This is a genomic window from Acidiluteibacter ferrifornacis, assembly GCF_009909615.1.
Classification (GTDB): domain Bacteria; phylum Bacteroidota; class Bacteroidia; order Flavobacteriales_E; family Vicingaceae; genus Acidiluteibacter; species Acidiluteibacter ferrifornacis.
The window spans coordinates 433,248-643,073 of sequence record NZ_WWNE01000003.1 but is presented as its reverse complement, the minus strand read 5'-3'; the positions used below and the strand labels follow the sequence as shown (position 1 = coordinate 643,073).

188 protein-coding genes, 3 tRNA genes and 1 pseudogene are annotated in these 209,826 nt (G+C 34.4%); 83 read left to right on the top strand and 109 right to left on the bottom strand.

The genetic code is table 11. The features are described from left to right. The 19 genes and pseudogenes from GQN54_RS03035 to porW all read right to left on the bottom strand — a co-directional run. A pseudogene (locus GQN54_RS03035) lies at positions 1–1,355 on the bottom strand (hypothetical protein); the annotation flags it as partial. A gap of 134 nt (positions 1,356–1,489) precedes the next feature. Further along, complete coding sequence (locus tag GQN54_RS03030) at positions 1,490–2,644, bottom strand: murein hydrolase activator EnvC family protein (RefSeq protein ID WP_207554796.1); 1,155 nt, start codon at positions 2,642–2,644, stop codon at positions 1,490–1,492. A gap of 43 nt (positions 2,645–2,687) precedes the next feature. Next, positions 2,688–3,497, bottom strand: a complete 810-nt coding sequence (locus GQN54_RS03025; protein ID WP_160631816.1) for a DUF4292 domain-containing protein — start codon at positions 3,495–3,497, stop codon at positions 2,688–2,690. Beyond that, complete coding sequence (locus tag GQN54_RS03020; RefSeq protein ID WP_160631814.1) at positions 3,490–5,238, bottom strand: tetratricopeptide repeat protein; 1,749 nt, start codon at positions 5,236–5,238, stop codon at positions 3,490–3,492. The genes GQN54_RS03025 and GQN54_RS03020 overlap by 8 nt, the downstream gene beginning before the upstream one ends. Further along, positions 5,228–6,226 (bottom strand): sugar phosphate nucleotidyltransferase, encoded by a 999-nt coding sequence (locus GQN54_RS03015; RefSeq protein WP_160631812.1) that lies wholly within the window; start codon positions 6,224–6,226, stop codon positions 5,228–5,230. Before GQN54_RS03015 ends, GQN54_RS03020 begins: the two co-directional genes overlap by 11 nt. 30 nt (positions 6,227–6,256) lie before the next feature. Continuing rightward, positions 6,257–6,691, bottom strand: a complete 435-nt coding sequence (dut, locus tag GQN54_RS03010) for a dUTP diphosphatase (protein ID WP_160631810.1) — start codon at positions 6,689–6,691, stop codon at positions 6,257–6,259. Between the two features lie 53 nt (positions 6,692–6,744). After that, a complete protein-coding gene (locus GQN54_RS03005; RefSeq protein ID WP_160631808.1) occupies positions 6,745–8,229 on the bottom strand; it encodes an oligosaccharide flippase family protein in 1,485 nt (494 codons plus the stop codon). Positions 8,230–8,264: 35 nt separating this feature from the next. Further along, positions 8,265–9,044 (bottom strand): enoyl-CoA hydratase/isomerase family protein, encoded by a 780-nt coding sequence (locus tag GQN54_RS03000; protein ID WP_160631806.1) that lies wholly within the window; start codon positions 9,042–9,044, stop codon positions 8,265–8,267. A gap of 30 nt (positions 9,045–9,074) precedes the next feature. Continuing rightward, the gene (locus GQN54_RS02995; protein WP_160631804.1) at positions 9,075–12,671 is read right to left on the bottom strand and encodes an ATP-binding protein; all 3,597 of its coding nucleotides are present in this window, start codon (positions 12,669–12,671) and stop codon (positions 9,075–9,077) included. A 336-nt stretch (positions 12,672–13,007) separates the two neighbouring features. Continuing rightward, on the bottom strand, positions 13,008–13,895 hold the full coding sequence (gene atpG / locus GQN54_RS02990; protein ID WP_160631802.1) for an ATP synthase F1 subunit gamma: 888 nt from the start codon (positions 13,893–13,895) through the stop codon (positions 13,008–13,010). A 62-nt stretch (positions 13,896–13,957) separates the two neighbouring features. Beyond that, positions 13,958–15,538, bottom strand: a complete 1,581-nt coding sequence (atpA, locus tag GQN54_RS02985; RefSeq protein ID WP_160631800.1) for a F0F1 ATP synthase subunit alpha — start codon at positions 15,536–15,538, stop codon at positions 13,958–13,960. Positions 15,539–15,564: 26 nt separating this feature from the next. Further along, positions 15,565–16,107: an ATP synthase F1 subunit delta gene (gene atpH, locus GQN54_RS02980; protein ID WP_160631799.1), complete on the bottom strand. Its 543-nt coding sequence runs from the start codon at positions 16,105–16,107 to the stop codon at positions 15,565–15,567. A gap of 12 nt (positions 16,108–16,119) precedes the next feature. Then, the gene (atpF, locus tag GQN54_RS02975) at positions 16,120–16,608 is read right to left on the bottom strand and encodes a F0F1 ATP synthase subunit B (RefSeq protein WP_160631797.1); all 489 of its coding nucleotides are present in this window, start codon (positions 16,606–16,608) and stop codon (positions 16,120–16,122) included. An 84-nt stretch (positions 16,609–16,692) separates the two neighbouring features. Continuing rightward, the gene (gene atpE, locus GQN54_RS02970) at positions 16,693–16,938 is read right to left on the bottom strand and encodes an ATP synthase F0 subunit C (RefSeq protein ID WP_160631795.1); all 246 of its coding nucleotides are present in this window, start codon (positions 16,936–16,938) and stop codon (positions 16,693–16,695) included. A 37-nt stretch (positions 16,939–16,975) separates the two neighbouring features. Beyond that, a complete protein-coding gene (gene atpB / locus GQN54_RS02965; protein WP_207554795.1) occupies positions 16,976–18,094 on the bottom strand; it encodes a F0F1 ATP synthase subunit A in 1,119 nt (372 codons plus the stop codon). Positions 18,095–18,178: 84 nt separating this feature from the next. Further along, the gene (locus tag GQN54_RS02960; protein WP_160631793.1) at positions 18,179–18,565 is read right to left on the bottom strand and encodes a hypothetical protein; all 387 of its coding nucleotides are present in this window, start codon (positions 18,563–18,565) and stop codon (positions 18,179–18,181) included. Next, on the bottom strand, positions 18,562–18,777 hold the full coding sequence (locus tag GQN54_RS02955) for an AtpZ/AtpI family protein (protein WP_160631791.1): 216 nt from the start codon (positions 18,775–18,777) through the stop codon (positions 18,562–18,564). The genes GQN54_RS02960 and GQN54_RS02955 overlap by 4 nt, the downstream gene beginning before the upstream one ends. Continuing rightward, positions 18,746–19,165: a bactofilin family protein gene (locus tag GQN54_RS02950; RefSeq protein ID WP_207554793.1), complete on the bottom strand. Its 420-nt coding sequence runs from the start codon at positions 19,163–19,165 to the stop codon at positions 18,746–18,748. The genes GQN54_RS02955 and GQN54_RS02950 overlap by 32 nt, the downstream gene beginning before the upstream one ends. 53 nt (positions 19,166–19,218) lie before the next feature. Beyond that, a complete protein-coding gene (gene porW / locus GQN54_RS02945; RefSeq protein WP_449369397.1) occupies positions 19,219–21,756 on the bottom strand; it encodes a type IX secretion system periplasmic lipoprotein PorW/SprE in 2,538 nt (845 codons plus the stop codon). Positions 21,757–21,972: 216 nt separating this feature from the next. On the opposite strand from porW, the gene GQN54_RS02940 reads away from it, so the two are divergent. The 3 genes from GQN54_RS02940 to GQN54_RS02930 are packed head-to-tail and all read left to right on the top strand — an operon-like array spanning position 21,973 to position 25,659. Then, positions 21,973–22,848, top strand: a complete 876-nt coding sequence (locus tag GQN54_RS02940) for a M23 family metallopeptidase (protein ID WP_160631787.1) — start codon at positions 21,973–21,975, stop codon at positions 22,846–22,848. Position 22,849: 1 nt separating this feature from the next. Next, positions 22,850–24,352 (top strand): GH3 auxin-responsive promoter family protein, encoded by a 1,503-nt coding sequence (locus GQN54_RS02935; protein WP_160631786.1) that lies wholly within the window; start codon positions 22,850–22,852, stop codon positions 24,350–24,352. Between the two features lie 59 nt (positions 24,353–24,411). Continuing rightward, positions 24,412–25,659, top strand: coding sequence for a vWA domain-containing protein (locus GQN54_RS02930; RefSeq protein WP_160631784.1), 1,248 nt, complete (start codon positions 24,412–24,414; stop codon positions 25,657–25,659). A 7-nt stretch (positions 25,660–25,666) separates the two neighbouring features. Here the strand turns inward: GQN54_RS02930 and GQN54_RS02925 are convergent, their stop codons facing one another. The 3 genes from GQN54_RS02925 to GQN54_RS02915 all read right to left on the bottom strand — a co-directional run bounded on the left by GQN54_RS02925 (position 25,667) and on the right by GQN54_RS02915 (position 33,209). Next, on the bottom strand, positions 25,667–26,224 hold the full coding sequence (locus GQN54_RS02925; RefSeq protein WP_160631782.1) for a hypothetical protein: 558 nt from the start codon (positions 26,222–26,224) through the stop codon (positions 25,667–25,669). Positions 26,225–26,608: 384 nt separating this feature from the next. Next, positions 26,609–31,441, bottom strand: coding sequence for a lamin tail domain-containing protein (locus GQN54_RS02920; protein WP_160631780.1), 4,833 nt, complete (start codon positions 31,439–31,441; stop codon positions 26,609–26,611). A gap of 100 nt (positions 31,442–31,541) precedes the next feature. Beyond that, entirely contained in the window at positions 31,542–33,209 is a 1,668-nt protein-coding gene (locus tag GQN54_RS02915; RefSeq protein ID WP_160631778.1) for a dipeptidyl-peptidase 3 family protein, read from the bottom strand. Between the two features lie 330 nt (positions 33,210–33,539). Between GQN54_RS02915 and GQN54_RS02910 the strand changes: the two genes are divergently transcribed. From GQN54_RS02910 to GQN54_RS02895, 4 genes are all read left to right on the top strand, one after another. Then, on the top strand, positions 33,540–34,715 hold the full coding sequence (locus tag GQN54_RS02910) for a 1-deoxy-D-xylulose-5-phosphate reductoisomerase (protein ID WP_160631776.1): 1,176 nt from the start codon (positions 33,540–33,542) through the stop codon (positions 34,713–34,715). Positions 34,716–34,809: 94 nt separating this feature from the next. Further along, positions 34,810–36,129 carry an RIP metalloprotease RseP gene (gene rseP, locus GQN54_RS02905; RefSeq protein WP_160631774.1) on the top strand — a complete coding sequence of 440 codons (1,320 nt, stop codon included), beginning with the start codon at positions 34,810–34,812 and terminating at the stop codon, positions 36,127–36,129. Positions 36,130–36,226: 97 nt separating this feature from the next. After that, a complete protein-coding gene (locus tag GQN54_RS02900; RefSeq protein WP_160631773.1) occupies positions 36,227–37,039 on the top strand; it encodes a hypothetical protein in 813 nt (270 codons plus the stop codon). A gap of 10 nt (positions 37,040–37,049) precedes the next feature. Beyond that, complete coding sequence (locus tag GQN54_RS02895; RefSeq protein WP_160631771.1) at positions 37,050–38,357, top strand: cation:proton antiporter domain-containing protein; 1,308 nt, start codon at positions 37,050–37,052, stop codon at positions 38,355–38,357. Positions 38,358–38,676: 319 nt separating this feature from the next. On the opposite strand, the gene GQN54_RS02890 is transcribed toward GQN54_RS02895, so the two are convergent. Next, positions 38,677–40,197, bottom strand: coding sequence for a T9SS type A sorting domain-containing protein (locus GQN54_RS02890; RefSeq protein WP_160631769.1), 1,521 nt, complete (start codon positions 40,195–40,197; stop codon positions 38,677–38,679). Between the two features lie 179 nt (positions 40,198–40,376). Here GQN54_RS02890 and GQN54_RS02885 point away from each other — a divergent pair, with 179 nt between their 5' ends. Continuing rightward, entirely contained in the window at positions 40,377–41,672 is a 1,296-nt protein-coding gene (locus GQN54_RS02885) for an alkaline phosphatase D family protein (protein WP_160631767.1), read from the top strand. Here the strand turns inward: GQN54_RS02885 and GQN54_RS02880 are convergent. Continuing rightward, entirely contained in the window at positions 41,669–42,115 is a 447-nt protein-coding gene (locus tag GQN54_RS02880) for a DUF2141 domain-containing protein (protein ID WP_160631764.1), read from the bottom strand. The two genes, GQN54_RS02885 and GQN54_RS02880, sit on opposite strands and share 4 nt — an antisense overlap. A 6-nt stretch (positions 42,116–42,121) precedes the next feature. Next, positions 42,122–43,378, bottom strand: coding sequence for a metallophosphoesterase (locus tag GQN54_RS02875; protein ID WP_160631762.1), 1,257 nt, complete (start codon positions 43,376–43,378; stop codon positions 42,122–42,124). Positions 43,379–43,565: 187 nt separating this feature from the next. Here GQN54_RS02875 and GQN54_RS02870 point away from each other — a divergent pair, with 187 nt between their 5' ends. The 5 genes from GQN54_RS02870 to GQN54_RS02850 all read left to right on the top strand — a co-directional run bounded on the left by GQN54_RS02870 (position 43,566) and on the right by GQN54_RS02850 (position 47,228). Next, complete coding sequence (locus GQN54_RS02870; protein WP_160631760.1) at positions 43,566–44,486, top strand: DUF3078 domain-containing protein; 921 nt, start codon at positions 43,566–43,568, stop codon at positions 44,484–44,486. A 153-nt stretch (positions 44,487–44,639) separates the two neighbouring features. Next, positions 44,640–46,187 (top strand): L-piperidine-6-carboxylate dehydrogenase, encoded by a 1,548-nt coding sequence (gene amaB / locus GQN54_RS02865; RefSeq protein WP_160631758.1) that lies wholly within the window; start codon positions 44,640–44,642, stop codon positions 46,185–46,187. Between the two features lie 172 nt (positions 46,188–46,359). Continuing rightward, the gene (locus tag GQN54_RS02860) at positions 46,360–46,614 is read left to right on the top strand and encodes a hypothetical protein (protein ID WP_160631756.1); all 255 of its coding nucleotides are present in this window, start codon (positions 46,360–46,362) and stop codon (positions 46,612–46,614) included. A 29-nt stretch (positions 46,615–46,643) separates the two neighbouring features. Further along, positions 46,644–46,925: a TRL domain-containing protein gene (locus GQN54_RS02855; protein ID WP_160631754.1), complete on the top strand. Its 282-nt coding sequence runs from the start codon at positions 46,644–46,646 to the stop codon at positions 46,923–46,925. A gap of 12 nt (positions 46,926–46,937) precedes the next feature. Next, positions 46,938–47,228, top strand: coding sequence for a TRL domain-containing protein (locus GQN54_RS02850; RefSeq protein ID WP_160631752.1), 291 nt, complete (start codon positions 46,938–46,940; stop codon positions 47,226–47,228). A 56-nt stretch (positions 47,229–47,284) separates the two neighbouring features. On the opposite strand, the gene GQN54_RS02845 is transcribed toward GQN54_RS02850, so the two are convergent. From GQN54_RS02845 to gltX, 4 genes are all read right to left on the bottom strand, one after another. Further along, positions 47,285–47,851, bottom strand: a complete 567-nt coding sequence (locus GQN54_RS02845; RefSeq protein WP_160631750.1) for an anthranilate synthase component II — start codon at positions 47,849–47,851, stop codon at positions 47,285–47,287. Between the two features lie 55 nt (positions 47,852–47,906). Next, positions 47,907–47,977: transfer RNA gene (locus tag GQN54_RS02840), tRNA-Cys, on the bottom strand. Between the two features lie 57 nt (positions 47,978–48,034). Further along, positions 48,035–48,388, bottom strand: a complete 354-nt coding sequence (folB, locus tag GQN54_RS02835; RefSeq protein WP_160631748.1) for a dihydroneopterin aldolase — start codon at positions 48,386–48,388, stop codon at positions 48,035–48,037. Positions 48,389–48,392: 4 nt separating this feature from the next. Next, entirely contained in the window at positions 48,393–49,928 is a 1,536-nt protein-coding gene (gltX, locus tag GQN54_RS02830; protein ID WP_160631746.1) for a glutamate--tRNA ligase, read from the bottom strand. Between the two features lie 143 nt (positions 49,929–50,071). Here gltX and GQN54_RS02825 point away from each other — a divergent pair, with 143 nt between their 5' ends. The 5 genes from GQN54_RS02825 to GQN54_RS02805 are packed head-to-tail and all read left to right on the top strand — an operon-like array spanning position 50,072 to position 57,141. Further along, entirely contained in the window at positions 50,072–53,482 is a 3,411-nt protein-coding gene (locus tag GQN54_RS02825; RefSeq protein WP_207554792.1) for a DUF4175 family protein, read from the top strand. Continuing rightward, positions 53,466–53,900 (top strand): ATP-binding protein, encoded by a 435-nt coding sequence (locus GQN54_RS02820; protein ID WP_235932945.1) that lies wholly within the window; start codon positions 53,466–53,468, stop codon positions 53,898–53,900. Before GQN54_RS02825 ends, GQN54_RS02820 begins: the two co-directional genes overlap by 17 nt. Further along, positions 53,893–54,327 carry an rRNA maturation RNase YbeY gene (ybeY, locus tag GQN54_RS02815; protein ID WP_160631742.1) on the top strand — a complete coding sequence of 145 codons (435 nt, stop codon included), beginning with the start codon at positions 53,893–53,895 and terminating at the stop codon, positions 54,325–54,327. The genes GQN54_RS02820 and ybeY overlap by 8 nt, the downstream gene beginning before the upstream one ends. Positions 54,328–54,362: 35 nt before the next feature. Next, positions 54,363–56,228, top strand: coding sequence for a tRNA uridine-5-carboxymethylaminomethyl(34) synthesis enzyme MnmG (gene mnmG / locus GQN54_RS02810; protein WP_160631740.1), 1,866 nt, complete (start codon positions 54,363–54,365; stop codon positions 56,226–56,228). A gap of 28 nt (positions 56,229–56,256) precedes the next feature. Continuing rightward, a complete protein-coding gene (locus GQN54_RS02805) occupies positions 56,257–57,141 on the top strand; it encodes a class I SAM-dependent methyltransferase (protein WP_160631738.1) in 885 nt (294 codons plus the stop codon). Positions 57,142–57,411: 270 nt separating this feature from the next. Here the strand turns inward: GQN54_RS02805 and GQN54_RS02800 are convergent. Then, positions 57,412–57,485 (bottom strand) — tRNA-Arg (locus GQN54_RS02800). A gap of 82 nt (positions 57,486–57,567) precedes the next feature. Between GQN54_RS02800 and porZ the strand changes: the two genes are divergently transcribed. Both porZ and recO read left to right on the top strand, forming a co-directional pair. After that, a complete protein-coding gene (gene porZ / locus GQN54_RS02795) occupies positions 57,568–59,892 on the top strand; it encodes a type IX secretion system anionic LPS delivery protein PorZ (RefSeq protein ID WP_160631737.1) in 2,325 nt (774 codons plus the stop codon). Next, a complete protein-coding gene (recO, locus tag GQN54_RS02790; protein ID WP_160631735.1) occupies positions 59,893–60,606 on the top strand; it encodes a DNA repair protein RecO in 714 nt (237 codons plus the stop codon). On the opposite strand, the gene GQN54_RS02785 is transcribed toward recO, so the two are convergent. From GQN54_RS02785 to tatA, 6 genes are all read right to left on the bottom strand, one after another. Next, positions 60,603–61,478, bottom strand: a complete 876-nt coding sequence (locus GQN54_RS02785; RefSeq protein WP_160631733.1) for a glycerophosphodiester phosphodiesterase — start codon at positions 61,476–61,478, stop codon at positions 60,603–60,605. The two genes, recO and GQN54_RS02785, sit on opposite strands and share 4 nt — an antisense overlap. Beyond that, positions 61,468–62,037, bottom strand: a complete 570-nt coding sequence (locus GQN54_RS02780; protein ID WP_160631731.1) for a hypothetical protein — start codon at positions 62,035–62,037, stop codon at positions 61,468–61,470. Before GQN54_RS02780 ends, GQN54_RS02785 begins: the two co-directional genes overlap by 11 nt. Beyond that, positions 62,012–63,016: a DUF4837 family protein gene (locus tag GQN54_RS02775; RefSeq protein ID WP_160631729.1), complete on the bottom strand. Its 1,005-nt coding sequence runs from the start codon at positions 63,014–63,016 to the stop codon at positions 62,012–62,014. The genes GQN54_RS02780 and GQN54_RS02775 overlap by 26 nt, the downstream gene beginning before the upstream one ends. Positions 63,017–63,021: 5 nt before the next feature. Further along, entirely contained in the window at positions 63,022–64,518 is a 1,497-nt protein-coding gene (locus tag GQN54_RS02770) for a lytic transglycosylase domain-containing protein (RefSeq protein WP_160631727.1), read from the bottom strand. Between the two features lie 102 nt (positions 64,519–64,620). Beyond that, positions 64,621–66,054: an Asp-tRNA(Asn)/Glu-tRNA(Gln) amidotransferase subunit GatA gene (gene gatA / locus GQN54_RS02765; RefSeq protein WP_160631725.1), complete on the bottom strand. Its 1,434-nt coding sequence runs from the start codon at positions 66,052–66,054 to the stop codon at positions 64,621–64,623. A 24-nt stretch (positions 66,055–66,078) separates the two neighbouring features. After that, on the bottom strand, positions 66,079–66,264 hold the full coding sequence (gene tatA, locus GQN54_RS02760) for a twin-arginine translocase TatA/TatE family subunit (protein ID WP_160631723.1): 186 nt from the start codon (positions 66,262–66,264) through the stop codon (positions 66,079–66,081). Between the two features lie 74 nt (positions 66,265–66,338). On the opposite strand from tatA, the gene GQN54_RS02755 reads away from it, so the two are divergent. Then, positions 66,339–67,415: an NAD(P)/FAD-dependent oxidoreductase gene (locus tag GQN54_RS02755; RefSeq protein ID WP_160631721.1), complete on the top strand. Its 1,077-nt coding sequence runs from the start codon at positions 66,339–66,341 to the stop codon at positions 67,413–67,415. Here GQN54_RS02755 and GQN54_RS02750 read toward each other — a convergent pair. The 3 genes from GQN54_RS02750 to GQN54_RS02740 form a co-directional block, all read right to left on the bottom strand. Continuing rightward, positions 67,393–68,151 carry a response regulator gene (locus GQN54_RS02750; RefSeq protein WP_160631719.1) on the bottom strand — a complete coding sequence of 253 codons (759 nt, stop codon included), beginning with the start codon at positions 68,149–68,151 and terminating at the stop codon, positions 67,393–67,395. The two genes, GQN54_RS02755 and GQN54_RS02750, sit on opposite strands and share 23 nt — an antisense overlap. Positions 68,152–68,162: 11 nt before the next feature. Continuing rightward, a complete protein-coding gene (locus tag GQN54_RS02745) occupies positions 68,163–72,308 on the bottom strand; it encodes a PAS domain S-box protein (RefSeq protein WP_160631717.1) in 4,146 nt (1,381 codons plus the stop codon). A 507-nt stretch (positions 72,309–72,815) separates the two neighbouring features. Next, entirely contained in the window at positions 72,816–74,354 is a 1,539-nt protein-coding gene (locus tag GQN54_RS02740; protein ID WP_160631715.1) for a toxin-antitoxin system YwqK family antitoxin, read from the bottom strand. A gap of 407 nt (positions 74,355–74,761) precedes the next feature. Here GQN54_RS02740 and rpiB point away from each other — a divergent pair, with 407 nt between their 5' ends. The 5 genes from rpiB to GQN54_RS02715 all read left to right on the top strand — a co-directional run bounded on the left by rpiB (position 74,762) and on the right by GQN54_RS02715 (position 80,970). After that, a complete protein-coding gene (gene rpiB / locus GQN54_RS02735; RefSeq protein WP_160631713.1) occupies positions 74,762–75,202 on the top strand; it encodes a ribose 5-phosphate isomerase B in 441 nt (146 codons plus the stop codon). Positions 75,203–75,207: 5 nt separating this feature from the next. Beyond that, a complete protein-coding gene (locus GQN54_RS15385; RefSeq protein WP_160631711.1) occupies positions 75,208–76,719 on the top strand; it encodes a M28 family peptidase in 1,512 nt (503 codons plus the stop codon). A gap of 207 nt (positions 76,720–76,926) precedes the next feature. Further along, complete coding sequence (locus GQN54_RS02725; protein ID WP_160631709.1) at positions 76,927–78,477, top strand: SDR family oxidoreductase; 1,551 nt, start codon at positions 76,927–76,929, stop codon at positions 78,475–78,477. A 49-nt stretch (positions 78,478–78,526) separates the two neighbouring features. Further along, on the top strand, positions 78,527–80,008 hold the full coding sequence (locus GQN54_RS02720) for an MBOAT family O-acyltransferase (protein ID WP_160631707.1): 1,482 nt from the start codon (positions 78,527–78,529) through the stop codon (positions 80,006–80,008). An 8-nt stretch (positions 80,009–80,016) separates the two neighbouring features. After that, positions 80,017–80,970, top strand: coding sequence for a hypothetical protein (locus tag GQN54_RS02715; protein WP_160631705.1), 954 nt, complete (start codon positions 80,017–80,019; stop codon positions 80,968–80,970). Here the strand turns inward: GQN54_RS02715 and GQN54_RS02710 are convergent. From GQN54_RS02710 to GQN54_RS02670, 9 genes are read right to left on the bottom strand one after another with little or no spacing between them, the layout of a single operon-like run. Next, positions 80,967–82,214 (bottom strand): peroxiredoxin family protein, encoded by a 1,248-nt coding sequence (locus GQN54_RS02710; RefSeq protein ID WP_160631703.1) that lies wholly within the window; start codon positions 82,212–82,214, stop codon positions 80,967–80,969. The genes GQN54_RS02715 and GQN54_RS02710 overlap by 4 nt on opposite strands. Next, positions 82,204–83,031 carry a 5'-nucleotidase, lipoprotein e(P4) family gene (locus GQN54_RS02705; protein WP_160631701.1) on the bottom strand — a complete coding sequence of 276 codons (828 nt, stop codon included), beginning with the start codon at positions 83,029–83,031 and terminating at the stop codon, positions 82,204–82,206. Before GQN54_RS02705 ends, GQN54_RS02710 begins: the two co-directional genes overlap by 11 nt. Beyond that, positions 83,028–83,678: a SanA/YdcF family protein gene (locus GQN54_RS02700; protein ID WP_160631699.1), complete on the bottom strand. Its 651-nt coding sequence runs from the start codon at positions 83,676–83,678 to the stop codon at positions 83,028–83,030. The genes GQN54_RS02705 and GQN54_RS02700 overlap by 4 nt, the downstream gene beginning before the upstream one ends. Then, positions 83,678–84,343, bottom strand: a complete 666-nt coding sequence (locus tag GQN54_RS02695) for a hypothetical protein (protein WP_160631697.1) — start codon at positions 84,341–84,343, stop codon at positions 83,678–83,680. Before GQN54_RS02695 ends, GQN54_RS02700 begins: the two co-directional genes overlap by 1 nt. Beyond that, positions 84,330–84,944 (bottom strand): DUF502 domain-containing protein, encoded by a 615-nt coding sequence (locus tag GQN54_RS02690; RefSeq protein WP_160631695.1) that lies wholly within the window; start codon positions 84,942–84,944, stop codon positions 84,330–84,332. Before GQN54_RS02690 ends, GQN54_RS02695 begins: the two co-directional genes overlap by 14 nt. A gap of 11 nt (positions 84,945–84,955) precedes the next feature. Next, positions 84,956–85,411 (bottom strand): heme-binding domain-containing protein, encoded by a 456-nt coding sequence (locus GQN54_RS02685; protein WP_160631694.1) that lies wholly within the window; start codon positions 85,409–85,411, stop codon positions 84,956–84,958. A gap of 19 nt (positions 85,412–85,430) precedes the next feature. Further along, a complete protein-coding gene (locus GQN54_RS02680; protein ID WP_160631692.1) occupies positions 85,431–85,670 on the bottom strand; it encodes a rhodanese-like domain-containing protein in 240 nt (79 codons plus the stop codon). Between the two features lie 5 nt (positions 85,671–85,675). Continuing rightward, positions 85,676–86,839: a serine hydrolase domain-containing protein gene (locus tag GQN54_RS02675; protein ID WP_160631690.1), complete on the bottom strand. Its 1,164-nt coding sequence runs from the start codon at positions 86,837–86,839 to the stop codon at positions 85,676–85,678. Between the two features lie 20 nt (positions 86,840–86,859). Next, positions 86,860–87,891 (bottom strand): bifunctional phosphoglucose/phosphomannose isomerase, encoded by a 1,032-nt coding sequence (locus GQN54_RS02670; protein WP_160631688.1) that lies wholly within the window; start codon positions 87,889–87,891, stop codon positions 86,860–86,862. Positions 87,892–87,971: 80 nt separating this feature from the next. Between GQN54_RS02670 and lysS the strand changes: the two genes are divergently transcribed. Both lysS and GQN54_RS02660 read left to right on the top strand, forming a co-directional pair. Next, complete coding sequence (lysS, locus tag GQN54_RS02665; protein WP_160631686.1) at positions 87,972–89,702, top strand: lysine--tRNA ligase; 1,731 nt, start codon at positions 87,972–87,974, stop codon at positions 89,700–89,702. 135 nt (positions 89,703–89,837) lie between these two features. Then, on the top strand, positions 89,838–90,845 hold the full coding sequence (locus tag GQN54_RS02660; RefSeq protein WP_160631684.1) for an NAD(P)H-dependent glycerol-3-phosphate dehydrogenase: 1,008 nt from the start codon (positions 89,838–89,840) through the stop codon (positions 90,843–90,845). 47 nt (positions 90,846–90,892) lie between these two features. On the opposite strand, the gene uvrC is transcribed toward GQN54_RS02660, so the two are convergent. Next, positions 90,893–92,695 (bottom strand): excinuclease ABC subunit UvrC, encoded by a 1,803-nt coding sequence (gene uvrC, locus GQN54_RS02655; RefSeq protein WP_160631682.1) that lies wholly within the window; start codon positions 92,693–92,695, stop codon positions 90,893–90,895. A 126-nt stretch (positions 92,696–92,821) separates the two neighbouring features. Here uvrC and GQN54_RS02650 point away from each other — a divergent pair, with 126 nt between their 5' ends. The 10 genes from GQN54_RS02650 (at position 92,822) to GQN54_RS02605 (ending at position 104,754) form a co-directional block, all read left to right on the top strand. Then, positions 92,822–93,709, top strand: a complete 888-nt coding sequence (locus GQN54_RS02650; protein WP_160631680.1) for a MerR family transcriptional regulator — start codon at positions 92,822–92,824, stop codon at positions 93,707–93,709. 165 nt (positions 93,710–93,874) lie between these two features. Beyond that, complete coding sequence (locus GQN54_RS02645; RefSeq protein ID WP_160631678.1) at positions 93,875–94,378, top strand: sigma-70 family RNA polymerase sigma factor; 504 nt, start codon at positions 93,875–93,877, stop codon at positions 94,376–94,378. Between the two features lie 10 nt (positions 94,379–94,388). After that, positions 94,389–95,861, top strand: coding sequence for a phytoene desaturase family protein (locus tag GQN54_RS02640; RefSeq protein ID WP_160631676.1), 1,473 nt, complete (start codon positions 94,389–94,391; stop codon positions 95,859–95,861). 4 nt (positions 95,862–95,865) lie between these two features. Then, on the top strand, positions 95,866–96,702 hold the full coding sequence (locus tag GQN54_RS02635) for a phytoene/squalene synthase family protein (RefSeq protein WP_160631674.1): 837 nt from the start codon (positions 95,866–95,868) through the stop codon (positions 96,700–96,702). Position 96,703: 1 nt separating this feature from the next. Beyond that, positions 96,704–97,228 carry an isopentenyl-diphosphate Delta-isomerase gene (gene idi / locus GQN54_RS02630; protein ID WP_160631672.1) on the top strand — a complete coding sequence of 175 codons (525 nt, stop codon included), beginning with the start codon at positions 96,704–96,706 and terminating at the stop codon, positions 97,226–97,228. A 67-nt stretch (positions 97,229–97,295) separates the two neighbouring features. Beyond that, positions 97,296–97,988, top strand: coding sequence for an SDR family NAD(P)-dependent oxidoreductase (locus tag GQN54_RS02625; protein WP_160631670.1), 693 nt, complete (start codon positions 97,296–97,298; stop codon positions 97,986–97,988). Then, the gene (locus GQN54_RS02620; protein ID WP_160631668.1) at positions 97,988–98,608 is read left to right on the top strand and encodes a flavin reductase family protein; all 621 of its coding nucleotides are present in this window, start codon (positions 97,988–97,990) and stop codon (positions 98,606–98,608) included. The genes GQN54_RS02625 and GQN54_RS02620 overlap by 1 nt, the downstream gene beginning before the upstream one ends. A 5-nt stretch (positions 98,609–98,613) precedes the next feature. After that, positions 98,614–99,915 carry a cryptochrome/photolyase family protein gene (locus GQN54_RS02615; RefSeq protein ID WP_160631666.1) on the top strand — a complete coding sequence of 434 codons (1,302 nt, stop codon included), beginning with the start codon at positions 98,614–98,616 and terminating at the stop codon, positions 99,913–99,915. Positions 99,916–100,099: 184 nt separating this feature from the next. Further along, a complete protein-coding gene (locus GQN54_RS02610) occupies positions 100,100–101,791 on the top strand; it encodes a T9SS-dependent choice-of-anchor J family protein (protein ID WP_160631664.1) in 1,692 nt (563 codons plus the stop codon). A 125-nt stretch (positions 101,792–101,916) separates the two neighbouring features. Next, entirely contained in the window at positions 101,917–104,754 is a 2,838-nt protein-coding gene (locus GQN54_RS02605) for a T9SS type A sorting domain-containing protein (RefSeq protein WP_160631662.1), read from the top strand. 82 nt (positions 104,755–104,836) lie between these two features. Here GQN54_RS02605 and GQN54_RS02600 read toward each other — a convergent pair whose 3' ends face one another. Next, positions 104,837–105,292: an SRPBCC family protein gene (locus GQN54_RS02600; protein ID WP_160631660.1), complete on the bottom strand. Its 456-nt coding sequence runs from the start codon at positions 105,290–105,292 to the stop codon at positions 104,837–104,839. 69 nt (positions 105,293–105,361) lie between these two features. On the opposite strand from GQN54_RS02600, the gene GQN54_RS02595 reads away from it, so the two are divergent. Genes GQN54_RS02595 through GQN54_RS02580 form a run of 4 tightly spaced genes read left to right on the top strand, consistent with a single transcriptional unit; the run spans position 105,362 to position 108,635 of the window. Then, the gene (locus GQN54_RS02595) at positions 105,362–106,810 is read left to right on the top strand and encodes an SDR family oxidoreductase (protein WP_160631658.1); all 1,449 of its coding nucleotides are present in this window, start codon (positions 105,362–105,364) and stop codon (positions 106,808–106,810) included. Positions 106,811–106,859: 49 nt separating this feature from the next. Continuing rightward, positions 106,860–107,072 carry a YgaP family membrane protein gene (locus GQN54_RS02590; protein ID WP_160631656.1) on the top strand — a complete coding sequence of 71 codons (213 nt, stop codon included), beginning with the start codon at positions 106,860–106,862 and terminating at the stop codon, positions 107,070–107,072. A 17-nt stretch (positions 107,073–107,089) separates the two neighbouring features. After that, positions 107,090–107,248: a DUF2256 domain-containing protein gene (locus GQN54_RS02585; RefSeq protein ID WP_160631654.1), complete on the top strand. Its 159-nt coding sequence runs from the start codon at positions 107,090–107,092 to the stop codon at positions 107,246–107,248. Further along, positions 107,223–108,635 (top strand): DASH family cryptochrome, encoded by a 1,413-nt coding sequence (locus GQN54_RS02580; RefSeq protein ID WP_160631652.1) that lies wholly within the window; start codon positions 107,223–107,225, stop codon positions 108,633–108,635. Before GQN54_RS02585 ends, GQN54_RS02580 begins: the two co-directional genes overlap by 26 nt. Here the strand turns inward: GQN54_RS02580 and GQN54_RS02575 are convergent. From GQN54_RS02575 to GQN54_RS02540, 8 genes are all read right to left on the bottom strand, one after another. Beyond that, positions 108,629–109,531 (bottom strand): DUF6252 family protein, encoded by a 903-nt coding sequence (locus GQN54_RS02575; protein ID WP_160631650.1) that lies wholly within the window; start codon positions 109,529–109,531, stop codon positions 108,629–108,631. The two genes, GQN54_RS02580 and GQN54_RS02575, sit on opposite strands and share 7 nt — an antisense overlap. A gap of 69 nt (positions 109,532–109,600) precedes the next feature. Further along, the gene (locus GQN54_RS02570) at positions 109,601–109,930 is read right to left on the bottom strand and encodes an Hpt domain-containing protein (protein WP_160631648.1); all 330 of its coding nucleotides are present in this window, start codon (positions 109,928–109,930) and stop codon (positions 109,601–109,603) included. A 1-nt stretch (position 109,931) separates the two neighbouring features. Then, positions 109,932–110,360 (bottom strand): response regulator, encoded by a 429-nt coding sequence (locus GQN54_RS02565; RefSeq protein ID WP_160631646.1) that lies wholly within the window; start codon positions 110,358–110,360, stop codon positions 109,932–109,934. A gap of 1 nt (position 110,361) precedes the next feature. Continuing rightward, the gene (locus GQN54_RS02560) at positions 110,362–110,715 is read right to left on the bottom strand and encodes a response regulator (protein WP_160631644.1); all 354 of its coding nucleotides are present in this window, start codon (positions 110,713–110,715) and stop codon (positions 110,362–110,364) included. Positions 110,716–110,717: 2 nt separating this feature from the next. After that, positions 110,718–112,064 (bottom strand): PP2C family protein-serine/threonine phosphatase, encoded by a 1,347-nt coding sequence (locus tag GQN54_RS02555; RefSeq protein WP_160631642.1) that lies wholly within the window; start codon positions 112,062–112,064, stop codon positions 110,718–110,720. 131 nt (positions 112,065–112,195) lie between these two features. Continuing rightward, positions 112,196–113,317 carry a T9SS type A sorting domain-containing protein gene (locus tag GQN54_RS02550; protein WP_160631639.1) on the bottom strand — a complete coding sequence of 374 codons (1,122 nt, stop codon included), beginning with the start codon at positions 113,315–113,317 and terminating at the stop codon, positions 112,196–112,198. Between the two features lie 70 nt (positions 113,318–113,387). Continuing rightward, positions 113,388–113,807 (bottom strand): response regulator, encoded by a 420-nt coding sequence (locus tag GQN54_RS02545; protein WP_160631637.1) that lies wholly within the window; start codon positions 113,805–113,807, stop codon positions 113,388–113,390. Continuing rightward, positions 113,807–115,786 (bottom strand): PAS domain S-box protein, encoded by a 1,980-nt coding sequence (locus GQN54_RS02540; protein ID WP_160631635.1) that lies wholly within the window; start codon positions 115,784–115,786, stop codon positions 113,807–113,809. The genes GQN54_RS02545 and GQN54_RS02540 overlap by 1 nt, the downstream gene beginning before the upstream one ends. A 179-nt stretch (positions 115,787–115,965) precedes the next feature. On the opposite strand from GQN54_RS02540, the gene GQN54_RS02535 reads away from it, so the two are divergent. From GQN54_RS02535 to GQN54_RS02520, 4 genes are all read left to right on the top strand, one after another. Next, positions 115,966–116,382 (top strand): RidA family protein, encoded by a 417-nt coding sequence (locus GQN54_RS02535; protein WP_160631633.1) that lies wholly within the window; start codon positions 115,966–115,968, stop codon positions 116,380–116,382. Positions 116,383–116,534: 152 nt separating this feature from the next. Beyond that, positions 116,535–119,900, top strand: coding sequence for an isoleucine--tRNA ligase (gene ileS, locus GQN54_RS02530; protein WP_160631631.1), 3,366 nt, complete (start codon positions 116,535–116,537; stop codon positions 119,898–119,900). Positions 119,901–119,902: 2 nt separating this feature from the next. Further along, positions 119,903–120,289 carry a TraR/DksA family transcriptional regulator gene (locus tag GQN54_RS02525; protein WP_160631629.1) on the top strand — a complete coding sequence of 129 codons (387 nt, stop codon included), beginning with the start codon at positions 119,903–119,905 and terminating at the stop codon, positions 120,287–120,289. A gap of 41 nt (positions 120,290–120,330) precedes the next feature. After that, entirely contained in the window at positions 120,331–120,948 is a 618-nt protein-coding gene (locus GQN54_RS02520) for a lipoprotein signal peptidase (protein WP_160631627.1), read from the top strand. 56 nt (positions 120,949–121,004) lie between these two features. On the opposite strand, the gene GQN54_RS02515 is transcribed toward GQN54_RS02520, so the two are convergent. The 4 genes from GQN54_RS02515 to GQN54_RS02500 form a co-directional block, all read right to left on the bottom strand. Continuing rightward, positions 121,005–122,618: a T9SS type A sorting domain-containing protein gene (locus GQN54_RS02515; RefSeq protein WP_160631625.1), complete on the bottom strand. Its 1,614-nt coding sequence runs from the start codon at positions 122,616–122,618 to the stop codon at positions 121,005–121,007. 53 nt (positions 122,619–122,671) lie between these two features. Next, complete coding sequence (locus GQN54_RS02510; protein WP_160631623.1) at positions 122,672–124,213, bottom strand: outer membrane beta-barrel protein; 1,542 nt, start codon at positions 124,211–124,213, stop codon at positions 122,672–122,674. Beyond that, positions 124,206–124,745, bottom strand: a complete 540-nt coding sequence (locus GQN54_RS02505; protein WP_160631621.1) for an RNA polymerase sigma factor — start codon at positions 124,743–124,745, stop codon at positions 124,206–124,208. The genes GQN54_RS02510 and GQN54_RS02505 overlap by 8 nt, the downstream gene beginning before the upstream one ends. Positions 124,746–124,847: 102 nt before the next feature. Further along, positions 124,848–125,837 carry an aspartate-semialdehyde dehydrogenase gene (locus GQN54_RS02500; protein WP_160631618.1) on the bottom strand — a complete coding sequence of 330 codons (990 nt, stop codon included), beginning with the start codon at positions 125,835–125,837 and terminating at the stop codon, positions 124,848–124,850. A 77-nt stretch (positions 125,838–125,914) separates the two neighbouring features. Between GQN54_RS02500 and GQN54_RS02495 the strand changes: the two genes are divergently transcribed. After that, positions 125,915–128,527, top strand: coding sequence for a lamin tail domain-containing protein (locus GQN54_RS02495; protein WP_160631617.1), 2,613 nt, complete (start codon positions 125,915–125,917; stop codon positions 128,525–128,527). 317 nt (positions 128,528–128,844) lie between these two features. Here the strand turns inward: GQN54_RS02495 and GQN54_RS02490 are convergent, their stop codons facing one another. Continuing rightward, positions 128,845–131,016 carry a choice-of-anchor I family protein gene (locus tag GQN54_RS02490; RefSeq protein WP_160631615.1) on the bottom strand — a complete coding sequence of 724 codons (2,172 nt, stop codon included), beginning with the start codon at positions 131,014–131,016 and terminating at the stop codon, positions 128,845–128,847. A gap of 135 nt (positions 131,017–131,151) precedes the next feature. On the opposite strand from GQN54_RS02490, the gene GQN54_RS02485 reads away from it, so the two are divergent. Next, the gene (locus tag GQN54_RS02485) at positions 131,152–131,589 is read left to right on the top strand and encodes a glyoxalase (protein WP_160631613.1); all 438 of its coding nucleotides are present in this window, start codon (positions 131,152–131,154) and stop codon (positions 131,587–131,589) included. On the opposite strand, the gene GQN54_RS02480 is transcribed toward GQN54_RS02485, so the two are convergent. Continuing rightward, positions 131,584–133,119, bottom strand: coding sequence for a cryptochrome/photolyase family protein (locus GQN54_RS02480; protein WP_160631611.1), 1,536 nt, complete (start codon positions 133,117–133,119; stop codon positions 131,584–131,586). The genes GQN54_RS02485 and GQN54_RS02480 overlap by 6 nt on opposite strands. A 36-nt stretch (positions 133,120–133,155) precedes the next feature. After that, positions 133,156–133,620 (bottom strand): sterol desaturase family protein, encoded by a 465-nt coding sequence (locus GQN54_RS02475; protein ID WP_160631609.1) that lies wholly within the window; start codon positions 133,618–133,620, stop codon positions 133,156–133,158. 230 nt (positions 133,621–133,850) lie between these two features. Between GQN54_RS02475 and GQN54_RS02470 the strand changes: the two genes are divergently transcribed. Together GQN54_RS02470 and GQN54_RS02465 are read left to right on the top strand one after the other, a co-directional pair. Beyond that, a complete protein-coding gene (locus tag GQN54_RS02470) occupies positions 133,851–134,264 on the top strand; it encodes a hypothetical protein (protein WP_160631607.1) in 414 nt (137 codons plus the stop codon). Between the two features lie 154 nt (positions 134,265–134,418). Continuing rightward, positions 134,419–134,895: a hypothetical protein gene (locus GQN54_RS02465; protein ID WP_160631605.1), complete on the top strand. Its 477-nt coding sequence runs from the start codon at positions 134,419–134,421 to the stop codon at positions 134,893–134,895. Here GQN54_RS02465 and GQN54_RS02460 read toward each other — a convergent pair. Further along, positions 134,892–135,158, bottom strand: a complete 267-nt coding sequence (locus GQN54_RS02460; protein ID WP_160631603.1) for a DUF1883 domain-containing protein — start codon at positions 135,156–135,158, stop codon at positions 134,892–134,894. The two genes, GQN54_RS02465 and GQN54_RS02460, sit on opposite strands and share 4 nt — an antisense overlap. Positions 135,159–135,242: 84 nt before the next feature. On the opposite strand from GQN54_RS02460, the gene GQN54_RS02455 reads away from it, so the two are divergent. After that, positions 135,243–136,028, top strand: a complete 786-nt coding sequence (locus tag GQN54_RS02455; RefSeq protein ID WP_160631601.1) for an XRE family transcriptional regulator — start codon at positions 135,243–135,245, stop codon at positions 136,026–136,028. Here the strand turns inward: GQN54_RS02455 and GQN54_RS02450 are convergent. Then, complete coding sequence (locus GQN54_RS02450; protein WP_160631599.1) at positions 136,020–136,895, bottom strand: fructosamine kinase family protein; 876 nt, start codon at positions 136,893–136,895, stop codon at positions 136,020–136,022. The two genes, GQN54_RS02455 and GQN54_RS02450, sit on opposite strands and share 9 nt — an antisense overlap. Before the next feature lie 139 nt (positions 136,896–137,034). On the opposite strand from GQN54_RS02450, the gene GQN54_RS02445 reads away from it, so the two are divergent. Then, positions 137,035–137,108, top strand: a tRNA-Ala gene (locus tag GQN54_RS02445). A gap of 34 nt (positions 137,109–137,142) precedes the next feature. Here the strand turns inward: GQN54_RS02445 and GQN54_RS02440 are convergent. Further along, entirely contained in the window at positions 137,143–137,826 is a 684-nt protein-coding gene (locus tag GQN54_RS02440) for a YdcF family protein (protein ID WP_160631598.1), read from the bottom strand. Positions 137,827–137,985: 159 nt separating this feature from the next. Here GQN54_RS02440 and GQN54_RS02435 point away from each other — a divergent pair, with 159 nt between their 5' ends. Beyond that, entirely contained in the window at positions 137,986–138,978 is a 993-nt protein-coding gene (locus GQN54_RS02435; RefSeq protein ID WP_160631596.1) for an Omp28-related outer membrane protein, read from the top strand. Between the two features lie 65 nt (positions 138,979–139,043). Here GQN54_RS02435 and GQN54_RS15560 read toward each other — a convergent pair whose 3' ends face one another. From GQN54_RS15560 to GQN54_RS02410, 5 genes are all read right to left on the bottom strand, one after another. Next, a complete protein-coding gene (locus tag GQN54_RS15560) occupies positions 139,044–140,396 on the bottom strand; it encodes a PP2C family protein-serine/threonine phosphatase (protein WP_207554791.1) in 1,353 nt (450 codons plus the stop codon). A 243-nt stretch (positions 140,397–140,639) separates the two neighbouring features. Then, a complete protein-coding gene (locus GQN54_RS02425) occupies positions 140,640–141,815 on the bottom strand; it encodes an SPOR domain-containing protein (RefSeq protein ID WP_160631592.1) in 1,176 nt (391 codons plus the stop codon). A gap of 2 nt (positions 141,816–141,817) precedes the next feature. After that, complete coding sequence (locus GQN54_RS02420; RefSeq protein ID WP_160631590.1) at positions 141,818–143,068, bottom strand: SPOR domain-containing protein; 1,251 nt, start codon at positions 143,066–143,068, stop codon at positions 141,818–141,820. Positions 143,069–143,173: 105 nt separating this feature from the next. Beyond that, positions 143,174–143,614: a hypothetical protein gene (locus tag GQN54_RS02415; protein ID WP_160631588.1), complete on the bottom strand. Its 441-nt coding sequence runs from the start codon at positions 143,612–143,614 to the stop codon at positions 143,174–143,176. A 71-nt stretch (positions 143,615–143,685) separates the two neighbouring features. Further along, positions 143,686–145,131, bottom strand: coding sequence for an aldehyde dehydrogenase (locus GQN54_RS02410; RefSeq protein ID WP_160631586.1), 1,446 nt, complete (start codon positions 145,129–145,131; stop codon positions 143,686–143,688). Between the two features lie 245 nt (positions 145,132–145,376). On the opposite strand from GQN54_RS02410, the gene GQN54_RS15555 reads away from it, so the two are divergent. From GQN54_RS15555 to GQN54_RS02330, 16 genes are all read left to right on the top strand, one after another. Beyond that, positions 145,377–146,951, top strand: coding sequence for a sensor histidine kinase (locus tag GQN54_RS15555; RefSeq protein ID WP_160631584.1), 1,575 nt, complete (start codon positions 145,377–145,379; stop codon positions 146,949–146,951). Positions 146,952–146,955: 4 nt separating this feature from the next. Continuing rightward, positions 146,956–147,672, top strand: coding sequence for a response regulator transcription factor (locus GQN54_RS02400; protein WP_160631582.1), 717 nt, complete (start codon positions 146,956–146,958; stop codon positions 147,670–147,672). Between the two features lie 2 nt (positions 147,673–147,674). Next, positions 147,675–148,502 carry a universal stress protein gene (locus tag GQN54_RS02395; RefSeq protein ID WP_160631579.1) on the top strand — a complete coding sequence of 276 codons (828 nt, stop codon included), beginning with the start codon at positions 147,675–147,677 and terminating at the stop codon, positions 148,500–148,502. Positions 148,503–148,565: 63 nt separating this feature from the next. After that, on the top strand, positions 148,566–148,970 hold the full coding sequence (locus GQN54_RS02390; protein ID WP_160631577.1) for a hypothetical protein: 405 nt from the start codon (positions 148,566–148,568) through the stop codon (positions 148,968–148,970). Between the two features lie 82 nt (positions 148,971–149,052). Then, positions 149,053–149,586 (top strand): YfiR family protein, encoded by a 534-nt coding sequence (locus tag GQN54_RS02385; RefSeq protein ID WP_160631575.1) that lies wholly within the window; start codon positions 149,053–149,055, stop codon positions 149,584–149,586. Positions 149,587–149,588: 2 nt separating this feature from the next. Beyond that, positions 149,589–150,485, top strand: coding sequence for a tetratricopeptide repeat protein (locus tag GQN54_RS02380; RefSeq protein WP_160631574.1), 897 nt, complete (start codon positions 149,589–149,591; stop codon positions 150,483–150,485). Between the two features lie 23 nt (positions 150,486–150,508). Then, positions 150,509–152,296 carry a SpoIIE family protein phosphatase gene (locus tag GQN54_RS02375; protein ID WP_160631572.1) on the top strand — a complete coding sequence of 596 codons (1,788 nt, stop codon included), beginning with the start codon at positions 150,509–150,511 and terminating at the stop codon, positions 152,294–152,296. A 15-nt stretch (positions 152,297–152,311) separates the two neighbouring features. Then, positions 152,312–152,716: a hypothetical protein gene (locus GQN54_RS02370; protein ID WP_160631570.1), complete on the top strand. Its 405-nt coding sequence runs from the start codon at positions 152,312–152,314 to the stop codon at positions 152,714–152,716. 79 nt (positions 152,717–152,795) lie between these two features. Further along, positions 152,796–153,512, top strand: a complete 717-nt coding sequence (locus GQN54_RS02365) for a 3'-5' exonuclease (protein ID WP_160631568.1) — start codon at positions 152,796–152,798, stop codon at positions 153,510–153,512. A 17-nt stretch (positions 153,513–153,529) separates the two neighbouring features. Continuing rightward, positions 153,530–155,170, top strand: coding sequence for a peptidase associated/transthyretin-like domain-containing protein (locus GQN54_RS02360; protein ID WP_160631566.1), 1,641 nt, complete (start codon positions 153,530–153,532; stop codon positions 155,168–155,170). Positions 155,171–155,180: 10 nt separating this feature from the next. After that, positions 155,181–156,947, top strand: a complete 1,767-nt coding sequence (locus tag GQN54_RS02355) for an ABC transporter ATP-binding protein (RefSeq protein ID WP_160631564.1) — start codon at positions 155,181–155,183, stop codon at positions 156,945–156,947. Further along, positions 156,940–158,295, top strand: a complete 1,356-nt coding sequence (locus GQN54_RS02350; RefSeq protein WP_160631562.1) for a hypothetical protein — start codon at positions 156,940–156,942, stop codon at positions 158,293–158,295. Before GQN54_RS02355 ends, GQN54_RS02350 begins: the two co-directional genes overlap by 8 nt. Continuing rightward, a complete protein-coding gene (locus GQN54_RS02345) occupies positions 158,261–159,682 on the top strand; it encodes a hypothetical protein (protein WP_207554790.1) in 1,422 nt (473 codons plus the stop codon). Before GQN54_RS02350 ends, GQN54_RS02345 begins: the two co-directional genes overlap by 35 nt. Before the next feature lie 18 nt (positions 159,683–159,700). Beyond that, complete coding sequence (locus GQN54_RS02340) at positions 159,701–160,630, top strand: glycosyltransferase family 2 protein (RefSeq protein WP_160631558.1); 930 nt, start codon at positions 159,701–159,703, stop codon at positions 160,628–160,630. Continuing rightward, positions 160,630–161,988, top strand: a complete 1,359-nt coding sequence (locus tag GQN54_RS02335; RefSeq protein WP_160631556.1) for a hypothetical protein — start codon at positions 160,630–160,632, stop codon at positions 161,986–161,988. Before GQN54_RS02340 ends, GQN54_RS02335 begins: the two co-directional genes overlap by 1 nt. Before the next feature lie 434 nt (positions 161,989–162,422). Further along, positions 162,423–162,656 (top strand): hypothetical protein, encoded by a 234-nt coding sequence (locus GQN54_RS02330; protein ID WP_160631554.1) that lies wholly within the window; start codon positions 162,423–162,425, stop codon positions 162,654–162,656. 141 nt (positions 162,657–162,797) lie between these two features. Here GQN54_RS02330 and GQN54_RS02325 read toward each other — a convergent pair whose 3' ends face one another. The 5 genes from GQN54_RS02325 to GQN54_RS02305 form a co-directional block, all read right to left on the bottom strand. Continuing rightward, positions 162,798–163,430, bottom strand: a complete 633-nt coding sequence (locus GQN54_RS02325; protein ID WP_160631552.1) for a hypothetical protein — start codon at positions 163,428–163,430, stop codon at positions 162,798–162,800. Positions 163,431–163,527: 97 nt separating this feature from the next. Then, positions 163,528–164,256: a dolichyl-phosphate beta-glucosyltransferase gene (locus GQN54_RS02320; RefSeq protein ID WP_160631550.1), complete on the bottom strand. Its 729-nt coding sequence runs from the start codon at positions 164,254–164,256 to the stop codon at positions 163,528–163,530. 8 nt (positions 164,257–164,264) lie between these two features. Then, entirely contained in the window at positions 164,265–164,975 is a 711-nt protein-coding gene (locus tag GQN54_RS02315; RefSeq protein ID WP_160631549.1) for a glycosyltransferase family 2 protein, read from the bottom strand. Positions 164,976–165,028: 53 nt separating this feature from the next. Next, positions 165,029–166,492, bottom strand: coding sequence for a hypothetical protein (locus tag GQN54_RS02310; protein ID WP_160631548.1), 1,464 nt, complete (start codon positions 166,490–166,492; stop codon positions 165,029–165,031). Beyond that, positions 166,492–167,910: an MBOAT family O-acyltransferase gene (locus GQN54_RS02305; RefSeq protein ID WP_160631546.1), complete on the bottom strand. Its 1,419-nt coding sequence runs from the start codon at positions 167,908–167,910 to the stop codon at positions 166,492–166,494. Before GQN54_RS02305 ends, GQN54_RS02310 begins: the two co-directional genes overlap by 1 nt. Positions 167,911–168,154: 244 nt before the next feature. Between GQN54_RS02305 and GQN54_RS02300 the strand changes: the two genes are divergently transcribed. After that, positions 168,155–169,666, top strand: coding sequence for an ArnT family glycosyltransferase (locus tag GQN54_RS02300; protein ID WP_160631544.1), 1,512 nt, complete (start codon positions 168,155–168,157; stop codon positions 169,664–169,666). On the opposite strand, the gene GQN54_RS02295 is transcribed toward GQN54_RS02300, so the two are convergent. The 8 genes from GQN54_RS02295 to GQN54_RS02260 form a co-directional block, all read right to left on the bottom strand. Beyond that, complete coding sequence (locus GQN54_RS02295) at positions 169,667–171,541, bottom strand: hypothetical protein (protein ID WP_160631542.1); 1,875 nt, start codon at positions 171,539–171,541, stop codon at positions 169,667–169,669. Between the two features lie 42 nt (positions 171,542–171,583). Next, the gene (locus GQN54_RS02290) at positions 171,584–172,237 is read right to left on the bottom strand and encodes a 3-oxoacid CoA-transferase subunit B (protein ID WP_160631540.1); all 654 of its coding nucleotides are present in this window, start codon (positions 172,235–172,237) and stop codon (positions 171,584–171,586) included. 50 nt (positions 172,238–172,287) lie between these two features. Then, on the bottom strand, positions 172,288–172,644 hold the full coding sequence (locus tag GQN54_RS02285; protein WP_160631537.1) for a four helix bundle protein: 357 nt from the start codon (positions 172,642–172,644) through the stop codon (positions 172,288–172,290). Between the two features lie 105 nt (positions 172,645–172,749). Continuing rightward, entirely contained in the window at positions 172,750–173,442 is a 693-nt protein-coding gene (locus tag GQN54_RS02280; protein ID WP_160631535.1) for a CoA transferase subunit A, read from the bottom strand. Next, a complete protein-coding gene (locus tag GQN54_RS02275; RefSeq protein ID WP_317163930.1) occupies positions 173,442–175,889 on the bottom strand; it encodes a transglycosylase domain-containing protein in 2,448 nt (815 codons plus the stop codon). Before GQN54_RS02275 ends, GQN54_RS02280 begins: the two co-directional genes overlap by 1 nt. 13 nt (positions 175,890–175,902) lie before the next feature. Beyond that, a complete protein-coding gene (locus GQN54_RS02270) occupies positions 175,903–176,376 on the bottom strand; it encodes a gliding motility lipoprotein GldH (protein ID WP_160631533.1) in 474 nt (157 codons plus the stop codon). Then, a complete protein-coding gene (locus GQN54_RS02265; RefSeq protein ID WP_160631531.1) occupies positions 176,377–177,756 on the bottom strand; it encodes a PSP1 domain-containing protein in 1,380 nt (459 codons plus the stop codon). 59 nt (positions 177,757–177,815) lie between these two features. Further along, entirely contained in the window at positions 177,816–178,964 is a 1,149-nt protein-coding gene (locus GQN54_RS02260) for a DNA polymerase III subunit (RefSeq protein WP_160631529.1), read from the bottom strand. A gap of 134 nt (positions 178,965–179,098) precedes the next feature. Here GQN54_RS02260 and GQN54_RS02255 point away from each other — a divergent pair, with 134 nt between their 5' ends. Beyond that, entirely contained in the window at positions 179,099–180,289 is a 1,191-nt protein-coding gene (locus GQN54_RS02255) for a phosphoglycerate kinase (protein WP_160631527.1), read from the top strand. On the opposite strand, the gene GQN54_RS02250 is transcribed toward GQN54_RS02255, so the two are convergent. Next, positions 180,270–180,809, bottom strand: a complete 540-nt coding sequence (locus tag GQN54_RS02250) for a CvpA family protein (RefSeq protein ID WP_160631525.1) — start codon at positions 180,807–180,809, stop codon at positions 180,270–180,272. The genes GQN54_RS02255 and GQN54_RS02250 overlap by 20 nt on opposite strands. 43 nt (positions 180,810–180,852) lie before the next feature. On the opposite strand from GQN54_RS02250, the gene GQN54_RS02245 reads away from it, so the two are divergent. After that, positions 180,853–181,191, top strand: coding sequence for a hypothetical protein (locus tag GQN54_RS02245; protein WP_235932944.1), 339 nt, complete (start codon positions 180,853–180,855; stop codon positions 181,189–181,191). Here GQN54_RS02245 and GQN54_RS02240 read toward each other — a convergent pair. Then, positions 181,180–181,563, bottom strand: a complete 384-nt coding sequence (locus GQN54_RS02240; RefSeq protein ID WP_160631521.1) for a hypothetical protein — start codon at positions 181,561–181,563, stop codon at positions 181,180–181,182. The two genes, GQN54_RS02245 and GQN54_RS02240, sit on opposite strands and share 12 nt — an antisense overlap. Positions 181,564–181,605: 42 nt before the next feature. Between GQN54_RS02240 and GQN54_RS02235 the strand changes: the two genes are divergently transcribed. From GQN54_RS02235 to GQN54_RS02220, 4 genes are read left to right on the top strand one after another with little or no spacing between them, the layout of a single operon-like run. Then, complete coding sequence (locus tag GQN54_RS02235) at positions 181,606–182,259, top strand: peptidylprolyl isomerase (protein ID WP_207554789.1); 654 nt, start codon at positions 181,606–181,608, stop codon at positions 182,257–182,259. Between the two features lie 4 nt (positions 182,260–182,263). Continuing rightward, on the top strand, positions 182,264–183,277 hold the full coding sequence (gene pheS / locus GQN54_RS02230; RefSeq protein WP_160631519.1) for a phenylalanine--tRNA ligase subunit alpha: 1,014 nt from the start codon (positions 182,264–182,266) through the stop codon (positions 183,275–183,277). A gap of 13 nt (positions 183,278–183,290) precedes the next feature. Continuing rightward, positions 183,291–183,842 (top strand): RNA polymerase sigma factor, encoded by a 552-nt coding sequence (locus tag GQN54_RS02225; protein ID WP_160631517.1) that lies wholly within the window; start codon positions 183,291–183,293, stop codon positions 183,840–183,842. A 2-nt stretch (positions 183,843–183,844) separates the two neighbouring features. Further along, complete coding sequence (locus tag GQN54_RS02220) at positions 183,845–184,675, top strand: anti-sigma factor (RefSeq protein ID WP_160631515.1); 831 nt, start codon at positions 183,845–183,847, stop codon at positions 184,673–184,675. A 54-nt stretch (positions 184,676–184,729) separates the two neighbouring features. Here the strand turns inward: GQN54_RS02220 and GQN54_RS02215 are convergent, their stop codons facing one another. From GQN54_RS02215 to GQN54_RS02180, 8 genes are all read right to left on the bottom strand, one after another. After that, the gene (locus GQN54_RS02215; protein ID WP_160631513.1) at positions 184,730–185,779 is read right to left on the bottom strand and encodes a M42 family metallopeptidase; all 1,050 of its coding nucleotides are present in this window, start codon (positions 185,777–185,779) and stop codon (positions 184,730–184,732) included. 43 nt (positions 185,780–185,822) lie between these two features. Beyond that, on the bottom strand, positions 185,823–187,790 hold the full coding sequence (locus GQN54_RS02210) for a PP2C family protein-serine/threonine phosphatase (protein WP_160631511.1): 1,968 nt from the start codon (positions 187,788–187,790) through the stop codon (positions 185,823–185,825). A 209-nt stretch (positions 187,791–187,999) separates the two neighbouring features. After that, positions 188,000–189,430: a pyruvate kinase gene (gene pyk, locus GQN54_RS02205; protein WP_207554788.1), complete on the bottom strand. Its 1,431-nt coding sequence runs from the start codon at positions 189,428–189,430 to the stop codon at positions 188,000–188,002. Positions 189,431–189,444: 14 nt separating this feature from the next. Then, the gene (locus tag GQN54_RS02200) at positions 189,445–189,852 is read right to left on the bottom strand and encodes an IPExxxVDY family protein (RefSeq protein WP_160631509.1); all 408 of its coding nucleotides are present in this window, start codon (positions 189,850–189,852) and stop codon (positions 189,445–189,447) included. Between the two features lie 73 nt (positions 189,853–189,925). After that, positions 189,926–190,642 (bottom strand): ribonuclease III, encoded by a 717-nt coding sequence (rnc, locus tag GQN54_RS02195; protein ID WP_160631507.1) that lies wholly within the window; start codon positions 190,640–190,642, stop codon positions 189,926–189,928. After that, positions 190,643–191,896, bottom strand: a complete 1,254-nt coding sequence (gene fabF, locus GQN54_RS02190) for a beta-ketoacyl-ACP synthase II (RefSeq protein ID WP_160631505.1) — start codon at positions 191,894–191,896, stop codon at positions 190,643–190,645. A gap of 14 nt (positions 191,897–191,910) precedes the next feature. Next, positions 191,911–192,147 (bottom strand): acyl carrier protein, encoded by a 237-nt coding sequence (locus GQN54_RS02185; RefSeq protein ID WP_160631503.1) that lies wholly within the window; start codon positions 192,145–192,147, stop codon positions 191,911–191,913. 79 nt (positions 192,148–192,226) lie between these two features. Continuing rightward, complete coding sequence (locus tag GQN54_RS02180; protein WP_160631501.1) at positions 192,227–192,895, bottom strand: nitroreductase family protein; 669 nt, start codon at positions 192,893–192,895, stop codon at positions 192,227–192,229. A gap of 78 nt (positions 192,896–192,973) precedes the next feature. Between GQN54_RS02180 and purN the strand changes: the two genes are divergently transcribed. The 3 genes from purN (at position 192,974) to GQN54_RS02165 (ending at position 195,669) form a co-directional block, all read left to right on the top strand. After that, a complete protein-coding gene (purN, locus tag GQN54_RS02175) occupies positions 192,974–193,546 on the top strand; it encodes a phosphoribosylglycinamide formyltransferase (protein ID WP_160631499.1) in 573 nt (190 codons plus the stop codon). A gap of 61 nt (positions 193,547–193,607) precedes the next feature. Next, complete coding sequence (locus GQN54_RS02170; RefSeq protein ID WP_160631854.1) at positions 193,608–194,051, top strand: deoxycytidylate deaminase; 444 nt, start codon at positions 193,608–193,610, stop codon at positions 194,049–194,051. A 7-nt stretch (positions 194,052–194,058) separates the two neighbouring features. Continuing rightward, entirely contained in the window at positions 194,059–195,669 is a 1,611-nt protein-coding gene (locus GQN54_RS02165; protein WP_160631497.1) for a S41 family peptidase, read from the top strand. 83 nt (positions 195,670–195,752) lie between these two features. Here GQN54_RS02165 and GQN54_RS02160 read toward each other — a convergent pair whose 3' ends face one another. After that, a complete protein-coding gene (locus tag GQN54_RS02160) occupies positions 195,753–195,986 on the bottom strand; it encodes a hypothetical protein (RefSeq protein WP_160631495.1) in 234 nt (77 codons plus the stop codon). A gap of 365 nt (positions 195,987–196,351) precedes the next feature. Between GQN54_RS02160 and GQN54_RS02155 the strand changes: the two genes are divergently transcribed. Continuing rightward, complete coding sequence (locus GQN54_RS02155) at positions 196,352–196,957, top strand: superoxide dismutase (RefSeq protein ID WP_160631493.1); 606 nt, start codon at positions 196,352–196,354, stop codon at positions 196,955–196,957. Then, positions 196,958–197,386, top strand: a complete 429-nt coding sequence (locus GQN54_RS02150) for a TM2 domain-containing protein (protein WP_160631491.1) — start codon at positions 196,958–196,960, stop codon at positions 197,384–197,386. Here the strand turns inward: GQN54_RS02150 and GQN54_RS02145 are convergent. The 6 genes from GQN54_RS02145 to GQN54_RS02120 all read right to left on the bottom strand — a co-directional run bounded on the left by GQN54_RS02145 (position 197,370) and on the right by GQN54_RS02120 (position 200,262). Beyond that, a complete protein-coding gene (locus GQN54_RS02145; protein WP_160631488.1) occupies positions 197,370–197,606 on the bottom strand; it encodes a hypothetical protein in 237 nt (78 codons plus the stop codon). The genes GQN54_RS02150 and GQN54_RS02145 overlap by 17 nt on opposite strands. Positions 197,607–197,638: 32 nt before the next feature. Next, complete coding sequence (locus tag GQN54_RS02140; protein WP_160631486.1) at positions 197,639–198,154, bottom strand: hypothetical protein; 516 nt, start codon at positions 198,152–198,154, stop codon at positions 197,639–197,641. Positions 198,155–198,272: 118 nt separating this feature from the next. Further along, complete coding sequence (locus tag GQN54_RS02135; protein ID WP_160631484.1) at positions 198,273–198,923, bottom strand: hypothetical protein; 651 nt, start codon at positions 198,921–198,923, stop codon at positions 198,273–198,275. A 6-nt stretch (positions 198,924–198,929) separates the two neighbouring features. Next, positions 198,930–199,118, bottom strand: coding sequence for a hypothetical protein (locus tag GQN54_RS02130; RefSeq protein WP_160631482.1), 189 nt, complete (start codon positions 199,116–199,118; stop codon positions 198,930–198,932). Between the two features lie 87 nt (positions 199,119–199,205). Then, on the bottom strand, positions 199,206–199,793 hold the full coding sequence (locus GQN54_RS02125; RefSeq protein WP_160631480.1) for a hypothetical protein: 588 nt from the start codon (positions 199,791–199,793) through the stop codon (positions 199,206–199,208). Positions 199,794–199,911: 118 nt separating this feature from the next. Beyond that, positions 199,912–200,262 carry a hypothetical protein gene (locus tag GQN54_RS02120; RefSeq protein WP_160631478.1) on the bottom strand — a complete coding sequence of 117 codons (351 nt, stop codon included), beginning with the start codon at positions 200,260–200,262 and terminating at the stop codon, positions 199,912–199,914. Between the two features lie 1,049 nt (positions 200,263–201,311). Between GQN54_RS02120 and GQN54_RS02115 the strand changes: the two genes are divergently transcribed. After that, entirely contained in the window at positions 201,312–203,378 is a 2,067-nt protein-coding gene (locus GQN54_RS02115) for a T9SS type A sorting domain-containing protein (protein WP_160631477.1), read from the top strand. A gap of 116 nt (positions 203,379–203,494) precedes the next feature. Here the strand turns inward: GQN54_RS02115 and accC are convergent, their stop codons facing one another. The 6 genes from accC to pdxA form a co-directional block, all read right to left on the bottom strand. Then, complete coding sequence (gene accC, locus GQN54_RS02110) at positions 203,495–204,853, bottom strand: acetyl-CoA carboxylase biotin carboxylase subunit (protein ID WP_160631475.1); 1,359 nt, start codon at positions 204,851–204,853, stop codon at positions 203,495–203,497. Between the two features lie 66 nt (positions 204,854–204,919). Next, entirely contained in the window at positions 204,920–205,444 is a 525-nt protein-coding gene (accB, locus tag GQN54_RS02105; RefSeq protein ID WP_160631473.1) for an acetyl-CoA carboxylase biotin carboxyl carrier protein, read from the bottom strand. 50 nt (positions 205,445–205,494) lie between these two features. Continuing rightward, positions 205,495–206,496, bottom strand: coding sequence for a beta-ketoacyl-ACP synthase III (locus GQN54_RS02100; protein ID WP_160631471.1), 1,002 nt, complete (start codon positions 206,494–206,496; stop codon positions 205,495–205,497). A 245-nt stretch (positions 206,497–206,741) separates the two neighbouring features. Next, positions 206,742–206,933, bottom strand: coding sequence for a 50S ribosomal protein L32 (rpmF, locus tag GQN54_RS02095; protein WP_160631469.1), 192 nt, complete (start codon positions 206,931–206,933; stop codon positions 206,742–206,744). Positions 206,934–206,967: 34 nt separating this feature from the next. After that, on the bottom strand, positions 206,968–207,489 hold the full coding sequence (locus GQN54_RS15370) for a YceD family protein (protein WP_160631467.1): 522 nt from the start codon (positions 207,487–207,489) through the stop codon (positions 206,968–206,970). 73 nt (positions 207,490–207,562) lie between these two features. Continuing rightward, entirely contained in the window at positions 207,563–208,621 is a 1,059-nt protein-coding gene (pdxA, locus tag GQN54_RS02085; protein ID WP_160631465.1) for a 4-hydroxythreonine-4-phosphate dehydrogenase PdxA, read from the bottom strand. A gap of 144 nt (positions 208,622–208,765) precedes the next feature. Between pdxA and GQN54_RS02080 the strand changes: the two genes are divergently transcribed. Next, on the top strand, positions 208,766–209,826 hold a 1,061-nt coding region (locus GQN54_RS02080; RefSeq protein ID WP_160631463.1), incomplete at its 3' end, for a CofH family radical SAM protein.

Genomic DNA, 209,826 nt, shown 5'->3' with positions numbered 1-209,826 from the left:
TCTAAGATGTCATTGTTGATTGCCAAGCTGTCGATTAACTCGTTCATGGAGTCGTTGTCGTTGTTGATTATTCCATTATATCGAGACATATCGATGTAAAAAATAGAATCGTTCTCAATAATTACAATACTATCCCCGATTAAAGCGGCGGAGGTAATTCGCTCATTTAATGAGTCCAAATCTTTATCTGATAGGTAGTGCCCACCAATACTATCTAAAGCAATTCTTAAACTATCTCTATTTTGATTGATTTGACTTTGCAACTGACTCCTTTCATAATTACCAATGCTATCCAAGTCTACACCCCTAGAATATATTCCTTTAACAAATAGTTTTAGTGTATCATTATCAATAGACAAACTATCTACTAATTCATTGGTGGGATCATTATCTAAACTTCCACCTCCTTTAAGAGCACTGACATCAATATAAAATGTAGAATCATTTTCTACAATTATTATACTGTCTCCAACTAAGCTAGCGCTTGAAATACGCTCATTTGTAGTGTCTGTATCAAAATCGAGATTCAGGTGATTGTTCAAAACATTCACTACGGCATCAATAGAATCTTTATTTTGAGCGGTAAGAGTAGAGTCTACTATCAACCTACTCTCTATATTCAAAAGGTTAGCTCTATTACCTAAAATTTGATCTTGGAGAATACTTCTTTTGTAATCACCTAGAGTATCCAAAATAATGAAAGCGCTTACCGTACCTTGTTGGTAGATTGATAAAGTCCCATTTTCTAAAGTCAGGCTATCAACCAACTCATTAGTTGAATCATTATCTAAGCTTGCTGCTCCTTTAAAGGAAGTTAAATCAATATAAAAAGTAGAATCTCTTTCTACGATAACAATACTATCCCCAACAACCCCAGCAGACGTTATTCTTTCATTCAAACTGTCCAAATCTCCGCTCCCAGAAGATTTTGCGTAAAGTGCATATGGTACTGATAATAATTGTGTAGTTCCCATGTCTTCATATACTCCTCCAGAAGACCTTAACTCCACCTTTAAAAAATATGCACTTTCACCCCATTGAATGTCCGAAAAGGAAATCAAAGCACCATTTCCTGTCTGCGCACCACTACCAATTTGAATATTGAACCCTCCAAAAGGAGTAGTAGTAACCGTGAACTCTTCTTCGTATTGAAGTACCCCTGATGCACTTGATGAAAGTATACCAACTCGAACATCTACCTGTTGATTTGTAATTAACTGCCCTGCTGCATCTCTAGCAACAGCTTGATAATTTATGTTTTCTGGAGATTGTGCCCTTAGAATTGAAGGCAAAAATATTAAGGCTGTGCAAATAAAAATTACACAACAAAAAGTGATTCTTTTTGCAAATATCATGGGATTATATTTGGTTATTGTTTGGAGTAAAACCTTTTAACTTCGATGAAATAATTGAACGAAATTAATAATTATTAACATTAATAGAAATTAATGTCTTCTACGTCGATTAAAAATAAAGGTTTAAAGAAATTTTACTTTCTATATATCCAAAGTTCAGGGTTTAATTTGGTAGTATTTTTCCAAATCTCCAAGTGTAGATTTGTTTTGTTATCATCATCTGTAACTACTATTCCAAGATCTTGTTTTGTACTTACTTTGTCTCCTTTTTTTACAAATAGTTCTTGGAAGTAGGTGTAAACGGAAAGGTATTCTCCGTGTCTAATCATAACACCTTTACCTCCACCAGGAATGATAATAACAGCGGTAACTTCTCCTTCAAAAATACTACGTATTACAGATCCCTTAGTTGTAGAGATGTCTATTCCATTATTCTGAACTTTTACCCCAGGCAGCGCTGGGTGAGGGTGTTCACCAAATTTTTCAGTAATTAACCCTTCTACTACTGGCCAAGGTAATTTCCCTTGATTAGCTGTAAAAGAATTCGAAAGCTCTTTTGCTTCAGGGGTTAGTGGATATCCTTTAGAATCTTTTCCAGCCTTTTTAGCAGCCTCTTTAGCCTTTCTAATCTCTTCTTCAATAATTCGCTCAATAGCCTTTTCTAGCTTTTGACTAGCTTTCTTCTTTTCAGCTAGTTGCGCTTTTAACTCTTTTTCTTTCCCTTGAAGTTGATTAACTACATTTTGTTTTTGATTCTTCTCACTTCCTAGCTTTTGATATTCGTTTTGGATGGATGCTAGTAAATTCTTCTTGCTTAATCTAATGGCTTCCAATTGAGTTATTTTTTCATTGATTTCTCCTTGAGTAAACTCAATTTTTAAAACCTGATTCTTTCTGTACCTCGTGAATTGCTGTAAGTATTTTAAACGTTTAAAGGCCTGATTAAAATCTTCGGATGAAAAGACAAACATCAATTGATCGTAGGCACTCCTATTTTTATATGCACTTTGAAGAATTTTAGCATATTCATCTTTCAATAACTTCATTGTATTGGTCAATGAATCCAACACTACTTGATTGCTATCTATTGATTTGTCAATCAACACAATTTCTTGATTCATCGTTTGGATCAACTCTTCTCTAGCGCTTATTTTTTTACTTAACTGCAACAATTGACTAATAGATGCCTTTTTGTTTTCAGCAGTTTCATCTAGTAATTTATTGGTATATATAATTTCTTTTTGCAGTTCCTTCTTTTTTTGCTGCAATTCTGATTTCCCCTGCGCCATCAAAATAATAGGCGCAATCAAAACACATATAAAAAAACAAGAATTAATAAAATACCTGTTCATACTTCGATGGGATATTAAATGAAAAAGAAATCGGTTGGTCCAAAGTTATTTTTGAGTATTCAATGTCTACCCTATCATTAACAGATTCATTTAAGTAATAAGTCAATTGAGTAGGAAATAGTTTTCCATCAATCTCTTGATGTTGCATAAAAAGTGCTCGCACAAATCTAGAAGCTGTTAAATCACTGATTAGCATTTCTTCAATTTTAAATGTTGTAGGGTTCAACCATAAACTAACCAATTCATTATCGTCTATTTTCTTTGGTTTTTTTTCAGCCTTCACCACTTTTCGACGCTTTATATTTCCAAGATAATACTTTTCCTTGTCAATGCTAAACTTAAGTTTTTCATCTCGTTCGAAATCTACTTTATTTCCGATTAACAATGCTTGTACTGTTTCAAATTCTAGAGCAATGTCATACTTCTTATAGAAATATTCATAATCCCCAATAAAGTATTCAGCATTAATTCTATTGATTACTTTTAAGGAGTCTTTTGTTAGTAAAATTCGAGCTAATTCTATTCCAAATAAAGGGGTGATAGAAACCCATATCGCACTGTCTTTCTGGATTCGAATCGTACTCTTAAAAGAGTTTTTCTTCTCTTCATTCTGAACGGTAATTGCAGATCTTCCAGAGAAAGTTTTAAAATCCACCTCATTTTTCTCTAACTTTTCCAATAGAAAGTCTTTATTCTTTCCTTCTAATGGCTTTCGAGAAATCTTCTCCGTTTTACAAGCTACTAACAATATCAGAATAGAGATAATCAAATACCCAACTCTTTTACTCATAATAAACCCCTTCCTTAATTTTTCTATCAATCTGATCTGAAGTATCACCTATCTTTTTAGCCTTTTCCCAATACTCTATCGCCTCTTCCTTGTTACCTAATTGCGCAGCAACATCACCTAAATGTTCCACTATTACACCACTACTAGAACCTCCATTGGCATAGGCCTTTTCAATCCATTCCTTGGCTTCCTCATATTTGCCCTGTTGAAACAAAACCCAGCCGTAAGTATCTTCAAATGAGGATTGATTCGGAGCTATCTTATTGGCCAATGCTGCCATTTCCGCCGCTTTCTCCAGTTGCTTTTTATCCAATGATAAATAATAGCTATAATTGTTCAAAACATATACGTTAGAAGGTTCTATCTTCAATGACTTCTCGTAACTATCGTAGGCTTTTTCTTTTTCTTTCTTTTCGAAATACACGTCGCCTAGACTTGCATAGATTTGAGCCTTTAATGCCTTATTTTCAACCGCATAATCCTTTCCAGTTAGCAAGTAATTTATTGCCTTGTCATATTCTTTAAGTTGGGAAGATGAGATACCTGCAAAAAAATAAGCAACAGCTTGGTTTGGAAATAAGTTCAACGCTCTTTCACTTACTTGCTGCAATGATTTATTGTCACCCCTTTCTGACTCTACAATAATTAATTGATTCCAAATAGCATACCGACTACTATCCAACTCTAATGTCCTTTTATATTGTATGGAAGCCTTATCTAATTGCTTATCCCTATACAAATAATCTGCATACATGGCATGTGACTTTGCCTCATTTGGGTGAACTTTTACTAGAATTTCACACAACTCCAATGCCTCATTTTTGGTATTTTCATTCGACTCTGCTGCAACAAAATAATCAAGTAAGACTTTAATCTTACTGTCAATATCCATTTTTTCACTCTCAAAGGCTTTAATAACATAGGCTTTAGCCTTCTCATCTTCTCCTTTTTGTCGATAAAAATTGGCTAAAGCAAAACTCAATTTAGGATCCTCTGGATTAATGGATTCCATCTCTTTATAGACTTCAAGCGCCTCTTTTTCCATTCCATTCACCATATAGGTATCGGCAAGAATGTTGAAATATGTCATGTTACCAGGGTTTTCTAAGATTAACTTTCTAACCTCCGCAGCAGCTTTAGATACATCACCCATCTTGAGATATATCTTTTGCTTTTGAAGTGAAATCTCCTCCGTAACTCCCATTTCTTCCTCAATACTATTCAGCTCAGCAATCCCTTCTTTATACTTACCGTTATACAAATACATTCCTGCTAATTCATATCGTAACTCCAAATCATTGGGCTTCATTTTTGAAAGCTTCTGATAGATTTTTTGGGCTGTTTCAATTTCTTGTAATTCTATGGCAATTTTTGCCTTTAGAAAAGAATACCAAAAATTTTCGTCATCAATTTCAACTGCCTTTTTAATAGCTTCGTAGGCTTTTGTTGTTTGACCTGATTCTATCAGCAATTGAGCTTTTTCATAATAAGGTGCTGCTTGAGAAGGGTCTATAGCGATAGATTTATCAAGAAGGTCCAGAGCTGCATTTCTATTTCCTAAAATCTTCTCCTTATTGGCGTCCACAAAAGTCTGCTCAAAACGTATTTTATCCTTTTCAGATAACCCTCCATTACTTTTTGATTCAGAGTCAACAGCATCTTGTCCGGCCTTACAGCCAAATAAGAGAACTCCTAATAGAAGGGTAGTAAATAAAAAATGGATGGTTAATTTACAATTCATTATAGTCACCTATGCTACAATCGGTTAATTCTTTTGAAATAGAAACATGATTCCCAATCATTGAGTTGGTATAACTCACCCCTTTCAATGTTGTATTGGTCTGGATAATTGTATTCTTAATAACTGCATTCTCAATAGAAGAATTGTCTCCCACAGAAACATGTGGACCTACAACCGAATTTTTTATCGTTACGTTCTCTCCAATGTAGCAAGGTTCTATAATAATAGATTGGTCAACTTTAGCGGAATCTGCAACAATCTTTTGGCCTTTTAGAAACTCCAATACTCTTTGATTAGTATAGACTGTTGCATTCTTATTTCCACAATCTAACCACTCATCCACTTTACCAGGAGAAAACTTAACTCCTTTTTGCTTCATGTTTTCCAAGGCATTGGTCAATTGATATTCCCCTTTGTCTTTAATATCGTTATCAATCAGATACTGTAATTCGTTTTTTAAATTAGCACCATCTTTAAAGTAATAGATTCCAATAATAGCCATGTCCGAAACAAACTCTTGAGGCTTCTCAACAAAATCAGTAATAACATTATTCTGATCTACTTTAATCACACCAAAAGCTTTTGGGTCTTCAACACTTTGCACCCAAATGATACCATCTTTAGAATCGTCTAAAGTAAAATCAGCTCTAAAAAGAGTGTCCGCAAAAGCTACTACCACTTTACCTTCTAATAAATCTTGAGCACATAGAATGGCGTGAGCTGTACCTAATGCCTGCTCTTGATGAAATATTCTACCTTTAGCTCCTAATCCTTCTGCTACACCAATCAAATGTTTCTCTACTTCTGTACCAAAATCGCCAATAATAAATCCAATTTCTTCAATTGGTTCTGCACATACTTTTGCAATATCTTCTACCAACCTTTGAACTATTGGTTTTCCTGCAATAGGCAACAATGGTTTAGGAATAGTTAGTGTATGCGGACGCATTCTTTTCCCAATGCCCGCCATAGGAACAATAATTTTCATAAAATATACTTTTTAACTTCTTAAATGTCTTTACTTAACGCCAGTACTACCAAAACCACCAGCACCTCTTGCGGTTTCCTCCAATGAATCTACTTCTACCCAATCTGCTTGTTCGTGAGCAGCAATAACCATTTGAGCTATTCTTTCTCCATCCTCAATAACAAATGCTTCATTGGATAAATTAATTAAAATTACTCGTAGTTCACCTCGATAATCAGCGTCAATTGTTCCTGGAGAGTTTAAGACAGTAATTCCTTTTTTCAGGGCTAACCCACTTCGAGGTCGAACTTGTGCTTCATAACCAACAGGAATTTCCATAAATAAACCAGTGGGAACTAAAGTTCTTTCTAGAGGTTTTAGCGTAATTGGAGAATCTATATTAGCTCTTAAATCTACACCAGCAGCAGCTATCGTACCATATTCTGGGAGTGGGTGTTTGGACTGATTAACAATTTTTATTTTCATCCACCTGAGGAATTGAGTGATTTTTTCCTTCGAATTAATATCGAAAGATTTGCCTACGAAATTAGAACTTTTTTAGGTTTTTCTAAAATGTAGACAACAGCCACAAAGAGCAACATGAAAAAGGAATGAATCATATATTTAAACAATGATGTTTCCATATCCAATAGTATTGTAATCCCATAAAAACCAATGGCTAGAACCAAATACATAAAAATTCGCTTCAGTGGATAATTAACAGGATAATACTTTTGCCCTAACCAATAAGATATCAATACCATAGAAAAATAACAAACCAAAGTGGTGATGGCAGATCCCAAATATCCAATGAATGGAATTAGAATATAGTTCATGGTAATTGTAATGATCGCCCCAACTATTGCAATTCCGGCTCCATACCTAGTTTTACCGCTTAATTTATACCAGATAGATAAGTTATAAAATATACCTAGACATATATTTGCCAACAATAAATATGGAACCACATTTAAACCTACCCAATACTCTTCCTTTCGGACAAAATATTTGATTACATCCATATATAGCATTACTCCCAAAAAAATAAATGAGCAAACAATTACAAAATACTTCATTACCATCGCATAAGACTTGGTTGCATCTTGCTCTTTTGCTTGATTAAAAAAGAAAGGTTCTGCCGCATATCTAAATGCCTGAATGAAAATACTAATTATGATGGATATTTTATAACACGCTCCGTAAATACCTACCATACCAGTTGCACCATCTACGCCTAATGTATCTTTTAGCATCCATTTTAGCATAATTTTATCGGCATTTTCGTTAACTATAATCGCTAAACTAGCTACCAATAATGGCCAACCATAGCTCAACATTTTCTTAAGCAATGGGATATTTATCGAGTACTTGATCTTGTATAAATAAGGCGATAGAAGCACAAACTTAAATGCCGTTGCAAACAGGTTAGCGATAAAAACATAGCCAACACCTATGGTAGGTGTAAACAAATATTCTGTGAAGAAATTAGATACTCCATCTTGATAAGCAGGAATACAGTAGCCAATCCAAAATAAGTTTAATCCTATATTAATTGCAATGGAACCTAAATTAACTGCCGCAAACGTTTTGGCCTTATTCTCAACTCTAAGCTTGGCCAAAGGGATAGACGATATCGCATCCAAACCAACAATAAATGCGAACCAAACTACATACTCTTGATTATTAGGATAACTGATAAAGTTGGCAATCGGCTGAGCAAAGATGGACGCTAGAAGTATAAATATAGATGTAGTAACCAAAAGGGCAATTATGGTAGTACTAAAAACCTCGTCTTTATTGTTTTCTTCTTTAGAGTTGAATCTGAAAAAAGCAGTTTCCATTCCATAAGTCAATAAAACTACTAGGAATGAAACATAGGCATACATTTCGGTAATCACCCCAAACTGCTCTTTTAAAAAAATCGCTGTATGAATGGGCACAAGTAGGTAATTGAGTAATCTACCAACGATACTCGGAAGTCCATATATGGCTGTTTGACCGACTAATTTTTTTAACGGATTCATTTTAAAACAGCACTAAGAGAGGTTAATATTCTCAATTATTTGCCAGGAAAGTTGGGCTTTCTTTTTTCTAAAAAGGCTGTAGTTCCCTCTTTAAAGTCTGCCGTTTCAAAGCACGCACCAAATTCGTTCATTTCTGACTCAAATCCATTCACTCCATCTTTATAACCATCATTGATAGCTTTTATCGCCTTGCTTATCGCAACACTAGAGTTCCTAGATATCTTATGTGCTATTTTCTTTGCTCGATCTAATAGTTCGTTTTGTGTGGTGACATGATTCACTAATCCAATCCGATGTGCTTCATTGGCATCAATCATTTCAGCTGTAGTAATCAATTCCATGGCCTTACCCTTTCCAGCTAATTGAGCTAATCGCTGAGTACCTCCATATCCAGGAATTACTCCTAGGGTAACCTCGGGCAATCCCATTTTAGCGTTATCTGATGCTAATCTGATGTGACAACTCATGGCCAACTCTAATCCGCCACCTAGCGCAAAGCCATTAACTGCAGCGATAACAGGTTTTCCACAATTCTCAACAACATCAAACATAGAATGTTGACCTTGTTGGCTTAAAGCAAATGCTTCCTTACTATTAAAATTGGCAAATTCCGAAATATCTGCACCTGCTACAAAAGCTTTAGTTCCAGAACCTGTTATAATTATTGCGGTCACCTCTTGACTTGCATCTGCTTCTCGAATGGCATCTCCAATTTCTTGAATGGTTTGCTTGTTTAATGCATTTAATTTATCCGGACGATTGATGGTAATGATCTCAACTGTACCATCTTTTTCAATTAAAATATTTTCAGGCATTGTCTATCAATTTTACTTCAAAAGTATTATTTATTCTTGAGCTAAGGAGGGCAATGTAAGTATAAAAGTAGTTCCTTGATTCACTGTGCTTTCAAATCGAACAGTCCCGCCGGAGTTTTCTATGCTATTTTTTACAATGGCCAATCCTAGGCCCATTCCACTAGATTTACTCGTAAAATTAGGAACAAAAATTCTGCTATAGTCTTCCTTAGCTATTCCGACCCCATTATCTTTAAAAGCAATCACAAAATCGTTTTCTATTCGATTGACTTCAATTACTATTGCAGCTTCTCTTCCTTCAGGTATTGCCTGTAGTCCATTTTTTATAATGTTGTTGAACACTCTTATCAATTGGTCTTGGTCTGCTTTCACTAAAGCATGCTCACAATTTAGGTTGAGTTTGATATTGCCTTTTTCACTTTCATCAAACAAACTGACAGCATTTCTCAGAACCGGAATAAAATCCATCTCTACTTTCTGTGGCTCAGGCATTTTGGCAAAATTAGAAAACTCATCTGCTATATGAGCAAGCGCATCTATTTGCTGAATTAGCACCTGAGATGTTCGATTAATTCGATCATCTAAATCAGCAGCTTCATCATCTGCAGCCCTTTTCAAATGCTGAATGCTCAGTTTCATTGGAGTTAGCGGATTTTTTATTTCGTGGGCAACTTGCTTCGCCATTTCTTTCCAAGCTCCTGCTCTTTCTGTTCGGGCTAAAAGGTCCGCACTATCTGCCAATTTAACCACCATTCGATTATACTCTTTAACCAAACTACTAATTTCGTCGCTACCTTCCCATTCAATTATCTCATTGGAGGAACCAATATTTACTTTAGAAATGTTTTCTCGTAAGAGTTGAAGAGGTTTAGAAATATAATTGGCAAAAATCACCGATAAGATGATCGAAAAACAAAAAATCACAACGTATATGTTGATACTGCTTACCAAAAAGCTAGAAATCTCTTCTTCCAGCTCATTTTGCTTAGCAAAGTAAGGTAAATTTAAATAGGCTAAAAATTGCCCATCATTATTGAAAAAGGGAACATATGCAGAAAGGTAGCTTAATTGTCCAATGTGTTCATTATTAATAAAAATTCGTTTCTTTTCTTTGGCCATCATTCGATAAGCTTGAGCATCCATCAATGGTGCTTTCAAACCGATATCAAAAATCTCAGGTCGCGAGGTTGCAATCAAATCTCCTTCTGAGCTATAAAGATTTATATCCGTATAGAACACATTTGAAAACTTCACAAGAACCTGTGTCATATACTCCGAGAGATTATCGCTCAACACCTCTTCATCCCCAAGTTTTTGATTGACTTCAATTAGAACGGAACGCAACTTCTCTGTAATGTTCTTATCGTTTTTTGACCGATACTGTTTCTTGATGTAATAAGTAGAGGCAATACTGAACATTCCTATTGAAAGCAATAGTATTCCAATGATAAATAACTGGATCTTGGTGGTAAAATCCCTAATTCTCCATTCTACTCGAAATGGAAATTCCTTTAGTGTTAATGCAATTATAACAATCAATAATGCCATGAATGTAAAAACATAAGAAAAAGTAGTGAACGCACTCAACCAGTCATTTCTTTGACCTACAATTTCTAATAAAGTAGTAGGATTTAATCTATAATACAAATGATTGTGTTCACGATCTTTAACCTTTAATACTGAACCAACTTTCACATCTATAGAGTCAATAATAGAAGAAAAAGAGTAAGGTCCTGCACTTGCTACCAATTCTTGTTGCTCATACTTTGCAAAAGAAAGCTCCCCTAAATTTATTGACCTACTAATCTCCTTTTGATCCAATAACAATTCAGGATAACCTTCATTCTCAATCAGTCGTTTATTATTGAATTCGGCAAATAAATAAACAATAGAGGAGTCTATTTGAAATGAAATGCGACTCAGGTAGGAGATTCGGCCTGTTTCTGATTGCATTAAATAAAGTGGATAACTGCCTGTTGGGGTTCCCTCTTTTTCAATACGTTCATCAAAAAAATGTAAACAGTTTACCTCTAAATTGTCGGGTTGTACCAGTAATCGATCTTCGGGTGCACAAAATGTAAATTGTAACTGATAACCCTGCCAAAATCCCTTAAAATAATTGGAACTAATGTAGTCATTTACTTCAATTGGCTGATCCCAATATTGCTCAAGCATAGACAATAACAACGTATCCATTTTCATTTTTTCCACACTCTTCGAAAACAAATACTCTGCAATAGCATCCTTTTCTTCGGACAACTTTTGAGCCATAACAGTCATGTTTCTTCGTTCTTTAAGCGCGGTTTGATGAAGTATAATGTACGATGAAATTAGGCTCAACAACACTATCAGAAACAAAGACCTCGTTAGGTTATACCTTCCATTGTAATACCTTTGAATAGTAGCAACAAAAAGAATTAAAACTAAAGGCCAATTAATGAAAGTAATATTCCTTTCTCCCCAATAATACTGTAAAGCATAATTGAATATGCCGAATAAGAATATGAACCAAACGGTTCGACTCTTCGCTACCTTATTCTGACTAAAGGTTTTGAAAACCAATAAGAAAATAGAACAAAGCAAGAAACACATTACCAATAATCCCAAATAACTATAAGGGTTTAGAGAATATAAATTGCTTAAATCAAAACTAATTGTAGAACTAATTACGAGTCCTCGAAATAGTTGAGTAATCAATGCTCCGAGTAAAAATATACTACTCAACATGAGAATTAGTCCTAGCGTATGAATTTTATTCTGGACCATTCTTTTTACAATAAGCCACAATATGGCAAAAGCAAAAAGAAGATGAAGAATAGTATCCCCCAGATTAGGTAGCCACTCATTTAAGGCAAAAACTTTGGGACTAAATAGTTCTGAATAATATAAAAATTCAGGAAATTGAAAATAAAAGCCTAGGAATCTTATCAAGCTTAAAACAATAAATGCAAGCACATTCGAAACTATAGACCTATTTTGTATCCATTGAACGATAAGGTATAAAAACAATACAACAGAGAGAAAATAGATCGCAACTTGCCAGTTGGTTATAGTTGGGTAAAGTAGTTTAGTGGAATAAGGCTGAAGTGAAAAAACGACTGTTTTATTAGAGTTTACAAACTCGATATCACCCGAATCATCCCAATTTAAAGAATACTTACTCGTGAGCTTTTCGTTTAACGTAAATACATTCTGTAAATATGTATTATTATGAAAATACTTCTGTTGAAGCAATATGGCAGCAAAAGCATTATGATTTCTATTGGATGCCTTGAGTATATAATAATACCCATCTCCTAGCAAGTGAACCTTTTTGTCAACATCAGCAGTATGCAATAGATCACTTACACTTGCATTGTTATTCGTCCATAAAACCAATGAGTCCTCCTCAAATAAATAATAACTTATTAATTCAGAATTATATCTGTCATCTAACTTTTTGGTGTTTAATACCGATTCGAGATTTACTTTAGCCTCGTCCTCTAATTTTATAAAATTGTCCTTTGCAGCCTCTATCTGAGAATCACCATATTGTTGATTCAACCAATCAGTCGGAACAACGAGCAGTACGCATAGTAGCAACTCAAATAATATGACCCACTTTAGTATAAAAGATTTTTTTCTCATCACATCAAATTTATGATTTTATAGGAGGAAAGTATATATTCTTAATCGATAGTCTTTTAGTAAGAATTATTGCTTGAAGTTTGATTAATCCTGCTTTTATCTTCATCAAATTGAATCATAAACTCAACCCTACATTGAAACTTATTTGGGTAGATATAAAGCATTAATAGTCTTAAAAAAGATGTGTTTAAGGACAATTATGTTTACTCATAACCGTGTAAACGATCTGTCAGCCTTATCACTAATCTTGCTATAAACTAAGACACCTATATGCCAAACGAAAAAAGGCTCTAAAGTTATACTTTAGAGCCTTTTCAAATTTATCTAGTTCTTCTATCAATCATCTAATGCTGCTGCACCACCAACAATCTCTAAAATTTCATTAGTAATTGCAGCTTGACGAGCTTTGTTATAAACCAATTTAAGATCGTGAATCAATGTACCTGCATTGTCAGTTGCTTTATGCATTGCTGTCATACGTGCACCATGCTCAGATGCAAAACTGTCTAACATGGCTTTGTAGAACTGAATTTTTAAAGATTTTGGAATCAATTCAGTTACAATCATTTCCTTATTTGGCTCAAAGATATAATCTGTATTCTTAGTTGACACAGTATCTTCCGTTTCAGCAGGAACAATTGGCAAGAACTGTTCTACCTTTACGTTTTGAACTGCAGCATTAACAAATTCGTTATAAACCACTAAAACACGATCAAACTGCTTGTATGTGAATGATCTCATAATTGCTTCAGAAACCTTACTAACATTTTCAAAAGAAAGATCATCATAAAGCTCATTCAACTTGTTAGGTAGAGTTGTTCCTTTGATGTTGTATTCTGTTCTTTTGTAAAAGTCATCAGCTTTTTTCCCAATAGCTAATACAGTGATATTCTTTCCAGAAAGCTCATTGTTGATTAGATTGTTAGTAGCCTTTATGATGTTTGCATTAAATGCTCCAGCCAAACCTCTGTTAGAGGTTATTGCCACCACCAACACATTGTTTACATCACGTTGAACTCCATATGGGCTATTGTTATCATCGTCATTACTAGATGATAAATCTTGTAATAGCTCCTTTAGTTTCTCCGCATAAGGCTTCATTTGTGTAATCGCATCCTGAGCTCTTTTCAACTTTGCAGCCGAAACCATCTTCATCGCAGAAGTAATCTGACGTGTCGATGATACTGAGGTGATCCTACTTCGTATTTCTTTTAAATTGGCCATAATCCTTATTAGAATTCAATTTCACTATTTCTGTTTGCTAGAAGTAGTGGAAAAATATGCACTTACTTCTTGTACTTTGAACTTAATTCTTTAGCTACAGACTCCAAAACAGAAATTTCAGCTTCAGTATACTTTCCTGCTTTTAATGCGTTTAAAGTATCTTTATGCTTCGCATCTAAGAAATCTAAGAATTCAGTTTCAAAAGCTCTTACTTGATCCAAAGGAACTTCTTTTAAAAGACCTTTCGTTCCAAGGTGTATAATCGCAACTTGCTTCTCTACAGTCATTGGAGAGTTTAACCCTTGCTTCAAGATCTCCACGTTTCTAGCTCCCTTGTCAATTACAGATTTTGTAGTTGCATCCAAATCAGAACCAAACTTAGAGAAAGCCTCTAATTCACGGTAAGCAGCTTGATCTAATTTCAATGTACCTGCTACTTTCTTCATTGATTTAATTTGAGCAGCACCTCCTACACGTGATACCGAAATACCTACGTTAATTGCAGGACGAACACCCGAAAGGAATAAGTTAGACTCTAAGAAAATCTGACCATCCGTAATAGAAATTACGTTGGTTGGAATATATGCAGAAACGTCACCCGCTTGAGTTTCAATAATCGGTAATGCAGTAATAGAACCACCACCTTTTACCTTTCCTACTAATGAAGGAGGCAAATCGTTCATTTGAGATGCAATCTCATCAGAAGAGTTCAATTTTGCAGAACGCTCTAACAGCCTAGAGTGCAAGTAAAATACATCACCAGGATAAGCCTCACGACCTGGAGGACGTCTCAATAGAAGAGATACCTCACGATAAGCTACCGCTTGCTTAGACAAATCATCAAATACAATTAAAGCTGGACGTCCAGTATCTCTGAAGTATTCAGCAATAGCCATCCCTGTAAAAGGAGCGTAAAATTGCATTGGAGCTGGATCAGAAGCATTTGCAGCAACAATTGTTGTGTACGCCATGGCACCTGCATCTTGCAGAGTCTTCACTATACCTGCTACAGTAGAACCTTTTTGGCCGATAGCTACATAAACACAGTAAACTGGCTCACCTCTATCGTAAAATTCTTTTTGGTTGATAATAGTATCGATCGCAACAGAAGTTTTTCCAGTTTGACGGTCACCAATGATCAACTCTCGTTGACCTCTACCTACTGGAATCATTGAATCAATAGCTTTAATACCTGTTTGAAGAGGTTCGCTTACCGGCTGACGATAAATTACACCAGGAGCTTTACGCTCAATAGGCATTTCAAAAGTTTCTCCTTCTATTGGTCCACGACCATCAATTGGAGCACCTAATGTATCTACAACTCTACCTAGCATACCTTCACCTGTTTTGATAGAAGCAATTCTACCAGTACGCTTTACAGTATCGCCTTCCTTTACTAATGTAGATGAACCTAAAAGTACAGCACCAATATTGTCCTCTTCCAAGTTCAATACTATACCCATTAATCCATTTTCGAATTCAATTAGCTCTCCAGATTGAACTTGAGACATACCGTAAATTCTAGCAATACCATCTCCTACTTGAAGAACAGTACCTACTTCTTGAAGATCAGCTTCGGATTTAAATCCTGCTAATTGTTGCTTTAAGATTGCAGAAACTTCTGCTGGTTTAACTTCAGCCATGTTATAATGTATTTATAATATTCTAATTATGCGTTTAGAAATTCTCTTTCTATTCTATTAATTTTTGCCTTCACACTTTCATCCAACTGTATATCGCCCATTCTAATGATTGCTCCACCTATAATGGAAGGGTCTAAGTGCTCAACAACTTCTACTTCTTTTAACTGATTTGCCGATTTTAAGTCAGCAGCTATTTTACTTTTCATTTCTGAAGAAAGGACTTCTGCAGTCGTCACATGAACTGTAGCAATTCCTTTTTCAGCCTTGTAAACATTTACAAATGCTTCAGCAATTTCACCTAAAACAGTTGCTCTATTCTGACGAATAACCAATCCCATAAAGTTCATCGTCAACTCGTCCACATGCCCGTTGAAAATAGCGTTAACAGCCTCTAATTTTTTCTCATCCGTTAAAATTGGGCTCTTTAACATAAGTGAAAGATCTTTACTCTCACCGATTAGTTGATGCAACATTACCATATCTGCATACACTTTCTCAAGCAAAGCTTTTTCCTTGGCTAAAAGCATAATCGACTTAGCATAACGTGCAGCTACTCTTGGCTCTTTCATCTTCTATTCAGATTAGTTTAATTTTGCATTCTTCATTGCTTCTTCAACAAATGCATTTTGCTGATCTTTTGAAGACAACTCTGCCTTTAAAATTTTCTCTGCAACTAGAACAGATAATTCCGCTACTTGAGTTTTTATTTCGGCAATCGCAGCTGCTTTTTCATTACGAATCGCTTCTCTAGAGGCAGCCATAACTTTCTCAGCTTCTACTATCGCTTTTTCTTTCGCTTCCGCAATAATATTTTCTTTTACTTCGCGAGCATCTTTCAAAAGGTTGTCTCTCTCTTGACGTGTTTCCGCCATCAACTTTTCATTCCCTTCTTTCAATTGTCTCATTTGCTCTTTCGCTTTCTCAGCATCTTTCAATGCATGTTCGATAGAGTCTTCTCTTTCTTTAATAGACTTTAAAATTGAAGGCCAAGCAAATTTACCAAGCACAAATACTACCACTAAAAAAGCGATAGTTGTCCAAATTACAGTTCCAAAACTTACTGATAACATATCTTGTGTTTATAAGTGTTCTTTCTTTTTTTACTAAATAAAAGTGAGCCTTAGCCAACCGCTAAGTACTCACTTCAATTCTTCTTAACCTAATACTACTAATAGGCAAACGATAACTGCAAATAACGCAACACCTTCAACAAGTGCAGCCGCTACGATCATTCCCGCTCTGATATCACCAGTTGACTCAGGCTGACGTGCCATAGACTCTAGTGCAGCAGCACCGATTTTACCGATACCCATTCCTGCAGCAATTGCAGATACACCCGCGCCTAAAGCTGCTAAACCTGCAGCAGACATCGCTTCTAATAAGATTGCTAATAATTCCATTTTGTAGGATTTATATAATTAATAAAAAAAATACATTTTAATGATGTGGCTCTTCTACTGCAGCACCAAAATAAATGGCTGCCAATAGAGTAAACACATATGCTTGCAAAAATGCCACAAGCAATTCAATAAAGTTCATAAAAATCATGAACAAGGTCGCACCCACTCCAATTCCATATCCTGCTCCAGCACTTTGCTGACCAAATATAAAAATCAATGAGACAAACGACAAAATAATAATATGACCCGCTGTGATGTTCGCTGTCAAACGCACCATTAATACCAATGGCTTAATGAATATACCTGCGATTTCAATAGGAACTAGAATTAATTTTACAAAGGCTGGAACTCCAGGAGGCCATAGAATGTGCATCCAATAATGCTTATTACCTCTAAAAGAGACAATAATAAAAACGAATGCTGCCAAAACCATAGTAATACTCAAAGTCCCGGTTATATTCAATCCACCTAAAAATGGAACTAAACCTAATAAGTTACTAATCCATATAAAAAAGAATACGGTTAGTAAAAATGGCATAAAACGATCAGCGTGCTTTCCAATTGAAGGACGTGCAACCTCATCTCTAATAAACAAAATCAATGGTTCCATAAAAGATTGTATCCCTTTTGGTGCACCAATCCCTCTTTTCTTATATCCCTTAGCAACTGTAAAAAAGATCAAACACATTAAAAATATAGTAAAGAAAATACCTACTACATTTTTTGTCAATGACAAATCTAAAGTCACTGCTCTGTTAGCAATTTTACCATTTTCATCAAAAATAACCCCTCCATTATCCGCCGCATAATAAATGTGCTCGTGAGACATTATAAATCCATCATATTCGTAATAATGAACGGACGTATTGTTTACTGTATCTTCAGCGTGCTTCTCATTATGATAAAAATGAGAAGAAGAGAACATTTTGAAGCCATCGTCTGTTTTTAAAATAACAGGCAAATAAATAGCAAAATCTCCAATAATGTGGATTTCGTGTGCATCTGCAATGTGATGCATGATCATCTCTCCTGCCTTAAAACCTCCTTCTTCGCCCTCTGAAGAACTCGCCTTAACAGAATTTAAAGTTAGGAAACCAACTAAAACTAGGATGCTTTTCTGAATTAAAAGCTTGATTTTATTAGACTTAAACTCCATTTTTTATAAACGTTTACAGGTCTTGATTTTTCGACTGCAAAAGTAGTGAATAAAAAAAGATTTTAAAAAATAATAATAGTCATTTTATGCATTATCTGTGTTCTTCCCATTTTTCAGATAAGGAAGAATAGATGAAATGCTAAGGAAAGTATAACCAAAATAGAGCAGCATAAAAGTGATAGCCAATGGGAATTTATCTTCCCGATTGAACCAAATGGCAACCAACATAATTCCTAAAGCGATAAACAACTTAATGGTCATCAACCCCATAAAATAGGTAACAAAAAGTTGTGGTCGCTTATTAATTTGCTTCATTATTAAGTAATGCGATAGAAGTGTAATCACAATTAAAAAGGTATAAAAAACACCATAGATAGTTGAAAGTTCAACACTTAATTGCTGAAAAGTAATGTATTGAATTGAAAAAAGCAGCGCACTAAGCACTGCTATTTTGAGAATAAATTTATTCATTTTCGAATAAAGTCTTTTATTAAAAAGTAAAGTGCGGCTCCAACGCCTAAGAGAGAACCTATTATGGTAAAAACTGGTGCCTCCATTTCGAGGTGAGCATCTAATTTCTGTCCACCAAACACTCCTGCCAATATTGTAATGGCCATTTGAGTGGCCATTCCTGAATATTTTATAAAATCGTTAGGCTGTTTTTTCTTGCCCTTTTCTATCATTTGAACTTTCTATGCCCTTTACAACTGCTCCCATTTTACAATTTCCAGAAAAGTTTGCACCAGGCTCTATTTGCAGTTTGTTGGTGTTAATATCTCCAACCAAATTAGAAGTACTCTTAAGGGTCAATAATTCTTTTACCGAAATACTAACTTTTACAGAACCAGAGATGTCTGCATTTTTACAAGTAATCGTTCCTTCTATCAAACCGCCTTCTCCAACCACAACCTTTCCATCGCAATTTAAAGTACCTTTCAATTTACCATCTATCCTTATATCTCCTTTACAAGTGATGTCTCCCACGATATCCGTTCCTTGACGAATTATATTAATCGCCGAGGTATCGGTTTCATTATTTCTAGCCATATTTCCTATTGATTTTTTAAACATTGCTAATCGTATTGTTGCAAATATATGATAATTGATATGTATTTAAGTCCCTTTTACTTTTTGTAGTTCGCGTTAAAGAATGTTATATATTCAGATAAGTTCTTTTCTTTAAAAAGAGTCCTTAAATTTTCGTTCGTAATCACATAAGTAATTCCGTTTACAATTTCTGCTAAATCTGATGTGCGTGTTAGTAAACTATAATAGTTCATGGCTTGAGCTTTGTTATCAAAGCTTCTAATCATCAACATGTTTTGATTCCCACCAATTAGTATTTTAGATACATCAAATTTATCATTCCTGAAAAATTGTTGGTTAAAAATTGCAATTTGATTCTTTAAGTTATCGTTCTTGTTGTTTGAAGAATTAACTTCTACTAATACTATATGTCCATCTTCAGGATTTACTACGTAACTGTTTTTAATCGAGGTAGCAACAGGAGTAGAACTGTTTTTATTAATATAATCCAGAATACTTTGAGCCTGCTCTTTAACTGGGTCATCTGGATGATCAGCAATTACAGATTTTAATGCTGTTTTGAATTCATCAATAGATCGGACTTTTCCTATGGCTTTAGCCCTTAAGTAATCAAACTTCGCCTTTAGGTGATCACTATTAAAAACAGAATCTGCTTTCTCACAACTACTTATTACATCTCTATATAAACCATATTCATACAGTCGATACGTAGCAGTATAAAAAGACTCTACCTTTTCTTTTGTTGCCTTAGTCTGTTTGTTATAGTTGGGGTTTTTGATAATATAGGCATATTCACTAAATGGGTGGTTCTCCAGAACCCAATCTTTGTGCTTCTCCGCCAAAACCTTCTCTTCCTGCTTCAAATAAATTCGATACAGTTGATAATGCGCTGGTAAAGCCAATTGGCTGGTGTCATATTGCTCTACAATTCTTTCAAAAGCATTTATTCCACTCGGAAAATCCTCAAATGATTCTTTAAATATTAGCCCAATATTGTATAACGCTTCAACAACTTTACCATGGGCAATTAACTTTTCATTATAATCTTTTGGAATATTTTTTAGATAGGTATCTTGATCTAAATTTGGATCGGCATCTTTAGCTGCAACACCTGCCGAGGCAACATCACTACCACTATTTCCACCGTCATCCCCAGGCTCTGGAAAAGCAGATTGTTTGTTGGATCGTCTCCAATCATCCTGCAATTTCCGATCGCCCCACTGTCGTTTAAACTCAGACATTCCAAATGCCATAGAAGTTGGGTTATAAAAATACCAACTACTAGAACCTCCCGGAATATTAATCGTAGACCCACCGCCATTTTGAGCAGCAAACTGAGCAGCTTCTTCAGCCAACCGCTCCCTTTCTTTCTTTGATTTATACTCAGCTATTAAATCGTTAACTAAACGCTTCTGCTCCTTTTCACTCAAATTAGATATTTTGAGTAAGCTATCTTGTAATTGTACAATCTTTAGATTCTTAACCAGCTCCAATAAGCTCTTATTCTTTTCATCAGCTAAAAAATAGGCTTCATGGTCTTTAGGGAGATAAATGGTAGTACTATCATAATAAGCCTGAGCATTAATGTAATCTGGCCTGTTAAAATAAATACCAGCCAACTTGTAATATGACAAAGCCTTTTGTTTCACATTTACTGTACTAACCTGAGCCGATTTTTTAAGGTACTGAACAGCTAAAGGTTCATCCTTTTGTGTAATCGCCAATTCTGCTAAAGCATAGTATATCTGATCAAAGAACTCTTCATTCTTAGAGTCCTTTAACATCTTCTTTAATTGCTTTTTGATATCCTCCGCATTATTCGAAGCTACATCATAGGCAATAGCTCTATTAATTTTACAATTAAAAGCCATCACATAATCAGGTCGTAGTTTCAATACATCAGCATAGAGATCATTGGCCTTTTTCAAATAGCCCTTTTTTTGATAAAGCTGGGCTAATATATACGTATAACGCCTCTTACTTCTTTTATCATCTGTCAACTTTACTGCCTCTTCCAATCGTGGAATCGCTTTTTCTACATCCTTATCTTTTTTTAACAAGTAGTCGGCATAAATCGCATTGTATAGGCCTTCCTTTTCTTTTGGAAAATTGACGTCGTCTTCTAAAAGTCGAGTGTAAGTATCGACCTTTTCCCAATCTTTTTGCTGAATTAAAGTTCTGATTAACCACAACAAGCCATCATATCTAATCGGCTCTTTTTTAAAGGCTTGATACAGGTATAAAAATGTTTCCTCTGCGGACACTAATAACCCCTTGTTAAACTGTGCTTGTCCTACTAAATAGTATGTATCATCAATCCACTTTACATGCTCTTTTTTTCGGTGATAAATAGAGTGTCGCTCAATTACTTTAGATGACTTCTCAATCACTATATCCATCTGAGGAATTAAGGCTTTTGATTGTTCTTCTGTAGGATATATAAAAATGGGTAATACCTGAGAGTAATCATCTTTATGGTTTTCTATCAACTTTTTATTTTCTGCCTTTAAGATTTCTCTGGCATTAAAATATCCGTTATAATGGGAAACTAAATTATGATAGTTCCTGCTCATAAACGTATTCTTTTTAGTAGAACACGATGCTAAAACTGTCAAAAACAGAACTGCCGTAATAATTTTAAATGAAAAAATTGAATTCGTATTTCTCAATTTATATAAGTTGAATAAGGGCAACGATTATAACTCTAAATCAGCAATTTTATTACCTCTTTGCAAAAAGAGGGCTAAATTAATTATAATCATTCTATTTTATGGAATCCAACTTTTACCAATCCACGCATTTATTCGGATATTTGCGATAATTGATAAAAAATGGCTGAAAAGAAAGATAAAAAGAAGCGACTAATTAAGCGGCTTAAGAATAAGTTTCGCTTAGTTATACTTAATGATACGACTTTTGAAGAGAAACTATCCTTTCGTTTATCTCCAATGAATGTATTTATATTATTTATCTCAGGATCTTTTTTACTCATTTCATTAATTACTATTCTAATAGCCTTTACCCCTTTAAGGGAGTTTATTCCGGGTTACACAGATGTTTCTTTACGTCAAAATTTAACCAACATGGTTTTAAAAGTTGATTCGCTAGAGAACGATTTAACTGTAAAACAACATTATTTAAATAATTTAAGACTAATAATTCAAGGTAAACTGCCAAGCGACACTCTATTAAACGACAGTGCTCTAGTTCCCCAGTATGATCAGGAGGCTAGAAAAATTTCAAAAGAAGATTCGTTATTTAGAGATTTTGTAGAAAAAGAAGATGCTTTTAATATTTCTAACGAAAAAGCAGGAAAGAGCTTTGGCTTATTAAGTGGTACTTATTTTTTTACTCCGCTTAATGGGTTAGTAACCGGTCATTTTGAACCCAAAAAAGACCATTATGGAGTCGATATAGTGGCACCAGAAAATGAAGCCATTAAAGCTACACTAAAAGGAGTGGTTATTTTTGCAGGATGGACCTCTGAGACTGGACATGTAATTAGTTTACAGCATGACAATAACTTGATCTCTACTTATAAACACAACTCCGTTTTGATGAAAGAAGTAGGTGATGTAGTGAAGGCTGGCGACGCTATCGCGATTATTGGAAATTCTGGTGAATTGACTGATGGTCCTCATCTTCATTTTGAGTTGTGGTACAATGGAACTGCCCTGAACCCTGAAGAATATATAAACCTGAAATAAAATGGGATTCAAATCATTGTTGAGCAAACCCTTTGCTAAGATTGAGGTTAATAAAATAAAAAAGTGGAGTGCTGATCCCATAAAAACACAAGAAAAGCAACTTAAGCAATTGGTTGAAGGGGCTAAAAACACCAAATTTGGTAAAGATCATGGATTTGATAGCATCAAAACCTATCAAGACTTTAAAAGGCAAGTACCCATTACTGACTATGAAGGTTTAAAAAAGTATATTGATGCAATAAAGTCTGGTGAGTCTAACGTATTATGGAAAGGTATCCCCATATACTTCTGTAAAACTTCAGGAACAACTTCAGGGACTAAATACATACCCATTACCAAAGAGTCTATTTCAAATCATATTGATGCCGCTAGAAATGCCATTCTTTGTTATATTGAGGAAACAGGCAAAGCCGACTTTGTCGATCATAAGATGATTTTTCTCCAAGGCAGTCCTGAATTAGACACTTCAGGAAAAATACCAACTGGGCGACTTTCAGGAATCGTAGCACACCATGTTCCTAACTACCTTCAAAAAAATAGAATGCCCTCATTTAAAGTAAATTGTATTGAAGATTGGGAGACAAAAGTAGATGCAATATCCAAAGAAACTTTGAAGGAAAACATGGCATTAATTAGCGGTATTCCACCGTGGGTTCAAATGTACTTTGAACGTTTAATACAGTTATCAGGAAAAAAGGAAGTTAAAGATATTTTTCCAAAATTTTCGCTATTCATTTATGGTGGAGTTAACTTTGCCCCTTACCAATCGGTGTTTAAAAAACTGATTGGAAAAACAGTTGATTCTATCGAACTCTATCCTGCTTCTGAAGGCTTTATTGCTTTTCAAGATTCTCAGAGAGAAGAAGGAATGTTGCTCAATTTGAATGCAGGAATCTTTTATGAATTTATTCCAGCTGATGAGTTTTTCGATGAAAATCCGAGCCGAATAAATTTAGAAGATGTACAAATTGGTATTAACTACGCCTTGATTTTAAATACAAACGCCGGATTATGGGGTTATAACATCGGCGATACTGTAAAGTTCGTATCTACTAATCCTTATCGAATAATTGTATCAGGCAGAATCAAACACTTTACTTCTGCCTTTGGTGAACACGTAATTGCAGAAGAGGTAGAAAGTGCTATCAATGCGACTTCCCAGATTCACCAATGCTCCATCAATGATTTTCATTTAGCGCCGCAAGTCAATCCAAAAGAAGGAGAGCTGCCTTACCATGAATGGTTTATTGAGTTTAATCAAGAGCCAATGGATCTGATAAAATTTAATGCGGATTTAGATCTACAACTTCAAAAAAGAAACAGCTATTATGCCGATTTGATTCAAGGAAATATACTCCGTCCATTGGTGATTAGAAAGATGAAAAAAAATGCCTTTCAAGATTACATGAAATCAATTGGCAAATTAGGAGGACAAAACAAATTGCCAAGATTAGCAAATGATCGAAATATCGCTGATCAACTAATTAACCACAACTTGTCATAAGTTTTCACACTAAACTTAAAGCAAAAGTTTGTGGTACACTATTTGAAATATTAAAGTGCATGAGAGCCATTTATACCTTTATATTATTTTACATCCCTTTCCTAACTCTTGCTCAAGACTTTATCAATAAAACTGTTTTTGACCTGGGTGAAATTGAGAAATTAAATCAGGAAATTATTGATCTTAATATCACTAATAGTACGGATTCGAAGATGTATTTATTGCGAATTGATGGGGTTGATAATTTTGAAGTAAAATACACCTCAAAAACCTTCGAAGTGGGTGAAGCACAAGTCATCCGATTTAAATATAAACCCAAAAAGAAAGGAAAATTTTCAGAAAATATCCATTTATATTTTAGCTCCAACACCGATCCTACTTCAATTACTATAAAGGGTGAAGTTCTCATTGTTCCCAAAAACTTATTGCAAGCATGCCCAGATTTTAGGCAAATAGCTACTGCCACTACCAACAGTTTTCCTCAAGAAAAAGCTGAAATAAAGATTTCATACGTTAACTTTTTAGATAATAATTCTTTTGCAGTAAAATCAATAGAAAAGCCTATTCTGATGGCTAAAAACCAACAAGAAGTAATGGTTCAAAAAACTACGCCAGTAGAACTTGTGCCTCCTAAAACCATCACTTTAAAATCACCCAGACAAGATTCAATAATACACATAGCCTCTGTAGAGCCCGAAATAATAATACCTATTTCAACTCCACCAAATGAGTTGTCTAGAAATGAGTTTAAGCCCAATAATATTATCTTCTTGATAGATGCATCAATGTCTATGGGAAAAAATCAAAAGTTGGAATTACTTAAAGCGTCCATGAAAGAATTGCTAATTCCGTTAAGAGAAATAGATAAAATAGCCATCGTATCCTATAACGATGAAGCAAAAGTAGTTTTACCGTCTACCACTGCGAACAATAAACCTTTTATAGAAGCTAGTTTAGATAGCGTAGTTGCCGGAGGTTTCACTTCAGGTAATAAAGGGCTAATAAAAGCCTACGAGGTAGCTTATACCTCTTTTATTGAAGGTGGAAATAACCAAATTTACTTAGTGACAGATGGGGCTTTTAAAATTGGAGAGAAAAATGAAAGCATTCCACGCTTGATAAAAGATGCTGCTGAAAAGGAAATTTTCATAACAACCGTAGGAATCAAAAATGAAAGGTGGACAGAGAAAACACTCAAAGAAATAGCGAAAAATGGAGAAGGAAGCTACCTAAGAATTGAGGATTTCAAAGATATAAATGCGCTACTGAATAGAATAAAAGAACAGTCCTTAGTAGAAAAGAAATAAGTGTATACTAAAACTCATATTTCAAATACAGTTTAAAAGCAACAAACCCATCATTATCAACAATCTTGGTAGATACTAATCGCTTTTCTTCATCATAAGGATAAAAAAGTGCTCCACCCATAAATTCATCCACTTTACTACCGTCATCATCGTACAAACTGATTGTATACCTCAAATCCATCTCATCCAACCTCGCTAATGGACTGACATTAAATGAATGCGTTATTGAAGAATCAGCGTTTTGAATACTAGTGCTACTGATCCAAATTTTATTAAATGATTGGTAAATGGTCAAATGCAAATCGGGATTGTCCAAACTATCCCAAGCGGTATAGTCTACCCTTTTATTAGGAAACCTAATCACCTCAACTTTTTCAACCAATACTGCTTTAGGAGCATGATTCTGTATACACCGCTCTCCATAGAAACCCTTTGGACATTGACATCTTCCATCAGCACAATATCCAACTCCACAATCAAGTACTTCACATGCGTCATAATTGTCTTTATTACAACTAGAAATTATCAAAGAGAAAAAGAGAACATTGATTAACAATCTAAACATTTTCATAAATTAAGGCTTTGATTTCAAACATAATAAATTCAATCGTATAAAATCATAATTTTTTCAAATCCACAAATTTTATCTTAGTGTAACTGCTCTTTTTGATCTTCAAAGAACACCTTCGACCATTATAACACGATGAAAAGAGCCCCCGCTATCATAGTGGTTGTTGTATTGTGGATATGGCAGTACCAAACAAATAAATGAAATGGCGAAAAATGATGAATAAATTAAGAAACAACCGAAATAGCAAATAGGAAGTTTCTTAATTAGAAAAACTTAACAACAACTCTTTTAAGTCATTCAAAACAATAAACATAATCAACAAAAAGCCCTTTGCTCGTTTCGAGCAAAGGGCTTTAAAAGTATTAAAATAGAATGAGTCTAGTGAACAATCACCTTCTTCATTACTCTTCCATTCTCACCTTGAATAGCGATAAAGTATATCCCTTTTTCTTGTTGACCTAAGTCGATAGATTGCATTGGTTTGAAAACATTTGTTGTAAACACTTCTTTTCCTGTAATGTCCATTACAGTTACTTGATTATACTTAGCAAATGTCTCAATTGTAAATGCTCCTTTAGTTGGGTTAGGGAATATGTTCACTGAGCTGTTATTCAATACAACCTTATTCAACCCTACAGAAAAAGCCACTATAGCTGAATCAACAAATGTACAGTTGTTAGCATCAGTAATTGTTACTGTGTAGGTTCCCGCAGCCAATCCAGTGATATCTTCAGTAGTTGCAGCATTACTCCAATTAAATGTGTAAGGACTAGTTCCTCCTGAAACAGTAATATCAACTGATCCATCATTCATAGCAGAAGTTTCATCCACTATAGTAGAAGTAAATGATATAGCAGCAGGTTCAGTAATTACCGCACTATCAATTATTGTTGTTGATGCAGCATCAGTTATAGTAACTGTATAGGTACCTGCAGCTACACCAGTTATAGAAGCCGTAGTAGCAGTATTACTCCATGCGAAAGAATAGGGTGCTGTTCCTCCAGTAGCAGAAACAGTTGCTCCACCGTTAGACAATCCGTTACAAGTAACATTTGAATCAATGACTACTGTTGGTACTATAGCTTGAATACATGGAGCTCCAACACCTGGATTAGCATAAACTTGGAATCCATTAATAATTTGACCTACTACAGGTGATGTTGCTGCAAACCAATTTGAGCCCACATTATTATCAGCTGTAGAGTCACACAATACGATTGAAGAACCACCACCATCAGGTAATCCTGCTGCAGAACCAGATGGCCATGGGGCTACATCTTTAAAATCTACTGAATCAACAGTTCTACCAAAATTATCAACAATAGTGATGTCCTCTCCACCGTTACTTAATCCTCCTGAAGTCCATACAAAATCAGCGTCGAAGCCAAATCTATTTCTAAAACCTGAAGAATCTACTGTTCCAACAACATATTGACCAGGTGCAACAACTAAGTTATTGAAAGCATACACTACACCTTCAACGATATTGTATCCTGTCATATCAACTGGGGTTGAACCAACATTCACAAATTCAATAAACTCCGTTGTATCCGTTCCTGACTCAGCAGGGTTATACATAATCTCGGTAATAACCAAACTAGCTATAGCTCCTGCAGGTTGTCCTACAACAAAAGAATCAACCTTTGTACATAAGTTAGCATCAGTAACTGTTAAGTAATACTTCGCTGCTGACAAACTAGAAGCTGTTGCAGTAGTTGCTGCATTACTCCATAAATAAGTGTAAGGACTCGTACCCCCGGTTACAGTAGTTGAAACAGAACCGTCTGAACCACCAAAAGTAGTTGCATTAGTTACGTTACCTGAAATAGCAAGTGCGGTTGGTTCTGTAACTGTATAAGAAGCGGTAACTGTAGCTGAATTCGCATCTGTTACAGTTACATTATAAGCCCCAGCTGTTAAACTAGAAATATTCGCTGTTGTTGCTGCATTACTCCAAACGAAAGTGTAAGGAGATACACCACCAGAAGTAGTCAAAGCAATAGAGCCATCTGCTCCTCCATTACATGAAACATTTGTTATAACATCAACTAATGTAATAGTTGTAGGTTGAGTTACACTATAAGTGTTTGCAGAAGTACAAGCATTTGCGTCAGTAACAGTCACAGTATAAGAACCTGCTCCGATTCCTGAAATATCTTCAGTAGTAGCAGAGTTACTCCAAACAAAAGTGTAAGGAGTTGTTCCACCTGTAACGGTAATGTCAATTGCACCATCAGTCAATCCATTTGCTGAAGCATTGGTAATTGCATCTGTTACTACGATTGCAGTAGGCTCTGTGATTGTCACACTGTCATTTAAGCTAGTACTTAATGCATCTGTAACCGTTACATAATATTTACCTGCAGCTACACCTGTAATTGATGCAGTTGTTGCAGAATTAGACCATGCATATGTAAATGGTGCTAAGCCTCCTGTTACATTAACAGTAGCTCCACCATTCATACCGGCATTACAAGTCACATTTGAATCTAAAGCTACTGCTATAGACATTGGTGCAGCACAAAGGCCTTTCATACCAGGATTAGCAAATACTTGAAGTCCATTTACAATCACACCAGATACTGGAGAAATTGCTGCGCTCCAGTTAGATCCAATACTATTATCGGCAAGTGAATCACACAATATAATGGAAGCACCGCCTCCATCAGGATTCCCTGCAGCAGAACCCGAAGGCCAAGGAGTGCTATCATCATAGTCTACAGAATCAACTGTTCTACCAAAATCATCTTTTAATACTATTAATTCTCCTCCATTTGATAAACCACCAGACGCCCAAATAGCATCAGCATTCATTCCAAATGTATTTCTAAATCCAGAGGAATCAAATGCAATTACAAAATAAGCACCTGGAGCAACTGTACCTCCTGAAAAAGTATGCGTAATTCCTGATGTAAAACTATAACCATTTAAGCTCACCGAAGTATTACCAATATTTTGAAGCTCAATAAACTCAGTAGAGTCTGTGCCTGATTCAGGACCATTGTAATAAATTTCAGTAATTATCATATTGGCCAAAGATCCAGCGGGTTGAGTTACTGTATAATTTGCAGTTGCTGAGCAAGTATTTGCATCAGTAATTGTCACAGAATAAGAGCCTGCGGCTAACCCTGATAAATCTTCCGTTGTAGATGTATTGCTCCACACAAATACATATGGAGAAGTTCCTCCACTTACAGTAATATCTATAGCTCCATCAGATAAACCATTTGCCGAAACATTCGTGATTGCATCTACAATAGCAATTGCTGTTGGCTCAGTAATCGTTGTGCTAGCTGTACTTGTTGTGTTATTTGCATCAGATACGATAACATTATAAGTCCCTGCAGCTAAACCTGAAAGATCTTCAGTTGTTGCTGAATTATTCCATGTATATGTATATGGTGATACTCCACCAGAAACACTTAAATCAATAGCACCATTTGCCCCTCCATTACATGAAACATTTGTCTGAGATGTAATAGACGCTACTAATGCTGCTGGTTGAGTTACGATATATGGAGAAACAGAAGTACAACCATTTGCATCGGTAACTGTTTGGGAGTATGAACCTGAAATTAATCCCATCACATCCTCGGTTGTCGCACCATTACTCCAAGAATAAGCATATGGAGTTACTCCTCCAGAAACTGAAACGTCTACAGCTCCATTACTTCCACCGTTTGAAGAAACATTGGTTATTATTCCTGAGGCAACAATTGCAGTTGGCTCAGTAATGGTATAACTTGAAACAGCGGTAGTGCTACTGGCATCTGTAACTGTAATGTTATAGTTTCCCGCTGTGATTCCTGAAAGATCCTCTGTTGTAGCAGCATTACTCCAAACATAAGTATAAGGAGTAGTTCCTCCAGATATGGTTAAATCTATTGCACCTGTAGCATCAGCATTACAAAGCACATCTGTTTGAGATGTTTTAGTAATAGTAATTGATGAAGGCTGAGTCACAGTGAAAGACTCAGAATTAATACAGTTTCCATTATCTGTAACCTGAACTGTATAGGTGCCTGCAGCTAAACCTGAAATATCTTTAGTTGTTGCTGAGTTACTCCAAGAATAGGTAAAAGGAGCATTTCCATTTGTTATAGTCAATGTAATTGATCCATCAGAACCGCCATTTGTAGTAACGTTATTAATATTTCCTGCTATTCCAATTGCTGCAGGGTCTGATAACAAATAGGAAACAGTATCTGAACAAGACGAATTATCTGTAACTGTAACTGTATATCTTCCTGCCCCAATATTTAAGTTGGTAGTTCCAGAAACTGCATTACTCCAAGCGTAGGAATAACCACCCGAACCTCCAGTTGCGCCTGCTACTAAAATTCCATCTGTATTTCCATTACATGAAATAGAATTTAAAACAGTTATTGTAGGCATGATAGCAGAAGGCTGTGTTAAAGTTGCTGAAGCAGTAGTCGTAGCTGAAGCAGCATCAGTAACTGTTACATTATAAGTTCCTGCTGCTAAACCTGAAAGATCTTCAGTTGTTGCAGCATTACTCCATGCGTATGTATATGGAGCTGTTCCTCCAGTTGCAGTTAAGTCAATTGCTCCATCATTTGCACCATTACAAGAAACGTTCGTTCCAACAGCTGAAGCTGAAAGAGGCGCTGCAGCAGCAGCACAAGTAGATGTATGAGCTCCTAATGAATCAGCCATATTTTGCGGAAACACTAACCATTCAGAAGTAGATGTTGCCCAATTCTTTTGACCATTATCAATAGAAAATTTCCTCACTAATGTATTTTCTGAAGTAGCGCCAGTTCCTACAGTCCAATTTGCACCAGGATCATTTCCTATAATTCCAATTATATCTAAAGTATCACCAGTTGATTTTTTCTTAAGCCAGATAGCATCATCACCATTGTAAAAAGTTAATGTATGTGTTGTATCCATAACAGCCAAAATACTTGCTATAGCAGAAGGATTTGCAATCACAAAAACACCCTTTGAGGAAACTACACCTTGAGGGTGAAGGCTATCAGAAGGAGAACTTGAACCGTTATTATGCCTGTAAAGAACATAATCTCCTAAATTAATTGAGGCTGATGTCGGATTGTAAATTTCAATCGCTTTGTTATTACTACTTCCTTCCAAGTATTCTGAAAAGAAGAGGTCGGTGCACTGTGCTTTTAACTGGCTGCTAAATAACGTACCAGCAATGACCAAAGCTGAGAGTAGAATTTTCTTCATAATTATTTAATTTAATTCGTAATTTCTGTTTTATATGGAGGGGCAAAAGTATTATCCCTCTTTAGATTGTATATTAACTCTATATTATGATTGGCGTTAATTAATTTAAGCCCAAAGCTTCAACTCCTTGTTCAAAATAGATGTCTACAGGTATTCCTGCATCATTCAATTTTTGTAGGTCAGTCTTCAGTTGATCATCAATTCCACCTTTTGTTTCCAACAACTTCACCACTCCATCGTAATCTCCGTCACCTTGTAATTTCAATATAATGGCAGACAATTCATTCATTGCATCAGTCATTTTGTCAAAGTCTACTGAATAAGTTTTATCCTCATTAAATACAAAAGCACCCTTTTCCTTAAAGAAGTTGAATCGAACCATATTGGCCTGCCCATGAGCAGAAGCAGCCCCAAATCGAACTGACCTGAAAATACTTGCCATGAACGTTACATAATTGTCCATCAACTCCCCATCTGTATATACCTGCTTGCCATGCAATTGATGAATCATGTATAAACCTAGAATATCAGCCTTCCCTTCTTCTAAAGCCGAATATTTTTCTTTTAAGGCCTCACGGACCGTTTGTTTTCCATCGATTGTATTTTTTACGCCTAAACCGTGAGCCACTTCATGAAACATAGTATTTGCAAAAAAAGCGTCAAACGTGATGTTCTTCCTCTGAGATTCATGTATCAACACTTCAGAAATAGGAATTAGAATTTGATCAAATTTTGCACGCATCGCATTTTTCAATTGTGAACGTCTAGTTCCTACACTTTTTTGAATTGCTTCGTCGTTTGGTAAATTAACAGCAATAGTTTTACTACCACCATTGCAATCCCCAGCATAATAAACCACATCATAAGCATTCAGTTGCGCATCAGTTCCTGGCTTTTCCGATTTGTACGTGGCATCCACTGGAAGGTTTTCCTGTAACTCTTGCAAATAAGTCACATACTTCTTTAACTTTTCACTCCACACTTTGTCTTTCACCAACACATAAGCTTCGTGTGTTGCTTTATAGCCATATAATCTATCTTCATAGTTTTCAATTGGTCCAATAATTAAATCCAAAGTATTGTTTTGCATATTCAACCAAGCGATATCAGAAGGATCATATTTATCGGTTCTTAATGCCTCAGCTCTTAAAGTCAAGTACTTTTTTAATTCTTTGTCTTCTGTCAACTTAGCCGCTTTTTCCAATACATCAGCAGCCATGACTTGTTCTTTAAAAAATTGATGATAAGGTATAGTTATCAAATTATTCGAGGAATCTCTTCTCACAATTGTATATAAACTTGCTTTGTCTGGAGCGCTCATTGCCTCAAACTCCGCCTTAGTAATATCCGCTGGATAAAAATTAGCACCTAATGGTTTTTCACCAACTCCTTCTACGAAGGATTTGAAGTTATCCAATCGATCCCATGGACCATAGTTCAATTGATAAAATAATTTTTGGTCAGGGGTCAAGGTTGACAAATCAACATTAATATTTTCAGGAATAGATTCTTTCCAGAAAATTTCATCCATTAATCTAGCTGCTTCAATCAATAAAGGAATCACTTGTTTCTCGTTTTCTGTCAACTGATTTATATCAGTTGTTAAAGCAACTTTTGCATAAATCTCGGGACGCGCCTTTACCACTTTAGAAAGGGTGTCATTTTTGATCTCTTTTGGTTCTTCATTTTGAGGAGTTTTAGGCGCTCCGCATGATGCTTGAATAGCAACCACAGAGGCAATTGCTAAGTAAAATGGAATCTTCTTCATGGTTAATTCTGTAACTAACTGGTTAAGAGTGTAAATTTAGCTATTATAATTTAATCCATTTGCAACTCGATAATACTGCTCATTTTATTCCCAATACCCTTACCGGGAGGCAATAAGCCTAATATTAACATACAAAGCAGTGCTAAAATTAAAAGACAACTTACCACTCTGATATTCTGTTCTGATGCTTTCATATCAACTTTTTATCACAAATACGGAAATCTATCATCTTTTGGATTGATTCATCATTTCCATTTTTTAAAACGGATTGAAGTTGAAATAAAAATTCAAAAGAAAATAGTTGAATCATTTTTATCAAATTTGCAAACTATGGTAAATCAAGAGGAGGAAATAAAGAAAAAACACATCGCCATATTAGGATCTACCGGCTCCATTGGAACTCAGGCATTGGAAGTTATAAAAAGTCATGCAGACAAATTTGTAGTAGAAGTACTCACAAGCAATACCAATGCAGAATTATTAATCCAACAAGCGATAGAGTTTAAGCCTAATGCTGTGGTTATTTGCGATGAAAGTAAGTATAAAATGGTTGCTGATGCTTTATGGAACCATGACATCAAAACCTATGCAGGTTCGGCGGCACTGGAGCAAGTAGTGGAAATGAATGAAATAGATATCGTTTTGACCGCTTTAGTTGGTTATGCTGGATTGAAGCCCACTCTAAAAGCCATTGAAGCGAAAAAAGCAATTGCTTTAGCTAATAAAGAAACATTGGTAGTAGCCGGTGATATTGTCACACAATTGGCAGCAAAAAACCGTGTTCCCTTATTGCCTGTTGATTCAGAACACTCTGCTATTTTTCAATGCTTGACTGGTGAATTCCATAATCCAATCGAAAAAATTTACCTCACTGCCTCTGGTGGACCATTTAGAGGATGGAATGCTGAAAAGTTAGCATCCGTCACTCGTGCACAAGCTTTGAAACACCCCAATTGGGAGATGGGAGCCAAAATAACCATCGATTCTGCCACTTTAATGAATAAAGGATTAGAAGTAATTGAAGCTAAGTGGCTATTTCAATTAGCACCCGAACAGATCGACGTAATCGTTCATCCACAATCCATTATACACAGTATTGTTCAGTTTACTGATGGAAGTATGAAAGCACAAATGGGATTACCAGATATGAAATTACCCATTCAATATGCTTTAGCTTATCCAGAAAGAATCCCTGCAGACTTTCCTCGTTTTAACTTTCTAGATTATCCTCAATTGACTTTTGAAAAAGCGGACACTGAAACTTTTTTAAATCTGAATTTAGCCTATGAGGCAATGAAGCGTGGAGGAAATGCCGCTTGTATTATTAACGCAGCCAATGAAATCACTAACCGTGCCTTTTTAGAAGAGAAAATTGGATTTTTAGAGATTGCTGAAATAAATTCAAAATGCTTAGAGTCAGCTACTTTTATTGAAAAACCCACCTTAGAAGACTACATGAATAGCGACGAAGAAAGTCGAAGATTAGCAGCTAACTTTGTAGGTTGAAACTAACTGTTTAATCAAATTTAACACTGATTTGAACCTAGGTTGGTAGAAAAGTGTTGATTATGCTTAATTTCGCGGTTGATTTATATTAAAAATGGAAGTACTTATTCAAGCTGCACAGCTTATTCTTAGTTTATCGATTCTTGTAATTCTTCACGAATTAGGACACTTTATACCTGCCAAACTATTTAAAACTAGAGTTGAGAAATTTTATTTATTTTTCGATCCATGGTTTTCTCTTTTCAAATTCAAAAAAGGAGAAACTGAATATGGAGTAGGCTGGTTACCTCTGGGAGGATATGTAAAAATTTCCGGAATGATCGATGAGTCGATGGACAAAGAGCAAATGAAGGAAGATCCCAAACCATGGGAATTCCGCTCTAAACCAGCATGGCAACGATTAATCATAATGCTAGGTGGTGTAATTGTAAACGTTATTCTTGGAATTGTAATTTATACCGGGATTTTATTTACTTGGGGTAACGAATACATCCCAACTGATGGACTAACTTATGGTGTTTATGCCGATACTACAGCCATAGAAATGGGGATAAAAAGTGGCGATAAAATATTGGCCGTTGATGGAGAAAAAGTAACCAAATTCAGCGATATTCAAATGAATATACTGATCAATAATGCCAAAAAAGTTTCCATTGAAAGAGAAGGTAGAAAAGAAGAAATCACTTTACCAGAAGGCACCATTTCTAAATTGATTAAAAACCAAAAAAGTTTTATTGAACCAGCTGTGATTGCTGAAGTCAATGAAATTGTACCCAATTCTCCGGCAGATTCTGCAGGCTTAAAAGTAGGTGATCGCATTACAGCAATAAATAATACTGCTACTCCATATTTTCAAGATGTAGTGAAATATTTAAAGGCACACCCTTCTAGTCAGGTTGAGCTAGAACTAATAAGAGAGGGTGCAACGCAAAACCTATCGGCTAGAGTGAGTAAAAATGGTACTTTAGGATTTGCAATCACCCCAATTGACGAACAAATTACATTCTCTACCGAAAAATATACTCTAATCGAATCGGTACCAGCAGGAATCAATAAAGCCTATGACTCCTTTGATAACTATATCAAGCAAATGAAGCTAGTATTTGAACCAGAAACTGAAGCTTACAAGTCGTTAGGAGGATTTATTAGTATTGGAAAAGCCTTTTCTCCTGAATGGGACTGGCAGCGTTTCTGGAGCTTTACCGCCTTTTTATCGATTATATTAGCCATTATGAATATACTTCCTATTCCTGCGTTGGATGGAGGACATGTTTTGTTTTTATTAGTGGAAATCATTAGCGGTAAAAAACCTTCAGATAAATTCCTAGAAAATGCTCAAGTTGTGGGATTTGTAATCTTATTAGCATTGATGCTATTGGCCAATGGAAACGACATCATCAGGCTATTTCAGTAAAAGTAGCTTGTTAACATCACGTTGTTTTTAACATCTCCTTTGGAATAAGGCTAGCGTTTTATTGTGTGCTATTTTTGCAATGAATAAAATTCCCTTTATGAGAAAACTGAGTTTATTATTTTCGATTTCCTTCTTTTCACTTTATTCCTTTTCTCAAAGTGGAACAATGCAGTATAGTGGTGGAAAATCCGCAGATAAAGCGGCTGTGTTAATAGTCCCTTTTGAACCCTTTATGTACATTTCTGAAATCGATCGGCAAGTTGGTTTAGAGAATAACTTAGACGGCAAAGCAGTGAAAAGTGAATTTGCCAAAGCGCTAGATTTATACTTATATCAAACGTTCAACGAACAATTTCAAGTGCTTTCTTTCTATTTCATGGAGGACGATGTAGAACAAGACTTAACCTATGTTTATAGATCTCGAAAGCTTGAATACGAAGTATTACCCGAAGAAAGCACTCCTAAAGCAGAAGAAAAATTAAAAGGCATTCAGACGAAGCTGTCGAAGACCTTCAAAAAGGAAGAGGACGAATCGGCTTACGGTGGACAAATCGTAACTGAGCGTGATGAAAAGAATAAATTTATGAATGCCATTATTTCTGACCAAAAAGTAGTCGATAGTTTGAATAATAGATACAATGCCTCATTGTATTTACTTATTAACCAGCTTGAATTTAGAAACGTATATGGCGACTTCACTCAAATGGAAGGCAATACCTATGACCGAATAGCCAAAGTACATTATACTTTGTATTCCAGAAGAGGTACAGTAGTTTCAAAAGGCTTAGCTACCACTCCATTTCCGGCCTCTGACAATAATTTGGAGTCCATTACTTCCACATATTTCCCTATTTTAGCAGAACAAATCTTCAATGCGGTAAATATGGATATTACCTCAACCAAGAATTAACTCCATAACCATGCAAATAATCGGACCATATACTGCCATCATAGGAATTAGCTTAGTCATTATTCTGTCCTACTTTTTTAATATTATTTCACAGAAAACCAACATTCCCAGTGTGTTATTGCTGATTGTTTTAGGTATTCTGACCAAACAAGGAATGAATGTTATAGACTTAAAAGTTCCTGAAGGACAACTTTTTAACATATTAGAGTTGTTAGGGATTGTAGGTTTAATTATGATTGTGTTAGAAGCTGCATTAGATCTAGAATTAACAAAGGAAAAGTGGCCTACCATCTGGAAATCCTTTTCTGTGGCCTTGATTTCTTTGCTCGGTTCTACTTTTGTTTTGGCTTATATTATCAACTTTTTTTTAATCAAAGATGTCTTCACTTGCATCCTTTATGCTGTTCCATTATCAGTGATGAGTAGCGCCATAATTATTCCGAGTGTAGGTGGACTAAGCTCTGAAAAAAAGGAATTTATGGTTTATGAAGGCACTTTTTCTGATATCCTAGGGATTATGTTATTTTACTTCCTAACAGGAAATGCCGAAACAGAAAGCACTCAACTAATCGTTTTTGATGTCATTAGTAACATTGCTATTACCGTAGGTTTATCCTTAGTTATTAGCTACTTACTTGTGCTCATATTCCAAAAACTCAACTCACAAGTAAAACTATTTTTACTTATCGCTGTGTTGTTAATGTTGTACTCCGTTGGTAAATTATTCCACCTTTCTTCATTAATTATCATACTTGTATTTGGTTTAGTACTTAATAATTATAAAATCTTCTTCCGAGGATTCATGAAGAAGTGGATCAATAAAAGTTCATTAAAGAAAGTGTCTCATGAGTTTCATTTAGTTACGATAGAAAGTGCATTTGTAGTGCGCACATTTTTCTTTGTACTTTTTGGAATCACTATTACGTTGCAGTCGTTATTCAATGTAAAAGTGGCCATCATTAGCGGATTGATTTTACTTGGATTGTATATCATTCGTTTTATTGTTTTGAAAGTATTTGTACAGAAGGATATCCTACCCCAATTGTTTCTTGCGCCACGAGGATTGATCACTATTCTTTTGTTCTTTGCTATTCCTGATGAATATCAAGTAGAGAACTTTGACTCCGGAATTCTCTTGTATACCATTATTATCAGTTGTATTATTATGGCTGTATCCTTAGTAGCAAGTGGTAAAAAGGTAGAACCAGTAGAAGACATGTCGTTTATATATGGTCCTAAATCCATGAACGAGGTCGAAACTATGCCGATTGTAGAACAAAATTCTGAAGACAAGGACGATTTAATTAGCGAAAAGTAGATTGAACTTTTTGTTCTTTTGGCTTGAACCAAAATGAACCAAAAATTCAAGGCTTTGACCAATTTATTTTATGAAGTCATTCGTTTTTTGTCCTGAGCTTTTTAAGTTTATACTGAGCCTTGCCGAAGTAAAGGGCTTCGGAGCTAGACGAATTTACTAAGGCTCTACTTCGAAAACCTCGAGAATCACTCAAGGCCAATCGCACCAATTAATCTTACTTGAAAATTAGCTTTTGTTTTCGCTTAGACGTTTCTGTCACATTGAGCATTTTCATATTAAAGACCTCCAAGGTTTTGAAAACCTTGGAGGTCTGATAAGCTTATTTAGCTACCACCACTTTCTCCGTACTCACCCCGTTCTCTGAAATGACTTTTAGAAAGTAAATGCCATTTTTTAAGCCATTGACAGCAATCGAATTGACTTTCTGATTAACCGATTGCACCATTTTACCTTGTAAATCATACAATTGAATAGAACTAACGCGCACATTGGGCAAATACTCCAAATACAACTGTTCCTGCACCGGATTGGGATATACCTTAAGCAATGTTCCTGATTGCTGCTGCTCTTTTAGGCCTACCACTTGCATTTCATGGAGGCGAATAATGGGCTGTGCTGGTACGCCATCCCAATACGTCCAATCGCCTAATACATAATACCCTCCAAATTTGGACTCTACAATTTTTGAAATTCCGCCTTGCATTTTCCAAGCATGCGTAGTATCAGGCCCTCGAGAAGTAAAATACTGCGGCTCTATGTTTCCTAAAGAATCTAACTTTACTAAACTGTTTTTTGCATATCCTTGTACTTGATTAAAACCGCCTCCCAATATATATCCATTATCAGGGGTTTTAATCACGCTTCCAACACTTCCTATTCCTGCTGTCCCAATACGGTTAGAATCAACCGGACAACCCAAATTATTAAAAGTAGTGTCTACACTACCATCCACATTTAAACGACACAGTGAAAACCATCGATTGGGATAATCTACCAATTGGAAGTTACCCACAATAAAGGTTTTTCCATCCGGCTCTACTAATTCCGCCCTTACTCGTCCATTCCCTGGCAATATTGGACTCTTAAATGTAGTATCCAAGGTGCCATCCGTATAGATTCTACAAATTCCATTAACTGTTTGCCCATCGTACTCAGTAAACTCTCGGAGGAGACCAAATGCAAATAAACGAGTGCTATCGTATTGCTTAAACCCGTCAACTGTACCATTGGTTGTATGCTTGAAGGTAGAATCGTAAAAACCCAAAGAGTCTACTTTAATAATAGGCTGAGACGGAAAAGTATCGGGTGGATTTTTAATGGGGCAAACACTGGTATTGGCATACCAAACATTGGTCATTAATGAAGACCCATTCGGAAAAAAATAGGGCCAGTAAGCATGTGAGCAACTCACCGTTTGGCGGTAGTTCTGAAACCAATTCGTCCAAATGGGATTTCCTTTGAGGTCCATAGGGCTATACCCACCCCCCCCTCCTGTACCTAAAATCAGAACGGAATCGTTAAAAGGGTATATAAAAGTATATCCAGAACCTCCAAACCCTATATAATTAAAATTACGACTACCATCGCGATGAGTACTTAAAATGGAATAATAGGGGTCATTGCCAATAAAATAACGGAAATCTCCTGCTATGTGAAGGTTCCCATTGGAGGGGTTCTCCCATAAATCATAAGTAGGTCCTCCTCTAGGTTGTGGACGCAAATCGAAGAATGGCTGAAAGGTGGTATCCATGGAAAAAGAAGGCTGAGCCAAAAGCTCAGCCCTCTTTCCAACTATTTGGAATATTACTAAAATAATGAAATAAGTTAATCCATTTTTCATTTTTGAATAATTAGTTTACCTTGGTGAATGCTAGTTCCATCTTGCAACACTTCATAAAGGTAAGCGATTTTTTATAAATGGTTATCAAATAAAGATCTAACAAAATATTCCTTAACAAAATAGTGATTTAAAAAATTTGGAGCAGTTGTAAATACAGCGTATTCTTGTAAAAAAAGAACATGAACAAGCTCTTCGTCACTCTATTCACACTACTAGCTTCAACAATGCTCTCCGCTCAAATAAAGTCGGGCCCTATGCTCGGCTACAACACTATGAGAGAAGTGCTCGTTTGGGTGGAATTAGAAGAATCTGAGTTCGCTGAGATTATTTACTGGAAAGAAGGTAGCGAAGACAGTATTCGATTGAATAAAGAAGCGCTAATTGAAAATCACAACACCATTAAGTTCATCACTCAATTATTGGAACCGGGAACAACTTATCATTACCAAATCCGCCTTCCCAACTTGAAATACAGCACTAAAATCTATCGTTTTAAAACACAAACCAACTGGCAATTCCGAACTGATCCACCAACATTTAAAATGGCATTGGGCAGCTGCGCCTATTTCAACGAATCTCAATACGACCGACCAGGAGAACCTTATGGTAGAAACTATGGGATTTTTAACCAGATTGTCGCTCAACAACCAGAACTAATGCTTTGGTTAGGTGATAATTTTTACCTGCGAGACGCTGACTTGTATTCTAAAGCTGCTACTTTCTATCGCTACTCCACCGATAGAGCCACACCAGAGTTGCAAACCTTACTTTCAGTCACTCATCATTATGCCATTTGGGACGATCATGACTTCGGACCCAACGACGCAGACGGAAGCTACGTCGGGAAAGAAAATAGCTTAGCCGCTTTTAAAGCCTATTGGGGAAACCCATTTTACGGAGTAAGTAATCTTCCCGGAATTACCTCAGCCTTTGAATACAACGACGTTGATTTTTTCTTACTAGATAATCGATTCGAACGTAATGCCAACAATAGAAAAACAGGCACAAAACAGATGCTGGGTAAAGCCCAAATTGAATGGTTGATTGACGGATTAAAAAGTAGTGATGCTCCTTTCAAAATAGTAGCAGTTGGTGGTCAAGTATTGAATACGGCTGCAGTTTATGAGAATTATTCCAATTTCCCTGAAGAAAGAGCCTATTTACTGCAAAGAATCGAAGAAGAAGGAATAAAAGGAGTAGTGTTTGTTACTGGAGACCGGCACAAAACAGAATTGAGTCATTTAAACATCGGTAATGAAATAAACATCTACGATTTGACGGTTTCTCCGTTAACTGCTAAATATTACAACACCATTGAAGAAGCCAATACACTGAGAGTAGAAGGAACACACACCGCAACGAATAACTTTGCTATTCTAGAATTTTCGGGTAGTTTGAAAGAAAGAGTGATGAAGATTATGATCTACAATAGTGAAGGAAAACAAGAATGGGAGAAAACAATTCAACGAGATTAAATTTCTTTCATTTCAATGAGCAGTCGTTTAGTGGGTTTATTAAATGTGAAAGAAACCTCTTCAAAATCAGGCACCCCGAAGGTAATTTTCGGATAGTTTGAAAAACCAAATGGTTCAGTTGGAATTCCAATAATTGATTTATCTGCCTTTTCATTTAGGTTAATATCATGCAACACTGCAATTGCATAATCTCCATATTTCAGATCCTTTATCTCTAAATTAATCTCAGACTGATCAACTGTAATGGATTTAATATAAACTGCTTTGGTGGGGTCATTTGGCCATCCTTCTTTTCCATTAAACATCAAAATACGAATAGCGCCTTCAAGAGGTTTAATTTGATTAATTGTCAAAGCAAGAGTTCCTGTATTATGCCCCTTAAAAGCAAACAGCGTTATTGCGATACTAATCAAAACCAGACTAAACTTTAGTATTCTTATCATGATTTTTTACCCTCGAGTTAATTCAATTGTAGTAATTTCTGGTGGCATGCCAATTCTTCCAGGGTAGCCAATATATCCGAATCCTCTATTGACATACAAGTATCGATTATCTTGCCGATAAAGACCCGCCCACTCATCATAAACATACTGAACTGGACTCCATTTGAAGCCTGGAATATCAACCCCCATCTGCATTCCATGTGTATGCCCTGAAAACATGGCATCAATATCTGGATACATTGGCAACACTTCAGCTTGCCAATGACTTGGGTCGTGAGATAGCAATAATTTGGTAGAAACATTTTCAGTTCCCTTTATGGCTTCACTTAACTTTCCGTATTTCGGAAAACGAGCTTTAGCCCCCCAGTTTTCTACTCCAACAATGGCAATTTGTTCTCCATCTACTTCTAGAATATGGTTCTGATTGACCAACAAATTCCAGCCCATGCCCTTTTGTATATTCACCAGATCAATTAAGTTTTGGCGTTTTTCTTGCGCAGATCCCCAATTGACATAATCGCCATAATCGTGATTCCCTAAGACTGAGAACACTCCTAATGGAGCTTTCACTTTTGAGAAAGTAGAAATCCATTCTTTCATTTCTACCGCTTGATTGTTGACCAAGTCACCAGTAAAAAATACGACGTCTGGTTTTTCATTTAGTAACATTTCGATACCTCCTTGCACGGCTGTTTTATTCCAAAAACTACCAGCGTGGATATCTGAAACCTGAACTATTTTGAGCCCTTCAAAAGCTTTAGGCAAGTTGGGCAATGGCAATTTAATTCGCCTCACTCTATAGTCATGAGCACCAGATAATATTCCCCACGACATAGCCACCAAAGGAGCTGCTCCAACAACTACTGCCGTTTTTAATATAAATTGAGAACGAGGAATGTGACTTTCTTTATCGGAAACTATAGCAGGAGTAGGGTTGGAAAATTTCTGAACTAAGTACTGAATTCCTCTGCTAATGTCATCTATCAATAGAAATACAGCGAAGAATACTTTAGCTAAGTAATTCATAAAGATTCCTACTAGAATAAACATACGAACTGACTTCCCTAACAAGTCCACATTACTGAAGTGATACAGAAAAAATGCGAACAAAGACAAGGCAGTAATTGACCAAAAGGCAATTTTTACAGACTTTTGCGTCAGTTCTGAACTGTTTTGAATTAGCGCTTTAACACCCTGAAATACATACCAATCAATCAGTATAAAGAAAAGGGCGAATAGTGGAATAATGATAATTTTATTCATAGATTTCTATTGATATCCCAATTGATACCATTTAAATAAAGAATTGTTCCAATTAGATGTGATTTATAACAATTGGGCGAATTTACTGATAGGAAGAAGTACATTTTCTGTTATTTCGCAGATTCAAATACATTTAGTGTTTTTTAACACACCTAAACAAGTAAAACAAAAATTAAAAATAACACGCATGAAAATTAAAACATCTCACATTTTAAGTTTTTTTGTTGCCAGTTTGTTGTTTGTTTCGACAGCTTCAGCTCAAAACACACCTGCACCAACTCCAGCTGCTGATACTAGCTATTGGACAAAAGGTGGATTAGTTTCTTTCAATTTCTCACAAGTAGCATTGAGCAACTGGGCCGGTGGTGGTCAGAGTTCAGTTGCTTTAAATGGGTTTTTGAATGTATTTGCTAAGTACAAAAAAGGAATTCACTCTTGGGACAATACATTAGACCTTGGATATGGTATCTTTCAACAAGGAGATGATGCTTTCAGAAAAAGTGATGATAAAATCGACTTTACTTCTAAGTATGGTAGACAAGCTTCTAAGGTTTGGTATTATTCAGCTTTAGTAAACTTTAAGTCTCAATTTGCACCAGGTTATAACTATCCAGATGATTCAACAAAAATTTCAAATTTGTTCGCTCCTGCTTATGTTTTAGCATCTATTGGTATGGACTACAAACCGAATAGTAATTTCTCACTATACCTATCTCCCGCTACAGGTAAATTCACGATTGTAAATGACAACGATTTGTCAAATGCAGGTGCCTTTGGAGTTGATACAGGTGATGTTTTTAGAGCAGAAATCGGGGGATACTTGAAAGCACAATACAATAAGGACATTATGGAGAATGTAAATTTCCAAACTAAATTGGAATTGTTTTCAAACTACACAGAAAATCCACAAAACATTGATGTGAACTGGGAAACAATTTTATCTATGAAAGTTAATAAATTCATTACTGCTAACGTTTCTGCTACATTAGTTTATGATGATGATATCGATATTGCGATTGATAGTAATGATGATGGAATTGTTGACAAAACAGGGCCAAGAACTCAATTCAAAGAAGTGTTAAGTGTAGGATTGTCTTATAAATTCTAAACTTTTTACCGCATAATTTATTCAAAACTCCACCTTTCTCGAGGTGGAGTTTTTTTATGTCCCATATTTATACTTTCTAATCAGAATCTCTTTTAATCCAAAATTTGAAATCCTACCTTTGTTGTTAAAGCATTGAAAAATAAACAAAAAAATATGAGTCAATCACAAATCGATATCTCTCAAGACTTAAAAACGTTGGGTTTGAAAGAGATCAATCATGGAACATCAACAGGTAATCAATGGATGGAAAACGATGTTGACCCCATTTCATCTCACTCACCTGTAGACGGAGCATTAATCGGGAAAGTAGGAGTAACTACTCCTGAACAATACGAGCAAACGGTTCAGGCTGCGCAAAAAGCCTTTAAAGAATGGAGAACTACTCCTGCACCAAAACGAGGTGAAATAGTAAGACAATTCGGTGAAAAGTTAAGAGAAAAGAAAGAAGCGCTTGGGAAACTGGTTTCTTATGAAATGGGAAAATCTTACCAAGAAGGTTTGGGAGAGGTTCAAGAAATGATAGACATCTGTGATTTTGCGGTGGGTTTATCTCGACAATTACATGGATTAACCATGCACTCTGAGCGTCCAAACCACAGAATGTATGAGCAATACCACCCTTTAGGTGTAGTTGGAATTATTTCAGCATTTAATTTTCCTGTAGCAGTTTGGGCATGGAATACAGCTTTGGCGTGGGTGTGTGGAGACGTTTGCATTTGGAAACCATCTGAAAAGACACCTTTATGTGGAGTAGCTTGTCAAAACATTATTGCTGAAGTATTAGCAGAAAACAATCTTCCAGAAGGAATTAGCTGTTTAATCAATGGTGATTATAAGATCGGTGAATTAATGACTCAAGACGGCAGAGTACCATTAGTATCTGCAACTGGATCTATCAGAATGGGTAAAATAGTTGCGGAAACTGTTGGAAAACGACTTGGAAAATCTTTGCTTGAGTTAGGTGGAAACAATGCTATTATTATTACGGAATCTGCAGATTTAGAAATGTGTATTCCAGCCATGGTATTTGGAGCTGTTGGAACTTGTGGACAAAGATGTACATCAACAAGAAGATTAATCATTCACGAAAGTTTATACGATAAGGTAAAAAACCAATTGGTAAATGCTTACAAGCAGTTGAGAATTGGAAATCCGTTGGATGAAAAAAATCACGTTGGTCCTTTAATCGATCAAGACTCTGTTAATACTTATTTAGCTGCATTAGAAAAAGTGAAAGCGAGCGGTGGAAATGTGATCGTTGAAGGCGGTGTTTTTGAAGGCGAAGGATATGAGTCTGGTTGCTATGTAAAACCAGCTATTGCAGAAGCAGACAACTCTTGGGAGATTGTTCAGCATGAAACATTTGCTCCAATTCTTTACATCATGAAGTACAAAACTTTAGATGAAGCCATTGAAATTCAGAATGGAGTTGTTCAAGGATTGTCATCTGCAATAATGACAAACAATATGCGAGAAATGGAATTGTTTCTTTCAACTCAAGGCTCCGATTGTGGAATTGCCAATGTGAATATTGGTACTTCAGGTGCTGAAATTGGGGGAGCATTTGGTGGAGAAAAAGAAACCGGTGGCGGTAGAGAGTCTGGTTCTGATGCATGGAAAGTGTACATGAGGAGACAAACGAATACAATCAATTACGGGAATGATTTGCCATTAGCTCAAGGGATTAAATTTGATTTATAAATCCATTCATTATCAAATTATTAAAAAGGGGGTTAGAGAGTCTAACCCCCTTTTTTTGTGGAAAAATCCAATTTAACTTTTCTTAACCATTTTAAATACATATCATTGTACAACTAAGAAAAACGCTCTAGAGTAAAATATAGAGGGAAATTATTTATTCTAATTAACAAATATGAAAAAATTAACATTAATGGCTGCAGTGATTTTTTCGCTGTCTTCATGCGTGGTCTATGAATCACACACTGTAACTGGTAATCCTATAGGGACTAAAAAAGGAGTTGCTAAAGGTGGTGCGTTTAGTAAAGATAAAGACTTTACGATGGCTACCGCAGCAAAAAAAGGAAAAATTGATAAAATTGGAAGTGTTGACACAAAAGTAACTGTGTTCATTGTACCATTTTATAAAACAGTAGTTACTGGAGAGTAATACAGTTAATAACTTAAAAAGAAATTTAGATGAAAAAATTAAAATATATTGCAAGTGCAGCTATTTTGTCTGCAGTACTTTCTTCTTGTTCAATTACTACTCCACTAGCAGTAACTGAACTGCCAATAGGTCCTAAGAAAGGAGTAAGTGAAACAACTGTGGTTCTTGGTTATATTCAATTAAATAAAGAATACGGTATCGCAGAAGCTGCCAAGAAGGGTAAAATCACTGGTGGTGTTTCCACTGTGGATGTAAAATACACCAACTATATCATATTTGGTAAAAAAGAATTAATCATTACAGGAGAATAAAAAAATAATATTATGAAATATATAAAAACTTTAATCTTAGTTTGCTTTGTAGGAGTTTTATCCTCTTGCTCTGTTTCAGGACCATATGTAGCTCCAAAAGCATTAGTTACTAAAAACAGTGTTGGAACTAAAGTAGGAATAGCCGAAAAGAAAACTTATTTTGGAATCATGTTTGGTTCAGCAGACCTAGGTATCGTAGCAGCTGCAAAAAAAGGTGGTATTACAAAAGTTGCCACGGTTGACTCTGAAATAGTAAGCGGACTTATTGTTACAAAGTATAGAACAAAAGTGACTGGAGAATAATTTTTTTCAATAAACGCATAAAAAAAGACGTCTGCTAAATTAGCAGACGTCTTTTTTTATGTATTCATCCAATTTTTGATAATCTCTAATCCATATTCTGTTAGTATAGACTCTGGATGAAATTGAACACCAAATAACGGTAGAGATAGGTGCTGAAATGCCATCACATTGCCTTTTTCATCAGAAGACAAACAAGTTAATTCTTTCGGCAATTCCGCCTCTTTAACAACCCAAGAGTGATATCTACCGACATTAAAATGCTTAGGCAAACCTTCAAACAAGCTTTTATTGTTGCGAATATGCATTGGACAAGCCTCTCCATGCACAACCTGCTCTAAGTTGGTCAATTTAGCGTTATAGGAGCTCGCTATTGCTTGATGGCCTAAACAAACTCCTAATATTTTTTTTGACAGCTTAAATCGATTGATAAGAGGCATTAATAAACCAGCTTCTTCAGGTAATCCAGGGCCAGGAGAAAGCACAATTCTTTCGTAATTCCCAACATTATCCAATATCAATTTATCATTTCTTACAACGTCTACAGTTGTATCTGAAACCTTCTCCAAGTAATGGAGTAGGTTATAAGTAAATGAATCGTAATTGTCTACTAATAAAATTCGCATCGTTACAAAAAAATCCCACCTCAAATCTGAATAGTCAGATGGAAATGGGATTTTGAGGTCTCGAGCGGATTCGAACCGCTGTAGATGGTTTTGCAGACCACTGCCTAGCCACTCGGCCACGAGACCATATTATAATGAAGGTTCAAAATTACCAAAATGTTTTCTAAACTACTCCGCTTTCTTCTATTTCTCTAAAATGATTGAAACTGCTTTAACTTCACCACCTAATGGAGGATTTAATTTACTCACTTTGAGTCTAATATTAGAAATGTTATTAAAGGTTTTATACATCCGTTCAATGATTCTCTGCGCTAAATGCTCTAATAATTTGGAAGTAATCTTCATTTCGCCCTCTACTATGGCGTAAACTTGTTCATAATTAACCGTCCCATCTATGTTGTCTTTTTCACTTGCTTCAGATTCAAAACGTGTTTCAAACTCTAGATCAACTGAAAACTTACCGCCAATCTTGTTCTCCTCTTCATAAAAACCATGATTCGCATAAAAAACCATTCCTTCAATTGAAATTTTATTCATTGAATTATAGTTTTTTTAGAGCCTTTTCCATTCTATCTATGGTTTCTTCCTTTCCCAGTAAAGCCGCAATTTCAAACATCGAAGGGCCCATACCTAAACCAGTTACCATCAATCTAAAGTTGGGTAATGCAGCTCCAAGTCCAACATTCTTTTCTTCTAAAAATGACTTAAAAGTAGACTCTATTGATGAAGCAGAAAAATCGTTTAATTGATTTAGTACTTCTTTCCACTCCCTCATCAATGCTGGGGTTTCCTCTTTCCACTTCTTGCGATAGGTTTTATCATCGTATTCTGAAGGCTGCTCAAAGAAATAAATTCCTTCTGATAAAATATCATTTAAAAAAGTAGCTCTTTCTTTCATCATCCCACAAACACCTGCTAAAAATTCTAGGTTATTCGCTTCACTTAAGTTCATTTCCAGTGCTCTTGGTTGCAACTGTTTTGCCAGTTCTTCATTTTTAGTTCCTCGCAAATATTGTTGATTAAACCACCGTGCTTTGTCAGGGTCATATTTTGCACCTGCTTTACCAACCCGCTCTATCGTAAATGTTTCAATCAATTCTTCCATTGAAAACAACTCCTGACTAGTTCCAGGGTTCCATCCTAAAAATGCTAAAATGTTTACAAAAGCTTCAGGGAAATATCCCTTTTCTCTATATCCTGATGAAATTTCACCAGTTTCAGGGTCTTTCCACTCTATAGGAAAAACAGGAAATCCTAAACGATCACCGTCTCTCTTACTCAATTTCCCATTTCCATCTGGCTTTAAAATCAATGGTAAGTGTGCAAATTGAGGCATTTTATCCTCCCACCCTAATACTTGATATAATAACACGTGTAATGGGGCAGAAGGCAACCATTCTTCACCACGAATTACGTGCGAAATATTCATTAAATAATCATCAACAATATTTGCCAAATGATAAGTCGGCATTCCATCTGACTTATATAAAACCTTATCATCCAAATTAGTAGACTGAACCATTACCCATCCTCTAATCATGTCCTTGAACTTGATTTCTTCATTTCGTGGTATGCGAATTCTAATTACATATGGATCACCATTTGCTAACCTTTTTTCTACTTCTTCACTAGACAATGAAATTGAGTTTTTCATTGTAGTTCTCGTAATATGATTGTATTGAGGAGCAGCAACTCCAGCAGCTTTTAAATTTTCTCGCATTTGATCTAGCTCTTCAGGAGTATCAAAAGCATAATATGCATGCCCAGTCTCAATCAACTGTTCAGCGTATTTTCTATATATATCTTGTTCTTTTCTTTCTGATTGTTTATACGGACCAAAATCTCCTCCAAAACCATGTCCCTCATCAGGAACTAATCCACACCACTTTAAAGACTCAACAATAAATTCTTCTGCACCAGGAACTAATCGAGTTTGATCGGTATCTTCAATACGCAACAAAAAATCGCCATTGTGTTTTTTAGCAAAAAGGTAATTATATAACGCTGTCCTAACTCCTCCCATATGCAAAGGCCCTGTTGGACTCGGTGCAAATCTTACTCTTACTTTTCTATCCATTGAATTATTGTCTACTTGTTCTTTAAATTGGTTGGCAAAGGTAATCTATTCAGCACTTTTTTCACAACAAAACTAAAATTTGACAAAAATGCTGTTACTATTTCTAAATCGTACAATTTTGTATTGAGATAACCCACATAATTTTGCTTAATTTTCTGGGTTCTAAAAGAAGTAACCAACACCATAAGGAGCGCAAGCAAAGAATGATTCAAGATAATTATAATTTTTTATTAGAGAAATTAGATGAGTTTATACGAAAGTACTATAAAAATCAACTCATTAAGGGAAGTATTTATTCCATATCTATTCTCACCATTAGTTTCATATCCTTTACGGCTATGGAGTATTTTGGTCACTTCGGAAATACTTTTAGAACAATCCTCTTTTATTCTTTCTTGCTATTAGCCATAACTGTACTGATTAAATTTATAATCATACCTATATCAAAGCTCTATAAATTAGGATCAAATATATCACATGCACAAGCTGCTGAAATAATTGGTAAACATTTTACCACAGTTTCCGACAAACTATACAATGTACTACAACTAAAACACCTAACTAAAGATTCTTCCCAAAGTACTGCCTTGATTGAGGCTGGTATCAACCAAAAAATTATAGCACTTAAACCCATCCCTTTCACCAATGCAATTGACTTTAACTCCAACAAAAAATTTCTTAAATACTTAATAGCGCCCTTTGTTATTTTTATTGCTGTAGGGATAGTCAATCCTTCCGTCTTTACAGACGGTACACAGAGACTAGTTGCTCACAGTAGTGACTTTACTCCAATGGCTCCTTTTGAATTTGAAATATTGAATGCCGATTTAAAAGGAATAAAAAATGAAGATTTTCAACTACTTATAAAAATAAAAGGGGAGGTATTGCCTGAAAGGGCTTTTATTCAGTTAGGAGACAACTCATTTCTATTGAACAAAATAGACAAAAGCAACTTCCGTTATACCTTAAAAAATATTCAAGAAGATATTGATTTTAAGCTGTCGGCAGATGGTTTTGACTCTAGAAATTATACTATTTCCGCTCAACCAAAACCATTATTAGTCAACTTTGAAGTTGCTATAGATTATCCTGCTTATACAGGAATGAAAAACGAAGTCATTCAAGACATTGGCGACTTGACAATACCGCAGGGTAGTTTATTGAAATGGCGATTTTATACTACTTCTTCCGAAAATTTATTTTTTGCATTTCGAGACTCTATATTCCCTGTGCAACAAAACAATTTAGATGAATATGTAGTTCAAGCTAAGGCAATGTATAGCAATGGATATCAAATTGCTACATCTAATCAATTTGTTCACAATACAGACACATTGAATTATAGCCTAACTGTAATTCCTGATGTATATCCGATGATAAGCGTGGAACAAAAGGCTGATTCTAGTGTATTGAAGCGTATTTTCTTTAAGGGAGAAATAAAAGATGATTATGGATTTAACCGACTTACTTTTAATTATAAAGTTGGGGATTCTTCGAAAAGAGTAACTACTCAAATTCCAATTAATAAATCAACCACTCAAAACCAGTATTTCTATGTGTGGGACTTTGAAAATTTACCCCTAAAAGCCGGAGATGAAATAGATTACTATTTCGAGGTTTTTGATAACGATGGTGTAAATGGGAGCAAGTCCAGTAGAACTCAAAAAATGCAATTTAAAGTTCCTACGAAAGAAGAACTAGAGAAGAAATCAGATGAACGCTCTAAAGAAATTGTAAATGATCTAGAAAAAAGTTTAGCTGATGCAAAGAAATTAAAAAAAGACATTGATGAGCTAAACAAAAGTTTGATAGATAAAGAAAAGTTAGGGTGGCAAGAGAAGAAACAATTAGAAGAAATAATAGAAGCTCAGAAAAAGCTCAGAGAAAAAATTGAAAAGTCAAAAAACGAAAACAAAAAAAATAACCTTGAGCAAAAAGAGTTCAATGAATTGGATCAAGATATTCTTGAAAAACAGGAAAAATTAGAAGAACTTTTCGAGCAATTGATGACTCCTGAAATGAAAGATCTTTATGAAGAGTTGGAAAAAATGATGGAAGAGTTGAACAAGGATAAGTTAAAAGATCAGTTAGACAAAATTGAACTTTCCAATGAAGAGTTAGAGAAAGAACTTGATCGGTCGTTAGAAATATTCAAACAGTTGGAGTTTGAGCAAAAACTAAACGAGACCATAGAAAAGTTAGATGAGCTTCAAAAGAAACAAGAAGAATTAGCTAAAAAATCAGAGGATAAAAATGAAAATGCTGGAGAACTCCAAAAAGAACAAGAAGAATTAAACAAAAAATTCGATGAGTTAAAAGATAAAATGGATGAGCTCGAAAAGAAGAATGAAGCTTTAGAAAACCCCAATGAAATTCCTGAAATGAAAGAAGAGGAAGAAGCTGTTAAAAAAGAGATGGAAGAAAGTGCTGATCAGCTTGGGCAAAAAAACAAGAAAAAAGCTGCTGAATCTCAACAAAATGCCGCAGATGAAATGCAAAAAATGAAAGACAAGCTTGGAGGTCTTCAAATGGAAATGCAATCAGCTGGAAGTGCAGAAGACATGGAAGACATAAGAGCTCTTTTAGAAAACCTAATACAGTTATCATTCGATCAAGAAGCGCTAATTGATGATGTAAAAAAAGCGAATAGAACAGACCCCAAATTTGTGGATTATAGTCAAGCCCAGAAAAAACTAATAGATGATTCTAAAACGATTGAGGACTCCTTATTTGCATTAAGCAAAAGGGTAATGCAATTAGAAGCTACGGTTAATAAAGAAGTAACAGCAATTAAGTCCAACATGAAAAAAGCGTTGGGCTATTTAGCAGATCGAAATTCTAGCTATGCTGCCTCCAATCAGCAATTCGCAATGACCTCAATAAATAATTTGGCACTAATCCTTGATGAAGCGCTTCAGAATATGCAGAAACAAATGCAGTCCGGGCAAGGAAGTTGTTCAAAACCCGGTGGTAAAAACCCAAAACCTTCAGCGGCTCAGATGAAAAAAATGCAAGAGCAAATGAAAGAGCAGATGCAAAAAATGAAAGAAGCGATGGAGAATGGTAAAAATCCGGGCGACAAACCGGGCAGCAAGCCAGGAGACAAACCAGGACAGGGTCAAGGTGGCATGAGTAAAGAATTAGCACAAATGGCCGCTAAACAAGCTGCAATACGTCGAGAACTTCAAAAAATGTCAGAAGAGTTAGAAAAAAATGGTGAAAAGGGAGCGGGTGGAAATCTAAAAAAGCTTTCTGACTTAATGGAGCAAAACGAAACCGACATTGTGAACAAAAATATCACAAGGCAAACCATGATGCGCCAAGAAGAAATTTTAACTAGACTTTTGGAATCTGAAAAAGCCGAACGTGAGCGTGAAAAAGATAATAAAAGGGAATCTAAAGAAGGTATTGAAAACCTCCAACGTAACCCAAATGATTTTTTTGAGTATAATAAACAAAAAGAAAAAGAGGTAGAATTACTAAAAACATTGCCTCCCAACTATCTGCCATTTTATAAAAATAAGACAAACCTTTACTTTGAAAACATTAAATAACACTGCTATGAGTATAGATAGCATCAAGATCCCAACCCACATCAGTAGTTTATCTATTGTTGAAAAACATATTGATTCTCTTTGCCAAAACCTAAGTGTAGCTGAACGATGTTATGGCAATGTTTTAATTGCGGTTACAGAAGCAGTAAACAATGCAATTATACATGGCAATAAAAACGACGAATCAAAAGAAGTTACCCTAAACTACTACACTGAGAAAAAATCGCTTGTTTTTCAAATTAAAGATGAAGGCAATGGTTTTGATTATGAAAACTTGCCAGACCCAACTGACCCAGTGAATATTGAAAAACTTCATGGAAGAGGGGTATTTTTAATGAAAAATTTAGCTGATGACGTGGCGTTTGAAGAAAATGGGAAATCTGTCACTTTATCTTTTCACAACTTTGACAATGATTGAAGAAATAAATGATGAAATTCATTTTCATTATGAAATAGAGACAACGTATAAACATAATACGTATCTAAAAGATTGGCTAACCGCTACTGCGACCCTAGAAGGAAAATCAATTGGTGAGATCAATTACATCATATGCGATGATGCTTACCTTTTGGAAATTAATAAGAATTATCTAAATCACGATACTTTAACAGACATTATCACTTTTGACTATTGTGAGGACAATAGATTGAATGCGGATATTTATATAAGTATTGAACGTGTTGAAGACAACTCTAAAATGCTAAATAACAAATTTATAGACGAATTTGAGCGGGTCTGTGTTCATGGAATATTACACCTTAGCGGATATAAAGACAAGTCTGAAGAGGAAGCGTTGTTAATGAGACAAAAAGAGGATTTTTACCTAAATTTGCGCCCCGTTTAAAAGTGGTTTAAGTTCCACGTGAAACAAAAAAATATATGGAGAAAGAATATGATGTAATTGTAGTAGGAGGAGGTCATGCTGGTTGCGAAGCAACTGCTGCAGCAGCAAACATGGGCTCTAAAACACTACTAATTACGATGAACATGGGTACAATTGCACAAATGTCATGCAACCCTGCTATGGGTGGAGTTGCTAAGGGGCAAATTGTACGCGAGATAGATGCGATGGGAGGGTATTCTGGAATTGTTACTGATAAAACAGCAATCCAATTTAGAATGCTTAATCTATCAAAAGGACCAGCCATGTGGTCTCCAAGAGCACAGAGTGATCGTTGGTTATTTGCACAAGAATGGAGAATAATGCTAGAGCAAACTCCTAACGTAGAATTCTGGCAAGATATGGTTACTGGTTTAATAACTGAAAAGGGCGCAGTAAAGGGAGTGAAAACTTCATTAGGAATTGAATTCAAATCAAAAGCTGTTGTCTTGACAAATGGTACATTTCTAAATGGATTAATCCATATCGGAGAAAAAAATTTTGGTGGAGGAAGAGCAGCTGAAAGACATGCAACAGGAATAACAGAAGAGCTAGTAAAGCTAGGTTTTGAAGCAGGAAGAATGAAAACAGGAACACCGCCTAGAGTGGACGGTCGTTCTCTAGATTACTCCAAAATGGAAGAGCAAAAGGGTGATGAACACCCTTCAAAATTTTCCTATCATCCAACAACAAAACCATTAATTAACCAAAAGAGTTGTTATATAACATACACCAACGAAACAGTTCACAATACTCTAAGGGAAGGGTTTGATCGGTCGCCCATGTTTAGTGGAGCTATTGAAGGTACAGGCCCGAGATACTGCCCGTCCATTGAAGATAAAATTGAAAGATTTTCAGAAAGAGATAGACACCAGCTATTTGTAGAGCCAGAAGGTTGGAACACAGTAGAAATTTACGTCAATGGATTCTCAACTTCACTTCCTTTGGAGGTACAAGAAAAAGCAATAAAACAAGTTGCAGGTTTTGAGAATGCCAAAATATTTAGACCAGGATATGCTATAGAATACGACTACTTTCCACCCACTCAACTGAAGCATACACTTGAAACAAAATTAGTAGATGGACTATATTTTGCAGGTCAAATAAATGGTACAACAGGATATGAAGAAGCTGCATGTCAAGGATTGATGGCAGGAATTAATGCCCACCTTAAAATAAATGGAAAGGATGCATTAATTCTTAAAAGAGATGAGGCATACATTGGGGTATTAATTGATGACCTTATCACAAAGGGCACAAAAGAACCTTACCGCATGTTTACGTCGAGGGCAGAGTATCGAATTCTTTTGAGACAAGACAACGCAGACGTTCGATTAACTCCATTATCTCACAAAATTGGATTAGCAACAGACGTTCAATTAAGATTAGTAGAACAAAAGCAAAAGTCGTTGAAGGCCTTAATGAAAAAACTAGACAATTCTAGTGTTACCCCTGATGAGACCAATACTTATTTGAGCGAATCAGGAACTGCAAACATCAAGCAAAAAGTTAAGATTTCTAACATCCTAAGCCGACCACAAGTAAATATCAAATCCTTCGCACAAGCTGTTCCAACAATTAGTAGTCTAATTACAAATGAAGACCCCACAGTAATCGAACAAGCAGAAATTTTAATAAAATACCAAGGTTACATTGATAGGGAAAAAGAAATGGCTGAAAAAATGACGCGGCTTGAAGAGGTAAAACTAAATGAAGAAATGGACTATTTCCAATTCAAATCTCTATCGTCTGAAGCTAGAGAAAAGCTAAACTCTATAAAACCTAGAACTCTTGGACAAGCAAGTAGAATAAGCGGAGTATCTCCATCAGACATATCAGTACTAATGATTCACCTAGGAAGGTGATTTGTTCCACGTGAAACAAAACAAAAAAATGTATAAAAGAACACAATGCCCTATATGTAAAGGAGAGAAATTCTCTCCTTTTTTAATTGCAAAAGATTACACTGTAAGTAAAGAAAATTACAATATTGTCAACTGTGACAATTGCAACTTTAGGTTTACGAATCCAATACCAGAAGAAAGCCAAATTGGTGAATATTATAAATCTGAAGAGTATATTTCCCATAGTAATACAAAAAAAGGACTAATTAATAAGGTTTACCAAACTGTTCGTAATATCACATTAAATCAAAAAGAGAAACTTATTTCATCGGGAAGAACTAAAGGATTATTATTGGATATCGGATGTGGTACAGGAGAATTTCTACACCATGCACAACAAAAAGGATGGTCAACAGAAGGAATAGAACCTGATGCAAGTGCAAGAACTTTTGGTCAAAAAAACTATGACCTACAAATTTCAGATGAAAAAAGACTACAAACAATTGAAAGCAATACTGTAGATGTTATTACCATGTGGCACGTTCTAGAACATGTTTATCATCTAGATGATCGAGTAAAAGAACTCAAAAGAATCTTGAAAAATAATGGATCAATATATATTGCTGTTCCAAATTTAGAATCATTTGATGCGGAATACTATAAAGAACATTGGGCTGCCTATGATGTCCCCAGACACCTTTATCACTTTTCAAAAAACGATATGAATAATCTGATGAAAAAAAATGGACTGGTGGTGAAACAAATTATTCCGATGAAATTTGATTCTTTTTATGTTAGTATGTTAAGTGAAAAGTATAAAAATGGAAAACCTAATTTATGGAGATCTTTTAAAAATGGATGGAAATCTAATAAATTAGGTAGTAAAACCATGAATTATTCAAGTCTAATCTACAAAATTGAAATACAACCTTAAATAAACGCATTTAAGAACATTTAATTATAAAATGAATGTAGTGTCCAGCAACATAGAGAAATGCCATTAAAACCAGTCTATAGTATAAGGTATTATGTATTTGGTTTACAGCACTTAATAAATAAAAAACTTTCACCAACTAAAATTAGATTAAAATCCATTCATGGAAGAATCCTAAAGTATATCTGGAAGATAGAAGTCAACATTTTTAATACTCACTACTAAAATTAAAAAAGCCATCCTAATCAAACTAGGATGGCTTATAACATGTGACCCCGGCAGGATTCAAACCTGCAACCGTCAGAGCCGAAATCTGATATTCTATTCAGTTGAACTACGGGGCCAAAAGCGGCTGCAAATATAAACTAATTTTAGACAATAAATTTATCACGTGTTTAGTTATATTAACACCAAATTTAAACCAAAATGAAAAAAATTGTAACCGCAATACTCCCAACATTATTCATATTAAATGGAATCGCACAAGACAAACCTTTGGGCTCCTGGACAGATCATTTACCATACAGTAGTGGAGAGGTAGTAGCAATTGGGGGAGGTAAAATATATTGTAGTACGGGTTCAGCTATATTTTACATTGATAAAAATGATAATTCTGTCAATAGAAAAAGCAAAGTCAATGGACTTTCAGATGTTGGAATAAATTCATTGGCATATAATGAACAATCCCAAACCTTGGTGATAGGTTACACAAATGGAAATATTGATTTATTTAAAAATGAATCCATTTTTAATATTCCATTCCTAAAAAATAACCTTACCATTCCAAACAAAACCATTAATAATTTATTTGTAGATCAAGAATATATCTATTTATCGACAGGATTCGGAATAGTAAAAGTAAATACCAACAAGAGAGAAATATCAGACTCATATATAGTAGGAAATAATGGAACATACGACGAAGTATTTGATGTAACAGTATTGAGAGACACTATTTACGCAGCAACAAAAAATGGTGTAAAATACGCCTCGACAAAACTTAATTTAACTGATTACAGAAACTGGAAATTAATACCTGATATATCACGGTTTGAATACAGATCAATTGAAAAATTTGAAAACAACATCATTGCAATTTCAAAGAAAATATCAAATATCTCTGATAGCATCTATATAAAAAAAGGTAGTAAATGGACACAATATAAGGGTTTTCAAAAAGATGAAACTAAAGATGTAATAGCTATAAAAGACCATGCCTATTTTATATCTAACAGAGAAGTAGCAAAAATGAATTCCAACCATGAAATGATAGATACTGTATACAATTACAATGGTATCTCAAATTTTAACCCCTCGTACGTTGCTATTGATAATGAAACAAATAACCTATGGTATGCAGACCTTGATATTGGCTTAGTCAGACAAAATAATAATAACTATTCAACGTACAGTGCAAATGGTCCACGTATTAAAAATGTCTTTAAGCTAGAGGCAAATGGAGGAAAAGTATATGCAGTCCAAGGTGGATACAACTCTGCATACAATAATCTATATAAATATCCCGAAATAAGTATTTATAACTCTGGGACATGGAACTATCTTGTACCAGAAAATGAATCGAAACTCAACGGGACTTTTGACTTACTGAATATTACAATAAATCCTGCTAATAAAAATAATGCATTTATTGGTAGTTGGGGTGGAGGATTAATAGAATTACTTGACGATAGAGTAGTTAATGTATATGACAGTTCCAATTCTAGAGTACCTTCAAGGACTGCTTATAGTTGGTTTGGAATAGGAGGTAGCACATACGATGCTAATGGTAACCTATGGGTCTCGCATACCTATACCGACACATTAATTTCCGTGAAAAAAGCAAATGGGGATTGGTATAACTTTGGATTCCCAGAAGACATTTCCTCTGCAAAATCTGTAGGAGACATACTCATTTCGAATGCAGGAATAAAATGGGTACTTATACCGAGAGTAGGTTCTACCCTAGAGATTTTTGTATTCGATGATAATGGGACGATAGAAGATTTAAGTGATGATAGAAAATTATTATTAACATCTGCAACTGAGAATGGAAATATCCCCGGAGCTAGGGGATTAGTAGGTGCCGTAGATCAAGATGGAGAAATATGGATTGGGACAGATGACGGATTGGCCGTATTCTATAACCCAGATGGAGTATTTGAAGGCAATAAGAATGCACAACGGATACTAATTCAACAGGGAGCGGATGTTGAAATATTACTTGAAGCAATAAAAATATCTGACATTAAAATAGATGGCGCAAATAGAAAGTGGATTGCAACAGAAGGACAAGGTGTTTACTTACTATCGGAAGACGGATCAGAAGAAATTCTACATTTTACTATTAACAATAGCCCTCTTATTTCAAACAATGTGTTTGGGTTAGCAATTGATGATATTAACGGAGAAATATTCTTTGCTACAGAAGATGGAATTGTATCATATAAGGGAGATGCAACCAACGGTTTTAATGATTTTGAACAAGTAGAAATATATCCCAACCCAGTTAGACCTGAATATAGTGGACCAATTGCTATCCGTGGATTAGTTAATGGATCCATAGTAAAAATAACAGATATAAATGGAAAGTTAGTTAGAGAAATGAAGTCCTTGGGTGGTCAGGCTATTTGGGATGGAAATACTATCAATGGAGATAGAGCAGCAACTGGAGTATATTTGGTATTCAGTAGTTCTGGAGATGGAAACGGCAATTTAAAGACAAATGTTGGTAAGATATTGTTTATTAATTAAATGAATTTAAAAACACAAGCGATTGTTCTTAAGACGACGAAATACACCGATAAGAGTCTAATTATAAAACTATTTACAAAAGATTTTGGATTAAGATCATACATAGTATCCATTGGTAAAAAAAGTAATACAAAAGCTTCCTTTCAGGCATTAAATATGATAGAAATTGAAACCTACCAGAAAGGAAACAATCAAATGCCACGAATTAAAAACTCAAAAAACTATTATCATTTTAAAACCATTCAAACTAATATATACAAAACATCTGTTATTCAATTTCTTCAAGAACTACTGCATTCCACAGTAAAGGAAGAAAGCGCTAATGTGGATTTGTACGAATTTATTGAGGTTCATTTACAATATTTTGATGAAAGTATTGATTTTAATTCCAATTTTCATCTCTATTTTATCATAGAACTAACCAAATACTTTGGGTTCTACCCACAAGGAATATATATAAAAGGAGCTATATTTAATATAGAAGAAGGTCACTTCGAAAGGACCAACAAAGCTTCAAATATAATGAATAACAGACTCTCTGAAATTCTTTACCTCTTTACTAAAAGTAATATAGAAAACAACAGAGAAATAAAATTAAATGTACAAGATAGAAGAAGTTTACTAAACGATCTAATCGCTTTTTATCAATTTCATCTTGACGGATTCAAGGATTTAAAATCTATTGATGTCTTAGAATCAATCTTTTCTGATTAGCGTCTATTTAAAATATTCATCAATAACTCCACATTATCCGTTTGGATAAAATCCACATTATTTTTAATGGCCTTAATATGAGATCCTCGAGATTTAATATCAAAAACACTTACTTGTAGCCCATTATCATGAGCCAATTTAACTTGCTCTTTAGAGGTCTTCTCATAGTTTGCCACAATTCCTTTTCCTCCTATTTCTAATACTTTACTAACGCTTTCAGTCGTAATGTTTCCATCATACAATAATTGCACTTTTGAATTATAATCTTTTACCTTTCTCAAAAAGTCTAAATTTACAGACTCAACATAAATCCAATTATAACCATCGTATTTATGTATCAAATTAGTAACTCTAATGGCCATTTCATTCATCAAGCTATCTGTAAATGAAGTATTTTTTACAAAATAAACGCGCATATCAAGAAAGAATAATGGCTTAAGCGTATAGTGCTTAAATTCATTGATTACTATGTCTAACCGAGGTAAATACAAATCTTCGAAAAAGCGAGATGAGTTCGTTCGATAACTACAATCATCCAAATCACTGCTTAATCGCTGTCTAATCTCGCCTTGACAATTTGTTTTTGATTGTAATTGTAAATCATGATAGAGAAACAATTCACCATCACTACTCATTTGAACATCGACCTCGACGCCCTCAATTCCAAAACCATTTACGGCCCTTCTAATTGCCCGATATGAATTATCAGGTACCAAATTATCCGCATTTACAAATCCAGTACCCCCATGACCTATAATACCTACTTGATTACCATTTAAATTGTCAATTTCAAAATCATCCAATTTTTCACAACTTAAAAAGCAGAAACTGACAAATAAAACAGATAGGTATTTTATGCTATTAAAACTCATAATGAACATGTAGATCTATGAATAAATTAAATCCAAAGTTTTTCTGCTTTACTCCTAAACTGAGATTATTCAAAATTTCACGAAACATCCCAACTCCCATTTTCTCACCTATTCTAATTCGATCAGAAATTTTATAGTCAAGACCATTGCTTAAAAATATCTCATGTACACTATTCAGTTTATCTTTAAAGATACTTCTAGGATTATATGCTCTATTGTATGAATTCTGGTAATCGATGTTAACAAAAGACCTAGTTTTTTTATTCTCTGAAATAACATAATTCCAACCTAATTTTCCTCCGATAGGGCCTGTGTAATATAAATAGCTTTTAGAAAGTACATTTCTTATTCCGAGGTAAAATTGATGTCTTTTCAAGTTTACACCAAAAGTAGCATAGGTACTGTAACCAACAAAAGAATAAGTAGCTCCCACATTTACCAAATAGCAAACGGGTGTTATACTACTATCTGTTTGAGCTTTTACAGTTGAAGTGTGAAGAATGCAGTTAAAAATAAAAACGAATAGAAGCGTTTTAAGGGGTAATATTAGCTTTTTCATGGTAAGTGGTGAATAACGCTTCAAGTTCTCTTAAATACTCTCTATGATTAAATTTAGGGGCATAAACAAAGCCATATATATTAACCACTCTTTCTTCTTTAGAATCTAAAAAAGTATAATTAATAAAAGAGCCTCCCATGAATATTCCTTCCATTTTCCACAAGCCTGAAAGCTTTATAGCGTACTTTTCTTTAAAATTAATTTCTTCTTTTAAAACAGGATACTGCAACTCTACAGCCATATTTCCTTTTGGTTGCCCTTTTACATTGTAGATAAATGTCTCCATAGAATCTACAATCACTTTTGGTACAAAGGCGCTATCATTATTGTAAGAATAACTATAAACCATAACACCTTGTAGAATTTGATGCTCCCCAACAACTCTATTTTTTCGTACGAAAAAGAAATCACTAGAATCCATTGAAACAAAAAACTCTGAAGGAACCTTTAATGAGAACCCATGTTTTTCTAACAATTTGTTAGACTCATCAAGATCAACACCCTTTTCTAATTGAAGCTTCGAGCGTCGTAATTCTGCTTCATTAAACAGCTTCTGAAGTTTATCCTTATTCTTTGATAAAATAGCTGCAGCACTTTTATCATTTGGAGCAGATATCGTAACTATCATTTGATCCTGAGCCCAAACATCTTCTTTTATTTCTATTTGTGTTTTATTGGCGGAATTAATATCCAGTTCAAGTATATTACGCACTGTTTGTAACATACTCGTAAATCCTTTATGAGGTACTGTAACTACACTAAAAATAGGCTCACTACGAGGAACACCATAAACATCCTCGAGAAAAACTTGCTCCAAAGCTTCGCCAGTTAGCCCATTGGCATAGATCGTATCTAAAACAATTATAAGTTCACCAGATTTACCTGTACTCGCAGGTAAAGTTCGTTCGCTATTATCAAGTACGCACGAACCCAAAGAAAAGGTTAACAAAAAGAGGAAGAAGTAAATAATATTTTTCATACCAATTAGCTTGCCACAGGAACTTTTATTTTCATTCCAGGCTTAAGGTGCTTAAAATTCAAATGATTATTCATTTGCTTTAAATCATTTACTGTTATACCATTGTATTTCTTAGCAATATCCCATAAAGTATCCCCCGGTTGAATGACGTGGTACTTAAACTCCCCAGAAGTTGTTTTTTTTGAAACACTAGCTGTAGTAACAGGCTTAGAATCTGGAGCACCTGAGGTATAAATAGTTAATCGATCACCAGGATTTAATCGGGTAGATCTCATATTATTCCAAGCCATTAAATTACTGACACTTACTTTATACTTATTAGCTATAGAACCTAAATACTCTCCACTACGAACGCGGTGTACCACCATATTTTGTTCTACAATTTTTTCTTCTTCTCTAACATCTGCAATACTATCTGCCAACTCTTTACGTTGTAGGTCTGCATAAATATTAGTTTCATTGGTCAAATACAATCCTATTTTATCAGAAGGAAGGCAAAGAGGAAGGGGTTTATCCGAAGTGGGAATCAACTCTGCTTTATACATCGGATTAAAATAAGCAATATCCTTAACTGGCATGTCGATATAAGTAGACAAGTCCTTAAAAGTAAAACCTTTAGTTATCATTACAGTATCATACTTGATACAAGTATATTGTGGGTTTGTTGGAAAAATTTGATGTTCCAACGAATAATTCATAATATAATTTACCGCAATAAAAGCTGGAACATAGCCTCTTGTTTCACGTGGTAAGTAGTTGATTATTTCCCAATAATCGCGTTTTCCACCTGATCTTCTAATTGCTTTATTCACATTTCCAGCTCCTGAATTATATGCTGCTAAAACCAGGTTCCAATCACCATACATTTTATACATATCCGTCATGAACTCACAAGCAGCCACAGTAGATTTGTATGGATCCATACGTTCATCATAGTATGAAGTAATATTTAAATCATACATTTTACCCGTACGATACATGAACTGCCATAAGCCCATCGCACCGACCCGGCTTTTCGCTTGTGGATTCAATGCAGATTCTATCACTGCAAGGTACTTTAGCTCTAAGGGCATATCATATCGATCTAAAACTTCTTCAAACATTGGAAAATAAAAAGGAGCCAAACCTAAAATGTTGCTGGTTAACTGTCTTCTTCTATCAGCATACAATTTTATAAAAGCCTTTACATAATCGTTGTAAACTAAATCAAATGGCGTATTTCTATTTAATAATTCCAAACGATGTCTGATAATTGAATCGGTATGATCCTCTACTGTAGTAATGACTAAGTTGGTATCTCCATTACCAAACAATTTCTCATCTACTGAAAATTGTTTGGTAAATTTTCTAGCTATAATGCTATCTATCATTGCCAAAACTTCATCATCAGAAGAAATTATAAATGTAGTGTCAGATTTTTGGCTTTTGGAAACTACCCCAGAAGCTATCGCTGTTGTGCTTGCTACAATAAATGAAGCGACTAATACTAACTTGTTAATCATTAGAATTGGGTATTATTTAAACTACAACGAAGGTTAGGCCTTCTTTGGTATGTAAATTTCGTGAAATGTGAAATAGTGTAAGAGAAACAATTAAACACTTATTCACTTCGTACTGTTCATTATCTTTTTAGATATATCAAGCAATTTTTCTTCTTCAAACGCATCTGCCATTAATTGAAGTCCAAAAGGCATATTATTGCTCGTTTTTCCAATAGGTATTGAGATGGCTGGCATACCAACTAAATTAGCTTGAACTGTAAAGATGTCTTCCAAATACATTTCAATAGGATCATCACTTTTCTCACCAATTTTAAAAGCGGAATTGGTTGTAGTAGGTGATAATATAAAATCAAATTCTGCAAAAATCGCTTTTGTTTTATCGCGTAAAATTCTTCTTACTTTCTGTGCTTTTGCATAATAAGCATCATAATAGCCTGCAGATAAAACATAAGTACCTAACATTATTCTTCTCTTAACCTCAGCTCCAAAACCTTCAGATCGAGAATAAACATAAGTTTCTTCTAAATTTGAAGCATTTGGACTTCTATATCCAAAATGAACACCATCATATCTTGCCAAATTTGAAGAAGCTTCAGCAGTTGTTAAAACATAATAAGTTGGTACCATATAATCGAGAAATGGAAAAGAAATTGGTTCGACAATATGTCCTTCCTTTTTTAACCTTTCTATTTCATTATTTACCGTTTGTCTAACTTCTTCATTGAGTCCTTGATGTTGCAAACAATCTTTTATATAAGCTATTTTATACTTCTTATTCTCTTTTTCTTGAATAGACTGGGAGTAACTGGGAACAGCTTTACTGGAAGAAGTACTATCCATTTTATCATGGCCAGAAATAACTTCTAAAACTAACGCAGCATCGTCTACTGATTTAGTAAAAGGCCCAATCTGATCAAAAGAAGAAGCGAAAGCTATTAATCCGTTTCTAGAAACTCTGCCGTATGTTGGCTTAATTCCAACCACACCACAATACGATGCTGGTTGTCTAATAGATCCTCCAGTATCTGACCCTAAAGCTACTAGACATAATCCAGCCTGAACAGCAACTGCAGAACCACCTGAAGAACCTCCAGGTACGAAAGCTTCATTTTCTGCATTATGTGTAACACCAAAAGCTGAATTTTCAGTAGAACTCCCCATTGCAAATTCATCGCAATTTAAACGACCAATGATGATGGCATCTTCTTCCAATAACTTTTCTACTACAGTTGCAGAAAATAGAGATTCAAAGTTCTCCAACATTTTGGATGATGCAGAAACTTTATGACCTTTATAGACAATGTTATCTTTTATTCCAATAACCATTCCTGCCAATTTCCCTGCAGTTTTGGCAGTAATTTTTGAATCCACTTCTTTTGCTCTTTCTATAGCTGATTGATCAAAAGTTTCTAAAAAAGCATTCAAATTTTTACGTTCACTAATTCGGCTAAGGTATCCTTTAACCAATTGTTCACAAGATAAATCACCAGAAAGTAATTCCGTTTGAATCTCCGATAGAGAAGTGTATTCTTTCAATGTTATGAAATATTAGGTGTTGTATTATTTGTTTTCGTCTTTCTTATTTTCTTCTTCTTTACCTGTAGCATCTTTAAACTCTTTAATGCCTTTACCAACTCCTTTCATTAATTCAGGAATTTTCTTTGCACCAAACAATAATACTACGATTACCAAGATGATAATAATTTGGTTAGGACCAATAATACCTAAGATGATGTTTGAATCCATTATTTTTAGATTAGGTAACAAAATTAGTAATTTTTAATTCCCCATAGCTTGAATTCGCTAGTTTTGGACAATCTATGAAACAAGAAATTGATTACCTCATCGTAGGACAAGGAATTGCAGGAACTTTATTGAGTTATCAACTTATAAATAAAGGCTATAAAGTAAGAGTAATTGACGACAATCACGAATCATCAAGTACAATTGTAGCTGCTGGTTTAATAAACCCACTTGTGTTAAAAAGACTAACCAAAACATGGAGAGCTGAAGAATTTTTAGCTTATAATGAGTTGCATTATCATCAATTAGAAAAGCATTTAGCAACAAAATTTTATCATAAAACACCTATTCTAAAACTAATAAACTCCGAAGATGAAATTAAATATTGGAAGCATCGTTCAACTAATGAAGAAGTAAAAGCATATATTTCTGATCACTTTTTAGACCTATCTGAATATTCATTTCTAAAAAAATTCAAAGGTGCTTTAGTCAATAATACTGCTTGGATAGACACAACCGTTCTTCTTAAAGCCTATCAAAAAAATCTAATTAAGGATCATTTATTAATTAAAGAAAGCTTTAATTTCAACCAATTAACAATACAAGAAAAAACAGTAGAATACAATAATTTCGTAGCCAAGCATTTGATTTTTTGCCAAGGATTTAAATCCAATAATAATCCGTTTTTTGATTGGATACCACTAAGTTTAGTAAAAGGAGAATTAATTACTATTCATAGTAATGAAATGTCAGATGACTATATTTTTAATAAAAAAGTGTTTATCCTTCCTTTAGGAAATAATTATTATAAAATAGGTTCCACTTATGATTGGGGAGATTTGAGTTTAAATACAACAAAGGACAAAAAAGAGAGTCTATTGAATGATTTAAATGAACTAATTCAATGTAAATACACAGTAATTGAGCAAACTGCAGGTATTAGACCGGCAGTAAAAGATAGGCGACCTGTTTTTGGCAGCCATCCAATTCACCGAAACATATCTATTGTGAATGGTCTAGGATCTAGAGGATTAATGATGGCTCCTAAACTAATTGAAGAATTTATTGATTTTCAAGAAAATGGAACTGCTATGGATAAAGAGGTTGATTTAAAACGATATTATTCTGAATTTAAACCAGATTCAGCTTATTAAATAGCTCTTCTTTATATGATCCTCCAACAGGCAATATAACACTGCTCTTTTCTAAAATAAGATTTGGCATTTCAATGGCCTTAATTTGCTTTAAGTTAACAATGTATGACCGATGTATTCGTTGAAAAGTGTTGTCAGGTAATTTTTTTGCAATTTCCTTCATGGTAGAATGTATTGTATACTTCTCTGAACCAACATGGATAACCACATAATCTTTTAATGCTTCAACAAATAAAATATCTTCGTTATTAACCTTTATCAGTCTAGAATTAGATTTGACATATATAAAATCATTGTTTTTAGTATTCATCGAATACAAAACTTCTAATCTACTCTGAGTATTTAATTCCTTTTCCTTCTCTTTTTTATACTTATAAAGAGCCATTTCTATTGAAGTACGAAGATCGATCTCTTTAAAGGGTTTAATAATATAACCATAAGGCTCGGTAACCTTTGCTTTGCTTATGGTTTTCTCATCGGCATAAGCAGTTAAAAATACTACAGGAATAGAATATTTTTCTTTAATGGCTGCAGATGTCTCTATTCCAGACAACTTTCCCTTTAACATGATATCCATTAAAATTAAATCAGGTTTTTCACTTTTTATGGCTTCTAAAGCACTTTCTCCTGATGAATGAGAACCCAATACATCATATCCAATTTTATTGAGACACACTTTGATATCTCGTGCAACAATTGCTTCATCTTCAACAACTAATATTTTTACCTTAGACATATTTGCTAGTTTTAGTTATCCTTTCTAAATTTAATAATGAATTTGGTTCCATTAGTCCTATCTAACTTTATATCTCCCTCCAATTGTTCCACTAAACTTGATATCAACTGTAATCCAAGAGTTTGTGTATTTTCTATATCAATTGATTCTGGAATTCCAACTCCATTATCGCCCACTTCTAACTTTACAAATTCATTTTCCAAAGTTAACATTATCTTTATAATCCCACCTCTATGAATATCAAAAGCATATTTGAGCGAATTCGAAATTAATTCATTCATAATTAATCCACAAGGAATTGCCAAATCTAAATTGAGATAAATTTTATCAATATTTAATTCTAATTTAATCGTATCATCAAATACATCATAGGTTCTAAACAGGTTCTGAACGAGATTAGTAATGTATTCTGAAAAATTAATTCTTGAAAAATCTTTGTTAGTATATAAGCTTTCATGAATAAAGGCCATAGACTTTATTCTATTCTGACTTTCTTTCAAAATTTGAAGAGTTCCAGGATCCTTAACATAAGCACTTTGAAGATTAAGAATACTAGAAATAACTTGCATATTATTCTTGACACGATGATGCACTTCTTTTAAAAGCACTTCTTTCTCCGCTAAAGATTCTTTTAAACTTTTTTCAGCTACCTTTTTTTCTGTGATATCATGAGCTATACAAGATAACTCATCAATAGAACCATCTTCTTTAATTATTGGATTTATAAATATTTCACGATAATGTTTATTGTTCAATTTATCGGTTTGTTCAATTTCAAAATGAAAATGTTCTCCAGAAAAACCAATAGTAAAATAATGGAGCCATTTATCTTTTTCCTCCTTTTCAGAAATATTTGTTGCTTCAAAAAAGTCTTTACCAAACTTTACTTGTTGATCATAAAACAATTCAATATCCGTTGCATAATTTTCATTAAAAGAAATAAGTTGAAAAGATTTATTCACCATAAAGAAGTAATGAGAACTACTTTCTATAATGGTTTTTAATTTGGCAGCTTGTAATTTATTCTTTTCTTCACTTCTTCTTAAAATTTCTTCTGCTTCCTTGATATCTGTAATATCTTTGCCTACAGCCATAATACCCATGACAACTCCTTGAGTATTGTATAAATAGGACATAGATAAATAACTAATAAATACGCTTCTATCCTTGCGTATGGATTTTACTTCACCAATGAATTGGCCATCTGTTTCTAATTTCCTAAAAACTTCATTGCATTCCTTTTGATCTGCAAATAATTCATTTAAACTATGGCCCAGTACTTCATTTTTATTGTAGTTAAATTGTTTTCTAGCAGCTAAGTTGAATTCATTGATATAACCATTAATACCGGCAGTATAAATCATATCAATTGAACTTTCAATAATTCCTGCAGTATATGATTGAGAAAGTGTCAATTGATTCTCAATTTTTATTCTTTCTTGAATTTCTTCTTTCAATAATAAATTCGCACTTTCTGCTAATTCGGCACGTTTCTTTTCTTCTTCAATTTGCTTCTTAGTAGTAATATCAATAAAGGTAATTAGTACACAATCCTTTTCATTATAATTAATCTGATTGGCTCTAATCTCAATATCAATTATTTTTCCCTTTCTATTGACTATTCTTCGTTCTTGTACACCAATTGAATCTCCTTGATTAACAGAATCAATATCTTCAAATAATTGATAATCACCTTTTGGAATAAATTCTTCTATTGATTTATACAATAATTCAAACCCAGATTCATATTTCAATATTTCTATTCCTTTACCATTAATGAACTGAATTTTACCTTCATAAATAATAGCTATTCCGTAATTAGAATTATCTATTAAAGTTTTATATTGGTCTTTACTCTCTTGTAATTTTTTCTCTACCTCTACTAAATCAGTTATATCAATAATATTTCCTTCAATGAATTTTACCTCATTATTATCATCATAGATAATTGAAGCACTGATTAAAATACAAATGACATTCCCATTCTTTGTTTTTAATTCTATTCTTTTCGATTTTATAGATTTATTCTCTATTAGTTCTTCAATTATTCCATTCCTATCAGTTTCATTAGAATAAAAATTTAATGCATTTCCTGTTTCTAGTACTTCCTCTACTGAATCATACCCCAATATTATAGCAAAAGATGGATTACAATCTAATACTTCACCATCAATTGTAGAACGATAAACACCAGATAAATTTCTCTCATATAATTGTCGGAACTTCTCTTCACTTTTTTCTAAAGCTTCTTCGTATTTTTTCTTCTCTGTTATGTCTTGTAATGTTCCATAAATATTAGTTGGAATACCATTTTCATCCAATTTTACTTGGCCTTTGGTATTCACCCATTTGATATCTCCATTTTCACTAACTAATCGAAAATCAATAGTATAAGATTCTTTACTATTAGTTACATAACCAATTGACTCTTTAACAAATGCATAATCATCTGGATAAATAAACTTTTTAAATCGTGCTCTATCTACCTTTATTTCATCACCTTTTACACCAGTGATGGATTCAATATTTTTCCAAACAGCGTCTCCCGTTGATAAATCTATATCCCATAAAATGGTTTTTGAAGCCTCTAATGTTAAATCAAGTATTTCTTGCTTATTCTTTAATAATTCATTGGAGTGTTCTATTTCAGTAATATCAACGATTTGAGAAATAGAACGTGGATGAGGACTATCTTTCTCTTGATCTGTAATGATATTTAGTATTGTGTGAATGACATTCCCATCTTTCTTAATGTACTTTTTCTCCGTTGTAAATGTTTCATAATTTCTATCCTGTATTTGACATATTATTTTTTCATCAATTTCAGCATCATCAGGATGAATAATTGAAACGACATTCATTGTTTTTAATTCATCAGCGGAATAGCCAAACAATTTGATAAAAGCTTTATTGAAATCTATAAAATCACCAGTATGTGAGGTTATACACATAGCAATTGGTGCATTCTCAAATAACTTATAAAATCGATCTACAGAACTAGCTAACTCAGATTGATACTTATATTGTTCAGTAACGTCTCTGATTACAGAAAGACACAATTTCGAGTTATCATAATTAATTAATTTTGAATCAATTAATATACTTAATTGACGACCATTTTTTGTTTGAATAACATATTCAGCATCCTTTATTATTCCATTCTGCCAAAACAAAACACGATCTAATTGATACGTTTCTTGAAAAGATTCATTCAATAATTTATAAAATGATTTTCCAATCAACTCTTCTTTTTCATAACCTAAAACTTCTAAAAATTTATTATTTACCTGTTCTATTATTCCAAATTCATTCTCAGAATACATTATAACTGGCGAATTCTCATAAATTTCTTTTAAATGTCTTTCATTATTTTTTAATTCTCTTTCTGTTCTTAATCGTTCTGAAATATCTCTAGAAGTAGAAATTAAAACATCTTCTCCAAAATACTTACCCTTTCGAAGTATTACTTCCAATGGAATAATTTTCCCATTATAATCCTTTACTTCTTTTATAAATTTTATAGAAGTATTGGTTTCCCAAACTTTTCTATTTTGCTGTAATCTCCATTCTATATCTTCATTAGGACTAAATACCGAAACTCCTTTTCCTGTATAATCACCTTTTGCACAACCTAACTTAGCAGCAAGTGAACTGTTATAATCAATTAAATTACCATCAACATCTTGGATACAAATATATTCTGAACTATATTCAAAAAGATATTTATAAGATTCTATGCTAATTTGAGTATTAATTTCAGATACTTTTTTAGAGGAAATATCTGATAAGGAAAAGAATAAATACTGATCATTATTAAGATCATATGAATTGTATTCAATTTCCAAATAGCTGTAATTTTTTAATTGTAAATCAATTTTTTCTGAATCTTTATCAAATTTAAATTCACTAAATATCTTAGTTTTTAAAAATTCAATACTTCTTAAATCTCTTCCTATAAGATCATTTTGATCTATACCTAAAAAGTCTACTGCACTTTTACTAATATCTTTAATTTCAATTTTATCCTGAAACTTTTGACAAATAATTAAATAATCAGATGAATTTCTAAAAAGGTGATTAAATATTTGATTTTTCTTTCTCCCTTTACTTTTATTGTTTACCCGGTAAGTAGTAATAAAAAAGGAAGTAATTATCATGGCTAAGTATGTAACAAGAATAGTTGTAAATCCTATAATTACAGTATCAACCTTGAATAAAACAGTAAAAAAACATAAGGAGAAAAAAGTAAAGAAAAATATAAAATTTTTGAGTGTGTTAATTGTGAAAATAACACATATCATCACTAAAAGAAAGATAAAATAACTGTATTCGGAAAAATTGTTATCATACAATATAAAAGATGTAGATGCAGCGGAAATAGTGATTAATAAGAAAACATATTTGAATAAGTTTTCCTTAATAAACCTACTTATAAATGAGAATATTAATCCTAAAAAATAAAAAACTGCTAATACTAACTGAACATTAAAATTGAATTCAAATAAGTTGGAGTTTCTGGCGTGATAAGATAATATGAGTGTTAAACAACACCCGAAGAATAAATAAACTCTGGCATAATCGTACGATTCAAAATAATACTTTTTAATTGGATGTTTAGAGTTTTTAAAAGGCCACATTGTAGGTAATATAAAAAAGCAAGATATCTAATTTTTTTCAGTTTTAAATTTCTGACCATCAATTTTATATTCCTTACCATCTTTATATTGAATAGTAATAAGTAAATTACCTAGTTCATCATATTTCTTCCAAATACCATCTTTTTCACCATAACTAAAATTACCTTCCATTCTGATTTTACCATTTGGATACCACCACCTATGCCTTCCTTCAGGACTATCTTCAATAAACTTTCCTTCAAAAACTTTTTCTCCATTGATATGAAAATGTTCCCATAAACCATTCTTAGTTCCATAAACGTATTTTCCTTTTTCAATGTGATCATTCATTTCATAATACCATTCACCTTCTTTATATCCATCAATATAATCGCCTTTGGTAATAACGGTTCCACTATCTGTTTTTTCCACCAAAAATCCATCTTCAAAACCCATTCTATACTGTTCATAACGCAATGTATCTCCATTTTGATAATACCAAATCCAGTCATTTATAGGTTTTCCATTTTTATTGTATTTTCCTATTTGCTCAGCTTTACCATTTTCATAATAATATTTCCATTTATTATACTTTTGGTTATCAAGATATTCACCTTCATTCTTTAATTTACCGTTCAAATAATATTCTTTCCAATATCCTTGTTTTCTACCTTGTTTATCAATTGTTCCACCTTCTGCTATTAAAAAATCATTGTTAAAAATAGAAGATTTTACAACTTCTCCACTATCATTAAATTGTCTAGAGACTCCATCTTTTTGACCTAAAGCATTATAGGTTGTTTCTTCAATCACTTTTCCATTATCGGAGTAAGTTGGTATTATCTCAAAATTGATAGAATTTTCTCCCTCCTCTTGTAAAATTCCATCAATGTATAATTCGGCTTTAACTAATTGACCATCGGGTGAATAATACTTTAAATAACCATTCAATAAATTATTTTTGTAAGTGGCTTCTGTCTTAGTTCTTCGATTGTTATAAAAAGTTTTCCATATTCCCACTTTAAGATTATTCTTATCATATCTATTAATTTCTTCCTTTCTTGATATGAACCCTTTATTGTAATCAACAATCAAAATAACTCGACCATCTTTGGCATAAAAGTATGCTGTTCCATTTTCTTTATTCTCATTAAAAGGAATTTCACTTTCTAAAATTTTATCTTTAGTTGGATAGAAGTTTTTAACAATGCCTTCAATAATTCCATTAACATATGGCTCTTCTTTAATTATGTAACAACTATCATCGTATGAAATAGTTAAACCATTCTTAACTTCCTCTTTATAATTGATAATTTTAGCTTTATCGCCAAACTCATTGTAAAAAATCCAAGGACCATCTAACAAATAATTTTCTCGATTACCTTCAGATTTCAACAATCCATTTTCATAGTAAGAAATCCAATATCCATTTGGTTTTCCATTTTCTAAAATCCCATGACTGGAAATCTGTTGATTGGAATAATAAAAAGCTTTATAGTTTTTTGAAGTGGTATCCACTTTTCCAACTTGAGCAAAAAGTGAAATTGAAAAAATGAGAGAAAAGAAATAAAGAAATGATTTAAACATTATATAATAATATTATTTTTTTTAAAATTTAAAATCTACTATTACTATTATGGCGTTAACACTGTGTACAATTAAAATTAGGTTTAGTAGGATTAATGACTTGTACAATTATGATAACATTCTATTAACATAAATTTTACTTTTAACTATTTGAATATTATCCAATTTAAAAGGATATTAACAAGTTGTTAAAAGGTTATAGTATTGATAACTTCACTACAATATTACTGTTTAAAATAGTTGGTTTATCGTTAATAAATCGGCTGCAAAAAATTATAACTAATAGTGGTTTATTAAAAGATTTGTACAGCTAACAATAAAATTAACTAAAGCAACTTTACTTTTGCTTTTTTATTCAACTTTATAAACGATTATTAACACCTAATTTGTCAATAAAATCATAACTCATGAAAATAAGCAAAATAGCCATTGGTGGTGACCACGCAGGATTTGAATTAAAGAACAACTTAGTGAAGTTCTTACAAAATAAAGGAATTGAGGTTGAAGACTTTGGTCCTTTTACAGAGGAAAGTTGTGATTATGCAGATGTAGCACATCCATTATCGGAGACTGTTCAATCCAAAAAAGTTGATTTAGGGATATTAATATGTGGAAGTGGAAATGGAATAGCAATTACTGCAAATAAGCATCAAGGAATCCGTGCAGCAATTTGTTGGGTAGAAGAATTAGCAGCATTAGCTCGTCAGCATAATGATGCTAATATTTTGGTGTTACCTGCTAGATTTATTTCAGAAGCCGAAGCGATTAAATGTGTAGAAAAATTTATTACAGAAGATTTTGAAGGAGGACGTCACTTAAGAAGAATTGAAAAAATACCTGTAAATTAAGAGTTATGAGAATAAAGATAACCGCACTATTTTGTTTATTAAGTGGATTTGTAATTGGTCAAAGTCAAGATAGTATAGCCCTAAAATATGCCAATACAATTACTGCAAATGAAATGAGTACTCACCTTCATGTAATTGCTTCAGATGAGTATCAAGGTAGAGAGACTGGAAAGGAAGGACAGAAAATGGCCATGGAGTTTTTAGTTAATTACTTTAAAAAAACAGGGTTTGAACCTGTTGAAAACTATGGTTATGTTCAGCAATTTCCTTTGGTTGAGCAAATGGCAGAAGGAATTAGTTTGTCTATTAACAATAAAAAGTTTCAGTTTTTTGATGATTTTTTCTCTTTTCCATCTATAACTCCTTCAGCTAATTTTAATACATCTATTGTATTCGGTGGTTTTGGAATTTCTGAGCTCAAATGGGATGATTATAAAAATGTTGATTTAACTAATAAAATAGTTTTACTGCTAGATGGCGTACCTTCTAAAGTGAATTTAGAAAAGGAATGGACCATAAAAGACAAAATAGATTTAGCTAAGAAAAAGGGAGCGAAAGCTATTTTTGTGACAGTAAAAGATTACGACACCTATGTGAAGCGATATGACCATTATATTAAAAAGGCAAAAATGGACTTGAAATCCAATATGGAAGAAGAGGGTTTTGTGCCTGTTTATAGAGTAAACGATAAAATTAAAGAAGAGATTTTATCTACAAATGGGGTTAAAGAGAAAAAGTATCTAAAAGGAAAAAGCATCAAGCAAAAACAATTTGCGAAAGCCAACTTGGTGATAGAAAAGGAAACAAATGAGTTTTTTGGAGAGAATGTTTTAGCTTATATTGAAGGAACAGAAAAACCTGATGAATTAATTATTGTTACTGCACATTACGATCATATAGGGGCGGAAGGAGATGTAGTTTTTAACGGAGCTGATGATGATGGAAGTGGAACCGTGGCACTAATGGAACTAGCTCAAGCTTTCAAAATGGCTTCTGAACAAGGAAATGGACCCAAAAGAAGTATTCTATTTATGCCAGTATCTGGAGAAGAAAAAGGATTATTGGGTTCAGAGTACTATTCTAAAAACCCAGTATTTCCGTTGGAACAAACAGTGGCCAATTTGAATGTGGATATGATTGGGAGATTAGATGAAGCTCATGAAGGGAATCCAAATTTTGTGTATTTAATTGGATCGGATAAATTGAGTTCAGATTTACATCAAATCAGTGAAAACGCCAATGAAACCTACACCAAACTAGAATTAGATTATACCTTCAATGATGAGAATGATCCAAATCGATTTTACTACCGATCAGATCATTACAACTTTGCTAAAAATGGCATTCCAGTGATTTTTTACTTTTGTGGAGTACATGAAGATTACCACAAAGAAACCGATACTGTTGATAAAATTGACTTCAATAAGATGGAAACCATTACTAAACTAATTTTCCATACTGCTTGGGATTTAGTCAACAGACCAGATCGAATTGTTGTGGATGGTGAGATAAAATAAATTGACTTAAAAAAAGAGCTGCAGTGATGTGGCTCTTTTTTTGTTATCTAATTATAATAAGGGCGTCACTAATTTGTAACGGCATTTACCATATTTATATCACCAAGCATGACAGAAACTATTGAATAATCTTTAAATTTTATAGTTTGCGGCATTTCAACGTATAAATGCTATAATTTTGCCCCTAGAATTGATTTTAAAATTTTCATGGAGAAGCAAGCCGAAGACCATTTGAGTAAAGCAGACATTGATAAATGCATTGCCATTTTGCAGCAACTGAATGTGAACAGTGGCCTTTTTGTAGAATTGTCTGAACAACAAAGAATCGATTTGATGAAAGCGGCCGGTAAATTGTCTCGTCCAACAAAGGATGAGCTAAACAAACGCCGAAAAGATACCAAGAAGGCCGCCAAGCGGAAGCAATTGGAAAGAGATCGGCATGCACGAAATAAAACAGGAATTAGAAGTGCACGTGAGGCTACGGTATTTGTCGCTCCTAAATTGTTACCTGAATTAGAGTTAAAAACAGCAGAAAGCTTAAAACTAAAATCGCCTCGGAATTGCTACGTCTGCAAAACCATGTACGATACGTTGCATCATTTTTACGATACCATGTGTCCTGAATGTGGGGATTTTAACTATGCCAAACGTTTCCAAACGGCAGACTTAACAGATCAAGTGGCAGTAGTAACAGGTTCTAGATTAAAAATTGGTTACCATATTACGCTAATGATGCTTCGAGCAGGGGCCACAGTAGTTGCCACTACACGATTTCCAGTAGATTCAGCAGAGCGTTTTGCCAAAGAAGAAGATTTTGAGAAGTGGGGACACCGTCTACATATTCATGGATTAGATTTACGCCACATTCCAAGTGTGGAGTTGTTTTGCAATTACATAGAACATAAATACAATCGATTAGATATTCTAATTAATAATGCGGCTCAAACCGTAAGACGACCTGCTGGTTTTTACAAACACTTGATGAAAGGGGAAGAAACGCCTTTTGAGCAATTATCAACTGCCGTTCAAGACTTATTAAAAGATCATCAGTTTTGCATCAACGAATTGGGGAACCACGAAGAAAAAGTAACCCAAAGCCAAGCCAACAATACATTATCTGTGAGTTGGCATGCACCTGACATCGGAATTGGACTAAAGTCTTCGGCTCAGTTGTCACAGATACCATATAGTTTTGATAATACTATTACTCCTGAAGAAATTTTTCCAGTTGGTAAATTAGATGCAGATCTGCAGCAAGTAGATTTGAGAAAAACCAACAGTTGGAGATTGCGATTGGGAGAAATTGAGACACCTGAAATGATAGAAGTTCAGTTGGTAAATGCAGTGGCGCCTTTTGTGTTGTGTAATCGTTTGTCTAACCTGATGAAGAAGGAAAACACAGGAATGAAACACATCATTAATGTATCTGCAATGGAAGGTAAATTCCATCGTTTTCACAAAGAAGATCGTCATCCGCATACCAATATGGCCAAAGCGGCTTTAAACATGATGACCCACACTTCTGCAGCGAGTTTTGCCAAAGATGGCATCTACATGAATGCAGTAGATACTGGTTGGGTGACGGATGAAGATCCAGTGGAATTGTCGAAGCATAAAGAAGAAGTACACGACTTTCAGCCTCCGTTAGACATCGTAGATGGAGCAGCAAGAGTGATGGATCCTTTGTTTGACGGCATCAATACAGGAAAGCACTGGTGTGGTAAATTCTTAAAAGATTATATGCCGATTGATTGGTAAGTATTAGAAGTATCAATTCAGTATATTAGCCCCAACAAAAAATTAATTTGTGCTTTTTAATTCACTAGCATTTGCATTATTTCTACCAGTAGTATTTTTGCTCTACTGGTTCGTATTTAATAAGAGTGTGAGAAGACAAAATATTTTAGTCCTTCTCGCCAGCTACTATTTCTACGGTTCTTGGGATTGGCGTTTTTTGTCATTAATCTTTTTGAGTTCTATTTTAGATTACATCGTAGGGCATAAAATTTATGGAACAGAAGATGAGAAAAAACGAAAACGATTGCTCATCGTTAGCATTGTTTTTAACCTCGGAATGTTGGGCTTTTTCAAGTATTACAACTTTTTCGTTGATTCATTCATTGCACTTTTTTCTACGGTTGGAATCCAATTAACCAAAGGCACCTTAGAAGTTTTATTGCCTGTCGGAATTAGCTTTTACACCTTTCAAACATTAAGTTACACCATTGATATTTATCGCAGAAAATTAGCACCAACCAAAGACCCGGTTGCCTTTTTTGCTTTCGTTGCCTTTTTCCCTCAGTTGGTAGCAGGGCCTATTGAACGAGCGATAGATTTATTGCCACAATTTCATAGAGAACGAAAATTCCATTACAAAGAAGCCACAGCAGGATTGCGAAAAATTCTTTGGGGCTTATTCAAAAAGGTGGTGGTTGCGGATAATATTGCTAAGTATGTAGCCATAGTTTACAGCTCACCTGAGGATTACTATGGATTGTCAGTAATACTAGCAATGGTGCTTTTTACAATACAAGTCTACTGTGATTTTTCTGGCTATTCCGATACCGCAATTGGAGTAGCTCAATTGTTTAATTTTAAACTTGCAGTCAACTTTAGAACACCTTTACAATCCCAATCGATGAAGGAGTTTTGGTCACGTTGGCACATTACTTTGTCATCTTGGTTTAGGGATTATTTATACATTCCCTTAGGCGGAAATAGAGGAACAAAAGCACGTTGGTTTTCGAACCTATTCATTACTTTTTTGATTAGTGGGTTATGGCATGGCGCCAGCTGGGCTTTCGTTATTTGGGGTGCTTTAAATGGCATTTATCTAATTATAGAAGTGTTGTTAAAATCGTTCTTTGAAAAATTCAATAAGGTCATAGGTTTAGTAAAATTTCCACGTTTATTGACAGTGATTAAAGTCTTCATCACCTTTAATCTATTTGCCTTTTCGTTACTCATATTTAGAGCTGAATCAGGTGAAGATGCACTAGTGTTGATACAACACTTATTGGTGAATATTGGTGAACAAATAAGTAGTTTCAGCAACTTTAAAGAAGTAATAAAAGAGATTTTTGTCAATAGCCGATCATTGATTTATCTGATGATGTCGATTGGTATTTTAGCCATTGTAGATTTTACGATTGGAAAAAGAAGTATTGAGGATTTTATTTATAAAATTCCAAGACCACTAAGGTTTGGGATTTATTTTTTCTTAATTGGATGGTTCCTCATTTTTGGGGCTTTTGAGAATCCACAAGAATTTGTGTATTTCCAATTTTAGTGATTGATATGAAGAAATTTATAAAGTACATAGCATTGTTTTCTCTGCCTTTTATAGCATTGTTTATTGCTTTATTAGTCTCTCCTTATTCTAAAAAATATGGCTATCATTTCCGTAAAAATGTAGACTGCAATACCTCTTGGATTTATTACCGACTGTATGAAAATGCAGCTCCAATAGATGTGGCTTTTTTAGGGACTTCTCACACTGGTTGCAGCATCAATGATTCTTTGATAGAACGGACTATAAAATCTAAATATGGACGAATTATTAAGACTTCTAACATGTCATACTGCACCAATGGTAGAAACATTCAGCTTCCACTATTAAATGACATTATAAGTACTAAAACACCAAAATTAGTGGTTATCGAAGTGATGGAAATGGAGAGCAAAAGGTCGCATCAAGATTTTCCTTACATAGCAGATTCTAAGACTGTACTAAGCTCCTTCTCTATCCATAATTTCCAGTACTTTTCAGAGGTTATTGAGTTGGCTAAGAGTCGTTTTTCATATTTGCGAGACCACTATATATATAGAGTTGATATGGATGCTCCTAAAAACTATAGAAGTGATTTTATGTACCAACCTTTTGACTTTAATGCTGATTCAGATGACTTGGCACAACATAAAGCGTATAAAATGAAAAAGGTTGCTAAAGGGATCTCAGGTTTAACAGAATTTCAATTACAATACCCAAAGAGTTATCTAGTTAAAATGGTTGAACGCTTAAATGAAGAGCAAATTCCTTTTGTGTTCTTATATATTCCTCCATATGGGTTGGAAATAAACCAGCCATTGCACTATGACTTCCTTACTCAATATGGAGAAGTTTGGCTACCGCCAGCTTCAATTTTCGAAAATCAAAAACATTGGGTGGATGGTGAACATTTAAATTACAATGGATCAAAAGAACTGAGTAAATGGTTGGTAGATCAGATTAATCAGAAAGTTAACAACTAATTTTCCTCTAAAAGCCGTTCTATTTTAACTCTCGTTTCTTTTACATATTCCTCATAATAATTGCCAGTACCAGGTCCATAAAACCCAGTATGAATGGAAACTATCTCCCCTTTTTTGTTCAAAAGAATTGCAGTAGGGTAGGACATGATATGATTCAACATCGGAAGTTTATCAACTGCATTATCATTTCTAGTTTCTCCCGCTATAAGCACTTCGTATGGCAGTTGAAGTTTGTTTTGCATTCGTTGCAGGTTATTCATTGATTTTTCTTTCGTTTTAGCGCGTTCAAATGCCAATGCTATCACTTCTAGTCCTTGACTATTATATTCGTTGTAAAACTGCTTAAAAAGCATAGATTCGTCCATACAGTTTGGACACCAGCTTCCCATTATTTGAACTAGAACTACCTTATTCTTGAATTGATTATCAGTTAAACTGATGGAATCGCCTTTAAGGTTTTCAAAACTAAATGATAGCGATTCATATCCTTCTTTTATGAATGTCAATGAGTCTGGATTTTTTAAGGTGGCAGCATCATTGATTATTCCAGAAAAGGGTTCAGAATAATGAGTACCAGAATAAAAAGTTCCATCTATGATGCTATCTTCAACTGCTGCAATAAACAAGAAGGCATGAGATCCATCAAAAGTGGATAAATACAAAGTCTGTCCAATCAGTTGTCCTTCTAGATATCGATAATCACCAGTTTCAGTAGCAAAAGACCCCTTTACTTGATTTCCTTTTTGTTGAAACAGTCCAATAGCTTTGTATTCATCTTCAGTACCTGGACTAAATGATACTTCATATTTTGGAGCTAACTCCATGGCAGCATCTGCTGTAGATTCAAATCGATGAGATTCTCCCCTAGTAAACTTAACATCTATTGTATAGTCGTCTGATTTATAGTAATTAAACCACTTTCCTGATAATAAACTATCTCCATCAATTTTCAACTTAAACTCCGAATCAAAAATGGCCGTTTTGATAAAAACAGAATCGTTAACTACTTTTACATCTGTCGTTTCTAAACTTTCTTCTCCATTTTTAATCGTGAATAAATAAGATTCTCCGGATTTGGTAATAGTGGAGTTAAAGGGCAATATTACCCCTTCTTTTAAGGTCATTTCTACCCGCCACTCGCCACTTTTCAGAGTTGGCGATGATGAGGTTTTTTCTTTTGGCTGACATCCAAAAAGGGTTAGAAGTCCAAAACCTAAACTTGTATATTTTAATTTATTTACCAATGCTATATATGTTTAATGCGTTCATTCTATTACTGTCTTTTTGGGCATTTGATCTACTGAAATCATAGTTATACAAAGCTCCTTCCCATTCTCCATACATAGGGTTAGGAAGAATAATCAGTTTATCTCCAAACAAGGGTCTAAAGTTGGCCACATTCTTTTTGCGATCTATTACTGTTGCTTTATCGAAAACACCATTAAAATCACCTAAATTGTCTCCAAACATCAACACAACTTCATATTTGTCTGATACTATTTCACGACGTTCGTCTTTACTAGAGGTGGTAGATTTTAAATAATAATTTTCTTTTGCAATAGTATCTACTCCGCGATCAATAATATTTTGGTATGTATCGTCTAACTCTTCTTCCATACGATTTGAAATAAAAACTACTTCAACACCTTTACTTTTGGCATACTGAATAAACTCTAGTGCTCCAGGTACTAAGTCAGCACTTTGCATAGCAGTCCATTCCATCCAAGTTTTTTTACTGTAGCTGATTTGGTTGGCAATTAAGGTTGCATTATAGGGAGAATTGTCTAGCACCGTTTCGTCGATATCCATAACTACCGCTAAAGGTTTGTCAGGATTTTTCTTTTCAGCGACAATTTCATCAATTCGTCTTTCACCAATATTGTAAGCTTGATAACAGAGGGCTTCGTATTCAGCAGAGTGTTGTTGCCATAAAACAGCTCCAGTGGAATATTCTGTTGGATTTTTTTTAATAATAACTTCTTCTACTTTATCAACTTTTGGCTGACAGCTTGAAAAAGCAATAACTGTTATTAATACAGTGGGAAACAGTAAATTTTTCATGATTCAATTTCAATTTTTTCACCTAAAAATTTAGGTTTTGTATTTAATAAATAGATATCTAAAAGCACTTTTACTCGTGCAAACTTTTCTCTTAGTTGAGTTTTAAAACCACTATAGTCACTTACATCTTTGGCATTATAACCGATTACATCCATCCCGTTTTTTCGACCTATGAAGATTGCTCTTTCATTATGAAATGGTTGAGAAATTACTATAAGTTCTTGCTGTCCGAAAACTTCTTTTGCTCTTATCATAGAGTCGAAGGTACGGAAGCCAGCATAGTCTAAAACTATACGATCTTCAGGAATACCATGCTTTATCAATTCCTTTTTGATGGTAATAGGCTCGTTGTATTGTTTGGTGGCGTTATCACCGCTGACCAAAATATAGTCTATTTTTTGACTGTAGAATAATTGGCTTGCTGCATCAATACGGTAACTAAAATATAGGTTTTTAGTGCCATTGGAGATGTATTTACTTGTGCCTAACAGCAGTCCAACTTTTTTGTATGGGATGTCTAAAACAGAATCATACATTAAGCCTTTATTCGAGTTGCTGATATAATTATCGCACGCAATAGCTAAGTATAAAACTAGGGTGTATACCACTAAGGAATAGGAAAGTATAGTGGATAACCATTTGGTCATTATCGAATACTATTTAATTCTGATTGAGTTGTTTTAACAGCTTCTTCGCTTTTGATAATTGCAGCATCTATTTTTTCTTGATCTGCAATATTCTCTTTTAGTTTTAATTCTGCTTCTTCAATAGATTCCTTCCATTTTTTCAAGTTCTTTTCCAGTTTTTCTTTCTCTCGAACCAACTGCCTTTTCTTGCTTGTTAATTGATTGTTTTCTCGTTCTTTACTTTGCAGTTTGGCGTTTGTTTTTGTTTTAGAATGATCAAAAGCAAATGTTCGAATAAAGCTTTTTGCTGCTTCTCCTTTTGCACTCGAAGGGTCAATGTAGTCTGTGCCTACTTCTATGGCTACTATTATTTTTGAAGTAGAATCGTTTAGCTCATAAGTTCTGAAGTAAATATTTTGCGGGGTAGATCCGAATAAAGGAATCATTGTACTGGAAGAGATTAAGTCTCGCTTACTTTTTTTCACTTTTCCATCATACTCCTTCATTAGCTCTCTCCAAGCTTTTTCAATGTCAGAAGAAGTTGAATTATAAATAATTGTCTCAAAAGATTTATTAGTAACTCCGACCACTTCACTGGAAGCGGTTACTTCAACTACTTTTTGTGATTTGGAAACGAAAGCCAACACACAAAAGAAACTGGCTAGAAAAAATTTATGTATTTTCATGATTTTCAGAATTTTCTACGGAAGTTACACCTCCAGAAATAATTAATTTCATGATGTCGGCAGATTTGGCATTCAATGGAGTTACAGCAGTTTTAGGCACAATAACTACTTCTCCAGAAACGGCGTAAGAAAATGGTAAATAAACCACTACTTTCTCATCACTAAGTCCTAAATCAGAAACATCATCTTTAGTAACAAAACCCATTCTTTCTATTAATGGATCTTTTTGAATCATTACCAAAACTGGTCTGCTAAATTGTTTCTTGCTCCCCACAAATGCATTCATCAAGTCTTTAATGGATGTGTAAATCAACTTGATTAAAGGGGTTCGCATTATTGCTCGTTCAAAAGGTCGGAGTAATGCCGATAAATAGGTAGAAAACAAATAGCCAACCAAAGTAATGAATCCTAGTATAATCAACAGACCTAGCCCAGGTATATCTATAGGGATTAAATTATCTATTAATAAAATGGATTGAACTACTATGTAAATAGTAATGGCAATAGGCATCAGGTAAAATAACCCTTGCAAAAAATACTTGATAAGCTGCTTAAAACCTTTGTCTTTCTGGTAAGGTTCAAGACCGTTACTCGTGTCCATGACTCAAATAATTAATTTACTTTATACTGTTGTCTTTGTGCTTTAAACCAAATCATTAAAAGTTCTCTTTGCTCCTCGCTTAGCTTGGCTTCAGCATGCGTATAGGTATATTCTTCTAATGGCATTTCTCCTTTTTCTAACTCCTCAACACACTCTTCCAATTTGTGATCAGCTTTTTTATCTGAATAGGTAGTCCATTTACTGAAGTTTAAGTGTTTTCTTCCATCTTCAATATGCTCAGCTAGCCACCACGAAATAGGAGCGATGTTACTGTAAAATGGATATTCAGTTTTGTAAGAATGACAATCATAACACGCGCTTTCTATTAAAATTTGCAACTCTTCAGTTGCTACGTGATGGGTGAAAAAGTCTTCTTCTTTGGTGTGCTCTGGCACAGATTTATCAATCGTAAAAAATTGACAAACAATGAATACAACTAGTAATCCTAACCCTACTTTTTTCAACATAATTCTATGATTTTAGTTTTTAAATTAAATCGGTCCAGCCACCACCATTTTCGCAATCGATACCGAATTGTCTTAAATAAAGCATCGCTTGTTCACTTCTATAGCCACTTTTGCAGCATAGGATTATGGGCTTTTCCATGGTTTTAAACTCTTCTACTTTTTCAGGAACCTCTTGCAAAGGTATGTTAATGCTTCCTTCAACATGTCCACTTTTAAATTCTTCAATTGAACGTACGTCTACTATTGTCTTTTTTTCCATGCTTTTTAATTTTTCAATCGTTTTGCCATATCAATATAGTGCAATAAATCTAGAGGTACATTATTTACTTTTTCTTCATATCGCTTTCTCCCTAGTCTAACAATAATCAACTCTTCATCTGGGAGAGCTACGATATATTGCCCTTGAATTCCTCTAGCGTAAATTACTTTTTGTTGTTGGTAATAGGTCATCCATATTTGGTAACCATAATAATCTACTAAATCTCCATTTAGTGTTTTTGAGTTTACAGGTTGAATAGCCTGTTCAAAATAATTTTGGGATAGAATAACCTGGTCGTTTATGGTTCCATAGTTTAAGATTAATCTTCCAATTTTTCCAAAATCACGTGCATTACTGTAAAAACAACAATACGCTTTTTCAAGACCATTCTCAGCATCCAAATTCCATAGTGCACTCTCTTTAGCTCCAATAGGTTGCCAAATTTTTTCGCTAAAATATTCACTAACCGTTTTACCTGTAGCTTTTCGAATGATAAAACTCAGTAGTAAGGTGTTTCCTCCTTGATACATCCATACAGATCCCGGAGCTTGAGTCACTTCTTTGTGGACCGTTAAATCATATAAGTCGTCTCCGTAATAAGCTTTCGCCATAAAACCAAAAGGATCGCCATAGCTTTCTCCAAAATCAATTCCAGAGTTCATTTGCAAAAGATGCTTAATAGTAACTTTTGCCTTTTCGCCACTCTTAAATTCTGGCAAAAAATCTCCCAGCTTCTGATCGACACTTTTGATATACCCTTCATCAATTGCAGCACCTATTAATAGTCCAATAAATGATTTTGCAACTGAAAAGGTGTTGGTTTTACTGGTGTCATTGAATTGATTCCAATAATTTTCATGAACAATGGAATCTTTGTGAAAAACTAAAAAGGCAACAGATTTTAACTCTTCGTGTAAATTCAACTCTTCAGTAGTCAGTTTTTTGGAATTATAATTAACCGACGAGGGCCATATAAAAGGCTTTTTTGAAGCTTTAACAACCCGATTTTCAAAAATGGAATATTCATCGATACTAGGGCCACTTCTTCCTTTTAAATAGGTATTAGAGACTGCTTTAATTAAATGGCCATTTCCTGTAAATAAGGCCAATAAACAAGCTGTTGCAATGAAAATTGCAAGAATGAATAGAATTCGGATTACCTTTTTCATATAAAGGCAATTTAAGAAAATTAAATTTTAGAAAGGAACGTCTTCAATCCAGTGATGACATCAACTTCAACAGCATCAATCTTTTTAATATCAGCTAAATAGAATGAAATCCAGTCTTCTAAATGGATGTGATAAAGAATATTGGCTAATCTACTGTCTCCTTTTGAATAGATATCAATAATTGTTGAGGTATACTTACTAAAGATATTCTCTTTGTTGTACTCCATTCGTTTTTGATTCCGATCATAATCGATGTTGTTTCTCAATAAAACCACTGCCAGGTTTTCATCTTTTGTTCTCCAACCCACTAACTCATTGTGATTCATTTCAGGAATCACGTGATGCCAACAAAGCATTTTAGAGTTTTCATTAATTTGCTGTCTAAATCGAACTGCAACACCCTCAAAGGAGGCATCAGCATATATAATTGGCATTTTATTGTGCAACTGCTTAGCAACAGATTGAGCTTCCAACTTAATATTCTCTTCTTCTTTATTGAGCAAAGAAATGGCATCAACCAATTCTGTCTCCATGTCTGAAGGAATTACCTTATAAAAAGAAAGGACTTGTAACAATTGTGGAAACGATAATCCAAAAGCTGCTCGAGGTGGAAAACCAGCAGGAATTTGAATATGGTTAAATCCTTTCTCTTTCGCTATATCTATGAACTTACCACCTGAGCTGATAATCGCAATTTCTGCTCCTTTTTGAACGGCTTGCTCATACATTTTAATCGTTTCTTCTGTATTTCCTGAGTAAGAACAACATATGACTAAAGTGTGCTCATTAACAAAAGACGGTATGATATAATCTTTGTTGATTACGAATGGACACTTCGCGACATCGCTTACTAACTGAGCAACTATGGTTCCACCAATACCAGAGCCACCTAAACCACAAATCAAAACATTTTGAATGCTTTTTGAAGTGGGTTGAAAAGATTTTGCTTTACCAATCTTAATAGATTGCTCTAAATGACTTGAAAAGTCTGCGATATGTTGATCCATCATAATGATTTCATTTTGGCTCACAAAATAAAGGAAAAAATACATAGGAGCAATAAGTTGCCAGTAGAGGAATTCTTAATTCTTTATTAGAATTAATATCTTTGCGAAAAATTTAGCCAATACAGATGCAAAGAGAATTATCAGAACAAGAAATTGTGCGTAGAGATGCGCTAAAAAGAATCAAAGAATTGGGTATAGATCCTTATCCAGCAGACCTTTTCCCGGTGAATGTGTCGGCTAAAGAGATTCACGACAATTACGAAAGAGATAAACTATCTTATAAAAACATCTGTATCGCTGGTCGTTTGATGAGTACACGTGTGATGGGAAAGGCTTCTTTTTCTGAAATACAAGATTCTTCAGGTAGAATCCAAGTATACGTGAACAGAGATGAAATTTGTCCAGGTGAGGATAAAACACTTTATAACGAGGTTTATAAAAAGCTGTTGGACATCGGGGATATCATTGGAATAAAAGGATACGTATTTACTACTCAAGTTGGGGAAATTACCATCCATGCCACTGAATTAGTTTTATTGACTAAATCACTTCGTCCTATTCCAATCGTAAAAACGGATAAAGAAGGAAATATTCATGATGGGTTTAATGACCCAGAAACGAGATACCGTCAGCGATATGTTGATTTAATTGTAAATCCACATGTGAAAGATGCTTTTGTGAAAAGAACTCAGCTAACGAACAGCATGAGGAATTACCTAAACAATAAAGGGTATATGGAAGTTGAAACTCCTATTTTACAACCTTTATATGGAGGTGCAGCAGCTAGACCTTTTAAAACGCATCATAACACCTTGGATATGCAATTGTATTTGCGTATAGCGAATGAGTTGTATTTAAAGAGATTGATCGTTGGAGGGTTTGATGGAGTTTATGAGTTTGCAAAAGACTTTAGAAACGAAGGAATGAGCCGTTTTCACAATCCTGAGTTTACTCAAATGGAGTTATATGTGGCTTATAAGGATTATGAGTGGATGATGGATTTAGTAGAGGAAATGGTTGAAAAAATTGCCATGGACATTCATGGTAAGACTGAAGTACAGGTTGGTAATAATGTAATTAATTTCCAACGTCCTTGGAAGCGTTTTACGATGTATGGTGCGATTGAGCATTTTACAGGAATTGATGTCTCTAAAATGACAGAAGAAGAAATGTTTAATACTGCCAAGAAACTTGGAATAGAAGTGGACGAAACAATGGGTAGAGGAAAACTGATTGATGAGATTTTTGGTGAGATGTGCGAAGGAAAGTTGATTCAGCCAACCTTTATTACTGACTATCCTGTAGAGATGTCCCCATTGGCAAAGAAGCATAGAAGTAAAGAAGGTTTAGTAGAACGTTTTGAAGCCATTTGTAATGGTAAAGAAATATGTAATGCTTTCTCCGAATTGAACGACCCAATTGATCAACGAGCACGTTTTGAAGAGCAATTAGAATTAGGGAAAAGAGGTGATGAAGAAGCGATGGTTTTAGACGAAGACTTCTTAAGAGCGATTGAATATGGAATGCCTCCTACAGCTGGTTTAGGAATCGGAATCGATCGTTTATCCATGATTATGACCAATTCAAACTCTATTCAAGATGTATTGTTCTTCCCTCAAATGCGTCCACAGAAAAAAGTAAGAGTAGTAGAGCTGGACGATGAAGAGAAAAGCGTATTGGCTTACATAAAATCAAAAGAAAAAGCAGAAATTGGAGCTGCAAAATCTGGATACCAAGAATCCCACGAAATAAGTAATAAGAAGTGGGACAAAGCCATCAAAAAACTAAGAGAGGAAAAGTTGATTGCTTTTTCTAAGAATGAACAAGGAGAGGCAATTATTGAATTTATACAATAATTTAAAGCAATAAGAAGACTAAAATCGAGGCCCAAAACCTCGATTTTTTATTGAAAGGTGCTATTTCCTTACGTTTGTATTTGGTCTATTCAGAAGATTCGTTTTAGAAAAGCCTTTTAATTATATTTGTTAGATATGGAATTGAAACAACCGAAAAATATCGCTGTAATAGGTGGAGGAAGCTGGGCAACTGCTATTGTAAAAATGCTTTGCAACAATATTGAAGGAAAGGTATTTTGGTGGATGCGTAATGCAGATAAAGCAAATTATATTAACAAGTACCATCACAATCCTAGGTATTTGTCTTCCATACAATTTGATAAGGAGAAAATTCATGTAAGCAATGACTTAGAAGAAGTGTTAGACTCTTCAGATTGGATTGTAATGGGAACTCCTGCAGCCTTCCTTTCAGATGTGTTCGAAGGAAAGGGTTCTCTAGGACTTGAAAATAAAATAATTTTCTCTGCAATAAAGGGTATTGTGCCTGAATATCATGCTATTCCTGCACGTTATTTTCACAAGCAATTTGGAACACCTTACGAAAATATTGGAATTATTTGTGGTCCTTGTCACGCTGAAGAAGTAGCATTAGAACGGTTGTCTTACCTAACTTTTGCTTGCCAAACAGAAGAGAATGCAGCAATTATGGCGAGTTTATTCGAATGCAGATACATTAAAGTTTCTACTTCCGATGATTTATTTGGAACGGAGTTATCAGCTGTACTTAAAAACGTTTATGCTATTGCTGCAGGAATTTGTCATGGTTTGGGCTATGGAGATAACTTCCAAGCAGTTTTAATTGCTAATGCGATTCAAGAAATTGAAAAGTTTGTTGATGCCGTCAACCCTATACATCGTGATGTTAAGTCGTCGGCCTACTTAGGTGACTTGTTGGTGACAGCATATTCTCAGTTTTCAAGAAATAGAACGTTCGGTAGTATGGTTGGTAAAGGTTATTCTGTAAAATCGGCTCAATTTGAAATGAACATGACTGCTGAAGGATATTATGCGGTAAAAAGTATCATTGAAATCAATAAGAAGTTCAATGTGGAAATTCCTATTGCCGAAGCTGTTTATCGAATTCTATACGAGAAAATTAGCCCAGCTATTGAAATGAGAATTTTGACAGATAAATTGACTTAGATGTATTGAGTAGCATTCAACAGGAAACAGTTAGATAGTAAGTAAAATTACCCCTCCTTATGAAAATGCTCATAGACCAACTTGGCTTTACTAAATCCAATAATTTCTTCTAAGTCTTTTAGTTGCAATTCTTTTACCCGTTTAACAGATTTAAAACGTAAGAGCAACTCTTTGGCCGTTTTTTCTCCGATGCCTTTTATTTCGGAAAGTTCAGATTGAATGGCTCCTTTAGAACGTCTATTTCTATGGTGAGTAATTCCAAAACGGTGTGCTTCATTTCTTAGTTGCTGTATAACTTTCAGGCTTTCTGAAGATTTTTTCAAGTATAAAGGTAAGCTATCACCCGGAAAGTAAATTTCCTCTAAACGCTTTGCAATCCCTATGATGGCGATCTTCCCTCTTAATCCCAATTTTTCTAAACTTTTTAATGCTGCTCCAAGCTGTCCTTTTCCCCCATCAATAACAATTAACTGAGGTAGCGATTCCCCTTCTTCAATTAACCGTTTATAGCGTCGGTATACCACTTCCTCCATTGAGGCAAAGTCATCTGGCCCTTCCACAGTTTTGATATTAAAATGGCGGTAATCTCTTTTTGCCGGTTTAGCATTTCGAAAAACAACACAAGCACCAACTGGATTACTTCCTTGAATATTAGAGTTGTCAAAACATTCTATGTGTTGAGGTAATTCACTCAATCTTAAGTCGGCCTTTAATTGTTCTAAAATTCGTTTAGAATGTCTTTCAGGATCTACTCGTTCAGCTTGTTTTTTACTTTCTAGTCGATAAAATTTTGCATTTCGTTCCGACAGTTCAAGTAGCTTCTTTTTATCCCCCCTTTGAGGAATAGTAAAAAATGAGTTGGGAATACTAAAGTCTAGTTCAAACGGGACAATGATTTCTTTAGATTCAGATTCGTACCTTGTTCTAAGTTCTAGCATTCCAATCGCCAGTAGTTCTTCATCCGTCTCATCCAACTTTTTTTTCAGTTCAACCGTGTGAGCTTGAATAATCGCTCCATTCACCACTCTCATGTAGTTGACAAAACCTGTTTTTTCATCACTTTGAATACTGAAAACATCTACGTTGTTAATAGTAGGACTAACCACAGTACTCTTATTTTGAAAGGTTTCTAAAGCAGCAATCTTTTCTTTTACTTTATGGGCATTTTCGAAATCTAATGCATCTGCATATTTGTGCATGATTTCTTTCAACTGTTTGTTAATTTCTGAGATGTTTCCTTTTATGATACCTCTGACTTCCTTGATCATCTCATTGTAATCTACCTCTTCTTGTAGGCCTTCACAAGGTCCTTTGCAATTGCCTATGTGATATTCTAAGCATACTTTGAATTTATGATTATTAATGTTTAAAGGAGATAAATTTAAAGTGCAACTTCTTAATGGATAGAGCTGTTTTATGAGTTCTAGTACGGTATACATCATGCGAACCGAGGGATATGGACCAAAATACTCTGATCCATCTTTTATCTTATTTCTAGTCGCAAAAACTCTGGGAAACCGTTCATTTTTAATACAAATCCAAGGGAATGTTTTATCATCCTTTAAAAGAACATTATATCTAGGCTGATATTTCTTTATAAGGTTATTCTCCAGCAATAAAGCATCAAGTTCTGTATCAACAATAATGTATTTTATATCGGCTATTTTCTTTACTAAAACCCTTGTTTTTCCACTATCTAGATGCTTATTGTTAAAATAAGAACTGACCCTGTTTTTGAGATTTTTAGCTTTTCCAACATAAATAATAGTTCCCTCCTTATCAAAATATTGATATACGCCTGGTTTTTTAGGAGCTGATTGTATAATGGATTTGAGGTCTGCTTTTGGCATGCATCAAAATTACGTAGAGATTATTAATTGGTGATTGAGTACAAAATCTATTGTAAATTAGCCGTCCAAACATTTTATTCAAATGATTGTTCATGTATTTATAGCTTATTAATATAGAGATATCAAATGGCGAAGTACAACATAAAAGATCTGGAGCAGATTACTGGAATAAAAGCGCACACTATTCGTATTTGGGAAAAAAGATACAACCTCATTCATCCCAACCGGACGGAAACCAACTTCAGAACTTATAATGATGAACAATTAAAAAAGCTATTAAACATTGCTATTCTTAATCGATCTGGATTAAAAATTTCAAAGATTGCTGAACTTAAGCAAGAGGCGATCGCTCAGAAAGTAGCAGAATACCTCAATACCGACACCAATACGGTTCAAAAAATTGACAGTTTACTTCAACCATTAATGGATTTGGATGAGGTTGATTTTATACAGAAGGTTGATGCATTCATTGCTGAATCAGGCATGGAAACTGCCATGACGGAAATCGTATATCCATTTTTACACAAGGTGGGCTCTTTATGGTTATCGGATAGCATTTCTCCTGCTCAAGAACATTTTGTAAGTAATATTATTCGTCAAAAGATCATTTCAGAAACTGATAAATTTTCTTACTTATCCCCCAATTACAAAACTTTTCTGTTGTTTTTGCCTGAGCATGAAATGCACGAACTGAGCTTATTGTTTTCAAATTATTTAATACGAAAAAGAGGACACAAGGTCATATATTTGGGTCAGTTTGTTCCATTTGCTGATGTTCAACGTGTGTGCAAAAGTCATCCAAATATCGATTGTATTGTTAGTTCATTCACAGCCCCATTTCCCGATATTGATATTCAAAGTTATATCGATGGTCTTTCTAAGGAGGGCAAAGGAAAAACGATTGTCCTTTCAGGTTTTCAACTTCAACATCAACCATTAAAGCTTCCGAATAATATAAAGACTTTTAAAAAAGTTAATGGTTTCGTAAAATTCTTGGACAATAATCTTGTTTAATATATTTTTAATTTTATTAAACATCATAACTCATTGAATTATAATTTATTGAGTGTTGTTTTTTGCTTTTTTTAATAAATTTTAGCAAAAAAAGTGCTCTGGTTTTTTGATTTGTGTTTAACTAAAACATACATTTGTTAAACAAAATTTAAAAAACATTAAGCTATGACAGCAATAGAGTTTAACAATCAGATCGTTTCGCTTCAGAATCCATTAAAGTATTTTGCATTAAAATTGACGGCAGACCAAGAGGACGCGAATGATTTATTGCAAGAAACATTGCTTAAAGCATTACGATATAGAGAAAAGTTTGTTGATCCAACAAATTTAAAAGCTTGGATGTATACCATAATGAAAAATACATTCATCAATAATTATAGAAGGGTTTCTCGTCAAAAAACCATTATCGATTCTACGGAAGAATCTTATTTTTTAAATATCTCAAAAGAATCGGCATCAGAGACGCCTGATTCGGCTTTGCGGTATGAGGAAATTAAGAAAGAGGTAGATCGGTTAGAGGATGATGTAAGAATTCCATTTGATATGCATAATAGTGGTTTCAAGTATAAAGAAATTGCAGATGAACTGAATATGCCAATAGGTACAGTGAAAAGCAGAATCTTCCTGGCACGTAAAAAATTAACATCAGCTTTAGAGGATTACGCTTAGATTTGAAAGTATGAGTAAGCAAATTGCAATAATAGGTTCGGGTTTTTCATCGCTTTCTGCAGCGTGTTATTTGGCGAAAGCTGGATATCAGGTAGAGGTATTTGAAAAAAATGAACAAACAGGTGGTAGAGCTCGACAATTTTCAAGTGATGGTTTCACTTTTGATATGGGACCAAGTTGGTATTGGATGCCAGATGTGTTTGACCGTTTTTTTGCAGATTTTAGTAAAAAAGTATCAGATTATTATCAGTTATTGCGATTGGATCCTTCATATAGTGTTTACTTTCAAAACGGAGAAAAATGGGATATTCCTGCTGACTATTCCGCATTTAAAGCGTTATTAGAATCTAAGGAAGTAGGAGCAAGTGATCGATTGGATCAGTTTATAGCTGACGCCAAGTATAAATATGATGTGGGTATTAATGACCTAGTGACCAAGCCGTCTTTATCATTCACAGAATTTATAGATTGGAGGGTGATAGTAGGCTCATTAAAGTTGAACTTATTTAATTCTTTTAGTGATCACGTTAGAAAGTATTTTAAACATCCAAATATCATTGAATTGATGGAGTTTCCAGTGCTTTTTTTAGGGGCAAAGCCTTCAAAAACTCCGGCTTTATATAGCCTTATGAATTATGCTGACATTTCATTAGGAACATGGTACCCTCAAGGCGGAATGTACAACATTGTGGCTGCAATGACAAAGTTGGCAAGCAGTTTGGGTGTGAAATTTCACTTAAATCATAGAGTCTCAAAAATAGAAGTAAAAGAAGGAACAGCTAATGGTATAGTTGTTAATGATAAATACTTAAATTTTGATGCAGTTGTAGCAGGTGCAGATTATCATCATGTGGAGCAACATCTTCTAGAGGCTAAATATCGTAAGTATGATCAAAAGTATTGGGATTCTAGAATCATGGCACCATCCAGTTTAATTTATTACTTGGGGTTTGATAAAAAGATTGATGGTTTACAACACCATAATTTGTTTTTTGACGAATCTTTTAATGATCACGCAATAGAAATATATGATACACCCAAGTGGCCAAGCAAACCTCTGTTTTATGTTTCTTGTCCATCGAAAATAGATCCAACAGTAGCTCCTGAGGGACATGAAAACATTTTTATACTTATTCCCACCGCCCCAGACATGAAAGAGGATAAAGAGTTGATGGAGATGTACTTAAATGATGTTTTGAAGAGAATGGAACGACTGTTAAAAACGAACTTAAAAAACAATATTATCTATAAGCGGTTTTACGGATATTCTGACTTCGTTTCGGATTATAATTCTTTTAAAGGAAACGCATATGGATTGGCTAATACATTGAGTCAAACGGCTATTTTTAAGCCGTCTATGATTAATAAGAAAGTGAAAAACCTATTCTTTACCGGTCAATTAACCACACCTGGACCTGGTGTACCACCTTCTATTATTTCGGGGAAAGTGGTTTCAGAGCTAGTTCAAAAAAAAGTAAATTAGAAAGATGAAGGCACTCTACGATAAAACCTCAAATAGAATTAGTAAACTAATTACAAATGCATATAGTACTTCATTTTCAATTGGTATCTATGTGTTAGATAGAAAAATTCATCAACCGATTTATGCCATCTATGGGTTTGTAAGGTTAGCAGACGAAATTGTCGATTCTTTTCACGACTTTGATAAATTAAAACTTTTACAAGAATTTAAAGCTGACACTTATCAATCAATAGCGGAAGGTATAAGTTTAAATCCTGTATTGAATGCATTTCAGGCCACTGTTAATCAATACGGGATTGAGAAGGAGTTGATTGAAGCATTTCTTTACAGTATGGAAATGGATTTATCTCAAAAAGTGTTTGATCAAGAGAGTTTTGAAAAGTATATATTAGGGTCAGCGGAAGTGGTTGGACTAATGTGTTTAAGGGTTTTCTGTCAAGGAAATGAAGAACAATATCAACATTTAAAGCCTTCTGCAATGAAATTGGGAGCCGCTTTTCAAAAAATCAACTTTTTAAGGGATTTAAAGCAAGACTTTAAGGATATGGGAAGAAGTTATTTTCCAAATGTAGACCTAGGCTCTTTTAGTGAGTCGTGTAAAAAGAATATTGAAGCAGACATTGAGCAGGACTTTAAAGACGCCTATATTGGAATTAAGCAATTGCCTAAAAATTCTAGACTCGGAGTGTATACCGCATACGTTTATTACTATGCTCTTTTTAAAAAAATCCAGAGCACCGCTCCTTCGACAATTTTAGCCAAGAGAATTCGTATTCCTAACAATAAAAAATATGGTTTGTTATTGAGTTCGTATATTAAACACAGTTTTAACATTTTATAATTTGGGGAAGTCAGTAATTTTAGTGGATAAATCTGATAATCAGATTGGAATAATGGAAAAAATTGAAGCTCATGAAAAAGGTTTGCTTCATAGGGCTTTCTCTGTTTTCATTTTCAATCAGCACAATCAAATGATGATTCATCAGCGAGCATTAAATAAATATCATTCTCCAGGCTTATGGACTAATGCCTGTTGTAGTCATCAACAGCCTGGAGAGTCCAATGAACAAGCTGCTCATCGTAGACTGTTAGAAGAAATGGGATTTGATTGCGAACTGGTGAAACAATTTGAATTTACCTACAGAGCAGAGTTTTCTAATGGATTAATAGAGCATGAATATGATCATGTATTTATTGGGCATTACTCAAATCATCCTCAACCAAATGTCTTAGAGGTAAATGATTGGAAGTGGGTAGATATTAGCTACTTAGAAGTTGACACTCTTGAAAATCCTGAGAAGTATACTCCTTGGTTTTTGATGAGTTGGGAGAAAGTAGTCAAGTCACGTTTGGAAAAAAGAGCCTAGTGAAACGTTTCTATACAATGTTACTTTAAACATTTACTCATTTCTATTGTTCCAATAATAAAAGAAAATGAGTAAAAAGTATTTAGTAGTCGGAGGAACCTCAGGAATTGGTAATCAGATTGTACGTCAGTTAGTCAGTCTTGGTTACGAGGTTATTGTTGCTTCTAGAGAAAGCAACAATATTGAAGATTTGAATAACGTTAGCTTTCAAAATATTGACGTAACAGAAACTTTTGAATTAGACCTTCCTGAAAAATTGGATGGTTTGGTGTATTGTCCGGGCTCAATAAGTCTAAAACCCTTTCACCGAATAAAAACAGAAGAATTTTTGGATGAATTACAATTAAATACTTTAGGTGCTACAAAAGTGATTCAACAAGCATTGTCAGCATTAAAAAAGTCTGAAAATGCTTCAATAGTGATGTTTAGTACAGTAGCTGTTCAAACTGGGCTTACTTTTCATACATCAGTGGCTATGGCTAAAGGTGCTTTAGAAGGTTTTGGAAGGGCACTCGCTTCAGAATTAGCACCAAAGATTAGGGTTAACCTTGTTGCTCCATCATTAACCGAGACACCCTTAGCGAGTAATTTACTATCATCTGAAGAAAAACGAAAAGCGAATGCAGAACGTCATCCACTAAAAAAAATAGGATTAGCAACTGATATTGCTAATGCTGCGGTTTTTTTACTGACAGAGAAATCTTCGTGGATTACCGGACAAGTATTGCATGTTGATGGGGGAATGGGTAGATTGAAATAATGAAAAAAATAGTTAGTAAAAAAGACATTGCGCACCTAGACCAGCGATTTCGAGCCAATTTCATCAATTCAATTGAGGGTTTCAAAGCTTTGAATTTAGTGGGAACAATCCATTCAAATGGGGGTACTAATTTAGCTCCCTTTAATTCTATTTTCCATATAGGAGCTAATCCACCTTTAATTGGGATGGTTTCTCGTCCGGATACTGTGGATCGTCATACTCTAGAAAATATTAGAAGTACTGGTCAGTTCACTCTAAATCATGTGAATGAAACTATTTATAGAAAAGCGCATCAATCTGCTGCAAGGTATGATACCAACGTATCTGAGTTTAAAGCAGTAGGACTGAATGAACAATTTATAAATGGCTTCTCTGCTCCTTTTGTTCAAGAGAGTAAGCTTAAAATGGGTCTGGAACTGCGAGAAATTAAAACCGTTGAATTGAATGGAACCTACATCATAATAGGTGAAATTATACATATAGAAATGGCAACGAATAAAATATCTGAAGATGGCTTTGTCGATATTCAGCAACTAGGAACCATAACAGTAGCTGGATTAGATGCCTACTACAAAACTTCCTTGCTTGAACGATTACCTTATGCAAAACCTTTAATGTAAATAAAGTGAAAAACGAAAAAGTAGCTATTTTCTGGTTTAGAAGAGATTTAAGGTTACAAGATAACACAGGCTTGTACCATGCCCTTTCTGGTGAAGAAAAAGTACAACCTATTTTTATTTTTGATGAGGAAATATTATCAGACCTTAAAAACAAAGCAGATGCAAGGGTTAGTTTTATTCATCAGAATTTGAGTGATATAAATGAATCTTTAAAAACTAAAGGGACTAGTATAAAGGTATATCACGGAAAACCTAAGGAAGTATGGAAGCAAATTGTGGAAGATTTTAAAGTTCATTCGGTCTATTCAAATCGCGACTATGAGCCTTATGCTAAAGAACGCGATGAGTGGGTAAGGAAATTTTTAAATGCTAAAGATATTTCTTTTTATAGTTTTAAAGATCAAGTAATTCTTGAACCAGGACAAGTGTTAAAAGATGATGGGACGCCATATTTAGTATATACTCCTTATAGCAGGAAATGGAAATCAGTATTGCAGAAAAATCAATTAGAGTCATACTCATCTGCACTGCGATTTGATGGGTGGAATCCGTCCGAATTCAAACCTCCAACTTTAAATGAGTTAGGGTTTGAGTTAACCAATATTGAAATACCTAGTTCTAAACTTAAAGATGAAATTTTAGAAGCTTATGCAGAGGAGCGTGATTTTCCAGCTAAGGGCAGTACTTCTAAGTTAGGTGTTCATCTTAGGTTTGGTACGGTTTCTATACGAGAAATTGCCACAAGAGCTAAGGAAAAGAGTGAGGTGTTTTTAAATGAATTAATATGGAGAGAGTTTTTTATGACCATATTGAATTATTATCCAGATGTTGTTTCGAATAATTTTCATCGGAAGTACGATGCTGTAAGATGGAGAAATAACGAAGAGGAGTTTCAGTTGTGGTGTGAGGGTAAAACAGGATACCCATTGGTAGATGCGGGTATGAGAGAATTAAATCAGACGGGGTTTATGCACAACAGGGTACGAATGGTTGTAGCAAGCTTTTTAACAAAACATTTATTAATTGATTGGAGGTGGGGAGAAGCTTATTTTGCAGAAAAGCTATTAGACTATGAATTGTCTGCCAATAATGGAAATTGGCAGTGGGCAGCTGGAACAGGGGTAGACGCAGCACCATATTTCAGAGTTTTTAATCCATCTGAACAAATCAAACGGTTTGATAAAGATTACCAATACATCAAAAAATGGGTAAAAGAATGGAATACAGACCAATACCCTGATCCAATAGTAGAACACAAAATGGCTAGAAATAGGGCTTTAGATACATACAAAAATGCGCTGAGTTAGGTTTAAATCAATTAATAGCAAGAGATAACATCAAATAACCATTCGTCACTCCTATTACCCTTTTATATTTTTTAACAAGTATTCCCTCTTATTAATAGTAAATTTGGCGACCCTAAAAGCAAAGGACATTACTAATTTGAATTATTAACCAGTTCATTCAAATTGATTGAACAAATATTTTTATATGAATAGATTTTACAAAATTTTGGGAGCAGCTCTTCTTGGCATGACTAGCTTTAGCTCAACCGCACAAACAGTTTTTTCAGAAAATTTTAACAGCTCAGCGTCTTTAGCCAATTGGACTTTACTTGATTTAGATGGTAATACACCCCAAGCGAATTACGCTTTTTTTACTGATGCTTTTATCTCTTTCCCAGATCCGGATAGTTCTGTAGTAGGTGATACTTGTGTTGCAAGTACTTCTTGGTTTACTCCAGCAGGTACTGCGAATGATTACATGATATCACCTTCAATGCTACTTCCTCAAAATGCAGTTTTGTCTTTTGATGTGCGAGCTTCAGATGCAAATTTTCCTGATGGATATCAAGTGTTAATTTCCACAACTACTCCTGATACTGCAGGTTTAAATGCTAACCCAGTTTTATTAAATGTACCTGCCGCAACAGGTGTATGGACCAATAGAACCGTTGATTTATCTGCTTATGCGGGCCAAACGGTTCATTTAGCGATAAGAAACAACTCCACTGATATGAACATCTTATTGATCGATAATTTTGTTGTTTCTGTTGTTCCAGCTTTCGAAGTTGAATTGTTGGCAACGAATAGACTGTCAGAATATACTCAACTGCCTTCTAACCAAACGGACTCGATCGTTTTTGCGGCAATAGTTGGTAATAATGGTACTGATACTTTGAAAAGTTTGAAAGTAAACTATAGTGTAAAAAGAGGTTCTACCGTTGTTTATACTGACAGTTCAGCTTTAGCTTCATTGGCACCAAACGCAACTAACACTTTTGTTAAACTTGCGAACTATATGCCTACTATGACTGGTGTTTACACGGTAGATTATGTTGTTTCTCATTCAAATGTAGACGCAACGTTATCTAACAATATGGGCTCTTCTGATACATTAATTGTAACAGATACTACAATTGCTAGAGATAACGGTATTGCTACAGGTTCTTTAGGAATTGGAGCAGGCATCAAAGGTGAATTAGGTTCTGTTTATGCTATCGCTAATAGTGATACTTTAACTTCAGTTTCTGTATTTATCAGAAATGCTACAGGTTCTATGACTAATCAGCCTGTGAGCGCTCAAGTGAGAAGTTTTTCTAATGGTTTGCCTGGTAGTGTTTTAGCTACAACAGATACTATTACTTACACAAATACAGGTGCTTCTTATGCTACTTTAACGTTTAATAATGCAGGTGGATATGTAATTCTTCCTGCTGATTCATTCTTTGTAGGTGTAGAAGAGCAAGATTCTAATATAACAATTGGTACAACTCCAACTAAATTTATACAGAATACAAATTTTGTAACCTTTGGAACAACTCCTTGGACGCCAAATGAAAACTTCAACTTTAATGTGACTTATATGATTCGTCCAAATTTTGGAACTCCAAGAACTGTCACTGTTGGGAATAATGAAATTTTGAGTGCTACATCTGCAATTAAAGTTTATCCAAATCCGTCAAATGGATTCATTACTTTAAATATTACTGATGAAAATAAAATTGGTACTGTTCAAGTAGAAGTATATGACATTACAGGAAAAGTAGTTTACAATAACAATTTCTCTGGAGCAAATACAGTACAAGAGCAAATTGACTTATCGGGATTGAACAATGGAATGTATTTCTTGAGAACGAATATCAATGGAAACAATACTATTCAAAAAGTGACAATCAAATAAGTCAACTTTTAGATCAAACGAAAGGGCGAAGTCAATATTGATTTCGCCCTTTTTTTTTAAAAATTTTTAGTTTCGGCAACTATTTATTTCTTTTATTCGTCTTAAAGGTCTAAAAACTATTAAATATGAGAAATTTATTACCTAGTAAAAGGCTAAAAGGACTCGCTGTCGCATTAGCTAGTACTGCTTTAGTGGCTTCTTCGTCACTATTTGCGCAATCTGAATCTATTAATGGGTTGACAATAAATCCAACCTCAAAAGGGGCAACCGCAAACATTAGTAAAGCCGCCCTAAATCCATTTCTAACTGTAAATATTGGAGATTCTTTAATAAAATTTCAACAAGGATCTGTAGCTAATGGAAATGCAGGAGTAGCTTATTTAAATGGGCAGTTCTGGATTTCAAAATGGGCCTCTGACTCTCTTTGTACTATGAATGCTCAAGGTCAAGTCACATCCAAGTTTACTATACCTGGTGTTACAGGAGTTCGATCTATAACTACAGATGGTACTTCCTTATACATGGGGGCGGCAGGATCCTCAATTTTTGTAGTTGATCCTGTTACGAAAACAAGAACCTCAACCATTACTATTACAGGAACAACTGTAGGAGCTAGAATGTGTGCATATGATCCTACTGCGTTTAGTGGTGCAGGTGGTTTCTGGATTGGAAACTTTACTTCTGATGTTGTTTTGGTAAGTAAAACAGGAGTTGCTTCAACTGTTATTCCAATGGCTACTCATGGCGTTTCTGCTATTTATGGAGGTGCTGTAGATACTGTAACAGCAGGTGGTCCTTATTTATATATGTTTAATCAGGGAGCTACCGGTGCGCTTGAACAAGCAAGGATAGATGTAATTGCGATTCCCTCTGGTATGCCAACTGGTATTTTTTATACTGTTACACCTGATTTGATTGGTCTACAGCAGCCTAATGCTGCTCCAATAGCAGGAGGTTTGTTTATCACAGACCAATACAGTACTTCAAACCTACAAGTGTTCGGTGTAATGCAAGGTACGCCTGATATTCTTTTTGGATATGACGTAGTTGTTCCTAATTGTTTAAATCCTACATTACCGGTTGCTAGTAATGCAACAACTACTACGGTAGATTTAAACTGGACTTCTGGTGGGGCTACTATTTGGAATATTGAATATGGTCCCTTAGGTTTTGTTTCTGGAACAGGAACTAAAATTTCTAATATTACAACTAAACCTTATACCTTAACTGGTTTATCAGCATCTACAGTCTATGAATTTAGAGTAGAAGATAGCTGCAGTGCTGCAAATAATAGCTTTTGGTCTGTAAAAGGTAGATTTGCTACCGCCTGTGCGGCAGTAGTAGCTCCTTATACTCAAAGTTTTGGTTCAGCTACTTTCGATCCATGTATAACTAATTACTCAAGCTCAAATGAATTATGGGTGTTATCACAAGCCTATTCCCCAGCACAAGGTGGGCACGGTCCTGCAACTGATAATAGTGGGACTGGATATTTTGCGTATGTGGATGATTCTGAGTCTCCATCTTCTTCTGATGTTACTTTGCAAATGCCTGATATTGATATTAGTGGATTAACTAATCCTGAGTTAGAATTTTTCCACTACAGTGATCGAGAAACTGGAACAAGAAATGCTACACTTTATGTAACAGTAGAATATGGGACTAATTTAGATACTGTTTTTGTAGACTCTGTAAATACGAATGGATGGAAGAGAAATAGCGTGAATTTATCCTCATTGGGAGCTACTACTCCAATAAAAGTTAGATTCATTGTAGATGAAACCAATGGTACATTCTATGACGATATTGCTATTGACGATATTTCTATTAAGAATGCAGCTAGCTTTGATGTGGAGTTATTAGCTACAAATAGATTATCCGAATATACTAGGCTGCCATTCAATCAAACTGACTCCATTGTTTTTGCAGCAATTGCCGCAAATATTGGTGCAGATACTTTAAGGAATGTGAAAGTGAATTACACGGTTAAAAGAAATGCAACGGTTGTATATACTGATAGTTCTTCAATAACGAAACTAGCTCCAGGTGCTAACAATACATTTATTAAAGTAGCGAATTATGTTCCTACTGTAATAGGTGCTTACACTGTAGATTACTTAGTTTCACACTCAAATGTTGATGCAACTCCAAATAACAATTCTAATTCTTCCGACACACTTATCGTAACCGACACTACTATGGCTAGAGATAATGGTATCGCCACAGGTTCCTTAGGAATTGGGGCAGGCATTAAAGGTGAGTTAGGTTCTGTTTATGAAATCAGTAAAAGTGATACTTTAACTTCTGTTACAGTATTTATTAATAATGGAGGCGGCTCTATGACGAACCAACCACTTAGCGCTCAAGTTAGAAGCTTTTCGAATGGTTTGCCTGGTGGAATCATTGCAACAACTGACACCATTACGTATACTAATACTGGTGCTTCTTATGCTACCTTAACGTTTAATAATGCTGGTGGATATGTAATTCTTCCTGCTGATTCTTTTTTCGTTGGTGTAGAAGAGCAAGATTCAAATGTTACTGTTGGAACTACTCCAACAAAATTCATAGCAAATACAAATTTTGTAACCTTTGGGACAACTCCTTGGACGCCAAATGAAAACTTCAACTTTAATGTGACTTATATGATTCGTCCAAACTTCGGTACTCCTAGAAATGTAATTATTGGAACAAACGAAATTTTGAGCGCATCATCTGCAATTAAAGTTTATCCAAACCCGTCAAATGGATTCATTACTTTAAACATTACTGATGAGAATAAGATTGGAAATGTTCAAGTAGAAGTATATGACATTACAGGAAAGGTAGTTTACAATAACAATTTCTCTGGAGCAAATACAGTACAAGAGCAAATTGATTTATCAAGCTTAAATAATGGAATGTATTTCTTGAGAACAAATATCAATGGAAACAATACCATCCAAAAGTTGACTATCAGATAAGTTAATTTTTAGATCGCATGAAAGGGCGAAATCATTATTGATTTCGCCCTTTTTTTTAGGTTAGAATTAGATTTACTTACCGTTAAAATTTACCAAATAGCTCTTCCACTTTTTTCTCTCTATAATCAAAAATTTCTTTCAATTTCCCTCTTACTAAAATCGGTTCTAAAGCCCTTCCTATAAGTCCTAAAGGTAAAACATAGTCTACAGTATCAATCATCTCTACTCCGCCTTCTATAGCTTTAAAATGATGTTGATGATGCCAAATAGTATACGGCCCTACTCGTTGTTCATCTACAAAGAATTTTTTATCTTCTATATGAGTAATTTCTGTCATCCAACCAATTGGTATTCCTAATAGAGGCTTCACTTTATAAGTAATAATCATTCCAGGATACATTTTTTCTGGAAGTGTACAAGTAATATCAAAACCCATATAGTCAGGTGTGATTTCTTTTAGGTTTTTAGGAGAAGAAAAAAAATCCCAAGCTTTCTCAAGTGAAATGGGTAATCGACTTGTTCGTGATAATCTATGCATGTTTCGTATTTTACAATATTTCTCAAACAATAAACAATAGAAATTTGTTTAACTTAAAATAAAATCAACTTGAAAGTTTTACTAACAGGAGCAAATGGTTACATCGGAAAACGATTATTATCTAGTTTAACACAAAATGGACACCAAGTCTATGCGGTGGTTAGAGATAAAAATAGATTGTCAATAAACACCTCGATGAAATGTTTAGTAACAGTTTATCAAGCAGATTTTTTAAAACGTGAAACACTTTCAGAATTGCCCGAGGATTTTGATGTTGCCTATTTTTTAATACACTCTTTATCCACTTCCAAAGGTGATTTTGAAGAAATGGAGCAGCAAACAGCTGAAAACTTTAAAGAATATATTGATCGATCGAGTGCAAAGCAGATAATTTATCTTGGAGGTATTTCTAATGATTCCGATTTATCAAAGCACCTCACAAGTAGAAAAAGTGTAGAAGATGTTTTGCAGCAATCTAAGGTGCCCACTACCGTAATTCGAGCAGCGATTGTAATAGGGTCAGGTGGTGCTAGTTTTGAAATTATACGGGATTTAGTGGAAAAGTTGCCTGTAATGATTGCTCCAAAATGGTTGAATACGAAATGTCAACCTATTGGTATTCGAAATGTAATTGAATACCTGACTCTTGCGGCCCTGAATGAAAAAACGTATCACAAAACCTTCGACATCGGAGGTCCAGACATACTTACCTATAAACAAATGTTGTTAGAGTTTGCAAAGGTTAGAGGGATAAAGAGATTTATTTTTACAGTCCCAGTATTCAGTCCTCGCATTTCATCTTATTGGCTTTATTTTGTAACCTCAACTTCTTACCATTTGGCGGTCAACTTAGTGGACAGCATGAAAAATGAAGTCATTGTAAAAAACGACTTGCATGAAATAATTAAAATAAAGCTATTTACTTATAAAGAAGCGGTGCAGTTGGCATTCAAAAGGATAGAACAAAATATGGTTGTTTCTTCATGGGTAGATTCGGATCATTTTATACATCCGGAGTCTTCATTAAATGATTATATAGAAGTACCACAAAATGGAACATTTGAAGATGTTAAGAAGGTAGCTTTTGAAGCATCAAAATTTGATCAAGTTAAGCGGAACATTTGGTCCATTGGGGGTAACAAAGGTTGGTACTATGGAAATTTTCTATGGAAGATTCGTGGCCATATGGATAAGTTAGTGGGGGGAGTAGGCTTGAGAAGGGGAAGACGTAGTCCTACAGATATCCACGCTGGAGATTCTTTGGACTTTTGGAGGGTGCTTTTAGCAGATGAGGTAAATGTTAGATTATTATTATATGCTGAAATGAAGTTGCCAGGAGATGCATGGCTAGAATTCAAAATCATTCCTATCGCAGGTGGACTGGAAGGTTTTTGCATGGTCCAGACGGCTACTTTTCGTCCCAAAGGTTTGGCAGGCCGTTTATATTGGTATTCTGTTTTACCTTTTCACGGGTTTATATTCAAAAATATGGCAAAACAGATTGTTTTGTCACAATAAACTTCCTTTTTTTAATAAAAATGGATACATTCTGTAAAATTTATAGATAATGTTTGGATTCAAAAAAAATATGGGTCTATTGGATCGAATACTTCGAATCTTGATGGCTTTGGTTACTTTTTATTTCACTTTTACAAAAAGTGAGTCAATTGCGTTTTCCATTGTTATGGTTATTCTTGGTTTGTTCTTTTTAATCGTTGGGTTAATTGGTCGCTCACCTTTATACAAGCTTTTAGGGACCTATTCAGATGATCGCCCATAGAACAAATACCATCCAATTTGGTTAATAAAAGAGACTTACCACAAAAAATATGTCCAACTTGTAATAGACCATTCTTTTGGAGAAAGAAGTGGAGGTTGAGTTGGAATACAGTTGTATACTGTGGAGAAAAGTGTAGAAGAAATAAAAAGAATGAGCGTTGCAATAGTTTGGTTTAGAAATAACTTAAGATTACATGATAATGAATCGCTAACCAAAGCATTGAAAAATCATTCTATTGTAATCCCCTTTTATTGTTTTGACGAGATTCTATTTTCAACGACTAAGTTTGGCTATCCTAAAATAGGAGTCCATCGAGCTCAGTTACTTATTGAAAGTGTTCAAAATTTAAGAGAAAACCTCAGAAAAGTAGGAAGTGATTTAGTGATTAGAGTTGGAAATACTGCTTCATATTTAAAGCATTTATCACTTGAAACAAATGCAACTACGATTTACACTCAAAAAGAAATAACTTTTGAAGAGGTTGAGTTAGAAAGAAGAGTAGAAAGAGTTTTTAATGGTTCAATAGAATATGCCTACGATGCTTTTTTGTTTCACCCAGATGATATACCCTTTGCTTTAGAAGATACCCCTTTTATTTTTACTTCATTTCGGAAGCTATTAGAAAGAAATACCTCTATTCGGCCCTGCATTGCCCTACCCTCCAAGCTCAATAACTTGTCTAACAGGATTCAAAAAGGGACTATACCGTCTCTCAACGACTTTAAATTTTCAAATCCTATTAAGGATAATCGGTCAGTTCTTGCTTTCAAAGGTGGAGAAGATGAAGCAAACAATAGACTGAATCATTATTTTTATGAATCACAAGAACTACTCCTATACAAAGAAAAAAGAAATGGATTAATAGGTGCCGATTATTCTAGTAAACTATCAGTTTGGTTATGGAATGGATGTATTTCTCCTCGACATATTTATTGGGAAGTTAAGAGGTTTGAGCACGAATATTATTCTAATGATTCTACTTACTGGCTTATATTTGAATTGATTTGGAGAGACTTTTTTAAATATACTGCTTTAAAAAATGGCAATAAAATTTTCCATTCCTATGGAATAAATGGTCATCAGAATTTGGTGAATCCGAATCCAGAATTTGTAAATGCTTGGATAAGAGGAAAAACGGGTATTCCGTTTATTGATGCTAATATGAGAGAATTAGCCGCTACAGGCTTTATGAGTAACAGAGGGAGGCAGAATGTAGCATCTTTTTTTGTGAAGGAGCTTCAACAAGACTGGAGAGTAGGGGCAGAATACTTTGAATCTATGTTACTGGATTATGATGTTTGTAGCAATTATGGAAACTGGATGTATATTGCCGGAGTTGGAAATGACAGTAGAGATCGGTTTTTTAATGTTATTCTTCAGGCAAAAAATTATGATAGTCAAGGGGAGTTCGTTCGGTTGTGGATTCCTGAATTAAATAATGTGGAAAAAAAAGAGGTCCACCATCCGTGGGCCTCTCCTAAAACTTTATTTAACCATTTGGATGTCGTTGACTACCCTAAGTTAATTATTCTTCCACCAGATTATTGGAAAAAGCACTATTGAATTACTGCTTCAAATTTACCGTCAGTTACTTTCACGGTGTCAGAATCTATATTTAAAGCCTCAAAGTTAAAAGTACCTTCTACTATTTTGGCAACGGTGTCTACTTTGCTCACTACTATTGATCCGCTTATTCCATCATAAATATCTTTAAATGGGTCTTGATTTGATGATAAGTTGGCATAATACTGCGCAGAAATATCAAATCCGTCAATATTAAATGTTCCGGTTTTAATTTTATCATCAAATAACAGCTTCAACGATTTGTTAACTCCGGTGCTTGATCCATCTATTTGGCTTATTTCAAAGCCATTGTAAGATGCACTGGTTTGAACACAAAAGTATGACTCGAAAGGAGTTCCATCTATTTTTGCAGTCATCTTTCCCAAGTTTACATCTGGGCCTTTTAATACTTTTACATTGGTGAAGATTCCATTTGATATTCGAATGGTATCTTTTGTGCTAATATCCTGCACCAAACCACTGAAAGACCCTGTAATGGTTCTATTTATAGCATCGAAAGAATTAATTTTAACCTCCATGTCAGGCACTGGTACAAATGCACTAGAATAGATGCCCATTACACCATTATTGATATATATACTAACATTATTCAAACCATTATCTATTGTTTTATATACACCAGGTGTTAATGAGCTAGTAACCACTACTATTTTATAGTTTCCCTTTACGCCTTCCAGATTTAGAAGTCCACTAGATTCAACACTAGTAGTTATGTTAAAAATATAGGTAGAACTATCAATATCAGCTTGGAAACTCTGAGGTTGACTTAGAGTTTGGTTATAAAGCGGATTTGGAGTTAGTGAGGTTTCTTTTTCACAAGAAGTGAATGTAATCGTGAAGGCTAATGTAATAATAGCAATTAATAAGTTTTTCATATTCATTTTTTTAAGGAATACAAATATTCTAATTTATTTGTAAGTAAAATCAAATACCTGACGGAATAATTAAGAATATAGTTGCTTGAATTCAGTTTGAATGTAGTTATTGAGTCTTTCGATTGCACACTCTAGGCTCAATACTGCTTTTTTATTCAATTCGACGTCTTTTTTGCTGGAGTTTTCTATGTAAGCTGCCTCTTTTTGTATTTCAAAGGCACCATAGCTACTTGCAACTCCATTTATTTTGTGAGAAAGTCTTTTTACTTCTTCCCAATTATTTTCCATATAGCTAGATTTTAATTGCTTAAAATCAGCAACAATTTCATCCAAAAAAAGAGGAAGTAGTTTCTGATAGACTTCAATGGATATATGGCTAGGGGGTATAAGAAATTTCATTTTAATCGAATTCAAAACCGAAATGTTCCTCCAATACATCTTCAATATCTTCTCTTTCCATAGGTTTTCTTAAAATACACTCTACACCCACTAATCTAAAGTCTTTTCCTTTAGTAAAGTTTTCTGGTGTAATATGATTACTTAAGATGACTATGATCGGAGAAAATGAATTAGTAACAGCTTGATCGAGAGTAGAATAATTTTTCAAAAATTCAAACCCATTCTCATCAGGCATTTCAATATCCAATAAGATTAATTCGGGGATTGGATAATTAATCTTGTCGTCATTCTTTAAGTAGTCTAAAGCTGTTGAAGTTTTATTCATTAAAATGATATTATCAGCTATATTCATTTCTTTAATAATAGCTGAATTAATAGCATTTGCAGCATTACTATCGTCGATAAGTATAATGGTATTCAGTTTTTCCATGTTAAAAAATAAGAGTAAATAAATCGTCAATCTTCTCTGAATTATAGGGTTTACCTATAAATCCATTAATTACATTTTTTGTTTCAGGCTTTAACTTTTCTACAGATGAAACAGAAGTTAAAATGATTTTGGTGCTAGGGTGAGAGTTTTTAATTTCTAATGCAATATCTTCTCCTGAAGTAAATGGTAGCCCACAATCTATAATGACTGCTTCCACTCCCTCCATTTTTTGTTTGTAATGTCGGCCATCATTTAATGCTAAAATTTCAAAATTTCTATTGCTCAATAGGTTTTTTAAAACCAATAATGTAAGTGAGTCATCCTCAATAATAAGTATTTTTTTCTTTATTTCCATATTTATACTTTAAATCCCATTATGGTTATATCATCAATTTGGTCAATTCCCCTTTTCCACTCTTTCATTTTAGTGGAGATAATTCTTCCTTGCTGTTTTATATCCATTCCATTCATTTCTTTAATTAAGGAAGCTAGTTGCTTGCTACCAAATCTTTTATTCTTTGGACCTCCAAATTGATCAATATAACCGTCAGAGAACATATAAAAGTGGTCTCCCCCATTCATTTTTATGGTGTGCTTTTCAAATAAAACATTTTCTTGATCATCTCCAATACTTATTTTTGTTCCAGGAAAAATTTTTAACGTTTTATCAAAATAATATAATTTATTTCTAGCTCCTGAGTATTCCATCTTCATTTCAGATAAGTCGATGCTGCATACAGAAATATCCATCCCATCGTTAATTTTCTCCGGTGAATACTTCAAAGAATCTCTAACAGCATAATGTAAAAATAATAATATCATAGAAGGGTCAGTTATACCCTTCTCATTAACAATATTATTCAGGTGGTTTATTCCCATCATTGTCATAAATGCACCAGGAACTCCATGTCCAGTACAATCTGCGCAAATAATTATTAATCGGCCATTTTTATGGTTTACCCAATAAAAATCTCCACTCACGATATCTTTGGGTTTATAGTATAAAAAGAAGTCATTATTAAGGCAAGCACTTAATTCATCATGAGATAATAAACTCGCAGTTTGAATATATTTAGCATATTCTATACTGCTAACAATTTTGTCATTCTGAGATTTTATAATTTTCCGTTGGTTTAACATTTCGTTAGTAAAATGTAGTATTGGGAAATAGATAATTGTTAACAAACCAATTATGTTTAGAATAAATTGAGTGATGATCTGATTTGAGCTCATTATTTTGAAAGGGACATCTATCAATAATTCTGCTAAAGAGCCAATTAGAAGAGACAAAATAAAAAGGCAAAAAATTAATTTTGCAATTTTCATTTTCTTAAAAATCATCGCGGTTATTGGTGCGAGAATAGTCCAAACTATTACAGCACCAGAATTAATAATTCCCCCGTGAAAGAGTTGAACTAAAGGAGGGAGAATTAAAAGAGAGGTAATGTAAATGTTTAAAGCTAGATGAAAATTTTGCTTCTTTGCTAAGGTATAAAAGGAAATCGGAATGGATAAAGTCGCTATGAGAGGTATATAAGCTGCATAAGTTTGACCTAACCCAAATAGCAATGAACTCCATAGAATACTTGCCCAAAAAGTCCAAAATAGTATCCAGTTAAATGTTTTAACCTTAAGTGAGCCACTTGCAGACGCATCGTTATAGATACCATTTCGTGAAACATAGTTGTTTAGTTTGTGAATCATTTAAGGGATATATGTAGTTTGTAAGAGCTAAATTAGTCATCACCTTAATCGAATAGATGTAAATTTAGATGAATTGTTAAAAATATAGCATGAGCAGTAATGTGGCTCGGTTAGTATTTTACACCTTTAATTTATTTTTTAGTGATTTTTTGGGTAGTGGTGGTATTTCCATGCATTACTTGAATGAAATAAACACCTGGTTCTAAATGTTGAGTAGAGATTTCTGAATGAGTATTGGTTAGTATACCTTCAGAAATAAGTTGTCCTGTTAAACTAATAATCTTGTAAGTAAAGTTGGTGCTTTTTAATGAACTGTGATTTATAAAAAGCTTATTGTCTACTGGATTTGGGAATACCGTCCATATGTTTTCATTTGAGGATTGTTGTTCCAAAAATGTACAAACAGACACACCAATAAGCACCGTATCCATACCAACACAGCCGTTTGAATCAATAGCTATTACGCTGTAATTTCCTGCGCTATTAACTATTAAGCTATCTAAGGTTGTAGAGTCTTGCCAAATATAGCTTGAATATGGAAGGTTTGGTCTGAGTGTAATAGATGCACCTTGACAAATTATTGTATCCATTCCCAAATTCACTGATGGATTAGCATTCACACGATACCTTAAGGTAGTATCATCACTACAAAGTCCACTATCGGCTCGTAATCGAATCGTATTTATGCCAACAGTTGATGCGATTAGGAAGGGGCTACTACTTGTTGAAAATGAAGTGTCATTTTTGAACCATTCAAAATTAAGTGCATTCGCAGACAAATTGTTTAAGTAAAAAGTATCTCCAACACAAAAAGTAGAATCATCTAAAAAAAAGCTTGCTTTTACTTGACTTGTTGATGGGCAGCAAGCTGCTACTGTTATGGGGGTTGTTACTGCATTAACAAAAACATTGTCTAAATAGGCCTCACTTGAAATGGTGTAACTCCCTGCAGGAATTCCAACCATTTTTACATTATAAATAGGTTGACTTAATGCTCCTAAGCAAATGGGAGAACTAGTATATTTTACATCTATTATAATTGTATTTCCAGAAACGGAGTAGGTATAACCATTATTTATAAAATTTCTACACCCTAAATATGTTGTAACATCTACAGCAATTGTATCACATTCTAAAGGGTTTGCTGTTAAAATGGAATTGGAGAGAACTCTAAAGTTGCCTTGAGCATTAACGGTATTGAATCCTATAAAAGATACAAATAGGGTAAATAAAAGTAAGTTGAAGTGCTTCATAATGGCTTTAATTAGAGCACTAATATAAATCATTTACAATTACTTCAGCAATAATTATAAATCTATTTCATTATTGATTTAGCCCTGAAACCTTTTCTAGCAGCGTTTTAACATGGCCAATTGTTAACGGTTTATTGAGAAAGCTATTTACAGACTCATATTTTTGTGCCCTATCTCTATCGGTTTGACTCATTGATGTAGTTAAAAGAACAGTGATAACAGATTTCCGCATTTCAGAAGGTAGTTTTTCATAATGCTCGAGAAAACCGAATCCATCCAGAACGGGCATTTTAATATCTAACAAAATAAGATCGGGCATTTCTGTGTCCCAATTTTCTTCTTTTATACTTGTAATTATATCTAAGGCTTCTTGACCATTTGTTGCTACATCAATTCTATCACATGCCTCTAACTTTTCAAAGAAGTATTGATTCATATAGTTAGTTGCCTCACTATCATCGATTAATAAAATTCGTTTTAATTTCTTCATTATTTTTTAAAAAAAACAGTAAATGTAGATCCTTCATTTAGTTTGCTTTCCACCTCTATCTTTCCTCCAGCAGCATCAAGCATTCGCTTTACAAGATAAAGCCCAATTCCACTTCCTTCAACATGATCATGCAGTCGCTTAAACATTCCGAATAGATTAGCCTGATTCATATCTAAGTTTATACCTAGCCCGTTATCGGAAATGGATACACAAGTATATTCATTATTATCAAATACTTTAATATTTATGACAGCTGTAGTGTCACTTTTTTTGTATTTAATTGAATTGGATATCAAATTTTGGATGATGCTGTAGATATTTTTTTCATTGAAGGATATTCGGTAATCACGATCAGTAGAAATGCTTATTTCAGCCTTTTCAAAATTTATATCTTCTATAACCTGTTTGATAATTTTATTTAAGCTAACATCAGTCGTAATACTTGATGCAGGCTCTCTGATTTGAGCTACTTTAATAATACTTTGAATATTTGATTCAGCTTTTTCTATAGAATCCTTCATCCAATGAATCGATTGACCGATAACTGGATTTGAAGAGGTGTTCATTTCCAACTCTAAAATTTCAATATGACCCCTAATATTGGAAATTGGGGATTTTAAATCATGAGTAGTCATGTATGCAAACTCCTCTAGTTCTTCATTTACCTTTTGAATTTCTTCTGTTCGCTCTATTACTCTATTTTCTAGTTCATTATTTAAAAACTTAAGCTCCTTTTCTACTTTTTCTAATTGAGTAATATCTCTCCAAACAGAGTTCGCTTGAATAATATTACCTGATGCATCTTTTATTGCTGAAGTGTTTAGTGTTACAGGCAGCTTTTCTCCATTTTTTTTCTTGAGATATAATCGTTGATTTTTAATTTCTCCCTCTTTTTTAAATTGCTGTATTGCTCTTTTAATAATGTTGTAAGAGTCTGAATGATATAGATTTAAAAATGATTGATTAACCAATTCTGCCTTTGAATATCCTAAATAGTCACAAACGGTTTGATTACAATCAATAATTGTCAACTTATTAGTATCAATTGATGCCATCATATCAGGAGCTTCGTTATAAAGCTTTTGATAATCTTGTTTGGTTTTGCTCAACTCCTTCGTACGTAATTCTATTTTTTCTTTTAGTTGAGCATTTAGCTTTTTAATTTCTTTTTCATTTTTGATTAGTTGATCTTCCGCAAGTTTGTCTTTTGTAATATCTTGAAAAACTCCTACTACCTTTTCTACCCCTTGTTTTCCAACATATGGCCTTCCAATAGATCTAACCCACTTGTGATTCCCTTTAGCCGTTATAATTCCTAACTTGATGTCCCAACTTTTATTTTTTATGATTCCGTCTTCTACTATCTTCGTAATGATGGGTTTTGAATCTTCGTCATAAAAATTAATGCCTGTTTCTAAATCTGGGATAAAGTCTGGCCCTACTTCATGTATAATTTTGGTTTCATTAGACCACTCTAAAGTATTTTGTATTAAATCGATTTCCCAATAACCAATTTGAGCCATTTGCTGAGATTGCTCCAAGAGATCTTTATTTCGTTGTATTTCTGTTTCTCTTTTCTTCTGTTCGGTTATGTTCGTCGCAACTATTACTGCACCAATAATTTCTTTTCCACTATTTAAGATGGGCTTTGCGTTTGCACATGCGTATACTCCATTTGGCTTTTTGGAGTTTCTAATAAAAATGATTTCATCTTTTACATTTTCTCCATTCAATGCCCTATACGAAGGTAGTTCCTCTTTTTTATAGAATGTTTTTTCGTCTAGATGAAAAGCGCCATAGTATTTTGCCATTTCTGGCTTATTCGGCTCTTTTTCTAAACCAAACATTTCTATTGCAGATAAATTTACCTTTACAAATTGACCTTTAGTATTTACAATAATTAGTGCTTCTTTCATGCATGAAGCAAGAGTGTCAAATACTTGTTTTAAATCTTTTAGTGAAGCGTATTCTGAATTCATGATTTAAGAAATAGAAAAACGAATTTAAAAAGTTAAAGTTACTCTAAAACAGAAGTACTTATGCCATTCTTTCGACATAAGGTTCATTTTTCTTGGTAAAAAAGAAATTGAGATGTTTTTTTATCAGCTTCTTGTAAGTAATCTTAGATTATTACCTTTGTTTTCAAATTATATCTTATATGTCAAGCGAAAAATTTGATTCTCAGAAAGCTCCGGAACCAGTAGGAGCTTATCCACATGCCAGAAAAGTCGGTAATCTACTCTTTTTATCAGGTGTAGGTCCAAGAGAGAGAGGAACAAAAGTAATTCCAGGTGTTGAACTGGATGAGAATGGTGAGATTTTATCATATGATATTGAAAAACAATGTCATTCTGTATTCAATAATGTTAGAGCAATTGTAGAGGACTCGGGTTCGTCTTGGGATAAAATCGTAGATGTAACCGTGTTTTTAACCAACATGAAAGCAGACTTTAAAACGTACAACCGAATTTATGCAGAATATTTTGCTGATAATCAGCCTTGCAGAACTACTGTCGAAATCAAGAGTTTACCTACTCCAATTGGTATCGAACTAAAAGTAATTGCTACGATTTAGAAGATAATTTTAATTTTTTGAATAGCCAACTGTTTATACAGTTGGCTATTTTTTATCACATAATTGTGGGTTTAAAACAGATGATTCCCATCTGGTTCAGAATTGTTAAATTTGCGCCCATTAAAATCGTTGCCAAAAGGTTATTTTTCAGCATGAGTAAGTATAAAGAATATAAGCAATTGAATTTGACAGAGATAGCTTCTGAAGTTTTAAATAAATGGGAAGAAGAGGATACTTTTCAACAAAGTATTGATTCTAGAGAAGATGCACCATCTTTCGTTTTTTATGAAGGACCGCCCTCTGCCAATGGATTACCTGGTATTCACCACGTAATGGGGCGAACGATTAAAGATATTTTTTGTCGATACAAAACTCAAAAAGGTTTTCAAGTAAAGCGAAAAGCTGGATGGGATACTCATGGCCTTCCTGTGGAGCTTGGTGTTGAGAAAGAACTAGGAATTACTAAAGAAGATATTGGTAAAACCATCACCGTAGAAGAATATAATCAAAAATGCCGTGAAGCCGTAATGCGTTACACAGATGTTTGGAATAATTTGACCAAGCAAATGGGTTATTGGGTCGATATGAAAGATCCTTACGTAACGTATGACAATAAATACATTGAAAGTGTCTGGTATTTATTATCGAAGTTGTATAAAAAAGGGTTGATTTACAAGGGGTACACGATTCAGCCCTATTCTCCTGCTGCGGGCACTGGCTTAAGCACACATGAATTAAATCAGCCTGGATGCTATAAAGATGTAAAAGATACGTCTGCTGTTGCTCAATTTAAAGTCGTTAATAATGAGCAATCTGCAAATTTATTTGAAGATGTCCATGGTGATTTGTTTTTTATCGCATGGACAACTACTCCGTGGACATTGCCATCTAATACGGCTTTGGGAGTTGGTCCAAAAATCACTTATGTAAAAGTTAAAACCTTTAATAAATATACATTCGAGCCGATTACAGTTCTTTTAGCCAAAGATTTGGTGAACAAGTGGTTCTCTCCAAAAGATGCAGAGTTAAAGCTAGCAGAATATAAAGCTGGCGATAAGAAGATTCCTTTTGAAGTAGTTCAAGAAGTATCGGGTGCTGATTTAGACGGAATGCGCTATGAGCAATTGTTGCCATATGTACAGCCAGAAGAAGGAGATGCTTTCCGTGTAATTTTAGGCGATTTTGTTACCACCGAAGATGGTACAGGTATCGTGCATTTAGCTCCGAGCTATGGAGCGGATGACTTTAGAGTGGCAAAAGCCAATGGAATTGGAGCACTTCATTTGGTGGATATGCAAGGTAGATTTGTGCCAGAAGTGACTGATTTTGCAGGGGTTTATGTGAAAGAACAATATGAAGATGAAGCCACAAAACCAGCTGATTATAAATCGGCTGATGTGAGAATTTCTATCAAACTAAAAGAGCAAAATCGTGCTTTTGATGTTCAAAAATATGAGCATAGTTATCCACATTGTTGGAGAACAGATAAGCCTGTTTTGTACTTTCCGTTGGATTCTTGGTTTGTAAAAACTACAGCCTTGAAGCCAGAGTTAATTGCAAACAATAAAACCATTAATTGGAAGCCAGAAAGCACCGGAACGGGTCGTTTCGGGAATTGGTTAGAAAACCTACAAGATTGGAATTTATCTCGTTCTCGCTATTGGGGTATTCCATTGCCGATTTGGCGAACTGAAGATGGCGAAGAGGAAGTATTGATTGAATCCGCTGAGGAATTAAAATCAGCATGTGAAAAAGCCGTAGCAGCTGGTGTTATGGTTAAAAATCCAATGGCAGATTTTGTTCCAGGTGATTTTTCTAAAGAGAATTATAATTCATTTGATTTCCACCGTCCATTTGTAGATGAAATTACTTTAGTTTCTGAGTCAGGGAAACCAATGAAAAGAGAAGCAGACTTAATTGATGTATGGTTTGATTCCGGCTCAATGCCTTATGCACAATGGCATTATCCATTTGAAAATAAGGAACTCATCGAACAGAATCAATTCTACCCAGCTGATTTTATTGCAGAAGGCGTAGACCAAACAAGAGGTTGGTTTTTTACGCTTCATGCTATTGCTACATTGTGTTTTGATTCAGTAGCATTCAAGAATGTCGTTTCAAATGGATTGGTGCTGGATAAAAATGGGCAGAAAATGTCTAAACGATTGGGGAATGCAATTGATCCATTTACTACGTTGGATAAATATGGTCCAGATGCAACGCGTTGGTATATGATTAGTAATGCGCAGCCTTGGGATAACTTAAAGTTTGATCTGGATGGTATTACCGAAGTTCAGCGTAAGTTCTTTGGTACGCTTTATAATACTTATAACTTTTTTGCATTGTATGCGAATATTGACGGGTTTACTTACAGTGAAGGTGAAGTAGCATTAAAAGACCGTCCTGAAATCGACCGTTGGGTTTTGTCTAAATTGAATTCTTTGGTAAAAGAGGTTGACGCTCTTTACGCAGATTTTGAACCTACCAAGGCAACAAGGCTTATACAAGATTTTGTAACGGAGAATTTGAGTAATTGGTACGTTCGCTTATGTAGAAGACGTTTTTGGAAAGGAGATTATACAACTGATAAAATTTCTGCTTATCAAACCTTGTATACCTGCTTAGAAACGGTAGCAAGACTTTCAGCACCAGTAGCTCCTTTCTTTATGGATCGTTTATTTAATGATTTGAATTTAATCAGTGGGAAGGATAAAAATAATTCGGTTCATTTAGCTTTGTTTACTCAAGCAGACGACTCTTTAATCGATCTTGATTTAGAGCAGCGAATGGGAATAGCTCAAAAAGTGACTTCTATGATTTTAGCCCTAAGAAAAAAGGAGCAAATCAAAGTTCGACAGCCACTCCAACGAATTATGGTTCCTGTTTTAGACCCAACATTTAAGCGTCAATTAACTGAAGTGCAGGATTTAATTTTGTCTGAAGTTAATGTCAAGGAAATTGAATACTTAGAAGACACAACTGGTGTTTTAGTAAAGCGGATAAAAGCTGACTTTAAGAAGCTAGGTCCTAAGTTTGGAAAGCAAATGAAGCAAGTAGCATCCGCTATTGCTGCTATGGATCAAGATGCAATTGCAACATTGGAGCGAAATCAAACCTATGATTTAATAGCTGAGGGGAATGAGTTTTCAATTTCAACCGATGATGTAGAAATTACGACAAATGATATTCCTGGATGGTTAGTTGCCACTGAAGGAGCTTATACGGTAGCTTTGGATATTAACATTTCTTCGGAATTAAAGGAGGAGGGAATAGCAAGAGAATTGGTGAATAGGATTCAAAATCTTAGAAAAGATAATGGTTTTGAAGTTACAGATAAAATTCGGATAACTGTTCAAAAACACACGGAGTTGGATGCTGCTATAGAAGCGAATAAAAAGTATATTTGTTCAGAAACTTTGGCCGATAATATCATTTTTGTGGATAATATTGCCAACGAATCACATTTGATAGAATTAGATACTAATTTAGAAACGCAGGTTTCTTTAGAAAAAATATAATTATGAGCGAAGAAAAGACGAGATATTCCGATGCAGAATTAGCTGAATTTAAGGAGTTAATTAATGGTAAATTGGAGGAAGCAAGAAAGGATTTAACCAATTTAAGAAATACTCTTTCTTATAAAGATGATCATGGTACAGATGACACTTCACCTAGTTTTAAGATGATGGAGGATGGCTCTGAGACACTTTCTAGAGAAGAAATTTCTCAATTAGCAATTAGACAGGAGAAGTTTATTTCTCATTTAGAAAATGCATTAATTCGCATTGAGAATAAAACGTATGGCATTTGTAGAGAAACTGGCCAATTAATACCAAAGCAGCGATTGAAAGCTGTACCTCACGCTACATTAACTATTGAGGCAAAAGAAGCTCAAAACAATAGATAAGCAAAAAGGGCATTTAGCCCTTTTTCTTTATACCATTCCCCATGAAGAGAGTTGTCAACTTCCTATCTCATCCATTATTTATTGTTCTAACGATTTTAACGGCCGATCAATGGTCCAAATTCTGGATCAAAACCAATATGTTCTTGGGTGAAGAGTTTCCGGTTTTGGGTGATTGGTTTATCATTCATTTTACTGAGAATAATGGAATGGCGTTTGGAATTGAGTTCGCTGGTGAATACGGTAAACTTTTCCTTACACTATTTAGGATTATCGTTGTGACCGTAATAGGAATTTATCTGTTTAGATTGCCTAAAAAAACTACCTCAAAAGGATTATTAATCACTGGTTCACTGATTTTTGCGGGAGCTGTTGGCAATATTATCGACAGTGTATTTTATGGAGTTATTTTTGACGAAAGTTACAATCAGGTAGCGACTTTTTTACCAGAGTCTGGTGGATATTCCCCATTGCTTTATGGAAAAGTCGTAGATATGCTTTATTTTCCTTTGATGGATGGGTTTTTTCCTGATTGGTTGCCAATATGGGGTGGTCAACACTTTCTCTTCTTTCGTCCTGTTTTCAATATTGCAGATTCTGCTATTACAGTTGGAATTTTTAGCTTACTAATCTTTCAAAGAAAATTCTTTAAAAATTTATAAGGTCTTTTATTTGAGAGGGTTGTTGGGAGAATGTTCTAAAGGCTATTATTGTTAATTTACTTTACAATCAATTTTTCGCTTCTAGAGCTATAGGCTGAGTTTAATCTGATAATATACATCCCACTGGATAACTCATTATGAGAAATTTCTATTGTGGATTCAGCCTTTTGTTTTTCTAAAACCTTAGTTCCATTTATATTAAAAACAGCTATATTGGTAACTAGTTCATCGGTTATTTGTAGCGTTTCACCATCTCCCAAAGGATTAGGATAAATTTCTGTTATAGAGTTAATGGGAGGCTGAATAACAGGTGGAGTAGGTTTACTGAACTCTCCTGAATCATATAATATTTTAATATCTGCTGCGAGCTTTTTTAAATCAGCCACAGATTGAGTATTAGTTCTATCATTTTTGCTGTTTTCTGCAAAAATATATGCAATGTCTATTTCAATAAAGTCGTTGATAGCGAAGTTGTTCTGTTGGTGTGATGCAATTATTCTTCGATCGCTTGGAGGATTAGGCAATGAAAAATTATTCGACTCTGTCCAGTCAGAATTAGAAGGTTGGATTGGGTCGCCTGGAAAAACATAGGAAGCACCTTGATTCGTTACCCCATCAGATTTATAATGCCCATCACCACCATATCTTAAATCACTCCCATCTTTAAAAATGGAACGCAAGTAGTTGTAGTAGTGTTGATTTGTAGATGGAACGCCTCTCACCTCGTCATTTAAGTCAAAGTAGATACTGTTCGAAAGCGTTTTGTTTAAATAAACCATTCCAATTGCAGGAGGAGATTCACCATAAGACGGAATTCCTTTGGCGGGTCCATCTTGATCATCTCCATTGTATGCATAGACTAAATCAAGAGCGGAATCTGTACCGATATAATCATCGCTTGGATCACCTAAGTCAAAATCATTATACATACCAAAATAAACATCCTTGTAATCATAAGTTGACCGGTTGATTACTTTTAAGTTTAAAAATAACGTATTATTGATTCTTTCGTCATCTGAGTTAAAACCGTAAAGCATGCCGTGAACTTCAATTACTAATCCATCATTATTGGATCCCTGTCCGGCATCATTGAACATAAAATAGATTGCTTTATCACCTTTAATATCTGGATAGTCTCCTTTCTCTGGCTCATAAATTGAGTTTCCATTTACATCAATAAAAGGGGCCAAAATATCAGCAGTTCCATTCCTTCCGTGAGCAGGCCAGTTTAAAATCTCATCGGGAATTTCATAACTTTTATTCTGAAAACTTTGGATGTGTTTTAGCACTACTGATTTGTTGACAATCCAAGTTTTATTCCAATAGGATGGGTCTGCACCGGTTCTATTTTGCAGACGGATAGGGCCTTGTTTAAAACTGTTAGATGTATTGTACATTTTCGAGAGCCTGAGGATATTTGGCTGATTGGGGTTTTTCAAATCAATGTGACCACCTATCCAAAAGCCAGACATGTAAATGGCATTAACTCCTGAATTTTTTGGAATATCAAACCTCGCTTTTTGGTAATGAAGATCGTTGAATAACCAACCATCAGCATAAACTCTTGTGCTGATGTTTCCGACTTCGAATTCTTGATATGTAGCTTGCGAAACCCCCGCATTTCCTAACGCACAGAAGAGAGATAGTATAATGGGTTTAATAAGTTTCATTTCAAATCAAGTTTTCAATCATAAAGGTTTGAGGGGTATTAAATTACACATAATTATAATTTAAACCTAATTCCAGTTAAAAATCCAAAAGTTTTATTTTTTTCTGATAGTGATCCATCAGTCTTAGTCAAACTATTTAAGGAGGTTCTATATGTTGGCTCTATGATTAAATGAACTTTCTCTGAAAGCTGATAACCTACACTACCTGCAAGTTCCCAATTATAAACCATAGCATTTTTATAGGGGTCTGAACTTCCACCTAATTTAATGATTTCATTTTCATGATGACCTACAATACTTCCACTTCTGGAACTAATCAAAGAAATGCTTGCTCCAGTTTTGAGTTGAAAGGAGAAGCGATTAAAGTCTAACTGATAACCTACCAACACAGGAATGCTTAAAGTGTGATAAACATTCACACTATTAGTTTTCGTAATATCTTTTTCTATTTCAGTTCTTTCAGAAATTTCGTAAATGGGAACGGGCTCGCCTGTAGGTCCCACTTTGTAACCTAACAATGTAGAGTCTATAACTGTAGTTTCAGAAAGCACAGTATATGTTTCATAATTCACCTCTTCCTTTATTTGATTGTACCTAAATCCCGACTCGATAAATACATTATTATGCATGTAATAGCTTAATGTCAATTGCAAAGAGCCTCCAATTTTAGAAGAGGTGCTATTTTTTCTAGCTTGAACGTAATCAATGTATTCTTTATTGTTTGAAATATAGTTGGTTTGATGAAACTCAGGACCTATCTTAAAGTTTACAAATAAATGATTCTTTAATGTGATTTTTCTTTTTTCGAATGGCTTGTAATAATTTGAATCTAATGCTAAAGTTTTTTCATTCAACAATGATAGCGTTGAAACTTTCATTGAAGATAATAATTCTATCTTGCTTTCAATATCATTAATTGGCTGAACTACTTCTTTTAAGCGATTGCTAGAGTTAGAAATAGAAGCTCCATCATTTAGTAAATTATTATCGTTAATCAAGGAATTTGGGCGATTGCTTTTCTTATTTTCATCCAATTTTGTAATTGAAGAATGAATTATTTGTTCTTCGCTTTCCTTTTTTTCAAATGGTTGATTTGAAAGGTGATCCGATTTTGTATTGTTTTTTCTTACTATGTTTTGAGAGCTGAGAATCGTATTATTAATTTGAACTGTGTGATTAGCTATTGTGTTATTAGAGTGAATAATTGACTCAAATTCATGTTTTTGAATTTGAGGGGTATTCAATTCAGCTTGACGTAATCCATTTATGCTTCCAGCACTAGGCGAGTGTGAGGCCAACAATAGATGACTATTAGCATACCCAACACTTTTGTCCACAGGGATAGGCTTAGCTGCTACATTCGAGTCTTTATTCGTTGTATCTGTACCAAAAACAATAGCGATACCTGCTGTGGCAAAAACGAACGTCAAAAACAGAAAGTTTTTCCAGTTCAACGAAATTTGATTCAACAAAATGTGCCCAAAGCTTCTTTTCTCCACTATATTATCCCATGCCGATGCAGGAGGTGTTTCTTGATGGCCTTTTAAAGCCAATCTAAAAAGTTCATCGATATGGTTTCCCTCTTCGTTAAACATTAGCGTCTATATTATATTTTTCTAAAATGTTTTGTATCCACTTTCTTGCTTTTGAAAGCTGGGATCGTGAAGTGCTTTCTGTGATATCAAGCATTTCTCCAATCTCTTTATGACTATAACCCTCAATGGCATATAAATTGAAAACTAATTTATAGCCTTCGGGTAATTGTTGTATAATAATCATTAATTCCTTTTCTCCTAAGTTGCTGTTAGCCATTGGTTCAGTGGCTCCTTCTTGATACTCTTCAATTCCTATTTGTTCTTTATGACTGCTTGATCTGCGGTAATAGTTTAGTGCTGTATTGACCATTATTCGTCGAATCCAGCCTTCAAAAGAACCATTAAAAGAAAATTTGGAGATATTATCGAAAACTTTGATAAACCCATCCTGCATAATGTCTTGAGCTTCTGCTTTATGCTTAGCATAACGCAAACAAACTGCATACATTAGTCCGCTAAACTTTTGATAAAGTGCCTTTTGGCAAGCTTGATCTTCGTTTATACAGCCTTTTATGAGTTCTTCTTCTCGCATAATATACAAAGCGGGTTTATAACAAGACTCCAGAATAGAGTGTTTCGCTGCTTTAAATTAAGAAATTAGAAAAAGAAATCTTGGAAAAGTTAAAAATTGGGATTAGACCAAGGCTTGTTTCACCAAATATTCTGCAATTTGAATCGCGTTAGTAGCAGCCCCTTTTCTCAAATTATCCGCAACAATCCACATGTTTAGTGCATTATCTCTTGTATCATCACGACGAATTCTTCCGACAAAAACATCGTTTTTATCTTTAGAATAAAAAGGCATTGGATAATTATTTACTTCTGGTTGATCTTGAACTGTAATTCCTTCTGTTTCTGAAAGTAATTTTCGCACGTCAGCTAGCTCAAATGGCATATTCAACTCTACATTAACTGATTCAGAATGACCTCCCATTACTGGAACACGAACGGCAGTAGCGGTAACTTTAATATTATCATCTGCTAAGATCTTATTCGTTTCTTTCATCAATTTCATTTCCTCCTTGGTGTATCCATTTTCTAGGAAAACATCACAATGTGGAATACAGTTTTGGTGAATTTGATAGGGATAAGCCATTTCTCCTTTAACTCCAGAACTTTCATTCGCCAATTGATTAACAGCTTTAACGCCAGTACCCGTTATTGATTGATAAGTAGATACAATCACTCGTTTAACTCCGTATTTTTTATTTAACGGATTCAATGCCATCACCATTTGAATGGTTGAACAATTTGGATTAGCAATTATTTTATCACTTGCACGCAATGCCCAAGCGTTTATTTCGGGTACAATTAGTTTTTTATCGGGATCCATTCTCCATGCAGAAGAGTTGTCGATAACTGTTGTTCCTACGGCTGCAAACTTAGGAGCAAATTCTAATGAGACCTCACCGCCAGCTGAGAAAATAGCAATGTTGGGTTGAGCATCTATCGCTTCCTGCATAGAGTGAATACGGTAGTTTTTTCCATTAAATTCAAGTTGTTTTCCGACAGATTTTTCGGAAGCAACTGGTATCAAATCAGTCAATGGAAATTTGCGTTCAACTAATAATTTAAGCATCACTGTTCCTACAAGACCTGTTGCACCTACTACCGCTACTTTCATTCTATTTTGATTTAATGTTAACTTCATTCTTAAAGGACACAAAAATACTATATTTACGTTCTAGAGAAATTATATTTATGAGAATTCAATTTGGTCTTACACTCCTTTTCGTCCTAGCCTTTTCAATATGCTCAAAAGCACAGTTTTCGGATGATTTTTCAGATGGAAACTTTTCAACTAATCCAATATGGGTTGGACAAACTACTAAATTTGAGGTAACGCCTCAAAATCAACTTCGTTTGAACGATGCCACTGCAACGAGTCCTGCCTACTTAAGTACTACCTCTCAGGCCGTGTATAATGCAAGTTGGGAGTTTTATGTGAAACTGGACTTTGCTCCTTCGTCTTCCAATTATGCCAAGGTTGCGTTAATTTCAAATAACCAAGATATTACAGCAGCTTTTAATGGATACTTTGTAAAAATAGGTGGAGAAACAGGCACAGTTGATGATGTCTCTTTATATCGAAAAGATGGTAGTAATGATGTAAAAATAATTGATGGAATTGATGGTACTGCAGCAACTAACCCTGAATTAAAAATTAAAGTAACGAGAGACAGTATTGGAAACTGGGAGCTTTATGTTGATGTTTCAGGGACTGGAAATTCATATGTTTCAGAAGGTTTTACATTAGATGCGACTCATACACAGTCAGCGTTTTTTGGAGTTCATTGTATTTATACTTCAACTCGTTCAGACAAGTTTTATTTTGATGATTTTATAGTAAGCGGGACAGGTTTTCAAGATAACATAAAACCTACTATTTCTAGTGTTACAATAAGTTCATCAACCGAATTAGCGATCAAATTTTCTGAATTCGTCGATGTTACTACCGCAGTAAATCTTTCCAATTATAATGTTGATGGTGGAATAGGGATGCCTCAATCTGCAAGTATTGATGTTGCTGATAGTTCAATTGTTAACTTAATGATTACAACACCTTTTTCTAGTGGATCAACTTACAATATTTCAATTAGTAACGTAGCTGACAGGGCTTCAAACGTAATGCTTGCTGATACAAAGTCATTCATGTATTTTATTCCCGCAACTGCTTCTTATCGAGATGTTGTTATCAATGAGTTATTTCCTGATCCAACTCCAGTAGTAGGGTTGCCTGAAAGGGAGTTTATAGAACTTTTCAATGCTTCAAACGAGGCTTTTGATTTGAACGGTTGGACTATTTCCGATGGATCTAGCACGGCTAATTTATCAACTTTAACCTTAGCTCCTGATGAATATTTAATTATTTGCGCTACAGCCGATAGCTCTCTTTTTCAACCTTTCGGAAAAGTTTTGGGAGTTTCATCATTTCCCACATTAAATAATTCAGGTGATTTCATCACCTTAAAAGACAACAATGGAGTGATCATCGATCAAGTAAATTATACAGATGATTGGTATCAAGATGCTACAAAAAAGTCTGGCGGATACACATTAGAGCAAATTAACCCAACTGCCATTTGTGGTGGAAGGTTCAATTGGTCGGCCTCTAACGCTGCTTCAGGTGGAACTCCTGGAGCTCAAAACAGTGTGTTCAGTAATATTTTGGACCAAACCGGGCCTGAACTATTAAACGTATTGATCGTATCAGCGGATACTATTATTTTAGAGTTCAATGAGACATTAGATAGCTCATCTGTGTTGCTTGCTAATTATGTTTTTGATCAAGGGAATACAGTTGGATTTCTTTCCAATGTTCCGCCAATGTATCAGCGAATATTGATAGGGCTAAACCAACCTCTACAGCCTGGAGTGATAGAAAGCATCACAGTTTCTAATTTAACGGATTGCTCTGGAAACTTGATTGGAAATATTAACTCGAAGTCGTTTTCATTGCCTGAGCAACCACAACCTGGAGATATTATTTTAAATGAGGTGCTGTTTAATCCTCGTTCCGGAGGTGTAGATTTTGTTGAAGTTTATAACAACAGCCAAAAAGCAATTAGTTTGCAAGGCTGGAAATTGGCGAATAGCGATAGTGTAGGATATAAAAATATCAAAGAAATTAGTGTCGAATCTTATGTGATACTACCTGGGGAATACACCGTATTGACGACTGACCCTGAAAATATTAAAAAGGAATATCCTCTGAGTTTTTCTGATAGATTTTTAGAAATGGCATCATTACCATCAATGAACGATAGCGAAGGGAATATTTATTTACTGATCAATGATTCATTGGTGTCCGACTTCTTTCTGTACAATGACGACATGCATTTGGCACTTTTGACCGATTTAAATGGTGTGTCATTGGAGCGCATCAGCTTTGACAGACCAACCAATGAAGAGGGAACTTGGCACTCGGCTTCTTCTAGTGTAGGGTTTGCAACACCAACGTATAAAAACTCTCAGTATTTTGGATTAGAAAGTCCTACTTCTAAAGTTTCAATCACACCAGAAGTTTTTTCGCCAGATAATGATGGTTTTGAAGACTTGATTAGCTTCAATTATCAGTTCGATAATCCAGGATATATTGTAACCTTAAACATCTACGATGCAAAAGGAAGACTAGTTAAAAATTTAGCAAATAATAAAGTGGTTGGAGCATCTGGAAGCTTTATATGGGATGGAATTAACGACACCAATTCAAAGGCTGCCATCGGAGCCTACGTCTTAATATTTGAAGCATTCACTGAAAAAGGAGACACAGAGAAATTCAAAAAAACGTTTGTTTTAGGTGGAAGGTTATAGGGTGGGCTTTCACAAAAGATGAAAAGGAATATTGTAATTAACTTATCTTTTATTCTTGGAGCAATCCTATCCTAGATTCTTGCATTGGAGGCTGTTGATTTGGCTATAGAGTTTAAGTTACATTGGATAATCTGTATACTTTCGGCTTGTGTTGGATTTGTCATTGGGTTAATTTTACCACCAGTTTTGACAGCCAAATTATACGACAAGATTAATAAGCTTCGTTGATTATTTATTATAAAGAAGGTCAATCAAAAAAGGCCTTAAGCATTGCTGCCTAAGACCTCTTTTTCACACTAACTTAACTAACTATTATTCTAATTCTTAATCAACTTTTGGCTTTCACCTGAAGTTGTTTTTATGATGTACATTCCTTCAGTTAATGAAGAGATGTCAATTGTATTGGTGTGGTCAAAACGTACAACTTCTTTTCCAATCATATTGAAAATAGAACCTGTTGCCATTTTATTCAGATTAACTGTATTTCCTTTTGATGGGTTAGGATAAATGCTCAATTCAATACCTTTTATTCCGCTTTCAATCAATGAAGTGGTAAAAGAAAGGCTATAAATTGATACGTTTCCACTGATTTCATTAGAAGCAACCAACAAATCTAATCCATTAGGAGAGACACTAGCAGGAATGAAGAAAAGACCTTCAGGCCCTAAATCTCCTGCTGCTGAATCGGTCGCTACAGTTGAGAAGTCTCTATTTAAGAAATACTGTTCAAAAGTTGGAGCATTTACATTGCTCACATCGTAAACCATTATTCCACCCATTCTTTCTAACCCAATAAATGCATATTGCTTTCCTCTGATTTCTTCTACAATAATTGCTTCTGGCTCTACTCCCTTATCGTCACTTCTTTTATCAAAAGAGTCGTTATCGTCATTATTTGAGTTAAAATGAGTAGCGTGATTAGCGGCGATATAACTTTCAAAATCATCACCACTGTCATAAATTAAAGCTCCCGTTGTTGAGAAAATAGAGAATGACCTTGCACCATAAGAGAAAAGCTCATCGAAATCTCCATCGTTGTCAATGTCACCCATTGTGTTTGTAATATTCAATCTTCCAAGACTATCCTCGTCTTGTAATGCGGCATAATTTGGGAAAGCAATTGAATCAAGGATTATGTCTTTTATTCTATCTTCTTCTGAAAAACCATTATAATCTCTCGAGTCTCCTTCATTTGCAGTAAAAATATAGAAGTTGCCACCAATCACATGACCATCTATAGCGTCTGGCATATACATCCCTTTTATAGGGTAGTTTCTCATATTAATCACACCATCTTTATCACTAGCATCTAAAGTATTTCCAACAGCTGACCAATCTTTATAGCCTAATGGCATAATCTCAACCGCTGTAGCCGTTGAAAGATCGACTTTAACAATTGCGTTGTTTTCTTGGCAACTAACGTATGCAAAAGCATTGTTTTGATCTACAGTGATGTACTCTGGCTCCAAGTCCATTGCTACAGTAGCATTTGGTCCAAAAACGCGCACATCTTTGGAAATAGTGCTTACTTCTATATCATCAAAATAAAAACTTCCACCTATTCTGTTGTACATATTGAAGCGAACATAATGTGGTAGGCTTGATCCAACATTGTAGTTAAATTTTCTATAAATAGAATCTACAACATCCCCGGTATTGTTGCCATCTGCAATAATTGTATCTATTGCAGTCCATACCATACTGTCTTGAGAAATTTCAATAGAAGTTTGCCAATTTGCTCCTGCACTTGAAATTTTAGCATAAAAACTTAATCCTTGAAGTGCAGAGTACTTACCTGTTCTGATGATGTCACCTGTGGTATTTAATCCTGCTTTTCCATTTCCTGAATTAGCACTACTTGTATTGAAGTATCCTCCTGCATTTAACCATCCCGAAGGCATACCAGATTCTAAACTATCTATAACATTATTGAATAGAGCAAAAGAAACATTTGAAACCGTAGCTTGAGATACTCCTGCGTTAATATCAATAATACTAACTGACCCTTCCGGATCGATGGTATAATCATCATTTGGTTCTCCTTCATTTGCCACGACAATTTTATTACCATCGGGAGAAAATGTCAACATATCTGGCAAAGCTCCAACGGGAACATCATTTAAATATACTCCGGCCGCATCAAAAAATACAACCTTTCCGTTGGCTTGCTTGTTGGTATCTTCTACCGCTGCAGCTAAAACACCATTTTTAAACGCGACACTATTTGCTGAAGAGCCATATGGAGTCAAGATTATTGTGTTCTGAAGTTTTGGTAACGTAGGATTACTAATGTCTAAAACTTGAATACTTGAATTGGAAGCATTCACAAAAAATAATCGTTGTGTAGTGGTATCGTAAGCGGTAATTTCTGCTGCTCCATCATCGAATACACCAGTATTATAACTGCCTATTGCATTGATTTGAAAACTTTGGGCATAGATTCCTGCAGCCATTAAAATACCTGAAAATAAGGTAATTGTTTTTTTCATCTCTTCTAGTTTAATATTTTGCAGCAAAGCTATTTAATGACTAGAGTAATGAGTTTAGGAGTGTATTATGGGATAATTAATCAATCTTTAAGTAGGTAAATTTTAGGTTATGAAAAGTGACAATTTTAACATTAAATGGAGTTGTTAACAAAACATAGTGATGATGTTAGTTGTTTTAATACTATGAAAGAAAGAGATGAGTTGCTGATGGATATCAGAATAGAATTAGAGCTTCCTATAGAGAATTCAAAGTCGTTAGAGGTATTTCAGTCAAACACCTTAAGGCCATTAATGAAATTTCAAAATATTTTGATATTAGATATTTACAAAGATTACATCAATCGAACGCAACGTTCTTTTTCGGCTTTCAATCAGAAAGTCCAATTAGAAATTATTAAAGATAGCGTAACCAAAGATCAAAGACTCAAAAATCAAATGATTCATATTGTAGTGGCATTATTTACAATTGAAGAGTTCAATTATTATATTAAAAACTTTAGTGAATTGAATAAAAGAATCGTGAGTATGACAATTCAACGACTACAAGATCAATTATCAAGATTAATATTATAAATCATTGATATGATTTAGATAGAATTCAGCTTGTTCAAGAATATTTGATTGTTGCTCCCCATCCATCTTTCTCCACAGATTTAGCATCATACCCATTCGAGGATTTGAGGACAAGTATTCTTCATGGCGGGAAATAAAGTTCCAATATAAGCTATTAAACGGACATGATTTGTTGCCCGTTTTCTGCTTCTTATCGTAATAGCAACTGCCGCAATAGTTACTCATTTTATCGATGTAATTAGCTGAAGAAATATATGGCTTTGTAGCAATCAGACCTCCATCAGCATATTGGCTCATTCCCCTAGTATTTGGCATTTCTACCCACTCAATAGCATCAATATAAATTCCTAAATACCAACTCTCTACTTCGTCAGGGTCAACACTTGCAAGTAAGGCAAAATTGCCTGTGATCATGAGCCGCTGAATGTGATGAGCGTAGGCATATGCCAGCGATTGGTTAATAGCTGTCTTTAAGCAGTTCATTTTTGTATTACCCGTCCAATAAAATTTAGGTAATTTATGTTTATTGTTTAATTCGTTGATTTTCCCATATTCAGGCATTTTTGCCCAATACATGCCACGCATATATTCTCTCCATCCAATAACTTGACGAACGAATCCTTCTATTTGAGATATGTCAACTTTGTCCTTATTTTTTTGATAATAATCAATCGCAGCATCAACTACCTCTTTAGGGGAGATTAGTTTACAGTTTAATGAGAAGGATATTCTAGAATGATAGACGCTCCATTCATTAACAGCCATAGCATCTTGAAAGTCTCCAAAAAGTGGTAAACAATTCTCTAAAAAATAATCCAATAGATCAAGGCTTTCTCTTCGATTTATTGGCCAAACGAAATGTTTTGAGTCTATATAACCAATTGTTTTAACCCCGGCTTTATTTATAATGTTTAGCAAATCTGAAACATCATGATTGAAAACAAGAGGAAGTGTAGGTTTATGTTTTTGAGGCAATCTTTTTCGGTTACTAGCATCGTAGTTCCATTTGCCGCCTATAGGTTTGCTGCCCTGCATAAGCACATTGTGATTCTCACGCATCATGCGATAGAAACTCTCCATAACCCACTGTTTTTTGCCCTCAAAGTGATTGCTTAATTCTTTTCTAGACGTATAGAAATGTTCAGAATCATAACTACGTGTTTCAACTTCTAAAAAATTGCAAATCTCATTTAATTGTTCATCTAGACGATACTCATCTGGAAGTTGATATTCAAACAAATCCACTTGTTCAGATTCTATGATGGATTTGAGGTTTTCTCTAAGAGTCTGTTTGTTATTATGGTCGTCTAATTTTAAATAAATTATTTCATGGCCGCCGTCTTTCAACTGACTTGCGAATTCTCGCATTGAGGAGAAAAATCCAATTACTTTTTGAATGTGATGAGTTGTATAATCCGTCTCTTGACGCATTTCCATCATGCAATAAATAACGGTTGAATCAGTTTTGTTGAACCAACTATGATTGATATTTAATTGGTCTCCAAGAATTAGTCGTAACGTTTTTGACATAAGTAGAAATTAGAATCTACCAACGCTCTAACCTAACTATTTGTTCGACTTGGCCGCTTCTTTGAAATACTTCATAGGTACTAGGAGCATACCAAAACACTCCCCTTTTTCTTTTCCTAAATGTTTGTGATGCACTTTGTGGGCTTTCCTAATAGCTCTAAAATAGATATTGTCCGTCTTTTTAAGCCAATTGAATCGTTGGTGGATAAAAACGTCATGCACCAAAAAGTAGGCTATTCCGTATAATAGAATACCCAAACCAATTGATAAACCAAATTTGAAAATACCTAGCTGCCAAAGTAAAAACAGCCCAGTGCTAATGACCGCATAGAAGATGAAGTAAATATCATTTTTCTCAAACCAACCTGGATGAGGTTGATGATGGTCCTTGTGTAAGTACCACCCAAATCCATGCATGATATATTTATGGGAAAACCAAGCCATAAATTCCATAAAGAAGAATGTAGCTAAGGTGACCATTATGTATAAAGTCGTTTCCATTTGAAGCAAATTTAATCAGTTTTCAACCAGATTAAACAGTTCTGAGTCTCGAATGTTTAATTTTCAATATTGTGTTGCAAATGAAACTCAAAAAAATTTTCTTCTACTGGTTATTCTCTATGCTCGTTCTGACCACACTCTATGCAGTATTTGGTCCTAAAACGAAGCGTATAAACTTGAGGTCTGTTAATTTTCATAGCACAGAATCTGCAGAACTTTACTTTAAAAATATGAGATCATTCTCTTATGACCGAATTGTAGATGATAAAGCAAATTATATTCTTTATCGGATAAAAAGCAGAGAAAAGGACACCACTTTAGTTGGACTAAACTTCCTAATAGTCAATAACTGGTTACAAGACGAAAATTATATTTTAGCAGAGTTTCATCCATATTCGTTTATTGATGGTGGATTGTTTAGTAAAAACAAAAATAGATGTGACACACTTATGCTAAATGGGTCCGATGCAGAGGCTCATTTTATATTTGCAGCGCATTTTTTTGAGCAATTGACTGCAGGATCTAATTTTTATTTTCGAAATCAGCAAGACAAGCTAGTAGAATTGGGTATTTCTGAAAAACATCGTAAGTCATTATCAAAGACATTATCAGATTATTTCAGACTAGTTGGAAAACTACGTTAACGATTCTTTTACTATACGTTAAGAACATCATCCAATACTTCTTTTTGATTAATAAGAACAGAATAAAATCGCTGTAATATTAATAATACCTTAAACTCAACTTGAACTTAAGTTACAGCTACTCACTCAAATTTGCGGTGTAAAAATCAAACAAATGAAAACTACAAACAGCAAAGTCGAGTATTTAATTTCAATCGTTTTAATCACTTTATTGATGACACTTTCCGTTATTAGCACTTTTGGTCAGTGTAACAGTTTTGTAAAAAAAATGAATCGGGAATCATTAAGCCCTTTTGAGAATTGTGAAGGTGTGCAAATGGCCAAAATGTATCCTGGAGATTCTGCAATTATCAACCAAGAGTTAGAAGCCAACCGAACTTACAGAATATTGATTGAAGCAGATAAATATTTAGGCCTAATTAGTACGGAAATATCTGACCAATTGAACGATGGAGTTCTTTATATTAATCAAACAAAACAGTATATTGATCTACGATCCATTAGAGATAGAAATGTTGAAATAAAAATTAACATCCCTCAAAAGTTTACTTCAAATAAAATTGAAAGATCTGGTTGTGTCGCAGTTGCAGTTTCTAGTGGATTAGTGGAAGACTTAGCTACAAACCCTTAAGCTGCCTTATAAATAATATTAACCATCTCAGGTTTAAAGTCTGTCGATCTCCCTTCAATGACGATGTGCCATGAACCATGGGTAGGTTTTAAGAAATGACAGTATTGGTCTTTGATTAGAATTCGAGTACCATTATAGTTACTGGATTTTCTAAAAAGGTTAAAGTTTTCTTCGTCTAATAAAATTACTTCCGTTTCATTTGGAAGCTCAATTCCTATGTAACCCGGATGACTTCCTCTAATTTTGTGATATATCTGTCTCATCTTGCTAAATTAATTAGTAATTCATAAATTTACCGTTCAAAAATACTAAAATATTTAGTTTACTAATATAATTAGCAAAATAAAATGAATTTTTTTGCATCTAATATAAAATTCCTGAGGAAGCAGAAGGGATTAACACAATCAGAACTAGCAGATAAAATAGGTATCAATCGTCCTAAAATAGGTTCATACGAAGAAGGTCGTGCTGAGCCTAAACTTGGGGTTATTCAGCAGATTTCTCATTTTTATAAAGTGAATATTGATGATTTGCTAGAAAAAGATTTGTCAAAAGAGCAACCAAAAGAAAAGGATTTGACGGGAGCTACTTTGCGAGTATTGCCAATTATAGTGGATCGTCAAAACACAGAACAGATTTCATTAGTTCCCATTAAGGCTGCTGCAGGGTATCTTGATGGTCATTCTGATTTGGAATATATCGAACAATTACCCACCTTTAATTTACCTCTAAGCGAGTTGAACCGCAATGCAACTTATAGAATGTTTCAAATTAACGGAGATTCAATGTTACCAATTCCTTCGGGAGCCTATATTATTGGTGAGTATGTTTTAGATTGGACTTTAGTAAAAGACTATCAACCATCAATCCTAGTTTCTACTGATGAAGGAGTGGTATTTAAAAGAATAGTAAATAAAAATAATCATGCTTTTGAATTACATTCTGATAATCAATTATACGAACCTTACACAATTAATATAAATGAGGTTATGGAGGTATGGAAAGCTATTGGTTATCTAAATTTTGATTTGTCAAAGAATCAATCTGAGGGGAAAGATCAGCTAAGTCAAATGAATAATATGCTCCTTCAATTACAAAAAGAAGTAAAGCAATTAAAAGGAAATCTAAACTAAATGCTTAATCACCGACTTTACTCTTTGTGCGTAACTAGCTCCAAATAAATTTACATGCACCATTAAAGGGTATATGTTAGCGATATCTACTCGCTGTTGCCATCCCCTTTCTAATGGATAATATGCTTCATAGCTTTCGTATAGCTGTTTATTAAAACCACCAAACAACAAAGTCATAGCAATATCGACTTCTCGATGTCCATAGTATACAGCAGGGTCGATTAAAAAAGGAGTTGATGAATGACTAATAATATAATTTCCGGACCAAAGATCACCATGCAAGAGTGAAGGTTTTTCCTGAGGAAATAGATTTGAAATCTTCGGATAAAGTTTCTCAAATTGAGTTACAAAATTATTATCAATTAACTGTTTATCACGAGCCATTTTACATTGAATCATTAATCGATTTTGAACAAAAAAATCACTCCATAGATTAGTTTTCGAGTTCACCTGCAATAATGAGCCATTGTAATTATCTTCTTTATAACCAAACAATTTAGATGAGTTTTGATGCATTTTCGCTAATTTTTCACCAAAGGTTTCCCAATGGTTCTTGTTAGCAGTCTCCGTTTCAATAAATTCTAATAACAGAAACGAATACTCAGAGAATTCACCTTTACAAAATACTTTTGGAACCGGAAAAAAGGGGCTAATTTGATTTAGACCATCTATTTCTTTCTCAAACATTAAAGGAAAATGTTCGCGTTTATTAATCTTTATAAAAAAAGACCCTTGAGAGGTATTTAATTGATATGAAAAATTTACCGAACCTCCATGTAACTTTCTAACATTTAAAACCTTAACAGGAATATTTACATGCTTACTGATACTAGTTTCAATAAAACAGAGGAGGTCGGTGGGAAGCATTGGAAGAGAATAAGAATTAAGGGATGGCAAAAATAGGAACTCTTAAACGAAGTATCAGGTAAAAATTCACTAAAATCATATAATTATTTAACCACTGTAAGTGAAGAATCAAATTAATAATTACATTTGACGGCCTTATGGGGGATTAGCTCAGCTGGCTAGAGCGCTACGCTGGCAGCGTAGAGGTCATCGGTTCGACTCCGATATTCTCCACTTAAAACGACATCGAGTATTTGGTGTCGTTTTTTTATATCCAACCTTTCACCCAATAATAGGCAATGGCAAAATATTCTCGAATTACTTTTATCTCATATTGCATATAACTCCATACGTTATAACGTAAATCAACATTCTTAATCTGATTACTCTCTTCAGAGTTATTCTTCAATGATTGTTCCTCGTTTGGTGTCTCAAAGGTGGGTAAACTTCCTACTTTAGAATATCCTAATTTATCAAAGGTTTTGATACTTCTATACATATGCTCAGGATTAGTAATAATTAAAATTGACGCGTCTTTTTTAATCATTTTAGAAATGGCGAAAATTTGAGTATATGTATTAAAACCGTTTGGCTCATAGGTAATTCTGTTGGAGTCGATTCCTTTTACTATCAACTCATTTGCTAGCATTTTTAATGGTTTCAGACTACCTCTATTGCCTTTAGGTAAGGCAATAATAACTTTACTGTTAGGATGTTTTAATGCAGTTTCAGCTCCAAAGTATGCTTTAATCAATGCATCTGGACTTGGCATTCCGTTCCCACTTAGTATTACGATATGGGTTGGATTGGAATTAAGTTGTATCTCTACTGCGGCCAATTTTCTATAGGCGAGATATGGAATGCGAGTAAAACTTAATAAAAAAAGTGTGATGGATAAAATTCCAACTATATAAATCAAATTGACGCTGTACTTTTTTAATTTCTTCTTCACGAATCAAATTTATCATTATTCTCTTTGTAATTATAATTGCGAGGAAACACTTACATTGAGGTATAAAATTTTGAATTTTTCTTAGAATAACTTAAAATTTCTTAAATTAGGCGTTTATTAAAAAAGGGCTTTAAATACAAATTGTAATCTTCAAAAGTTATGAAAACTAATAAAATACTATTAATGCTTTCTTTAGGACTAGCAATTGGCTTTGCTAGTTGTGAAAAAGAAGGCTCGCTGACACCTAATCCTAAATACGTAGAGGATGGTACTGGTGGTGGAACGATTGACACAACGATTACCGACACAACTAATGGTGGAGGTGGAGGAACTGACACTACAACTTCAGGTAGTGGACAACCACCTGCTGGCTTTATGGCTTCCACAGCTGCTGGTAAACGGGTAGCACTTCTTGAGGACTTTACGGGTGTAAGGTGTGGTTTTTGTCCAGCTGGTCATGATATTGCTGTTAATATTAAGAATTCAATGGGCTCTAAATTTATAGTAATGGCTGTCCATGGTGGAAGTTATGCTCAACCTTCGCCGGGTTGGATGGATTTTACAACACCATACGCTGCGGCTTTAATTTCACAAGCAAAGGTAAAGGGATATCCTGCCGGTCAAGTGAATAGAATGCCTGCTGTTCTTTTAGGGGGCGCAGCTCAAGATACAACTCCTTCTGATAGTGGAATGGCTATGGGAAGAGGAGGTTGGGATGGAGCTGCTCGTGCCGCTTCTAATCTAAGTGCCCCTGTAAATATTGGAGCTAAGGCAACTTTAGTGGGCAACGATTTAACAGTAAAAGTGGATTTATATTACACCTCAACTGTTAATGCAACTACCTCTATCAACGTAGCTTTGCTTCAGTCAGGAATATCCTCTAAACAATCAGGAGGAAATCCGGAAAATGGATATATTCAAAACCATGTTTTAAGAGATTTTATTACAGGACAATGGGGGCAAACTGTGACCGCTTCTACTGAAAAAGATCACTTCGTAAGAGAAACGTTTAATTACACCATTCCATCAGATTATAACGGATCTGGGCCTGATGGTGGTGGTCCCGTAGTTACTGCTGATATGAAGGTAGTGGTTTTTGTTACTAGAGGTCAAAAAGATGTTTTAAATGCCATTGAAATTCCAATTCAATAATAGAAAATTAATGTAAATAAAAATGGGCTACTTTTAAAAGTAGCCCATTTTGTTTTTTATAAAGCTTAAAACTTAATTCCAATAACCAGAATATCATCAACTTGTTCCTCATCTCCCATCCAGTTATAAAATTCCGATCTTAATAAAGTCTCTTGTTCTCTCATTGGACTGTCCTGTATAGATAATAGGTACTTTTTAAACTTTCCGATGAGGTACTTTTTATTCTTTTCTCCTCCAAATTGATCTGGGTATCCATCTGAAAAAAGATAGATGCTATCATCTTTTAACAGTTGAAATTGTTGTGCTTGGAAATTTTTTTCATGATCAAATGAGGTCCCGCCAATTGAAAATGAATCTCCTTTGGCTATAATAAGATTGGCCTCTCTGATAAGGTAGAGAGGGCGTTGAGCACCTGAAAATTTTAATAACAGGGTGTCTAAATGGATTTCACACAATGCGATATCCATACCATCTTGAGATAACACATTATTTCCTTTTTGTTTGAGAGTTCGAACTATACCTTTATTTAATTGATTAAGTATTTCTCCAGGATTAAGATTTTTCGACTTTGTTACAATATCATTAAGTAGGGTATTTCCGATCATGCTCATAAGTGCCCCGGGAACACCATGGCCTGTACAATCTACTACGGCTATTAATATCTTGTTCTCTATTTTTTTATACCAGTAAAAGTCACCGCTTACTATATCTTTAGGTTGATACAAGATGAAGGATTGAGGTAGTGATTGTAAAATATTATCTTTAATAGGAAGGATAGATTCTTGAATTCTTTTAGCATATTTAATACTATCCGCCATTTCTTTGTTCTTTCTCTCTAATTGCTGCTTTGATAGCATTAACTTTTCAGAGAGCTCATCTTCTTTTTTAAGGATTTTTTTCAAAGCGCTTACCATTATGAAAATGATAATTATAAAGATTAATAATGAAACGGAAATATTGATATAAATTTGACTTCTTGCTTGACTTATAAAATCATCAAAACGTTCATCAGCTTGAACCAGTCCAATAGTATTTCCTATTGAATTTCGAATAGGGGCTACAGCAGAAAGCCAAGTTCCATTTTCGCTTTCATAGAAATCTAGACTGCCCCCTTTGTTATATAAGGAAAGTAATTCGGCCGGAAATTTAACGTATTCGTGTTTGAAGTAGGGATTGGCGGAGCTACTTACTCCAAAAAAGAAGGAGGAATCAACTAAATGTATCGTATAGATATCTGTTTTGAGGCGGTTGCCATTTTTCGCATCAGAAAGTAACTGATGTATTTCATTATAGACATCATCTTGATTATTGTATTTTATATCATCCACCTCAGGAAAGTGATTGATTAAATAATCAATGTGTTCAGCTTTTATTTGAGAGGCTAGTGTGGAGACAATTGCATCAAGTTTATTATGCACTCTTTCTTTGTGCAGGTTTAGTTGAGAAAAGTAGGACGAAACAATAAAGTAGCCAGAAATAATTAGCAGAGAAGAGAACAGTAACATTAATATTCGCGTACTTCTGTTCTGAAAAATGAGTTGAACTATATTCCCCACTGAATTATTGATTTATTATATTTAAGAATCTTGCTGCGTGTAATATTATCAAAATATACAACATTAAATCAAAACCAATAAGATTAAATAATTCTGTCGGTTAGTTTACTTCTGAGAGTGCTCTTTTGCCTCCTTGAGTGGAATTTTTTTACCATTGTTAAATGCTACTACAAAAGCCTCATCAAGACCTTCTAGTATTAATTTCTCTTTATGTTTTAACGCTTCATCATATGATTCATGGTTGCCTACCAATAATAGGGTAAGACCTTCATAATTTACTTCCTGAATGTTATCTACCATAAGGTACTTATTGGCAACTTCTTCAGGAACTTCATTTTTAAATGCACCAATCTGAATTTTAAAAGTTACTTTTCCAATAATACCACGTTTAATATTGATATTATTGACACTTACAATTGACTCATGGAATTTGGTGTTATCATTTACATCAACAATAAAGGCGTCAGGGATTCCACTTTCTTGAATAACCTCAAGTAATGACTCTGCTTGTTGTTTGTATGAAAAGTGTCCTACAACATATCTGATAAGACCTTCTTTATCTACAAATGCATCAACATTCTTAATATTGTCAAACCTGCTGGTAGGTATAACCTCTTTAAAAGCCCCAATTTGCACTCCCCATAAGGGAGCTTTGGTAGTGTAACTAATGGTTTTGGTCACTAAGCCTGCCATTGGGTCTTTTTTCTCTACAATTTCTTCTTTTCGAATTTCCTTTTTTATTTCAGCTTTCGGAGCAACAACCAGCTCAGCAATAGGAAGATTTTCTTCTTTTATGACTTCTGGTATAGCATCATAATCACACTTACTTAGATTTCGCTCAATCTCCCGAATAAAATAAGCGTCGACTTGTTCTCCATACATTTTTAAGCTTTCTAAAGATTTCTCGGCATCTTTGCATCGATCATCATCAACTTGGGCAGTTGCTAGATAATAGTAAGTTAAAATAGGCGCTTTTTCCTCTTTGTAGGTAGAGGCATCATATTTCTCTGTTATGTTTAAAATAGCCTTTTGTAAATGAAATATTGCGGATGCTCGGTTTTTTCCTAGTTCCCTATATGCTGCCCCAAGTAAAAAATTGTAGTTGGCGTTTTCAGGATTAAGGTTATACAATGTTTCAAGGCTGGGAATTGCTTCTTCTATCTGACGCATCGCTAGCAGTTGTCTGGCTTGAATAAACATCTTTTCTTCATCGTTATTATTCTGGCTAAATAATGCAGATGAAAATAAAATGCTAATAATAGTAAGTATTCTGTAGTTCATATTTATTGTAGGTTATTGGCAGGATTCTCGTGTGTATAGTTTAGAGCATCTATCAAAGGTATTTTCTTCTTTTTATTAAAGGCGACAATAAAAGCGTCAGACACTCCAATTTTAACATATTGATCTTTTGCTTGTATTGCCTGGCTATAGGTAGGAAAGCCTACTGAAGTTAAATAAGTAATGTTACCAACAGTGTATTCTTCTAGGTGGCTTATTTTAAGGTAGTTTTGAGCAATTTCGACTGGAATTTCATCTTTAAATGCTCCCAATTGAACTCTAAACTCAATTTTACCTGAGATTGTTGATTTTAAGCTCATATTGTCAATGCTAATTACGTTGTCAGCATATTTTTTATCTTTATTGACATCAACAATGAAAACATCTGGGTAGCCAGCATCTATGATCACTTTTTTGAGTGATTCGGCTTGCGATCGATAAGAAAAATGCCCTACAACATATCTAACCCATCCAGTAGAGTCAACAAAGGCGTCTACATTTTTAAGATCTGGGAATCGTAAAACCGGCATCATTTCCTTAAACGCACCCACCTGAACCCCGTATAGTGGCATGTTTGTAGTGTATTCAACTTCTTTTGTTACAATGCTTGTTGGCTTAAAAGGTTCAGGCTCTTTCTCTTCTTTCTTCTGCTCTTTTTCTTTTTTTACTGATTGTAGTGATAGCAAGGGAAGAGAATATTCAACTTCTTCTTTTGGAAGTTCTTTTACTGGCTCTTCTAATTTGGCTAAAAATTCTAGATTAGAAGGAATTAATTCCTCTTCCTCAGCACACTTGTCGATCCATTTTTGCGATTCTCTTGGATAGTATTGATCATCATAAGTATAAATTTCCATGAAACTAGCTCGTCTACTTATGGCTAAATAACATTTTTTATTTTGGCTGTAGGCGATTGAAAGATAGTAATGAACATAAATTGGTGCATTTCGTTCTTCATGACTATCAGAGTCATATCTCGCTGAAGCATCTTTTAAGGATTTTTCTAAATGATATATTGATCTTTCGGTTATGATATTTCCTTCAACAAAACAGACCCCTATTAAGTAATTAATATTGGAATTGGCGCTATCTATTTGATATAGTTCGTAAAGGATCGGTAGTGCTTTCATCATCTTTCGATGAGATAGATGATTTTTAGCTTGGTTAAATTTTATTTGAAATTCTTTATCTCTTGACTGACTATAGCTAGAAAGCGATAATGAAAGAAAAAACAGTACAATTAGTGATTTAATGTTCATTCCTCTGTGTTTCTAACAAATGTATTGTAAATGTGGGCGTCTAGAATTTAATGTTGTTATTACTATTAACACTTTTAGTGTTCAAAACTCAGTAAATGGAATAAGTTATAATTTTACAATCTTGATATTAGAACCATTGTTCCGGTACTTTTTATTTTTAATTAAAGTTGCTACGACCCCAACTACAAGAAAAGGCAACGTCACTTTTAAAGTTTTTTCGTCTACGATCGGCTTTTCATTATTAATAACTCTATTACCAGTATCCAATGTGAAGTAGATAATTGCACCTTTAATACCTAATTGACTTAAAAGGCGCCAAATAAAAGGGCCTTGTGGGTTTATTATATATTCAATTTGATTTACATTAACTTTTCTACCTTCAATTATTACTGCAGAGTCTTCAATCATTTCAATAAATCCTGTCAGGTTATTCTTTTCTTCTTTGATTTTTATGGTGATAATATCACCTCTATAAAAATGTATTCTCTTTACTTTTCCTTTTTTATCAACAGCTAATGAAGTTTGTGCAACCGCAGCGGTTTGCATAGTAAACAATAACATTACAATTGAGACATATCTAAAAACATTTTTATTGCAGAGGATCATACTTAGTAGAATTAGTTGTATTTGATGCACACATTTTTGGGTTCGGTAAAAAACTGTAAAGCTTCATTTCCACCTTCTCTTCCTACACCACTTTGCTTAACACCTCCAAAAGGGGTCCTTAAATCACGCAGTAGCCAGCAATTAATCCATACAATTCCTGCGTGTATTTTTTTTGATATATAGTTTGCTTTGTTGATGTCATTTGTCCAAACACTACTCGCCAACCCATATTTTGTGCTATTTGCCATTTTTAAAACCTCTTCAATCGTTGAAAAAGGGGTAATAGTTACAACAGGGCCAAAAATTTCTTCTTGATTTGTTCTACATTGATAATCTAGGCCTTCAATTACAGTAGGTTCCATATACCATCCCTCTTCAAGATTCCCTTCTAATCGAATTCTACTTCCACCTGTTAAAACACGACCTCCTTCTTCTTTGGCAAGATCAACATAAGACAATACTTTATTCAGGTGAGACGCTGAAACCAAAGCTCCCATATTGGTTGTTTCTAGTTTTGGATCCCCTACTTTTAAACCATCTACCCTTTTTATGAACTCAGCTTTGAATTTATCATATAGGCTATCTTGAATAAATATTCGTGACCCACATAAACAAATCTGCCCTTGATTATCAAAAGAAGATGATACTACTGTATTTAACATTTTATCAAAATCACAATCCTCAAAGATAATCGTAGGGTTTTTGCCACCAAGTTCTAATGATAGTTTTTTAAACATCGGTGCGGCAACTTGCGCTATATGCTTACCTGTTTGAGTTCCGCCGGTGAATGAAATGAGAGGGATGTCCGGGTGGGATACAATAGCTTCACCAACTTTAGGACCGTAACCATGCACAATATTCAAAACACCTTTTGGTAAGCCTGCTTCTATACAAATTTCAGAAAGTAAAAAAGCGGTCATTGGGGTAATCTCAGAAGGCTTAGCCACTACACAATTTCCCGCAGCAAGTGCTGGCGCAATTTTCCAACTAAATAAATACAAAGGTAAATTCCAAGGAGAAATACAACCGGCCACACCTACAGGGTCACGATGAGTATAATTGATTGCGTTGCTTTCCATACTGTGAGACTCCGAGCTAAAATGGAGAATAGCAGTAGCATAAAATCTAAAATTGTGTGCTGCTCTGGGGATGTCCACTCTTTTTGCTAAGCTTACGGGTTTGCCATTATCTCTAGACTCCGCCTCGGCTAGTCGGTCTAAATTCTGCTCGATTAAAGTGGAAATACGATATAAAATTGCAGAACGGTCATCTTTAGAAGTATTACTCCAAGCTTCGAAAGCTTTTTTCGCTGCATCAACTGCCATTTGAACATCCCTATGGTCTGAGTCAGGTATTTTAGAATAAACTTTGCCAGTTGAAGGGTTGTAGTTGTCTAGGTATTCATTGGATATGGGAGTCGTAAGTGAGCCGTTTATATAGTTTTGAAGTTGTATCATATTCACCTTTTTTAGTAAAGGTAAAAGTAATGAATAAGGTAGGTAAAAAACAAAAGGCACCGTTTTCGGTGCCTTTTAACTGTAGTTTTTATTTAACATAAATTCTGTATGTATTGATCCAATTTTCATTAGACCTTGCTAAGGTAATACGAACTTTTATAATGAATTGTTAAGCAAGCGTTAAGGCCTGTTAATTAAAGTTAAACACTAGAGATATTGAGAATTGGATATTTAACTTCGTCTTTGTGAAAAAGTCAAACTTTCTATTGTTAATTACAGTTACCTCTGTAGTGCTATTTGGGATATTATTAATTCAATTGTATTGGATTAATAATGCAATAGAGTTAAGAAGAGAAAAGTTTGATCAAGCTGTAATGGAAAGCTTAGAGCAGGCTTTGTTTAGGCTTGAGAAGAAAGAAGCAATCACTCAAGTTAGTAAAAAGTTTAATCAATCAAACTCTTCAGATTTAAGCCTCTACTTACAGGATATGGGAGATGATGTAGCTTCGCAAAAGGGGTTTAGTAGTCCTATTATTAGTTTAGATTCTTCAGGTAGAAATCCTAATCGAGAGCAATTTAAAATTGAATTTCCAGGACCCTCTTTTAAAGATTCAAATACATTTATAATTCGAAAAACACAGAAGCGAGTGCTTCGATCAGATGAAAATGCTAGTTCTGTGAATAAGGGGTTAACAGCTGACCAAATAAAGAATAAGTCGGTATTAGTAAATGATATCGTAAATGAATTGGCTTTTATTAGTATCAATAAAAGTGCTGTTGAACGAATAAATGTCAATACTCTTGATACAATTGTAAGAAATGAATTAAGACAAAGAGGGATTAGGGCAGAAGCAATAATTGATATATACAATGCGAAGAATAGAGCGTTGCTGGCCAATACTGAAAATGAATGGACTTTGGAGTTATTAGAAACTCCATATAGAATAGATTTATTTCCCAATGACTATTTAATGGAAACTGATGCTCTGTTGATTTTATTCCCCAATCGTGCGAAGTATTTGTTGAAAAAAGTATGGCAAATATTAGTTGCCTCAGTTATCTTGATATCCATATTGATTGGAATTTTTTATTTTGCTCTTAGGACTATTTTTCAACAGAAAAGAATTTCGATCATTAAAAATGATTTTATTAACAATATGACTCATGAGCTAAAAACACCTATTTCAACTATCTCTTTGGCCTGTGAGGCTTTGTCAGATAGCGAGTTAGGGGTGGATGAAAAAAGACGAAATAATTACGTTCGGATGATTGGCCAAGAGAATAATCGATTGGCTTTGTTAGTAGAGAATGTGTTGAAAAGTGCTATTTGGGATTCCGGTGATTTTGAGTTAAAATTGAAAAAAGTAAGGTTTAATTTATTGGTTGATGATGTTATCCGAAGCATAGAAATTCAAGTAAAAACTAGAGGTGGAGTCATTACTTCTAGTTTTGATGAGGGGGATGATCTAATTTTAGCAGATAAAGTTTTAATCACAAATCTGGTATTTAATTTGCTAGACAATGCAATAAAATATTCAAAAGAGGTACCAGAAATTCATGTTTCTACTGAAATAAAAGCAACAACTATCAGTTTAACTATAGAAGATAAAGGAATAGGGATTTCAAAAGTGGATCAAAAAAAGATTTTTGAGAAATTTTATAGAGTGCCAACAGGAAATATTCATAACGTTAAAGGTTTTGGATTAGGATTGAATTATGTAAAAGAAATTGTAGAGAAACACGGAGGATCAATTACTTTTTCCAGTAAGCTAGGAATAGGAAGTAAGTTTACAGTAACAATACCTCTATTAAAAAAATAAAAATATGAAGCAGATAAATGGAACTATACTATTAGTTGAAGATGATGATAATTTAGGATCATTATTAAGTGAATATTTAAATTCTAAAGGATACCAAACAGAATTAGCAACTGATGGGGAGCGAGGTCTTAAAAAGTTTTTGAATCAATCATTTGATTTGTGTATTTTAGATGTAATGATGCCTGTAATGGACGGATTTACTTTAGCAAAAGAGATTAGAGCAATCAATTCTGATATACCAATTGTATTTTTGACTGCGAAAAGCATGAAAGAAGATACGATGGAAGGGTTTACTTTAGGGGCGGATGATTACATAACTAAGCCATTTAGTATGGAAGTTTTACTTCTAAGAATTAAAGCAATTCTCAGAAGGTCTTTAGATGCAGGAAGTATTGATAAAGATCAAACAACCTTTGAAATTGGTAGTTATACTTTCGACTCTGATAGAAGAGTTTTGTCAAGAAACGGTAAAGAGGTGAAACTAACCTCAAAAGAAAATGATTTATTGAAGCTGTTAGCGCAAAGCGATGGGAAAACGTTGGAAAGAAAAGCTGCTTTAATGTTAATATGGGGAGATGATAATTATTTCAATTCAAGAAGTATGGATGTTTACATCACTAAACTGAGAAAATACTTAAAAGCCGATGATGGTATAGAGATTATTAATATTCATGGTAAAGGCTTTAAATTGTATATAAAACAAACAGACCAAAATTCATAAAGATGAACTTATTAGTATTGACAGACTTCTCTAAAAATGCAAAAAATGCATTAGACTTTGCATTAGAATTTGCATTGATTAGCACTTCTAAGGTGACAGTGTTAAACTGTTTTGAACTACCTTATTCAAAATCAAATATTGTAACATCAATCATAGATGTTTTGAAGGAAGATTCTGAAAAAGGACTTAGAAAAGTAGAAGAAGACATTAAGTCTGACCTACGTTATAAGGATATAGAGTTTAGAACTTATTCTAATATAGGTGATTTGGAGACTGTAGTGCCCCAAGTAGCGAAAGAAGTCAATGCCGATATAATTGTGATGGGAACAAAAGGGGTAAGCGCTTTTGAAGAGTTTTTTATCGGCAGCAATACTACTAGGATGATAAAAACTGCTGCAATACCAATTCTAGCGATACCAGAAAAGTATGATTATAAAAAGTTTGACGCAATTACATTTGCTTCTGATCTTGAGCCTATTCAAGATATTTCAAGCTTAAATATCATTAAAAAGTTAGCGACTGCAATGAATAAAAAAGTGAATGTGTTGCATGTATTACAAACCGAAGAAATAGAAATTTCAGTTTCGAAAAGAGAAGTGTTAGATGAGCTGAAAGCTTTTCTATTGCCAGTGAAGACGGATGCTATTTTTGCAAAGAAAGAGAAAGTGGCAGACGGTTTAACTTCCTATTTATTAGATGGGGGAAGTGGTTTTTTGGCGATGATTGCAAGAAAACACTCGTTTTTTGAGCGACTTTTTCAGGGTTCCAATACAGAGATGCTCGCTTATAGAACTTCCGTTCCTTTGCTTTCTATACCAGATAGAAAATAATAATAGATAATACCATACTCTAATAGCTGTTTAGTAGCTTTGCGCAAAATTTAGTCAACACCTGTGAAATTATTTTCATTAAGTTACTCAGTTATTTTTATTTTCGTTATTTCTATTGGGTTAAGTTCATGCAGTAAAGGTTTTAATACACCTAGTCGTGCCCAAAAGAATGCTAAAAGAAACCCAACTACTGGTAAGGACGAAACCTCAAAAAAGGGCTACTATAGCAATCCATTCAAGGGAGGAACAAGAGGTGCTTTACAGAAGTATAAGCGCAAAAAGCAAAAAAGACTGTTTAGAAATGGTAGTGGAGCCTACAAGAATAATAAGAACGGGAAGAGTAGGTTTAAAATGAAGAGAACCATTAGCAAGAGTCGATTGAAATCTTCAGGAAGTAATTATAAGCGAAAAGGTGGAGGAGGTGGCTCCAGAAAAAACAACAACTTGTTTAAAACAAGAAAAAAATAATTGGCATGAGTTTCGCTTTAAGCGCTGATTTATGATAAAAAATGTTATTTTAGTGGTTTAATTGAAGTTGATAAGTTTAAAATTGAGAAAATATAGATTCATATTACTATTGTTTTTAAGCAGTATGAGTTTTGGTTTTATTGAGTCGAATCCACAAGTAGATACGACATCAAAAATCAAAGCTGCCTTCTTATACAATTTTACCAAATACATTGATTGGCCTGCAGAATATAAGTCAGGTAATTTTGTAGTTGGTATTTTGGGTAATAAATCAAGTCTCTATAAAGCACTCTACGACATGTCTAAAACTAAAAAAGTTGCAAGTCAAGAGTTTGAAATACAGGTCTATTCAAGTCCTTCTGAAATTAGTGAAAAAATACACATATTATATATTCCAGACGATGCATCATCCAATTTAAATGGAGCAGTTCAAAAGCTGAAAGGGAAAAGTACTTTGATTGTGACTGAGGCGCCGGGATTAACTTCTCAAGGGTCTGGAATTAATTTCGTTATTGTTGCGAATAGACAAAAGTTTGAATTAAATAAGTCAAATGTTGAAAAGCATAACCTTAAGGTTAGTAAAAGCTTAGAAGACGTTGCACTAGTAGTTAAATAATTATGAAAAAGCTATTTTACATATTGGCTTTTCTGCTTCTTTGGTCCTCCAATGTAGTGCACGCTCAAAATAAATTGAGTAATGCTATTTATGCACTTCAAAATAAAGAATTAGTTAAAGCGCAGGAACTAATTGATGCTGCAATAGTAGATCCTTTGTTTCAAGATGATTCTAGAACATGGTATTACAGAGGAGTTATTTATAAAGAAATTTATAAGGAATCAGAGTCAGATAATAAATTGTCCCCCTCTAGGATAGTTGCAGTAGAATCTTTTAAGAAGGCATATGAAATTGATAAGGGTGGAGAAATAAGTGAAAGCACACTCAAAAACCTAAAATTTTTAGCAACCACCATATATAATCATGCTGCAATTTCTTTTAATCCTCAAGATTATAAGATTGCAATATCAAACTATGAATTTTATAAAGACATTATGGCATTTGTTGAGCCTGATGTAGTTGATCAAGAAAGAGATATAATGTATAAATTAACGCTTGCTACTACTTATACTCAGATGGCATCAATAGACACCACTGGGTCTTCAAAAGAGTTGCTAGATAAAGTAAGAGCGTTATACCAAGAAGTTTTAGAAATTGATTCGAACAATATCAGTGCTAACTATAATATGGGTATTTTGTATTATAATGAAGGAGTCGATATTGTAAATAATATGGATTATAGCCTTGATTTGGAAGAGTTAAATAATATTCAAGATCAGATTTTGGCGCTATTTAAAAAGTCTTTACCATACATGAAAAAGGCATATGATTTAGATCCAAAAAGAGAAGAAACATTGATTGGTCTTCAAGGAATATATTACAGTCTCAATGATTTAGCGAAATCAGAAGCATATAAACAAGAACTTGAAATTCTTAAAGGAAACGAAGAAGGAGAATAGTTTAAAACCGCTTATTAGCAATTATGAGTTTTAGAATAACGATTGGTAAGAAGATAGGTTTCGGGTTTGGGATTTTAATTTTTCTTACATTAATTATTTTTGTCACCACTTACATTAGGCTTTCTGAATCAAGAACCCTAAATGATAAAATCAATAATATATATAGCCCAACTACTGCAAGCCTTCAGGAGTTGAGGTTTATGATTTTGGAATCTACCTCACTTATTGCTAAGTGGCCCTCTGAGCCTAAAGAAGACGAGCCGTTTAAACTAAGGTTAAACCATATAATGGACACAGCATATCCGGAGCTAAAAGTGCGTCTTGATGATATGTTTAGTGAGCAGTTTGGTTCAGAAAAGGACAGTATTAAGGTTATTTTCGAAGATATTCAACTATTGTTTAATTCATATCAAGAATTAAAAGATATTTTCTACTCTTTTGAAAGTTATGGAGACCTTCAAAATGATTTCTTAGCTGGTTATATGTTGGCCGAGGGGGGTGATATTGATATACAGTCTAAAAAATTATTGAATGAATTGGATCATTTAATACTACTTCAGAGAAAGCAGCTCAAATCTCAAATTGACTTTATGACAGAGTCTTTTGAGAACCTTCAAGACTTGGTAAAATATCTTGGTTTGTTTTTGGTATTGGGAGGTATAATGATTGCATTATATACTACAAGAAGCATTGTGAAACCGATACAAAACCTCAGAGAGGTGTTAGTGAGGTTAGGCAAAGGTGTTTTTCCCAGAAAGAAAATTAATGAAGGTAATGATGAGATTGGCGATATGATTCGCGCAATGAATAATGTGGTAGATGGATTAAAAAGAACAAAAGATTTTGCGAATGAAATAGGAACAGGAAACTTTGGGTCTGTATACACTCCCTTGAGTAATAGTGATCAATTGGGACACGCTCTATTAAAGATGCGTGAAGATTTGGCAGAGAACGAACGATTGCTCGAAGAAAAAGTACGACTAAGGACAGCGGAGGTTGTTCAACAAAAAGAAGAAATTGAACAACAGAAGCATAAAATAGAGGAATACTATACTCAAGTAACGGATAGTATTAACTATGCCAAGAGAATTCAAGACGCTATACTTCCTCCCGAGCGTTTAACTAATGAGTTACTGCCGGATTCTTTTATATTGTTCAAGCCAAAGGACATTGTAAGTGGTGATTTTTATTGGATGGAACGTTCGAACGAGAAAGTATTTTTCGCTGCTGTAGATTGTACGGGACATGGGGTCCCAGGAGCTTTTATGAGTATTGTGGGACACGCAAACCTTAAAAATGCTCTGCAACGTACAGGTGGGGAAAGCCCAGCTCAAGTACTAAACGAATTAAATAAAGGAGTTTCTGAAACGCTCCACCAGAAAGAGGAAGGCTCCTCAAGTAAGGATGGAATGGATATAGCTTGTTGTGCATTAAATTACAGCACATTAGAGTTAGAATATGCAGGTGCATTTAATCCTTTATATTTATTGAGAGATGGTAAAATAGAGCAGATTAAAGCCAATAAATTTCCAATCGGTTCATTTCTACCAGGTAAGGAAGAGTCTTTCACTAACAATAAAATTCAGTTGAAATCCGGTGATCAGCTATATGTATTTTCTGATGGTTATGCTGACCAATTTGGAGGCCCTAAGGGTAAGAAAATGATGTACAAAAGATTTAGAGAGCTTTTAGTAAGTGGCTCCAACTTACCAATGAGAGAGCAATGTGAGAAGCTAGATAGTTTTCTAAAATCCTGGATGGGTCATGAAGAGCAGGTTGATGATATTATAATCATTGGCGTTCGCGTTTAAAACACTTTTGAATATATGAGAAAAGATATTGACATTCCTGATGTTAAAGGGGTATATGTAGCTATTGTGCCAGAAAAAATAGAAGGAGAGCTGTCGTGGTATGTTAACTTGATTAATGATAATGAATCTAGTTTAACAAATGTGATGGTCAGTTCAAGTGGTTATCTTAAGAAGCAAAATGGAGAAGAAATTAGAACTTCTGTATTGCGACATATGATTGCAGATCTTCCGCCACAAAGCTACGCCAAGGTAGAGTCTATAATGGAAGATGTCTTTCAATTAAACAATCAGTTTTGGGTTAGTTACCAGATGAATGGAAAAATGTATGACAAAAAGTATATTTTTCTTGCGGAATCGATTTCAGAAGATAATTTTTCTGTGATACCCGTTATCGGTTCAAAAGGGGTATTGATAAAGTAAGTATTAATAAAGGTTAATATTAAGCTAAGTATAAATCAATTATCTTTACAGAAATACTAACTGCTTATAAATTATTGATATGCTTGATCAAATAAGGCTAGAGAAGATAATTTTTATAGATATTGAAACGGTGCCCTTGTTTCCTAATTATGAATTGTTATCTGATAAATGGAAATCGTTATGGGATAAAAAGGCAGGCTATATTGCAAAAGACGATCAAACTTCTGTGGAGCTATATGAACGAGCTGGCATTTATGCTGAGTTTGGTAAGATTGTTTGCATATCCTTAGGAATCATAAGAGAGGTAGAAGGGAAAAGAACATTTCGTGTAAAGTCCTTTATAGATAATGATGAGAATACTCTTTTGACCAACTTTTCAGAATTGCTAAAGCAGTATTTTAGATCAACAGATTATCTATTGTGTGCTCATAATGGGAAAGAGTTTGACTTTCCATATATTGCGAGAAGAATGCTGGTAAATGGAATTAAATTACCTTTTTTGCTAGATACCGCAGGAAGAAAACCGTGGGAGATACAACATCTAGATACCTTACAGCTGTGGAAATTTGGCGATTATAAGCACTATACTTCCTTGGATGTATTAACTACTTTATTTGGAATTCCAACACCAAAGCAAGAGATAGATGGCAGTGATATTGCCAGGGTCTACTGGGAAGACAAAGACTTAGATAAAATAAAAGAATATTGTCAAAGGGATGTTGTTGCTATTGCACAACTTATCCTCAAATTTAGAGGAGAAGATTTATTAAACCCTAAGGCGGTTGTATACAGCTAGATAAGTGTATTCTATTTATGAAGTTTATAATTCCATTTTTTATACTATCCATCTTAATTTACAGCTGTGAGTCTGATTCAGAAAGGAGTCAAAGAGTTGCAAAAGAAAATGGCTTTATCTATTTAAATGATAAGGAGTTTATGCTAGGAGACAGTGTTTTTTTTCCTGTCATGATGAATTATATGGTAGATTTTATGGAAGTTGGGGAGGAAATTATTCCCGTTCCAAATGTTCAATATGATTCTTTAAATATTCACATTGGAACAAGTAAAGAGGAGTGGCTGGGCCAGTTGGAAAACCATTTCGAGTTGTTGAATAAATTAGGATTCAATAGTATTCGACTGGTGGGTTACAACTCAGATAAATACGATGACTCTGGAGAGTTGTTGATTAACTTATATGATCGTTTTGGAAATTACAATAAGGTAAAATTTACCTCTTTTAATGAAAAATTTGAAAATGCAATAAAGAAGGTAATTGATTTATCCGCCAAGCATCAGTTGAAGGTAATGATTTTACTTCCAAATCATAGGCAAAATGAATTTGAGGAGAAATCTCGTATAGAGTTTATAAAAAGTACATACGCATTATTGAAGAATAACAATAATGTTTTTTCCTACGACTTATGTAACGAACCTCTATATTTTGATAAATCTGATGCATTACTAGGTGTTGATCAGTCACGAAGTAAATACTCTGCACTTCAATTGGTAAAAGAATGGAAAAAGTTAAAAGATTCTTTAGCCCCTTATCAGCTTTCTACTATTGGATTTGGAGAACCACTGGAGGCTTTTGAATGGGATCCTTCTATTTTGCCTTTAGATTTCGTTTCATTTCACACTTATAATCCATTGAGAGTGCCCAATGAAATCTATTGGTGGAGTAAATATGTTGATAAACCCTTAATTATATCTGAGACCTCGTTGCCTTCAGATAATGACTCTATTTTGTATGCCGCTCAAAGTGACTTTATGGAAGCTGCCTTTAAGCGTGCGGTTGATTGCGGAATTAGTGGTTTCGGATGGTGGCAATTTCAAGATGTATACTGGGGGGATAATTTTGAACATAATTACACAGCTCTCTTGGATCATAAAGGCATTACTTATTTAAAGGATAGCTCAAAAGCTATATATGGGAGCGTCAAACCAGCTGGTTGGAAGTTAAAACATTTGCTAGATTATCAACCTTCTAATGATTGCATTTGCTATAATAATTATAGAAATATTGTTGGTTATAAGAACTATCGAGTAGATGGTTATATTAGAGATAGTTTATCTAATAAACCAATAGAAGGCGCAATAATTAGGGGGTATATTGATGATTGGACAATTGCAAGCAATACATTTACTGATGAAAATGGACATTTTTCATTGTATTCGAATGATAAAATGATCAATTTGCACATTACTGCACTCGGTTATGAAATGATCTACATGTACAATGGTGTGGAATATGAAGAGGTGAATCCTAAAGCACAATTAAGTGATATTCAATTGGAATACCAAAATGTTCATTATAAGAACTACTTAGAGAATGATTCAACAAACAGTAATGGTATTTTTACATTTAAGAAAGATGAGTTCAACCAATATAAATTTTTTGGTGAATTAAATATTATAACACTTAATAGGTTGAATTTAAATAATGAACATAATTAAATAGTTGACATTGCACCTCAATAACTCTCTATTAAAGTTTAAAAATTTAACCATCTCGTTTCAGAATGGTGACCAGGAGAATACTGCCGTTTCTAATGTGAGTTTTTCTTTAATCAAGGGAGAAATTTTAGCTATTGTTGGAGAATCAGGATCAGGAAAATCTGTTACCTCATTGTCTGCAATGGGGTTATTAAGAAAAGGAGGAAGTTATAAATCAGGAGAGATAATTTACACAGATAGGAAAGGCTCTTCAACTGACTTTTTACGGTTGAGTGATGAGGAGATGAGGAAATATCGCGGTAATAAGATTGCGATGATATTTCAAGAGCCAATGACCTCTCTAAACCCAGTTTTTAAATGTGGTGAACAGGTTGCAGAGTCACTAATTCTTCATTTAAGGCTAAATAAAAAAGAAGCAAAGGCTAGGGTTATAGAGCTTTTCAAAGAGGTATTATTACCCCGACCTGAAGTAATATATGATGCTTATCCTCACCAAATTTCTGGCGGTCAGAAACAAAGGGTTATGATAGCTATGGCCATTGCATGTAATCCTGAGATATTAATAGCAGATGAACCGACAACAGCATTGGATGTAACAGTTCAAAAATCAATCCTACAATTATTAAAAAATATTCAAAATAAACACGGTATCGGTATCGTTTTTATTACTCATGACTTGGGGGTAGTGGCAGAAATCGCAGATCGAGTAATAGTGATGTACAAAGGGAATATAGTTGAACAAGGCTCTGTTAAAGAAGTATTGATGACGCCAAAACATGCTTATACGAAGGGTTTATTGGCATGCAGACCTCCTGTTGATAAGGTACTAAAATCATTGCCCACAGTTAATGACTTTATGTTTATTGATAAACAGGGTAAATTGTCATCTAGGGAACAATCTGTTGACAAGGTGTTTGAATCTCTATCTATCAGTCAAACGACTAAAAACAAGGAACGCCAAATATTATATGAACAGGACCCAATTTTAAGACTAAGAAATATTAAGGTAGAATACCCGATTTCAAAAACGATTTTTGGAAAGGTTAAGGAAGTAGTAAAAGCTGTAGATGAGGTAAGTTTTGACATATACCCCGGAGAAACGTTAGGATTGGTAGGTGAGTCTGGCTGCGGAAAAACGACTTTAGGTCGAGCTATACTTCAGCTAATAAAGCCCAAGTCAGGTGAAGTATGGTATCAAGGGGTTGATTTGGTTAAGTGTGACGTTTCTAAAATGCGCCTTTTTAGAAAGGAATTGCAAATAATATTTCAAGATCCATACTCTTCATTAAACCCAAGGATGACTATTGGTGAAGCAATTAAAGAACCGATGGAGGTTCATGGTATTGGTTTAAATAGTAAAGATCGAAAGGTCAAGGTCCAAGAATTATTGGAGAAAGTGGGCCTAACTTCTGAAATCTACGATCGCTACCCGCATGAATTTAGTGGAGGTCAGCGCCAACGAATTTGTATTGCAAGGGCGTTGGCCGTAAACCCTCGGTTTATTATTTGTGATGAATCGGTTTCGGCATTAGATGTCTCCGTTCAGGCTCAAGTATTGAATTTATTGAATGATTTAAAACGCGATTTAGGGTTTACTTATATTTTTATTTCACACGATTTGTCTGTGGTGAAGTACATGTCTGATAGAATTGTTGTAATGAACCAAGGTAGGATAGAAGAAATAGGTCTCTCTGATGAGGTATACAATAGTCCTCAACAGGAATATACCAAAAAGTTAATTGCCGCAATTCCTAAAGGAGAAGCTTTGTATGGTTAAAGTTTCATTAAGTCATATTAGCATTGTATCAAGTCTACTAATTGTCTTTTCTATTGTATTTGCAACAAAATATTGGAGAGATGATAAGGAGATTATTTCTAATGATATAATTTCTTATTATGCTTATTTACCCGCAATCTTTATTTACCAGGATATATCTTTACAGTTTGCTGAAAAACAAAATGACGATGTTAGACTAAAAATATGGTATCAGATAGCTGAAAATAATGGAAAGGTGATTAAAACCACTATGGGAGTGTCTTTTTGTTATTTGCCAATGTTTGTAATCGCTCATCAGTTAGCTCCTGCCTTTGGATATGTACCAAACGGATATACCTTACCCTATCGGTTATCCATAGTCCTTTCTGCAATGTTATTTTTTACAATTGGTTTAGTCTATTTAAGGCATATTCTGCTCAGATTCTATAATGAAGTAACAACAGCAATTACTTTGTTTGGTGTTGCTGTTGGAACTAACATAGTTAACTATGTGGTTTTTGAATCTGGCATGGGACATGTATTTAGCTTTGCGCTAATAACTATGTTCGTCCATTTTACAATAAAATGGTATGAAAGACAATCTAATAAATCCCTACTTCTTTTAGGAACGCTTGGCGGGTTAATTGTGTTAATTCGACCAACTAATATATTGATTGTCCTATTCTTCTTACTTTATGGTATTAATTCATTTGCTGCAATAAAAACTCGTTTGTTGCTATTTGTTTTCAAATGGAAACAAGTAGCTTGTGCTGTGTTATGTGCTTTTTTGGTTCTTGTACCTCAGCTACTCTATTGGAAATACAATACTGGAAACTGGGTCTTTTTCTCTTATTCGGATAATGAACACTTCTTTTTTAATGACCCTAAAATAATTGGTGGATTGTTTAGTTACCGAAAAGGTTGGTTATTATATACTCCTTTTATGGTATTTGCATTTATTGGTCTCTTATTCAATAAGAAGGAAGTCAGAGGGGCAATTCTAGTATTACTTGCACTGTTGATTTATGTTACTTTTTCTTGGTGGTCATGGTGGTATGGTGGTTCGTTTGGTGCACGTCCATTTATCGATTTTTACGGTGTTTTTGCTTTTCCCATTGCCGCTTTTATTGGGTACGTGATACAGAAAAGTAGATGGTTAACTATCGGAATATTAGTTATTACAACTTTCTTTATATACCTTAATCTTTTTCAAGCTTATCAGTATAGAAATGGTTTGTTACATTACTGTGCAACAACCAAGAAGACTTATTGGGGTAATTTTTTGAAAACCAAAAGTTATGATACATATTGGGAAGATTTAATTGAAATTGACAATGAAGCTGCAAAAAATGGAGAACGGGATTATTAATCTGAATAAATGGACTATCCTAAATATTATTTTATTTGTTGGGTCAGTTTTAGTCACAATTGCACCGGCATTTAGTAACGGTTATCCCTTACTTTTTCCTGACTCCGGCACCTATTTGGTTTCAGGACATACAGGGACGGTCCCAATTGACCGTCCAATAATTTATGGTTTGTTGGTTCGACACCTTAGTCTTTCTTATAGCACTTGGTTGGTAATAATTGCACAATCAATCATTTATAATTATTTAGTTTTTTTGCTTATTAAAAAGTTGGTGCAGCCCCATAGACCTTTTTTAGTGTTGTTTATAATAGGAGTTATTATGAGCATATTTTCTGGGGTAGGCTATTACACTAGCTTGGTTATAGCTGATATTTTCACCGTCATATCTATTCTTTCTTTATTTCTTTTGGTTGTATTGGATAAAAAAGAAAGTATCCATATCGGTTTCATTTCTATTATTTTTTTGGTTTCAATAATCACCCATTTATCACATATTCCTCTGGTTTTTGCACAATTAATTGCTTTAGGGATCTATTTTCTAGTAAAAAAGCAACTGATGCATCATTTCAAACGATTTATATTTATAGCTTCACTTTTTGGAGGGAGCTTGTTAACAATAGGTTTGATTAACTATTCATTTGGGGCAGGTTTTATAATTTCAAGAACTAATAATATCATTCTAGCTACAAGATACATAGAGAGTGGTTTAGCCAGTAAATTTCTAAATAAAAATTGTGAAAGAGCCAGCTTTTCTCCATCCTATAAGTCTTTATGTGAATATAAGGATAGACTGAATCAATGGCCTGCTGCTGGGTTCTATTTATACGACCCCGAGAGTCCAATATATAAAGGAGGATGCTTGGATAGGGGTGATTGGACGAATTGCTGGATTGAAAAAGAAGCTGAATACGGAGATTTAATTTCCGACATTTTATCTGATGACGAGCTACGTATAGACTTTATTGCGTTGGCAATTACTGGTACATTGAAGCAATTAATCACTATAGAGCAGTCCCCATTAGATTATGTGGATTTAAGAAGTATTGTAGAGTTCTATTTTCCTGATGATTTATATGCTTTTGACCATTCTACTCAAAAAGTAGAAGGACGAGTTTCGTTTTATTTTAAAGTAATTTTAGAAGTATTGTTTTTGTACCTTTCAATTATAATAACCGTATTAATAATTAGAAAAAGAAAGTTAAAAAAGGATAGTCTCTTGTTGATGATTGCAATTGGAACTTCCCTTTTGTTTAATGCTGCTTTTTGTGCGACATTATCCAATGTAATTCCAAGGTATCAAGGAAGAATTATTTTTTTAGTACCTCTCTTCATGTTATTATTGTTTTTTCAATTCTTAAATGAAAAAAAATACACAATAAGGTTCTAAATAGACATCAATTCATAAATGAGAATAGCAGTTGTTATACCAGCTTATAAAGTCAAAAATCAAATTTTAGAAGTCGTAAACTCAATACCAGAGATTGTTTCTCAAATTTATGTAGTTGATGATAAATGCCCTGAATCTTGCGGTGAATTTCTTCAACAATCCTATGATGGAAATCGATTAAAGGTAATTTTTAACGAAAAAAACCTGGGTGTAGGCGGTGCTGTCAAAGAGGGGTATAAGCAATTTTTAAAGGATGATCAGGCAGAGGTAATAGTAAAACTTGATGGAGATGGTCAGATGGATCCAAGCCTGATTAAAGGGTTAGTAAATTCAATTTTATTGAATCAAACTGACTATTCGAAAGGCAATCGGTTTAATAATTTGAGAAGTTTAAAAGGAATGCCTACAATGCGTTTATTTGGAAATAGTGTATTATCCTTTCTGAACAAATTTGTAAACGGATATTGGCATATAATGGATCCTACGAATGGATTTACTGCTATTCATAAGGATACACTGCACAAATTAGAATTAGATAAAATCGATAATCGATATTTTTTTGAAAGCGATATGTTGTTCCGACTCAGTTTGGTCAGAGCTAGAGTTGAAGATTTCTCAATGCAAGCTTTATATGCTGATGAAGAAAGTAACCTTAGAATTGGTAAAATACTGTTTGAATTTCCGCCAAAGTATTGTGTACGTTTCATAAAACGAATTGGTTATAATTACTTTCTTCGAGATTTTAATGCAGGAAGCCTTCAATTATTTATGGGGGCCTTACTTTTTATGTTTGGAGTTATTTTTGGCTCAATCAATTGGTTAAACAGTGTTAATACTGGAGTCGAGGCTTCTGCAGGTACCATTATGTTGTCCGCATTACCAGTTATTTTAGGTTTCCAATTACTTTTGGGTTTTCTAAATTATGACATACAATCAAGTAAAAACTAATGATTAAATTATCATTTAGTAATCTGAGTATTCTCGTTTGTGTTACAATCATCTCCTGCTTTGTGTTTTCGAATAAATATTGGAGGGGAGAGCATAAAGTAATCGAAAGTGACGTGCTTAGTTATTACGGTTATTTACCTTCAACTTTTATCTATCAAGATCTCTCATTGCAATTCTGGGATGAGCTAGATTCAAATATTCAAAATAAGATTTGGTTTAAGACAAATATAGAGGAGGAAAGGACTTTTAAAATGACCATGGGTGTGGCTTATTTTTATTGTCCCTTATTTTTGGTTGCTCATCATTTGTCTACTCCTTTAGGGTATGATAATAATGGTTATACCTTACCTTATAGATTATCTATTGTATTAACCTCCTTGCTCTTTTATACTTTAGGATTGATTTTAATAAGAAAGAGCCTACTTTCACATTTTTCAGAGCTTGTTACTGCAGTTACTATTCTAATAATAGCATTAGGAACTAATATTGTAAATTATGTAATTAAAGAGCCCGGAATGAGTCATGTATTCAGTTTTTTCTCCATTGCTGCATTCTTACATTTAGGGATACTTTGGGAAAAAACGAAAAAAACTAAACACTTATTTATGCTAGGTGCTATTAGCGGTTTAATAGTTTTGATTAGACCAGTAAACATTACGGTAGTATTATTTTTCCTTTTTCTAGGAGTCTATAACAAGGACAGTTTAACTCGTAGAATTCAGTTGTTCGTAACGAATTATAAACAGTTGTTAATTGGGATCTTGGGTGGTTGCTTGGTTATTTTTCCTCAACTATTATATTGGAAATACAGTACCGGTGATTGGGTTTATTATTCTTATTCAGAAGAGGGCTTTTTCTTTACAGATTCCAAAATTTTTTCTGGTCTATTTAGTTTTAGAAATGGATGGTTGATTTATTCTCCATTGATGGCTTTTTCATTAATAGGACTTTTTTACAAAAATGAGGTAGTCAGAAAATATCGACTTTCATTGATTCCCTTTATTCTGGTTCACTTTTACATCGTATTTTCATGGTGGTGCTGGTGGTATGGAGGCTCCTATGGAATGCGAAGTTTAATTGATATTTATCCTCTGTTGTCAATACCTTTAGCCGCTTTTGTAAGCGATGTAACCAATAATTTGAAATGGAAAAAGATTGTGTTTTCTGTTATTACTGCTTCATTGATTGGATTAAATTTTTTTCAATTTAATCAGTATAAGCATACTATTTTGCATTATGATTCTATGACCTTTCAAGCCTACAAACATATTTTCTTGAAAAGGCATGTTTCAGAAGATTATGTCAAGTATTTAGATCATCCCAATTACAAGAAAGCACTTCAAGGAGATAGGGATTAATAGTTGTTACTCATTAATTAGGAGTACGTCTGAACGAAGAGTATTTGTCTGATCTAACCAATTATTTAAAGCAATTTCATTGGTTAAGTCAAAAAATGACATATAGTTGTCTGGGTAAGAACCAGAGTATCCATTTATACATTGTATGCCTAGGTCTTGGCAAGCAATAATTACGCTTATGTGCTTTATGATTATGTTACTGTGAGAGGATTTATCTTTGAAATTATAAGCAACTGCTTTAAAATTAATTGTATCAGATTGTTGAATTAATCCTTTCTACGTCTTCAATACTAACCGACCTTCTGTATCGAACAACGTCATTGCTCAGAATGTAATAATTATCTAGTACGAATAATGGAACTGTAGCTAATAAAACTGCATTACCCCACTTCGTATGTTTATAGATATAATTAAGCACAAAAGAGAGCGTCAAAATGAATAATATAATCTGTGATTTTATTATTCTGTTAAGAGCTCACATTGAAGAAAATCCGGGAATTTCATATATTAGTTCATATAGCGTAAACCCTTCAATATTTATGCAAAATAGGAGTGACAAAAAGGTACTCAATATTAAGAATGATAATTCTTTAGCTGATTTATTCTTTATTATAGACTCTATCAGCAGTAGAATAGACAACAAGAAGAATAGAATAGGAAAAACCTAGGAAATAAGAGATGTGTCCACCGTAGGTTAGTAGAGTCGACAAAAGGTTGAAAGAGATAATCTCCCCAAATGAAAGATGCGGGTGTACTAAATATTTATGACGTTAGATGCGGAATACTATCAATTACGTTCTCAAAAGGCCTCATTCCTGTTTCTTTTGAAATAATGAGTACGGTTTGAATAATGTGTATAGCGAAGCTAAGGAGACAGCTATGGAGCTGATATAAATTATAGAATCCTTTCTAATTGGCATTTTTTTGAATAGACTGAAGTCTCGGTAGATTAAAAAATACCCAATAACCAGAAAAAGAATAGAATACAAATCAAAAAATCCTAAATATATACCGCAGTAAAAAATTAATGGGAGCATAAGTCGGGCAAAAATCTGTGCATGATAGATTTGACCTATATTGAATATTCCAAAAGCAAAAACGTATGCCCCTATAGCTGCAATTATGCTATTCTTAAACAATTTGTTGACAACCCAGAAGCAAAAAATATAGTTTAAGGCATGAAGTACAATAAACCAAAGTTGAAAGGCTGTATATCTATCAAAACCAATAAAACGGGAGGCTGCATAAATGGGTAAAGTACCCAGCAAATTGTCTGATCGTGCAATTACCAGTTTTGACGGATATATATAATGTGCATTCCAAAACCAATCTACTTTATTTATTAAAAAGAGGTATCCATGCTCTAATACGATATTATTAAAGCGCGCATCACCTAAATCTCCGGGAATAAACTCAAAATATAATCCTTTATGGTAAAACATACATTCCTACCACGAACAATAATATAGGAATAATTAAGTCTCGATAGCTTAATTTTGATTGTGTAAGATTTCTTTCAAATAAACTAATTTTCATTGATTAAGAGTATCTTAAGTAGATACTCACCAATTCAAAAGGAACCTTAAATAAATAAGATATCGGAATTTTAGAGTCACCTTTCTCTTCCCATTTTGATAATGGAAGTTCAATAATAGGGGTAGGATTAGTATTATAATCAGGAAGTTTTTTTAATCGAAACAATAGTTCAACATCAAAAAGCCAAGAACTAATAAATGAATCCTTAAACAACACTTTGATAACTGACGATTTAATCATCTTTGCACCACATTGGGTATCATACACTGGAATCTTAAGCATGCTACTAGCAATAGTGGCAAACACTCGACCGAAATAATGACGGTACCACTTTCTTTTAATATCTGTGATACCCAATAGTTTTACACGAGAACCCATTAAAATGATTGGATCAAACTTTTCTGCCTTTGCGATAAATTGATTGACTTCGGCTAGTGGAGTTGCTAAATCGGCATCAAAATAACCGATGTAATCGTATTCATCTGAAGTATATTTTAGCATTGCTGTACGGATGGCTTCTGCTTTTCCAACATTTTGTTGAAGGTCTAGTACCTTAACGAAAGAAAACGTATCTGCTAATTTGTTTAATATATTTATGGTATTATCAGTGCTACCGTCATTCACAAAAAGGAAAGACAAACCTTCATTTTCTCTCTCAATAAAGTGAACCAGTTCATCGATTGGAAGCCGATTCTCTTCGTTGTAGCAGGGAATAATTAGTAGGGTTTTCATTTTTAGATTTAAAATGAGTATCTTAAGATGCAATAGATTGCTCTAAAGCCATCTTTCCATCCAATTTTTTTCCCTTCCTCATATGTTCTGCCATAATAAGATATACCTACTTCATAGATTCTTATTTTTGGAATGCGCGCTAATTTAGCTGTTAATTCAGGTTCAAAACCAAAACGTTTCTCTTTGAGTTGAAGTGATTGGGCAATCTTTGTATCGATTAATTTGTAGCATGTTTCCATGTCTGTCAAATTAAGGTTGGTGAACATATTGGAAAGCTGGGTCAATATTTTATTTCCAATAGAATGCCAGAAGAATAAAATTCTGTGTGGATTGCCTCCCATAAATCTTGAACCATAAACAACATCTGCATTTCCTTCTATTACTGGTTTGAGTAGTATATTATACTCCCTTGGATCGTATTCTAAATCTGCATCTTGCACAATAAGGTAATCTCCAGTTGCTCTTTTTATCGCTTCATGAATAGCAGCACCTTTCCCCATATTTTTAGGTTGGCTGTAAAGCGTTATACCCATTTCTGGATTTTTGGCAATGTAATCTTCTAAAACTTGTACGGTATTATCAGATGAACAGTCGTTCACAATTATAATCTCTTTGCTAAATCCTCCTGAAAGCTCAACAGTTTTAATTTTGTTGAGAATTAAGTGAATCGTTCGTTCCTCATTATATGCAGGAATAAGAATAGAAAGCTTTTTGGTCATGAAACAAAGATAAAGACAAAAGTAGAATAAAAATAGAGGAAGAATTATAGTCTTTAGTTTTCATTTTCAACCATCCATTTTGCATTCAAGTATATATTTTCTTCGAGAGAAATATTTCTCTCGATGGCTTGTTGTTTCACTAGTTCAAGCCATTCCGTGTTATTTCTGATATCTTCCATCATTTTTTGTACTTCTTCCTCAAAATTTAAAACTTTGGATCTATTATACTTTGAAATGGCAATCAATTGTATTTGTTTTTCTAAAGAATATTCCGTCAGTGGAATAATTGATTTAGCATGCTGTACAGTGCTATCTGTTTTATATTTTTCAAATTTTTTTAATTCTTTAATAGAATAGTTCTTTTTACCGTTTTTTAATAGGTCATACAACTGGTCTACAAAGCCGAAGCCTGATTGGCGGATGTTTTCATCAGTGAATTCAAGAATAATGACATCAGATTTTTCAATTTCTTCCTCTAAGTCCAAGTATTCAATCAGCACTTTTTTTCCATTAAATTTTTCCGGCCAATCTACTGTTTTGTTGTAATACCACAAATATGATTTAGGATGAAAAGCAGAGTCATAAGTGTGGTAGAATCCCCTAAAACTCTGCAAAAAACTATCACCAACCCCTAAAACTCTTGGCTTTTCGCAATTGTTGCAAACATATTCTACCATTGGGTAATGTAGTGAATCGCCTGAGATATGAGTAAATATATTCATGGATTCTCCAATGTCATAATCGGTAAATCTGTAATTGTCAGAAGTGACTTCACCATCTGATAGCTTCATATCTATTAAATTTCTACCTGTGTTAGTAGACAGAAAACTTAATAAAGTGTCGGTAACGATTGCAACAGTATTTCCAGTCCAATGGACTCCGTTTTTTGGGAAAATCGGATACTTGAAAAGTGGCTTATTCATGAGAATAAACTTTTTAAGATCCAGATAGGTTGTTTTAGTGCTATCTAATAACTGTATTAGCGTCTGGTAGTTGGTAGTTTTTTTTTTGTTTTCAGCATAAAATCTATCAGGAATTAACTCTGGGTAAACCGCCGTTTTACCTGGGATGATCAATGGGAAAAATAGCTTCCTCCTTTTGCTCAAAGAATCTTGGATGAATTTAATTTTATGGCTAAAATCCATTAGTTTTGAATGCCCTATGTAATCATTACCAAAATAGGTAGCTATATAGCTAAATCCAAACCACATGCCTTCTTTCCCTTTTATTATGTCGTTTGTATTTACTTCATTAAAAAGAGAATACTTCCGTTGATTATTCAATCGAATTAAGAAGTCATGAAATCCTACATTCTCTTTTTTTCGAGTTTCCAAATTCTCTTGAAAAGTTCCATCCATAAAGTTCGATACAGAGAGTTCTATTTTTTCTGTTTTTACAAAGTATCCACATAACGGAGTTACTGGTATAAGCTTCAGTCGTTCTTGAATAAATGGCATGAAAAGTAGCCCCAATAGCAGGAAGTAGAGCAATTTTTGTATGTTCTTTTTAAGCCACATTAGAAACGGAAATAAATAAAAGGATTAAAGTCAGAACCTGAAATAGCTGCGATGCTAAAGGCAAAAAGGATACAACTGATAAAAAATTTGGACAAGCTATTTATCGTTGATGTGCCATTACTGAATTTGGAATAGAAACTGTTTAGAGAAGGAACAATTAATAAAAAGCTTAAAGTAATTCCAATGAAAAGTGTTATCAATAGCTCTAAACTAGCAAAGTTAGGAATGGGTGCAAAATTAAAGCTGTACATTGTTTTAGCAAAATCAATAGCTTGACTAAGTGTATCGGCTCTAAACAATACCCAACCTGTCATTACAATGATGAAAGTTAAAAAAACTCTTCCTGCTTTACCAATATATTGGGTTAGTTGATTCAAAAATAGTCGATCTGCAATTAAAAATAGACCATGAAAGGCTCCCCAAAGTATAAAGGTCCATGCAGCTCCATGCCAAAGCCCTGAAATTAAAAAAACAATCCATAGATTAAGAAATAGTCTGAGCTTTGACTTTACTTGATTTCCTCCCAACGGAATGTATAAATAATCACGCATCCATGAACTCAAAGTGATGTGCCACCTTCTCCAAAACTCACTAATACTTTGAGATATATAAGGGCTATTGAAGTTTTCTGGGAAATGAAACCCCATCAGCCTACCTAACCCAATTGCCATGTCTGAATATCCTGAAAAATCAAAATAGATTTGAAAAGTATAACAAAGAATTCCAATCCACGCTAGAGAAGAATTTAAGTTTACAGGCTCGAGGTCGAAAATTTGGTCTGCTTGTTCGCCAAGTACATTGGCAATTAAAACTTTCTTTCCTAGTCCTATAGAAAATCGATAAAATCCATATAGCTTATCAGTGTAATTATTGATGTCTCTGTCTGTAAACTGACTAGCAATTTCTTGAAACCTAACAATAGGTCCTGCAATCAACTGTGGAAATAGCAGGATGTATAATGCGTAATCTATCAGTTTTTTTAGCGGAGATCTAACTTGTCTATACACATCAATTGTATAACTTAATTTTTGAAAAGTATAAAAACTAATTCCTATTGGTAGTACAATAGAAGTCCAACCAATACTTTCTATTCCGAAATTAGTCAGTATTTGATTGGTGGTTTCAATAAAGAAATTAAAGTATTTGTAATATAATAATAACCCAACGTTTATTAAGATAGAGAGCCAGAGCAGTTGTTTTTTAATTTTAGAAGAACCGTGATATATGGCTTTTACAATGTAAAAATCAATTAGTATGGAGCCCAATGCAATTCCCAAAAATTCTGGTGCACCCCAAGCATAAAAGAGAATACTAGCTAATAATGCAACTAAATTTTTAGATTCTCTTGGAGTAAAATGGTAAACAAGTAGAAAGGTCGGCAAGAAGTATGTGAGAAAAAAAATGCTACTAAAAACCATTTACGATACCTAATTGTTTACTTTTTAACTCCTTCGATTCAATACGAAATACGGATTCAAAGTCATGCCTAGCAAGATTTTCATTAATCCGGTTGGCTAAGATAATCAAACATTCTGTTTGTAATAATATTATAATTTGAAGTCATACTAAAGCTATTCTATATATTTGAATAAATGAAAATTTGATTTGATAAGTTTTATATTGTGTTGGAGTAATAGTGATTGAACTCCTAAGTTAAAATGAATGCATTTACGAAAATTTCTAGCTGATATCTTATTTGTAGCTTTTTTAATAGCTGCGTCTTTTTTTTATGGATATTTTTCAATCATAGATCGACCGCCTGAAGGGATTCATGTTTGGAGGCAAGCAGACGGGGCATCATTGGCTTATAACTACTATTCGGATGGAAATTCTTTGTTAGAGCCACAAATGAATAACCAAATGGAGAATCGCGGTAAGGCCGCCGGTGAGTTCCCCATAATGTATTATTTTGTTGCGGTTTGCTATCATATTTTTGGGTTCGATTATTCAGTATACCGCATTATATGGTTGTTGACTACCTATATCGGATTATTTTTTTTGTATAGACTTTCTTCCAAGATACTGAAGAGTAGTCTCTACGGTGCTTTTGCCTCTGCATTTCTGTTTACGTCTCCAGTTTATGTAGTTTATAGTATTAGTTTTATTTCCGATTCTATTGCGTTGTCTATTTCATTTATCGGTTTATACTTTATTTATCAATATTCACAGCGAAAGTCTATTAAGAATGTAGTCTGGTCAATTGTTTTCATTGCAATGGCAGGGCTACTTAAAATTACTACCATCATTCCGACTTTAGCATTATTAGGTACACTAATGATATCAAACGTGCTCTCCTTTTATAAAAAGGAAAGGAATTATTTATTAAAACTAGAAGGCATCGTAGGATTCTTTTTCGTCTTTGCTATCTTATTTGTTTGGTATCAATATGCTAGCTGGTATAACCTTGAGAACGAAACTGATTACTTTTTCTTAAGGACTGCACCTATTTGGAGTGCTTCTACAGAACTAATTCATGAAGTAAAACAAGCATTAATGGTATGGAAAGATACTTATCTATATCAATATGGTCGATATTTCATATTAGTATTAATGGGATTAGTTATAGTTCCGGTTTATCATCAGAAAATCAGCTCCCTCTATTATAATTTTTACTTACTCAACTTGATCGGTATAGCTAGTTTTTTTCTGCTGTTTTACATTCAATTTATGTATCACGATTACTATGCCATTGCTTTAATGATAATTATTCCCTTAACCATAGTAATGTTTATAAAAAAGTATAGTTGGTTGATAGAGAGGAATATCGTAACAACAACATTGTTTTCAGGAACTCTTGCAGTCTTTTTGGTATTGAGTGTGATTCACACCTCAAAGAATGTTAATTCGCGATTTAATCCTGATACAGAATGGCTTACTAATCTATATCAAATGGAGAGTCAACTAATGGAACATGGAATCATGGAAGATGACCTTATTGTAGCTCCTGACGATTCTAGTCCTAATGTGGTGTTAAATGCTTTAAAAAGAAAAGGATGGTCTGCCATTAATGCTGTTGATCAGGAGAATGTATTAAATTCTAAAATTAAGCTAGGCGCAAAATATATGGTTGTTGTGGATACTAATTTTTATACAAATCCAATAATTGATCCGTATAGAAGAAACTTGGTATTTACTCACAAAGGGATAAAAATCTATAAATTAACTAATGATTAGTCACCATTTACGTTCGTAAACATCGACTTTAAAGTTGTCAATATTAATGGCTTTATCACCATCTAAATATACGTATATTTTGAATACGTCATTTGTCATTGATAGAGGGTATGGTGTTAAATAATCAACAGAAATGGTGTTCCATTCACCAGTTTTGTGTTCAAAGTCTCTAAGGTTCCAAGCTCTTCTTTTCTCTACATATTGACCATTGTTGTGGTCCATTTCGACAATTAAGAATGCAGAGCTTTCGGCGATGTCATGTTGTGCATAGTAATCAAAACTTACCGTCATGTATGCATGCTCATTCTGGGTAAGGTGATGATATGGGATTTTATAGGTAGGGCCATAAATAGCTTCAGGAGTAATTTTAAAGCTATTATTACCACTTACTGAAACTGTACTGTCAATATAATCTCTGTTAAAATCGATAAAATTCACATCCTCAAAATTTAAAAATGCAGCAGTACGTTTATTATAATCTTCTTTATTATTAAAAACATCCACTGGTGCAAAATCTCTGATGATTTCTCTATACTTTCTATCTTCATCAGTGACCTCTGTCTTTAAAAATATTCTCCAATAATATTCTTTTGTCATTGAATATCCATCAAACAGGAAGTTGTTGAATTGCCAAGTTTGAAAAAGATTTAGGAAAACAAAGAAGGATGCTAACAAAATGAAAGTATACTTCAATATTCGTTTATGAAGAATGGCCTGCGTAAAATATCCAAATGGAATAGCAAGAATAGCATAAGATTCAACAAAGTATCGGGATCCAAAACTTCCTCCCTGCCACCATGTTCCCCAGCTCGAAATCACATAAATATTAATTAAAACAAAAGTGATTACAGCAAAACTAATTTGTTTGTTTTGTTTTATCATTGAGTATAGGCCCAATAATGCAAATGAAATAATTGGAGTATATAATAACCAGCCCTTTTTGTAACTAAAAAATACTTTCTGGAAATGGGGTTGGAGCCAATCAAATCCAGGAGTTACTTTATAAGTATTAAAAATAAAGTCTCCGGTAATTAGCTTCCAATATACAATTTGAATCATTGGGAAAACAAATAGACCAATCATAAGAAAAAGTAGATGCTTCCTCTTTTCCCAAACTAACTCTAGTTTTTCTATAAGAGAAGCTTTATCATGTATATTCCATAACAATGGAACAAACACTACGAAAATACCACTTCCTCTAGCTAGGATGCACAGTCCTATTACTAAACCTAATAAAAATGCAGTTTTTGATTGTGGATTTTTGTGCCATTTAATCGTTAAAAGTAGCGCTGTAGCAAATCCTGCAAACATCATAGCATGAGGACCGACTTCATCAATCACTGCTTCATGGAAGAAAGTAGTGCCTAATAGCATGCATACTAATACTATACTGGTTATTTTATCTGAAAAGAAGTGGGTTAACGATTTTCGGATAGCAAAAACTCCACCAATGATGTAGGTGAGCACCCCATTTGCAATTGAAAACTGATATGGATAAGAAAACCCATCAGCTGGATAAGAAGAAAACAATGCCCAAATATGCCCAACTATAAAGAATGGGAAGTATAGGATAGCGTATCCAAGGGTGTACATTGGAGACCAATTTCCATTTCCAATTGGATATGCTTGATAGAAAGTTCCTGACGGTTGATAATTATCGAAAATGTACTTGATAATGTTTTGGTCAGTCATTCCTGGGTCGCCATGAATAAATGTAAAAGGCAAGTATAAATAATAAGCTAATACATCCCATCCCAATACATTATGGAAGTTTTGATAATTATATTTTCGAAGTATAAAATGTACAATTACAATAACTATTGAAATAACTATTGCAATTGATTTTGAACTAAGAAAGTTGATTTTACTTTTCATGGACAAGCAGGAATGGGAAATGAGATTATACTTTTTACTCCACTATATTTTCATCTCAGGAATATCACCTTCCACAATTAAAGTTCCTTCTGTAAGTGAGATAATTTCTTCCACAGTAACACCTGGAGCCCTTTCTTTGAGTTCAAAACCTCTTTCTGTTACATCAATTACGGCTAGGTTACTTACTATTTTTTTAACACAACCCACACCTGTTAGAGGGAGGCTACATTTTTTTAATAGCTTGGATTCTCCTGCTTTATTAGCGTGCATCATGGCAACAATTATATTGTCAGCTGATGCTACTAAATCCATAGCCCCACCCATTCCTTTTACCATTTTACCCGGTATTTTCCAGTTAGCAATGTCCCCTGTTTCTGATACTTCCATAGCACCTAAAACGGTCAATTGAACCTTTCCTCCGCGAATCATAGCAAAACTCATAGCTGAATCAAAAAATACGGAGCCAGGAAGTGTTGTAATGGTTTGTTTCCCTGCATTTATTAAATCAGCATCTACGTTTTCTTCTGTAGGAAACGGGCCCATACCTAGTAATCCATTTTCTGATTGAAGGGTAACATCAATTCCTTCAGGGATATAATTTGCAACAAGTGTAGGAATCCCAATTCCAAGATTCACGTAAAAACCGTCCTGTAATTCTTGTGCAATTCGTTTCGCTATTCCGTTTTTATCTAACATAATCTTAATTTATCAATTGACTAATTTAACAATGTAACAATTCTCAAATGTTACAATATCTTAGAAGCTTTTTTTGAGCTCGATAATATTTTATAAATAATCAAACCAATTTCATTTATTTGGATTTCTAAACTTTCTTCAAAAGGATAACTTTCTGATTTTTTACAGAGAGTCAACCAATACTTTGTTTCTTCTACTTCTTTTGCAGCAAGTTTTACTTTGTGTATAAAGTCCGCCTTACTTTCACTATTCTGTGCTTCATGCATATTTGCACCTATTGAGGTACCAGACTTTAAAAGTTGTCTTGCGATAATATATTTTTTCTTTTCTTCAAGTAATTCAGCATAAGAGATAATGGCTAGAGCAAAACTTATCGTTTTTGTGACTATAATATTCTCTTTTTGCATTTACTTTGTATTAATTCATTATAAAAATTACGAAGCAATTCTTCATTGTTACATTGTTAAATTAAATCATTGGTTCATTGACTATATCTAAATAGGCAATATTGCCTATTTAGATATAGTTCGTTGTTCAATTCTTTTTTCGTAATCTTTTCCTTCGAAAATTCGATGTACAAAAATACCTGGAGTATGAATTTCATTCGGATGCAATTCGCCTGGTTCTACTAAATGTTCTACTTCAGCAATAGTAATCTTACCAGCTGTTGCCATTACTGGATTAAAGTTTCTAGCCGTCCCCTTGAATACTAAATTCCCTTTGGTGTCGCCTTTCCAGGCTTTAACAATAGCGAAGTCAGCCGTTAAACTTTCTTCTAGTATATACATTTTACCGTTGTATTCTCTGGTTTCTTTACCTTCTGCTACTTCTGTTCCATACCCTGCTGGTGTATAAAATGCTGGAATTCCTGCCCCTCCGGCTCTACATTTTTCAGCCAAAGTGCCTTGTGGGGTTAATTCCACTTCTAACTCTCCACTTAACATTTGGCGCTCAAATTCATCATTTTCTCCCACGTAGGAAGAAATCATTTTTTTGATTTGCTTATTTTTCAATAAAAATCCTAAGCCAAAATCATCTACTCCAGCATTGTTTGAGATGCATGTTAAATTTGTGATTTTACTTTTTGATAAAGCCTCAATACATTTTTCAGGAATGCCACAAAGTCCAAAACCTCCCAACATAAGAGTCATACCACTTTCAATTCCTTTTATCGCTTCTTCAGCATTTGCAACTACCTTTTTCATTATCCTCCAAAATTAGGTTCTTCGTTGTCGTTAAAATTATTGTCTTCTTGCGTTTTATCACAGTCTAACTCTATTCTGAGTTGATGTTCGGGTTTTTCAAAGGCTATATTTTTTACCTTTAAAGTAGAGTCTGAAATTACTTTTTTCATGTAATATCCCCAAATCGGAAGGGCAGAATTTGCACCTTGACCATCACCAGTTCTTGAGAACCTCACACTCCTATCTTCTGCACCAACCCACACACCTGTCACCAGGTTGGGCATCATGCCGATGAACCATCCGTCTGAATTATTCTGTGTGGTACCGGTTTTCCCTGCAATGGGCCCCGTAAATCCACCATATTCGTGGCTCTGGAATCGTAAACGAATACCCGTACCTGCAGTCTTTTTCCCTTTCGCCTTATTGTAGTTATATGAAGTGACTCCCTCCATCAAATTCACCATGGTGTAGGCTGTCTCTTCGCTGATTACTTCTTTCGTTTCAGGAATAAACTCTTTGATCACATTGCCATCTTTGTCCTCTATTCGAGTAATATAGATGGGTTCAGTATAGATTCCTTTGTTCGCAAAAGTTCCAAAAGCACCCACCATTTCATAAACTGAAAGGTCAGCGACTCCTAAAACCAAAGAAGGAACAGGGTCTAAATGGCTCTTAATTCCTAAATTTCTGGCCATTTTTACTACCCGGTCTGGACCAAATTTCTTCATCAAAAAGGAAGAAACAGTATTCATAGAGTTTGCTAAACCATACTTTAAGGTCACATTGTATCCAACATCTTTTGGGTCACTGTTTTGAGGCGACCAATCTTTTAATAAACCAAATTCTCCTCTCTTAAAGGTTACCGCAACATTCGGCACTTCGTAGCATGGTGAGTATCCCTCATCAATCGCTACAGCATACATAAATGGTTTAAAAGTAGAACCTACTTGCCGTTTACTTTGTGCTACGTGGTCAAAAGCAAAGTATTTGCTATTAATACCACCAACCCATGCTTTTATATGGCCTGTATTTGGATCCATTGACATCAAACCACTTTGCAGGAAGCTTTTGTAATATCTAATGCTATCCATAGGAGACAAGACTGTGTCAATTTCTCCTTTCCATGAAAAAACAGTCATTGGAACAGGGGTATTGAAAATAATATCAATTGAATCTTTTGGAGTTACCCGTCTTTTATGGTGGCAGTCATCTGCTTGACATTCAAAATAGTTCACTCCATTTTCTGTGATTTCTTCTACATATTTTCCTCTTCTTCCACAATTGGCACATTGTACTCCTACCATTACATTGTAACGATCTGTTCTTCGCATTGCTGATTTCATAATTTGATCAACTTCTTCATCCGTTACTCTCCAGTCAAATGGATTTTTCTTCTTGCGCTGTAAATCTTTAAAAAAGTCAGCCTGAAGCTTTTCTCCGAGGTATTTAGTCATCGCCCACTCGGCATAGCTTTGCATCTCATAATTAATAGTGGTGTAAATTTTCAATCCATCTTTATAAATGTCATAACCCTTGCCATTTGCTTTGCGATACTTTAGTTCTCCTGTAGTTGAATCAATTTCAGAAAAAATCTTTTTCAAATCAGACCTTAGGATCTCTCTAAAATAGGGTGCTATCCCTTCTTTGTGATCTACTCGTTGAAAATCTACACCTAATGGTTTTGTTTTTAGTGTGTCATATGCTATTTTGTCAATTGCTCCATTTCTAATCATTTGAGTCAATACTACATTTCTACGGTGAAGTGTCGTATCGTAAAATCGCAATGGATTAAATAATGCTGGGTTCTTTAACATACCCACTAGCATAGCAGATTCTGTGATGTTCAGTTCCTGAGGAGTTTTGTTGAAGTATACTGTTGCTGCTGATTTGATTCCTACTGCATTATTGACAAAGTCAAAAGTGTTGAAATACATGGCTACAATTTCTTCCTTAGTGTATTGTCGCTCTAATCTTACAGCAATTACCCACTCTTTGAATTTTCGCATCACCAATTGAAACTTGGTTAAATCTTTTCTAGGAAAAAGGTTTTTGGCTAATTGTTGTGAAACGGTACTTCCACCTCCAGTGCTACCTGTCTGTCCTGTAACGAGACCTATAAAAACTCTCCCTAAAGATCTAAAATCAATTCCTGAATGTTCGTTATAGCGTTCATCTTCAGTTGCTATTAGGGCAACTGGAAGAAATTCTGAAAGTTCTTCATATTGAACATTAGTTCTATTCTGATAGAAATATTTACCCAGAACTTTTCCATCAGAAGTATATACCTCAGAAGCTAAATTACTTTTAGGATTTTCTAATTCTTCAAAACTAGGCAATTCTCCAAACCACTCATGCGCAGTCCCATATATAAGCATCGTAAATAATCCCATTGGAATGATTACTACACACCAAAAAAGAATAATCCAAAATAGGATTCCTTTATTTTTTTTATTTTCCTTTTCCTTCACTTTCGTTTGAAATTTATTGGGCTACTTTTTCTACTCGAATTCCTATATCTGTAATATATTTCAGCTCTCTATCTCTCATTGCTTGCTCTACTTCAAAAATATATTTCCCTGATCGAGGAAACATCACGGATTGTTTATAAGGAAATTGGTGTTCCCATAAATCACCAATTCCTTTTCCATACCAATTTCCTTTAGGATCTGCCAAAACGAATTCTGCAGTATCTCTAGCAAATTGTCCCGTTGGACTTTTTATTTGAGTAAATAAATAAATATTTCTATATGGGTACTGCCCTGAATTCCTAATGTTTACAAATAAATTATAATATGATAATGTATCTGTAATTTCTACATCAAAACGAGCGACCTGCATCCTGTCCCAACTGGCATTTTCTAATGCTAAATTCTTTTCAAATACACGATTAGCATCACAAGAATACAAAGAAACCATGACCGAAGTGACTAAAATAAAAAGTGTTAATTGTCTCATTTAATCATTGTTTGGTCTCGGTTTACGTTTTGGTCGGAATGGTTTTTTCTTTTTTGGTTTACCTTCCGCTCCCGTATTATTCTCTTTGCTAGGGGTAGCATTATTATTTTGAGTCTTATTTTCGGCTCCTTGATTATTACCTCTAGGTTTGTTTCCTTGTTGTTTATTTCGAGGAGGTCTTGGCCCTCTTGGTTTTGCTGGTTTATTTGGCACAGGACTTCCTTCGGTAGAAGCATTCGCTTGGTTAGCAGGTCTCGGTTTTTTCTTTCGTTTTTTCTTAGCTTTCTTCTGACGATCAAAACGAGTTAAATCATCCTGACCAACTACGTTAGCGTAGTCCGGCTCTGCAATTTCGATGACAATGTTCTCAAGGTCAACTAATTCAGTCGGAGTCGCTCCTTTTTCATTCATTGCCATTATTTCTTGAACTCTGTCCAAAGATAATTCAATGAATTTTCCTGGTTCATCAAAATAGGAGTACCACATTTTATTACCAAAGATGTCCATTTTTTGATAGAAAGCATCTCCTTTAGCTGTCTTAAGCTTTTTCTTGGTGTCTGGAAATCCTTTCAATTCATCCATGTAGGCATCTAGTTCAAAGTTCAAGCAGCATTTCAATTTACCACATTGACCCGCGAGCTTCATGGGGTTTAGTGAAAGTTGTTGATAACGAGCAGCTGAAGTGGATACAGACCTAAAATCAGTTAACCAAGTTGAGCAGCATAACTCCCTTCCACAAGAACCAATTCCACCCAATCTGCCTGCTTCTTGACGCATGCCTATTTGGCGCATTTCAATTCTAATTTTAAAGGCATCAGCTAAACGTTTAATCAATTCTCTAAAGTCAACTCTTTCTTCTGCGGTATAGTAAAATACAGCTTTTGACAAATCTCCTTGGTACTCAATGTCACTAATTTTCATTGAGAGCCCTAATTCAATAGCGATTCTTCTAGAAATTGGTTTAGCTGCTTCTTCGCGTTCTTGCCCTTCTTTCCATTTTTCTATATCAGATTCTTTAGCTTTTCGGTATATTTTTTTTACTTCATCCGTCTTTCCGAAGTTTTTCTTTTTCTGCATTTGAACCCTAACCAGTTCTCCAGCTAAGGAAACCATTCCGATGTCATGACCAGGTGAGGCCTCAACAGCAACTATATCACCAACGTATAAGGTTAGGTTTTCATGGTTTTTATAAAACTCTTTTCGACCGTTTTTAAATCGAACTTCAACCATATCAAATGGTTGTTGATTGTTGGGCAATTCCATGTTTCCCAACCAGTTGAATACATTTAATTTATTACAACCTCCAGAACTACAAGTTCCATTATTTTTACATCCCCTAGGAGTTCCATCTCCACCAGTAGAACAACTTCCACATCCCATATCTCTTCTATATTTATATCTAGTGCCCTTTTAAAAAGGGTCGAATAATTATTACAATCTTACAAATTTACATTTTTGGTTCTTAATAGTTTGGTCACTCTTGTAGAAAGGTTAAAAAAGACCAGCTTTGGGTTGGCATTTCTTTCAATATGGTAATAGGCTTCGTTAAACAAATCGTTCAATTCTAATATATTACCGGTGTGTACAAAAGGAGCAAACTTGTTTAGAAATGCCTTTTCTCCACTACTTAGTCTTAAAAGGTTATCATCAGCATAATTAGAAATAATACTTTCCCTCAGTAGTCTTAAGGTGTACGTTAAAAAATTCTTTTGCTGTTCTCTTCCAACTGATTTAGCTGATATTTCTTCTATCCAGTCCAATAAAGGAGGTAATTTACCGGCAAAACACATTCGCATCCAATTTTTAAAGGTCTCAAAGAAGAAGGTCTCTTTGCCTTCCATGTCAATTAACCGCATCGCAGAATTAAAATCGCCATCACTAAAAGCTGCAATTTGCATCGCTTTCTCAGAGTCAAGGTTCTTTTTTTCTTGTAGATAGTTGGATAAGCTTTTTAAATCGATTTGATTGAACTTGGTGTGTTGAGTTCTTGAAAGAATAGTTCTAATGATGGCTTCTGCATCTGTAGAAATTAGAATAATTAAAGTGTTAGGTTCTGGTTCCTCAATAAACTTTAAAAGTCGATTAGATGCTTCGGTATTCATTTTTTCTGCATGCCACACAATTACAACTTTATATTTGGCTTCAAAGCGCTTGTATACAACTGATTTTAGAATTTCAGAACTTTCATTCACCGATATCGCAGCTATTTTATTTTCTATTTCTATCTTAGAAATCCATTCATCATATTCTAAATAAGGGTTTTGCAATACTGCTTCCCTCCATTCGGTAATGTAGTGATTACTAACTGGCTTTTTGGGAGCCTTTGAGGAAGTAGCGACAGGGAAAGCAAAAGTTAAATCAGGATGTACTAGTTTTTCATATTTCGCACAAGAGCTGCATGCTCCGCAACTATCCTCATCAGTCGGGTTAAGACAATTAATATATTGCCCGTAAGCTATGGCCATTGCCAAATTTCCTGACCCTTCACTACCTGTAAATAATTGAGCATGACTAATTCTGCCGTCCTTCACAGTTTGTATAAGGCGTGACTTTATTTCTTCTTGACCAATAATATCTTTAAATCGCATCTTTTCGTTTATTCTAGCTCAAAAATACTGATAGAAACGGGCAATTCTCGATTGACGAAATAAAAACTAGCCACATTTATTTTGAAAAGTTACTTTTGTATTACTAATTAGCGAACTCAAATTTTGATAACAAGATGAATACACTAAGGAATTACAATTTTGAAGGTAAAAAAGTATTGGTTAGAGTTGATTTTAATGTTCCACTAGATGGAGATTTTAATATAACAGATTATACACGTATAGACGCAGCAGTGCCAACTATTCAACATATTGTCAAAAACGGAGGAACGCCAATTTTGATGTCTCACTTAGGTCGACCGAAGGGAGCTTATGACGATAAGTATAGTTTGAAGCATATTGTAAATGGTCTTTCTGAAAAGTTAGGGCTTCCTGTGACTTTTGCTAAAAACTGTGTCGGTGAGGAGGCAAAAAAAGTAGTAGCCGCTGCACAAAAGGGAGAAGTGGTATTGTTAGAAAATCTTAGGTTTCATTCAGAAGAAACTAATGGAGATATCGATTTTTCCAGAGAGCTAGCTCAATTAGGAGAAGTGTACGTTAATGATGCCTTTGGTACGGCCCACAGAGCACATGCTTCTACAGCGATAGTAGCTCAATTTTTTCCCAACGATAAAATGTTTGGTTTCGTTATCGAACAAGAGTTAGAGGCTGTTGATAAGGCTTTTTCTTCAGATAATCATCCAATCACAGCTATAATGGGGGGAGCGAAGGTTTCTGATAAGATTTTATTAATTGAGAAGTTGTTGGATCGTGTGGACAACTTAATCATTGGAGGAGGTATGGCTTATACTTTTTTTAAAGCACTAGGTGGTCAAGTTGGCGATTCACTTGTGGAGGATGACAAATTAAATTTAGCACAAACAATTTTAAAATTAGCAGCAGAAAAGAAAGTTAACGTGCAGCTTCCTGTTGATTCTGCAATATCAAAGGCATTTTCAAATACTGCAGAACGTGGTATTTCTGATAATATGGAGATTCGAGATGGATTTATGGGGTTAGATATTGGACCAAAAGCAATTGAGGATTTTTCAGATATCATTAAGCGCTCTAAAGTCATTATTTGGAATGGCCCAATGGGTGTTTTTGAAATGTCGAATTTTGAAAGAGGAACCAAAGGAATAGCTATGGCAGTTGCAGAGGCTACAAAAAATGGTGCTTTTTCTTTAATTGGTGGTGGAGATTCTGCAGCTGCTGTTAACCAATTTGGATTTAATCAACAAGTGAGCTATATCTCAACAGGAGGTGGAGCATTATTAGAATATTTAGAAGGAAAAGTGCTGCCAGGAATTAAGGCAATACAAGAGTAGAATCAGAAGATAAAATAGCTGGAAACGCTTGATCGATTTCGAGGTTTTTTAGCATAGGAAGAATCTTTGGTGGAGCTGAGATAATCGGTTCATAAACCAAAGATTCTTTTTTTATGTCTTGAGGAATAAACTGGAATGATTGGTCAAACAAGCTTCCCACATATAGCAATGTGCTTATAATCAATCCGATTTTTAAAAAAGAAAACAATGCACCTGCTAGTCGATTTACTAGACCTAAAGCGGCAAGCTTGATGATTCTTTCTAAGGTTTTTGCCAGAAAGTGAATACCAATTACGACCACCAAGAAGGTCAATATGAAAGATATTAATGGTAATGCTTTAGTTTGTATCTCAAAGTATTGAATCAATAAATTACTGGTATAATCAGAAAATTTATAGGCCATCATAATTCCAATTACCAGCGAAACCAATGCAGCTATTTCTAAAATAAGACCTTTTCGAAATCCTTTATATAAAGCCCATGCTAATGGGATGCAAATAACAATATCTAGATAATTCATAACGAAATGCTAAACTATTAATTAATTTTGCAAAACTATGGATATGGAGTTTGAAAAAAAGTGGAAAGAGGTTGTAGAAATTGTTGAAAAGCGCTTCGGAGAAGGGGTTGATATGCAAAGTCTATTGTTCTTAATTGGTGTTCAAGAGTTAGGTCATGGGCCAAAAAAATTCACTAAAGACCAAAAGCTAGACGTGATACATGTAGCAGTATGCACTTTACTGAGTCGTTTTGGATATTATGAATTTGAAGGAATAGATAAAGATGAGTGGCCACATTGGAAGGCTACCAATAAATTACCATATTTAAAATCCAGTCAACAAACGCAGTTGATGAAGCAAGCTATTGTAGAATATTTTGAAGAAAATAAATTAGCGCGGTAAGTAGATGGTACGACGAACATAGTTTTCTTTGCTTCGTTGACGTTTTTCTTCAATTTTAAAAGTTTCCTTGGCAAATCGAGTTGTGTCGCCATCCTTATTCGTTACATAAGCTGCTACGTCCAAAACAACTGTATTTGGAAACTTTTTTCTGTATTTGCCTGAGGCATCAGTAATGCCAGAATCTAATATTCCAAATGACACTGAAAGGGGGTCAAGCTCATTGGCAAAAATGGCCACTTTGATTCCTTTTAAAGGACCTCCAAATTCATCTTCAACGGTAAGAATAAGTTCCGGTTCAACTTCTTTTTTGCAACCCACAATTACTAAGGAAATAAGAAGAGCTCCGAATATATTTTTTATAACTTTGTTCATTGTTTTTTGGTAATATTATTCACAAATATAAAGATATCACAATTGTTTAAAGCCTTATTTTTACTTTTCATCAGCTTAAGTAGTGCAATTGTTTCGCTTTCAGCACAGAATAAAGTGCTTATTGAAACTACTGCTGGCAATATTACAGTAAAATTATATGATGAAACTCCAGGCCATAAACAAAATTTTCTAAGTTTAGTCGCACGATCATATTATGATAGTACAATCTTTCATCGAGTGATTAAAAACTTTATGATACAAGGAGGAGACCCTGAGTCCAGAACAGCCTCATCTAATAAGGTCTTTTCAGATGGAGGTCCTGGTTATACGCTACCGGCTGAGATCAACGAGCAATTTATTCATAAAAAAGGAGCTTTGGCCGCCGCAAGGCAGCCTGATAATACAAATGCAAGTAGAAGAAGTAGTGGATCTCAGTTTTATATTGTTCAAGGAAGTATTTATCCTCGAGCTTATTTGGATAAAGCTAACAAAGATAAAAAAGTGCCGTATACGGAAGCTCAAAAAAAAGTATATGAAACCGTAGGAGGAACCCCTCATTTAGATGGAGCTTATACTATCTTTGGGGAAGTAATTGCAGGTTTGGATGTAGTGGATAAGATCGCTCAGGTAGAAACTGATCGCAGAGACAGGCCCAAGCAAGATGTGAGAATAATTCGAATGACCATTTTAAAATAGAAGAATGCTGAATAAAGTGAAAGAACTCCTTGCAGAAGTGGAGGCGTTCAATAGCAATGTTGCCAAAGATGTAGAGGAATTTAGAATTAGAATTCTAGGTAGTAAAGGTCAAGTCAAGGCATTATTTGATGATTTTAAAAATGTCCCTAATGATCAGAAAAAAGAATTTGGGAAAGCTTTAAATGAGTTGAAGCAGTTTGCACAAAACAAACTAGAAGAGCTGAAAAGCAATCAAAAAAAGGAAGTTAAATCCAAATCAGAGTCCATAGATATGACAGCGCCTGCTCTAGAAAAAGACTTAGGCGCAAGACATCCACTTTCTTTGATTAGAAGTGAAATAATAGAGATATTTAAACGTATTGGGTTTAATGTAAGTGAGGGACCTGAAATCGAAGACGACTGGCATAATTTTTCTGCTTTAAACTTTCCAGAAGAGCACCCAGCTAGAGATATGCAAGATACTTTTTTCGTGGAAAAGAACCCTGATATCGCTTTAAGAACGCATACTTCTTCAGTACAAGTAAGGGTAATGGAAAACTCTAAGCCCCCTATTCGTACTATTAGTCCGGGTAGAGTTTATAGGAATGAAGCCATTTCGGCTCGTGCACACTGCTTTTTTCATCAGGTAGAAGGTTTGTATATTGATAAAAATGTATCGTTTGCTGATTTAAAACAAACCTTGTTGTATTTTGCTAAGGAAATGTTTGGAGAGGATACTGAAATTCGCTTACGGCCTTCTTATTTCCCTTTTACTGAACCAAGTGCTGAAATGGATGTTTCATGCAGTATTTGTAAATCAAAAGGGTGTAATGTTTGCAAATACACCGGCTTTTTAGAAATATTAGGGTGTGGAATGGTTGACCCGAACGTGTTGGAAAATTGTGGCATAGATAGTAAAGTATATTCTGGATTTGCTTTCGGAATGGGAGTGGAGCGAATTGCGCAATTGAAGTTTAATGTTAATGATTTAAGATTGTACTCTGAAAATGATGCACGATTTTTAAGTCAATTTAAATAGCAGTTTAGCATAAATGAATAAAGACACTAACCAGTACCATGACGAAAGTCATCTTATAGCCCTCTTAAAAAAGAAGGACAAAGCTGGTATTAGTGCTCTTTATGACAATTATTCTCATGCTTTATTTGCGATTATTCATCAAGTAGTCGACAACCAAGAAATTGCAGAAGATGTTTTACAAGAATGTTTTGTAAAAATATGGACAAAGATTGATAGTTATGATTCTTCAAAAGGACGACTATATACATGGATGTTGAATATTGCTAGGAATTTAGCCATTGATGTTACTCGGTCAAAAGCCTATAAAAAAGGACAAAAAGTCCAAAGTATAGATAAAGACGTACATGGTTCTGCTGGCTCTGTAGATTCTATTAATGTAGATACTATAGGGTTGTCAGCAGTTGTTTCAGAACTTAAGCCTGATTATCAGCTAATCATTAATTTGATTTACTTTAAAGGGTATACTCAAAAAGAAGTTTCTGAAGAATTAGAAATCCCCTTAGGGACAGTCAAAACAAGAGTTAAGACTGCACTCGAGAAATTAAGAACTGTTTTAAGTAATTAAAGGTGAAAAAAGAAGAATTCATATCATCAGGTCTTTTGGAACTCTATGTTCTTGGGTCGATATCAAACGAAGAGCTTTCGTTGGTAAATGATATGTTAGCGCAATACCCTGAACTAAATGCAGAGGTGATGCGAATAGAAAGTGATTTAATTAGATTGGCAGAAAGTCAATCACCAAAGCCTTCAGCAAAAGTTAAAAGTAGTTTGTTGGATGCGATTGATGTTATAGAAGATTCGCAAGAAAAATTAGAAGAAAAAAAGGCTAAAGTCATTGAGATACAAACTTCTGAGAAGGGGAAAACTTCCATGACTATGCTTTTAATGGTGGCTGCATCGTTAGCATTATTAATTGTAAGCGCATTTTTTAATTATATTCAATATCAAGAAATTCAATTAGCTAAACAAACCATCGCTTCATTAAATCAGGAGAAGGAAGTTTTGGCCAATGATTTATCTACTTATAAAACATCAATAGAATCAGCTGAGAATAAAATAGCAGTGCTGAGAGATACCGCAAATGTGACCATTCCGATGAAAGGGTTAGATATTTCACCAAATTCATTGGCTTTGATACATTGGAATAAGTATACCAACGAAACATTTATAGACATTGCTAGCTTGCCAGAAGCCCCAACAGATATGCAGTACCAACTTTGGGCAATTGTAGATGGTGTGCCGGTAGATTTGGGTGTTTTTGATGTACTAAAAAGTGCAGCAACTCTTCAAAAAATGAAAACAGTAGGTAATCCACAAGCTTTTGCTGTAACATTAGAAAAATCAGGAGGAAGCCCAACTCCAACGATGGAAAATATGTATGTACTTGGAGCTGTATAATGAACGAAATGATTGTAGAAGGACGACTTTATAAAAGTCGTCCTTTTTTTTTGCTTAAAATTTCCAATCGTACTTATCCATTTCAGATAAGCAAACTTTTAATAAATCAATACTCGCTCTAATGTCGTTTTTGTCGGCCATTTCTATCACCTGATGAATATGCCTAGTTGGTATAGAAATAGCACCTGAGATGGCTCCACCAGCATTCATTCGCTGAATTCCTGCTGTATCTGTTCCTCCTGCAGGCAAAATTTCTGGTTGCCATTTTATTGCGTGTTTATCAGCTGTATCTTTCATGAATTTAACCATTCGATAGTCGCAAATCGTGGAGGAGTCCATTATTTTGATAGCCGTTCCTTCTCCCAGTTTGGTAACCATTTCTTCTGGCTTAGCGCCAGGAACATCGTATGCAATTGTTGTGTCTAACCCAATTCCAAAATCAGGTTGAATGTCTAGTGCAGATACATTAGCACCACGAATTCCAACTTCTTCTTGTACAGTAAATACACCATAAATGTCAAAAGGAACTTCTTTGTCTTTTAATTCCTTCAGTGCTTCTATCAAAATAAATACAGAAACTCTATTATCAATAGATTTACAATTGACGCAGTTTCCCAATTCTTTTAATTCGCTATAACGAGTGATTGGATCACCAATGGTTACAATCTTTTCCACTTCTTCCTTAGACATTCCTAAGTCGATGAAATAGTCGGTTATTTTTGCTCCTTTAGTTCTTTCTTCTGCTGACATGACATGGATGGGTTTGCTTCCCATTACTCCCATTACATCTTCTTTCCCATGAATGATTACTCGCTGAGAAGTTAAAGTTTTTGGATCAAAACCTCCCAAAGGGTGAAAACGAACAAACCCTTTATCATCTATATAATTTACGATGAATCCAATTTCATCCATATGTGCGCCAATCATTACCTTTTTAGCTGATTTTCCTCTCTTGATGGCGTACACATTTCCCATGTTGTTGATTTTAACTTCATCAACAAAAGGAGTGATTTCTTTTATTACTAGTTCTCTAATGCGTTGTTCGAATCCTGGAGCGCCGGATATTTCACATATTTGCTTTAATAATGAGGTATTTATTGACATACTTTAAGTTTTGATTTAAAAAATGAAAGTACTCAAAATTGAGCTAAACTCGAATGGCAAATAATGAGATATCGTCTACTTGTTCGTATCCTTCCATCCATTTTGAAATGGTTCTTTCAAGTAGATTTTGTTGATGTGACAATTTGAGATCGAAAGATTGAGCTAATAATTCTTTCAATTGTTTTTTCTTAAACTTTTTCCCCCTTGCTCCACCAAATTGATCGACATATCCGTCAGAAAGTTGAAAAACACAATCACCTTTTTCAAGCTGGATGGTTTGATTTTGAATAGCACCTAGAATAATATTAGATTCTGCACCAATTGATAATTTGTTGGGTTTTAGTTCTGTGATATAAGTTCCCTCAATCACTTCTACTTTAATTGAATGTTCACTATCTTTTATTCTTTCTTCTTTGCTAAGAATAAAGATAGAATTATTAGCACCTGCATAATTCAAGACTTTAGTATTGGGGTTGAAGGAGCATAAAGAAATATCCATTCCATCTTTAATACCTTCACCCGTTTTGTCTATCTTATAGTGCTTTAGTGAATAATACATGATGTCATTTGCAATACTTAAAATATTAGCAGGATTTAATTCATTTGTTTTTACTGCTTCATTTAAGGAGTTAATAGCAAGAATACTGATAAAGGCTCCTGGTACTCCGTGGCCCGTACAGTCGATACTAGCAAACAAGAGTTGACCATTGACTTTACTAACCCAAATTGAATCTCCACTAACAATGTCTTTAGGTTGAAAAATATAAGCGTACTCATTAAAAAGTTCATCAAAGTTTTCTTTCGAAGGCATAAGAGCTTGCTGTATTCTTCTAGCATACCTTAAGCTATCTGTAATGTCTTTATTTTTAGCTTCTAATACAGCATGTTGATGTACAATTTTATTATTCTGTTCTTCAATTTTAGTTTTTTGAATTAGTATTTCAGCTGTTTTTTCATCAACTTTTTCTTTAAACAGATTAATATAACTGACTATTTCTTCTTCTAATTTTTGGACATTCTGAACCAACTTGCTAATTTCATCTTTCTTATCTGAAACATTTAGCTTACTCCTCATGGTGAAATTTGAATCGACGAAAAAGGCGATACCATTGCTCAATACAGAGATACGCTTGCTAATTCGTTTAGATAAAATTATTGCCCCTACTATACTTATAAATATGAAGGAAAGTATAATAATTGAATAGGCGACTTGTAATTCATAGAGAATTGCTTTAGACTTTTCTCCCAATTCACTTTCTGTTTTCTTTAGATAAAAATTAACAGTATCTGCTTGCTCATTGATTCGTTTTGTTAACCCGGTGTTTGTTTTTAAGCCTATTGATTGTTCAAGCTCCGCGAATTTGTTAAACGATGAAGCATACTGATATAGAATATCATTGTCACCATTAAGTTTACTAATTTGATTAACCAATATGTTGAATAAAGTCACATACTTAATGTCTTGTCGAATTATAAAATCTTTTTCATGACGTCGTAATTGAAGTACTTGCTTGAGAGGAATGGTTTGATTGTCTTCTAATTGATGAGCATACGTTCTCATTTTTCCTTCAATGCCATAATTTTTAAACCCTCTAGTATGAAGTAGTTTTTTAAGGTGTTCGTAATAAGAAATGTACGAATTAAATTCAGTAGAAATCCTTTGAAAACTATTGGAGAAGTTGAGCTGGGTGTTCGAAGACTTTTCCATTAATAGAGACCATTCATTTTGAAAATCTCTACTATTCTCTTTGGACGCTTTTGTATAGTAACTATCTCCAAAATGATAATAAACAGTGTCGATGAGGTCTTGCCTGTAAAAGTTTTCTTGTGCTAGCCTAATCGATTGAAAACTAGATTTAAGCTTATTAAAGTGGTTCTCTATTTCAATAATCTCCGCTTTTTTATCAAAGTAAGAAAAGGTGAAAATGCTAGCCAATGCCGACAGCATGGAGAATAAAATAAAAATAATAAATAACTGTGATCTTAGAGAGTTAAACATTTGAGTTTTCATTAGTGTAGTGGTTTAACAAATTTAGCTAGGAGGACTAATAAGGAAACACTATGCAATTTTAACTCATTGTCAAATTCTACTTAAAGAGTATATTCAAAGGGCAATCAATGAATTTAAACGATTAAAACTAGATGTAGGTATAAAACAAAAGCCCATTGGCATTAGAAAAGGCCAATGGGCTTAATATTTAATTAACTTTTAGTTATTCTTTAATCAACAAAACTAAGCTTCAACATATTCGATTGCCCTTTGTCAGATATAGGCATACTTGCTAAATTGATGATTAAGTCTTTTTCTTTAACGTATCCATTTTTCTTTAAGATAAACTTAATATCGGCTATAGTGTGATCAGTACTAACAAACTTATCGTAATAGAAACCTCTAACTCCCCAGACTAAACTTAAAGTGTTTAAAAGTGCATGATTACCTGTGAAAGCATAGGTTCCTGCTTTGGGTCGAAAGCTAGAAATTTTAATGGCGGTATAACCTGAGTGCGTCATGGTTACAATCGCCTTGGCATTTACTCTTGCTGCTAATCTTCCTGCATTGAAACAAATGGAGTCTGAAATAAAACGTTCGTCGTCCGGTGAGGTTGGTACAGTTTCTTGGTGATAAATACTTTCTGAAGTTTCCATCTGTTCAATAATTTTCACCATGGATTCAATAACCTGCAAAGGGTAGGCACCTACAGAAGTTTCTCCTGATAGCATAACTGCATCCGCTCCGTCCAGTACTGCATTTGCAACATCATTTACCTCGGCTCGAGTAGGGCTGATATTGGTAATCATGCTTTCCATCATCTGAGTTGCAATAATTACTGGTTTTGCTTCTACTAGGCATTTTTTAACAATCTCTTTTTGAACCAAAGGAACTTCTTCCATAGGAATTTCTACACCAAGATCACCTCTTGCAACCATTATGGCATCTGTTTTTGCTATAATGTCGTCAATATCTGCTACTGCCTCAGGCTTCTCAATTTTAGCTATTACCCTTGATGTTTTGCCTTTGGACTTAATAATGTGTTTTAGCTCAATGATATCTCTTGCACTTCTAACGAATGAAAGACCGATCCACTCTACATTGTGTTCTATAGCGAATTCGAGGTCTATTCGGTCTTTTTCAGTAAGTGATGGCAACGAAACTTTAGTATTAGGTAGATTAACCCCTTTTTTTGAGGATAAGACTCCACTATTTAATACCTCGGCAACAGCCTCATCTTTTTGATTGGTAGAGATTATTTTCAATGCCAATTTACCATCGTCAATTAATATGCGTTCACCTTCTGTGACGTCCTTTGGGAATTGGTCGTAATTGATATATACTTTAGTCGCATTTCCAATAATTTTTTTGGTTGAAAAGGTAATTCTCTCTCCTTTCGTAATATTTACAGCACCACCTTCAATTTCCCCAATTCTTATTTTTGGTCCTTGCAAATCGGCTAGAATAGCTGTGTGATAACCATTTTCTTTGTTTATTTCTGCTACCCTTCGAATTACCTTCAGGTGATCTTCGTGACTTCCATGCGAAAAGTTAATTCGACAAACATTTACTCCAGCCTCAATAATTTTCTTCAACATCGCTTTTGAAGAAGTCACTGGACCAATAGTAGCGACGATTTTAGTTTTTTTGTCTGATTTCATAATTATAAAATTAACTAAAAGATTAAATTTCTTTTAGATTTAAGTTCTTCTACATTAATTGAATAAGCTTTTAAAACAAGCTTTATTTGATTTAGTTTTTTTAGTATTTCTTTTTCATCATTAATCAATCCTTTAATGACCAAGAAATAATCAGATAGCTTTTCTTCAGGAACTAAATAACCCATTGATCCGCGGTTGGACAATAAGTAATATTCCGTATAATTTTCTTCATCTATATATGAATAGAAAGAAAATTCTGCGAAGCCTTCTTTTATTTTTATTTCTAAATTCTCTTCTTTAAAAAAATCGAACTCTAATGTTCTATCAAGTTCAAAGGAAAGGCGATAATCTTTAGAGTGACAACTAATTCCAATTAACTTAAAATCGAAATCTTCTTCTAACTCTAGTGTTATTTTACCCATGATCGCCAACAATTTTCGTTGTCAAAGTTAATCATTGTAAAATGGATAAGCAGAAGGGGATTTTAAATAGATGTTAAATTTTGAAACCTCTTTCAAAAAACACCTGAGAAGCTTGTTGTTCAGCTTGTTTCTTTGTATTTCCTTTGCCTTCACAAATGGGTCTATCTTGTATGTAGATGGTGGCAATATAATAATTGAAGGTATCATTTTCCATCAATTTAATATCGAAGACCAAGGTTTTCTTTTCTTTTTGTGCAGCAATAATCAATTTACTCTTGTAGTCGCTTTCTAACTTTATTAAAGCTTCCATATCCACATGGTCAGAAATGATTTTTTCTACCACAAATTTTTTAGTGAGTTCGTACCCTTTGTCAAGATATATAGCGCCAATTAATGCTTCTAATGCATTTCCATAAACGGATTTTGCATTCACTACTCCATCTGAAATTTCTAGAAATGTATCAAGATCTAGTTTTTTGGCTAAATCGTTTAAAAAGGATCGACTTACCATTCTTGAGCGCATCTTGGTTAAGAATCCTTCTCCTTTATATGGAAACTTTAGAAAAAAATAATCAGCAATGATTGCGTCAAGGATAGCATCTCCCAAAAACTCTAGGCGTTCATTTGAATTTTTTATCCCATTGCTATTTTCTTCAGCAGCTGATTTATGTCTAAAGGCTTGCTCGTACAACTCAATATTTCCAGGTAAAAAACCGAGAATTAGTTTTAGAGTTCGATATTTACTTTTTTCAGGTAGAAAAAAATACTTTATCCCCTTAAATAAGCTCAATTAGCCGTTGAATTTTTTGAAAATCGCTGAAGCATTATGACCACCAAAACCAAAAGTGTTACTTAGAGCTGCATTAACAGTTCTTTTTTGTGCTTTATTGAATGTAAAATTCAATTTTGGATCGAATTCAGGATCATCTGTGAAATGGTTAATCGTTGGAGGCACAATATCATTCTTAACCGCTAAAATTGAAGCAATTGCTTCTACTGCACCAGCTGCACCTAAAAGGTGGCCTGTCATAGATTTAGTGGAACTGATATTTAAATTGTAAGCGTGTTCTCCAAAAACTTGTTTAATAGCTTTTGATTCAGCTACATCACCAAGTGGTGTTGATGTTCCATGTACGTTAATGTAATCGATGTCAGTTATTGACATTTCTGCATCATTTAATGCATTTTTCATTACATTAAGAGCTCCTAAACCTTCAGGGTGGGGAGCTGTGATGTGGTGTGCATCTGCAGACATACCGCTACCGATAACTTCTGCATAAATTTTTGCACCTCGAGCAATTGCATGCTCATATTCTTCTAGAATTAATGCACCACTACCTTCACCTAATACAAATCCTTCTCGACCTAAATCAAACGGTCTTGAAGCTGTTTTAGGATCATCATTTCTGGTTGATAGTGCATGCAGTGCATTAAATCCTCCAATTCCTGCTTCATTTACAGCTGCTTCTGACCCACCAGTAATGAATGCGTCAGCCATTCCTAATCGAATGTAGTTATATGCATCAATAATCGCATTTGTTGAGGATGCACAAGCAGAAACTGTCGTGAAATTAGGCCCCCGGAAATTATATTTCATTGAAATATGTCCAGGGGCTATATCTGCTATCATTTTTGGAATGAAAAACGGATTGAAACGAGGAGTTCCATCACCTTTAGCGAAAGCAAAACACTCATCTTGGAATGTTTTAAGTCCACCAATGCCTGCACCCCAAATTACTCCAACTCGATCTGAATTGATTTTTTCTACGTCAATTCCGCTATCTAACATCGCTTCGTCAGCTGCAATTAGTGCATATTGAGCAAATAGATCCAATTTTCGGTGATCTTTCTTGTCAAAATAATTATTAGGGTCATAGTTTTTTAGCTCACAAGCAAACTGAGTTTTAAACTTGGAAGCATCAAACTGTGTAATAGGGGCAGCTCCACTAACTCCATTGATTAAACCTGTCCAATACTCTTGGATGTTGTTACCAATGGGTGTAAGTGCTCCTAGGCCGGTTACTACTACTCGCTTTAATTTCATTCTAAAAGAAAAAATTATTTTGCGTTCTCGTCAATGTATTTAATTGCATCTCCTACTGTACCAATCTTTTCCGCTTGATCGTCTGGAATAGCAATGTTGAATTCTTTTTCGAATTCCATAATTAATTCTACAGTATCCAAAGAGTCAGCACCAAGGTCGTTGGTAAAACTTGCTTCTAGTGTAACCTCGTTTTCATCTACACCTAATTTGTCTACTATAATTGCTTTTACTCTTGATGATGTATCTGCCATTGTTTTAAGTTTTTTATTGTTTTTACAAGCTGCAAAGAAAAAAGTAATTCAGCCAATATCAAAATTTTTTTTTGCAATTTCATCGGTAATATACGACAATTTCATCTAATTCTTTCCGCTTTATATCTGGAACCCTTGCACCCACCGCAGGATAGCCAACGGGAATTAATAGAAAAGGTTTTTCATTTATTGGTCGTTCTAGTATTTCTGTTAAAAAATTCAAAGGACTAGGGGTGTGTGTTAAAGTGGCTAATCCTGCTTGGTGAGCTGCAGCTAAAAATAAGCCAACTGAAAGGCCAATCGACTCATTTACATAATAATGTTTTGATTTTTCATTGTTAGTAAAGCCATATGTTTGTTTGAAAACAATCACTAAATAGGGGGCGATTTCTAAAAATGGTTTTTTCCAGTCCGTTTCAAAAATTGCGAGATCTTGTAGCCATTCTTCGCTCATTCGTCCATTATAATTCTCAAATTCTTCTTTTTCTGCAGCAATTCTGATTTTTCTTTTCAATTCTTTATTGGCTACTATACAATAAGTCCAAGGTTGTTTGTGGGCTCCTGATGGTGCAGTGGAAGCCGTTTTGATTAAATTTTCTATCACTTCAATCGGAAAAGACTCCTCTGAAAAGTGACGAATTGAACGCCTACTGCTCATTTTGTGATAAAAGTCCAAACTTGATTTTAGCATCTCTTCGGAGGATTTTTTATTAAAAGTATAAGGGATGAAGTTGCTTGTTTGTGTCATAAAGTTTTTTGTCAGAATTATTCAATAGAATTGATTCACTAAAACTACTAATTTGCGCTACTTTTGCAATAAAAAAGAATGTCAAATATTGCTGTTTTCGCTTCAGGAAGTGGTTCTAATGCAGAGCAAATTGTTCAATTTTTAAAAGAATCAACAATCAAAGTGAAATTGATCGTAGTGAATAGAGCTCAGTGTGGTGCTATCGAAAGAGCTAAGCGATTGGGTGTTCCAGTTCAAATTTTTAGTAAAGAGGAGTTTGCTGCTCCAAAGTCTATTATTGAATATCTTCAAGCCCTTGAGGTTGATTTTATTGTTCTTGCTGGTTTTTTGTTAAAAATTCATCCCGACCTGATCAAAGCATTTCCTGATCGAATCATCAATTTGCACCCCTCACTTTTACCTAAATATGGGGGCAAAGGTATGTATGGTAAATATGTGCATGAAGCCGTTTTAGCTAATAATGAAACTAAAAGTGGTATTACAATCCATTTAGTGAATGAAGACTATGATGACGGAAGAGTTTTAAAACAAGCCTCTGTAGACTTGGAAGAGGATGAAACTTTAGATACATTATCGGCTAAAGTTCAACGGTTAGAACATCAGTACTTCCCCAATGCCATTCATGATTATATCACAACTTTTAACAGTTAAAAACAATCCATTCATCACATTTGTGATGGTAAAATCAATAGCATCCTTATTTTTACCGATTATGAAAATACAGTACAATAGCCATTCAAAGCAAATGAGATATGACAAGGCCTATTTGAGAATGGCGAAAGAATGGGGAAGTTTATCGTATTGTAAACGGAAACAAGTAGGAGCCTTGATAGTTAAAGATAGTATGATCATCTCTGATGGATTTAATGGAACTCCAACAGGATTTGATAATTGTTGTGAAGATGAAAACGGCGATACTCAATGGTATGTTTTGCATGCAGAGGCAAATGCAATCCTTAAAGTTTCCAAATCTGCCAATGATTCGCGTGGGGCGACGTTATATATTACGCTTTCTCCTTGCAAGGAGTGCAGTAAGTTAGTTTTGCAAGCTGGTATAACTCGTGTAGTTTATATGAATTCCTACAAGGACGATAGTGGATTAAAATTTTTAGAACAAGCCGGAGTGGAAACTGTTCAACTTTCAGATTTAGATTAAAAATAAAATGGATAATAAGTACAAACGAATAGTTCTCTTTTTGCCTCTAATTCTTGCATTAGTGTTGGTTGGTGGCATTTTTATGGGTAAAAAAATGGCAGCCGGGAGCCAAATGGGATTGCCCTTTCAGCCCAATATAAGCACCTCTAACAAGCTGGAGCAAGTCATGTCCTACATTGAGAATGATTATGTAGACACAATTAATCAAGATGAGCTTTTAGAGTCCACCATAAGCGAGTTATTACAATCCTTAGATCCCCATTCATATTATATCCCGGTTGAAGATTATAAAGCTATGAATGATCCTTTAGAAGGGAATTTTGATGGAATTGGTGTAGAATTTAGAATTACGGATGATACAATTATGATTGTTAATCCTATCGGCGGGGGACCATCAGAGAAGTTAGGTATTATGGCGGGCGATCGTATTGTAAGGGTTGATACAGAGTTGGTCGCTGGTGTGGGTGTAGACAATCAACGAGTAATGAAATTGCTAAAAGGACCTAAAGGTACCAAAGTAAATGTTTCAATCCACAGGCCTGGAACGGTCAAGTTGATTGATTTTACAATAACTCGAGATGAAATTCCTTTGCATAGTGTGGAGTCGGCTTATATGCTCAACGCTGAAGTAGGCTACATTAAAATCACTCGATTTGCGAAAAATACCCATGAAGAATTTTTACAGGCAGCAAATCAACTCAAACAAAAAGGAATGAAAAGTATTGTAGTTGATTTGAGAAATAATGGAGGAGGATTCTTAACCTCGGCTACACAGCTAGCAGATGAGTTTTTATCCAAAGGTAAAATGATTGTCTATACAAAAGGTAAAGCAAGAGCCAAGGAGGAGTTTTATGCTACTTCTAGAGGTAGTTTAGAAGATATTAATGTTGCAGTTTTAGTGAACGAAAATTCAGCTTCTGCAAGTGAAATTTTGGCAGGCGCTATACAAGATAATGATAGAGGTTTAGTTGTTGGAAGACGTTCGTTTGGTAAAGGCCTAGTGCAAGAAGGAATTCAATGGCCTGATGGGTCAGGCATTAGATTGACAGTTGCACGATATTATACCCCAACAGGTAGGAGTATTCAAAAATCTTATGATAAGGGAGTCGATGCTTACAATAGTGAAGCATATGAGCGATTTAAGTCTGGAGAATTGCAATCTAAAGATTCTATTCATTTTGTAGACTCATTAAAGTATATCACACCTGGTGGTAAGGTGGTATATGGCGGAGGCGGCATAATGCCCGACTTGTTTGTTCCAATAGACACTGTGGGCGCAAGTGAATATTTTGGTCAATTGAATTATAGAGGAATGTTTTATCAGTTTGGTTTTGATTATGTTGATAAGCACCGTAAAGAATTGATGGCAGAATATAACTCTGGAGAACGGTTTTTAAAAATCTATTCTGTATCCAATCAGTTATTGAGTGAGTTTGCTGATTATGCAGAAATTAAAGGGGTAGCGATGGATGAAGCAGGGATGCTAGAATCAAAGGAATTGATAAAGAACAGATTAAAGGCAACGATTGGGCGAAACTTGTTTGGTGATGAAGTCTTTTATCCCATAGTTAATACAACTGATATCACAATTACAAAGGCAATAGAATCCTTTAGATAACAGGGTTTTGCAACAAATAAAAGACAATAAAAAAAGCCGATTCAATCATTTGAATCGGCTTTTTTACTTAAAATCTTTCGATATTAGTTGGTAGCATTTTCTACTGCATCTCCTGCTTCTTCCATTGTAGAGTCTGCTGCTTCAGCTGCATCTTCCATAACTTCAGTAGCCTCTTCAGTAGCTTCTTCCATTGACTCATCCATTTCGTTGATCATTTCTGATGCTTCTTCTTGAACGTCATTTTCTTGGTTAGCATTACCACAAGAATACAATCCCATAGCTGAAACTAACATCATTGCTGCGAATAATTTTTTCATTTTGTTGTGTGTTAAAAAACGGTTAAAAAATTTTTGCAAATATAGATAAATTAACATAGCAACAAAAAAATGAAGAATTTATTATTTCCCATTAGGGCAGGTTGTAAGTTTTTGTAAAACAATGGTTTATGTTGATTGTTTTTAATTTAACGTTAGTATCGAAATTAAATAGTAGTTAAACACTTTATTTTGTGTGGAGAGTAGGAGTAAGTTTTTAATTTGGGTGTAATTAGAACAATTACTTTAAGTAAATATTAATGTTCGTTAAAGCGATTTAAAAAGGCGTTTCCTAATTTTCAAATATGTGCTCTTAGTCTTACCTTTGGGTTCAATCAACAATTTTAATCATTAAAAATAAATATATTATGTCATTTGAATTACCAAAACTACCTTACGCATACGATGCGTTAGAACCACATATTGATGCAAGAACTATGGAAATTCACCATAGTAAGCATCACAACGGATACACTACCAATTTAAACAATGCAATTGCAGGGACTGAGTTAGAAGGAAAGTCGATTGAGTCGATTTTAGCCAATATTTCAAAGCAATCAGCAGCAGTTAGAAACAATGGGGGGGGCTTCTATAATCACTCACTATTTTGGAACATTATGGGCCCGAATGCAGGTGGCGCTCCAACAGGAAAATTAGCTGATATGATTAACGATAGCTTCGGCTCTTTCGAGGCATTTAAAGATGAGTTCTCTAAAGCTGCTGCCACTCAATTTGGTTCTGGATGGGCTTGGTTGTGCGTAGAGGGTGGAAAGTTAAAAGTATGTTCTACTCCAAATCAAGACAATCCTTTAATGGATGTAGTAGAGTGCAATGGAACGCCAATTTTAGGAATTGATGTTTGGGAGCATGCTTATTACTTAAATTACCAGAACAGAAGACCTGATTACATCAATGCATTTTTTAATGTAGTGAACTGGTCAAAAGTAGAAGAAAACTTAAATAATGCTTCTTAATTGAAGAATATTTATAGAATTATACTGCCAATTATTATTGGCTATTTTACAGCAGGTGAGGCAAAGGCTTCTCCTGCTGTTTCTATTTCTTACGATCAGTTTCAGTTGATCCAAGCAGAATTAGAACTGCAATTGGATGCTGAGTTGAATCATTTCACTCAAAGAGCAAGTGATTCTTCTCCACTAATTACTAATTTAGAAGAAGTAAAGCACAAAAAGCTAAAAGCAATTCTGTTAGGCGTGGCTTTAGGCCATTTTGGAGTGCACCGCATATATTTAGGAACCAAAGCCAATGTGCCCATTGCTTATTCGCTTACACTTGGTGGTGGTTTGGGGTTGATTCCTTTAGTGGATGTAATAGCGCTTATCGCTACCAAAGACATTAGTCAGTATGAGAATAATTCTCAGTTTATTATGTGGATGAGGTAGGGCAGGAAATGATAGCTTTTTCATCGTGAACTTTAATTATAGGAGCAAAGGCAATCTTTGTAACCTTTTTTTCCATCATATCTTTTTGCCAATACTCTAATCCACTTTCCTGATTTATACCTGTTGCACATTCTTCCTCCATGAACTTCTGACCATTTTTAGTGCATTCGCAATCAAGACATTTTTTGCAGCCTAAGAACAAACAAGCTGCAAAAAGCATGAATAAAATTTGTTTTACGTGCATTGTCCTACTCATTGTACAAAGCTGTTGGTACTATCGGGTTTTTCAGCAAGCGGACGAAATGAAAAAGTACTGTTTGGTGTTTCAGTTAGTTTTACTTCGCCATTTGTTCGATGTTCTCTTACTGTAATAACGAAAGTCGTATCATTTAATATTTCGCCTCTTTCATAAATAATGGTTTCGCAACCATTTGGTCTTGAACGCCAACGCTCAATTTCAATCGTGTTGTTACTTACTCGAAATAAGCCCCATAATCCTTTAATTTGTTTCCCAACGTTATTTTCAACATCCACAGTTATTACACCTGCTTTTGCTTTATCCAAGTCTGATGCCTCTGAAGTAAAAAACAATCCATTTGTGTATAAATAGTAAATATTCGCAAATGGCATACTACTATCGGAATTAACATCTCCAAAATAATATCCATCAATTTTTAAACTATCGGTATGGTTAGTTCTTGCAATGGAAAGTTCATCATCTTTACACAAGTCATTTTTCTCACAATTTGAAAATAGTATAACAATCAAAAAAATTAGACTACTACTTTAAACTGATTTTTAGCATTTTATTTTGAATTAAAATCCACCTGCTAAGCAGGATTTTAAACACATCTATCGAAGTAGGGATTACGCTCCTTGAGCTATTTTATTTATTCTCCAAATTGTCAAAATTCAGTTTTTCATAGAGTAAGGCATCCTCATAACAACCATTAAAAGGATTGAAGTACCCCCAATGGCTGACTTGCTTTCGCCAAATATGTTCTAACTCTTTCGTAACTATATTATAAATCAACATAAGAAATAGCTGATTTGTTACCTCTTTATTAATTAAAACAAGCTCGAATAAAATCTTATCTTTTATTATGATTGGACTTTTGCATTTTATAAAACAAGCAGATGTATCTTTTAAAGTGATAAACGATTTAAAAGTGATTGATTCTACATTGTTCGACAGTTCAAAAGTTGATTTAGTTTCTACTTCTTTGTAATCTCCTTTATTTATTTTACCAAATTCAAAAAAAAATGTTTGCACAGTATCAGATACATAACAAGCTGATGGATATAAATCCCCAAGCCTGCTTTCGCTGCAAAAAATCCCATCAGAATAGAAATTTACATTTCCAAAAAAATTGATGTCGCATAAATAAGAATGGATTGTTTCTTCTTTAATTAAACTGGTCGAAAATTGTTTCAAAACGTCTGCAGAGTTTATAGCTTTTTCAACCAAGTTTATAGTCTGACATGACATTGAACAACTAAAGCAAATACAAAAGAGGCTGATAATAAGTGTTTTCATTTTTTTCTAAATTAAGTTATTATCGAATACCATCCAACCTTTAAGCATTAATTGCTTTGTAGGATATCTTACGTATGATAATGGACGTATAACTGTTGGTGTTCTTTGGTATAGTGCAATTGTATTTATACGGTTATCTGCTGTAGCAACATCTATAACTAAATTTTTTTCATGCCCTGGGGTAGGTACTAACATTTTTAATTTACCATGATTTGGAATTATGTAACTTTTACTATTAAAATAGCCATTAAAATTATCCCAACCATTTGGTGAGGTGGCTGATTATAAATTAATTAAATCTCCAATTTCTACATTTTTACCACTTTGAATATAATGTTTTGCTTTCGCATATGATTTCATTAATTGACGATAGTCATCCGAACCGCTTAAGTCAGCTTTAAAATCACTTAATAAATCTCCATCCTGAAAGCCACAGTCTTCACATGCAGTAGATAATCCATAAGTTTCATTGAATACCGATTCATTTATAATCCTATCTCCTTTCCAAAAGTCTAAACCCGATTTATGAGCTTGAATTCCGCCCGCAGCTCCACCAATTAGACCACCAGTAACTGCTCCAATGGTTCCACTCTGCAATCCTGATACTAAACCATCACCAAAACTAGAACCACCTTTCCATGCATTTCCTGTACCACCTACGAAACCACCAGCAAAACCTGATGCAGCTCCAATAGTAGGACCCCCTGCCCATGCGCCTGCAGCACCTGAAAGCCCACCTACTCCTAAAGCCATATAAAAATCACCATGACTATTTAAGTTTCCCGATAATCCTTGAATAGTTGCATTGATCATAGCACCTATAATTATTGCACCAATAATGGACTCTCCATCAGGATCTGTATACTTCAACGGATTATTTAGTGCATAAGTATATCTGTTGTATGCTTGGGTAGAGGTAGCACTTGAACATAGTTGTCTGGGCTTAACATTCGGCCCAAATATGGGTCATAAAGTCTTCCATTCATATTTATGAGTTGGAACTCTTCCATGTGTTCGTGGCCAGTAAATCCTCTCCAGAGCCATCGGGTAAATTATTGACTGTATTTTTGGAGTAGTAATCCCAATTGTTAGGCACTCTGTATCGTCCCCAAGCATCAAAACTTTGCTCTGCGACAATGTTTCCATTTAGGTCTGTTAATACTTCTATGGAACCAAGATGATCTGAATAGACCACATAAGTTTCAATGGTATTTGCAGCGGCATCATTCACCACCATGGCACACAGTCCATCTCCACCACTAATGCAATCAACACCGCAGGATGTTCCGCAGGCGTTTGTAGCCCTGCGGAATAAATTGGATTTGAGAATACTATCCATATAAAATTCGTTACATATTAAGCTAAATGTACTAACTTTTCTATTTCATTTAATTTCAAATGACTGTTATGTTTTGAAAAATAATTCTTAAAACTAAACAATTATCCGAGGTAGATGGATTGGACTTATTCTCTTCAATAGTGTGTTTTACTGATCTCTATAATCCAACTTTGAATTCCACAAGGTTGCATGCGTCAGTCTTTAGGAGGAAATGTCTTCGGAGCATGTTGTATTTAAAACACATCCTACAAATCAGGAAAACCGGTTGAAAAACTTAAACTAATAAAGTATTCAGATAATTACTTTTTGAAGAAAAATTAACGCACTAATTAACTGTATGGAGTTAAGAAGTCCATATTTTATTCTTTGCTGTGGCGTGCAAATTATCATCAAATGAATAAACCCAATAACTAGAAGTAAAAAAATTATAGCACCCCAATATTTACAAAAATTATAAAATTTATACATTAAAAATCCGTATGTTGGCACATAATCTGCTGCTTTTTTGTTGATCGTATTTTCTGAGCTTATTTCTCCTGTTTTTAAGTCAAATTCGATAGGTTTAAAATCTTTTGGTATATAGTTCAAATAGACTTCTGAATGCCAATTGTCAGGGTAAAAGAAGGAATAACATGTTAGTATAAAAAAAAGGCTAGTTAATATTGTGTATAATATAGGTGTATACTTTTTCATTTTTGTATTAATATTTTACCAGTTAATTTATTAATTATTGGTGTAAATCTATATCGAGCTTGCCAGGCTTAGTTGTATGAAACTACATTCAGAAAACATGAATTAGGAACCTGAGCTCAGCTGGGTTTAAAATCCTATGGGATTCTTATTTTTTATAGGGTAGCTAAATTTTATAATGCTTGGGATTCTAAGATAATGAAAATGGAGGAATACTATATTTTTAAGGAGAAGAAAGAAAAGTTTGCAGTTTTGGGGATTTTGAATGAATTATAAACTTTGCTTTAGGTTTGATAACATAGAGTTAGAATTAATAAAAATCTATGTATCTTTAAATCTCTAAACCAAAGCTTTACCCCATGAAAATAAACTATATCCTTTTCTTCCTATTTTTTTCTGCTTATTCAATCAGCCACTCCCAATCACTAAATTGGTCAACCATTTTTCAGAATATTAGCTATAATGATAACCTCATTTCTCATCCTGATGATAGTGGCAATGTTTATACTGTTGGAGAATGGAGTGATAGTATTTTTGTTCAAAACACCAACTTCCCATTTCGTCAAGCAATAAACGCTCAAAGTCAATTATTTATTTGCAAACAAAATAAAAGTGGACAATTGGTTTGGTTTAAGAACATTGGTAATCCATACGGTGTAGAGCCATATGGATTTCGAATAGATAACAAAGGAGATTTACTGATTTTTGGCAATTTTGACGGCCAAGTAGATTTTGATCCAGACGCTGGGGTCTTTAACCTTTTTGCCTTTGGAAGTCGAGCTTTATTTGTATTAAAATTAGATGCCAATGGAGTTTTTAAATGGGCTCAAAAAGTGGAAGGTATAGACCAAATGAGCGACAAGTCCTTTGCAGTTGATAAAAACGATAATTTATATGTGGCTTGTAATCCTGGAGGCAGTGTTGATTATGATGGAGACCCGTCTTCCACTCAACTTCGTTACTCAGATTTTGGTTTTGCTCTTTTTAGTTGGGATAAATTTGGTGGCTTTAGGTGGGCACATGCTTTCGATTCTTTATATGCATATACCAATCCCATTGCAATAGATATTGACCCGATAACAAATGACTTAATTTATATTGGAAAATTCGATGGCAGTTATGATTTCGATCCATCGCTGTCTACAGTTATAAAATCTTCAATAGGTTTTAAAGATTATTTTATCCTCAACATGGATACTTTAGGTCAGTTCAATTGGGTTAAAACACTTAGCTCTTCTAACATTAACTTTCCAGAAAATCTATTTATGAATACCTTAGAGGTAGATGTTTCAGGCTCAATTATAATTTCTGGAACGTTTACTGGCACTATAGATTTTGACCCCAGCTCATCAGTAATGAACCTCACTACACCTCAGTTTTACACCCATTCATATCTGTTGAAATTAGATCGTAACGGGTTGTTTCAATGGGTAAAGATGTTTGATACTGAAGATGTATATATACAATCAACCGATAGTGATCCACTAGGGGGAATATACCTAGGTGGGTATTATATGAATACAGTAGATTTGAATCTAGGAACAGGTATAAATAACGTTAGTTCAAATGGAGGTAGCGATGGGTTTTATTTACGTATGGATTCTATGGGAAACTATCAATCTAGTGGAAGTGTTGGTGGGCCAACTGCAGATGGCATCGAATCTATTCAAGTAGATAAAGAATATAATTTGCACGCTAGAGGCACCTTTAGTGGAATTGCAGATCTAAATCCATCCAATGCAACAAATAATTTTACGAGTTTGTACAGAACTAATACCCAGTTCTATCTAAAACTCTTTCAATGTATTGAAACCTATAGTAGTATTAATGCTAATACTTGTGATACCTATACTTCTCCTTCATTGAAAAAAGTATGGAATGCATCAGGAGTTTACAAAGATACATTGGTCAATTTTATAGATTGTGATAGTATAATTACAGTTAATTTAATAGTTGATACGGTTGATATTACCACTAATGTTAATATCAATAGTATAACCGCCAATGCTTCGAATGCTACTTTTCGTTGGTTGGATTGTGCTAATAATTATACCGTTATTCCGAATCAAATAACAAATATTTTCACTGCAATTAGTAGTGGAACATATGCTGTAGAGGTCACTCAGAATAGTTGTGTTGATACTTCAGTTTGTCAGCCTTTTGTAGTAACACAGATTGATAATAACCAACTTTTAAATGCACTTTTTATTTCTCCCAACCCAACTAAAGGAGTCGTTAATGTTTCATTAAATACGAATTATGATCGTCTTTGGTTGACTAATTTAAGCGGAAAAGTGATCTATTTTATTGAGGAACCCAACAACCCTATTGTCAAAATTGATATGAGTCCCTTTAAGAATGGAGTGTATTTTTTGAATTTAGAGATAAGGGGACAACGTGTTGTTAAAAAAGTGATAAAGTATTAAAAGTTTTACAATATCATACCTATGAAAGAATAATCCTTGTGTAAGAATATCCTAAGATTGTAATATAGCAAAAAAAAATAGCTGTTCATTTCAAATCAGAACAGCTATCTTTTAATTTAGTCTTCTAAACTCGACTTGTCTTTTAATACAAATGTTTCCATAAACTTAGTGGTACATTCACCGGCTAGGAAAGTAGGATCTTCCATTAATTGATAATGAAAAGGAATAGTTGTTTTAATTCCTTCGATCACATATTCTCCTAGTGCTCTCTTCATTTTCTTAATTGCCTCTTCACGTGTTTGAGCCACAGTGATCAACTTGGAAATCATAGAGTCGTAGTTTGGAGGAATTACATAACCGGCGTATGAATGAGTGTCTACACGCACTCCATGTCCGCCTGGAGAGTGATAAGTGGTTATCGCTCCCGGACTTGGTCTAAACCCGTTGTATGGATCTTCAGCATTAATTCTACACTGAATAGCGTGCATCTGAGGTTCGTAATTTTTACCAGAAATCTTAATTCCTGCAGCAATTTTTATTTGCTCTTTAATCAAGTCAAAGTTAATAACCTCTTCCGTAATCGTGTGCTCCACTTGGATACGTGTGTTCATTTCCATGAAGTAAAAGTTACGGTGTTTGTCCACTAAGAACTCAACTGTACCAACCCCTTCATAATTTGCAGCAGCAGCAGCTTTGATAGCAGCTTCACCCATTGCTTTCCTCAATTCAGGAGTCATAAATGGTGATGGGGTTTCTTCTACTAGCTTTTGATGTCTTCTTTGAATAGAGCAATCCCTTTCTGACATGTGGCAATAGTTGCCATATTGATCTCCTGCAATTTGAATTTCAATGTGACGAGGTTCTTCTATGAATTTCTCCATATACATACCATCGTTACTGAAGGCCGCTTTTGCTTCTTTTCGAGCAGAATCCCATGCTTCTTGAAGCTCTGATTCACTTTTAACAACACGCATCCCTTTACCACCACCACCGGCAGTAGCTTTCATCATGATAGGATACTTAATCTTTTTAGCAATTTTTTTAGCCTCTTCAAAGTTTTCTAATATCCCTTCTGAACCTGGAATACATGGCACACCCGCTGCTAACATTGTAGCTTTTGCAGATGCTTTATCGCCCATAGAATCAATCATTTCTGGAGACGCTCCAATGAACTTTATCCCATTTTCATCACATATTTTAGAGAATTTAGCATTCTCGGATAAAAAACCATAACCAGGATGAATGGCATCTGAATTAGTAATTTCAGCTGCTGCGATAATATGGGTCATTTTTAAATAAGACTCTGAACTAGGAGCTGGACCAATACAAACAGCTTCGTCGGCAAAACGTACATGCAAACTATCCGCATCCGCTTTTGAATAAACCGCCACTGTTTTAATGCCCATTTCTTTACAGGTTCGAATTACACGCAGTGCGATCTCACCTCTATTGGCAATTAATATTTTTTTAAACATAGATGTTGTTTTATTCTTTTATCAACTTGTTTTCAAGTTGACTATTTTATCAATATAGGAATTGGATTAGCTTGGATCAATCAATAATAACGGTTGATCGTATTCTACAGGTGTCATATCGTCTACCAATACTTTAACTACCTTTCCAGACACCTCTGCTTCGATTTCGTTAAATAATTTCATTGCTTCAATTATACAAACTACATCACCTGCTTTAATGGTATCACCTACTTTTACAAATTCTGGCTTGTCAGGAGATGGGCTTCTGTAAAATGTTCCTATCATTGGTGACTTAATTTCAATATAATTAGCAGCAGCCTTATCTTCAGCAGAAGGAGCCGGGGCAGCAGCTGGTGCAGGAGCAGGCGCCGGTGCAGGAGCGGGAGCCGCTTGAGGCATTGGTTGTGCATACTGAGGTTGCATCATTGGCATTCCTTGTGGTACCATTTGAGTTGTTACCTCAGCATTTTTTCCTCTTCTATTTGGAGGTGTTTTAATATTGATTTTAAAGTCTTTATCTTCTATTTCAACTTCACTTACCCCTGATTTGGCAACAAACTTGATTAGCTCTTGAATTTCTGTGATTTTCATATTCGTTTCTTTTTGTTGTAAGATTAAAGATATAAATTAATCTGTATAATTTACTTTTCTGAATTATAAGCCCATTTGATATAAACAGAACCCCATGTAAATCCACCTCCAAAAGCGGATAGTATGATGTTATCCCCTTTTTTTAGTTGATTTTCCCATTCCCATAAACACAACGGGATGGTTCCATTTGTCGTATTACCATATTTTTGAATGTTTAGCATTACTTTATCGTCACTAACACCCATTCTTCTGGCGGTCGCATCAATGATTCTTTTATTGGCTTGGTGTGGAACCAGCCATGAAACATCATCGGCAACTAAATTATTTTTTTCCATTATTTCTGCCGAAACATCTGCCATATTTGTTACTGCAAATTTAAATACAGCTTGACCTTCCTGATAAACAAAATGTTCTTTTTGATCTACTGTTTCATGGGTAGGAGGTTTTACCGAACCTCCTGCTTTCTGGTGAAGATAAACTCTTCCAGAACCATCACTCCTTAAGATAGAATCTTGAATCCCATTTCCCTCTTCATTTGGCTCCAAGAGCACAGCACCAGCACCATCGCCAAAGATGATGCAAGTTGTACGGTCCTCATAGTCTATAATGGACGACATTTTATCTGCACCTACTATAATTATCTTTTTATATTGACCTGATTCAATGAATTTTGAGCCGGTAACTAATCCATATAGGAAGCCTGAGCAGGCTGCATTGAGGTCATATCCAAAGGCATTTGTTGCGCCTATCTTATCACTTATAATGTTAGCTGTAGCAGGAAAAGTTAAATCAGGTGTCACCGTGCAACAAATGATTAAGTCGATATCTTTGGCAGTGATTCCTCGCTTTTTGAGCAGTTCTTGAATCGCAGGGACAGCCATGTCAGAAGTGCCTAGTCCTTCGCCTTTAAGGATTCGTCTCTCTTCGATTCCTGTTCGGCTCAATATCCACTCATTGTTGGTATCTACCATCGTTTCTAACACTTCATTGGTTAGTCGATATTCAGGCACATATCCTCCAATTGCCGTAATTGCTGCTTTAATTTTGGTCATTCTAAATTTCTTTAGTAAAAGTGTAAAATTGCGAAATAATCGCACAATTTAAATGATTAAAAGCATAAAACGAAAGGAATATTCAAAAATCTCCTCAATTCATGCAATCCATCTATTTTTATTTAACAACAAAAGGCCAATTAACGTAAACGTTATTGGCCTTTTAAATCTATAGTTCCGTTTAATTATAAATCAAACCGTCGAATTTTATTGCGAGTTTTCTAACAGTAATCAAAGTTAGAAAATTAAATAGCAACTTCTTTTTCTAATACTACTTTACCCTTGTAATACAATTTACCTTCATGCCAGTGCGCTCTATGGTATAAGTGCGGCATTCCAGTAGTGCTACATGTTGCTACCGTTGGCTTTTCAGCTTTGTGGTGGGTTCTCCTTTTATCTCTTCTTGTTTTGGATATCTTTCGTTTAGGATGTGCCATTTTTCTATTTATTTTACTTTTTTATTACTACTTTCTACTTTATCTTTTTGAGCGCATCCCATCTTGGGTCTTGCTCGTCTTCATCTTCATCATCTTCATCCGGATGGTTCACCAGATTAAGTTGTTTGATTATCTCCGGATTGCAATCTTCAATGTCATCATGAGCAATTTTAATTGGCATTAATAAGTGAATATTTTCATAAATCACATGCGTCAAATCCAACTCTTGCTCATTTGGTGAAATTGCAATAATATGATCATCATCGTCAATAGACTTCTCTGTGACCTTAATTACAAAATTTTGTTCACCATCTATTTCTAGTTGCAAATCATCTAAGCATCTATCACATTCGGTATTTACAACACCATTTATATCAAGATGTAGCAAGAATAAATTCGTCTTTTTTTCGAATGTTACAAATACATCTATTTCGGCATTTTCAATGATGGAATGCTCAAAATTACTAAAGAACTCTTGGTCTACATGAAAATCAAATTCATGGATGCCCTCCTTTAATCCCTCAAATGGGATAATCAATTTATCTTTCTTCTTCACGATTCCTTCTCACTTTTTAAAGGGCGTCAAAGTTATTAAATAATTTTTGAAATATATCAATAGTTTAAAGGTATTAATTTCTTGCTCTACTAACTTGAAGAGGGTTGGCAGTCATTTCCTTGTATCTTAATCTGTTTTTATGGATTTCAATCGCCTTATAAATAGCATTTCTGAATGAAGATTCGTCTGCTAAATTTTTTCCAGCTATGTCATAGCCTGTGCCATGATCAGGTGAAGTTCTGATAATTTTCAATCCTGCTGTAAAGTTAATTCCGTTGCCAAACGAGAGTGTTTTGGCTGGTATCAATCCTTGATCGTGATACATGGCGAGAATTCCATCAAAATTTTTAAAATTACCTGAACCAAAAAAACCATCTGCCGCAAAAGGTCCAATAGCAATTACTCCTCTATTTTTTGCCTGGGTGATTGCAGGGATAATAATCTTTTCCTCTTCATCTCCTAAAAGACCATTGTCCCCAGCATGAGGGTTTAATCCGAAAACCGCAATCTTTGGTTTGATAATCCCAAAATCTTCTATTAAAGATTTTTGCATTAATGTGATTTTTTTCAAGATCGCCTCCGTGGTGATTTTTCCGGCAACCTCTTTAAGTGGCATATGTCCTGTTACGACGCCAATTCTAGCTACATCGCTTACCATAAACATTAAAACCTCTTCTGAAGCATCTTTTTCCATTAAGAATTCGGTGTGCCCAGGAAATGAAAAGCCTTCTGATTGGATGTTATCTTTATTAATTGGAGCTGTTATAAGAACATCAATTTTTTTATCTATCAAATCTTGGGTTGCGGCCTCCAACGATTTCAAGGCATATTGACCTCCTTCTTCACTCACAGCTCCCAACTCAATATTCACCTCTTCAGACCAACAACTGATGAGATTAGCCATTTTTGTATTGGCTTCTTCAGGAGTTTTGATTTTATGTAAACTGAGGTTCGAGATATTTAATGCCTTCCTATGGTAGCTAATAGTTTTGTATGAGCCATAAATTATTATGGTGCAAAGTTCAAAAATTCTATTGTCTAATATTGATTTTAATATGACTTCAATTCCAATTCCGTTAATATCCCCTATTGATATTCCAACTTTAGTTAATTGATTACTTTCTGTTTGCATTTATTCTTAATTTATTGTAAATCCACCTTGTTTGCTTAATTTAAATCGAAAATTCAAAGTGTATTAATTCGTAAATTTGAATTTCAAAGTTAAGACAAATCAAACCAATAAACAGTTCTATTGTTTATAGAGAAAATAAATTGAATGAACGTAAAATCTTTATTAGAAAGAGCTCTGAATTTCGAATTCCTATCCGCAGCAGAAGGCGTTTTTTTATTTCACAACGCACCCTTAGCTCAGCTGAGTTATGTGGCCAATGAAATGAAGAAAAAGCACAAACCAGATGGTGATAAAGTGACGTGGATTATCGATCGAAATGCGAATACCACCAATGTGTGTACTGCGAACTGTAAATTTTGTAACTTTTTTAGGATTCCAGGACACAGTGAGGCATACATAACCACTATCCCTGAATACAAGCAAAAGATAGATGAAATGATGCGATATGGTGGAGAACAATTATTGCTTCAAGGGGGCCATCATCCAGAATTGGGACTTAAATTTTATACTGAGCTCTTCTCTGAATTAAAGCAACTGTATCCTAATTTAAAACTTCATGCACTTGGACCTCCCGAAATTGCCCATATTTCAAAACTAGAAGGCATGTCTCACATAGAGGTTTTGAAAGCATTAATAGCTTCTGGAATGGATTCATTGCCTGGTGCGGGAGCTGAAATATTGAATGATCGAGTGCGAAGATTAATTTCCAAAGGAAAATGTACGGGAAAAGAATGGTTGGATGTTATGCGAGCTGCACATCAATTAAATATAACGACCTCCGCAACTATGATGTTCGGTCACATAGAAACTATTGAAGAACGATTTGAACATTTGGTTTGGCTCAGAGAGGTTCAAAGTGAAAAACCAAAGGATGCCAAGGGTTTTTTGGCATTTATTCCATGGCCATTTATGGATGATGGCACACTACTGTCCAGAGTAAAGGGAATCAAAAATAATGTCAGTCCTGAAGAATACATCAGAATGATAGCATTATCTCGTATTATGTTACCCAATGTGGTAAATATTCAAGCATCGTGGTTAACTGTGGGGAAGAAAACAGCACAGGTTTGTTTACATGGTGGGGCTAATGATATGGGGTCTATTATGATTGAAGAAAATGTGGTTTCTGTAGCAGGTGCGCCTCACCGGTTTACTTCAGAAGGAATTCAGCAGGCCATTCGGGAAGCAGGATTCACTCCTCAATT

Bases quoted from the DNA above. Each gene is read 5' to 3' on its own strand.
- GQN54_RS02895 (WP_160631771.1), top strand. From the start codon at position 37,050: ATGCAAATAATCGGACCATATACTGCCATCATAGGAATTAGCTTAGTC.
- atpG (WP_160631802.1), bottom strand. From the start codon at position 13,895: ATGGCCAATTTAAAAGAAATACGAAGTAGGATCACCTCAGTATCATCG.
- pdxA (WP_160631465.1), bottom strand. From the start codon at position 208,621: ATGCAAACAGAAAGTAATCAATTAACTAAAGTTGGAATATCAATAGGG.
- atpF (WP_160631797.1), bottom strand. From the start codon at position 16,608: ATGTTATCAGTAAGTTTTGGAACTGTAATTTGGACAACTATCGCTTTT.
- GQN54_RS02435 (WP_160631596.1), top strand. From the start codon at position 137,986: ATGAAAACTAATAAAATACTATTAATGCTTTCTTTAGGACTAGCAATT.
- GQN54_RS02270 (WP_160631533.1), bottom strand. From the start codon at position 176,376: ATGAGACAATTAACACTTTTTATTTTAGTCACTTCGGTCATGGTTTCT.
- GQN54_RS02685 (WP_160631694.1), bottom strand. From the start codon at position 85,411: ATGTTGAAAAAAGTAGGGTTAGGATTACTAGTTGTATTCATTGTTTGT.
- GQN54_RS02950 (WP_207554793.1), bottom strand. From the start codon at position 19,165: ATGTTTAAAAAATCAATAGGAAATATGGCTAGAAATAATGAAACCGAT.
- GQN54_RS02305 (WP_160631546.1), bottom strand. From the start codon at position 167,910: ATGGTTTTTAGTAGCATTTTTTTTCTCACATACTTCTTGCCGACCTTT.
- GQN54_RS02640 (WP_160631676.1), top strand. From the start codon at position 94,389: ATGAGTAAGCAAATTGCAATAATAGGTTCGGGTTTTTCATCGCTTTCT.
- GQN54_RS02485 (WP_160631613.1), top strand. From the start codon at position 131,152: ATGGAGTTGTTAACAAAACATAGTGATGATGTTAGTTGTTTTAATACT.
- fabF (WP_160631505.1), bottom strand. From the start codon at position 191,896: ATGAAATTAAAGCGAGTAGTAGTAACCGGCCTAGGAGCACTTACACCC.
- GQN54_RS02335 (WP_160631556.1), top strand. From the start codon at position 160,630: ATGATTAAATTATCATTTAGTAATCTGAGTATTCTCGTTTGTGTTACA.
- purN (WP_160631499.1), top strand. From the start codon at position 192,974: ATGTCAAATATTGCTGTTTTCGCTTCAGGAAGTGGTTCTAATGCAGAG.
- folB (WP_160631748.1), bottom strand. From the start codon at position 48,388: ATGAATAAAATTTCAATTGAAGGAATGGTTTTTTATGCGAATCATGGT.
- GQN54_RS02545 (WP_160631637.1), bottom strand. From the start codon at position 113,807: ATGAAGAAATTAAAACGAATTTTATTAATCGATGATAGTGAGGCAACT.
- GQN54_RS15385 (WP_160631711.1), top strand. From the start codon at position 75,208: ATGAGAATAAAGATAACCGCACTATTTTGTTTATTAAGTGGATTTGTA.
- GQN54_RS02420 (WP_160631590.1), bottom strand. From the start codon at position 143,068: ATGAACATTAAATCACTAATTGTACTGTTTTTTCTTTCATTATCGCTT.
- GQN54_RS02160 (WP_160631495.1), bottom strand. From the start codon at position 195,986: ATGAAAAAATTATTCGCAGCAATGATGTTAGTTTCAGCTATGGGATTG.
- GQN54_RS02100 (WP_160631471.1), bottom strand. From the start codon at position 206,496: ATGACCAAAATTAAAGCAGCAATTACGGCAATTGGAGGATATGTGCCT.
- GQN54_RS02130 (WP_160631482.1), bottom strand. From the start codon at position 199,118: ATGTTAGTACCTACCCCAGGGCATGAAAAAAATTTAGTTATAGATGTT.
- atpB (WP_207554795.1), bottom strand. From the start codon at position 18,094: ATGGAGTTTAAGTCTAATAAAATCAAGCTTTTAATTCAGAAAAGCATC.
- GQN54_RS02460 (WP_160631603.1), bottom strand. From the start codon at position 135,158: ATGAGACAGATATATCACAAAATTAGAGGAAGTCATCCGGGTTACATA.
- atpA (WP_160631800.1), bottom strand. From the start codon at position 15,538: ATGGCTGAAGTTAAACCAGCAGAAGTTTCTGCAATCTTAAAGCAACAA.
- GQN54_RS02705 (WP_160631701.1), bottom strand. From the start codon at position 83,031: ATGAAAAATTTACTGTTTCCCACTGTATTAATAACAGTTATTGCTTTT.
- GQN54_RS02960 (WP_160631793.1), bottom strand. From the start codon at position 18,565: ATGAATAAATTTATTCTCAAAATAGCAGTGCTTAGTGCGCTGCTTTTT.
- GQN54_RS02500 (WP_160631618.1), bottom strand. From the start codon at position 125,837: ATGAAAGTAGCGGTAGTAGGTGCAACAGGTCTTGTAGGAACAGTGATG.
- GQN54_RS02900 (WP_160631773.1), top strand. From the start codon at position 36,227: ATGAGAAAACTGAGTTTATTATTTTCGATTTCCTTCTTTTCACTTTAT.
- GQN54_RS02535 (WP_160631633.1), top strand. From the start codon at position 115,966: ATGTCAAGCGAAAAATTTGATTCTCAGAAAGCTCCGGAACCAGTAGGA.
- GQN54_RS02295 (WP_160631542.1), bottom strand. From the start codon at position 171,541: ATGAAAAGTAAAATCAACTTTCTTAGTTCAAAATCAATTGCAATAGTT.
- GQN54_RS02920 (WP_160631780.1), bottom strand. From the start codon at position 31,441: ATGAAGAAAATTCTACTCTCAGCTTTGGTCATTGCTGGTACGTTATTT.
- GQN54_RS02850 (WP_160631752.1), top strand. From the start codon at position 46,938: ATGAAATATATAAAAACTTTAATCTTAGTTTGCTTTGTAGGAGTTTTA.
- GQN54_RS02505 (WP_160631621.1), bottom strand. From the start codon at position 124,745: ATGCGAGAAGAAGAACTCATAAAAGGCTGTATAAACGAAGATCAAGCT.
- GQN54_RS03015 (WP_160631812.1), bottom strand. From the start codon at position 6,226: ATGAAAATTATTGTTCCTATGGCGGGCATTGGGAAAAGAATGCGTCCG.
- GQN54_RS02725 (WP_160631709.1), top strand. From the start codon at position 76,927: ATGGAGAAGCAAGCCGAAGACCATTTGAGTAAAGCAGACATTGATAAA.
- GQN54_RS03030 (WP_207554796.1), bottom strand. From the start codon at position 2,644: ATGGCGCAGGGGAAATCAGAATTGCAGCAAAAAAAGAAGGAACTGCAA.
- GQN54_RS03005 (WP_160631808.1), bottom strand. From the start codon at position 8,229: ATGAATCCGTTAAAAAAATTAGTCGGTCAAACAGCCATATATGGACTT.
- GQN54_RS02775 (WP_160631729.1), bottom strand. From the start codon at position 63,016: ATGAAAAATATTATTTACTTCTTCCTCTTTTTGTTAACCTTTTCTTTG.
- GQN54_RS02115 (WP_160631477.1), top strand. From the start codon at position 201,312: ATGAAAATAAACTATATCCTTTTCTTCCTATTTTTTTCTGCTTATTCA.
- GQN54_RS02135 (WP_160631484.1), bottom strand. From the start codon at position 198,923: ATGAAAACACTTATTATCAGCCTCTTTTGTATTTGCTTTAGTTGTTCA.
- GQN54_RS02845 (WP_160631750.1), bottom strand. From the start codon at position 47,851: ATGCGAATTTTATTAGTAGACAATTACGATTCATTTACTTATAACCTA.
- GQN54_RS02450 (WP_160631599.1), bottom strand. From the start codon at position 136,895: ATGCTTCCCACCGACCTCCTCTGTTTTATTGAAACTAGTATCAGTAAG.
- porZ (WP_160631737.1), top strand. From the start codon at position 57,568: ATGAAAAAAATTGTAACCGCAATACTCCCAACATTATTCATATTAAAT.
- GQN54_RS02635 (WP_160631674.1), top strand. From the start codon at position 95,866: ATGAAGGCACTCTACGATAAAACCTCAAATAGAATTAGTAAACTAATT.
- lysS (WP_160631686.1), top strand. From the start codon at position 87,972: ATGCAAAGAGAATTATCAGAACAAGAAATTGTGCGTAGAGATGCGCTA.
- GQN54_RS02495 (WP_160631617.1), top strand. From the start codon at position 125,915: ATGAGAATTCAATTTGGTCTTACACTCCTTTTCGTCCTAGCCTTTTCA.
- GQN54_RS02410 (WP_160631586.1), bottom strand. From the start codon at position 145,131: ATGATACAACTTCAAAACTATATAAACGGCTCACTTACGACTCCCATA.
- GQN54_RS02995 (WP_160631804.1), bottom strand. From the start codon at position 12,671: ATGAGAAAAAAATCTTTTATACTAAAGTGGGTCATATTATTTGAGTTG.
- GQN54_RS02315 (WP_160631549.1), bottom strand. From the start codon at position 164,975: ATGACCAAAAAGCTTTCTATTCTTATTCCTGCATATAATGAGGAACGA.
- GQN54_RS02340 (WP_160631558.1), top strand. From the start codon at position 159,701: ATGAGAATAGCAGTTGTTATACCAGCTTATAAAGTCAAAAATCAAATT.
- GQN54_RS02525 (WP_160631629.1), top strand. From the start codon at position 119,903: ATGAGCGAAGAAAAGACGAGATATTCCGATGCAGAATTAGCTGAATTT.
- pyk (WP_207554788.1), bottom strand. From the start codon at position 189,430: ATGAAATCAGACAAAAAAACTAAAATCGTCGCTACTATTGGTCCAGTG.
- rpmF (WP_160631469.1), bottom strand. From the start codon at position 206,933: ATGGCACATCCTAAACGAAAGATATCCAAAACAAGAAGAGATAAAAGG.
- GQN54_RS02860 (WP_160631756.1), top strand. From the start codon at position 46,360: ATGAAAAAATTAACATTAATGGCTGCAGTGATTTTTTCGCTGTCTTCA.
- dut (WP_160631810.1), bottom strand. From the start codon at position 6,691: ATGAAAATAAAAATTGTTAATCAGTCCAAACACCCACTCCCAGAATAT.
- GQN54_RS02425 (WP_160631592.1), bottom strand. From the start codon at position 141,815: ATGAACTACAGAATACTTACTATTATTAGCATTTTATTTTCATCTGCA.
- accC (WP_160631475.1), bottom strand. From the start codon at position 204,853: ATGTTTAAAAAAATATTAATTGCCAATAGAGGTGAGATCGCACTGCGT.
- GQN54_RS02935 (WP_160631786.1), top strand. From the start codon at position 22,850: ATGGGATTCAAATCATTGTTGAGCAAACCCTTTGCTAAGATTGAGGTT.
- GQN54_RS02570 (WP_160631648.1), bottom strand. From the start codon at position 109,930: ATGAAATTTCTTATACCCCCTAGCCATATATCCATTGAAGTCTATCAG.
- GQN54_RS02285 (WP_160631537.1), bottom strand. From the start codon at position 172,644: ATGCAAAAAGAGAATATTATAGTCACAAAAACGATAAGTTTTGCTCTA.
- GQN54_RS02380 (WP_160631574.1), top strand. From the start codon at position 149,589: ATGAAAAAGCTATTTTACATATTGGCTTTTCTGCTTCTTTGGTCCTCC.
- GQN54_RS02680 (WP_160631692.1), bottom strand. From the start codon at position 85,670: ATGGAAAAAAAGACAATAGTAGACGTACGTTCAATTGAAGAATTTAAA.
- GQN54_RS02465 (WP_160631605.1), top strand. From the start codon at position 134,419: ATGAAAACTACAAACAGCAAAGTCGAGTATTTAATTTCAATCGTTTTA.
- GQN54_RS02575 (WP_160631650.1), bottom strand. From the start codon at position 109,531: ATGAAAAACTTATTAATTGCTATTATTACATTAGCCTTCACGATTACA.
- GQN54_RS02600 (WP_160631660.1), bottom strand. From the start codon at position 105,292: ATGCATAGATTATCACGAACAAGTCGATTACCCATTTCACTTGAGAAA.
- GQN54_RS02560 (WP_160631644.1), bottom strand. From the start codon at position 110,715: ATGGAAATAAAGAAAAAAATACTTATTATTGAGGATGACTCACTTACA.
- GQN54_RS02885 (WP_160631767.1), top strand. From the start codon at position 40,377: ATGAACAAGCTCTTCGTCACTCTATTCACACTACTAGCTTCAACAATG.
- uvrC (WP_160631682.1), bottom strand. From the start codon at position 92,695: ATGCCAAAAGCAGACCTCAAATCCATTATACAATCAGCTCCTAAAAAA.
- gltX (WP_160631746.1), bottom strand. From the start codon at position 49,928: ATGGATAGAAAAGTAAGAGTAAGATTTGCACCGAGTCCAACAGGGCCT.
- atpE (WP_160631795.1), bottom strand. From the start codon at position 16,938: ATGGAATTATTAGCAATCTTATTAGAAGCGATGTCTGCTGCAGGTTTA.
- GQN54_RS02915 (WP_160631778.1), bottom strand. From the start codon at position 33,209: ATGAAGAAGATTCCATTTTACTTAGCAATTGCCTCTGTGGTTGCTATT.
- mnmG (WP_160631740.1), top strand. From the start codon at position 54,363: ATGGAGAAAGAATATGATGTAATTGTAGTAGGAGGAGGTCATGCTGGT.
- GQN54_RS02870 (WP_160631760.1), top strand. From the start codon at position 43,566: ATGAAAATTAAAACATCTCACATTTTAAGTTTTTTTGTTGCCAGTTTG.
- GQN54_RS02670 (WP_160631688.1), bottom strand. From the start codon at position 87,891: ATGTATTTTTTCCTTTATTTTGTGAGCCAAAATGAAATCATTATGATG.
- GQN54_RS02470 (WP_160631607.1), top strand. From the start codon at position 133,851: ATGAGATCATTCTCTTATGACCGAATTGTAGATGATAAAGCAAATTAT.
- ileS (WP_160631631.1), top strand. From the start codon at position 116,535: ATGAGTAAGTATAAAGAATATAAGCAATTGAATTTGACAGAGATAGCT.
- GQN54_RS02350 (WP_160631562.1), top strand. From the start codon at position 156,940: ATGGTTAAAGTTTCATTAAGTCATATTAGCATTGTATCAAGTCTACTA.
- GQN54_RS02955 (WP_160631791.1), bottom strand. From the start codon at position 18,777: ATGATAGAAAAGGGCAAGAAAAAACAGCCTAACGATTTTATAAAATAT.
- GQN54_RS02490 (WP_160631615.1), bottom strand. From the start codon at position 131,016: ATGAAAAAAACAATTACCTTATTTTCAGGTATTTTAATGGCTGCAGGA.
- GQN54_RS02170 (WP_160631854.1), top strand. From the start codon at position 193,608: ATGAAAATACAGTACAATAGCCATTCAAAGCAAATGAGATATGACAAG.
- GQN54_RS02930 (WP_160631784.1), top strand. From the start codon at position 24,412: ATGAGAGCCATTTATACCTTTATATTATTTTACATCCCTTTCCTAACT.
- GQN54_RS02660 (WP_160631684.1), top strand. From the start codon at position 89,838: ATGGAATTGAAACAACCGAAAAATATCGCTGTAATAGGTGGAGGAAGC.
- GQN54_RS02180 (WP_160631501.1), bottom strand. From the start codon at position 192,895: ATGACACAAACAAGCAACTTCATCCCTTATACTTTTAATAAAAAATCC.
- GQN54_RS02715 (WP_160631705.1), top strand. From the start codon at position 80,017: ATGAAGAAATTTATAAAGTACATAGCATTGTTTTCTCTGCCTTTTATA.
- GQN54_RS02605 (WP_160631662.1), top strand. From the start codon at position 101,917: ATGAGAAATTTATTACCTAGTAAAAGGCTAAAAGGACTCGCTGTCGCA.
- GQN54_RS02415 (WP_160631588.1), bottom strand. From the start codon at position 143,614: ATGCAAACCGCTGCGGTTGCACAAACTTCATTAGCTGTTGATAAAAAA.
- GQN54_RS02250 (WP_160631525.1), bottom strand. From the start codon at position 180,809: ATGAATTATCTAGATATTGTTATTTGCATCCCATTAGCATGGGCTTTA.
- GQN54_RS02755 (WP_160631721.1), top strand. From the start codon at position 66,339: ATGAAACAAGAAATTGATTACCTCATCGTAGGACAAGGAATTGCAGGA.
- accB (WP_160631473.1), bottom strand. From the start codon at position 205,444: ATGAAAATCACAGAAATTCAAGAGCTAATCAAGTTTGTTGCCAAATCA.
- GQN54_RS02370 (WP_160631570.1), top strand. From the start codon at position 152,312: ATGAGAAAAGATATTGACATTCCTGATGTTAAAGGGGTATATGTAGCT.
- GQN54_RS02365 (WP_160631568.1), top strand. From the start codon at position 152,796: ATGCTTGATCAAATAAGGCTAGAGAAGATAATTTTTATAGATATTGAA.
- GQN54_RS02855 (WP_160631754.1), top strand. From the start codon at position 46,644: ATGAAAAAATTAAAATATATTGCAAGTGCAGCTATTTTGTCTGCAGTA.
- GQN54_RS02780 (WP_160631731.1), bottom strand. From the start codon at position 62,037: ATGAAAAAGCTAATATTACCCCTTAAAACGCTTCTATTCGTTTTTATT.
- GQN54_RS02210 (WP_160631511.1), bottom strand. From the start codon at position 187,790: ATGAAAACTCAAATGTTTAACTCTCTAAGATCACAGTTATTTATTATT.
- GQN54_RS02200 (WP_160631509.1), bottom strand. From the start codon at position 189,852: ATGGGTAAAATAACACTAGAGTTAGAAGAAGATTTCGATTTTAAGTTA.
- GQN54_RS02690 (WP_160631695.1), bottom strand. From the start codon at position 84,944: ATGGACACGAGTAACGGTCTTGAACCTTACCAGAAAGACAAAGGTTTT.
- pheS (WP_160631519.1), top strand. From the start codon at position 182,264: ATGCTGAATAAAGTGAAAGAACTCCTTGCAGAAGTGGAGGCGTTCAAT.
- rpiB (WP_160631713.1), top strand. From the start codon at position 74,762: ATGAAAATAAGCAAAATAGCCATTGGTGGTGACCACGCAGGATTTGAA.
- GQN54_RS02540 (WP_160631635.1), bottom strand. From the start codon at position 115,786: ATGAATTCAGAATACGCTTCACTAAAAGATTTAAAACAAGTATTTGAC.
- tatA (WP_160631723.1), bottom strand. From the start codon at position 66,264: ATGGATTCAAACATCATCTTAGGTATTATTGGTCCTAACCAAATTATT.
- GQN54_RS02300 (WP_160631544.1), top strand. From the start codon at position 168,155: ATGCATTTACGAAAATTTCTAGCTGATATCTTATTTGTAGCTTTTTTA.
- GQN54_RS02695 (WP_160631697.1), bottom strand. From the start codon at position 84,343: ATGAAAATACATAAATTTTTTCTAGCCAGTTTCTTTTGTGTGTTGGCT.
- GQN54_RS02245 (WP_235932944.1), top strand. From the start codon at position 180,853: ATGGAGTTTGAAAAAAAGTGGAAAGAGGTTGTAGAAATTGTTGAAAAG.
- GQN54_RS02320 (WP_160631550.1), bottom strand. From the start codon at position 164,256: ATGAAAACCCTACTAATTATTCCCTGCTACAACGAAGAGAATCGGCTT.
- GQN54_RS03000 (WP_160631806.1), bottom strand. From the start codon at position 9,044: ATGCCTGAAAATATTTTAATTGAAAAAGATGGTACAGTTGAGATCATT.
- ybeY (WP_160631742.1), top strand. From the start codon at position 53,893: ATGATTGAAGAAATAAATGATGAAATTCATTTTCATTATGAAATAGAG.
- GQN54_RS02650 (WP_160631680.1), top strand. From the start codon at position 92,822: ATGGCGAAGTACAACATAAAAGATCTGGAGCAGATTACTGGAATAAAA.
- GQN54_RS02260 (WP_160631529.1), bottom strand. From the start codon at position 178,964: ATGCGATTTAAAGATATTATTGGTCAAGAAGAAATAAAGTCACGCCTT.
- GQN54_RS02770 (WP_160631727.1), bottom strand. From the start codon at position 64,518: ATGATTAACAAGTTAGTATTAGTCGCTTCATTTATTGTAGCAAGCACA.
- GQN54_RS02675 (WP_160631690.1), bottom strand. From the start codon at position 86,839: ATGAAAAAGGTAATCCGAATTCTATTCATTCTTGCAATTTTCATTGCA.
- recO (WP_160631735.1), top strand. From the start codon at position 59,893: ATGAATTTAAAAACACAAGCGATTGTTCTTAAGACGACGAAATACACC.
- GQN54_RS02155 (WP_160631493.1), top strand. From the start codon at position 196,352: ATGTCATTTGAATTACCAAAACTACCTTACGCATACGATGCGTTAGAA.
- GQN54_RS02240 (WP_160631521.1), bottom strand. From the start codon at position 181,563: ATGAACAAAGTTATAAAAAATATATTCGGAGCTCTTCTTATTTCCTTA.
- amaB (WP_160631758.1), top strand. From the start codon at position 44,640: ATGAGTCAATCACAAATCGATATCTCTCAAGACTTAAAAACGTTGGGT.
- GQN54_RS02280 (WP_160631535.1), bottom strand. From the start codon at position 173,442: ATGAAAAAGGTAGTTGCAAATGCTGAAGAAGCGATAAAAGGAATTGAA.
- GQN54_RS02455 (WP_160631601.1), top strand. From the start codon at position 135,243: ATGAATTTTTTTGCATCTAATATAAAATTCCTGAGGAAGCAGAAGGGA.
- GQN54_RS02375 (WP_160631572.1), top strand. From the start codon at position 150,509: ATGAGTTTTAGAATAACGATTGGTAAGAAGATAGGTTTCGGGTTTGGG.
- GQN54_RS02785 (WP_160631733.1), bottom strand. From the start codon at position 61,478: ATGAGTTTTAATAGCATAAAATACCTATCTGTTTTATTTGTCAGTTTC.
- GQN54_RS02290 (WP_160631540.1), bottom strand. From the start codon at position 172,237: ATGTTAGATAAAAACGGAATAGCGAAACGAATTGCACAAGAATTACAG.
- GQN54_RS02120 (WP_160631478.1), bottom strand. From the start codon at position 200,262: ATGGATAGTATTCTCAAATCCAATTTATTCCGCAGGGCTACAAACGCC.
- GQN54_RS02880 (WP_160631764.1), bottom strand. From the start codon at position 42,115: ATGATAAGAATACTAAAGTTTAGTCTGGTTTTGATTAGTATCGCAATA.
- GQN54_RS02910 (WP_160631776.1), top strand. From the start codon at position 33,540: ATGGTAAATCAAGAGGAGGAAATAAAGAAAAAACACATCGCCATATTA.
- GQN54_RS02550 (WP_160631639.1), bottom strand. From the start codon at position 113,317: ATGAAGCACTTCAACTTACTTTTATTTACCCTATTTGTATCTTTTATA.
- GQN54_RS02255 (WP_160631527.1), top strand. From the start codon at position 179,099: ATGAATACACTAAGGAATTACAATTTTGAAGGTAAAAAAGTATTGGTT.
- GQN54_RS02165 (WP_160631497.1), top strand. From the start codon at position 194,059: ATGGATAATAAGTACAAACGAATAGTTCTCTTTTTGCCTCTAATTCTT.
- GQN54_RS02225 (WP_160631517.1), top strand. From the start codon at position 183,291: ATGAATAAAGACACTAACCAGTACCATGACGAAAGTCATCTTATAGCC.
- GQN54_RS02400 (WP_160631582.1), top strand. From the start codon at position 146,956: ATGAAGCAGATAAATGGAACTATACTATTAGTTGAAGATGATGATAAT.
- GQN54_RS02475 (WP_160631609.1), bottom strand. From the start codon at position 133,620: ATGGAAACGACTTTATACATAATGGTCACCTTAGCTACATTCTTCTTT.
- GQN54_RS02750 (WP_160631719.1), bottom strand. From the start codon at position 68,151: ATGTCTAAGGTAAAAATATTAGTTGTTGAAGATGAAGCAATTGTTGCA.
- GQN54_RS02360 (WP_160631566.1), top strand. From the start codon at position 153,530: ATGAAGTTTATAATTCCATTTTTTATACTATCCATCTTAATTTACAGC.
- GQN54_RS02700 (WP_160631699.1), bottom strand. From the start codon at position 83,678: ATGACCAAATGGTTATCCACTATACTTTCCTATTCCTTAGTGGTATAC.
- GQN54_RS02215 (WP_160631513.1), bottom strand. From the start codon at position 185,779: ATGTCAATAAATACCTCATTATTAAAGCAAATATGTGAAATATCCGGC.
- GQN54_RS02925 (WP_160631782.1), bottom strand. From the start codon at position 26,224: ATGTTTAGATTGTTAATCAATGTTCTCTTTTTCTCTTTGATAATTTCT.
- rseP (WP_160631774.1), top strand. From the start codon at position 34,810: ATGGAAGTACTTATTCAAGCTGCACAGCTTATTCTTAGTTTATCGATT.
- GQN54_RS02805 (WP_160631738.1), top strand. From the start codon at position 56,257: ATGTATAAAAGAACACAATGCCCTATATGTAAAGGAGAGAAATTCTCT.
- GQN54_RS02510 (WP_160631623.1), bottom strand. From the start codon at position 124,213: ATGTTTAACGAAGAGGGAAACCATATCGATGAACTTTTTAGATTGGCT.
- GQN54_RS02590 (WP_160631656.1), top strand. From the start codon at position 106,860: ATGTTTGGATTCAAAAAAAATATGGGTCTATTGGATCGAATACTTCGA.
- GQN54_RS02185 (WP_160631503.1), bottom strand. From the start codon at position 192,147: ATGGCAGATACATCATCAAGAGTAAAAGCAATTATAGTAGACAAATTA.
- GQN54_RS02620 (WP_160631668.1), top strand. From the start codon at position 97,988: ATGAAAAAAATAGTTAGTAAAAAAGACATTGCGCACCTAGACCAGCGA.
- GQN54_RS02890 (WP_160631769.1), bottom strand. From the start codon at position 40,197: ATGAAAAATGGATTAACTTATTTCATTATTTTAGTAATATTCCAAATA.
- GQN54_RS02555 (WP_160631642.1), bottom strand. From the start codon at position 112,064: ATGATTCACAAACTAAACAACTATGTTTCACGAAATGGTATCTATAAC.
- GQN54_RS02745 (WP_160631717.1), bottom strand. From the start codon at position 72,308: ATGATAATTACTTCCTTTTTTATTACTACTTACCGGGTAAACAATAAA.
- GQN54_RS02940 (WP_160631787.1), top strand. From the start codon at position 21,973: ATGGCTGAAAAGAAAGATAAAAAGAAGCGACTAATTAAGCGGCTTAAG.
- GQN54_RS02610 (WP_160631664.1), top strand. From the start codon at position 100,100: ATGAATAGATTTTACAAAATTTTGGGAGCAGCTCTTCTTGGCATGACT.
- GQN54_RS02875 (WP_160631762.1), bottom strand. From the start codon at position 43,378: ATGAATAAAATTATCATTATTCCACTATTCGCCCTTTTCTTTATACTG.
- GQN54_RS02580 (WP_160631652.1), top strand. From the start codon at position 107,223: ATGAGCGTTGCAATAGTTTGGTTTAGAAATAACTTAAGATTACATGAT.
- GQN54_RS02480 (WP_160631611.1), bottom strand. From the start codon at position 133,119: ATGTCAAAAACGTTACGACTAATTCTTGGAGACCAATTAAATATCAAT.
- GQN54_RS02645 (WP_160631678.1), top strand. From the start codon at position 93,875: ATGACAGCAATAGAGTTTAACAATCAGATCGTTTCGCTTCAGAATCCA.
- GQN54_RS02740 (WP_160631715.1), bottom strand. From the start codon at position 74,354: ATGTTTAAATCATTTCTTTATTTCTTTTCTCTCATTTTTTCAATTTCA.
- GQN54_RS02145 (WP_160631488.1), bottom strand. From the start codon at position 197,606: ATGCTTTTTGCAGCTTGTTTGTTCTTAGGCTGCAAAAAATGTCTTGAT.
- GQN54_RS03025 (WP_160631816.1), bottom strand. From the start codon at position 3,497: ATGAGTAAAAGAGTTGGGTATTTGATTATCTCTATTCTGATATTGTTA.
- GQN54_RS02395 (WP_160631579.1), top strand. From the start codon at position 147,675: ATGAACTTATTAGTATTGACAGACTTCTCTAAAAATGCAAAAAATGCA.
- GQN54_RS02345 (WP_207554790.1), top strand. From the start codon at position 158,261: ATGAAGCTGCAAAAAATGGAGAACGGGATTATTAATCTGAATAAATGG.
- GQN54_RS02625 (WP_160631670.1), top strand. From the start codon at position 97,296: ATGAGTAAAAAGTATTTAGTAGTCGGAGGAACCTCAGGAATTGGTAAT.
- GQN54_RS02520 (WP_160631627.1), top strand. From the start codon at position 120,331: ATGAAGAGAGTTGTCAACTTCCTATCTCATCCATTATTTATTGTTCTA.
- GQN54_RS03020 (WP_160631814.1), bottom strand. From the start codon at position 5,238: ATGAATTGTAAATTAACCATCCATTTTTTATTTACTACCCTTCTATTA.
- atpH (WP_160631799.1), bottom strand. From the start codon at position 16,107: ATGAAAGAGCCAAGAGTAGCTGCACGTTATGCTAAGTCGATTATGCTT.
- GQN54_RS02265 (WP_160631531.1), bottom strand. From the start codon at position 177,756: ATGGGATGTGGAAGTTGTTCTACTGGTGGAGATGGAACTCCTAGGGGA.
- GQN54_RS02310 (WP_160631548.1), bottom strand. From the start codon at position 166,492: ATGTGGCTTAAAAAGAACATACAAAAATTGCTCTACTTCCTGCTATTG.
- GQN54_RS02515 (WP_160631625.1), bottom strand. From the start codon at position 122,618: ATGAAACTTATTAAACCCATTATACTATCTCTCTTCTGTGCGTTAGGA.
- GQN54_RS02325 (WP_160631552.1), bottom strand. From the start codon at position 163,430: ATGTTTTACCATAAAGGATTATATTTTGAGTTTATTCCCGGAGATTTA.
- GQN54_RS02330 (WP_160631554.1), top strand. From the start codon at position 162,423: ATGAATAATATAATCTGTGATTTTATTATTCTGTTAAGAGCTCACATT.
- GQN54_RS02565 (WP_160631646.1), bottom strand. From the start codon at position 110,360: ATGGAAAAACTGAATACCATTATACTTATCGACGATAGTAATGCTGCA.